Annotated in this window: 194 protein-coding genes, 3 tRNA genes and 8 pseudogenes (2 of these 205 running past the window's edge); 128 read left to right on the forward strand and 77 right to left on the reverse strand. The window is 71.5% G+C overall.

Translation table 11 applies throughout. From position 1 onward, the window contains the following. From ACZ7LU_RS05065 to ACZ7LU_RS05080, 4 genes are all read left to right on the forward strand, one after another. Positions 1-256, forward strand: the 3' portion of a protein-coding gene (locus ACZ7LU_RS05065; protein WP_471150678.1) for a (2Fe-2S) ferredoxin domain-containing protein. It extends 134 nt beyond the left edge of the window; only the last 256 of its 390 coding nucleotides appear in the window; its start codon lies off the left edge, out of view; the stop codon is at positions 254-256. A gap of 243 nt (positions 257-499) precedes the next feature. Next, entirely contained in the window at positions 500-1429 is a 930-nt protein-coding gene (locus tag ACZ7LU_RS05070; protein ID WP_471111351.1) for a 3-hydroxyacyl-CoA dehydrogenase family protein, read from the forward strand. Next, complete coding sequence (locus ACZ7LU_RS05075) at positions 1395-1901, forward strand: PaaI family thioesterase (protein ID WP_468557748.1); 507 nt, start codon at positions 1395-1397, stop codon at positions 1899-1901. Before ACZ7LU_RS05070 ends, ACZ7LU_RS05075 begins: the two co-directional genes overlap by 35 nt. A 27-nt stretch (positions 1902-1928) precedes the next feature. After that, positions 1929-3029 carry a 3-oxoacyl-[acyl-carrier-protein] synthase III C-terminal domain-containing protein gene (locus tag ACZ7LU_RS05080; RefSeq protein WP_471915733.1) on the forward strand — a complete coding sequence of 367 codons (1101 nt, stop codon included), beginning with the start codon at positions 1929-1931 and terminating at the stop codon, positions 3027-3029. 5 nt (positions 3030-3034) lie between these two features. Here the strand turns inward: ACZ7LU_RS05080 and ACZ7LU_RS05085 are convergent, their stop codons facing one another. After that, positions 3035-4045 (reverse strand): hydroxyacid dehydrogenase, encoded by a 1011-nt coding sequence (locus ACZ7LU_RS05085; protein ID WP_471915734.1) that lies wholly within the window; start codon positions 4043-4045, stop codon positions 3035-3037. A gap of 374 nt (positions 4046-4419) precedes the next feature. On the opposite strand from ACZ7LU_RS05085, the gene ACZ7LU_RS05090 reads away from it, so the two are divergent. Genes ACZ7LU_RS05090 through ACZ7LU_RS05110 form a run of 5 tightly spaced genes read left to right on the forward strand, consistent with a single transcriptional unit; the run spans position 4420 to position 10392 of the window. After that, positions 4420-5748, forward strand: coding sequence for a sugar ABC transporter substrate-binding protein (locus tag ACZ7LU_RS05090; RefSeq protein ID WP_471915735.1), 1329 nt, complete (start codon positions 4420-4422; stop codon positions 5746-5748). Next, the gene (locus ACZ7LU_RS05095) at positions 5745-6716 is read left to right on the forward strand and encodes a carbohydrate ABC transporter permease (RefSeq protein ID WP_471915736.1); all 972 of its coding nucleotides are present in this window, start codon (positions 5745-5747) and stop codon (positions 6714-6716) included. The genes ACZ7LU_RS05090 and ACZ7LU_RS05095 overlap by 4 nt, the downstream gene beginning before the upstream one ends. After that, positions 6713-7579 (forward strand): carbohydrate ABC transporter permease, encoded by an 867-nt coding sequence (locus ACZ7LU_RS05100; RefSeq protein WP_468086097.1) that lies wholly within the window; start codon positions 6713-6715, stop codon positions 7577-7579. Before ACZ7LU_RS05095 ends, ACZ7LU_RS05100 begins: the two co-directional genes overlap by 4 nt. Before the next feature lie 45 nt (positions 7580-7624). Next, on the forward strand, positions 7625-8917 hold the full coding sequence (locus ACZ7LU_RS05105; RefSeq protein WP_468086096.1) for an alpha-L-fucosidase: 1293 nt from the start codon (positions 7625-7627) through the stop codon (positions 8915-8917). Between the two features lie 38 nt (positions 8918-8955). Next, complete coding sequence (locus tag ACZ7LU_RS05110; RefSeq protein ID WP_471111340.1) at positions 8956-10392, forward strand: polysaccharide lyase 6 family protein; 1437 nt, start codon at positions 8956-8958, stop codon at positions 10390-10392. A 24-nt stretch (positions 10393-10416) separates the two neighbouring features. Here ACZ7LU_RS05110 and ACZ7LU_RS05115 read toward each other — a convergent pair whose 3' ends face one another. Next, positions 10417-10920, reverse strand: coding sequence for an FBP domain-containing protein (locus ACZ7LU_RS05115; RefSeq protein WP_398299408.1), 504 nt, complete (start codon positions 10918-10920; stop codon positions 10417-10419). A gap of 137 nt (positions 10921-11057) precedes the next feature. Between ACZ7LU_RS05115 and ppk2 the strand changes: the two genes are divergently transcribed. Further along, a complete protein-coding gene (gene ppk2 / locus ACZ7LU_RS05120) occupies positions 11058-12017 on the forward strand; it encodes a polyphosphate kinase 2 (RefSeq protein ID WP_398299406.1) in 960 nt (319 codons plus the stop codon). Between the two features lie 66 nt (positions 12018-12083). Here ppk2 and ACZ7LU_RS05125 read toward each other — a convergent pair whose 3' ends face one another. Continuing rightward, positions 12084-13331: a serine hydrolase domain-containing protein gene (locus ACZ7LU_RS05125; protein ID WP_471915737.1), complete on the reverse strand. Its 1248-nt coding sequence runs from the start codon at positions 13329-13331 to the stop codon at positions 12084-12086. A 239-nt stretch (positions 13332-13570) separates the two neighbouring features. Between ACZ7LU_RS05125 and ACZ7LU_RS05130 the strand changes: the two genes are divergently transcribed. From ACZ7LU_RS05130 to ACZ7LU_RS05140, 3 genes are all read left to right on the forward strand, one after another. Further along, on the forward strand, positions 13571-15628 hold the full coding sequence (locus ACZ7LU_RS05130; protein WP_471915738.1) for a phosphocholine-specific phospholipase C: 2058 nt from the start codon (positions 13571-13573) through the stop codon (positions 15626-15628). A gap of 63 nt (positions 15629-15691) precedes the next feature. Next, positions 15692-18271: a valine--tRNA ligase gene (valS, locus tag ACZ7LU_RS05135; protein ID WP_471915739.1), complete on the forward strand. Its 2580-nt coding sequence runs from the start codon at positions 15692-15694 to the stop codon at positions 18269-18271. Positions 18272-18356: 85 nt separating this feature from the next. Further along, on the forward strand, positions 18357-19280 hold the full coding sequence (locus ACZ7LU_RS05140) for an LURP-one-related family protein (protein ID WP_471915740.1): 924 nt from the start codon (positions 18357-18359) through the stop codon (positions 19278-19280). Positions 19281-19447: 167 nt separating this feature from the next. Here ACZ7LU_RS05140 and ACZ7LU_RS05145 read toward each other — a convergent pair whose 3' ends face one another. After that, positions 19448-20359: a DMT family transporter gene (locus ACZ7LU_RS05145; protein ID WP_398299396.1), complete on the reverse strand. Its 912-nt coding sequence runs from the start codon at positions 20357-20359 to the stop codon at positions 19448-19450. Further along, positions 20356-21192: a phosphatase PAP2 family protein gene (locus ACZ7LU_RS05150; RefSeq protein ID WP_471915741.1), complete on the reverse strand. Its 837-nt coding sequence runs from the start codon at positions 21190-21192 to the stop codon at positions 20356-20358. Before ACZ7LU_RS05150 ends, ACZ7LU_RS05145 begins: the two co-directional genes overlap by 4 nt. Before the next feature lie 159 nt (positions 21193-21351). On the opposite strand from ACZ7LU_RS05150, the gene ACZ7LU_RS05155 reads away from it, so the two are divergent. Continuing rightward, complete coding sequence (locus tag ACZ7LU_RS05155; RefSeq protein WP_362994993.1) at positions 21352-21936, forward strand: TetR/AcrR family transcriptional regulator; 585 nt, start codon at positions 21352-21354, stop codon at positions 21934-21936. 153 nt (positions 21937-22089) lie between these two features. Here the strand turns inward: ACZ7LU_RS05155 and ACZ7LU_RS05160 are convergent, their stop codons facing one another. The 4 genes from ACZ7LU_RS05160 to ACZ7LU_RS05175 form a co-directional block, all read right to left on the reverse strand. Then, the gene (locus ACZ7LU_RS05160) at positions 22090-23043 is read right to left on the reverse strand and encodes a DUF2510 domain-containing protein (protein WP_468712423.1); all 954 of its coding nucleotides are present in this window, start codon (positions 23041-23043) and stop codon (positions 22090-22092) included. Positions 23044-23128: 85 nt separating this feature from the next. After that, positions 23129-24313, reverse strand: coding sequence for an anhydro-N-acetylmuramic acid kinase (locus ACZ7LU_RS05165; protein ID WP_471915742.1), 1185 nt, complete (start codon positions 24311-24313; stop codon positions 23129-23131). A gap of 121 nt (positions 24314-24434) precedes the next feature. Beyond that, complete coding sequence (locus ACZ7LU_RS05170; RefSeq protein WP_471915743.1) at positions 24435-25421, reverse strand: acyl-CoA dehydrogenase family protein; 987 nt, start codon at positions 25419-25421, stop codon at positions 24435-24437. After that, positions 25421-26620: an acyl-CoA dehydrogenase family protein gene (locus ACZ7LU_RS05175; RefSeq protein WP_471915744.1), complete on the reverse strand. Its 1200-nt coding sequence runs from the start codon at positions 26618-26620 to the stop codon at positions 25421-25423. The genes ACZ7LU_RS05170 and ACZ7LU_RS05175 overlap by 1 nt, the downstream gene beginning before the upstream one ends. A gap of 109 nt (positions 26621-26729) precedes the next feature. Between ACZ7LU_RS05175 and ACZ7LU_RS05180 the strand changes: the two genes are divergently transcribed. The 4 genes from ACZ7LU_RS05180 to ACZ7LU_RS05195 all read left to right on the forward strand — a co-directional run bounded on the left by ACZ7LU_RS05180 (position 26730) and on the right by ACZ7LU_RS05195 (position 32191). Further along, on the forward strand, positions 26730-27512 hold the full coding sequence (locus ACZ7LU_RS05180; protein ID WP_471150703.1) for an SDR family oxidoreductase: 783 nt from the start codon (positions 26730-26732) through the stop codon (positions 27510-27512). Positions 27513-27527: 15 nt separating this feature from the next. Beyond that, positions 27528-28175: a TetR/AcrR family transcriptional regulator gene (locus ACZ7LU_RS05185; RefSeq protein WP_398299382.1), complete on the forward strand. Its 648-nt coding sequence runs from the start codon at positions 27528-27530 to the stop codon at positions 28173-28175. 46 nt (positions 28176-28221) lie between these two features. Next, positions 28222-29379 carry an acetyl-CoA C-acetyltransferase gene (locus ACZ7LU_RS05190; protein ID WP_398299380.1) on the forward strand — a complete coding sequence of 386 codons (1158 nt, stop codon included), beginning with the start codon at positions 28222-28224 and terminating at the stop codon, positions 29377-29379. Positions 29380-29527: 148 nt separating this feature from the next. Then, the gene (locus ACZ7LU_RS05195) at positions 29528-32191 is read left to right on the forward strand and encodes an ATP-binding protein (RefSeq protein ID WP_468086074.1); all 2664 of its coding nucleotides are present in this window, start codon (positions 29528-29530) and stop codon (positions 32189-32191) included. Here the strand turns inward: ACZ7LU_RS05195 and ACZ7LU_RS05200 are convergent. From ACZ7LU_RS05200 to ACZ7LU_RS05215, 4 genes are read right to left on the reverse strand one after another with little or no spacing between them, the layout of a single operon-like run. Then, entirely contained in the window at positions 32171-33247 is a 1077-nt protein-coding gene (locus ACZ7LU_RS05200) for an NAD(P)H-dependent flavin oxidoreductase (RefSeq protein WP_471916481.1), read from the reverse strand. The two genes, ACZ7LU_RS05195 and ACZ7LU_RS05200, sit on opposite strands and share 21 nt — an antisense overlap. 29 nt (positions 33248-33276) lie before the next feature. Beyond that, positions 33277-34071, reverse strand: a complete 795-nt coding sequence (locus tag ACZ7LU_RS05205; protein ID WP_471915745.1) for a CoA-transferase subunit beta — start codon at positions 34069-34071, stop codon at positions 33277-33279. Then, a complete protein-coding gene (locus ACZ7LU_RS05210) occupies positions 34068-34976 on the reverse strand; it encodes a CoA transferase subunit A (RefSeq protein WP_468712407.1) in 909 nt (302 codons plus the stop codon). Before ACZ7LU_RS05210 ends, ACZ7LU_RS05205 begins: the two co-directional genes overlap by 4 nt. Continuing rightward, the gene (locus ACZ7LU_RS05215; protein WP_471915746.1) at positions 34973-35728 is read right to left on the reverse strand and encodes an enoyl-CoA hydratase family protein; all 756 of its coding nucleotides are present in this window, start codon (positions 35726-35728) and stop codon (positions 34973-34975) included. Before ACZ7LU_RS05215 ends, ACZ7LU_RS05210 begins: the two co-directional genes overlap by 4 nt. Before the next feature lie 69 nt (positions 35729-35797). Here ACZ7LU_RS05215 and ACZ7LU_RS05220 point away from each other — a divergent pair, with 69 nt between their 5' ends. Both ACZ7LU_RS05220 and ACZ7LU_RS05225 read left to right on the forward strand, forming a co-directional pair. Next, positions 35798-36562 carry an SDR family oxidoreductase gene (locus ACZ7LU_RS05220; RefSeq protein ID WP_471915747.1) on the forward strand — a complete coding sequence of 255 codons (765 nt, stop codon included), beginning with the start codon at positions 35798-35800 and terminating at the stop codon, positions 36560-36562. Between the two features lie 45 nt (positions 36563-36607). Next, positions 36608-37537, forward strand: coding sequence for an SDR family oxidoreductase (locus ACZ7LU_RS05225; RefSeq protein ID WP_471915748.1), 930 nt, complete (start codon positions 36608-36610; stop codon positions 37535-37537). A gap of 140 nt (positions 37538-37677) precedes the next feature. Here the strand turns inward: ACZ7LU_RS05225 and pcaDC are convergent, their stop codons facing one another. The 6 genes and pseudogenes from pcaDC to ACZ7LU_RS05255 form a co-directional block, all read right to left on the reverse strand. Continuing rightward, entirely contained in the window at positions 37678-38823 is a 1146-nt protein-coding gene (pcaDC, locus tag ACZ7LU_RS05230; protein WP_471915749.1) for a bifunctional 3-oxoadipate enol-lactonase/4-carboxymuconolactone decarboxylase PcaDC, read from the reverse strand. Positions 38824-39019: 196 nt separating this feature from the next. Next, positions 39020-40399 carry a 3-carboxy-cis,cis-muconate cycloisomerase gene (pcaB, locus tag ACZ7LU_RS05235; protein ID WP_471915750.1) on the reverse strand — a complete coding sequence of 460 codons (1380 nt, stop codon included), beginning with the start codon at positions 40397-40399 and terminating at the stop codon, positions 39020-39022. A gap of 95 nt (positions 40400-40494) precedes the next feature. Then, positions 40495-41040: pseudogene (gene pcaG, locus ACZ7LU_RS05240) on the reverse strand (protocatechuate 3,4-dioxygenase subunit alpha); the annotation flags it as partial. Beyond that, positions 41040-41768: a protocatechuate 3,4-dioxygenase subunit beta gene (gene pcaH, locus ACZ7LU_RS05245; protein WP_471916482.1), complete on the reverse strand. Its 729-nt coding sequence runs from the start codon at positions 41766-41768 to the stop codon at positions 41040-41042. The gene pcaH and the pseudogene pcaG, both read right to left, overlap by 1 nt. Before the next feature lie 44 nt (positions 41769-41812). Continuing rightward, entirely contained in the window at positions 41813-42475 is a 663-nt protein-coding gene (locus ACZ7LU_RS05250; protein WP_471915751.1) for a CoA transferase subunit B, read from the reverse strand. Further along, on the reverse strand, positions 42475-43230 hold the full coding sequence (locus tag ACZ7LU_RS05255; protein WP_398299362.1) for a CoA transferase subunit A: 756 nt from the start codon (positions 43228-43230) through the stop codon (positions 42475-42477). Before ACZ7LU_RS05255 ends, ACZ7LU_RS05250 begins: the two co-directional genes overlap by 1 nt. 170 nt (positions 43231-43400) lie before the next feature. Here ACZ7LU_RS05255 and ACZ7LU_RS05260 point away from each other — a divergent pair, with 170 nt between their 5' ends. Further along, on the forward strand, positions 43401-43916 hold the full coding sequence (locus ACZ7LU_RS05260) for a MarR family winged helix-turn-helix transcriptional regulator (protein WP_398299360.1): 516 nt from the start codon (positions 43401-43403) through the stop codon (positions 43914-43916). On the opposite strand, the gene ACZ7LU_RS05265 is transcribed toward ACZ7LU_RS05260, so the two are convergent. From ACZ7LU_RS05265 to ACZ7LU_RS05275, 3 genes are all read right to left on the reverse strand, one after another. Beyond that, the gene (locus tag ACZ7LU_RS05265) at positions 43846-44802 is read right to left on the reverse strand and encodes a DUF3048 domain-containing protein (RefSeq protein WP_471915752.1); all 957 of its coding nucleotides are present in this window, start codon (positions 44800-44802) and stop codon (positions 43846-43848) included. The genes ACZ7LU_RS05260 and ACZ7LU_RS05265 overlap by 71 nt on opposite strands. Positions 44803-44840: 38 nt before the next feature. After that, positions 44841-46658: a hydroxysqualene dehydroxylase gene (locus ACZ7LU_RS05270; RefSeq protein ID WP_471915753.1), complete on the reverse strand. Its 1818-nt coding sequence runs from the start codon at positions 46656-46658 to the stop codon at positions 44841-44843. A gap of 162 nt (positions 46659-46820) precedes the next feature. Next, on the reverse strand, positions 46821-47894 hold the full coding sequence (locus tag ACZ7LU_RS05275) for an ATP-dependent DNA ligase (protein ID WP_471915754.1): 1074 nt from the start codon (positions 47892-47894) through the stop codon (positions 46821-46823). Between the two features lie 74 nt (positions 47895-47968). On the opposite strand from ACZ7LU_RS05275, the gene ligD reads away from it, so the two are divergent. Together ligD and ACZ7LU_RS05285 are read left to right on the forward strand one after the other, a co-directional pair. After that, positions 47969-49000, forward strand: coding sequence for a non-homologous end-joining DNA ligase (gene ligD, locus ACZ7LU_RS05280; RefSeq protein WP_471915755.1), 1032 nt, complete (start codon positions 47969-47971; stop codon positions 48998-49000). Positions 49001-49032: 32 nt separating this feature from the next. Then, positions 49033-50019, forward strand: a complete 987-nt coding sequence (locus ACZ7LU_RS05285; protein WP_471915756.1) for a DUF6183 family protein — start codon at positions 49033-49035, stop codon at positions 50017-50019. On the opposite strand, the gene ACZ7LU_RS05290 is transcribed toward ACZ7LU_RS05285, so the two are convergent. Further along, positions 50006-52237, reverse strand: coding sequence for an OmpL47-type beta-barrel domain-containing protein (locus ACZ7LU_RS05290; protein WP_471916483.1), 2232 nt, complete (start codon positions 52235-52237; stop codon positions 50006-50008). The two genes, ACZ7LU_RS05285 and ACZ7LU_RS05290, sit on opposite strands and share 14 nt — an antisense overlap. Further along, positions 52237-54762 carry a ThuA domain-containing protein gene (locus ACZ7LU_RS05295; RefSeq protein WP_471915757.1) on the reverse strand — a complete coding sequence of 842 codons (2526 nt, stop codon included), beginning with the start codon at positions 54760-54762 and terminating at the stop codon, positions 52237-52239. Before ACZ7LU_RS05295 ends, ACZ7LU_RS05290 begins: the two co-directional genes overlap by 1 nt. A gap of 250 nt (positions 54763-55012) precedes the next feature. Between ACZ7LU_RS05295 and ACZ7LU_RS05300 the strand changes: the two genes are divergently transcribed. Next, a complete protein-coding gene (locus tag ACZ7LU_RS05300; RefSeq protein ID WP_471916484.1) occupies positions 55013-56095 on the forward strand; it encodes a multicopper oxidase domain-containing protein in 1083 nt (360 codons plus the stop codon). Between the two features lie 52 nt (positions 56096-56147). Here ACZ7LU_RS05300 and ACZ7LU_RS05305 read toward each other — a convergent pair whose 3' ends face one another. After that, positions 56148-57626 carry a hypothetical protein gene (locus ACZ7LU_RS05305; RefSeq protein WP_471915758.1) on the reverse strand — a complete coding sequence of 493 codons (1479 nt, stop codon included), beginning with the start codon at positions 57624-57626 and terminating at the stop codon, positions 56148-56150. Between the two features lie 19 nt (positions 57627-57645). Continuing rightward, entirely contained in the window at positions 57646-58368 is a 723-nt protein-coding gene (locus ACZ7LU_RS05310; RefSeq protein WP_471915759.1) for a TetR/AcrR family transcriptional regulator, read from the reverse strand. Positions 58369-58505: 137 nt separating this feature from the next. Here ACZ7LU_RS05310 and ACZ7LU_RS05315 point away from each other — a divergent pair, with 137 nt between their 5' ends. Further along, positions 58506-59963: a serine hydrolase domain-containing protein gene (locus ACZ7LU_RS05315; RefSeq protein WP_471915760.1), complete on the forward strand. Its 1458-nt coding sequence runs from the start codon at positions 58506-58508 to the stop codon at positions 59961-59963. 118 nt (positions 59964-60081) lie between these two features. After that, positions 60082-61116, forward strand: coding sequence for a LacI family DNA-binding transcriptional regulator (locus ACZ7LU_RS05320; RefSeq protein WP_398299338.1), 1035 nt, complete (start codon positions 60082-60084; stop codon positions 61114-61116). A gap of 81 nt (positions 61117-61197) precedes the next feature. Here the strand turns inward: ACZ7LU_RS05320 and ACZ7LU_RS05325 are convergent, their stop codons facing one another. Further along, positions 61198-62439 (reverse strand): glycoside hydrolase family 64 protein, encoded by a 1242-nt coding sequence (locus ACZ7LU_RS05325; RefSeq protein ID WP_471915761.1) that lies wholly within the window; start codon positions 62437-62439, stop codon positions 61198-61200. 256 nt (positions 62440-62695) lie between these two features. On the opposite strand from ACZ7LU_RS05325, the gene ACZ7LU_RS05330 reads away from it, so the two are divergent. Together ACZ7LU_RS05330 and ACZ7LU_RS05335 are read left to right on the forward strand one after the other, a co-directional pair. Next, on the forward strand, positions 62696-63493 hold the full coding sequence (locus ACZ7LU_RS05330) for a VOC family protein (protein WP_471915762.1): 798 nt from the start codon (positions 62696-62698) through the stop codon (positions 63491-63493). Positions 63494-63782: 289 nt separating this feature from the next. Continuing rightward, complete coding sequence (locus ACZ7LU_RS05335) at positions 63783-64031, forward strand: WhiB family transcriptional regulator (protein WP_398299332.1); 249 nt, start codon at positions 63783-63785, stop codon at positions 64029-64031. Positions 64032-64048: 17 nt separating this feature from the next. Here ACZ7LU_RS05335 and ACZ7LU_RS05340 read toward each other — a convergent pair whose 3' ends face one another. Both ACZ7LU_RS05340 and ACZ7LU_RS05345 read right to left on the reverse strand, forming a co-directional pair. Next, positions 64049-66520 carry a hypothetical protein gene (locus ACZ7LU_RS05340; protein ID WP_471915763.1) on the reverse strand — a complete coding sequence of 824 codons (2472 nt, stop codon included), beginning with the start codon at positions 66518-66520 and terminating at the stop codon, positions 64049-64051. 125 nt (positions 66521-66645) lie between these two features. Then, positions 66646-67104 carry an Lrp/AsnC family transcriptional regulator gene (locus ACZ7LU_RS05345; protein ID WP_398299328.1) on the reverse strand — a complete coding sequence of 153 codons (459 nt, stop codon included), beginning with the start codon at positions 67102-67104 and terminating at the stop codon, positions 66646-66648. Between the two features lie 62 nt (positions 67105-67166). Here ACZ7LU_RS05345 and ACZ7LU_RS05350 point away from each other — a divergent pair, with 62 nt between their 5' ends. The 6 genes from ACZ7LU_RS05350 to ACZ7LU_RS05375 all read left to right on the forward strand — a co-directional run bounded on the left by ACZ7LU_RS05350 (position 67167) and on the right by ACZ7LU_RS05375 (position 71115). Further along, complete coding sequence (locus tag ACZ7LU_RS05350) at positions 67167-67916, forward strand: AzlC family ABC transporter permease (RefSeq protein ID WP_471915764.1); 750 nt, start codon at positions 67167-67169, stop codon at positions 67914-67916. Beyond that, the gene (locus tag ACZ7LU_RS05355; protein WP_468712369.1) at positions 67909-68238 is read left to right on the forward strand and encodes a branched-chain amino acid transporter permease; all 330 of its coding nucleotides are present in this window, start codon (positions 67909-67911) and stop codon (positions 68236-68238) included. The genes ACZ7LU_RS05350 and ACZ7LU_RS05355 overlap by 8 nt, the downstream gene beginning before the upstream one ends. A 101-nt stretch (positions 68239-68339) precedes the next feature. Then, a tRNA-Ala gene (locus ACZ7LU_RS05360) sits at positions 68340-68411 on the forward strand. A gap of 29 nt (positions 68412-68440) precedes the next feature. Next, positions 68441-69781 carry an SDR family oxidoreductase gene (locus tag ACZ7LU_RS05365; RefSeq protein ID WP_471915765.1) on the forward strand — a complete coding sequence of 447 codons (1341 nt, stop codon included), beginning with the start codon at positions 68441-68443 and terminating at the stop codon, positions 69779-69781. 16 nt (positions 69782-69797) lie between these two features. Then, positions 69798-70964, forward strand: a complete 1167-nt coding sequence (locus tag ACZ7LU_RS05370) for a leucine-rich repeat domain-containing protein (RefSeq protein ID WP_471915766.1) — start codon at positions 69798-69800, stop codon at positions 70962-70964. Between the two features lie 75 nt (positions 70965-71039). Further along, positions 71040-71115: transfer RNA gene (locus tag ACZ7LU_RS05375), tRNA-Trp, on the forward strand. 21 nt (positions 71116-71136) lie between these two features. On the opposite strand, the gene ACZ7LU_RS05380 is transcribed toward ACZ7LU_RS05375, so the two are convergent. From ACZ7LU_RS05380 to ssgD, 5 genes are all read right to left on the reverse strand, one after another. After that, positions 71137-72108, reverse strand: coding sequence for an acyl-ACP desaturase (locus tag ACZ7LU_RS05380; RefSeq protein ID WP_468557823.1), 972 nt, complete (start codon positions 72106-72108; stop codon positions 71137-71139). 170 nt (positions 72109-72278) lie between these two features. Further along, positions 72279-73055, reverse strand: coding sequence for a dimethylargininase (gene ddaH, locus ACZ7LU_RS05385; RefSeq protein ID WP_471915767.1), 777 nt, complete (start codon positions 73053-73055; stop codon positions 72279-72281). Between the two features lie 38 nt (positions 73056-73093). Then, a complete protein-coding gene (locus ACZ7LU_RS05390; protein ID WP_471915768.1) occupies positions 73094-75391 on the reverse strand; it encodes an ATP-binding cassette domain-containing protein in 2298 nt (765 codons plus the stop codon). A gap of 10 nt (positions 75392-75401) precedes the next feature. Beyond that, complete coding sequence (locus tag ACZ7LU_RS05395) at positions 75402-77045, reverse strand: ABC-F family ATP-binding cassette domain-containing protein (protein WP_471915769.1); 1644 nt, start codon at positions 77043-77045, stop codon at positions 75402-75404. Between the two features lie 296 nt (positions 77046-77341). Next, complete coding sequence (ssgD, locus tag ACZ7LU_RS05400; RefSeq protein ID WP_398299307.1) at positions 77342-77758, reverse strand: spore wall synthesis regulator SsgD; 417 nt, start codon at positions 77756-77758, stop codon at positions 77342-77344. Positions 77759-77998: 240 nt separating this feature from the next. Here ssgD and ACZ7LU_RS05405 point away from each other — a divergent pair, with 240 nt between their 5' ends. Continuing rightward, the gene (locus ACZ7LU_RS05405) at positions 77999-79081 is read left to right on the forward strand and encodes a WD40/YVTN/BNR-like repeat-containing protein (protein WP_471915770.1); all 1083 of its coding nucleotides are present in this window, start codon (positions 77999-78001) and stop codon (positions 79079-79081) included. 12 nt (positions 79082-79093) lie between these two features. On the opposite strand, the gene ACZ7LU_RS05410 is transcribed toward ACZ7LU_RS05405, so the two are convergent. The 4 genes from ACZ7LU_RS05410 to ACZ7LU_RS05425 all read right to left on the reverse strand — a co-directional run bounded on the left by ACZ7LU_RS05410 (position 79094) and on the right by ACZ7LU_RS05425 (position 81611). Further along, positions 79094-79393, reverse strand: coding sequence for a YciI family protein (locus ACZ7LU_RS05410; RefSeq protein ID WP_471915771.1), 300 nt, complete (start codon positions 79391-79393; stop codon positions 79094-79096). Between the two features lie 10 nt (positions 79394-79403). Beyond that, positions 79404-79877 carry a GNAT family N-acetyltransferase gene (locus tag ACZ7LU_RS05415; RefSeq protein ID WP_471915772.1) on the reverse strand — a complete coding sequence of 158 codons (474 nt, stop codon included), beginning with the start codon at positions 79875-79877 and terminating at the stop codon, positions 79404-79406. A 46-nt stretch (positions 79878-79923) separates the two neighbouring features. Then, positions 79924-80337 (reverse strand): ATP-binding protein, encoded by a 414-nt coding sequence (locus ACZ7LU_RS05420; RefSeq protein ID WP_398299299.1) that lies wholly within the window; start codon positions 80335-80337, stop codon positions 79924-79926. 107 nt (positions 80338-80444) lie between these two features. Next, positions 80445-81611: a PP2C family protein-serine/threonine phosphatase gene (locus tag ACZ7LU_RS05425; RefSeq protein WP_471915773.1), complete on the reverse strand. Its 1167-nt coding sequence runs from the start codon at positions 81609-81611 to the stop codon at positions 80445-80447. A gap of 122 nt (positions 81612-81733) precedes the next feature. Here ACZ7LU_RS05425 and ACZ7LU_RS05430 point away from each other — a divergent pair, with 122 nt between their 5' ends. The 6 genes from ACZ7LU_RS05430 to ACZ7LU_RS05455 all read left to right on the forward strand — a co-directional run bounded on the left by ACZ7LU_RS05430 (position 81734) and on the right by ACZ7LU_RS05455 (position 86503). Next, the gene (locus ACZ7LU_RS05430) at positions 81734-82234 is read left to right on the forward strand and encodes a MarR family winged helix-turn-helix transcriptional regulator (protein WP_468086009.1); all 501 of its coding nucleotides are present in this window, start codon (positions 81734-81736) and stop codon (positions 82232-82234) included. 239 nt (positions 82235-82473) lie between these two features. Then, positions 82474-83355, forward strand: coding sequence for an STAS domain-containing protein (locus tag ACZ7LU_RS05435; protein ID WP_398299294.1), 882 nt, complete (start codon positions 82474-82476; stop codon positions 83353-83355). Beyond that, entirely contained in the window at positions 83352-83756 is a 405-nt protein-coding gene (locus ACZ7LU_RS05440; protein ID WP_398299292.1) for an STAS domain-containing protein, read from the forward strand. Before ACZ7LU_RS05435 ends, ACZ7LU_RS05440 begins: the two co-directional genes overlap by 4 nt. A gap of 70 nt (positions 83757-83826) precedes the next feature. After that, on the forward strand, positions 83827-84210 hold the full coding sequence (locus ACZ7LU_RS05445; RefSeq protein WP_362995182.1) for an anti-sigma regulatory factor: 384 nt from the start codon (positions 83827-83829) through the stop codon (positions 84208-84210). Continuing rightward, positions 84192-85211, forward strand: a complete 1020-nt coding sequence (locus tag ACZ7LU_RS05450) for an ATP-binding protein (protein WP_468712352.1) — start codon at positions 84192-84194, stop codon at positions 85209-85211. Before ACZ7LU_RS05445 ends, ACZ7LU_RS05450 begins: the two co-directional genes overlap by 19 nt. Next, on the forward strand, positions 85208-86503 hold the full coding sequence (locus tag ACZ7LU_RS05455; protein ID WP_471915774.1) for a PP2C family protein-serine/threonine phosphatase: 1296 nt from the start codon (positions 85208-85210) through the stop codon (positions 86501-86503). The genes ACZ7LU_RS05450 and ACZ7LU_RS05455 overlap by 4 nt, the downstream gene beginning before the upstream one ends. Here ACZ7LU_RS05455 and ACZ7LU_RS05460 read toward each other — a convergent pair. Together ACZ7LU_RS05460 and ACZ7LU_RS05465 are read right to left on the reverse strand one after the other, a co-directional pair. After that, a complete protein-coding gene (locus ACZ7LU_RS05460) occupies positions 86500-87927 on the reverse strand; it encodes a flotillin family protein (RefSeq protein ID WP_471915775.1) in 1428 nt (475 codons plus the stop codon). The two genes, ACZ7LU_RS05455 and ACZ7LU_RS05460, sit on opposite strands and share 4 nt — an antisense overlap. Positions 87928-88019: 92 nt before the next feature. Then, on the reverse strand, positions 88020-88535 hold the full coding sequence (locus ACZ7LU_RS05465; protein ID WP_398299284.1) for a hypothetical protein: 516 nt from the start codon (positions 88533-88535) through the stop codon (positions 88020-88022). Between the two features lie 197 nt (positions 88536-88732). Between ACZ7LU_RS05465 and nfi the strand changes: the two genes are divergently transcribed. Continuing rightward, positions 88733-89425 carry a deoxyribonuclease V gene (nfi, locus tag ACZ7LU_RS05470; RefSeq protein WP_471915776.1) on the forward strand — a complete coding sequence of 231 codons (693 nt, stop codon included), beginning with the start codon at positions 88733-88735 and terminating at the stop codon, positions 89423-89425. Between the two features lie 71 nt (positions 89426-89496). After that, complete coding sequence (locus ACZ7LU_RS05475) at positions 89497-90942, forward strand: glyceraldehyde-3-phosphate dehydrogenase (protein WP_468557846.1); 1446 nt, start codon at positions 89497-89499, stop codon at positions 90940-90942. 53 nt (positions 90943-90995) lie between these two features. Here the strand turns inward: ACZ7LU_RS05475 and ACZ7LU_RS05480 are convergent, their stop codons facing one another. Together ACZ7LU_RS05480 and ACZ7LU_RS05485 are read right to left on the reverse strand one after the other, a co-directional pair. After that, a complete protein-coding gene (locus ACZ7LU_RS05480; RefSeq protein ID WP_471915777.1) occupies positions 90996-92219 on the reverse strand; it encodes a saccharopine dehydrogenase family protein in 1224 nt (407 codons plus the stop codon). Between the two features lie 72 nt (positions 92220-92291). Then, positions 92292-92741, reverse strand: coding sequence for a 2-thiouracil desulfurase family protein (locus ACZ7LU_RS05485; protein WP_468712342.1), 450 nt, complete (start codon positions 92739-92741; stop codon positions 92292-92294). Positions 92742-92897: 156 nt separating this feature from the next. On the opposite strand from ACZ7LU_RS05485, the gene ACZ7LU_RS05490 reads away from it, so the two are divergent. The 5 genes from ACZ7LU_RS05490 to ACZ7LU_RS05510 all read left to right on the forward strand — a co-directional run bounded on the left by ACZ7LU_RS05490 (position 92898) and on the right by ACZ7LU_RS05510 (position 99988). Beyond that, positions 92898-94049: a CaiB/BaiF CoA transferase family protein gene (locus ACZ7LU_RS05490; RefSeq protein WP_471915778.1), complete on the forward strand. Its 1152-nt coding sequence runs from the start codon at positions 92898-92900 to the stop codon at positions 94047-94049. Next, entirely contained in the window at positions 94049-95074 is a 1026-nt protein-coding gene (locus ACZ7LU_RS05495) for an LLM class F420-dependent oxidoreductase (RefSeq protein ID WP_471915779.1), read from the forward strand. Before ACZ7LU_RS05490 ends, ACZ7LU_RS05495 begins: the two co-directional genes overlap by 1 nt. Before the next feature lie 10 nt (positions 95075-95084). Then, positions 95085-96227 (forward strand): acyl-CoA dehydrogenase family protein, encoded by a 1143-nt coding sequence (locus ACZ7LU_RS05500; RefSeq protein ID WP_468085985.1) that lies wholly within the window; start codon positions 95085-95087, stop codon positions 96225-96227. Positions 96228-96293: 66 nt separating this feature from the next. Further along, positions 96294-97508: an acetyl-CoA C-acetyltransferase gene (locus tag ACZ7LU_RS05505; RefSeq protein WP_468085983.1), complete on the forward strand. Its 1215-nt coding sequence runs from the start codon at positions 96294-96296 to the stop codon at positions 97506-97508. 296 nt (positions 97509-97804) lie between these two features. Continuing rightward, positions 97805-99988, forward strand: a complete 2184-nt coding sequence (locus tag ACZ7LU_RS05510; protein ID WP_471915780.1) for a 3-hydroxyacyl-CoA dehydrogenase NAD-binding domain-containing protein — start codon at positions 97805-97807, stop codon at positions 99986-99988. 61 nt (positions 99989-100049) lie between these two features. Here the strand turns inward: ACZ7LU_RS05510 and ACZ7LU_RS05515 are convergent, their stop codons facing one another. Continuing rightward, the gene (locus ACZ7LU_RS05515) at positions 100050-100799 is read right to left on the reverse strand and encodes a MerR family transcriptional regulator (RefSeq protein ID WP_471150762.1); all 750 of its coding nucleotides are present in this window, start codon (positions 100797-100799) and stop codon (positions 100050-100052) included. Between the two features lie 132 nt (positions 100800-100931). On the opposite strand from ACZ7LU_RS05515, the gene ACZ7LU_RS05520 reads away from it, so the two are divergent. The 5 genes from ACZ7LU_RS05520 to ACZ7LU_RS05540 all read left to right on the forward strand — a co-directional run bounded on the left by ACZ7LU_RS05520 (position 100932) and on the right by ACZ7LU_RS05540 (position 106706). Then, positions 100932-102746 (forward strand): AMP-dependent synthetase/ligase, encoded by a 1815-nt coding sequence (locus ACZ7LU_RS05520; protein ID WP_471915781.1) that lies wholly within the window; start codon positions 100932-100934, stop codon positions 102744-102746. Between the two features lie 159 nt (positions 102747-102905). After that, entirely contained in the window at positions 102906-104375 is a 1470-nt protein-coding gene (locus ACZ7LU_RS05525) for an amino acid permease (RefSeq protein WP_398299261.1), read from the forward strand. Between the two features lie 111 nt (positions 104376-104486). Then, entirely contained in the window at positions 104487-104903 is a 417-nt protein-coding gene (locus ACZ7LU_RS05530) for a hypothetical protein (protein WP_471915782.1), read from the forward strand. A 71-nt stretch (positions 104904-104974) separates the two neighbouring features. After that, the gene (locus tag ACZ7LU_RS05535; protein WP_468557860.1) at positions 104975-105772 is read left to right on the forward strand and encodes an alpha/beta fold hydrolase; all 798 of its coding nucleotides are present in this window, start codon (positions 104975-104977) and stop codon (positions 105770-105772) included. Positions 105773-105839: 67 nt separating this feature from the next. Next, complete coding sequence (locus ACZ7LU_RS05540) at positions 105840-106706, forward strand: oxygenase MpaB family protein (RefSeq protein WP_471915783.1); 867 nt, start codon at positions 105840-105842, stop codon at positions 106704-106706. A gap of 27 nt (positions 106707-106733) precedes the next feature. Here the strand turns inward: ACZ7LU_RS05540 and ACZ7LU_RS05545 are convergent, their stop codons facing one another. Beyond that, positions 106734-108254: a M1 family metallopeptidase gene (locus ACZ7LU_RS05545; RefSeq protein WP_468302976.1), complete on the reverse strand. Its 1521-nt coding sequence runs from the start codon at positions 108252-108254 to the stop codon at positions 106734-106736. 202 nt (positions 108255-108456) lie between these two features. Between ACZ7LU_RS05545 and ACZ7LU_RS05550 the strand changes: the two genes are divergently transcribed. The 5 genes from ACZ7LU_RS05550 to ACZ7LU_RS05570 all read left to right on the forward strand — a co-directional run bounded on the left by ACZ7LU_RS05550 (position 108457) and on the right by ACZ7LU_RS05570 (position 116971). Continuing rightward, positions 108457-110427 (forward strand): Xaa-Pro dipeptidyl-peptidase, encoded by a 1971-nt coding sequence (locus ACZ7LU_RS05550; RefSeq protein ID WP_471915784.1) that lies wholly within the window; start codon positions 108457-108459, stop codon positions 110425-110427. Further along, entirely contained in the window at positions 110424-111704 is a 1281-nt protein-coding gene (locus ACZ7LU_RS05555) for a M14 family metallopeptidase (protein ID WP_471915785.1), read from the forward strand. Before ACZ7LU_RS05550 ends, ACZ7LU_RS05555 begins: the two co-directional genes overlap by 4 nt. Before the next feature lie 134 nt (positions 111705-111838). Continuing rightward, entirely contained in the window at positions 111839-113524 is a 1686-nt protein-coding gene (locus tag ACZ7LU_RS05560) for a BCCT family transporter (protein ID WP_471916485.1), read from the forward strand. Between the two features lie 133 nt (positions 113525-113657). Beyond that, positions 113658-114701, forward strand: a complete 1044-nt coding sequence (locus tag ACZ7LU_RS05565) for an oxidoreductase (RefSeq protein ID WP_471915786.1) — start codon at positions 113658-113660, stop codon at positions 114699-114701. Positions 114702-115318: 617 nt separating this feature from the next. Next, the gene (locus ACZ7LU_RS05570; protein ID WP_471915787.1) at positions 115319-116971 is read left to right on the forward strand and encodes an ABC-F family ATP-binding cassette domain-containing protein; all 1653 of its coding nucleotides are present in this window, start codon (positions 115319-115321) and stop codon (positions 116969-116971) included. Between the two features lie 50 nt (positions 116972-117021). On the opposite strand, the gene ACZ7LU_RS05575 is transcribed toward ACZ7LU_RS05570, so the two are convergent. From ACZ7LU_RS05575 to ACZ7LU_RS05585, 3 genes and pseudogenes are all read right to left on the reverse strand, one after another. Continuing rightward, the gene (locus tag ACZ7LU_RS05575) at positions 117022-119442 is read right to left on the reverse strand and encodes a Tex family protein (protein ID WP_471915788.1); all 2421 of its coding nucleotides are present in this window, start codon (positions 119440-119442) and stop codon (positions 117022-117024) included. A 129-nt stretch (positions 119443-119571) separates the two neighbouring features. After that, positions 119572-119685, reverse strand: a pseudogene (locus tag ACZ7LU_RS05580) (LPFR motif small protein); the annotation flags it as partial. A gap of 92 nt (positions 119686-119777) precedes the next feature. Continuing rightward, a complete protein-coding gene (locus tag ACZ7LU_RS05585) occupies positions 119778-120668 on the reverse strand; it encodes an SCO6745 family protein (protein ID WP_471915789.1) in 891 nt (296 codons plus the stop codon). 191 nt (positions 120669-120859) lie between these two features. Between ACZ7LU_RS05585 and ACZ7LU_RS05590 the strand changes: the two genes are divergently transcribed. After that, entirely contained in the window at positions 120860-121873 is a 1014-nt protein-coding gene (locus ACZ7LU_RS05590; RefSeq protein ID WP_471915790.1) for a GlxA family transcriptional regulator, read from the forward strand. Next, the gene (locus ACZ7LU_RS05595; protein ID WP_471915791.1) at positions 121864-122496 is read left to right on the forward strand and encodes a DJ-1/PfpI family protein; all 633 of its coding nucleotides are present in this window, start codon (positions 121864-121866) and stop codon (positions 122494-122496) included. The genes ACZ7LU_RS05590 and ACZ7LU_RS05595 overlap by 10 nt, the downstream gene beginning before the upstream one ends. 48 nt (positions 122497-122544) lie before the next feature. Here ACZ7LU_RS05595 and ACZ7LU_RS05600 read toward each other — a convergent pair whose 3' ends face one another. Continuing rightward, the gene (locus ACZ7LU_RS05600) at positions 122545-123297 is read right to left on the reverse strand and encodes an enoyl-CoA hydratase/isomerase family protein (protein ID WP_471915792.1); all 753 of its coding nucleotides are present in this window, start codon (positions 123295-123297) and stop codon (positions 122545-122547) included. Between the two features lie 68 nt (positions 123298-123365). On the opposite strand from ACZ7LU_RS05600, the gene ACZ7LU_RS05605 reads away from it, so the two are divergent. Further along, positions 123366-123998 (forward strand): HdeD family acid-resistance protein, encoded by a 633-nt coding sequence (locus ACZ7LU_RS05605; RefSeq protein ID WP_398299233.1) that lies wholly within the window; start codon positions 123366-123368, stop codon positions 123996-123998. Between the two features lie 93 nt (positions 123999-124091). Continuing rightward, on the forward strand, positions 124092-124604 hold the full coding sequence (locus ACZ7LU_RS05610) for an ATP-binding protein (RefSeq protein WP_398299231.1): 513 nt from the start codon (positions 124092-124094) through the stop codon (positions 124602-124604). A gap of 7 nt (positions 124605-124611) precedes the next feature. Here the strand turns inward: ACZ7LU_RS05610 and idi are convergent, their stop codons facing one another. The 4 genes from idi to galE all read right to left on the reverse strand — a co-directional run bounded on the left by idi (position 124612) and on the right by galE (position 128899). Beyond that, a complete protein-coding gene (gene idi / locus ACZ7LU_RS05615; RefSeq protein WP_398299229.1) occupies positions 124612-125205 on the reverse strand; it encodes an isopentenyl-diphosphate Delta-isomerase in 594 nt (197 codons plus the stop codon). A gap of 144 nt (positions 125206-125349) precedes the next feature. After that, positions 125350-126606: a bifunctional class I SAM-dependent methyltransferase/N-acetyltransferase gene (locus ACZ7LU_RS05620; RefSeq protein ID WP_471915793.1), complete on the reverse strand. Its 1257-nt coding sequence runs from the start codon at positions 126604-126606 to the stop codon at positions 125350-125352. Positions 126607-126799: 193 nt separating this feature from the next. Continuing rightward, positions 126800-127738 carry a cation diffusion facilitator family transporter gene (locus ACZ7LU_RS05625; protein WP_471915794.1) on the reverse strand — a complete coding sequence of 313 codons (939 nt, stop codon included), beginning with the start codon at positions 127736-127738 and terminating at the stop codon, positions 126800-126802. A 177-nt stretch (positions 127739-127915) separates the two neighbouring features. After that, a complete protein-coding gene (galE, locus tag ACZ7LU_RS05630) occupies positions 127916-128899 on the reverse strand; it encodes a UDP-glucose 4-epimerase GalE (protein ID WP_471915795.1) in 984 nt (327 codons plus the stop codon). Positions 128900-129220: 321 nt separating this feature from the next. Here galE and ACZ7LU_RS05635 point away from each other — a divergent pair, with 321 nt between their 5' ends. From ACZ7LU_RS05635 to ACZ7LU_RS05720, 18 genes are all read left to right on the forward strand, one after another. Continuing rightward, positions 129221-131026, forward strand: a complete 1806-nt coding sequence (locus tag ACZ7LU_RS05635; protein ID WP_398299977.1) for a DUF5941 domain-containing protein — start codon at positions 129221-129223, stop codon at positions 131024-131026. After that, positions 131023-131760, forward strand: a complete 738-nt coding sequence (locus ACZ7LU_RS05640) for a phosphocholine cytidylyltransferase family protein (RefSeq protein ID WP_362995153.1) — start codon at positions 131023-131025, stop codon at positions 131758-131760. Before ACZ7LU_RS05635 ends, ACZ7LU_RS05640 begins: the two co-directional genes overlap by 4 nt. Next, positions 131748-132815 (forward strand): iron-containing alcohol dehydrogenase family protein, encoded by a 1068-nt coding sequence (locus tag ACZ7LU_RS05645; RefSeq protein ID WP_468085945.1) that lies wholly within the window; start codon positions 131748-131750, stop codon positions 132813-132815. Before ACZ7LU_RS05640 ends, ACZ7LU_RS05645 begins: the two co-directional genes overlap by 13 nt. Continuing rightward, positions 132793-133572 carry a CDP-alcohol phosphatidyltransferase family protein gene (locus ACZ7LU_RS05650; protein WP_223778111.1) on the forward strand — a complete coding sequence of 260 codons (780 nt, stop codon included), beginning with the start codon at positions 132793-132795 and terminating at the stop codon, positions 133570-133572. The genes ACZ7LU_RS05645 and ACZ7LU_RS05650 overlap by 23 nt, the downstream gene beginning before the upstream one ends. Before the next feature lie 26 nt (positions 133573-133598). Then, entirely contained in the window at positions 133599-134471 is an 873-nt protein-coding gene (locus ACZ7LU_RS05655; RefSeq protein WP_468086622.1) for a glycosyltransferase family 2 protein, read from the forward strand. Positions 134472-134566: 95 nt separating this feature from the next. After that, positions 134567-135505 (forward strand): ABC transporter permease, encoded by a 939-nt coding sequence (locus tag ACZ7LU_RS05660; RefSeq protein WP_398299218.1) that lies wholly within the window; start codon positions 134567-134569, stop codon positions 135503-135505. Further along, complete coding sequence (locus ACZ7LU_RS05665) at positions 135498-136283, forward strand: ABC transporter ATP-binding protein (RefSeq protein WP_398299216.1); 786 nt, start codon at positions 135498-135500, stop codon at positions 136281-136283. Before ACZ7LU_RS05660 ends, ACZ7LU_RS05665 begins: the two co-directional genes overlap by 8 nt. 347 nt (positions 136284-136630) lie before the next feature. After that, positions 136631-137530: a squalene synthase HpnC gene (hpnC, locus tag ACZ7LU_RS05670; protein ID WP_471915796.1), complete on the forward strand. Its 900-nt coding sequence runs from the start codon at positions 136631-136633 to the stop codon at positions 137528-137530. Beyond that, entirely contained in the window at positions 137527-138477 is a 951-nt protein-coding gene (gene hpnD, locus ACZ7LU_RS05675; protein ID WP_468303015.1) for a presqualene diphosphate synthase HpnD, read from the forward strand. The genes hpnC and hpnD overlap by 4 nt, the downstream gene beginning before the upstream one ends. A 124-nt stretch (positions 138478-138601) precedes the next feature. Beyond that, on the forward strand, positions 138602-140011 hold the full coding sequence (gene hpnE / locus ACZ7LU_RS05680) for a hydroxysqualene dehydroxylase HpnE (RefSeq protein WP_471916486.1): 1410 nt from the start codon (positions 138602-138604) through the stop codon (positions 140009-140011). Continuing rightward, a complete protein-coding gene (locus ACZ7LU_RS05685; protein WP_398299211.1) occupies positions 140008-141141 on the forward strand; it encodes a polyprenyl synthetase family protein in 1134 nt (377 codons plus the stop codon). Before hpnE ends, ACZ7LU_RS05685 begins: the two co-directional genes overlap by 4 nt. Before the next feature lie 134 nt (positions 141142-141275). Beyond that, positions 141276-143345, forward strand: a complete 2070-nt coding sequence (shc, locus tag ACZ7LU_RS05690) for a squalene--hopene cyclase (protein ID WP_471915797.1) — start codon at positions 141276-141278, stop codon at positions 143343-143345. Further along, positions 143345-143998: a phosphorylase family protein gene (locus tag ACZ7LU_RS05695; protein WP_398299207.1), complete on the forward strand. Its 654-nt coding sequence runs from the start codon at positions 143345-143347 to the stop codon at positions 143996-143998. The genes shc and ACZ7LU_RS05695 overlap by 1 nt, the downstream gene beginning before the upstream one ends. 5 nt (positions 143999-144003) lie before the next feature. After that, on the forward strand, positions 144004-145026 hold the full coding sequence (gene hpnH, locus ACZ7LU_RS05700; RefSeq protein ID WP_398299205.1) for an adenosyl-hopene transferase HpnH: 1023 nt from the start codon (positions 144004-144006) through the stop codon (positions 145024-145026). A gap of 87 nt (positions 145027-145113) precedes the next feature. After that, positions 145114-147024, forward strand: a complete 1911-nt coding sequence (gene dxs, locus ACZ7LU_RS05705; protein WP_471915798.1) for a 1-deoxy-D-xylulose-5-phosphate synthase — start codon at positions 145114-145116, stop codon at positions 147022-147024. Continuing rightward, the gene (locus ACZ7LU_RS05710; RefSeq protein WP_471915799.1) at positions 147021-148406 is read left to right on the forward strand and encodes an aspartate aminotransferase family protein; all 1386 of its coding nucleotides are present in this window, start codon (positions 147021-147023) and stop codon (positions 148404-148406) included. The genes dxs and ACZ7LU_RS05710 overlap by 4 nt, the downstream gene beginning before the upstream one ends. An 88-nt stretch (positions 148407-148494) precedes the next feature. Beyond that, positions 148495-149130 (forward strand): helix-turn-helix domain-containing protein, encoded by a 636-nt coding sequence (locus ACZ7LU_RS05715; protein ID WP_398299199.1) that lies wholly within the window; start codon positions 148495-148497, stop codon positions 149128-149130. 53 nt (positions 149131-149183) lie between these two features. Next, positions 149184-149300, forward strand: a complete 117-nt coding sequence (locus ACZ7LU_RS05720) for a DUF6126 family protein (protein ID WP_361169991.1) — start codon at positions 149184-149186, stop codon at positions 149298-149300. Between the two features lie 30 nt (positions 149301-149330). Here ACZ7LU_RS05720 and ACZ7LU_RS05725 read toward each other — a convergent pair whose 3' ends face one another. Further along, the gene (locus ACZ7LU_RS05725) at positions 149331-150155 is read right to left on the reverse strand and encodes a tyrosine-protein phosphatase (protein ID WP_471915800.1); all 825 of its coding nucleotides are present in this window, start codon (positions 150153-150155) and stop codon (positions 149331-149333) included. An 88-nt stretch (positions 150156-150243) separates the two neighbouring features. Then, positions 150244-151023: an ArsR/SmtB family transcription factor gene (locus ACZ7LU_RS05730; RefSeq protein ID WP_471915801.1), complete on the reverse strand. Its 780-nt coding sequence runs from the start codon at positions 151021-151023 to the stop codon at positions 150244-150246. 155 nt (positions 151024-151178) lie between these two features. On the opposite strand from ACZ7LU_RS05730, the pseudogene ACZ7LU_RS05735 reads away from it, so the two are divergent. From ACZ7LU_RS05735 to ACZ7LU_RS05745, 3 genes and pseudogenes are all read left to right on the forward strand, one after another. Further along, positions 151179-153268 (forward strand): annotated as a pseudogene (locus ACZ7LU_RS05735) (alpha-galactosidase). Between the two features lie 195 nt (positions 153269-153463). Beyond that, complete coding sequence (locus ACZ7LU_RS05740; protein ID WP_471915802.1) at positions 153464-154297, forward strand: SGNH/GDSL hydrolase family protein; 834 nt, start codon at positions 153464-153466, stop codon at positions 154295-154297. Positions 154298-154382: 85 nt separating this feature from the next. Then, positions 154383-155279, forward strand: coding sequence for a LysR family transcriptional regulator (locus ACZ7LU_RS05745; RefSeq protein WP_471915803.1), 897 nt, complete (start codon positions 154383-154385; stop codon positions 155277-155279). A 53-nt stretch (positions 155280-155332) separates the two neighbouring features. Here the strand turns inward: ACZ7LU_RS05745 and ACZ7LU_RS05750 are convergent, their stop codons facing one another. Further along, a complete protein-coding gene (locus ACZ7LU_RS05750) occupies positions 155333-156133 on the reverse strand; it encodes an SDR family oxidoreductase (protein WP_471915804.1) in 801 nt (266 codons plus the stop codon). 308 nt (positions 156134-156441) lie between these two features. Between ACZ7LU_RS05750 and ACZ7LU_RS05755 the strand changes: the two genes are divergently transcribed. Together ACZ7LU_RS05755 and ACZ7LU_RS05760 are read left to right on the forward strand one after the other, a co-directional pair. After that, entirely contained in the window at positions 156442-157161 is a 720-nt protein-coding gene (locus ACZ7LU_RS05755; RefSeq protein ID WP_471111163.1) for a GAF and ANTAR domain-containing protein, read from the forward strand. Positions 157162-157310: 149 nt separating this feature from the next. Further along, the gene (locus ACZ7LU_RS05760) at positions 157311-158516 is read left to right on the forward strand and encodes an MBL fold metallo-hydrolase (protein ID WP_471111160.1); all 1206 of its coding nucleotides are present in this window, start codon (positions 157311-157313) and stop codon (positions 158514-158516) included. Between the two features lie 57 nt (positions 158517-158573). On the opposite strand, the gene ACZ7LU_RS05765 is transcribed toward ACZ7LU_RS05760, so the two are convergent. Further along, positions 158574-159092, reverse strand: a complete 519-nt coding sequence (locus ACZ7LU_RS05765; protein WP_471915805.1) for a CGNR zinc finger domain-containing protein — start codon at positions 159090-159092, stop codon at positions 158574-158576. A 289-nt stretch (positions 159093-159381) separates the two neighbouring features. On the opposite strand from ACZ7LU_RS05765, the gene ACZ7LU_RS05770 reads away from it, so the two are divergent. From ACZ7LU_RS05770 to ACZ7LU_RS05790, 5 genes are all read left to right on the forward strand, one after another. Then, positions 159382-161394, forward strand: a complete 2013-nt coding sequence (locus ACZ7LU_RS05770; protein WP_471915806.1) for a sensor histidine kinase — start codon at positions 159382-159384, stop codon at positions 161392-161394. 89 nt (positions 161395-161483) lie between these two features. Next, a complete protein-coding gene (locus ACZ7LU_RS05775) occupies positions 161484-161918 on the forward strand; it encodes a roadblock/LC7 domain-containing protein (protein ID WP_398299178.1) in 435 nt (144 codons plus the stop codon). A gap of 2 nt (positions 161919-161920) precedes the next feature. Further along, the gene (locus ACZ7LU_RS05780) at positions 161921-162292 is read left to right on the forward strand and encodes a DUF742 domain-containing protein (protein ID WP_398299176.1); all 372 of its coding nucleotides are present in this window, start codon (positions 161921-161923) and stop codon (positions 162290-162292) included. Then, positions 162270-162863, forward strand: coding sequence for a GTP-binding protein (locus ACZ7LU_RS05785; protein ID WP_362998458.1), 594 nt, complete (start codon positions 162270-162272; stop codon positions 162861-162863). The genes ACZ7LU_RS05780 and ACZ7LU_RS05785 overlap by 23 nt, the downstream gene beginning before the upstream one ends. Continuing rightward, positions 162860-163396, forward strand: coding sequence for a GAF domain-containing protein (locus ACZ7LU_RS05790; RefSeq protein WP_468085913.1), 537 nt, complete (start codon positions 162860-162862; stop codon positions 163394-163396). Before ACZ7LU_RS05785 ends, ACZ7LU_RS05790 begins: the two co-directional genes overlap by 4 nt. A gap of 66 nt (positions 163397-163462) precedes the next feature. On the opposite strand, the gene ACZ7LU_RS05795 is transcribed toward ACZ7LU_RS05790, so the two are convergent. Together ACZ7LU_RS05795 and ACZ7LU_RS05800 are read right to left on the reverse strand one after the other, a co-directional pair. Then, on the reverse strand, positions 163463-164122 hold the full coding sequence (locus ACZ7LU_RS05795; RefSeq protein ID WP_471915807.1) for a CoA transferase subunit B: 660 nt from the start codon (positions 164120-164122) through the stop codon (positions 163463-163465). 1 nt (position 164123) lies between these two features. After that, positions 164124-164906, reverse strand: a complete 783-nt coding sequence (locus ACZ7LU_RS05800) for a CoA transferase subunit A (protein ID WP_471915808.1) — start codon at positions 164904-164906, stop codon at positions 164124-164126. Between the two features lie 318 nt (positions 164907-165224). Here ACZ7LU_RS05800 and ACZ7LU_RS05805 point away from each other — a divergent pair, with 318 nt between their 5' ends. From ACZ7LU_RS05805 to ACZ7LU_RS05820, 4 genes are all read left to right on the forward strand, one after another. Beyond that, positions 165225-166037: a 3-hydroxybutyrate dehydrogenase gene (locus ACZ7LU_RS05805; RefSeq protein ID WP_468085909.1), complete on the forward strand. Its 813-nt coding sequence runs from the start codon at positions 165225-165227 to the stop codon at positions 166035-166037. A 71-nt stretch (positions 166038-166108) separates the two neighbouring features. After that, positions 166109-167509 carry an MFS transporter gene (locus tag ACZ7LU_RS05810; RefSeq protein ID WP_471915809.1) on the forward strand — a complete coding sequence of 467 codons (1401 nt, stop codon included), beginning with the start codon at positions 166109-166111 and terminating at the stop codon, positions 167507-167509. 135 nt (positions 167510-167644) lie between these two features. Then, complete coding sequence (locus ACZ7LU_RS05815) at positions 167645-169591, forward strand: helix-turn-helix domain-containing protein (protein WP_471916487.1); 1947 nt, start codon at positions 167645-167647, stop codon at positions 169589-169591. Positions 169592-169844: 253 nt separating this feature from the next. After that, positions 169845-171059 carry an extracellular catalytic domain type 1 short-chain-length polyhydroxyalkanoate depolymerase gene (locus ACZ7LU_RS05820; protein WP_471915810.1) on the forward strand — a complete coding sequence of 405 codons (1215 nt, stop codon included), beginning with the start codon at positions 169845-169847 and terminating at the stop codon, positions 171057-171059. A 53-nt stretch (positions 171060-171112) separates the two neighbouring features. Here the strand turns inward: ACZ7LU_RS05820 and ACZ7LU_RS05825 are convergent, their stop codons facing one another. Then, positions 171113-173554 (reverse strand): polysaccharide lyase 8 family protein, encoded by a 2442-nt coding sequence (locus ACZ7LU_RS05825; RefSeq protein ID WP_471915811.1) that lies wholly within the window; start codon positions 173552-173554, stop codon positions 171113-171115. A gap of 444 nt (positions 173555-173998) precedes the next feature. Here ACZ7LU_RS05825 and tdh point away from each other — a divergent pair, with 444 nt between their 5' ends. The 3 genes from tdh (at position 173999) to ACZ7LU_RS05840 (ending at position 177874) form a co-directional block, all read left to right on the forward strand. Next, positions 173999-175027, forward strand: a complete 1029-nt coding sequence (gene tdh, locus ACZ7LU_RS05830; RefSeq protein ID WP_468086616.1) for an L-threonine 3-dehydrogenase — start codon at positions 173999-174001, stop codon at positions 175025-175027. Positions 175028-175143: 116 nt separating this feature from the next. Further along, positions 175144-176343, forward strand: a complete 1200-nt coding sequence (locus ACZ7LU_RS05835; RefSeq protein ID WP_471915812.1) for a glycine C-acetyltransferase — start codon at positions 175144-175146, stop codon at positions 176341-176343. Between the two features lie 631 nt (positions 176344-176974). Next, a complete protein-coding gene (locus ACZ7LU_RS05840; RefSeq protein WP_471915813.1) occupies positions 176975-177874 on the forward strand; it encodes a LysR family transcriptional regulator in 900 nt (299 codons plus the stop codon). A gap of 154 nt (positions 177875-178028) precedes the next feature. On the opposite strand, the gene ACZ7LU_RS05845 is transcribed toward ACZ7LU_RS05840, so the two are convergent. Continuing rightward, complete coding sequence (locus ACZ7LU_RS05845; RefSeq protein WP_471915814.1) at positions 178029-178931, reverse strand: LysR family transcriptional regulator; 903 nt, start codon at positions 178929-178931, stop codon at positions 178029-178031. Positions 178932-179126: 195 nt separating this feature from the next. Between ACZ7LU_RS05845 and ACZ7LU_RS05850 the strand changes: the two genes are divergently transcribed. Further along, complete coding sequence (locus tag ACZ7LU_RS05850) at positions 179127-180050, forward strand: PhzF family phenazine biosynthesis protein (protein WP_471915815.1); 924 nt, start codon at positions 179127-179129, stop codon at positions 180048-180050. A 303-nt stretch (positions 180051-180353) separates the two neighbouring features. Here the strand turns inward: ACZ7LU_RS05850 and ACZ7LU_RS05855 are convergent, their stop codons facing one another. After that, on the reverse strand, positions 180354-181145 hold the full coding sequence (locus ACZ7LU_RS05855) for an oxidoreductase (RefSeq protein ID WP_471915816.1): 792 nt from the start codon (positions 181143-181145) through the stop codon (positions 180354-180356). Positions 181146-181483: 338 nt separating this feature from the next. On the opposite strand from ACZ7LU_RS05855, the gene ACZ7LU_RS05860 reads away from it, so the two are divergent. The 6 genes and pseudogenes from ACZ7LU_RS05860 (at position 181484) to ACZ7LU_RS05885 (ending at position 185746) form a co-directional block, all read left to right on the forward strand. Further along, positions 181484-182047 carry a helix-turn-helix domain-containing protein gene (locus ACZ7LU_RS05860; RefSeq protein ID WP_398299155.1) on the forward strand — a complete coding sequence of 188 codons (564 nt, stop codon included), beginning with the start codon at positions 181484-181486 and terminating at the stop codon, positions 182045-182047. Next, complete coding sequence (locus ACZ7LU_RS05865) at positions 182044-182658, forward strand: GNAT family N-acetyltransferase (RefSeq protein WP_471915817.1); 615 nt, start codon at positions 182044-182046, stop codon at positions 182656-182658. Before ACZ7LU_RS05860 ends, ACZ7LU_RS05865 begins: the two co-directional genes overlap by 4 nt. Positions 182659-182799: 141 nt before the next feature. Then, entirely contained in the window at positions 182800-183774 is a 975-nt protein-coding gene (locus ACZ7LU_RS05870; protein WP_471915818.1) for an alpha/beta fold hydrolase, read from the forward strand. 48 nt (positions 183775-183822) lie between these two features. Next, positions 183823-184203, forward strand: coding sequence for an MmcQ/YjbR family DNA-binding protein (locus ACZ7LU_RS05875; protein WP_398299149.1), 381 nt, complete (start codon positions 183823-183825; stop codon positions 184201-184203). A gap of 296 nt (positions 184204-184499) precedes the next feature. Beyond that, positions 184500-185436 (forward strand): annotated as a pseudogene (locus ACZ7LU_RS05880) (MFS transporter); the annotation flags it as partial. A gap of 236 nt (positions 185437-185672) precedes the next feature. Continuing rightward, positions 185673-185746: transfer RNA gene (locus tag ACZ7LU_RS05885), tRNA-Pro, on the forward strand. Between the two features lie 170 nt (positions 185747-185916). On the opposite strand, the pseudogene ACZ7LU_RS05890 reads toward ACZ7LU_RS05885, so the two are convergent. The 5 genes and pseudogenes from ACZ7LU_RS05890 to ACZ7LU_RS05910 form a co-directional block, all read right to left on the reverse strand. Next, positions 185917-186039 (reverse strand): annotated as a pseudogene (locus ACZ7LU_RS05890) (integrase); the annotation flags it as partial. A gap of 177 nt (positions 186040-186216) precedes the next feature. Continuing rightward, positions 186217-187196 (reverse strand): annotated as a pseudogene (locus ACZ7LU_RS05895) (transposase); the annotation flags it as partial. Between the two features lie 272 nt (positions 187197-187468). Beyond that, positions 187469-187858 (reverse strand): hypothetical protein, encoded by a 390-nt coding sequence (locus ACZ7LU_RS05900; protein ID WP_471915819.1) that lies wholly within the window; start codon positions 187856-187858, stop codon positions 187469-187471. 172 nt (positions 187859-188030) lie between these two features. After that, a complete protein-coding gene (locus ACZ7LU_RS05905) occupies positions 188031-188348 on the reverse strand; it encodes a hypothetical protein (protein ID WP_471915820.1) in 318 nt (105 codons plus the stop codon). A gap of 187 nt (positions 188349-188535) precedes the next feature. Then, a complete protein-coding gene (locus ACZ7LU_RS05910; RefSeq protein ID WP_471915821.1) occupies positions 188536-189996 on the reverse strand; it encodes a wax ester/triacylglycerol synthase domain-containing protein in 1461 nt (486 codons plus the stop codon). Positions 189997-190588: 592 nt separating this feature from the next. Between ACZ7LU_RS05910 and ACZ7LU_RS05915 the strand changes: the two genes are divergently transcribed. From ACZ7LU_RS05915 to ACZ7LU_RS05940, 6 genes and pseudogenes are all read left to right on the forward strand, one after another. Continuing rightward, on the forward strand, positions 190589-191824 hold the full coding sequence (locus ACZ7LU_RS05915; RefSeq protein WP_471915822.1) for an MBL fold metallo-hydrolase: 1236 nt from the start codon (positions 190589-190591) through the stop codon (positions 191822-191824). Between the two features lie 669 nt (positions 191825-192493). Continuing rightward, positions 192494-193777 (forward strand): wax ester/triacylglycerol synthase domain-containing protein, encoded by a 1284-nt coding sequence (locus ACZ7LU_RS05920; protein WP_471915823.1) that lies wholly within the window; start codon positions 192494-192496, stop codon positions 193775-193777. A gap of 28 nt (positions 193778-193805) precedes the next feature. Continuing rightward, on the forward strand, positions 193806-194081 hold the full coding sequence (locus tag ACZ7LU_RS05925) for an acyl carrier protein (RefSeq protein WP_468712251.1): 276 nt from the start codon (positions 193806-193808) through the stop codon (positions 194079-194081). Further along, positions 194078-195286: a beta-ketoacyl-[acyl-carrier-protein] synthase family protein gene (locus ACZ7LU_RS05930; protein WP_471915824.1), complete on the forward strand. Its 1209-nt coding sequence runs from the start codon at positions 194078-194080 to the stop codon at positions 195284-195286. The genes ACZ7LU_RS05925 and ACZ7LU_RS05930 overlap by 4 nt, the downstream gene beginning before the upstream one ends. A gap of 111 nt (positions 195287-195397) precedes the next feature. Next, the gene (locus ACZ7LU_RS05935; RefSeq protein ID WP_471915825.1) at positions 195398-196609 is read left to right on the forward strand and encodes a wax ester/triacylglycerol synthase domain-containing protein; all 1212 of its coding nucleotides are present in this window, start codon (positions 195398-195400) and stop codon (positions 196607-196609) included. A 184-nt stretch (positions 196610-196793) separates the two neighbouring features. Then, a pseudogene (locus ACZ7LU_RS05940) lies at positions 196794-196868 on the forward strand (DUF6233 domain-containing protein); the annotation flags it as partial. Positions 196869-196897: 29 nt separating this feature from the next. Here ACZ7LU_RS05940 and ACZ7LU_RS05945 read toward each other — a convergent pair. Further along, positions 196898-197782 carry an ArsR/SmtB family transcription factor gene (locus ACZ7LU_RS05945; RefSeq protein WP_471915826.1) on the reverse strand — a complete coding sequence of 295 codons (885 nt, stop codon included), beginning with the start codon at positions 197780-197782 and terminating at the stop codon, positions 196898-196900. 610 nt (positions 197783-198392) lie between these two features. Then, positions 198393-198554, reverse strand: a pseudogene (locus tag ACZ7LU_RS05950) (IS5/IS1182 family transposase); the annotation flags it as partial. A gap of 191 nt (positions 198555-198745) precedes the next feature. Between ACZ7LU_RS05950 and ACZ7LU_RS05955 the strand changes: the two are divergent. The 11 genes from ACZ7LU_RS05955 (at position 198746) to ACZ7LU_RS06005 (ending at position 207050) form a co-directional block, all read left to right on the forward strand. Beyond that, positions 198746-199153, forward strand: coding sequence for a hypothetical protein (locus ACZ7LU_RS05955; RefSeq protein ID WP_468303093.1), 408 nt, complete (start codon positions 198746-198748; stop codon positions 199151-199153). A gap of 55 nt (positions 199154-199208) precedes the next feature. Continuing rightward, on the forward strand, positions 199209-199781 hold the full coding sequence (locus ACZ7LU_RS05960) for a phage tail tube protein (RefSeq protein WP_398299141.1): 573 nt from the start codon (positions 199209-199211) through the stop codon (positions 199779-199781). Between the two features lie 48 nt (positions 199782-199829). Continuing rightward, complete coding sequence (locus ACZ7LU_RS05965) at positions 199830-200123, forward strand: hypothetical protein (RefSeq protein WP_398299139.1); 294 nt, start codon at positions 199830-199832, stop codon at positions 200121-200123. A gap of 14 nt (positions 200124-200137) precedes the next feature. Then, entirely contained in the window at positions 200138-200515 is a 378-nt protein-coding gene (locus tag ACZ7LU_RS05970; RefSeq protein WP_470982131.1) for a hypothetical protein, read from the forward strand. Positions 200516-200543: 28 nt separating this feature from the next. Then, positions 200544-201164, forward strand: coding sequence for a hypothetical protein (locus ACZ7LU_RS05975; protein ID WP_471915827.1), 621 nt, complete (start codon positions 200544-200546; stop codon positions 201162-201164). Positions 201165-201179: 15 nt separating this feature from the next. Beyond that, positions 201180-202346 carry a phage tail family protein gene (locus ACZ7LU_RS05980; protein WP_470982129.1) on the forward strand — a complete coding sequence of 389 codons (1167 nt, stop codon included), beginning with the start codon at positions 201180-201182 and terminating at the stop codon, positions 202344-202346. Between the two features lie 39 nt (positions 202347-202385). Further along, positions 202386-203366, forward strand: a complete 981-nt coding sequence (locus ACZ7LU_RS05985) for a phage distal tail protein (RefSeq protein WP_471915828.1) — start codon at positions 202386-202388, stop codon at positions 203364-203366. Positions 203367-203403: 37 nt separating this feature from the next. After that, complete coding sequence (locus ACZ7LU_RS05990) at positions 203404-204450, forward strand: hypothetical protein (RefSeq protein ID WP_398299130.1); 1047 nt, start codon at positions 203404-203406, stop codon at positions 204448-204450. A gap of 5 nt (positions 204451-204455) precedes the next feature. After that, positions 204456-205547 (forward strand): hypothetical protein, encoded by a 1092-nt coding sequence (locus ACZ7LU_RS05995; protein ID WP_471915829.1) that lies wholly within the window; start codon positions 204456-204458, stop codon positions 205545-205547. Further along, positions 205547-205723 (forward strand): hypothetical protein, encoded by a 177-nt coding sequence (locus ACZ7LU_RS06000; RefSeq protein WP_471915830.1) that lies wholly within the window; start codon positions 205547-205549, stop codon positions 205721-205723. The genes ACZ7LU_RS05995 and ACZ7LU_RS06000 overlap by 1 nt, the downstream gene beginning before the upstream one ends. A 160-nt stretch (positions 205724-205883) precedes the next feature. Then, positions 205884-207050: an alkaline phosphatase PhoX gene (locus tag ACZ7LU_RS06005; protein ID WP_468085863.1), complete on the forward strand. Its 1167-nt coding sequence runs from the start codon at positions 205884-205886 to the stop codon at positions 207048-207050. A gap of 27 nt (positions 207051-207077) precedes the next feature. On the opposite strand, the gene ACZ7LU_RS06010 is transcribed toward ACZ7LU_RS06005, so the two are convergent. The 3 genes from ACZ7LU_RS06010 to ACZ7LU_RS06020 form a co-directional block, all read right to left on the reverse strand. Further along, complete coding sequence (locus ACZ7LU_RS06010) at positions 207078-207350, reverse strand: DUF3253 domain-containing protein (protein ID WP_398299122.1); 273 nt, start codon at positions 207348-207350, stop codon at positions 207078-207080. Between the two features lie 23 nt (positions 207351-207373). After that, entirely contained in the window at positions 207374-208750 is a 1377-nt protein-coding gene (gene gdhA, locus ACZ7LU_RS06015) for an NADP-specific glutamate dehydrogenase (protein WP_398299120.1), read from the reverse strand. 169 nt (positions 208751-208919) lie between these two features. After that, positions 208920-209840 (reverse strand): 4-hydroxy-tetrahydrodipicolinate synthase family protein, encoded by a 921-nt coding sequence (locus ACZ7LU_RS06020; protein WP_471915831.1) that lies wholly within the window; start codon positions 209838-209840, stop codon positions 208920-208922. A 70-nt stretch (positions 209841-209910) separates the two neighbouring features. On the opposite strand from ACZ7LU_RS06020, the gene ACZ7LU_RS06025 reads away from it, so the two are divergent. Then, complete coding sequence (locus tag ACZ7LU_RS06025; protein ID WP_471915832.1) at positions 209911-210852, forward strand: LysR family transcriptional regulator; 942 nt, start codon at positions 209911-209913, stop codon at positions 210850-210852. 110 nt (positions 210853-210962) lie between these two features. Then, on the forward strand, positions 210963-211379 hold the full coding sequence (locus ACZ7LU_RS06030) for a DUF6003 family protein (protein ID WP_398299114.1): 417 nt from the start codon (positions 210963-210965) through the stop codon (positions 211377-211379). Between the two features lie 3 nt (positions 211380-211382). Here the strand turns inward: ACZ7LU_RS06030 and ACZ7LU_RS06035 are convergent, their stop codons facing one another. Next, positions 211383-212048 carry a DUF1345 domain-containing protein gene (locus tag ACZ7LU_RS06035; protein WP_471915833.1) on the reverse strand — a complete coding sequence of 222 codons (666 nt, stop codon included), beginning with the start codon at positions 212046-212048 and terminating at the stop codon, positions 211383-211385. Between the two features lie 209 nt (positions 212049-212257). Here ACZ7LU_RS06035 and ACZ7LU_RS06040 point away from each other — a divergent pair, with 209 nt between their 5' ends. Then, a complete protein-coding gene (locus tag ACZ7LU_RS06040; RefSeq protein ID WP_398299110.1) occupies positions 212258-212446 on the forward strand; it encodes an antitoxin in 189 nt (62 codons plus the stop codon). Between the two features lie 299 nt (positions 212447-212745). Then, the gene (locus ACZ7LU_RS06045) at positions 212746-213279 is read left to right on the forward strand and encodes a GtrA family protein (RefSeq protein ID WP_471915834.1); all 534 of its coding nucleotides are present in this window, start codon (positions 212746-212748) and stop codon (positions 213277-213279) included. Between the two features lie 80 nt (positions 213280-213359). On the opposite strand, the gene ACZ7LU_RS06050 is transcribed toward ACZ7LU_RS06045, so the two are convergent. The 4 genes from ACZ7LU_RS06050 to ACZ7LU_RS06065 all read right to left on the reverse strand — a co-directional run bounded on the left by ACZ7LU_RS06050 (position 213360) and on the right by ACZ7LU_RS06065 (position 218117). Next, complete coding sequence (locus ACZ7LU_RS06050) at positions 213360-213677, reverse strand: acyl carrier protein (RefSeq protein ID WP_468557959.1); 318 nt, start codon at positions 213675-213677, stop codon at positions 213360-213362. Positions 213678-213711: 34 nt separating this feature from the next. Continuing rightward, positions 213712-216186 (reverse strand): type I polyketide synthase, encoded by a 2475-nt coding sequence (locus tag ACZ7LU_RS06055; protein WP_471915835.1) that lies wholly within the window; start codon positions 216184-216186, stop codon positions 213712-213714. A gap of 111 nt (positions 216187-216297) precedes the next feature. Further along, positions 216298-217197: an alpha/beta fold hydrolase gene (locus ACZ7LU_RS06060; protein WP_468557963.1), complete on the reverse strand. Its 900-nt coding sequence runs from the start codon at positions 217195-217197 to the stop codon at positions 216298-216300. Positions 217198-217250: 53 nt separating this feature from the next. Continuing rightward, positions 217251-218117 (reverse strand): SAM-dependent methyltransferase, encoded by an 867-nt coding sequence (locus tag ACZ7LU_RS06065; protein ID WP_471915836.1) that lies wholly within the window; start codon positions 218115-218117, stop codon positions 217251-217253. 193 nt (positions 218118-218310) lie between these two features. Between ACZ7LU_RS06065 and ACZ7LU_RS06070 the strand changes: the two genes are divergently transcribed. Continuing rightward, entirely contained in the window at positions 218311-219846 is a 1536-nt protein-coding gene (locus ACZ7LU_RS06070; RefSeq protein WP_398299098.1) for a DHA2 family efflux MFS transporter permease subunit, read from the forward strand. 73 nt (positions 219847-219919) lie between these two features. Beyond that, complete coding sequence (locus tag ACZ7LU_RS06075; RefSeq protein WP_398299967.1) at positions 219920-220435, forward strand: acyl-CoA-like ligand-binding transcription factor; 516 nt, start codon at positions 219920-219922, stop codon at positions 220433-220435. Between the two features lie 243 nt (positions 220436-220678). Here the strand turns inward: ACZ7LU_RS06075 and ACZ7LU_RS06080 are convergent, their stop codons facing one another. Continuing rightward, positions 220679-221485 (reverse strand): thioesterase II family protein, encoded by an 807-nt coding sequence (locus tag ACZ7LU_RS06080; RefSeq protein ID WP_468085843.1) that lies wholly within the window; start codon positions 221483-221485, stop codon positions 220679-220681. 276 nt (positions 221486-221761) lie between these two features. Here ACZ7LU_RS06080 and ACZ7LU_RS06085 point away from each other — a divergent pair, with 276 nt between their 5' ends. Further along, positions 221762-230163 carry the 5' portion of a type I polyketide synthase gene (locus ACZ7LU_RS06085; RefSeq protein ID WP_471916488.1) on the forward strand. Its footprint extends 670 nt past the window's final position, so the window shows 8402 of its 9072 coding nt (coding positions 1-8402); its start codon is at positions 221762-221764; its stop codon lies off the right edge, out of view.

Below are 230163 nucleotides of genomic sequence, written 5' to 3' on the forward strand. Positions count from 1 at the left end.
CGCGGCGGCGGCCTCACGCGGCCGGTTCGCGGTGCGCACGAGCGACTGCCTCGGCCCGTGCGGCCAGGCCAACATCGTCGTGGTCCAGCCCTCGTCCGAGGGGCGCAGACGGGGCGGCCGGGCCGCCTGGGTCGGCTTCGTCACGGACGACGAGTCGCTCGACGGGATACTCACCTGGGCCGCGGCGGGCGGCCCCGGCCTCGCCGAGCCCTCGGACACGCTCACCCTCCAGATGGTCGACCCCCGCGCGAGCTAGGGCCTGTCCGGCGGGTCAGGACGAGGACGGTCGCCGACCGAGGAGCAGGCCCACCAGGCGGCCGAGTCGGGGCGTACCGGAGACCCAGGCGGGCACGGCGACCTCTTCTCCATTCGCTCCGCCTATGACCTGCACTCGGCCCCTGCCCCCTGCCCCGGGCCCGGGTCGCCCGGTACTGCGCCGTTCGGGCCATTCCGGCCCGTCCGAGGCGCGGCCCGGGAAAAGCCGGGGAGGCATGACGGCATGGGCAATGTGACTGGAGTCGCGGGCGCCGGGGTGATGGGCGGGGGGATCGCTCTGACGGCCGCGCTCGCCGGGTCCCCCGTTCTCGTCTGGAGTCGGAGGGAGACGACACTTCGATCCTGCGTCGACAAGTGCGGAAGGGATCTGGGCCGAGCCGTCGAGAAGGGCTGGATCGACGAGGCTTCCGCACACGACGCGGTCTCGCGGATCCAGCCGGTCACCGATGTGCGTGAGCTGGCTGCGGCCGACCTGGTCATCGAGAGCGTGGCCGAAGACCTCTCCGTGAAGAAGGAGGTCCTCGCGCAGCTCGACCGCGTCTGCGACGAGAACACGATCCTGTCCACCAATACGTCGTCCATCCCGATCGACGCGCTCGCGGAGGCGACCCGAAGGCCGCAGGACTTCCTTGGTACGCACTTCATCTACCCGGCTCCGATCCGCCCGTTGGTCGAAGTCCTCACCGGAACCGCGACCAGCGAGGAAACGGTGTCCCGCGTCCGTGTGCGTTTCGAGGAGTGGGGGAAGCGCTGCCTGATCGTCAAGGACGACGTATCCGGCCCCGTCGTGAACCGCCTGTTCGGTGTTCTCGCGGCCGAGGCGATTCGCCTCCACGAATCCGGAGCCGTGAGCGCGGCCGATATCGACGCGATCTGTGAGCTGGGGTTCGGGCATGCGACAGGGCCGCTCAAATCGCTCGACGCCGTGGGGCTGGATGTGGCGCTCGCGAGCTTCGAATACGCGTACGGGAGAACAGGGGAGGCTGTCTTCGAGCCGCCGGTGACCCTCTCTCGCATGGTTTCCCAAGGTCTTCTGGGGCGAAAGTCCCGCAAGGGCTTCTACGAATACCCGAGCAAGCAGGCAAGCCGGACGCCGGGCCGAGGGGAGAGAAAGACTCATGAGCACGCGCGACGAGACGGCGCCGAGCCGTAGGACGTACTTCTTCCACGACCCGTCCACTCAGATTCCGACCCTCCTGGCCCTGGACGGGCTCCAGTTGATGCGTCGGCTGAAGGAGGGTTCACTCACGGCGGCCCCGCTGGAGTCCACCCTGGACTACCGGGTCGTCGAGGTCGACCGGGGGTCGGTGACCGTCGGTGTGCGGCCCAGGGAGTGGCACGGGACCCACAGCGGGAACGTGCACGGTGGACTGATCGCGTCCGTGGCGGACGCCGTGTGCGGGTACGCCGTCCAGACCCATCTGCCGGCCGGTTCGTACGCCGTCACCGCGGAACTGTGCGTCAGTTTCCTGCACCCGGTGAGCCCCGGGCAGCAGGAGCTGCGCTGTGTGGGGTCGGCCCCCGCGCCCGAGCAGGGGCGCTCCCGGGCGGCCGCCGAACTCGTCGACCCGGACGGGAAAGTACTGGCCACGGCGACCGCCGACGTGCGTGTCCTGTCCGTGTAACCGCTAGGAGGGTCTTCTGTGTGCGCGGTGAACGGTTTCCCGTACACGATCACCGGATTGGCCGTGGAACTGGGGGATCAGGTCGACATCGGGACCTGGGCGGAGCGGGCCCGGGTTCCGGACCAGAAGCATCCCGGCTCGACCATGTCCGGGGAGGTCCTGCAGAAGATCCTGGGGGTGACGGGCAAAGCCTGGGCCCGCGACCGCTTCTCCGACGCGCGTGTCCTCACGGACGTGGCCCGGACGGCTCTCGACTCGGCGGCGATGACGGCGCGGGACGTGGACACGCTGATCCTCGTGTCCTGCACGCCGTTCCAGGTGATGCTCGACCAGGACGCGCTCAGCCTGGCGCGCGACCTCGGAGTGCCGGACACGGTCTCTCCGCTCCAGCTCGGAGCCGGCTGCGCGGGGCTGGCCCGCGCGGCGGAACTCGTCCGCAGGATGAACAGTGAGCGGGCCCTGATCGTCGCCTACAACGTGGCGAGCCGCCATTCCGTCGACTCCCGGGGAGCCCTGTACTCCCATGGGGAGGGCAATGAGGCACACCCTTTCGGGGCGTTGTTGTGGGCTTCCGCCGTACTGTTCTCCGATGCCCTGGCCGCCATGGTGCTGACCCGGACTCCGGACAGCGACGGAATTTCTTTCTACAGCCGGGACGCGCTCTCCTTCGCGGACGGCCCGGGACTCACGGATCCGCTCATCCACTACCCGGGCGGAGGCGCCCAGAATCCGCCGGGGGAGCCGAACTCCACACTCCTCATGTCGTACGGGATGAACAGCGAGGAGATCATCAACTACTACATGCAGGGCATGACGGAGAACCACAAGACTCTGGAGAAACACAGGCCCGGGTATCTCGACCAGGTCTCCCGCGTCTACACGCACCAGGCGAGCCCGCGCCTCGTGGAGGCGTTCGCCGAATCGGTGAGCATGCGAAAGGAAATGGCCCCTTCGAACGCGGCACGGTTCGGAAACATGGTCTCGCCTTCCACGCTGGCGCTGCTCCAGGAAGACCTCGCGGAAGGATTCCTCTCCGCGGGAGACCCGGTGTGCTTCAGCGTGGTCGGTTCGGGCCCGGAACGCGGCGCGTTCATCACCTCGGTCGATATCGGATCCGGGGTTCTGTAGAACCTTCACGCCAGGGTCGCGGCCCGTTCGGGGGCGATGGCGTGCTGAAGGGGCTCGTCCCGCAGGAGGCGGTCGAGTTCGTCGAGCACGAGGTGTCCGAGCCGGTGGCGTTCAGCGCCGAGTGCGCCGGCCAGGTGGGGGGTCAGGACGGTGTTGGGGAGGTCGTAGAGGGGCGAGTCGGGGGCCGGGGGCTCCGGGTGGGTGACGTCGAGCACGGCCGTGACGTCGGGCCTCGCGCGCAGGACGTCCGCCAGCGCCGCCTCGTCGACGAGCGCGCCCCTGGCCGTGTTGACCAGCGTCGCGCCCGGCAGCAGGGAGGCCAGCAGGCGCGCTCCGACGACGCCGCGGGTCTCGGGCAGGAGGGGCGCGTGGAGACTCACGACGTGGCAGGTGGCGAAGAGCTCCTCGACGCCGACGAGCCGTACTCCCGCCTCCCGCGCGGTGTCGGCGGAGGCGAGGGGGTCCGTCGCGAGGACCTCGACGTCGAAGCGGCCGAGGTGCGCCGCGACGAGCCGGCCGATGTGGCCGAGCCCCAGCAGACCCACGCGTGACCGGTAGGCGCCGGGGACTTCAGGGTGATGGGGGAAGCCGCGGTTCCGGGCCACCTCGCGGCTGATGCGATGGGTCTGTTTGAGGCCGAGGAGGACCTGGGCGAGGGTGAACTCCGCCACCGGCACGGCGTTGGCCGCGGCCGCCGAGACGATCGGTATGCCGCGGGCCCAGAAGGCGGGCGTGGTCAGATGCCGTACGGAGCCCGCGGCGACGAGGACGGCCCGCAGCGCGGGCGCGCGCGCCAGGAAGGCCGCGTCGAGGACGGGGGCGCCCCAGCCGGTGAGGAGGATCTCGGCGCGGCGCAGGGCGTCGGGGTGCTCGTCGAGCTGATGGCGGGTGAGGGAGAGGCTTCCGCGGTCCACGAGCCGGTCGATGCCGGCAAGCACCTCGGGCGGATAGACGTCAGCTCTCCGCTCCTCCTCCATGACCAGCAGGGCCGTCGGTCGGTGTGCCGCCTCGTCCATGTCGATGACGCTCCTCGTCGAAGACGCTCCTGGCCCGGTCGGGTCTGTGCGCAAAAGTTCGGCCGCGTGTCGCAGCGTGGAGCAGCGTGTTCGAAATATCGACCGAACCGCCTGGAAGGAGACGATACATCGGATGACTCAAGTGTCCACCCGTAGAGGGCAATTGTTCGGCGTACGGTGTCCCGGTGCGGCTTATCCCGTGCCGAGGTGCGGGTCCGGGCGAGGGCAACTCGGTCGGCGTCGGCCGGGCTGCCGTGACGCTGCCGAAGAAATCTCGTATTCATCGGAGTATTGACCCAGGATTTGACGCCCGTTAGCGTCCCCCGGCAAGCGCTTGCTACAGGCGGTTGTGACGCGGTGGAACGGGAGTTGCGATGCAGAGATCGCGGTGGATCGGCGCGGGTTTCCTCGCGTCGGCACTGATCCTCACCAGCTGTACATCAGGACCCGCGGGAGCGGACGTCGAGCAGGACACCAAGGCGCCCCTCGAACTGTGGACCAGGACGACACCCGGCGGGCCGGGCGAGAAGGGCACACTCGCACTCGCCGCCGCCTTCGAGAAGGCCACCGGACACCAGGTCGAAGTCACCGCCATCTTCGACGACTTCGAGACCAAACTGCAGCAGCGGGCCGCGCAGCGGGACCTCCCCGACATCGTCATGAACGACGTGACGCAGCTCGGCGCCATGCACAGCCAGGGGCTGCTGCGCGAGATCGACCTGGACAAGATCGAGCACAGCCGGCAGGTCGTCGCCCAGGGGCTCGACTCCGGCAAGGGCGTCGACGGAAAGCAGTACGGCCTGCCGTACTCCGCACAGGCCACCGGGCTGCTCATCCGCAAGGACTGGCGCGAGAAGCTGAAGCTCGGCGTCCCCCAGAACTGGGACGACTTCGCCGCCATGGCCGAGGCCTTCACCACGAAGGACCCGGACGGCGACGGCAAGAAGAACACCTTCGGCCTCGCCGCCCCCCTCTCCACCAAGCGCGGCTACGCCTCCTGGTACTTCTCCAACTTCCTCTGGGCCGCGGGCGGCGACTTCATCACCGAAACCGGGGACGGCAAGTACGAACCCGCGATGAGCACGAAGGAGTCGGTCGGGGCCGTCCAGTGGTTCCGCGACCTCGGCTGCGCGGCCAAGGCCGTCCAGCCCGGCGCGGTCACCATGGACACCCCGCCCACGAACGAGACGTTCGAGGCGGGCAGGACCGGCATGTTCGCCGTCGGCCCCTACCTGCTGCCCCGCTTCGACGAGGTCCTCGGCAAGGACAAGTACGAGGTCGTGCCGATGCCGAAGGGCCCGAAGGACGCGACCGTCCTCGCCGAGGGCGGCACCGTCTACCTGATGGCGGGCTCCGAGAACCGGGCGGGCCAGGACGCCTTCGCCGACTTCGCGATATCCCCCGAGGGGCAGCGCACCGGGATGCGCGGCGAGACCGGCTTCACCGTCCAACTGCCCGTCAACAAAACGGTGGACGTCGCCAAGGTCCGCCCCGACCCGCGCTGGAAGACGTACGACGAGATCTACCGCTCCTCCGGCCGGTACGCCCCCTCCGTCCCGAACTGGACCGCGGTGCGACAGACCACCGCGGAGACCGTCAACGCGCTGATGGCCGACTGCGACCTGGACACCCGCGGCGAGCTCCGCGACCTCGACAAGAAGCTCGCCGGCATCCTCGAGGAACAGGGAATCGCCGCGTCATGAGCCTCGACCAGGTCGAACACGCCCCGCACCCCGGGCGTGGGCCCGCCGGTCCGAAGGGGCGGACGGGCGGCGGCGCCGCGGCCGCCCGCCGAAGACGCAGCCGCCGCACGGGCCGGTGGTGGACGCCCTGGCTCTTCCTGGCCCCGGCGCTGCTCCTCTTCCTGTACTTCAAGTTCATCCCCATGGCCAACGCGCTGACCATGTCCTTCCAGGAGGTCCAGCCCTACCTCGGCAACAAGTGGGTCGGCACGGAGAACTACGCGACCGTGCTCGGGTCCGCGGGTTTCCGCGAGGCCGCCTGGCACACCGTCGTCCTGGCCGCCGGGCAGACGGCGGGCTCGATGCTCCTCGGTCTGGTGCTCGCGCTGCTGATGGAGGGGCAGGGCCGCCGCCTGGGATTCGTGCGCTCCGCGGCGTTCCTGCCGGTCGTGGTGCCGATCGCCGTCGTCGCCGAACTGTGGCGGATCATGTACCACCCGACCGGGGACGGCATGGTCAACTCCCTGCTCGGCCTCGTGGGGTTCGGCCCGTCGGGATTCATCAACGACCCCGACGCCTCGCTCGCGTCCATCATGGTCACCGGCATCTGGCGGGGCGCCCCCTACGACATGATGATCTTCCTCGCCGGACTCGCGAGCGTCGACCGCGGCCTGTACGAGGCCGCGAAGGTCGACGGCGCCTCCCGGTTCCAGCGGGTGTGGCACGTGACGGTGCCCGGGCTGCGGTCGGTGTTCTCGATCCTGTTCATCCTCGCCGCGATCCGCGGCCTGCGGGTGTTCACCGAGGTCTTCTTGCTCACCAACGGCGGCCCCGACGGCTCCACCGAGGTCGTGATGACCCTCATCTACAAGCTCGGCCTCGAACAGAACCGGCTCGGCGTCGGAGCGGCGGGAGCCGTCCTGTTGTTCCTCACGACGCTGGTCCTCACGATCGTCGTCCACCTCGTGCGCCGCAGGGAGAGCAGATGAACGCGCCGACCGAGACCGCGCTCGGCCTCACCGAGAGCAGGAGCCCGGGCGGCCGCCTCCTGAAGGCGGTCACCTACCTCCTGGTACTGATCCTCTTCGCGGGGCCGCTCCTCGCCCTGCTGGTCAGCGCCTTCAGCAAGGTCAAGGACCCGACCCAGCTGAGCGTCGTCCCCTCCGGCGCCACCCTGGACAACTTCAGGATCGCCTTCGACCAGGGCGTGCTGACGTATCTCCTGAACTCGTTCTTCGTTGTCGGCTTCGGCCTGCTGCTCCAGGTGGCCGTCTCCGTCCTGGCCGGTTACGCGCTGGCCCGCAAGGTCTTCCCCGGTATGACCATCGCCCTCGTGGCGATCCTGGCCACGCTCATGCTGCCCGAGGAGATCCTCGCCCTCCCGCTCTCCCTGATCCTCGCCGATCTCCCGGTCGTCCACTTCAACCTCATCGGCACCCTCGCCGGCATGATCGTCCCGCTGGGCGCCTGGGGCTTCTCCATCCTCGTCATGACCGAGTTCATGAAGGACGTACCCAAGGAACTCGAAGAGGCCGCCCGCATCGACGGCGCCGGTGACCTGCGGATCTTCGCCCAGATCATCCTGCCGATGTGCAAGCCGGCGCTGGGGGTCATCGGGGTCTTCGGCTTCACGATGATCTGGGACCAGTACCTGCTGCCCCTGCTCGTCGCCACCGACTCCTCCTCCTACACGCTCCCGCTCGCGCTGCGCACCCTGCGCATCGACCCCGACGTCACCCCGGGAGTGGTCCTCGCGGCCTCGCTGCTCGCGCTGCTCCCCTCCGTGATCGTCTTCCTCTTCTTCCAGCGTTCCTTCGTGTCGGGGCTGTCCTCCGGCGCCCTGAAGGGCTGACGCGCCCACCCGCCCCCATCCGCCGACCTCAAGGAGCGCCACCCCGTGACCCCGACCGCCGCCCCGGACACGACCTGGTTCACCACCGACCGGTTCGGGATGTTCGTCCACTGGGGCCTGTACTCCCTCGCCGCCCGCCACGAGTGGGTCAAGAGCAGGGAGAAGCTGTCCGACGAGCAGTACCAGGTGTACTTCGACCACTTCGACCCCGACCGCTACGACCCGGTGCGGTGGGCGAGGACCGCGAAGGCCGCCGGCATGCGCTACGTCGTGCTGACCACCAAGCACCACGACGGCTTCTGCCTGTGGGACAGCGCCCTCACCGACTACAAGGTCACCAAGACTCCGTACGGCCGCGACCTCCTCACCCCGTTCGTCGAGGCGTGCCGTGCCGAAGGGCTCAAGGTCGGCTTCTACTACTCGCTGATCGACTGGCACCACCCGTCGTTCCCCGTCGACGGCACCCACCCCCAGCGCGACGACGAGGAGTTCAAGGCCGCCCACGCCGACCGCGACATCGCCGACTACCGGCGCTATCTGCACGGCCAGGTCCGCGAGCTGCTGACCGGCTTCGGCCGCGTCGACCACCTCTTCTTCGACTTCTCCTACGCGGGCCGCCACTGGTGGGGCGGCAAGGGCCCCGACGACTGGGACTCGCCCGGGCTGATGCAGCTGATCCGCGAGCTCCAGCCGCACGTCCTCGTCAACGACAGGACCGGCCTGCCCGGCGACTTCGTCACCCCCGAGCAGTACCAGCCCGCGGGGCCCATGACGAAGGACGGGAAACCCGTGGTCTGGGAGGCCTGCCAGACCCTCAACGGCAGCTGGGGCTACGACCGTGACAACCACGACCACAAGAGCGCCGACCTGGTGATCCGCATGCTCGTCGACGGCGTCTCCAAGGGCGGCAACCTGCTGCTCAACGTCGGCCCCACCGGCCGCGGCGACCTCGACCCGCACACCGTCGCCGTCCTCGGCGAGCTGGGCCGCTGGATGGACCTGCACGAGAGGTCGGTCCGCGGCTGCGGCCCCGCCCCGTACACCGCCCCCGCCGACTGCCGCTACACCCGGCGCGGCGACCGGCTCTACCTCCACCTCTTCGCCTGGCCGCTGCGCCACCTGCACCTGCCCGGACTCGCGGGCCGGGTCCGCTACGCCCAGCTCCTCAACGACGCGTCCGAGATCCCCCGCGTCGAGATCGCTCCCGGGCAGCCCGCGCTCAACACCGAGATGGGCGGGCAGCCCGCAGGCACCCTCACCCTCCAGCTCCCCGTGCAGCGCCCGGACACGCCCGTCCCCGTCATCGAGCTGTACCTGGACACATCCACCGGCAGCTGACGCACCGCCCACCCCCCGAAACCCCCCATGGAGGCACCATGCAACGCCGCACGTTCCTCACCGGCACCGCCGTCGGAGCGGCACTCGCCGCCGCACCGCTCGCCACCCTGCGCACGGCGGGCGCGGCCGAGCCCACGGCGTCCGCCACCGTCAGCTCCCTGACCGACCTGCAGAGAGCCATCGACGGCGCGGCGCCCGGCGACCGGATCGTCCTTGCGGACGGCACCTACACCGTTCCGCCGGGCGACTCCATCGACGTGACGGGCAAGCACGGCACCCAGGACGCGCCCATCACCATCACCGCGGCCTCCCGCGGCGGCGCGGTCCTGCGCGGCGAGCGCGGCTTCGTCTTCAGCGGGTCGAGCAACATCACCGTCAGCGGCTTCGCGTTCCGCCAGAGCACCACCCTGGAGATACCGGCGAACTGCTCGCGCATCCGGCTGACCCGCAACGACTTCCGGCTCGCCGACATCGAGGGCCTCCACTGGGTGATGGTGCGCGCCGACGACACGAAGATCGACCGCAACCACTTCCACGGCAAGACCACCCTCGGCGTCTTCCTCGGCGTCGAGGGAGCGGGCGGCACCGCCATGGCCCAGCGCGTGCACATCCTCCGCAACCATTTCTCCGACCACACCTTCGCCGGTGCCAACGGAGGGGAGCCGATCCGCCTCGGCGTCAGCCCCCGCGCCCTGTCCGGCGCCCGCGCCGTCGTCGAATACAACCTGTTCGAGCGGTGCGACGGAGACCCCGAGGCCATCTCGGTGAAGTCGTCCGACAACACCGTCCGGTACAACACGATCCGCGACAGCGCCGGCGGCATCGTCCTGCGCCACGGCAACCGCACCCGGGTGGAGAGCAACTACCTGCTCGACGGCAAGGAAGGCCTGCGCCTCTACGGCAACGACCATCTGATCGTCAACAACTACGTGGCCGGTCTGTCCGGCCGGGCGCTGGTCATCGGCAGCGGCAGCACCCGCGACCACCACTCCGGAGAGACGGCCGACGAGCGGCGCGGCAACGACGCCTGCGACCGCGCGGTGATCGTGCACAACACCCTGTACGGCAACGCCGAGACGCTCTCCGGAGAGGACCGCCCCTACGAACCCCAGAAGGTGGTCGTCGCCGACAACCTCCTGGTGGGCGACTCCGGAGACCTCGTCGCGATGGAGAAGACCACCGGCTTCACCTGGCGGAGCAACCTCCTGTGGGGCGCCGCGGCGAACGGCAACATCCCCTCCGGCGGCTTCACCCGGGCCGACCCGAAGCTCCGGCGCGGGCCCGACGGCGTGTTCCGGCTCTCGGCGGGCAGCCCGGCGATCGGCAGGGCCACGCTGGGCAGCCCGGCCGTGACCGACGACATCGACGGCGACCCGCGCGGCGCCACACGGGACATCGGCGCCGACGAGTACGCGACGGCGGCACCATTGCGCCGCCCCCTCACGGCGGCGGACGTCGGCCCGCACGCGCCCTGACCTGCGGCTCCTGACGGGCTCCGGTCAGCCGTCGAGGACCTGGTCCAGGAAACCGTTCAGGTTCTGCATGGTCCGCGCGTTCTGCTCCTCCGGCGTGAGGCTCTCCTCCAGGCGGCGGCGGGCCTGCGCCGTGGTCTTCTTCCCCCGTACGTAGAGGGAGCAGGCCAGGTCCGCGCAGATGTACAGCCCGACCGAGTTGCCCTGGCGGCCCGCCGCGCCCGCCTTCGGGGCCACGAGCAGCGTGATGCCGGAGCCGGACTGCGGCGTCACGCAGACCGAGCAGATGCTGGACTTGAGCATGCTCCTGCGGGCCCCGGTGGAGGCCCGCAGGGCGATGCCCACGGGCCGGTCGTCCCGCCACGTCACGACATAGCCGCGCTCGGGCGCCTTGGGGTCCCGCCAGCCGAGAAAGTCCAGGTCGGACCAGGGGGTGTCGGCGAAGTCCGCAGGGAGGGTGAGTCTGCGGGCCTCGCCCTTCGAACAGTTCACAAAGGACGCACGGATCTCGTTCTCACTGACGGACTTCATGATCCGCAAGGTACCAACGGGCCTCGGGTACCGTCCTGCCATTTTCTGCCGGCCACCGGGCGCGGGTGCTGAGTCGCGGTCCTCGGGGCAGGCTGTCGACTGAGGCGTCGAGGGAGTTTCGAGGGAAAGGTGGCCGCGTGGTGCCGACCGGTGAGAACGGCGAGGATCTGCTCAAGGGCCTTTCGGTGGACGAGGCCCGCCCGGAGCGCCCGGTGCTCCTCGACGAGGAGGGGCAGCCCCTTCAGACGTGGCGGGAGAACTACCCGTACGCGGAGAAGCTGGGCCGCCGGGAGTACGAGCGGCGCAAGCGGATCCTCCAGATCGAGCTGCTCAAACTGCAGAAGTCGGTGCGTGACCGGGGCCTGCGCATCGTGGTGCTGTGCGAGGGGCGTGACGCGGCGGGCAAGGGCGGCACGATCAAGCGGTTCACCGAGCGCCTGAACCCGCGCGGCGCGAGGACCGTGGCCCTCGACAAGCCGAACGAGCACGAGGCGGGCCAGTGGTACTTCCAGCGGTACGTCGCCCAGCTGCCGACGGCCGGCGAGATCGTCTTCTTCGACCGGTCCTGGTACAACCGCGCCGGCGTCGAGCCGGTGATGGGGTTCTGCACGCCCGCCCAGCACCGGCACTTCCTCGAACAGGCTCCGCTGTTCGAAAAGATGATCACCGATGACGGCATCATCCTCGTCAAGTTCTGGTTCTCCGTCTCACGGGCCGAGCAGCGGACCCGTTTCGCGATCCGGCAGGTCGACCCGGTGCGCCAGTGGAAGCTGTCCTCCACCGACGTCGCCTCACTGGACCTGTGGGACGCCTACACGTACGCGAAGGTCGAGATGTTCCGGGCCACGGACACGGCGCACGCCCCCTGGACCGTCGTGAAGACCAACGACAAGCGGCGCGGCCGCCTCGAAGCCATGCGCCATCTGCTGCTGCGGGTCGACTACGAGGCCAAGGACACGGAGGCCGTGGGGAAGGCCGACCCGCTGATCATCGGCCCGGCCAACACCCTGCTGGAGCCCGGGGAGGACGCCACGGACCTGTCACCCAGCAAGCTCGCCCCCAACGACAAGGGTCCCGGCCGGCACCCCGACACCTGAGTCCCCGGCCGCACCCCGGCCCCTCCGGCCCGCGGATCCCCGGCGTCTCGCGCCGGGCCCGTGGCGTCATGCCCCCGCTGTCGGTCCCCGTTCGGCCAGCCCCTCGTACAGCGCCCCGACCAGGTGGATGCTGCGCAGGTCCTCGCCGGAGGTCCCGGCACCCATGCGGTTCATGGTGTACGCGTACGAGACGCCGTTCTCCGGATCGGCGAAGGCGTACGACCCGCCCGCGCCGCCGTGCCCGAACGCCCGCGGGTTGGGTCCTGCCTGCCCGAACTGGTTGAGCATGTAGCCGACGCCCCACGGCCAGTTCTCGGCGAGCGGGGTGCCCGCCCGCAGCACCAGGTCGGGCTCGTCGCCCTTGCCCTGCCGGGTGCGCAGCCGCTCCACGGCGCCGGGGGAGAGGAGTCTGCCGTTCGCCAACTCCGCGTACACGGCGGCGAGTCCCCGTGCGGTGGCGTGGCCGTTGACCGCGGGGATCTCCGCACCGCGGTAGGCGGCGGCATTCACGTCGCCGAGCGGCAGGTACTGCAGGGCGAGCGTGACCGGCGCCATCGGATGGTCCGTCAGACCGCTCACCGGGGGCTTCGGCGCCTCGCCGAACACGGTGCGGGCCGACTTCGGTGCCTCGCCGGACTCCTCGGGAGCCGACGAAGGCTTCTCGGGGGCGCGGAGCGCCGGCGCCATGTCCGCGCACCGCCCGTGCTCGCTCTCCGGCGTGCCCACGTGGACGTCGGCGCCGAGCGGCCCGGTCACCTCCGTGCGCAGGAACGTCCCGAGCGAGACACCCGTGACGCGCCGCACCACCTCGCCGACGAGGAAACCGAACGTCACCGCGTGATAGCCCTGGGCGGTGCCGGGCCGCCACCACGGCCGCGTCGCCGCCAGCGCGTCCGTCACCTTCTCCCAGTCGTACACCGCGCCAGGCGCCAGCGGCTCGCTCGGCGCGATGAGACCGGCGCGGTGACTCAGCAGCCAGCGCACCGGGATGTCGGCCTTGCCCTCCCGTGCGAACTCCGGCCAGTACCGCGCGACCGGCGCGTCCAGGTCCAACTCGCCGCGGCCGACGAGCAGATGGGCGCAGAGTGCCGTCATCCCCTTGGTCGTGGAGTAGACGTTGACCAGCGTGTCCCGCTCCCAGGGGCGGGTGCCGGTGCGGTCCGCGTCGCCGCCCCACAGGTCGACGACGAGCTCGCCGCCGACCGTGGCCGCGACGGACGCGCCGAGATCGTCGCGCTCGGTGAAGTTCCGCTCGAATTCCGCGCGTACGCGCTCGAATCCGGGGGCGCAGGTGCCGTGCACGCGCAGAGCCATGGCCTCATGGTTGCCTATGGCACCTATCGCCGCAAGAGGGCCGGAGGTGTGTACGACGAGTGAAGAAATGTCTGCGCCGAATGTACGGGTTTCCGCCTTGATGACCGGCGCTTGTGTCCTGCCCGCCAGAGGTTGGACTTCTCTTCACACAGCTGTCACAGGCTCTTCCGTATCGCTTGCTCCCCTTGGCACACTTCACCCCGCTCACGTCCCCCACAAAACACGAGGTCGGAACATTCATGCCTGAACTCAATCGGCGCCGCTTCATGCAGCTGGCCGGCGGCACCGCGACGTTCGCCATGCTCAACCAGAGCATCGCCCGCGCCGCGTCCCTGCCGGCCGCCCGCGCCACCGGCACCATCAAGGACGTCGAGCACGTCGTCGTACTGATGCAGGAGAACCGGTCCTTCGACCACTACTTCGGGACGATGAAGGGCGTACGCGGCTTCGGCGACCCGCGCCCGGTGACCCTGCCCAGCGGCAAGCCGGTCTGGCACCAGCGGGGCGGCGGCAAGGAGGTGCTGCCCTTCCACCCGGACGCCGAGAACCTCGGCATGCAGTTCATCGCGGGCCTCGACCACGACTGGGCGGGCGGCCACAAGGCGTTCAACAACGGCGCGTACGACCAGTGGATCCCCGCGAAGTCCGAGCGGACGATGGCCTATCTGGAGCGGAACGACATCCCGTTCCACTACGCGCTGGCCGACGCGTTCACCGTCTGCGACGACTACCACTGCTCGTTCATCGGGGCCACCGACCCCAACCGCTACTACATGCTCACGGGCCACGTCGGCAACGACGGCAAGGGCGGCGGCCCGGTCCTCGGCAACCAGGAGCTCGGCTACGACTGGACGACGTACGCGGAGCGCCTGGAGCAGGCGGGCGTGAGCTGGAAGGTCTACCAGGACATCGGTGACGGCCTGGACGCGGCGGGCCACTGGGGCTGGATCGACGACGCCTACCGCGGCAACTACGGCGACAACTCGCTCCTCTACTTCAACAAGTACCGCAACGCGAAGCCCGGCGACCCGCTGTACGACAAGGCCCGCACCGGCACCAACGCCAAGGCGGGCGACGGCTACTTCGACATCCTCACGGCCGACGTGAAGGCGGACAGGCTCCCGCAGGTCTCCTACATCGCCTGCCCGGAGGCCTTCACCGAGCACCCCAACTGGCCCGTGAACTACGGCGCCTGGTACATCGCCCAGGTCCTGGACGCGCTGACCTCCAACCCCGAGGTATGGGCGAAGACGGCCCTGTTCATCACCTACGACGAGAACGACGGCTACTTCGACCACATCGTCCCGCCGTACGTGCCGAAGGACGCCAACCAGGGCAAGTCCACCGTCGACACCACCCTCGACTACTTCCCGGGCAACGCCTCCTACGCGGCCGGGCACTACGGCCTCGGGCAGCGCGTCCCGATGATCGTCGTCTCGCCGTGGAGCACCGGCGGCTTCGTGAACTCCGAGGTCTTCGACCACACGTCGATCATCCGGTTCATGGAGAAGCGCTTCGGCGTCAGGGAGCCCAACATCTCGCCGTGGCGCCGCGCGATCTGCGGCGACCTGACGTCCGCGTTCGACTTCAGCGGCAAGGACACCGACCCGGCGAAGCTCCCCGACACCGCCGCCTACGAGCCGCCGGACAAGCAGCGCCACCCCGACTACGTGCCCAAGGCGCCCGCCAACCCGGCGCTGCCCAAGCAGGAGCCCGGCTCCCGGCCCGCCCGCGCGCTGCCGTACGCCCCGCTGGTCGACGGCGCGGCGGACCCGGTGGCCGGGAAGTTCACGCTCACGTTCAGCGGTGGCGCCAAGGCCGGCGTCTGCTTCCACGTCCGGTCCGCGAACCGCACCGACGGCCCGTGGACCTACACCACCGAGGCGGGCAAGACCCTCTCGGACACCTGGAACTCGAAGTACTCCAAGGACGCCTACGACCTCTCCGTCTACGGCCCCAACGGCTTCCTGCGCACCTTCAAGGGCCCCGGCAAGAAGGCGGGCCCCGAGGTCGTCGCCCGCCACGACGGCACGACGGGCAACATCAAGCTGACCCTGAAGAACGCGGGCAGCGCCGATGTGAACCTCACGGTGACCAACGCCTATGGAGGCGCGGGCCAGACCTTCAAGGTCAGGGCGGGCGCCTCCGTGGAGCACACCGTCGACCTGCGGGCGAGCAAGCGCTGGTACGACCTGACGGTGAAGTCCGACACCGACGCCGGATTCCTGCGGCGCCTCGCGGGCCATGTGGAGACCGGCGCGGCGGGCGTCAGCGACCCGGCGATCAGCACCGGCTGACGCCGGGAGAGCGCCGAAAAAAGGGACGCCTGCGGGCGGCGGGCCTGGATAGCATCCAGAGGCATGGCATCCACCCATCGCCGTGCAGGCGTCCCCGAGAAGCCCGTCCTCGACGGGCTCGAAGAGAAGTGGTCTCGGCGATGGGACGAGTCGGGCGTATTCGCCTTCGACCGTTCGAAGACGCGGGATGAGATCTTCTCCATCGACACCCCGCCGCCCACGGTCAGCGGCTCGCTGCACGTCGGCCACGTCTTCTCGTACACCCACACCGACGCCGTCGCCCGCTACCAGCGCATGCGCGGCAAGGAAGTCTTCTACCCCATGGGGTGGGACGACAACGGCCTGCCGACCGAGCGGCGCGTCCAGAACCACTTCGGTGTCCGCTGCGATCCCGCCCTGCCGTACGACCCGGACTTCGCCCCGCCGGAGAAGCCCGGCAAGCACCAACTCTCCATCTCCCGGCGGAACTTCATCGAGCTCTGCGAGCTGCTCACCGCCGAGGACGAGCAGGCCTTCGAGAAGCTGTGGCGCAGGCTCGGGCTCTCCGTCGACTGGTCCCGCACCTACCGGACCATCGGCGCCGACGCCCGCGCCGCCTCGCAGCTCGCGTTCCTTAACAACCTCGCGCGCGGCGAAGCGTACGTCGCCGAGGCGCCCACGCTCTGGGACGTCACGTTCCGTACGGCGGTCGCCCAGGCGGAGCTGGAGGACCGTGAGCGGCCCGCCGCCTACCACCGGATCGCCTTCCACGGCACCGACGGCAGTGTTGACGACGGCCGCCCCGTCGACGGCAGCCTCGTCGAGATCGAGACGACCCGCCCCGAACTGCTCCCCGCCTGCGTCGCCCTCGTCGCACACCCCGACGACGACCGCTACCGCCACCTGTTCGGCACGACCGTCCGCACGCCGCTCTTCGACGTCGAGGTCCCCGTCGTCGCGCACCGCCTCGCCACCCCCGAGAAGGGCACGGGCATCGCGATGGTCTGCACGTTCGGGGACACCACCGACGTCACGTGGTGGCGCGAACTGCGGCTCGCCACCCGGCCGGTGATCGGCTGGGACGGCCGCTTCCGCGCCGAGCCGCCGAGCGGCGTCGAGACACCGGCCGCCGTCGCCGCGTACGCGAAGCTGGCCGGCGCCACCGCGCACACGGCGCGCGAACGCGTCGTCGGGATGCTGCGCGACAGCGGCGACCTCCGGGGCGAACCACGCCACGTCACGCACGCGGTGAAGTTCTTCGAGAAGGGCGACAAGCCCCTGGAGATCGTCACGACCCGCCAGTGGTACGTCCGCAACGGCGGCCGCGACACCGCCCTGCGCGACCGGCTGCTGGCCCGCGGCACCGAACTGGCCTGGCACCCGCCGCACATGCGCGTCCGCTACGAGAACTGGGTCGGCGGCCTCAACGGCGACTGGCTCATCAGCCGCCAGCGGTTCTTCGGTGTCCCGATCCCCGTCTGGTACCCGCTGGACGGCTCGGGCCGGCCCGACCACGACCATCCGATCGTCCCCGACCGCGCCGCCCTGCCCGTCGACCCGAGCGCGGAGACCCCGCCCGGCTACGAGCCGGCACAGCGCGGCGCGCCGCACGGCTTCGTCGGCGACCCGGACGTCATGGACACCTGGGCGACGTCCTCCCTCACCCCGCAGATCGCGGGCAAGTGGCGGACGGACCCGGACCTGTTCGCGCGGGTCTTCCCGATGGACCTGCGCCCGCAGGCCCACGAGATCATCCGCACCTGGCTGTTCGCCACGGTCGTGCGCTCCCACACCGAGCACGACGCGCTGCCCTGGCGGCACGCGGCGATCTCCGGCTGGATCCTCGACCCCGACCGCAAGAAGATGGCGAAGTCCAAGGGCAACGCGGTCACCCCGGACGACCTCCTCGTCCGGCACGGCGCGGACGCGGTCCGCTACTGGGCGGCGAGCGGACGCCCCGGCACGGACACGGCGTTCGACGTCGGCCAGATGAAGATCGGCCGCCGCCTCGCCACGAAGCTGCTGAACGTCGGCAGGTTCGTCCTGAGCCTCGGCGACGTCGATGCGGAGGCCGCCGTCATTGAGCCGCTCGACCGGGCGCTGCTCGCCGGACTGGCGGCGACCGCCGACGAGGCCACCGCGGCCTTCGACGCCTTCGACTACGCCCGCGCCCTGGAGCGCACGGAACAGTTCTTCTGGCGCTTCTGCGACGACTACGTCGAGCTCGTCAAGGCCCGCGCGTACGGCGACCACGGCGACGCGGCCGCGACCGCGTCGGCCCGGGCGGCGCTGCGCACGGCGCTCGACGTCCTGCTGCGGCTCTTCGCACCGGTCCTCCCCTTCGTCACGGAGGAGATCTGGTCGTGGTGGCGCGAGGGCTCGGTCCACCGTGCGGAGTGGCCGAGCGGGTCGGAGCTGCGCGAGCACGCGGGCGACGCGGCGGTCCTCGGCACGGCGTCGGAGGCCATCGCGGCGATCCGCGGGGCCAAGTCGCGGGCGAAGCTGTCGATGCGGGCGGAGGTCGTGACGGCGACGGTCACGGCGGACCGTGCCGCACTCGACCGTTTCGCGGCGGCGCAGGGCGATCTGCGGGCGGCGGGCCGGGTCGGGACGTTCGAACTGCGGGAGGGCGAGGGCGAGCTGCGGGTCGAGGCCGCGTTCTGAAGGGCGCGCCGCCCTCCGTAACGGACGTCACACCCCCGTTGAGGGACTGGCGAACGCCCCGTACACGGAGGGTAGGGTCTGCCGGGTGACAACGCATTCGAACACTCCTGCAGGCTGGTACCCGGACCCTCACGGCGCGCCCCAGCTGCTCCGCTGGTGGGACGGCTCCCAGTGGACGGACCACACCAACCCGGCCCCGCAGGGCCAGGCCCAGCAGGTCCCGCAGCAGGCGCAGCCCGCCGCACAGGCCCAGCAGCCCGCGCAGGGTCAGTTCGGTCAGCCCCAGATGCAGGCGCCGCAGGGCCAGTTCGGCCAGCCGCAGCCGCAGGCTCCGCAGGCGGCCGACCCGGCCAAGGTGCAGCGCCAGGTGCAGAAGCAGGCCGGTGTCGCGCCGTCCGCGCAGGGCGGCGGCACGCTGTTCACGGAGCCGGTCCTGGTCGTGAACCAGAAGGCCAAGCTCATCGAGCTGACGAACGAGTACAGCGTCATGGACCAGGCGGGCAACACGCTCGGCTCGGTCGTCCAGGTCGGCCAGAGCACGCTGAAGAAGGTCGCCCGTTTCGTCGCCAGCGTCGACCAGTTCATGACGCACAAGCTGGAGATCCGCGACGCGTACGGCCAGCCGCAGATGATGCTGACCCGCCCCCGCAAGTTCATGAAGTCGCGGGTGATCGTCGAGCGCCCGGACGGCCAGCAGGTCGGCGAGATCGTCCAGCAGAACATGATCGGCAAGATCAACTTCGCGATGATGGTGAACGGCCAGCAGGTCGGCGCGATCAAGGCGGAGAACTGGCGCGCCTGGAACTTCTCGATCGTCGACCACGCCGACAACGAGGTGGCCCGGATCACGAAGACGTGGGAGGGCCTCGCCAAGACGATGTTCACCACGGCGGACAACTACGTCCTCCAGATCCACTACCAGCTCCCGGAGCCCCTCCTGAGCTTGGTCGTGGCAACGGCCCTGACGGTCGACACAGCCCTCAAGCAGGACGCCCGAGGCTTCGGCTGACCGAGCCCCGCGGGCGCATGGCGGCTGACCGCGCCCCGTCGTCCCCAGGGGCGCGGGGAACTGCGCGCCCAGCCACATCCCACCCGCAGTCCCCGGACGGCGTCGGCGGCACCCCCCGGAGGGGCAGCGTGCCGCCGACGCCGCTGTCGTATGCGGACCGAGCGGGCTCAGGACCGGGAGAGGCGAAGCCCCGCGGTCTCCACCGGCTGAGCCGGGATCGACGGCAGAGGCTCCGGCACGGGGCCATCCACCGCCCCACGGGGCGACCGCGTGAGCACCACGACCCCGTACGCAGCCACCCCCGCCCCCGCCACGGCGAGGAGAATCCCGCCGGCCCCGCCCTGGAGGCGCTCGCCGAGCAGCGCGACGCCGATGACCGAGGCCGCCACGGGATTGGCGAGGGTCACCACGGCGAGCGGCGCGCCGAGACCGCCGCGGTAGGCGGTCTGCGAGAGCAGCAGCCCGCCCGCGGCGAACGCCGCGACCAGCAGCGCCACGACGATCACCTGCGGGCTGAGCAGCGGGCCCGACCGGTCCGTGACGGCGACCGTCACGGTCTGCGTGAGCGCCGACGCGACCCCGGACGCGAAGCCGGACGCGGTCGCGTGCCGCAGTCCGGGCCGGGTGCCGGGCCGGGAGAGGACCCCGATGACCGCCATGGTCGCGGCGGCCACGACCAGCGCCTCCGGCACGGTCAGCGTGTCGTCCGGCGCCGGCCCCGAGGCGGTCAAAAGCAGCGTGCCGAGGCCGATGAGCGTGAGCCCCGTGCCGCGCCACTCCAGGCGCGTGACCCGGCGTCCCGCGAGCCGCGCGCCCAGCGGCACGGCGGCGACCAGGGTGAGCGCGCCGAGCGGCTGGACCAGGGTGAGCGGGCCGTACTTCAGGGCCGCCACGTGCAGCAGCGCGGCGGACGCGTTGAGCCCGACGGACGACCACCAGGTGGCGTTGGCGAGCATGCCCATGACCCCGCTCTCGCCCTCGCGGACCCGCGAGGCGAGCCGCTCCTGGGCGACCGCCGCGGCGGCGTACGCGGCCGCCGAGACGAGGGAGAGCGCGACGGCGAGAAGCGTGGCGTTCATCGGCCGGCCCCCGAGGTGATCAGTTCCCGTGCGGGCACCGAGCGGCGCACGACGCGCGAGCGCCCCGGGCGCGGCAGCCGGATCACCGCGAGGGCGATGCCGAGCAGCGCGGTCGCCGCGAGCGCGTCGAGCCAGTAGTGGTTGGCGGTGCCGACCACCACGAGCAGGGTCAGCAGCGGGTGAAGCAGCCACAGCCAGCGCCACCGCGACGACGTGGCGACGATCAGCCCGACGGCGAGCATCAGCGCCCAGCCGAAGTGCAGCGAGGGCATGGCGGCGAACTGGTTCGCCATGGTGTCGGTCGCGGGCTTGGCCGCGTAAACCGAAGGCCCGTACACCTGTGCCGTGTCGACGAGGTGCGCGACGTCCAGCATCCGCGGCGGCGCGAGCGGGAAGCCGAGGTGCAGCACGAGCGCGGCCGCGGTCAGCGCGGCGAGCACCCGCCGTGTCCATACGTAGTGCCGGGGGCGGCGCCAGTACAGCCAGACCAGGAACAGCAGCGTCGCCGGGAAGTGCACGGTCGCGTAGTACGTGTTCGCGACGTGGATCAGCGAGTCGCTGCTGAGGAGGGCGTCCTGCACGGCGCCCTCGCCGGGCAGGTGCAGCGAGCGCTCGGCGTCCCACACGCGGTGCGCGTTCTGGAAGGCCTCGCCGGTGTGACCGTTGGCGAGCTGCCTGCCGAATTTGTAGACGAGGAAAAGTCCTACGACGAGGAGGAGCTCGCGGACGAGGGGCGGTCGGGCAGATGTGTCCGGCTTCCGGACGGCGGTGGCGCCCGGCTCCCGGACGGATATGTCCGGCTCCCGTTCGACAGGCTCGGTTCGGGATTCCATCCCCCGGCCCCTTTACGTGATGACTGGGTAGTGCGGTCTGAGCGGAGGATCGCCCCACTCATCGATACGCCAGTGTACCGATACGGAGGCGTACCGGTACACTGGCGTATCGAAAGGTGCCGATCGAGCAGGTCGGCCGCCGTACCGAGGAGAAGAGCCATGACGTCGACGTCGAGCCGCTCGAAGATCACGCCGGAGCGTGAGCAGGAGTTCTACGACGCCGTCCTCGACCAGCTCCGCGAGTGCGGCTACGAGGCGCTGACCATGGAAGGCGTGGCCGCCCGCACCCGGTGCAGCAAGTCCACGCTCTACCGCCAGTGGAAGACCAAGCCCCAGTTCGTGGCCGCCGCGCTGCGCGCCAACCGCTGTGTGCGGTTCGCCGGCATCGACACCGGCAGCCTCGCCGGGGACCTGCGGGAGGCGGCCCGCGCCGCCGGCGAGCAGTCGGGGCGCGACACGATGCTGGTCCAGGCGCTCAGCCACGCGGTCCTGCAGGACGAGGACCTCCAGCGGGTGCTGCGCGAGACGCTGGTCGAGCCGGAGCTCAGGGCCATGGCGGCGATCATCGAGCGCGGTGTCGAGCGCGGCGAGATCGCCGCGGGGCATCCGGCGGTGGAGTTCCTCTCCGTGCAGCTGTTCGGCGTGCTGCGGGCCAGGCCGATCCTGGAGGGCGCGTACGCCGACGAGGAGTACGTGACCCGCTTCGTGGAGGCCTGTGTGCTCCCCGCACTGGGCCTCACCTGATCGTGGGCCCGGGTCTGTCGGATGACGGGACCCGGGCCTGCCCGCGCCGCACCGTGGGGACGGGGGCGGCGCGCATCCCCGGACCGGACGGGGTTCCTCGTGAGCGGCGAGGAACCCCGTCCGGTCCTGTTGTCCGGGCTGTTCCCCGGTCCGTCACACGTCCTGGCCGGCCCCGCCGCCGCCCTCGACGACCGGACCCGCCTTGATCCCCTTCGCGATCTCGTCCATGGCGGACGGCGAGGGGGCCTTGTCGTTGACGTCGATGCCCATGCGGACGACGACGAGCTTCGACTTGTCGGTGGGGGAGGGGAAGGCGAGCGACTCGACGTAGCCGTCGTCGCTCTTCTGCGTGACGGCCTTCCAGCGGACGTGGTAGCCCTTCTGGCCCGCCACGGTGATCGGCTCGGAGGCCAGCACCTTGTGCGAGGTGATCTTGCCGTAGGTCTTGCCGCCGTACCCTTCCTTCGCGTTCTTCTTTATGTCCTCCTTGGCGGCCGCCTCGGGCGTCTTGGCGTCGAGTTTCAGCTGCTCGGCCGATTGCGAGTAGGCACTGCCGCGGGTGCACTGCTCGTCCGGGTTGCCCGGGCAGGGAATCGGGTCGGTCTGCACCCCGGCGCCGAACCGCGTGGTGCCGCCCTTCCAGCCGTCCGGCACGGGGATCTTGATGCCGTTCAGCACGTCGCTCGCGAAGCCCGGGTCCTGCCCCGGGAGCCGGTCCTCGGGTCCGCCCGGCGACCGCGGTGCCCGGGGCGACTCCGTCGACTCCGGCGCTCCCGGCTCCCGCGGGGCGTCGGCCGACGGCTCCTTGCCCACGGTGTCGGCGCCGTCCCCGTCGTCGTCCGAGGTCAGGGCGTACACGCCGCCGCCTATCCCGGCGAGCACAGCGAGCACCACGCCGGCGGCTATCGCCACGCGCAGTCTGCGGCGCGGGGCGGGGGCCTCTCCGGGGTGCGCCGGAAAGGCCGATTGAGTCGGGTACGCCGCGGTACCGGCGGCGGCGCGCACCTGGTCCGTCCACACGTTCCCGTCCCACCAGCGCTCGGTGGGAGGACCGCCGGCGGTCTGGCCGGGATCGGGGTACCAGCCTGGGGGAGTCATCTGGGTCATGGCCGCCAGCGTATGAGCACCGCGTGAAAGGCGGATGAGAGGGGCCGCCCTTGTCCCGGCCTTTTTCCGCCGATCGCCGCTCCTGCTACCGGCCCGCGCTCCCATGGCCGTTGACCAGGAGCCTCTCGGGCCCCGTCGCCCCCTCCACCGTCCGGGGCCACGGCATTCCCCGGCGTCCCGGTGTGATCGAGCCCAGCACGCTCGGGTGCCGCGCCCCCGTGCTCGTGGGCACGGTGCCGGGCAGGCCGTGCAGGGTGAGGAAGCCGAGGACGGCGAAGGCGTACGCCTCCTTCGCCGCGGCGGGCAGGCCCAGCTCGTCGGAGGTGCGCACCGGGATCCCGGCGCCCAACTCCGCCCGCAGCGCGGCCATCAGCGCCGGATTGCGCGTCCCGCCGCCGGAGACGACGACCTCGGAGGCGCGCACGGAACGCACGGCGTCGGCGACCGTCCGGGCGGTGAGCCGGGTGAGCGTGGCGACGACGCCCTCGGCGGACAGCTTCTCGTACCCCTCCAACGCCGTACGCAGATACGGCAGATGGAAGAGCTCCTTGCCCGTCGTCTTCGGCGCCGGGAGGGCGTAGTAGGGCTCGGCCAGGAGCCGCGCGAGGAGTCCGTCGTCGACCGTGCCGCGGGCGGCCAGCTCGCCGTCCAGGTCGTAGGCGAGACGGCCGCCCGTCGCCTCGCGCACCGCGGCGTCGATCAGGGCGTTGGCGGGGCCGGTGTCGAAGGCGGTGCCGTCGGCCGCGGTGATGTTGGCGATGCCGCCGAGGTTCACCGCGGCCGGACTGCCCGGCCTGCCGCGCAGCCACATCCGGTCCACCAGGCTGACCAGGGGCGCCCCTTGGCCGCCGGCGGCGATGTCCCGGGGGCGGAAGTCGGCGACCACCGGCAGGCCCGTCGCCTCGGCGATCCACGCGGGCTGCCCGAGCTGCAGCGTGCCGTGCACCTGCCCGTCCGCCACCCAGTGGTAGACGGTCTGCCCGTGCGAGGCGACCAACTCGGCCCGCCCGTCGCACAGCTCACGGTCCGCCTCGACCGCGGCCGCCGCGAAGGCCCGCCCGATGCCGGTGTCCAGGCGGCAGACCTCGGCGAGCGTGGTGGCGGCGGGCGGCAGCGCGGCCGCGAGCCGGGCGCGCAGTCCTGCGTCGTAGCCGCGGCTGATCAGCCCGAGGGGGGTGAGCGTCAGACGGTCGCCGTCGAGGGCCAGATCGGCGGCTGCCGCGTCGATCGCGTCGTACGAGGTCCCTGACATCAGCCCGATCACGCGCACGTGGGGCCTCCTTCTCGGTCGGCTCACCAATGTGCTTGATCATCGCATCCCGGGGGCCGCGGACGGCTCGTCTTCCCGGAAAGCGGCACGCGGTGCAGCCGCGGGCTCCCCCTCTTCCGGGTCACTCCCGGGCGTCGAGAACCCGTCCTCGCCACACCCCCGGATCCCCCCAGGCGCTCCGCAGCGCCCGCGCCTTCGTGAGCCACAGGGACAAGTCGAACTCCGCCGTGTACCCGATCGCCCCGTGCAGCTGGAGCGCGGCACGGGCCGCGCCGTACGCGGCCTCGCCCGCCGTCACCTTGGCGGCGGCGACATCGGCCCGCGCCATGGTCGTCGCCGCGCCGAACACCAGCGGCCGCGCGAACTCCAGCCGCACCAGCACGTCCGCGAGCCGGTGCTTGACGGCCTGGAACGTCCCGATCGGCGCCCCGAACTGGGTGCGCTGCTTCACGTACGCGACGGTCCTGGCGAGCAGTGCGAGGCCGACGCCGAGGGACTGCGCCGCCGTGGCGAGCGCCGCCCAGTCGCCCGCTCGTCGCGCCGCCGCGGCCACGGCGGGCCCCGAGGCGAGCAGCTCCCCGCCGGGCAGCGGCGCGGCGAGGCGCCGGGCGGGGTCCAGGGAGCGGCGCACGCGCGCGTGCCCGGGCGCCAGCCGCAGGTCGCCGTCCGTCACGGCGAAAATCAGGTCCGCCGCGTCGGCGTCCAGGGCGAGCGGGCCGCCGTCCGGCAGCGTCAGCGTCGCGCTCGCCGCCCCCGAGGCCAGGGAGGGCAGGAATCGTTTGGCCGGTTCCCGCTCACCCTCCTCGGCGAGCTGCGCCAGAAGCACGGCCGCCGCCACCGTCTCGACGGCCGGCCCCGGCACGGCGTGCCGCCCCAGCTCCACGAACGCGACGGCCGTCTCGACGGACAGCGGCCCCACACCCTCGTACTCCACGGGCACCGGCAGCGCGAAGACCCCCGCATCCGCGAGCCGCGCCCACACCGCCCGCCCTCGCGCGGGGTCGCCGAGCCCCCACGCGCGCGTGGCCGCCACTGTGTCGGCCGCCGTGAGCATCGCGTCCAGGGAGCGGCCGAACTCCCGCTGCGCGTCGTCGAGGAGGAACCTCATCAGCGGCGTCCCTTCGGCAGACCGAGCAGGCGCTCGGCGATGATGTCGCGCTGGATCTCGTTCGTCCCGGCGTAGATGGGTCCCGCGAGGGCGAAGACATACCCCTCGGCCCAGGCGGAACCGTCCGGTGGGACGCCGTCGGTCAGTTCCCCGTCCGGGCCGAGCAGGTCGAGCGCCGTCTCGTGCAGCGCGATGTCGTACTCCGACCAGAAGACCTTGTTGAGACTGGACTCGGCGCCGATCGTCTCCCCGGCCGCGCACCGGGAGGCGTTGGCCCAGGTGAACAACGCGTAGGCGCGCGCCCCGATGACGGCGTCGGCGACCCGGTCGCGCAGCGCCGTGTCGGCCGGGTCCGCGCGCTCCCGCCACTGCCGCACCAGCCGGTCCGCGGCGGCGAGGAAGCGGCCGGGGGAGCGCAGCGTCAGGCCGCGCTCGTCGCCCGTGGCGGACATGGCGATCCGCCAGCCCTGGCCCGGCTCGCCGATCACGTCCTCGTCCGGCACGAAGACGTCGTCCAGGAAGAGCTCGGCGAAGGCGGGCTTGCCGTCCAGGCGCCCGACGGGACGGACCGTCACCCCGTCCGCGTCGAGCGGGAACATCAGATACGTCAGGCCCCGGTGCGGCTTGTCCGCGCGCCCTTCGCGCTCCCGTCCCCCTTCGCGGCCCTCGGACGGCCCGCTGCGGAACAGGCCGAACGCCCGGTCGGCGAACGCGGCCCGCGACGACCACGTCTTCTGCCCGCTGATCAGCCAACCACCCTCCGTGCGGCGGGCGGTGGAGCGCAGCGACGCAAGGTCGGAGCCCGCCTCCGGCTCCGACCAGGCCTGCGCCCAGATCACCTCGCCGGCCGCCATGGGAGGCAGCACCCGCGCGCGCTGCTCCTCGGTGCCGAAGTCGAAGAGGGTGGGGGCGAGGAGACTGATGCCGTTCTGCGAGACGCGGCCGGGCGCGCCCGCCGCGTAGTACTCCTCCTCGAACACCAGCCACTTGACGATGTCGACGCCCTGTCCGCCGTACTCCTCGGGCCAGGACACCACCGACCAGCGGTCGGCGGCGAGCGTGCGCTCCCACTCCCGGTGGGCCGCGAAACCCTCCTCGGTCTCCAGTGAGGGCAGGGGTGCGGCCGGCACGTGCGCGGCGAGCCAGTCACGGGCCCGCTGCCTGAACTCCTCTTCCGCGGCGGTGAAGTCGAGGTCCATCAGTGGCCCACCTCTTCGATTCACTCTTCCCTAACAAGTGTTTGGTAGATTAGCCTAGGAGCAGTCCGACCGTCGAGAGCCTGAATCCGGAATCGGGGGGCCGCCGCCCATGGACGCACCCGCTTATGTGCCCGCCCACGACCTGCTCGCGGGCCGCACCGCCGTGATCACGGCAGCCGCCGGAGCCGGCATCGGCGGAGCCACCGCACGCCGCTTCCTGGAGGAGGGCGCGCGCATCGTCATAGGAGACGCCCACCCGCGCCGCACCAAGGAGACGGTCACCTCGCTCGCCGCAGAGTTCGGCGCCGACCGGGTCGACGGCATCCCGTGCGACGTCACCGACGAAGGGCACATCCAGGCGCTGTTCGACCTGGCCGAGCGGCGCCACGACCACCTCGACATCGTCGTGAACAACGCCGGACTCGGTGGCACCGCGGAGCTCACGGAGATGACCGACGAGCAGTGGGACAAAGTCATCGACGTCACGCTGACCGGCACCTTCCGCTCCACCCGGGCCGCCCTGCGCCGCCTGCGGGCCGCCGGCCGGGGCGGCGTGCTCGTGAACAACGCCTCCGTGCTCGGCTGGCGCGCCCAGGCAGGACAGGCGCACTACGCCGCGGCGAAGGCGGGCGTCATGGCCCTCACCCGGTGCGCCGCCCTCGAAGCCGCCCCCCACGGCATCCGGGTCAACGCGGTCGCGCCGAGCCTCGCCCTGCACCCCCACCTCGCGAAGGTCACCTCGCCCGGCCTCCTCGAAGAGCTCACCGCACGCGAGGCGTTCGGACGGCACGCGGAGCCCTGGGAGATAGCCAACGTCATCGTCTTCCTGGCCGGCGGCTACTCCTCGTACATGACGGGGGAGACGGTCTCGGTCAGCAGCCAGCACGCCTAGGCGGAGAATGAGCGTGTGTCGAAACAGAAGCAGAGCACCAGTGACCAGCCGGCCACCGGCAAGAAGAAGCCCCAGGTGAGCCCCTCGCCCGAGCGCCGCCGCGAACTCCTCGGCATCGCCGCCGACGTCTTCGCCGAGCAGGGGTACAACGCGACCACGGTCCGCAAGATCGCCGACTCCGCGGGCATGCTCGCCGGCAGCCTCTACTACCACTTCGACTCCAAGGAGTCGATGCTCGAAGAGATCCTCCGCACCTTCCTCACCGAGCTGTGGGACGGGTACGACACCGTCCTCCAGGCCCAGCTCGACCCCCGAGCGACGCTCGAAGCCCTCGTCACCGAGTCCTTCCGGGAGATCGACCGGCACCGCGCCGCCGTCGCCATCTACCAGAAGGAGGCCAGGCACCTGGTCGCCCAGGAGCGCTTCCAGTACCTGTCGGACTCGCAGCAGCGCTTCGAGAAGGCCTGGCTGACGACACTGGAGCGAGGCGTCGCGGAAGGCGTCTTCCGCGCCGACCTGGACGTCCGGCTCGCCTACCGCTTCGTGCGCGACACCGTCTGGGTCGCCGCGTCCTGGTACCGCCCCGGCGGCGGCCACAGCCCCGAGGAGATCGCCCGCCAGTACCTGTCGATGGTCCTGGACGGCATCTCCGTACGTACGTAAGCGGAGCGTCGACGCACGGCGCCCCCCGACCGAGGAGTACGCAGTCATGGCCGAGGCCTACATCGTCGAAGCGGTCCGCACCCCCGTCGGCAGGCGCAAGGGAGGACTCTCCCGGGTCCACCCCGCCGACCTGGGCGCCCACGTCCTCAAGGCGCTCGTCGAGCGCACCGGCATCGACCCCGCCGCCGTCGAGGACGTCGTCTTCGGCTGCCTGGACACGGTCGGGCCGCAGGCCGGCGACATCGCCCGCACCAGCTGGCTGGCGGCCGGACTCCCCGAAGAGGTGCCCGGCGTGACGATCGACCGGCAGTGCGGATCGTCCCAGCAGGCCGTGCACTTCGCGGCCCAGGGCGTCCTGTCCGGCACCCAGGACCTCGTCGTCGCCGGCGGCACACAGAACATGTCGATGATCCCCATCGCCTTCGCCTCCCGGCAGGCCGCAGAACCCCTCGGCCTCACCGAAGGCCCGTACGCGGGCAGCGAAGGCTGGCGCGCCCGCTACGGGAACCGGCCGGTGAACCAGTTCCACGGCGCCCAGCTGATCGCCGAGAAGTGGGGCATATCCCGCCGCGACATGGAGGAGTTCGCGCTCCGCTCGCACCGGCGGGCGGTCCGCGCCATCGACGAGGGCCGCTTCGACCGCGAACTCGTCGCCCACGGAGAAGTCACCACCGACGAGGGCCCGCGCCGCGACACGACCCTGGAGAAGATGGCCGCCCTCAAGCCCGTCCTCGACGGCGGCACGATCACCGCCGCCTGCTCCTCACAGGTGTCCGACGGCGCCGCCGCCCTGCTCATCGCGAGCGAACGCGCCGTAAGGGAACACGGTTTGACGCCCCGCGCCCGCGTCCACCACCTCTCCGTGCGCGGCGAGGACCCCATCCGGATGCTCTCCGCACCCATCCCCGCCACCGCGCACGCCCTCAAGAAGACCGGCATGGGCATCGACGACATCGACCTCGTCGAGATCAACGAAGCGTTCGCGCCCGTCGTCCTCGCCTGGCTGAAGGAGACCGGCGCCGACCCCGAGAAGGTCAACGTGAACGGCGGCGCGATCGCACTCGGCCACCCCCTCGGCGCGACCGGCGCCAAGCTCATGACGACCCTCCTGCACGAACTGGAGCGCACCGGCGGCCGATTCGGCCTCCAGACGATGTGCGAGGGCGGCGGCCAGGCCAACGTGACCATCATCGAACGCCTCTGACGGCCCGCCGGTGTACACCGGCCGTCCCCGAGACGCCCTCTTCCTCACCCCTTGCGGGAGTACCTGCCCCGACCGCGCTCCACAGCGGCCCCGACCCGGCTAGTCTCGACTTCTGTACGTCGATTGAGCGACCCCGGGAGGTAGCGCGATGACGCAGGCACGGCCCGGAGGAGCCGCCTGGGCCCCGCTGTGGGAGCGCGACGCCGAACTCGCCGCGGTGGCCCGGGCCGTCGAGGAGCTCTGCGCCGACGCGACGACCACGGGCACCCTGCTCGCCTTCTGCGGAGAGGCCGGCATCGGCAAGACCGCGCTCCTCGCCGAAGTGCGCCGCATGGCCGAGGGCCGCGCCACGGTCTGGTCCGCCCGCGGCGGCGAGACGGTCACCTCCGTCCCCTTCAACGTCGTACGGCAACTGCTGCAGCCCGCGCTCGTCCAGCTCACCCCCGACGAGGCCCGCGAGTACTTCGGCGACTGCTACGACATCGCGGGACCCGCCCTCGGCATAACCGAGCCCGGCGGACCCCAGGCCGACCCGCAGGGCGTCTGCGACGGCCTCGTGGAAGCGGTCTCCCGGCTCTCCCGACTGCACTGGCCACTCGTCCTCCTCATCGACGACGCGCACTGGGCCGACCAGGAAACCCTGCACTGGCTGGCCACGTTCGCCCAACGCCTGGACGAACTGCCCGTACTCGTCGTGGTCGCCCGCAGGCCCGGCGAGGCCACCGGCGACAGCGCCCGCCACCTGGCGACGGTCGCCGCCGAGGCCCGCTCCTTCAGCACACTGCGCGCCCTCACGCCGGACGCCGCGGCCGGCCTGACCCGCGCGACGCTCGGCGAGCACGCCGACGCCCCGTTCTGCCGCGAGGTCTGGGCGGTCACCGGCGGCAACCCGTACGAATCCGTCGAACTCCTCGCCAAGGTGCAGGACAGCGAACTGGAACCGGTGGAAAGCTCCGCCGACGAACTGCGCGCCCTCAACCGCAGCGCCCGCGGCCGCGGTCTCGTCGCCCGCCTCGAAGGACTCGGCACCGACGCCACCCGCTTCGCCTGGGCCGCCGCCATCCTCGGCAGCGCCATCTCCCTCGACCTGGCCGCCCAGCTCGCCGGAATGCTGCCCGACAACGCCGAACGCTGCGCGGAGCGGCTGTGCGCCGCGCGCATCCTCACCGAGGGCGACGACGGCCTGGAGTTCGTCCACCCCCTGATCGCCAGCACGGTCTACCGCTCGATCCCGGCGGCCACCCGCACCGCGATGCACGGCCAGGCCGCCTCCATCGTCACCCTCTCCGGCCGCGGCGCGGCGGCCGCCTCCCGGCACCTCCTGGAAGTGCACCCGGACGACGACCCCGAGCTCGTCGAGCAGCTGCGCGAGGCCGCCGCGGAACACCTCGCCGTCGGCGCGCCCGACGCGGCCCGCCGCTGTCTGGAGCGGGCCCTGCGCGAGCCGCCCCTGCCCGAGATCCACGCGCGCGTGCTCTACGAACTCGGCTGCGCCACCATGCTCACCTCGCCCGCCACCACCGTCCGCCATCTGCGCGAAGCCCTCTCGATGCGTGGCCTCGACAGGGAGCTGCGCGTCGACGCGGTCTGTCGTCTCTCCCAGGCCTTCGTCCACAACGACCAGCTTGAGGAAGGCCTGCGGGCCATCGCCGAGGAGGCGGCCAGGCTCGAACAGGGGCCCGCGAGGCTGCGCCTGCAAGCCGTGCAGTACATGTGGGAGGGCATCCACGCGGGCGAGCAGGACTCGCCGGGACGCTCGCGACGGCTCGCCGCTCTCGCCGGACCCCTCACCGGCCGCGACAACTCCGAGCGCGCCCTGCTGATCCTGCGCGCCTTCGACGCCATGACCCGCGGCGAGAGCGCGGATCTGGTCGTCGAGCTCTGCGACCGCGCCCTCGTCAACGGCCGCCTTGCGCCCGGACTCGGCTGGACCGACACGGAGTGGAGCTTCGAGCTCCGCCTGATGCTCGGCGGGTCGTACGCCTTCTCGGACCGCCTCGACCGCGCGGAGAGCCTGTTCACCGAGGCCGTGCGCGCCTACGAGACCGCGGGCTGGAGCGGCGGACACCTCGCGCTCGCCCACGCCTTCCTCGGGTACGTGTACCGCAGGCGCGGACGGCTGACGGACGCCGAGCGCTCCCTGCGCGAGAGCCTGCGCCTTGCCGACCGCGTCGGCCAGGGCCTGCCCATGCACTGGGAGGCGGCCAGCATGCTCATCGACACGCTCCTGGCGCGCGGACACATCGACGAGGCCGGTGAGGTCGCCGACCGGTACGGCTTCGCACCGCCCTCCGCCTCCACGATCTACGTCCCCGACGCGCCGTCCGTGCGCGGACGGCTGCTGCTCGCCCTCGGGCGCACGGAGGAGGGGCTCAACGAACTGGAGGCCACGGCGAAGGCGCTGACGGCGCGCGGCCAGTACAACACCGTCCTCGCCCCTTGGGCGTACGACCTCGCTCGCGCCCTGGTCGACGAGGACCCCAAGCGGGCGGCGCACCTCGTCTCGGACGCCCGGATGCAGGCCGAGCGGTTCGGCACGGACACCGCGATCGGGGAGGCGCTGCGGTGTGCGGCGGCCCTGGAGAGCGGCCCGCGCTCGGTGGCGCTGTACCGCCAGGCCGTCACCTATCTGGAGGCTTCGCCCTGCGCGTACGAACACGCGGTCGCCCGCGTCGAGTACGGGATCGCGGCGGGGTCCGCGGTGGAGCTGGAGCACGGACTGACCCTGGCGCGGACCTGCGGGGCGGACGGTCTCGCCGACCGCGCCCTGGATCACCTGGGTCCTAGGTCCTCAGTCGCCGGGCGGGCCTGATCCCGGTCCGCACCGACCGGGCAACGCGTCCATGGCCTCGTAAGCCTCCCGCATCAGCCGTGCCACCAGCTCCGCGCACGAGGGCAGGTCGTCTATCAGCCCCGCCACCTGGCCCGAAGCCATCACGCCCAGCTCCGGACGGCCGTCCACCATCGCCGATCTGAGCATCATGGGCGTGTTCGCGGCGAGGAGGACCTGGCTCCAGGTGAGGTCCTTGCCGCGCTTCATCGCGAGGCCGTCGCGGGCCAGCCGGGTCCAGCCGAGGCCGGACACCTTCCGGAACGCCGCCGCGTGCCGCACCGCGCGGGCGAGCGAGGCGAGGCGCCCGGACCGCTCGAGGGCCGCCACAAGCTCCGTGCGCAGCATGCGGTGGGGGAGGCCGTCCACGCGCGTGGTGACCGTGACGTCCTTGACGGAGGCGGCCAGATAGCGGGCCTTGACCGCGTCCGGCACCGTCGAGTCCGAGGTGAGCAGGAAGCGGGTGCCCATGGCGACGCCCGCGGCTCCGTAGGCGAGGGCGGCGACCAGGCCGCGGCCGTCGTAGAAGCCGCCGGCCGCGACCACGGGAAGGTCCACCGCGTCGACGACCTGCGGGAGCAGCACGGTGGTGGCGACCTCGCCGGTGTGCCCGCCGCCCTCGCCGCCCTGCACGAGCACCGCGTCCGCGCCCCAGGCGGCGACCTTCTCGGCGTGCCGTCGCGCGCCGATCGAGGGGATCACCACCACGCCGGCGTCCTTCAGCTCGGCGATCAGCTCCTTGGACGGCGCCAGCGCGAAGGACGCGACCCGCACCCCTTCGTCGATGATGATGCGGACCCGGTCCCGCGCGTCGCCCGCGTCCGCCCGCAGGTTCACCCCGAAGGGCGCGGGCGTACGGGACTTGACCTCGCGGACGGCCGCCCGGAGCTGTTCGACCGTCATGGTCGCGGAGGCCAGGATGCCGAGCGCCCCGGCGTTCGCGGTCGCGGAGACCAGGCGGGGGCCCGCCACCCACCCCATACCGGTCTGGACGATCGGATGCCGGACGCCGACCAGTTCGGTGAGGGGCGTCCTCAGCGTGGGTGTCACGAGCGGCGGCTCCGGTGTCACGGGCGCACCTCGCGGTCGCGCAGGCCGCCCGGGTCGACCACGTCACGGATCAGCCGCAGCTCCTCGGCGGTCGGCCCGCGGGTGTACGGGACGTCGTCGTCCGGCACGGCCAGGGTGAACCCGGTGGCTTCGCGCACCTCCTCCAGCGTCACGCCCGGATGCAGGGACACCAGGCGCATCCTGTGATCCGGGGTGTCGAAGTCGAAGACGCCGAGGTCGGAGACGACCCGGCGCAGCTCGTGGAAGCGGGTCGCGGAGGGCCCGGCGGCGGCCGCGCTGTCATACCCCACCCCGCTGATCATGTCGACCTTCTCGACGAACACCCGGGACGAGTGCCGCGGGATCCAGTAACTCACCGGGTTGTTGAGCGTGTTGACCGGCGCGCCGCGCACGCCCAGGAGCTGCCGCTTCGGGCGCTCCCAGGCGCCGATGCACGAGATGTTCTGGTTGCCGAAGCGGTCGAGCTGGCTCGCGCCCATCATCACGTGCCGCCGGCCGCCCATCACCATGGTCAGATGCCTGCGGTACGGCAGCCAGCCCTCGGCCACCGCCGACGCGGAGCCGACGGCCGGGACGTCGCCGATGAGCAGGGCCTCGCCGTCCGTGAGCAGCAGGTCGGGGGAGAAGGTCAGCTTGGCGAGGCGGGCCGCGACCGAAGGGACCGTGCCCATGGGGGAGGCGAGGATCTCGCCGTCGTCCCGCCAGGCCTCGGCGCAGGCGATCACGCAGTACTCGGCGCGGGTGGCGGTGTGTCCGGGCGCCTCCGGCGTGCTCGGTCGGGGCCGTGTCATCGCTGCTCCTTGTGCCAGGTCTGGACGGCCAGTTGGTAGTCCCGCTCGGTACCGGTGAGGAAGCGGCCGCGGAAGGCCTGCCAGGCCTCGGGGTCGGCCGCCGCGGTGGCGTACGCCTTCTGGAAGGGCTCGTCGCGGCCGTAGTCGGGGACGCAGGACGTGAAGTGCGCGCCCTTGGGCGTCTCGGTGACGCCCGTCACCGAGTGGCGGGAGACCAGCATCGTCTGGGGCGCGGCGTGCGCGGTGAGCTCGGCGGAGTCGACGATCCGCTCGCACGAGACGTACGCGGTGTCGGAGGCCTCGCAGAACAGGTCGTCGAAGTAGGGGTCGGGGCCGAGGTACTGGCCGTTGCCGAAGCGGTCGGCGCGGTTCATGTGGACCAGGGCCGCGTCCATCCGCAGGGCGGGCACGGCGACGAGTTCCTCCCCGTCCTCGTACGGCGAAGTGACGGTCCGCAGGTGGGGGTTGACCCGCAGGACGTCCGAGCCGAGCCCGGCGCGGATCGGCAGGAACGGCAGCCGCTGGGCGCCCGCGGTGAGGCCCTGCATGAACATCGCCTCGTCCAGCTCGGAGAGTTCGAAGGCGGCACGCTCGCGTGCCGCGCGGAAGTGCGGCTCCAGGGGGATCGAGTCGAGTGTCGTGAAGGCCGTGACGAGCTTGCGGATGCGGCCGGCCGCGGCGAGCAGGCCGATGTCCGGGCCGCCGTACGACACGACGGTCAGGTCCGTGACGTCGGACCGCAGCAGTGCGCGGACCAGCGCCATCGGCTTGCGGCGCGAGCCCCAGCCGCCGATGCCGAGCGTCATGCCGCTGGCCAGCCGCCCCACGATCTCCTCAGGCGTCATCCTCTTGTCGGTCCTGCTGTCGGCCCTTTTGTCGGTCCTGCTGTCGGTCTCGTCGCTCATGACTCGCCCTCTTCTCGCGTCCCGAACTCCTCACGGATGCGGTCGGCCAGGCCGCTGAGGTTCGCCTCGAAGGTGAAGCCCTGCTCGAAGCGGTAGCTGCGGTGCACGTCCACGGGGTCGATTCCGTTGATCGCGGCCTTGGCGAAGCGCAGCAGCGTGCCGTCCTTGCGGGCGATCTCCCGCGCCAACTCCAGGGCGGCGTCGCGCAGTTCCGCGCGGGGCACGACCTGCCACACGGATCCGTGTGCGTGCAGCTCGGCGGCCGTCGCGGTCCGTGAGGTGTAGTACAGGGCGCGCATCAGGTGCTGCGGGACGAGGCGGGCCAGATGGGTGGCCGCGCCGAGCGCGCCCCGGTCCAGCTCGGGCAGGCCGAAGGTGGCGTCCTCGCTCGCCACGATCGCGTCCGCGTTCCCCACGAGGCCTATGCCGCCGCCCAGGCAGAAGCCGTGCACGGCCGCGACGACGGGCACCTCGCACTCGTACACCGCGGAGAACGCCTCATAGCAGCCGCGGTTGGCGCCGATCAGCGCGGTGTGGCCGGGGTCGCGCTGCATCTCCTTGATGTCCACGCCCGCGTTGAACCCCCGGCCTTCGGCGGTCAGGACGACGCAGCGGGTCTCGGGGTCGCGGCCGGCGGCGCGCACGGCGCCCGCCAGGTCGTACCAACCGCGCACCGGCAAGGCGTTGACGGGTGGGTGGTCGACGGTGACGACGGTGACGCCCTTGTCCGGGGCGGAGGTGGAGACAGACATCAGACGATCCGCTACCTTTCAACCCACACGCCTTCAACCAAACATTTGTTAGTTCGAAAGGTAGCAGCGATGACTGACACCCGACAGGTGGTCGTCGTGACCGGCGGCACCCGCGGCGTCGGTGCCGGAATCGCCCGCAGCTTCCTCGCCGCCGGCGCCCGGGTCGTCATCTGTGCCCGCAGGCCGCCGGACGAGCCCGTCGAAGCGGCGGGCGCCGCCGCCGAGTTCAGGCCGCTCGACCTGCGCGACGCGGCGGCGGCCACCGCCTTCTTCGCGGAGGTCGCCGCGGCCCACGGGGCGGTGGACGCCCTGGTGAACAACGCGGGCGGCACACCGTTCGGACTGCTCTCCGAGACCGCACCGGCCCGCCAGGCCAAGATCGTCGAGCTGAATCTCCTCGCTCCCTTGTACGCCTCGCTCGCCGCGTACGAAGTGATGCGCGGTCAGGAGACCGGCGGCAGCATCACGATGATCGGCAGCGTCAGCGGGACCCGGCCCTCGCCCGGCAGCGGCGCGTACGGCGCCGCGAAGGCGGGCCTGGAGAACCTCGCGGGGACCATGGCCGTCGAGTGGGCCCCGGCCGTCCGCGTCAACACGGTCGTCCTCGGCCTCGCCCGCACGGAGAGCGCCGCCCTGCACTACGGAGACGACGAGGGCGTCGCCCGGGTGGCCCGCACCGTCCCGCTGGGCCGCCTCGCCGACCCCTCCGACGTCGGCGACGCCTGCGTCTTCCTGGCCTCCGACCGCGCCAGGTACATCAGCGGAGCCGCGCTCCGGCTGCACGGCGGAGGCGAACGCCCCGCGTTCCTGGACGCGGCGTCCGTCAACCACTGAACGCGCGCGTCCGTCAACCGACCGCACAAAGCGAGGAGTTCCGCCATGACGTCAACTGCCAAGCCTGACGGGATCTGCGAAGGCCGCGTCGTGGTCGTCACGGGTGCGGGCCGCGGCCTCGGCAGGGCGCACGCGCGCGCGTACGCGGCCGAGGGCGCCCGGGTCGTCGTCAACGACCTCGGCGTGGGGCCCGACGGCTCCGGGGCTTCCGGCGGGCCCGCCCACGACGTCGTCGAGGAGATCCGCGCGGCGGGCGGCGAGGCCGTCGCGCACGGCGGCGACATCGCCACGCCCGAGGGCGCCGCCTCGCTGGTGCGGACCGCCCTCGACACGTACGGGCGCCTCGACACCCTCGTCAACAACGCGGGCTTCCTACGGGACCGGATGCTGGTCAACCTCGAGGAGGACGACTGGGACGCCGTAATGCGCGTACACCTCAAGGGGCACTTCCTCCCGCTGAAGCACGCGGGCGCCCACTGGCGCGCCGAGGCGAAAGCCGGCCGGACGCCGCACGCGTGCGTGGTCAACACCAGCTCCGGAGCAGGCCTTTCGGGCAGCGTCGGACAGGGCAACTACAGCGCCGCGAAGGCGGGCATCCTCGGCCTCACCCTGGTCGCCGCCGCCGAACTGGCCTCCTACGGAGTGCGCGTGAACGCCATCGCACCTGCCGCCCGGACCCGCATGACCGAGCAGACCTTCGCCGAGACGATGGCCGCCCCCGAGGACGGCGGCTTCGACACGATGGCCCCGGAGAACGTGTCCCCTCTCGTCGTCTGGCTCGGCTCACCCGCCTCCGCCGGGGTCACGGGCCGCGTCTTCGAGACCGAGGCGGGCCGCATCACCGTCATGGAGGGCTGGCACCCCGGCCCCACCGCCGACAAGGGCGCCCGCTGGACCCCGACGGAGGCGGGCGAGACGGCATTGAAGCTGCTCGCGGCCGCGAGGCCACCCCGCCCGGTGTACGGGTCCCGCTGATCCCACACCCCCCGACCCCACGGAGTCACCCTCCGTCGGACTTTGCGTTGGCGCTTCGCAGGGGGGCGAAGGGGGATCCGGTGCAGTCGTGGTGCGGGGCCCAGGGGCGTCGGTCGGCGCGCGTCACCCTTCGTCGCGTCCTAGGCCCCGGCTTCCTCGGCGAGTACCCGTTCGGCGACTGCGAACGCCGCGTTGGCTGCGGGAACTCCGCAGTACACCGCCGTCTGCAGCAGGACCGCGCCGATCTCCTCGGGCGTCAGGCCGATTCCGCGGGCGGCGCGTACGTGCATCGCGAGTTCGTCGAGGTGGCCGTGGGCGACCAGCGCGGTCATGGTGATCATGCTGCGCTCGCGGCGTGCGAGCGTGGGATCGGTCCAGATCTCGCCCCACGCGTAGCGGGAGATGAAGTCCTGGAAGCGTGCCGTGAAGGGTGTCGTGCGCGCCTGCGCGCGGTCCACGTGCGCGTCGCCGAGCACGGCGCGCCGCACCGCCGTGCCGTTCGCCGGCGGGCCCGTGAAGTGGGTGCGCAGGGCCGCCGCCACGGCGTCGGGGCGCTCCGCCGGGGCCAGGTGGGAGGCGTTCGCGAGCTCCGTCAGGGACGCGCCGGGGACGGCGTCGGCGATCTCTCGCGCGTGGGCGGGCGGAGTCGCCGGGTCCGCGCGCCCGGCGACGACCAGCGTCGGCGCGACGATCGACGCCAGCGCGTCCCGCACGTCGTACGCGGCCAAGGCGTCGCAGCACGCCGCGTACGCACCCGGATCGGCGGCCCTGAGGTCCGCCACGAGGGCGGGCACCGTGAACCCCGGCGTGAACCAACGCTCAGGCGCCGACTCCGCGATCCCGGCAAGCCCCTCGCGGCGCGCCAGCGCGGCCCGCTCCCGCCACGGTGCGGCGCCGCCGAAGTGCGCCGATGAGCAGATCACGGCGAGGCCGGTCACCCGGTCGGGGTGCCGGGCCGCGAGCTGGAGCCCCACGGCGCCGCCGAGCGAGACCCCGGCGTACGCGAAGCGGTCGATGCCGAGCGAGTCGGCGAGCGCGAGGACGAGCCCGGCGAGGTCGGCGACCGTCGCGCCGGGGCCGATCAGGTTCGCGGGCGACCTGCCGTGGCCCGGCAGGTCCCAGCGCACGACCCGGTGGGTGGTGGAGAGTTCGGGTGCGACGGCGTCCCACAGGGCGGTGGAGGTGCCGAGGGACGGGCCGAGGAGGAGCGGCGGCGCGGTCGCCGCCCCTTCGACGGTGTGGTGCGGCAGCGGCAGCTTGCTCCTGCCGCGCGGTTCGTCGGTCAACGTCGCTCCAAGTCACGGTCGGTGAGGTCGCCGGGTGGTTTGTCGGTCAACGTCGCTCCTGGGAGCGGTCGGTGCGGATACCGGGTGGTGCGTCGGTCGACGTCGCTCCAAGGCGCGGGCGGTGAGGTCACCGCGCAGTTCATCGGTCAACGTCGCTCCTGGGAGCGGTCGGTGCGATTACCGCGCGGTTTGCCGGTCAACGTCGTCCCAGGGCGCGGTCCGTGAGGTCACCGGCGAAACCGGTGTAGCGGGTGGGGTCGGTGAGCTCGGCGAGCTCGGTGAGGTCGATGTCATCGAGGGCGGGGTCGTCGGCGAGGGCCTCCGCGAGCGTCCGGCCCTCGGTGCGGGCGCGCCGGGCCGCTCCGGCCAGCAGCTCCTTCGCGCGGGCCGCGCCGAGCGACGGCGTGAGCTCGATCGCCAGCCGCTCGGAGACGATCAGCCCGCCGGTGAGGCCGAGATGTGCACGCATCGCCTCCGGGTGCACCCGCAGCCCCTCGGCGAGCTCAGCCGCGTCCCGTGCCGCACCCCCGGCCAGCCGCAACAGGTCGCGCAGAGTCTCCCACTCGGCGTGCCAGGCCCCCGCGGGCCGCTCGTCCTCGGCCGCAAGCGAGCCGTACAGGGTCGCGACGAGACCGGGCGCGCGCCGCGCGGCGGCGGCGATCAGCGTGGCACGTACGGGATTGCTCTTGTGCGGCATGGCGGACGAGCCGCCGCCCGCGCCCTCGGAAACCTCCGCGATCTCGGTACGGGAGAGGGTGAGGACGTCGGCCGCCACCTTGCCGAGGGCACCCGCGGTGAAGGCGAGGGCGGAGGCGAGATCGACGACGGGCGTGCGAAGACTGTGCCAGGGCAACAGCGGCGCCGACAGCGCCAGTTCGTCGGCGAACGCCGCCACGACAGTCTCCGGGGCCGGGACCGGAGTCTCCGGGACCGGAACCGGCGACGCCCCCGAGGCCCTCCCCGCCCGAGCCATGTACGCCCGGAACGACGCCAGCGTGCCCGCCGCACCGCCCAGCTGGGCCGGCAGGCTCCCGCGCACGGCCTCGGCCCGGTCCCGGGCATCGAGGGTGAGGGAGCGCCAACCCGCCGCCTTCAGGCCGAAGGTCGTCGGCACCGCGTGCTGGGTGAGGGTGCGGGCCGGCATCACCGTGTCGCGATGTTCGGCGGCGAGGCGGGCCAGTGCCTGTTCCGCGCGGGACAGGTCCGCGAGGATCAGGTCCAGCGTTCGCGCGGAGAGCAGCATCAGGGCCGTGTCCAGGATGTCCTGGCTCGTCGCGCCCCGGTGGACATAGGGCGCCGCGTCCGCGGGCACCGCCGCCGTCAGGGCCGCCACCAGCGGGATCACCGGGTTTCCGCCGTCCCGCGCACGCAGACCGAGGTCCCGCACGTCGAATCGGCCGACGTCCGCGGCCGCCTCCATGACCGCTGTCGCAGCCTCCGGGGGCGCCAGGCCCACAGCCGCCTGCGCGCGGGTCAGGGCCGCCTCGGCGGCCAGCAGCGCTTCCAGGAAGGAGAGGTCGGAGGTCGCGTCGGCGGCGGGGGAGCCCGCCCACCCCGGGGAGAACAGGCCGGTCACGGGGACACCTCCGGTGCTGCCGGGACGTCCGGGACTTCCGCTGCTTCCAGGACTTCCGAGGCTTCCGGGGCTTCCGACGCCTCGGGGCACGCCGGGAACTCCAGGAAAACCGTTTCACCGGGCCCCTGGAGGCGGATGTCGAACCGGTACGTGCGCGGGGCCTCGCCCCGGGCGACCAGCGTGGCCCGGCGCTCGGCCGCGAGGGAGCCGAGCAGCGCGTCACCGGGCTCGTCCACCAGGTACGCGCGCGTGTACAGGTGGTGCAGCAGACCGCGCGCGAAGACGGCGAGCGAGATGTACGAGACGCCCCCCGGCGGCAGCGTCCGCACGGCCCAGTGGCCGTCGGCGTCGGTCGGCACCCGGCCGAACCCGGTGAACGCGACACCGTCACGCCCGACGACCCGCCCCGTCACGGGGTCGTGCCGCAGCGATCCCGGCACGCCCGCGCGCGAGCCGTCCGGCCCGGGCTGCCAGGTCTCTATCAGGGCGTCGGGCACGGGCTGCCCCGCGCCGTCGAGCACGTACCCGTGCAGGATGATCGTCTCCGCGTCGCCGGAGGGCGCCACGTCGCCGCCACCGGGGAACGGCAGCGCGTATCCGTAGAAGGGACCCACGGTCTGGGAGGGGGTGGGTGCGTGCATCAGTGGTCGTCCTCCTCCTCGAAGAGCGTCGCGGACGGGCCGTCCAGGACGATGTCCCAGCGGTGGCCCAGGGACCACTCGGGGACGGAAAGGCCGTGGTCGTACGCGCAGACGAGGCGCTGCCGCGCCGACTCGTCGGTCACCGAGCTCAGCACCGGGTCGTACGGCAGGAGCGGGTCGCCGGGGAAGTACATCTGCGTCACCAGGCGCTGGGTGAACGCCGTGCCGAAGAGCGAGAAGTGGAGGTGCGCAGGACGCCAGGCGTTGGTGTGGTTGCGCCACGGATAGGCGCCAGGCTTGACGGTCGTGAAGGAGTACCTGCCGTCGTCATCGGTCAGACAGCGGCCGAAACCCGTGAAGTTCGGGTCGAGGGGCGCGGGGTGCCGGTCCAGTTGGTGGGCGTACCGGCCCGACGCGTTGGCCTGCCACAGCTCGACCAGCTGGCCGCGCACGGGCCGCCCCCGGCGGTCGAGGACCCGGCCGCTCACGGTGATGCGCTCGCCCAGCGGCTCGCCCGCGTGCTGCCGCGTCAGATCGCTGTCCAGCGCGGAGACGTCGGTGACGCCGAACGCGGGGCCGCTCAGCTCCACGGCCTCCGGGTCGCGCAGCGGGATCAACGGCTGTTTCGGGTGCCGCAGATGGGTGCTGCGGTACGGCGGGTAGTCGCGGGGCGGATGGTGCGCGCCGGGCGGTGCGGACAGCTGTGCTTTCGCGACCTCGGCGTCCATCGCGTCCTGGCTGAGCCCGTCCGGCAGAGGTTCCGTGGTGAGGGTCATGTGGTGTGGCTCCCTGCGCGAAGGCCGTCCGGGACATGGATCTTCGCCGCGGTCTTCGAGGCGATCTCGTCGGCGGTGACGCCGGGTGCCGTCTCGACCAGTTCGAGACCGTGTGCGGTCACTTCCAGTACGCCGAGGTCGGTGATGATCCGGTCGACGCAGCGCTTGCCGGTGAGCGGCAGCGCGCACTCGTCGAGGATCTTCGGTGACCCGTCCTTGGCGGTGTGCGTCATGACGACGACGACCGTCCGGGCGCCGTGTACGAGGTCCATCGCCCCGCCGATGCCCGTGATCAGCTTTCCGGGGATCGCCCAGTTGGCGAGGTCCCCGCGCGCGGAGACCTGCATCGCGCCCAGCACGGCCACGTCGATGTGACCGCCCCGGATCATCCCGAAGGAGAGCGCCGAGTCGAAGAAGGAGGCGCCGGGCAGCACGGTGACGGTCTCCTTGCCCGCGTTGATCAGATCGGGGTCGACCTCCGCCTCGGTGGGATAGGGGCCCACTCCGAGGATGCCGTTCTCCGACTCCAGGACGACTTCGACGCCGGGCGGGAGATGGTTGGGGATCAGCGTGGGCAGTCCGATGCCGAGGTTCACGTACTGGCCGTCCCGGAGTTCGCGCGCGGCGCGGGCGGCCATCTCCTCACGGGTCCATGCCATCAGCCGGCCACCGTCCGCTTCTCGATCCGCTTGTCCGCCGCCTGCTCCGGGGTGAGCGCCACCACCCGCTGCACGAAGATCCCCGGCAGATGCACCGCGTCCGGTTCGATCCCGCCCGGCTCCACCAGCTCCTCGACCTCCGCGACGGTCACGCGTCCGGCCATCGCAGCGAGCGGGTTGAAGTTGCGGGCCGACCTGCTGAAGACGAGGTTGCCGTGCCGGTCGCCCTTCGCCGCGCGGACCAGCGCGAAGTCGGTGCGGATGCCGTGTTCGAGGACATGGGCGGTGCCGTCGAACTCCCGTACCTCCTTGGCCGGGGACGCGAGCGCGACCCCGCCCTCGCCGTCGTAGCGCCAGGGGAGCCCGCCCTCGGCGACCTGCGTGCCCACTCCGGCCGGGGTGTAGAACGCGGGGATGCCCGCGCCGCCCGCCCGCAGCCGCTCGGCGAGCGTGCCCTGCGGGATCATCTCGACCTCCAGTTCGCCGCCCAGGTACTGCCGGGCGAACTCCTTGTTGGCGCCTATGTAGGACCCGGTCACCCGGGCGATGCGGCCCGCCGCCAGGAGCACCGCGAGGCCCGAGTCCATGGCGCCACAGTTGTTGGACACGACCCGCAGGCCGGAGACCCCGGACGCGTGCAGCGCGCGTATCAGCTCGGCGGGCACGCCGCTCAGCCCGAAGCCGCCGACCGCGAGCGACGCCCCGTCCGGGACGTCCGCCACGGCGTCGGCAGCCGTGGCCACCACCTTGTCCATCCGCGCGGCCCCTCTCTTCCATCCGAATTAATCAGGGCACTGACTATTTCGGCGAGGATAGGGGGACTCGAACTGCCGCACAAGAGCTGAACTGTCCGGAGCGCAAGGCGAGTATTGTTCAGTGCACCGACGAAATACGCCGGGAGAGTCGAAGCGACACGGAGGACCCCATGGCCGCGGTGGACCTTGCCACCCACCCCGGGCACCTGGCCCGGCGGCTGCAGCAGGCGCACCACCTGCTGTGGAACACGATGGTGTCCGAGGAGATCACCTCACCGCAGTTCGCCGTGCTCAACGCACTCGTCGCCGAACCAGGCCTCGACCAGCGCACCGTGGGGGAGCGGGTGGGCCTCGACCGGTCCACGATCGCCGAGGTCGTCGCCCGGCTGATCCGCCGCGAGCTGCTCGACAAGGTGCGCGACCCGCAGGACGCCCGCCGCTACCTGCTGCGCCTCACCGACGAGGGCCTGCGCACGCACAGTGCACTGACCGTGCGGACGGCCCGGATGAACCAGGTCCTGCTCGCCCCGCTCTCCGCCGACGAGCGGTCCGTCTTCCTGGACCTGATCCAGCGCGTCGCGGACGCGGCGGAGGACCTGCGCGCCCCGGCCCCGCTCACGCCTTCGCGTACACCACCCACACCTGCCCCTTCGCGAACGGCAGCCGCTCGCCCTCGGCCGTCGTGAACTCCGTGCCGGCCCCGGCCGTCGGACGCTTCCACCGCGCCTCGTAGGCGCGCCCGTCCCGCAGCACGCTCGCGGAGCCCTCACCGACCGTCTCGGTGAACGGCGAGACGCTGCCCGAGCGGTCGTGGAAGCGGGACGGCCGTACCTTCACGTACTGCACGACGACCGTCGAGGGGCTCAGCTCCTTGCCGTCGGACGTCCGCGCCCGCTCCCCGTCCATCGCGACGCGCCAGCGCCCCTCGTACTCCACCCAGTCGAAGGTGAAGCGCGCCGCAGGGAAGGCGACCGTCCGCCGCGTCTGCGGAGTGCCGCCCCGCGGGCGCGGCCCGAACCGGAACCCCGCGTCGGCCAGGGCGTCCGCGCGCGGGTCGGCCTTGAGGGCCTCCGGGCGTACGAAGAGGTTGTGTGGCGCGGGCTTCGCGCCGCCCCGGTAGTACGCGCCGTCGGGCGCCTTGCCCGGCGACAGTGCCCGCACGGGCGCGCCGGCGATCAGCGGCCGGAGCTTGGACTGCGCTCCGGAGTACGCGAGCACGGGCCGGTCGAACTGCCGCAGGAGTTCGAGATCCGTCTCGCGAGCGCTGCGCACGGGACCGACGGCGGGTGGCAGCCGCGACGCGTACACCGCCATCAGCCGGGTGAGTCCCGCCTCCACCTGCTCGACGTACACGACGTCCGCGGCGTCGAGACCGGTCTGCGGACGCGCAGGCCGTACGTTGTCGACCTTCACGGCGAGCACGCTGCCGCCGCCACCGCCCGCCCCGGGGGCCTTCCCGTCCGCCCCCTCGATCGTGCAACCGGACACCAGGGCGGCGAGTGTGATCGCCACCGCCGCCCCGGCCCTGCTCCGTGTCCGTCCCCGCGTCCCTGCCCGCGTCCGCCGTGTCATGCGGGTGTCCTACCCCGAACGAGCCCGGTCGCAGCGCGTCAGCCGAGATCGAGGGCGTTCGGCAGGCCGAGCCGGTAGCGGGTGCGGTCGTGGCGCTTGAGGGCCTCGATCGCGGGGACGCGGTGCAGCGGCCGCACCGTGCACGGCTTCTGGTCCGACCCCACCTGCTTCAGAAGGGCGTTGACCGCCTGGCGGGCCGAGGCGTTGGCGCCCTCCATGGTCGCCAGGTCGATGTCCACGGAGACGTAGTCGCCGGAGAGGAAGAGGTTCGGGATCTTCGTGGCGGCCGACGGGCGGTTGTGGAACGTGCCCACCGGGTGGATGAGGAGCTGGTCCTCGTTGGTGGGGTTCGGCGTGCCGAGGCCGTCGACGCCCGGGTCGAGGAACCACGAGTGGAGCTTGCTGTCGCTGAGGACCGTCTTGCCGGTGTCGTTGAGGGCGGCCTTGAGCTGCGCCCACACCTCCTTGGCGACCTCGTCGCGGGTGCACTGCTTGGCCGTCTTGCCGTACAGGATTCCGGGCTTGTCCCACTCGGAGATGTCCACCGACAGACAGTCGACCGCGACGCCGTCTCCGTAGTCGGCGGGGAAGTCGCGCTCGGGCCAGTGGCCCGCCTGGGCGATGCCGGTCAGCGACCAGGGCGAGTCAATGAGGTTGAAGTGGCCCTTCACGACGGGCGGGCGCTCGGTGAGATAGAACTGGATGCCCGTCATCCAGTCCGTCTCCAGCTTGTCGCAGCGCGCCAACTGCGGGTCGGCCGCCTTCAGTTCCCTGCTCCACGTCCGGCGGGCGTGCTCCACCGGCATGGCCTGGACGTAGTGGTCGGCGGTGATGTCACGCCGTACGCCGTCGGGGTCCTCGATGACCGTCTTCGTGATGCGGCCGCCGCCGAACGCCAGCTCGCGGACGGTCCAGCCGATGCGGAACTCCACGCCCAGCGACTTGAGATGGGTGACCCAGGGGTCGATCCACGCCTCGTTCGTCGGCGCGTTCAGGATGCGGTCGGGCGGGCCGTCGGCGCCCTGGCCGAGCGCGTTGAGGACGAACGCCTCGCCGAGCGTGCCGACGGTGCGCGTGCTCGCCTCCTCGGCTTTCGTCGCCACGATGTTGCGGGTCACGCCGATCACGAGGATGCGCTGGTAGTCCTTGGACATGCGCTCGGCGCGGGTGAAGTCCCACCAGGGCGTCGACTCCCAGTCGTCGTCACGGCGTTCGTCGCAGCTCGTGAAGAAGACCAGGGCGCGGTTCACGAAGTACGCGGCCTCATGGGCCGGCAAATTGAACGCGGTGTCGAGCAGCGCGGTGAGCGCCCGCCGGATGTCGTCCAGGGTGAGCTTCTCCGGCTCGCTGCCCGGCCACGGGATCGGCATCCTGATGTCCTCGCGGCCGGTGCGGGCGAACGACATCTCGCGGGGCGCGATCAGGTTGTCCCACACGCCGTTCGCGTTCCCGGGGAACGGGATGCGGCGCATCGTGTCCGGCAGGTTGTGGTAGATGCCCGGGATGAACCGGAAGCCGTGCTCACCGGGCAGCGGCTTGCGGTTGCCCTTCGCGCTGCCCGGCACGTCCATGCTGCGGGCCTTGCCGCCCAGCTCCCTGCGCTCGTAGACCGTGACGGCGAAGCCGCGCTCGGCCAGCTCGTGCGCGGCCGTGAGTCCGGCGACGCCACCGCCGAGCACGGCCACCGACTGCCCTGCCCGCGAGGCGTCCCGCGCGGCCCGCGCCGGCGTCGCACCGGGCGCGGCCGCCGCCGCGGGCGACGCTCCCGCCACTCCCAGCGCGGCCGCCCCGCCCACCGCCGCGGCTCCCGCGACGAACCCTCGCCGCGTGCTTCCCTCGGCACCGCTGTGCCCCATGCCCCGCCCCCCTTACCGTCGGTAACTGACGTGTCAGGCGCAGGAGCATACGGTCACGGCCCAGGGGGCGGAAGCTACCTGGGTGCTGAATCGAACAATGGCGTGATTGCGGTGGTCCGTGAGGCGCTCGGCAACGGGTGCGGTGAACGGGGGGGTGCGCGGTCAGCCGGTGGTGGTCCCCAGCGCGTGCGCGAGGTCGTACCGCACCGGCTCCTCCAGTTGCGCGTACGTACAGCTCTGCGGGGTCCGGTCCGTGCGCCACCTGCGGAACGCGGCCGTGTGGCGGAAGCGCCGCCCGCCCTCCATGTGGTCGTACGCCACCTCGCAGACGAGCTCTGGGCGCAGCGGCACCCAGGAGAGGTCCTTCTTGCCCGACCAGCGGCTCGGGGCGCCGGGCATGCGGGCCGTCTCGTGCGCGGCCTCGTCCGTCCAGGAGGCCCACGGATGCCCGGCGGCGGACTCCATCCGCAGCGGCTCCAGTTCCTCGACGAGTTCGGCCCTGCGCTTCATGGAGAAGGCCGCGCACACGCCCACGTGCTGCAGGGCGCCCCCGTCGTCGTACAGCCCGAGGAGCAGCGAGCCGACGACGGGCCCGCTCTTGTGGAAGCGGTAGCCCGCGACCACGCAGTCCGCCGTGCGCTCGTGCTTGACCTTGAACATGAGGCGTTCGTTCTGGCGGTAGCGCAGGTCGAGCGGCTTGGCGATCACGCCGTCGAGACCCGCGCCCTCGAACTGCTCGAACCACACCTGCGCCACCTCGGGGTCCGTGGTCGCGGGCGCCAGATGGACGGGCGCCGAGACACCGGCCAGCGCCTCCACCAGCAGGGCGCGCCGGTCGGTCAGGGGCGCGTCGAGCAGCGCCTCGTCCCCCAAGGCGAGGAGGTCGAACGCCACGAACGAGGCGGGCGTGCGCTCGGCCAGCGTCGCCACGCGCGAGGCGGCCGGGTGGATACGCTCCGTGAGCGCGTCGAAGTCGAGATGGCCGTCCCGGGCGATCACGATCTCGCCGTCCACCACGCACCGCTCGGGCAGCCGCTCCCGCAGGGCCGTCACCAGCTCGGGAAAGTAGCGGGTCAGGGACTTGCCGGTGCGGCTGCCGAGCTCGATCCCGGCGCCGTCGCGGAACACTATGGAGCGGAACCCGTCCCACTTGGCCTCGTACTGCATGCCCGGCGGAATCTTCTTCACGGGTTTGGCGAGCATGGGCTTCACGGGCGGCATCACCGGCAGATCCATGGTCCGATTCTGCTCCGGAATGTCACTTGTCGCCCGGTGTGCGTGGAATGTCGTGGACGCTTAGCGTGGCTCGCATGGGTGCAGCCAAGGGCAAGAGCGCGGCCGTGGAGATCGACACGGGGGAGCGGACGGTGCGTCTGTCCAGCCCGGACCGGGTGGTCTTCCCCGAGCGTGGGTTCACCAAGCTGGACGTCGCCGAGTACTTCGTGGCCGTGGGCCCCGGCATCCTCCGCGCGCTCCGGAACCGCCCCACGACCCTCCAGCGCTACCCGGAAGGGGCGGCCGGCGAGTTCTTCTACCAGAAGCGCGTCCCGAAGAACCACCCCGACTGGATCCCCACCGCCACCATCGCCTTCCCCAGCGGCCGCACCGCCGACGAGATGTGCCCGACCGAGGTGGCCGCCGTCATTTGGGCCGCCCAGTACAACGCCCTCACCTTCCACCCCTGGCCGGTGCGCGGCGACAACCTCGACCACCCCGACGAGCTCCGCATCGACCTCGACCCGCAGCCCGGCACCGACTACACGGACGCGGTACGGGCCGCCCACGAACTGCGGGCGGTCCTCGACGAGTTCGGCGGCCTGGTCGGCTGGCCCAAGACGTCGGGCGGGCGCGGCCTGCACGTCTTCGTGCCCATCGAGCCGCGCTGGACCTTCACCCAGGTGCGCAGGGCCGCGATCGCCTGCGGACGGGAACTGGAACGGCGGATGCCGGACGCGGTCACGACGGCCTGGTGGAAGGAGGAGCGGGGGCAGCGGATCTTCGTGGACTACAACCAGACGGCGCGGGACCGCACGATCGCCTCCGCCTACTCCCTGCGCGCCCGCCCGCACGCCCCCGTGTCGGCGCCCCTGCGGTGGGACGAGGTCGAGGACGCCCGCCCCGAGGACTTCGACCTCGCCACCATGCCGGGCCGCTTCGCCGAGGTCGGAGACCTCCACGCGGACATGGACGACCGGTCCCACTCGCTCGAGGCGCTCCTGGAACTGGCCACCAAGGACGAGCACGATCACGGCCTCGGCGACCTGCCCTACCCGCCGGAGTACCCGAAGATGCCGGGCGAGCCGAAACGCGTCCAGCCGAGCCGCGCGAAGCACGAGGAGTGAGGAGCCCGGTACTCGGCTCGTAGTCTCCCGGTGTGAGCGATGACCACACGATCCTGGCACGCGCCGCCGAACTGGCGAGAAGCCGGTCGCCGGCGCAACTCGAACCGCTCTTCGCCGAGGCCCCGCGCAGCGCCACCGACCCGGAGGCCGAGCTGCGGGCCTGCCTCCTCGGCGAACTGTCGCTGCGGGGAGTGCCGTGGCGGCAGCGGCCCGCGCTCGACGCGTACGCCGAGCGGCTGCGGGAGGCGGGTCACCCGCTGGCCCGGCTCCCGGAGACGCGGCTCGACATCGAGCACCGCTTGGGGTCGCGGACGCGTGGCGTCGGGCCCGTGCGGTCGGCAGGTCAGCTGCGGGCGCGCTTTCCGGAGGTCCCGGCCTCCGGGCGCGGGACGGCCGCCGGGCGCACCGCGCGGGAGGCGCCGGACGCGGCACGCTCACGGACGGCCGCCGGAGCGTTCACCGCCGGAGGATGGGCGTGCGAACCGGAGGTCCGGTTCTTCACGCTGCCGCGGCCGCTGGCCGGGGACGACTTCGGGATGTCGTTCCTCCAGGAGCTGCCGCTCGACTGTCTCGCGGGGGAGGTGGGACCGGGCGGACTGACGGCCTGTGTCACGGCGGCGGACGACGCGCTCGACGCGCTGTACTCGGCGGCGGCCGCCGGCGGCGTCAACGGCCGCCCCCTGTACGGCGCCTATGCCCGGCTCCACGCCTGGCAGGGGCTGTACGCCCTCCTCGACCTGCCGTCGGACACACCGTTCCTGGACGCCGTGCGGTCCGCGGCCGGGTGCCGGTGGCTGCGCTTCATGGCGTTCACGCGCTGGTTCCGGCACGACACGGCCGACGTGGGCCTCGCGGTGCTCGACCCGTCCGGCACCCGGGTGTCGGTCCTTGCGGCCACGGACACCGACGACCAGGCCCCCGCACCAGGCATCGGCACCCCACCGCGACGGCGCCCCCGCCCCGTGCCGGGGCGAGGGCGCCGAAGCGGAACGGCAGGAGGCTCGGCTACAGCTCCTTGATCCGGATGTCCCGGTACGACACCACGTCCGTCACGCCGTGGACCTGGAGCCCGACGTAGCCGGAGGCGTACCTGCGGCCGTCCGTGCCCGGGTCGTCGGCGCGCGGCGGCGTGAACTCCTGGCCGCCGGTGTTGTCGAACTCGTTGATCAGGACGCCGTTGCGGTAGACCGAGTAGTGCTGCTCCACCACGCGGATCTCGTAGTCGTTCCACGTGCCCTTCGGAGTCACCCCGGCACCGGCCAGACCCACCCGGTCGAAGCCGTAGATCGACCCCGTCTTGTACATGTCGCCGTCGGGCCGGTCGTGGACCTGCACCTCGTGCCCGTACTTGATTGCGACCCACTCGGGGCGCGGCTCCTCCGGGTGGTCGTGGACCTGCGGGAAGCGCACGAAGACACCGGAGTTGGTGTTGCCGTTGCCCGGCGCGTCGTCCCGCCACTGGAGCTTCAGCGAGAAGTCGCCGTACTTCCGCTCGGGGAACCAGAGCATGCCCATGCCCGGGACCGTGGTCGAGCTGGTGACGGTGCCGTCGGCGTTGAGACCGAACTTGCCGCCGCCCACCTGCTCCCACTTGGCGAGGGACGCCGCGGTGCCGTCGAAGAGCTTGCGGTAGCCCTCCGTCTGACCGGGCTTGCCGATGCCGGACTGCTTGGCGGCGCGGTTGATCTTGTTGTACTCACGCTGGTCGATCTCGCCCGCCCTCAGGAGCTTGTCCGTCACGCTCTTGACGTGCTTCAGGAAGAGCGCGTGCGACGTCCACTCCTTCTCGTCCTCGATCAGCTCGCCGATGCGGCAGCGGTTGTTCGTGACGCGGTTGGGGATGCCCGTGTCGACCGTGCCCACGAACACCGTCAACCGCTCGTCGTACTCGGGGCAGTTGGGAGCCGGCACGCCGCCGCCCTCGGCCACGGTGAAGGCCACGGTCTTCGCCGCGGCGGCGTTGCCCGCCTTGTCGCTCGCCCGGTACGCCACCGTGTGGCGGCCCGCGCGGTCGACGACGACCGGCGCCTCGTACGCGAGGTAGGGGCCGCCGTCCAGGGAGTACTCGACCTTGTCGACGCCCGAACCGGCGTCCGTGGCGGTGACCGTCACCTTCGCCTTCCCGAGGTAGGCCCCGTCCGAGTCCTTGTCGCCCTCGACCTTCGCCGACGTCTCCGGAGGCGTCCTGTCCTCCACGGGCGGCGCGACGACCGTGAAGTCGACGGCCTTCTCGGCCGCCTGGTTGCCCGCCTTGTCGGACGCGCGGTAGCGGACCTTGTGGGCGCCCGCCTCGTGGACCATGACCGGTGCGGTGTACGCGGTCCAGGCGCCGTCACCGATTGCGTACTCGATCTTGTTGACGCCGGAACCGGTGTCGGACGCCGTCACCGTGACCGTCGCCATCCCGACGTACTGCCCCTGGTCGTTCTTCTCGCCGGTCACCGTGGCCGACGTCTCCGGAGGCGTCCTGTCGTCCGTCGGCGGCGCGACGACCTTGAAGTCGACGGCCTTCTCCGCCGACGTGTTGCCCGCCTTGTCGGTGGCCCGGTAGCGGATCTTGTGGGTGCCGACCTGGTCGACAACCACCGGCGCGGTGTACGGCTGCCACGCGCCGTCCGCCCCGACCGCGTACTCGATCCTGTCGACGCCGGAACCCTCGTCCGTCGCCGTCACGGCCACGGAGGCCGAACCGACGTACGCCCCGTCGGCGTTGGTCTGACCCTCCACCTTCGCCGAGGCCTCCGGCGCCGTGGTGTCCTCGCCGCCGCCCTCGGTCACGACCAGGATGCCCTGCATCGCACCGTGGCCGGGGATGGTGCAGTGGTAGCGGTAGCGGCCCGGGGTGAGCGTCACCTCGGCGGTGTGCCTGCCGCCCTGGTCGTCGTTGGGGTTGGCCAGGATGTTCAGCGGGACGTCGTTGTTGTACTCCGGGTCGGAGACGTCGAAGGTCAGCGTGTGCGGCATGCCCGTGGTGTTGCCGGTCGCCTCGCTGTTCTCGAAGACGATCGTCGTCGGCCCCGCCACCGCCGTCGTGGGCGCCGACTTGTACTTGGCGATGTCGTTGTCGGCGGTCCAGGTCAGGGTCTGCGCGGCGGCGAGCCCGGTGTTGTCGGGCCGCGCCGTCGCCGCGGTCGCCGTCAGCCCGAGCACCATGAGGAGCGCGGCGAACAGCGCTGTGAACAGTCTTCGTTTCCGAACGGCCCGCCTCCGTGCGGCCCGCTGCGTCGGAGATCGCATCATCCCGCCTTCCTTGCCAGGTCGTCGGCGGCCGGCGTCGCAGCCCCGCCCTTGTACGTCACGCGCCACAGCGCCGACTTGGCGTCCGAGGTGAAGAAGCCGCGGCCGTAGTCGAGGACGTACAGCGAGCCGTCCGGCGCGAACTTCCAGTCCATGAGGTTCTTGATGCCGTCGTTGCCGGTCGGAATGATCTTCTTCAGGGATTCGGCGTGGACCGGGAGGCCGCCGCTGCCGACCGTCTTCGGATCGGTCACGACCGCGTGCCGCGGCTGGTCGCCGTCGTAGAAGTCGCCGACGAACCACTTCCCGTCCCAGTACGAGGGCCACTTGTCGGCGCTCGTGCTCGCCGCGTCGTAGCGGTAGACCGGGCCGTTCATGGTGGCCTGGCCGCCGCCCTTGAGCCACGGCAGGAGCAGCTTCTGCTCCTCGGTCTTGTAGCTCGGCACGCCGTTCGCGTCGCGCGGGTAGTCGACGCCGCCGCCCTGCGGCGAGTACCAGATGTTGTTCGGCTCGGCCGGCGGGATGTTCACCAGGCCGTCGTTGTTGGGCGACTCGTTCTTGAGGTTCTTGCAGTCGTACCAGCCCAGCGGCTTCGTCGGGTCCGGCAGATTCCGGTCGCGGTAGGGCTGGTTGTTGCCCATGCAGTACGGCCAGCCGCGGTTGGAGGCGTGGGTGATCGCGGCGAACGTGTCGTACTTCGCCGGGCCCCACGTCGTCGACGGCGCGCCGGCGTCCGGGCCGACCCAGCCCGCGTACAGCGTGTCGGTCTTCTTGTCGATGGAGATGCGGGCCGGGTTCCTGACACCCATCACATAGATCTCGCCGCGCGTCTTGCCGCCGCCCTCGGCCTGCTCCTTGCCGGTGAAGAGGTTGCCCTCGGGAAGGGTGTAAGTCCCGTCGGCCTCCGGGTGGATGCGCAGGATCTTGCCGTTGAGGTTGTTGGTGTTGCCCGCGGTGCGGCGTGCGTCGGCGAAGGAGACGCCCTTGAAGTTGGGCTGCGGGTTGTTGCCCGAGTAACCGCCGGTGAATCCCGAGGAGTTGTTGTCACCGGTCGCGATGTAGAGGTTGCCCTTGGAGTCCCAGGCCATCCCGCCGCCCGCGTGACAGCAGCTGTGGATCTGCACCGGCCACTTCAGGAGCACCTTCTCGCTGCCCATGTCCAGCTTGTTCGTGGCCCGGTCGAGCGTGAAGCGGGAGACGTACCGCTCGGCCATGTGCGTCTCGCGGTTGATCTTCGAGTGGGGTGTGTAGTGCAGGTACACCCACCCGTTCTCCTCGAACTTCGGGTCGAGCTCGATGCCGAGCAGGCCTTCTTCGACCTTGATGAGCTCGTCGCCGCCGCCCTTGTTGCCGAAGACCGTCAAGGCGCCCGCGAGGGTCACTTTCTTGGTCTTCGGGTCATAGACGTGGATCTCGCCCGTGCCCTTGCCGATGTCCGGGTTGTTCCAGTCGGTGACGACCGGCTGGGAGGAGTCGGCGCCGCCACGCCCGATGTAGAAGACCTTTCCGTCGGGCGCGGTGACCAGGCCGTGCGGCTCGCCGATCTGGTCGTTCTTGCCCGGCTGGTTGGCCTGCGTGAGGCGCTCCGCCTTGTAGTTGGCGTTGATCGTGCCCTTGCAGTCGGCGCGCGCGATGCGGGTCGTCCACAGCAGGGCGCCCCGCAGATGGCCGCGGAAGTCCGCTTCGTCGTACGACGCCGCGGTGCCGCCCATGCCGGTGTAGAAGGAGCGTCCGCCGTCGTAGTCGCGACACCAGGACACCGGGTGGTCCCAGCCGTTCGCCCCGGAGCCCGGCTTGTATGTCGTCTCTCGTACCCGGGCGACCGTATGCACTTCGCCGGAGGGGTTCTTCGTCCAATTCAGCCACCGGTCGGGGCGCTTCCACTGGAGGGGCAGCTCCTTGGTCGCCGGGTGCTCGCGGTCGCCGACCTCGACGGTCGCGCGCTGGACGTCCGTCGGGCTCGCGTCGGCGGGCCTGGCGCCGATCAGGCCGGTGAACCAGTTCGAGTACGGCTCGGCGCGGGCCGCGTCGTGGATGCCGAGGAAGCCACCACCGGCCTCCATGTAGGCCTCCAGGCCCGCCTCCTGCTCGGGGTCGAGGACGTCACCGCCGCCGGTCAGGAAGGCCACGGCGTTGAACTTGCCGAGTTTGGCCTCGTTCGTGAAGACGGCCGGGTCGTCCGTCGCCTCGATCCTGAACCGCTGGGCGGCCGGGCCCGACCGGCCGATCCTCTCGATCGCCTCGATGCCGGCGTTGACCACGGGGGACTCGTCGCCGCCCGCCGCCGAACCGTGGAAGACCAGGACCTTGACGTTGGCCCCGCCGGGCGGCGAGGGGAGGGACATCGTTGTCAACGGCGGTTCCGGGTACGGCCGCGCGGCAGCGGCCTGCGCCGAGAGCGCCCCGGTGACCATGGCTCCGGACAGCAGCGCGGCCGTCCAGGCCCGGCGCGAGCGGTTCGGTCTGTGTCGTGCTCGGATCGACCCTCGTACGGTCAAGGGCTCTTGATGCGGTGTGCGCCGCATGAGTACACCCACCCCTCGTCGGTCACAGCAACAGCGCCGACGAAGCTAGACCTCTTTTCGCAACTCGCCAATAGGTATCACCGCGATAGCACGAACTTTGTCCTGCCTGTGGATAAACGAAGGTCCGGCCGATACCGTGTGGCCGTCCCCGGGGCCTCCTGCGCCCCGTCAGTTGCCGTACCGCAGTGGGGAGTTCGTCATGGGCCGGCGGAACCGACAGGATCTCGACAGGCGGAGCTTCAACCGGCGGATGCTGGTGGGCGGCGCGGCAGCGGCGGCCGGTGTGACATCGTTGTCGATCGCGGGCGCGCCCGACGCGAGCACGGCGGACGCGCCGCGGACCGCCCCCGCGGGCGGCGAGGTCAAGCGCATCAAGATGTACGCGGAGAAGCTCCCGGACGGGCAGATGGGGTATGGCCTGGAGAAGGGCAAGGCCTCCATTCCGGGGCCGCTCATCGAGCTGAACGAGGGCGACACCCTGCACATCGAGTTCGAGAACACGATGGACGTGGCCGCCAGTCTGCATGTCCACGGCATGGACTATGAGATCTCCAGCGACGGCACCAAGCACACCAGGAGCCACGTCGAGCCGGGCGGAAAGCGCACCTACACGTGGCGCACGCATGCCCCGGGCCGCCGCAAGGACGGCACTTGGCGCCCCGGCACCGCGGGCTACTGGCACTACCACGACCACGTGGTCGGCACGGATCACGGCACCGGCGGCGTGCGCAAGGGGCTCTACGGCCCGTTGATCGTGCGGCGCAAGGGCGACCTGCTGCCGGACAAGACCTTCACGATCGTCTTCAACGACATGACGATCAACAACAAGTCCGGCCACGACAGCCCCACCTTCGAGGCCACGGTGGGCGACCGGGTCGAGTTCGTCTCGATCACCCACGGCGAGTACTACCACACGTTCCACGTGCACGGTCACCGCTGGGCGGACAACCGCACGGGCCTGCTGACCGGCCCCGACGACCCGAGCCAGATCCTCGACGACAAGATCACGGGCCCGGGCGACTCCTTCGGCTTCCAGGTCATCGCCGGGGAGGGTGTGGGAGCCGGGGCCTGGATGTACCACTGCCACGTGCAGAGCCACTCGGACATGGGAATGGCGGGCCTTTTCCTGGTGAAGAAGCCGGACGGAACGATCCCGGACTATGAGCCGCACCATGGAGCGCGGTCCGGGAAGTCGTCGAAGGAGCCGTCCGGGTCGTCCTCCGGGAAGTCGTCGAAGGAGCCGTCCGGGTCGTCCTCCGGGAAGTCGTCATCCGGCAAGTCTTCCTCCGGGAAGTCGTCGGAAGGCGCCGCCGAGGAGCACGCGCACCACTAGCGACCGCGCCCGCGAATAGCGACCGCCCCGCGAACCGGCGACGCCCCCTCCTTCAGCTACGGTCGCGTACCCGCTCCAACAGCTCCTCCAGCGCCTCGTCGAGATCGTCCAGGTCGGGGTGGCCCTCCGGGTTCTCCCAGCGGTCGACCCAGCCGGTCGCCGCCAAGCGCTCCAGCCGCTCGGCGAGGCGGGGCCGGACGTCCTCGGGGAGGCTGAACCGCACGTCCATGGCCGCCAGTTGCAACGCCTTCAGGAACTCCCAGTGCACGTCGGGTGCGTCGAACTCGGTGAGCAGCCGGTCGTACGCGTCCGGGGCGCCGTGTTCCAGGGCGTACTGGAGGGTGGCGGCCCTGATCCCCGGCTCGGGCGAGCCGGCGTGGCGTGCCATGGCGTCCGCCACGGTCCGGGCGGCGGGCAGTTCGGGACGGGCCAGGCCGGCCAGGCTCCCGGCGGCGGCACCGCGCACCCCGACGTCGGAGTCGTGGTCCAGCCGCTCCACGAGGGCGGCCACGATCCGGGTCTCCGCGGGGGTGTGGGTGGCCAGCAGCCCCAGGCCCGACGCGGCGCAGGAGCGCACGTCGGCGTCGGCGTCGCGCAACCTGGCGAGGAACAGGTCCACCGGCGGGTCCGGCAGCCGCGCGACCAGGTGCAGCTGGATGTAACAACCGAGGAGCTGGAAGAGGACGAACGGCGGCTGCTCGCGCGCCAGCAGGTGGTCCAGGGCCTCGCGGGTCCGCCCGCGCCTGAGCACGTCGTCCCGCATGATCTGGTGGTGCAGGGTCTCGACGCCGAGGACCACCCGGTCGTCGTCCGCGCTCATGCAGAGCGCCAGCGTCTCGTCGACCTGTACGCCGTGCCGTGCGCGGTCCGTCCACGACTCGGTGTCGGGCTCGTCGACCAACGGGGCGATGCGGACGAGGCGTTCCTCGCTGTCGGGGGGCCAGGCCAGGGCACTGTCCAGAACCGCGCGCGCCTCGCCCCGCACCCGCTCCGCCTCCTCGGCTGACAGCGGTTCGTTCCTGCGCACCACGAGCGACGCCAGGAGGACGGCGATGTCGAACGCCAGATCGCGGATGAAGGTGCCGGGCCGGCCGAGACGGTCGAGCCCCTCGGCGGTCCAGCCCTCGCCGCGCAGATACCTGAGACGCTCCCGCATGTCGTCGCAGAGGTCCGCGCCGATCTCGCGCGGCGCCGGGGGCCCGCCGAGCTCCGCCACGAGACCGGTCCACGCCCGCACGAAGCCCTCCGGGTCGTCCAGATGCTCCGCGACGATGCGCTCCGTGCGCTCCCGTATCGCCGTGTCGCGGCGCAGCGCGACCGCGAAGCCGTCCACCACGGTCTCGTGGAAGTCGTCCGCCCACGGCTCGCGCGCCACGGCCGCCGCCAGCTCCCGGAGCGCCCACTTCAGGTCGGCTCTCTCCGCCGCGTCGACGGCCGCCTTGGCCCGCACCGCCACGTCCGGATCCCGCAACGCGCCGGCCAGCTCCTCGTGCAGCTCGGCCTGCCTGCGCTCTCTCCGCTTCTTGAACATGGGGGCAGGGTATGCGTGTTCAGGCGGTGAGCCGGGCCGTCAGGCCGTCGAGGACCCGGTCGAGCCCGTACGCGAAGTCGTCGTCGCGGATCCGCTGCGGGTCCACGTCCTGCCGGGCGGAGCTTCCCTCCCGCAGCCGCGGGTGCCCCTGCGACGCCGCGTCGAGGGCCGGGCGCAGGTCCGCCACCCACTCCCGCTCGCTCCTGCCGCTGCGCGCGATCAGGGAGAGGTACGCCGCCTCGGAGGCCGCGATCCCGACGACGTACGCCGTGAGGGTCCCCACGGCCCGGTCCTGCTCCTGTGCGGGGAAGCCCGCGGCCTCGAACTGCGCGAGCAGCCCCGAGGACATCCGCAGGGCGTTCGGACCGATGTGGACGAGGCCGACCTGGCCCAGCTCGGGGGCGATCCAGGGGTGGCGCAACGCCATCGCCCTCAGGTCGCCCGCGGTGCGGGTGACTGCCGCGCGCCAGTCGGCGGGGTCGGCGGCGGGGACCCGCAGCTCTCCGAAGACGTCGTCCACGACCAGCTGGATCAGCTCGTCCTTGTTGGCCACGTGCCGGTAGAGGGAGGTGGCCGCGGCGTTCAGGCGGGTGCCGAGCTTGCGCATGCTGAGCGCCTCGATGCCCTCCGCGTCGAGCAGTTCGATCGCCGTGGCCACGATGTGCTCGCGGGTCAGCTGCTCCCGCTGCCGGGGCCGCGGACGGGTCCACACCGATGCGGTCGGCTTCCTGTCGGTCGGCATGCGCCCCTCGTCTCTCGGTTCTCCTCGCGGTCTGCCTCCCCGACTCTAGTGCACATCGTACGCGGTTGCGTACAGCGTTTCGTTGTGCGTACAGTGTTCGCAACGGAGGACACCGTACGCATCGAGTGGGGGACACCATGTCGAAGACCGCCGTGAACTGGGACGAGCGGGGCAGCTGGGGCGCCGACGGCGCGTGGGGGAGCCGGAGTTCGGGCGGCCGGAAGCTGGACCTCGCCCACTGGCAGGCCCGCCTCGACACCTTGCGCGCCGAGCACCACGTCCCGGCCGCTTCGCTGGCGATCCTCGTCGACGGGACCGTCCACGAGCTGGCCGGTGGAGTGCTGCACCGCGGCACGGGGGTCGAGGCGACGACCGACTCCGTCTTCCAGGTGGGATCGATCGCCAAGATGTACACGGCCACCCTGATCATGCGGCTCGCCGAAGCGGGCGAGCTCGATCTGGACGCACCGGTCGTCGACGTGCTCCCGGAGTTCTCGGTCGCCGACCCCGAAGCGACCAGGGCGATCACCACGCGCCGGCTGCTCAGCCACACCAGTGGCCTCACCTGCGACTTCACCTATGACAGCGGCCGGGGCGACGACTGCCTCGCCCGGTACGTCGAGGCCGCGAAGGACGTGGCACTCGACTGCCCGCCCGGCACCGCGCTCTCCTACAGCAGCGTGGGGTACAACGTGCTCGGCCGGATCATCGAGGTGGTGACCGGCAAGGTCTGGGACGAGGCGCTGAGGGAACTGCTCCTCACCCCGCTCGGCGTCACGCACACGATGACGCTGCCCGAGGAGGCGCTGCGGTTCCGCGCGGCGATGGGGCACCTGGGCGAGGCGGGCCAGGATCCGGACCCGGCGCCCTCCTGGGACCTGATGCCGCGCTCCGCGGGCCCGTACGGCAGGGTCATCGCCACGGCCGGGGACGTCGCCCGGCTCGCGAAGCTGCACCTCGACGGCGGCGTGGCGCAGGACGGCACGCGCGTGCTCGCCGAGGAGACCGTCGCGCTGATGCGGCGGCGCGTGGTCGACTCCCCGGACAAGTGGACCGTCAGCGCGGACGGCTGGGGACTGGGCTGGACCCTCTACGACTGGGACGGCGTCCGGGGCTACGGCCACGACGGCGCTTCCATCGGGCAGTACGGCTATCTGCGCGTGGTGCCGTCGGCGGGCGTCGCGGTCGTGCTGCTCACCAACGGCGGCGGCGCGCGCGAGCTGTACGCCGCGCTGTTCCGCGAACTCCTCGCCGAGCTGGCCGGAGTGACGATGCCGGAGCCCTTCGCCCCGCCGGCCGAGCCGCCCGCGGTCGACCTCGCGCCGCTCGTCGGCACGTACCGGCGCGAGGGTGTGGTCATCACCGTGACCGAGCGGGACGGCGCGGGACACGCGGTGTACGAGTTCGTCGACGGCATGAAGGACTTCTCCGAGCCCCTGGAGATCGAACTGGTGCCGGTGACGGACACGGTCTTCGCGGGCACGGGGGTGGGCGCGGCGTTCAGCGAGGACTACATGCCTGTCGTCTTCTCCACGCTGCCGGACGGCACGGGCTGCGTCTACATCGGGATGCGCTGCGGCCCCAAGGTCGCGTAGTGCTGCCGGGGAGGCCGCGAACCGCCCGTCCCCGGCGACGACTTCGCCCTCGCCGGGCGGTCCCGGGAGCCGATACGGGAAGATGCCTCCTGAACATCGTCAGGGAGGAGTGACCGAGGTGACCGAGGAACCGCGCCCGACCCTGGAGGCCGTGGCAGCCCGTGCCGGGGTGTCCAGGGCCACCGTCTCGCGAGTCGTCAACGGCGACCCAGGGGTGCGGGAGGTACTTGCCGAGAAGGTGCGGCACGCGGTCGACGAGCTCGGCTACGTCCCCAACCGCGCCGCCCGCAGCCTGGTCACCCGGCGCCACGACGCGGTTGCCGTGGTGATCGCCGAACCGGAGACACGGGTCTTCGCCGACCCGTTCTTCGCGCTGCAACTGCGGGGCATCAGCAAGGAGTTGACGGCGAACGACATCCAGCTCGTGCTGCTGCTCACCGAGGGGCGGGACGACCACGAGCGGGTCGGCCGCTATCTCGCGGGCGGCCATGTCGACGGCGCCCTCGTCTTCTCGCTGCATCTCGACGACCCGTTGCCGGGCATCATCCGGCGTGCCGGGGTGCCCACCGTGTTCGGCGGCCGGCCCGGGTGGCCGCAGGCGGGGCCGGGGGAGCCGGGCGTGGCGTACGTCGACTGCGACAACCGCGGCGGCGCGCGCGAGGCCGTGCGCCACCTGGCGGGCCTCGGCCGCGGCCGTATCGCGCACATCACCGGGGCACTCGACCAGACGTCCGCGGTCGACCGGCTCGACGGCTACCGCGACGTGCTGGGCGATGTCGATCCGCGGCTGATCGCCGAGGGGGACTTCACCCCGGCGGGCGGGGAGCGCGCGATGCGTGAACTCCTCGACCGCGTACCGGAACTGGACGCCGTCTTCGCCGCCAGCGACCTGACCGCGTCCGGCGCCCTCCGCGTGCTGCGCGAGCGGGGCAGGAGGGTGCCGGACGACGTGGCGGTGGTCGGGTTCGACGACATGCTTCCGGTGGCCGAGCAGACCGATCCACCGCTGACGACGGTCCGTCAGGAGATCGAGGAAATGGGCCGGTTGATGGCCGGGATGCTGCTGCGCGGCAGGGGAGGGGCGGAACCCGTCCCCGTCGAGCCGGCCGGTGTGGTCCTGCCGACGTCCCTGGTGTGCAGGGCCTCGGCGTGACCGGTCCGCCGGAGCCGGCCCGTCCGGCGGGGTGGGTGGCGCGTGATGGGACGGGTGGCGCGTGACGGGGCGGGTGGCGCTTCAGGACCCCACGCTCACCGTGAACCGCCGCGGGTTCCCGTCGTGCGCCGCCCCGGACACGTCCGGCTGCCCGTCGGGCCGCACGTCGTCGTACGGAAACGCGTACCCGATGGGGGAGTTGGCGTGCACCACGCGTGACCAGTGGTTGGTCACCGCGTCCCGGTAGTAGTCGGCCGTGCTCGTCCCGTTCGGCTGCTGGGGGTGGGTGAGCATGATGCTGCGGTTGAAGCCGGCCGCGAGTCGGGCGAGCAGGCCCTTCTTGTCGTCGGGGTCGTTCGGGTTGTTGGCGAACGGACCGTGGTTGCAGGTGAAGATGTCCTTCGAGGTGGGCTTGGCGAAGGAGTGACCGCCGTTGAACGTCAGTACGTCGCCGCTGACGCGCCCGGTGAACACGCCGCGGCCGCCCTGGAGGTCGATCTTGAGGTCGGTGCCGCGGTACTTGTCCCACACCTTGTCGATGTAGCCGTTCCACACGTCGCGGAACGGCATCTGGTCCGGCCTGTCGAAGTACGGCGCCATGAGGTTCTGCGGCGAGATCACCCGCAGCACGCCGCCGTCGTCACCGCGGATGACCAGCTTGTCCCACGGCTGCCCGTCCTTCGCCGCCTGCGCCGCGAGGTCCGCCGCGATCCTGCCCACGGCTCCGTCCGGCAGCGGGGCGACGGTGTGCCTGGCGTCGCCCTCCAGGGTCAGGCCGATGGGCAGCGCGGTGACGAGGTCGACGTAGCTGATGTTGGCGTAGAGCTGCTGGGGGTTGAAGGTGAACTCGCAGAACGACCAGGTGCGGCCGTAGTTGGGGTCCGCGCGGGTGGCGAAGGCCGGTTCGACCAGCGCGGGGCCCGGGTTGAGGAAGAAGTCCAGCCTGTCGTCGCGTACGAAGTACACGCGCGCGCCGAACATCTGAGGCAACGTCAGCATCTTGGGCGCCGATCCCGCGGCGCCGAGCGGGATGGCGCAGTCGACGGGCAGCGGGGTCTGCGGGGCCGAGGGCGACTCGGGGCGGTAGACGCCGCCGTCCGGCTTGAGCAGCAGCCAGCGGCCGGTGCCCTGCTCGTGTCCGGTGACGTAGGCGCGGACCTGGCCGGGGAGTGACTTGTTCACCAGGGCGAGTTCGCAGGTGGTGGGGGCGGCGGTCGTGTCGCTCGCCCGGGCGCCGGGGCTGAGGGCGCTGCCCCAGGCGGGGTAGGTGAGGGCGCTCGCGGCGCCGGCTGCGGAGGTCAGGAACGTTCGACGCGATATCACGGAAGGTCTCCTGCGCGGTTGCGTGGGGGGAGGGGGTGGGGGAGGGAGAGGGGGGTCCGGGGGTGGTGCACCACTGTCCCGACGCGGGAATGCGGCGTCAAGAGTTGTGACTGAGAGCGCTCTCAAAAATGTTGTTCCTTCACGTAATGGCGACGTCAGGGCTCCCGATGGCAGCCGTGTCCGAGAGGAGGCGGATTGTCAGTGGCGGGTGCCAGACTCAGAAGTGCGGAAGAGAGATGCGACAAAGGAGTCGATCATGCTCAATGGCCGTTTTCTCACGGGAGCCCCCGTCTGGGTGGACTCGTGTGCGCCTGACCTCGACGGCGTCAGCGCCTTCTATCGGGAGCTGTTCGGCTGGGAGCTCCAGCGGGGCCCGGCGGAAGTGGGCGGCTACAGTCAGTATCAGCTCGGTGGCCGCACCGCCGCGGGCGCGATGGCCATGCCGGCGGACGAAGCGCCGCCGTCCTGGACGCTGTATTTCAGGACGCCTGACGTGGACGCCACGGTGAAGTCGGCGGAGCAGGCCGGCGGCGGCACGCTGTTCGAGGCCGCGGACATCCTCGACCTCGGCCGCATGGCGGGCCTCTCCGACTCCGCGGGCGTGCCGTTCTCCTTGTGGCAGCAGGGAGAGCTGAAGGGCCTTGATGTCCTGAACGAACCGGGCGGGCTGGTCTGGACCGAGCTCTACACCCCGGACGTCCCCGCCGCCCTCCGGTTCTACGGCTCAGTGTTCGGCTGGCAGACCACCGAGGCCACTTTCCCCGGCGGGACGTACACGATGGTGCACCCCGCGGACGGCACGGCGGACGACATGTTCGGCGGCGTGGTCCCGCTGGCCAGTGACCCCTCCGAAGGCGACGGGGCGTATTGGCTGCCGTACTTCCAGGTGGACGACTGCGACGGCGCGGTCGCCAAGGCCCGGCAGGGCGGCGGCGAGGTGCGGATGGAGCCCGTTTCGATGGAGGGCGTCGGCCGCTTCGCAAAGCTGACGGACCCGGCGGGCGCACGGTTCGCTGTACTTCAGCCGTCGCCTGCTGGCGAGCAGGGCGCATAGCGCGAGCAGGCCGTACCAACACATGGGGCAGGGACCCTGCCCGACCGGCAGGGCCCCTGTCTGCTGCGGCCGTCCGCCGTCCGTCTCCCGCCGCGCACACCTCCCCCCTTCCCCCCCCGTGACAGACTCCCTCCCCCCGAACCCCACACACAGTTTCGCCCCGCCCCTCCACGGGCAGTCCTCAGCGGGGCACCGGCCCCGGCCCCGGCACCGGCGCCGGGGCGCAGGGCAGTCGGGCGTTGATCGTTCGTTGATTGCTTGTTTCGCGTGGTGGGACAGCATCGGTGGCATGCAGATCGAGATGACAGCCGAGCCGGAACTCGCCTGGCAGGAGCAGGCCCTGTGCGCCCAGACCGGCGCCGACTTCTTCTTCCCCGAGCCCGGGAGCTCGGTGCGCGAGGCGAAGGACATCTGCCAGATGTGCGAGATGCGCACGGCTTGCCTGGAGTACGCACTGGCCAACGACGAGCGGTTCGGCGTCTGGGGCGGCCTCTCCGAGAAGGAGCGGTACGCCCTCAGACGCGAATCCCGCGCCTGACCCGGGCCCACGGGCCATCAGGCGTACGCGACGACGAAGCGCCGGGTCCCCGCGGGGACCCGGACGTCGTCGCCGGAGACGGGCAGCTCCCGGCCGTCCGCCGACACCGACCGCACCTGTCCGAAACGGCACGGATAGACGTAGCGCACGCTGTCCGGGGCCTCCGTGACCTCCACCGTCACCGTCCTCCTGCCCGCGTCGTGCGTGAGCCGGTACCCGAAGGGTTCGCCGAACAGCGTCGGAGCGGACTCGACGGCCACCGTGTCGCCGTCCGGCACCCAGTGGGGCCGTACGCCCGGCGCGATGTACACATGCGGATCGTGGTCCTCGTCCGCCTCGAAGAGCAGGATGTCGCGGATCAGGAGCAGATACTCGGCGGCGGCCCAGCCGTGCGGGATGTCGCCCATGTACCAGGGGCGGGACGGCACCTCCCGGAAGTCCGACGCGACGGTGAAGGCGTGCTGCTCGTTCCACGCGCCGAGCGCCACCGCCCGCTCCTCCGTCCGCGGGAACGCCGCCCCGACGACCCAGCCGAGCAGCTCGTCCATCCGCCCGGGGTCGCCCGCCAGCAGGTACGCGTGTGCCAACTGTGTCGTGAGATAGGGCCCGTAGGCGTTCCACGCGGCCTCGTGCCGGTAGCCGCCCGAAACGAAGTGGGCGTACATCGTGTCGAGGGTGAAGCGCGCCGCCGCGTCGATGTCCGTGCCCAGCTTGCTGCCCATGTGCAGCCGCAGCGGGTGGAAGAACGCCGCGGTGCCGATCATCGTCGAGTCGAGCCGCCCGACGTCGCCGGGACCGGTCGGGATGTACGTCTCCCACGCCCCGCGCCCGCGCTGCTCCGCGAGGACCCACCGCACCGAGGCCGCCGTCGCGCGCTTCACGTCGTCGAAGGCGGCCCAGAGTTCGGGCACGTCGGGCGAGCCGATGCGCTCCGCGAGCCGCGCCGCCTCGTACAGACCGGCCAGCGCCCACAGGTCGTCCCAGTAGTGCGGCTTGTCGCGCTCGCCCAGGTGCTCGGCGCTCCAGCCGCTGTGCAGCAGCCCGTACTGGTCGCGGTTGTCGCGCAGCCAGCGGGCGCCGTCGATGACGTACGGCGTGTAGAGCTTCGCGCCGAACGCGGCGGCGCGGCCCTTCGTGCGGTCGAAGCGGCCGATCGCCCAGAGCGCCTGGCCGTTGCTGTCCCACTCGCGGTCGTCCCGCTCGTGCGGCCCGCCGTAGAAGCCGTACTCCGCGCACGGCCCGATGCGGCCCGTGCCGCGGTTGAACTTCAGCGGGTAGTGCGTGCCCAGCTGGTGTTCGGCGAGCGCGCCGTCACCCACCAGCGAGCAGGCGGTGGCCTCGACGGACGAGTCGCGGATCCAGAACGAGTCGTAGACCGTCGGGCCCGGGTGGATCTCCCCGTGATCGGAGAGGATGAGCAGCTGCGAGCGCGACTCGCGGAAGAGGTCCGTCAAGTGCGCCACAGGGCGCGGCAGTTCCGGCTGCAGGCCCTGGTCGATCAGCTTCGACGTCCAGAAGGCCCGGTTGGCCTCCTCCAGTTCGGCGGCCGGCGTGGCCCTGATCTCGGCCAGGTCGTCGGCCCCGCTGTACAGGTCGACGGGCAGCCGCACATCCAGCTCGAACATCTCGTCGTCGATGACCCGGAACGGCCAGGCGAACGCCGCGCTGCACAACCCCGCGACCTGGTCCTGCGCCTGCCCAGCGCCGTTCAGCTTGCCGCCCGTGACCAGGTCGTGGAACGGGTTGCGCGCCAGATACGAGTCCGGGTCGTGGCTGAAGTCGGGGTTGCCGTACACGCCGTACTGCTCGGGCGCGGTGTCGAACACCGGACCCCAGCCGCTGTTCGTCTCCACCCGGTTCTCCAACGGCAGATGCCGCAGGAACGTCAGCCTCCGGTCGGTGATCTGCCGGCCGTTGCGGTCGTGCCGCTGGAAGCCGCTCGGGCCCGCGGGCATGACCGCCGCGCACAGCCAGCCCTCGCGCGGCTGTCCGGTCGCGGAGCCCACCGTCACCCGCGTGACGACGAGGTCGCGCTGCCGCGCGCCCACGGCCGTCGCGAAGGTGCGCTGCACGAACGCGACACCGTCCGGCGTGCGGAAGTCCGTGAGGACCACCGGCAGGTGCGGGGCCTCCATGCGCTGCGACACCGTGCCGCCGTCGGGCAGCTGCGGCAGATGCAGGGCGCCCGTCGCCGGGTCGTACAGGAAGAAGGACAGGCAGTACTTGTCGTAGACCGGCTCGATCTCGCCGGCCTGCCCGATCAGGGACTCCTGACGGTGGTCCTTCACGCCCACCATGTGCCAGTAGCGGTACAGGGCGTTGGAGGCCAGGGCGGCCTCCTTCGATTCGTACGTCCCGGAGTCGAAGTCGTCGCTCCAGCGCCGGAAGGCCTGCTGCGCCCACCACGGCACGGGACAGGGCACCCGCCCCCTGGCCGCCCAGCTGCGCCACATGACCTCGTAGAACATCCACTCATGGGTCTGCGCCATGGGTTCCACCCCCGGTGCCCACCGTTGCACCGCGAGAGGCGTTCGTAAATCGTGTGCCCCCGGTTCTCGGGTTCTCGGGTTCTCGGGTTCTCGGGTTCTCGGGCCAAGGCCCCCGGGGCCCCGGGTCAGGGTCCCGGCTTGACCGTCTTCATCGTCAGATGCGAGTCGACACGCAGGACGCAGGGGAGGCCGGTGAGCTTGCCGGTGAGGAAGGCCTCGTAGGCGGCATGGTCGGCGACCGCGACGCGGATGAAGTAGTCGGGGCGGCCGAACATGCGCCGCACCTCTATGACCTCCTCGTAGGAGGCCACGACCTCTTCGAACTCCAGGTACGTGTCGCGGTCGTTGGCGCTGACCTCCACGTCGATGAGGACTTCGAGGCCGCGCCCGAGCGCCGCGGTGTCGATGACGGCGTGGTAGCCGGCGATGACGCCCGCCTCCTCCAGGCGTTTGACCCGGCGCAGACAGGGGGGCGCGGTCAGGCCCACGCGTTTGGCCAGCTCGACGTTGGTGAGACGGCCGTCCTGGCGCAGGTGAAACAAAATTTCGTGGTCCAGGGCATCAAGGCGGATTTCATTGCTCACGGGCTCATCATAGGGCCACTATCCGCAACCAAATTAGGTGTGGATCTTCATAAAATGTCGGCATGCGAATAGCACCACCCATCGCCGGTGACACTTCTGTGTCCACTTCCGTCCCCCCTCCGCGTCCCCTCTCGGGGCTGCGGACCGCGCTCGGGGACACCGCCTCCGTAGGACTCGCGTTCCTGCCGCTCGGTCTCGCCTTCGGGGCTCTCGTCACCCATTCCGGGCTCGACTGGTGGTGGGCGGGCCTGTCCGCCGCGCTCGTCTACGCGGGCTCGTTCGAGTTCCTGCTCATCGGCATGGTCGCCGCCGTCGCCCCGCTGGCCTCGATCGCCGGGGCCGCCTTCATGGTGAACGTCCGGCACGTGTTCTACGCCCTGTCCTACCCGCTGCACCGTGTCCAGGGGCGGGTCGGCAAGGCGTACGGCACCTTCGCGCTCAGCGACGAGGCGTTCGCCCTGACCTCGGCGGAACAGGCCCGCTCCTGGCCGGGCCGGCGCATCCTCGGGCTGCAGCTCCTCCTGCATCTGTACTGGGTGGCCGGCTCGATCGCCGGTGCGCTGCTCGGCTCGCTCATCCCCGACAGCGTCCGGGGCCTGGACTTCGCGCTGACCGCCCTGTTCACCGTGCTCGCCGTCGACGCCGTACGGGACCTGCGCGGCGATCTGCCCACGCCCGTACTCGCCCTGTTCAGCGCCCTGTTCGCCCGCCTCGTCTTCCCCGGCGAGCTGCTCCTGGCTGCCTTCGTCCTGTTCACCGTGGGGCTCCTGGCCCGTCACCTGGCCACCCGGAGGATGCCGCGCCATGCCTGACGCCAGGTACGCCATCGCCGCGGTCCTCGTCACCGCCGCCGTCACCTGGGCCCTGCGCGCCCTGCCCTTCGCCGCCCTCGTCCCGCTGCGCGAGAGCGGCACCGTCCAGTACCTCGCCGCCCGCATGCCCGCGGGCGTCATGGTGATCCTCGTCCTCTACTGCCTGCGCGACCTCCCCCTCGAGGGCAGGTCCGCCCTGGCCCCGGTCGCGGCCGTCGCCGTCACCGTGGGCCTCCATCTCTGGCGCCGCAACGCGCTGTTGAGCATCCTCGGCGGCACCGCAGTCCACGTGGTCCTGGCCAGTACCGTCTTCGCCCCCTGAGGGCCCGTGCCGGTGAGCGCCGCCGCCCGCGAAAACCCATGCGACACAGGCGCGCGCCCCTGGTTAAGATCCGGGGGCCGCACGCCGGGCGTGCGGCGGGAGGTCCTGTAGAGCAGAGGCAGACTCACCGCCATGGCATGGCGGGTACGCCGGTTCGAATCCGGCCGGGACCACGAGCACGGAACACACGGGGCGGGAACACATGGGTGAGAGCGGCGGGGTCGGCGAGGCGGACCTCGCGGCCTTCCACGACCTGGTCGGCAGACTCCGGGAACTGCCCGTCGACGACCCGGCGCGGTTGCGCGCCGAGCAGGTCGCCGCCTCGTTCGCCCGCGACGGACGGCTGCGCAGACGCAAGGCGCGCGGCGCCGAGCTGTCCGCCGCCGACGCGGCCGCCATGGCCGCCACCGCGACCGGCGCGGACGACCGCCGCGAGGACGCGCCGCTGTCCGCCCCCGGCACGGGCGGCGTCTTCCGGCGCCCGCGCCCCTGCTACGTCTGCAAGACGTCATATCGACAGGTCGACTCCTTCTACCACCGGCTCTGTCCGGACTGCGCGGCCGACAACCGCGCCCGGCGCCGGCTCACCACGGACCTTCGCGGGCGGCGCGTCCTGCTCACGGGCGGCCGGGTGAAGATCGGCTTCCAGCTGGCCCTGATGATGCTGAGGGACGGCGCCGAACTCCTCGTCACCAGCCGCTTCCCGCACGACACCGTGCGGCGCTTCCGTGCGGCACCGGGCAGCGCGGCCTGGCTCGACCGCCTCACCGTGCTCGCTGTCGACCTGCGCGACCCACGCCAAGTGCTGGCCCTGTGCGAGGAGTTGCGGCAGACGGGCGATCCCCTCGACATCCTCGTCAACAACGCGGCGCAGACGGTCCGGCGGCCCCCCGAGTCCTACGCGGCTCTCGCGGCGGGGGAGAGGGCCGAACTGCCCGCGCGCGTCCGGAGCGCGCCGGGATTCCGGCCGGCGCAGGCGGTGGCGGGCGCCGCAGGACAGGGCGCCCTCGCGCTCGTCCTGCGCGACGCCGACGAGGCCGGGCTGCTCCCCGACCCCGCACCGGAGAACTCCTGGTCCGCCCGGCTCGGCGGCCTCGACCCCGCCGAGGTCCTGGAGACCCAGCTGGTCAACGCGCTCGCCCCGGCCCTGCTCTGCGACCGGCTGCTGCCCCTGCTGCTCGCGTCGCCGCACCCCCGCACGTACATCGTGAACGTGACGGCGGTCGAGGGCCGCTTCGCCGTGCGCAACAAGACGGCCGGGCACCCCCACACGAACATGGCGAAGGCCGCCCTGAACATGCTCACCCGCACCAGCGCCGCCGAACTCGCCGAGCAGGGCGTGCACATGTGTGCCGTCGACACCGGCTGGATCACCGACGAGAACCCCGCGCCGAAGAAGGACCGCATCGCGGGCGCGGGCTTTCGCACGCCGCTCGACGTCGTGGACGGCGCCGCCCGGATCTACGACCCGATCGTGCGCGGGGAGGCGGGCGCGCCCGTCTCGGGCGTGTTCCTCAAGGACTACCGCGAGGCGCAGTGGTGACCGAGGCAGTACAGCCATGAGCGAGGGCGGCCTGTCCGTCGGAGTGCCGCACGTCGTGCCCCGGCCGGTGGCCGAACTGGCGCCCTTGCTTGACTGGTTGAGGTCAGGGCGCCCGGCGGCCGAACGCCTCGACTTCACGGCGGGTGCGGCGCTGCCCGACGGGCGGCTCGACCTGTGCAAGCAGGCGATCGGCGCACGGGGCGCGGCCCTCGTCGCCGAGGCGCTGCGCGACACCGGGGGCGCCTCGCCCGTACGCCACCTGCTGCTCGGCACGGACGGCCTCGGCGACACGGGAGCCTCGGAGGTGACGGGTGGCGTCGGCGAGAGCGGCATCGAGACCCTCTACCTCGGCTGCAACGGCATCACGGCGGGCGGCGCCTGCCGTATCGCGGACCAGCTGCGCGCCTCGCCGCAGGTCGTGACCGGCGTCTGGCTCAAGCGCAACCCGCTGGGTCCGCAGGGTGGCCGTGCGGCGGCCGAACTGCTCGCGTCCGTACGGTCGTTGCGCACCCTCGATCTCGTCCAGACTGGCCTCGACGCGGCCGGACTCGCCGTCCTCGCCGATGCGCTCCTCGCGGCCGCCGGCACCGGGCGGCACGTCGAGCGGCTCTTCCTGGGCGGAAATCCGCTGGGGCGGGACGGCGCGGCACCGCTTGCGGAGCTGATCGCCCACGGCGCGGTACGTGAGCTGTACGTGTCGGCGGCGAGGTTGGGCGACGAGGGCGCACTGCTGCTTGCCGCCGCGCTGGAGCGCGCCCCGCACGGCGGGCTCGACCGGCTGTCTGTCGCCAGCAACGGCATCGGACCGCGTGCGGCGGCCCGGCTGGTCGCCGCGTCGGTGTCCGCGGGGGTGGAGCTGCTCGACCTGGGCCGGGTGCGGGCCGCCGGGGTGCTCGGCGCGGCTGACAACCACTTGGACGACGAGGCGTCCGAAGCCGTCGCGGCCTCGCTCGCGGCGGGCAAGCACCGCTTGGCCCACCTCGTGCTCACCCACACCGGTATGCGCAGCCGAGAGGCCCACCGGCTCCTCGACACCGCCGAAGTGGCGCGCACCCCCACGCGGTTCGTGCTCGGCCGGGGCATCGCGGCGAGCGTCAAGCGCCGTCTCGCGGTGTTGAGCGCGGACATCCCGGCGCCCCGGGTCGCGCCGGACGTCGCGGCGGTCCGCAGCGTCCACCGCTGACCCGGGGCGGGACCGGCGGCGGCCCGGGCGGGAGCGGTGACCCCAGGCGGGCGAGGCGTACGATCTTCCGCAAGGGCGGGGTCGTAGCGCAGAGGCAGTCGCGCCGGTCTCCAAAACCGGAACACGCTGGTTCGAATCCAGCCGCCCCGCCCCCTCGGGCCTTCGGCCGGGGTCAGGCCCCCCGCGCCGCCATCCGCGCCTTGCGCGCGGCCAGCTTCTCGTCGAACTTCGACGCCTCGGCGTCGAGGCCGTTCATGTAGAGGCCGAGCTCCTCCTGCGCCTGCAGCCCCTCGGGGCCGAGGCCGTCGATCTCCAGGACCTTCAGGAAGCGCAGCACGGGCTGGATCACGTCGTCGTGGTGGATGCGCAGGTTGTAGACCTCGCCGATGGCCATCTGCGCGGCGGCCCGCTCGAAGCCGGGCATGCCGTGACCGGGCATCCGGAAGTTGACCACCACATCACGGACGGCCTGCATGGTGAGGTCGGGGGCGAGCTCGAAGGCGGCCTTCAGGAGGTTCCGGTAGAAGACCATGTGGAGGTTCTCGTCGGTGGCGATGCGCGCCAGCATGCGGTCACAGACCGGGTCGCCCGACTGGTGGCCGGTGTTCCGGTGCGAGATGCGGGTGGCCAGCTCCTGGAAGGCGACGTACGCGACGGAGTGCAGCATCGAGTGGCGGTTGTCCGACTCGAAGCCCTCGCTCATGTGCACCATCCGGAACTGCTCGAGCTGGTCCGGGTCGACGGCGCGCGAGGCGAGGAGGTAGTCACGCATCACGATGCCGTGCCGGCCCTCCTCCGCCGTCCAGCGGTGCACCCAGGTGCCCCAGGCGCCGTCGCGGCCGAAGAGGGAGGCGATCTCGTGGTGGTAGCTGGGGAGGTTGTCCTCGGTGAGCAGGTTGACCACCAGGGCGATGCGCCCGATGTCGGTGACCGGGGACTGGCCCTTCTCCCACGCCTCGCCGTCCTCGAAGAAGCCGGGGAAGTTGCGGGCGTCGGAGAACGGGACGTACTCGTGGGGCATCCAGTCCTTGGCCACCTTGAGGTGGCGGTTGAGTTCCTGCTCGACCACTTCCTCCAGCGCGTAGAGCAGACGGGCATCGGTCCAGCTGTCCGTGCTGCCGAGGTGGGGAGAGGTGATCGTCACGGGGGCTCCAGAGGGGGGACGGGGCTACTTACAGGCGGTGCGGGCAGGCAGCGCGAGCGGTGCGCTACCTACGGTCTCGTAGGTTACGTTGCCGTAGGTTAAACCCGCCGTAAAGAGGCTGTGAGCCCGGACCGCACCCGCCCCTGCCGCAACAAAGGCCCCAGCACTGGTCAGGCGTACAGATCGCGCAGGCGAACTGAGAGGCACGTCACACAGCCTTCGAGCTTCTCGAACTCCCGGATATCCACGAGAACCGGATCAAATCCGAGATCGGCGAAGAGCTCCGCGCTCCTCGGCGCGCTCGCCGACATGAGCAGCTTCGCGCCACCGAGGAGCACCACGTGCGCGCCCGCCTCCTCCGGTACGGGCAGGAAGCGCGGGAAGAGCGCGGCGGCGTCGACCAGCGGCTCGTACCCGATGACCGTGCCGTCGGGCAGCGCCGTCACCGCGGACTTCAGATGCAGGACCTTGGTCACGGGGACGGCGACGACCCGCGCCCCGAGCGGTTCGAAGACTTCCCGCAGCTGCCGCACCCCGTGCGCGTTCGTCCGCCCGCCCCTGCCCACGTAGATCGTGTCGTCGATCTTGAGGACGTCGCCGCCGTCGAGCGTGCCCGGCTCCCGCACCCGGTTCACCGAGCAGCCGAGCCCGCCCACCGCCTCCTCGACGCCGGGCGTCTCGCCTCGCCGGGACGCGGCACCCGACCGCGCGATGAGGGCCACGTTCCGGAAGATCACCACCGCGTCCTCCACGAACACCGCGTCCGGGCAGGCGTCGGCCGGCTCCACCTCGAAGGTCTCCCAGCCGTGTCCGGCCAGCGCCGCCGCGTACGCCTCCCACTGCCGCGCCGCGAGCCGCGTGTCGACCGGTGTGCGCCGCAGGTGGGTGACCAGGCCGTCGGCGAGGAGGGGTCCCGGGCGGCGGATCAGGGCCTTCTTGCTGGACACGGCTTGCTCTCCTCACGCCGGCGGCACGGTGCCGCACATCATGCAGCGCGGGCCCCGCCCTCGCCCAGAGCGCGTCGCAGATGCTCCGCCGTGTGCGAACCCTCGGCCCGCAGCAGCTGCCCGGGCGTCCCCTCGAAGACGATCCGTCCGCCGTGCTTGCCGCCGTCGGGGCCCAGGTCGATCACCCAGTCCGCGTGCTTGACGACGTCGAGGTTGTGCTCGACGACGAGGACGGTGTTCCCCGCGTCGACCAGCCGGTCGAGCAGCGCGAGCAGCCCGTCGACGTCCGCCATGTGCAGGCCGGTGGTCGGCTCGTCCAGGACGTAGGTGGTGCCCGTGCGGTGCAACTGCGTCGCCAGCTTGATGCGTTGGCGCTCGCCGCCGGAGAGCGTGCTCAGCGGCTGGCCGAGCGTGAGGTAGGTGAGGCCCACGTCCCGCAGCGCCCGCAGGCGGCGGCGTACCGACGTGTCGTCGAAGCGCTCGAAGAACTCCAGAGCCTGACCGGCCGTCATGTCCAGTACGTCCACGACGGAACGCCCGCCCACGGTCAGCCGCAGCACCTCGTCCTTGAAGCGCCGTCCCTCGCACGCCTCGCACGTCGTGGTCACCGGGTCCATGAACGCCAGATCGCTGTAGATGATCCCGCGCCCCTGGCAACGCTCGCACGCCCCATGGGAGTTGAAGCTGAACAGACTCGCCTTCGCGCCCGTCTCGCGCGCGAACAGCTTGCGCACCGTGTCCATGATCCCGAGATACGTCGCCGGGGTCGAGCGGCCGGAGATGCCGATGGACGACTGGTCCACGACGACCGCGTCCGGATGCGCCTCGACGAACGCCTTCGACACCAGCGTGCTCTTGCCGGACCCGGCGACACCGGTGACCACCGTGAGCACCCCGGTCGGCACCCGCACGCTCACGTCCTTGAGGTTGTGCAGATCCGCGCCCTTGATCCAGCGGCCGCCGACGGCCTCGCGCGGGTGCTCCTTGATGCCGGTGGCGCGCCGCAGATGGCGGCCGGTGAGGGTGTCGGCCCGGCGCAGCTCGTCCGGCGTGCCCTCGAAGACGACCAGGCCACCGCCGGTGCCGGCCGCCGGGCCCATGTCGACGACGTGGTCGGCGACCGCGATCACGTCCGGGTCGTGCTCGACGACCAGGACGGTGTTGCCCTTGTCGCGCAGCCGGCGGAGGAGATCGTTGAGGCGTCCCACGTCGCGCGGGTGCAGCCCGACGCTCGGCTCGTCGAAGATGTACGTCATGCCGGTGAGGCTGGAGCCGAGGTGGCGCACCATCTTCAGGCGCTGCCCCTCGCCGCCGGAGAGCGTGGACGTCTCCCGGTCCAGGCTGAGGTAGCCGAGGCCGATCGCCTCGATGCGCTCCAGGGCCGCCACGGCGGCGCGGGCGATCGGTCCCGCCACCGCATCGTCGATCCCGGCCAACTCCCCGATCAGATCGGTGACTTCCATGCGGGTGCAGTCGGCGATGCCCAGGCCGTTGACGCGGGTGGCGAGCGCCGCCGGGTTGAGCCGGGCCCCGCGGCAGGCCGGGCAGGCGCCTTCGATCAGGAAGCCCTGCACCATGTCGCGGGTCTTCTGGGCGAGCGCGGACAGGTCGCGGTTGAGGTACAGCCGCTCGAAGCGGTCGGCGAGCCCTTCGTAGTCGATGTCCCGCGCGCCGCCCGTGTTGTCGACGCTGACCTTCTTCTTTCCCCCGCCGCCGCGCAGCAGGAACTGCCGCTCGGCGGCGGTGAACTCGCCGACCGGCTTGTGCGTGTCCAGGTCGGTGGTGTTGGTGTACGTCTGGCCCTGCCAGGTCCCCGCGGCGAACGGCGGGAAGAGGATCGCGCCGTCCGCCAGGGACCTGGCCGGGTCCAGGATGCGGTCGTAGTCGGGCCGCACGGTGCGGCCGAGCCCGTCGCACGCGGGGCACATGCCCGCCGGGTCGTTGAACGAGTACGCCGTGGCCGGGCCCGCGCTCGGTGTGCCGTGCCGGGAGAACAGCACCCGGATCACGGAGTAGATGTCCGTCATCGTGCCCACGGTGGAGCGGGAGTGGCCGCCGATCGGCTTCTGGTCGACGACGATCGCGGGGGAGAGCTCCTCGATGGCGTCCGCGTGCGGCCGCTCGTACTTCGGCAGCCGGTTGCGGACGAACCAGGTGAAGGTCTCGTTCAGCTGACGCTGGGACTCCACCGCGATCGTGTCGAAGACGACCGACGACTTCCCGGACCCGGACACCCCGGTGAAGACCGTGAGCCGGCCCTTCGGGATGCGCAGGTTCACTTCCTTGAGGTTGTTCTCACGGGCTCCGTCGATGACGATGTGCGTTTCCTGGTGCATGCGACCGAAGCTACGAGTAATACCCGACAGCTTCTGTCTTCTTTTCCTGGGTGATCTCCTTGAGTTCTCCGTCCAGGAGCAGCCACCGCGTGATGCCGATGGACTCCAGGAACGGCAGGTCGTGACTGGCGACGATCAGCGCGCCCTCGTACGACTCCAAGGCCGTCGAGAGCTGCTTCACGCTCGCCATGTCGAGGTTGTTCGTCGGCTCGTCGAGCATGAGCAGCTGCGGCGCGGGCTCCGCGAGCAGCAGCGCCGCGAGCGCCGCACGGAACCGCTCGCCGCCCGACAGGGTGGCCGCCTGCTGGTCGGCCTTGGCACCCTTGAACAGGAACCGGGCCAGCCGCGCCCTGACGCGGTTCTTGGTCGCGTCGGGAGCGTACGCCGCCACGTTCTCGGCGACGGTCAGGTCGCCGTCGAGCACGTCGAGGCGCTGCGGCAGGAACCGTGTCGGGACGTGCGTCCGCGCCTCGCCGGAGACCGCCTCCAGCTCTCCGGCGATGGTGCGCAGGAGCGTGGTCTTGCCGGCGCCGTTCCGGCCGATCAGCGCGATCCGCTCGGGCCCGCGCAGCTCGAACTCGCCCTTCACCCGCGCTCCGTAGCGCAGTTCGAGACCGCTGAGGGTGAGCACGGTGCGCCCGGGGTGCACCAGGGTGTGCGGCAGGTCGACGCGGATCTCGTCGTCCTCGCGCACCGCCTCGACGGCGTCGTCCAGGCGCTCCTTCGCCTCGGCGAGCTTCTCCTGGTGCATGATGCGGTGCTTGCCCGCCGACTCCTGTGCGGCCCGCTTGCGCGCGCCCATCAGGATCTTCGGCTGGCTCCTGCTGTCCTGGATCTTCTGGCCGTACCGCTTGCGGCGGGCCAACTTGACCTGGGCGTCGGCCAGATCGCGCTTCTGCTTGCGCAGATCGGTCTCGGCGACGCGCACCATGCGCTCCGCCGCCTCCTGCTCCACGGCGAGGGCCTCCTCGTACGCGGTGAAGTTGCCCCCGTACCAACTGACCTCCCCGTCCCGCAGATCGGCGATCTGGTCGACGAGGTCGAGGAGTTCACGGTCGTGGCTGACCACGACCAGGACACCGGACCACGCCTCGACCGCCGCGTACAGGCGCCGACGGGCGTACAGGTCCAGGTTGTTGGTCGGTTCGTCGAGGAGCAGCACGTCGGGGCGGCGCAGGAGCAGCGCCGCCAGGCGCAGCAGCACCGACTCGCCGCCGGACACCTCGCCCGTGGTGCGGTCAAGACCGATGTGGCCGAGTCCGAGCTCGGCGAGGGTGGCGACGGCGCGCTCCTCGACGTCCCAGTCGTCGCCGACCGTGGTGAAGTGCTCCTCGCGCACGTCACCGGCCTCGATGGCGTGCAGCGCGGCGCGGGTCGCGGCGATGCCGAGCACCTCGTCGACGCGCAGGCCGGTGTCGAGGGTGACGTTCTGCGGCAGATAGCCGACCTCGCCCGCGACGCGCACGGCGCCGTCGGTGGGCGTCAGTTCACCGGCGATCAGCTTCAACAGGGTTGATTTCCCCGAGCCGTTGACGCCGATGAGTCCGGTTCTGCCGGGACCGAAGGTCACCTGGAGGTCGTCGAAGACGTCGGTTCCGTCGGCCCAGGCGAAGGAGAGCGACGTACAGGTGATGGAGGTGGGGGAAGAAGACATACGGGCCTCGCGGTTGCGTGGTGTGAAGCGCGGTCAGGGGCAACGCGTTCGAGACACCGCGGCGAGGACGAGGCCGGGAAAGAGAAAAGGCCTGTGCCGGGGGGACGGGACGGCTCGTGATGCCGAGGTCGCACACGGCGTGCACGGCAGCGAAGGCTGCGTGACGCGGTGTCTCATGACCTCAGACGAGCAACGTCCTACTCCTATCGACGGCAACAGAACCGCTGTACACCGTAGGGGGCTCCGTTGAGCCTGTCAATGCTTTATCGGCTGTACCGGGACCCCGGCGGGCCGCCTCAGAGGGCGTCCCGCATCAGCTCGGCCAGGTCCTGGTCCAGGTCGACGTGGCGGTGCTCCTGGCCGACCGGCACCAGCGCCGTCGTGCGGCGCAGGAAGCCGCGGAGCTCCCCGGTGCGGATGTGGACGATCGCGGTGCCCTCGGGGGCGTGGAACTCCACGACGGTGCGGTCGAAGCCGTACGGCCGCACGCGCACGTCGCCGTCGCCGACCGCGCGCTCGACGCCCTGGACGAGCAGCTCGCGGGCGAACGTCCAGTACACCTCGACGCCCTCGAGGGTCGCGGGGGCGGGGAAGCTCATCCGTACGGCGAAGGGATCCCGCCGGTCGTAGTGGAGCGTTGCGGGAATGCTCGGCATCCGCGGCGCGGCGGCGACGAGGCGGGCCTCTACGGCTTGCTCGATGACGGTGGACAACGCCTGCTCCCTCACTGACTGCTGGACGACTGGGGTCGGCACTTGACTAGACGACGGAATGACGAGATCCGTGCACACGAAGAGTGCGCGAGACCGAGTGACCTCTGTCACCGCGACACCGTGGCGGCGCCCGCGGTTCCCGGCGATCACCTCATGGGGCAGGCCTTCCGGCCATCTGGACGAGCCCCGGCGCGTCGGCTAGCTTCGCCCGCCATGAGGGGCATGGGGAAGTCGAAGGCGATGAGGCGGACGGTACTCGCGGGACTGTGCGGGGCGGCACTCGCCGGAAGCGTCCTCGCGGCGCCGGGCGCCGCCGGGGCGGACACGCGGACGCACCGCCCGGACCGGGATCCGCGCTGGCAGCTCACCGACAGCGGCACCGACGCCCGCTTCCGCGGCCTGGCCGCCGTCAGCCGTGACACGGCCTGGGCGGCCGGCACCGGGGGAACCGTGCTGCGTACATCCGACGGCGGCGAGAGCTGGCGTGAAGTCTCCCCGCCCGGCGCCGCCGATCTGGAGTTCCGGGACATCGAGGCCTTCGACGGCCGCCGCGCGGTGGTGCTCGCCATCGGCGAGGGCGAGGCGTCCCGGGTGCTGCGCACCGAGGACGGCGGTGCCACCTGGACGGAGTCCTTCCGCAACACCGACGCCAAGGCCTTCTACGACTGCATGACCTTCTTCGACCGCCGCCACGGACTGGCGATGAGCGACCCGGTCGACGGCAGGTTCCGCATCCTGTCCACCGCCGACGGCGGCCGCTCCTGGCGGGTCCTGCCGACCGCGGGCATGCCCGCCGCCCAGGAGGGCGAGGCAGGATTCGCCGCAAGCGGCCAGTGCCTGGTGAGCTCCGGGCCGCGAGACGTGTGGCTGGCCACCGGGGGAGCGGCACGCGCGCGTGTCCTGCACTCCGCCGACCGCGGGCTGACCTGGACGGCCACCGACGCGCCGGTCCCCGCGGGCGACCCGGCCCGCGGTGTCTTCGGCCTCGCCTTCCGCGACCGTACGCACGGCATCGCGGTCGGCGGCGACTACCGCGCCGGCCAGGCCTCGCCGAAGGCGGCCGCGGTCACCCGGGACGGCGGCCGCCACTGGGACCCGGCGGACCGCCCGCCGCCCGCCTACCGCTCGGGCGTCACCTGGTTCCCGCACAGCCGCTCCACGGCCCTCGCCGTCGGCCCGACGGGCACCGACGTCACGACGGACGGCGGCCGGAGCTGGCGGACGGTCGACATGGGGTCGTACGACACCGTCGACTGCGCCCGGGACCGGGGCTGCTGGGCCGCGGGGGAGAAGGGCCGCATCGCCCGGCTGCGGGGGCATTAGCGAGAGCGGCGCCTAGGCGGGCAGCTGCTCGCGGTACGGGGCGAGTGCCGGGGCCGTCTTCGTCGCGAAGAACTCGGTGATCCGGTACTCGCACACCCCGGCCGTCGTGAACGGGTCCTCGGCGACGAGCTCCTCGATCCGCGCGCGGTCGTCGGCGACGGCGATGATCACGCCGCCGTCGCGCGGGTTCTTGCGGCCGGAGGCGATGAAGAACCCGGCCTCGTACTGCCGGTCGAGCCACTCGACATGGGCGGCAAGCTGCTCGTCGACGGCGGAGACCGGCGCGGTGTAGGTCAATTCGAGAATGAACATGATCGCGAGGCTACCGGGCGCCACAGGTGTCGGCCGAGGCCCGCCGCCCCCCTGGATGCCGCACCATGAACACGTCAATTGGATCCTCGTCCTCGACGGTGAACCCGTGCCGCTCGTACAGCCGCCGCGCGGGGCTGCCCCGCAGCACGTCGAGGCGGACCGTCGTGTCCTCGGCGTCGGTCAGTTCCAGGAGGTGGCCGAGGACGGCCGAGCCGATGCCTCTGCCCTGGCACCGCGGCGCCAGGTAGAAGTGCTCGAGCCATCGCCCGTCCGCGGCGGGCCTCAGCGTCACGCAGCCCGCGAAGGCGCCCGCCGTCTCGATCACCGACGTGTGCGCGGCGGAGAACGAGTCCCGCAGCCGCTGCCGCGCCCGGTGCGGATCGAAGCGTCCGAGCCGCTCCAGGTCCGGTCGCAGCACCGTGGCCCGCAGCTCGGCGATGGTCTCGATGTCCGCCGTCCGTGCGGAGCGCAGTGCCCAGTCCATGATCGAAGTATCACCGCGCGGGGTGCGCGGCCGGACGCCGGGGGTGCTAGCGCGCCAGCTCCGCCCGGACCGTCTTGCCGTGCCGGTCGCGCGTGACGCCGACGGCTCTGGCCAGCTGCTGGACCATGGGCCAGCCGAAGCCGCCGGTCCCGCCGTCGAAGTCGGGGGCCCGCTCCCGCGGCGGCCGCGGGTCGGCGTCGGAGACGGCGACCGTGATGACACCGGGCCGCGCGTGCAGCCGCAGGGAGCACAGCGTGCCGCGGGCGTGGCGCACCACATTGGTGATGAGCTCGGAGACGACGAGTTCGATGCTCGCGGCGTTCTCGCCGTCCACGGCAGGGGTGAGCCCCGCGAGGTAGCCGCGGGTCAGGTCCCTCGCGTCCGAGACCGCGGCGGGCCTCTTGTCGAAGGTGGCGGTTGCCGGCGGTCCGGTGTCGAGCGGTATGTGCTGTGTCCGCATGAGCCTCCTCCTCGATCGGGTCGGCCATCCCGATTCATGGCCGTACGAAAGGAACTCTTGCCCGAAAAGTGGCGGGTTCAACGCCCTTGTTCTGCGGCGCGACGCGCTCAGTCGCGGCCCCGCCAGTCGAGGCACACGATCATCGCGTCGTCGTCGGTGTCGATCGGCCCGCGGTACCCCGAGAGCTCCTTGAGCACCGCGCGCGGGACCTGGGAGGGCGGCAGGAGGCGGGTGCTGGTCATCGCCCGGGTGAGCGCGCGCTCGCTGTACCGCTCGCCCGTCGGCGACGCCGTGTTGTAGACGCCGTCACTGACGAACAGGAGCCGGTCGCCCGGCCGGACCCGGAAGTGCTCCGTGACGTAAGGGGTGTCCTCGGACATGCCGAGCGGCAGCTGTGCGTCCAGTTCGATGGGCTCGGGCCTGCCGTCCCGCATCCGCCACATCTTCGGCGAGCCCGCGTCGATGATCTCCACGTCCCCCGTAGTGAGATCGAAGCGCAGGAGCAGCACGGAGAGGTGAACCGCGCCCTGGAAGTGGCCGTAGACGGCCTGGTCGGCCAGGCAGGCCTGGTCGACGAGGGACAGCCCGGCGCGCCGGGCGTTGCGCAGCGCGTTGACCGCGAGGTTGGTGAGCAGGGCGGCCTGGATGCCCTCGCCCATTCCGTTGGTGACGGTGAGGGTGAGCTGGTCGGCCGAGGACGACCAGTCGAAGTTGTCGCCGTGGATGGCGTACGCCGGTTCGAGCTGGGCCCCGAGGTCGTACTCGGGACGGGAGCTGGAGCAGCCGGGCAGCAACTGCCACTGCATCTCGGCGGCGAGCGTGAGCCGGTCGGCCCGGCGGGCCCGCAGGTAGAAGTCGGTGTCGCGGTCCGCCACGACGATCGCGTGGGCCAGCGCCTCGGCGGCCTCGGCGAGTTCGCGGACGGTGGTGGGATCGCAGGTCTCGGCGGGCAGCCGCACGCTGAGGACACCGATGCGGTCGCCGCGTACGGTCACGGGGAGGTGGGCGGTGGCCAGGCCGTCGTGGGTGTCCGTCTCGACACGGGGTTCCTGCGAGCCGAACGCGCGGCCGGGCGCACCGGTGTGGACCGGCACGGGTGTCGCGGTCTCCGGAGGGGCGTTGACCGGTTGGAGTATGGTCATCGCGTAGTCGGCCATGAGCAGTTCCACGGAGTCGGCTGCGTAGTGAACGGCGAGCGCGTCCCGCACTGCTTCGATGAGAGCGTGCGGTGCGGATCTGCGCAGCGCACGTTCCACGGCCGTGTGTCTGTCCACTTGTCGGGTACCACCTGTTCCTGTTCGGTCATTCCTGATACGGGAAGAGCTTGTGAAGGAGCTGTAGGCCTGCCATGTCCCAGCGACTGACAGGATCATTGCGAAGTGTCACAGTTGAGGGCATGGATTCCGAAACTTCCGCCGGAGGCAGCCGGCATGCGGCCGCGCATGCTGCTCGGGAAGTCATCGAACTGCTCGAGGTGCTGTGGAGCAGGGGCAGGGACATCACCACGACGGCACCGGTGTCGTCGTCGCAATTGCGAGTGCTCTACGCCCTGGACGGTGCGCAGGGGATCAACCTCCGCACCCTCGGTGAGTACCTGGGGTCGGCGCCGTCTTCGGTGAGTCGTATGTGTGACCGCCTCCATGCCCTGGGTTTCATCGAGCGGTCCCTCAGTTCAGCCAGTCGCCGAGAGCTCGAACTCCGCTTGTCGAGCCGGGGAGAAAATTACCTCAACGAACTGCGGGCCCGCCGGGAGAGTGCGCTGCTCGAAGCCATCTCGGAGATGCGGCCCGCGGAACGCTCCGCCCTGGTCGAGGGATTGAGCGGGTTCAACAGGTCGGTGGAGTACACGGCGCCGAGGCCCGGCACGACGGGTGACCGCGCGGCGGAGTCCGCCTGACCGCGGCAGAGGCCGACTGACCGCGGCAGAGGCCGAAGCGCCGGCCGGCCGGTGGATGTTCGCCTGATCGCGTGGGTTTACTTCCGGCGTATCCAGGTACTCGCAGACGGTCGTGGACCGATCACGGTGACAACGGTGCTGCTGGTGCGCGCAGTTGACGCGTCGTAGCCTCTGCCTGCGGAAGATCGTCGACCTCGGTTAACATTTGCCGTGCGACAACAATTGCTAAGGTGGATGGAATGAACACCAGTGAGCCCGAGGCCCGGTCGCGCGTCATCGCCGCCCTGCGTGAGCAGGGGGAGAAAGTCGCCGATCGCTGGGTGCAGCTTCAGTCGGAACAGGCGGTCCTGGAGACAGGCATCACCGAGGACGAGCTGAACGAGGAAGCCGACTCCTTGGTCGAGACGCTGCTCGCCGGCCTGGAGACGGACTGTCCCGTGCAGGAAGTCGTGGTCTCGCACCGCAGTCTGCGGCAGGCCATCATGGACCTCTCGCTGCGCCGCGCCAGAGGAGGCGCGAACCCCACGTCCATCTACATGGCCGTGCTGGCGCTGAAGGAAGCGCTGCTGGAAGCGGTGCAGCAGGACACGCGGGACGTCACCGCCCTCTACCAGGCCGCCCTGTTCATCAACCGCCTGCTCGACAACGCCGGCGCCATCTCCTTCGAGACCTTCGTCGAGGGCCGAGAGGAGATCATCCGGCGACAGAGCCGCCAGCTCCTGGAAGTGTCCACGCCCGTGGTGCGCATCTGGGACCGGGTCCTCGCCGTCCCGCTGATCGGGACGCTCGACACGACCCGCACCCAGGTCGTGATGGAGAACCTCCTGGAGGCCATCGAGCGGGACGAGGCGCAGGTCGCCATCATCGACATCACCGGTGTTCCCACGGTGGACACCGCGGTCGCGCACCACCTCATGCAGACCGTCAACGCGGTGCGGCTGATGGGCGCCGACTGTGTGATCAGCGGCATCCGCCCGCCGATCGCCCAGATCATCGCGCAGCTCGGCATCGACCTGTCCGCCATCCTGACCCGTGCGACGCTGGCCGACGCCCTCGCCGCCGCCATCCCGCTGCTCACCGACCAGCCGGAGCAGCGGGCCTCGTTCGCGGACGCGCGGTGAGCGGCGACTTGAGCGGCGTACCGATCCTGCGGCTCGGTGACGTGCTCGTCACCGGTCTGCTGAACGAACTCGACGACAGGGCGGCGATCGCCTTCACCGAGGAGCTGACGCAGCGCATCGTCGCCGACCGTGCGCGCGCGATCCTCATCGACATCTCCCGGCTGGAGATCATCGACTCGTTCGTGGCTCGTACGCTGATGGAGCTGACGACCACGGCGCGGCTGCTGGGCGCCCGGGTGATAGTGGCCGGCATGCGGCCCGCGGTCGCGATCACCCTGGTGGAACTGGGGCTGGAGCTGTCCGGTGTGGAGACCACCCTCAACGCGGAGCAGGGGATGATCGCACTCGGCTGGCAGCCTGCCCGATCATCCAAGGGGAGCCGTGGTGTCCCTCTACGGTGACCTCGAAGAAAAGCGCACCGTCCCCGCCCAGACCCGTGCCGAGGGCGAGCCCCTCCGCAGCGAGCACGCCATCCGGGCCGAGGAGGACCTGCTCGCGGTGCGGCACGCGGTGCGCGAAGCGACCCTGCGGGCCGGCTTCGGGCTCGTGGACCAGACGCGCATCGTCACGGCCGCCAGCGAACTGGCCCGTAACGCCTACGTCCACGGCGGCGGAGGCTCCGTCACCCTGGAGATCATCGGGCAGGGCGGCCGACGCGGGCTGCGCCTCTCGGTGACCGACCAGGGGCCGGGCATCGCCGACCTCGACCAGGCGTTCGTCGACGGGTACACGACCGGTGCAGGGCTCGGCCACGGGCTCGGCGGCGCACGCCGCCTCATGGACGAGTTCAAGGTGCAGACCGCGCCGGGCCAGGGCACGACCATCACCGCCGTGCGGTGGAACGGACGACGGTGAACACCGACGCGGCGGCACGCACCCTGCACATCGCCATAGACCACCCCAGCGCGGTGCAGAGCGCGGCCGATCAGGCCCGGTCGGCGGCGCGCGGCATGCCAGGAGCGCTGCCCGACCAGGCGGCCGTGCTCGCGAGCGAGCTGGCCAGCAACATCGTCAAGCACGCCAGGAACGGCGCCCTGTTCGTCCAGCGCTCACCGCTCCGCGGCGGCATGGACATCGTCGCCGTCGACAGCGGCCCCGGCATGCCCGACGTCGCCCTGAGCCTCAGGGACGGCTACAGCACCACCAAGACGATCGGGGCGGGGCTCGGCGCCGCGCGCCGCATCGCCACCGACTTCGCCATCCGCTCGGACGGCGGACTCGGCACGCTCGCCCACGCCCGCCTCGCCGAGCCGGACGAGCCCCGCGCCCCGGCCGCCCTGGGAAGCCTGTGCCTGCCGGCCGACGGGGAGCACGAGAGCGGCGACGGATACGCCGTCGCCGAACACGACGGCACCCGGACCGTGCTGATGATCGACGGGCTCGGTCACGGCTCCGAGGCCGCCACGGCCGCCCAGCGCGCCGAACGCACCTTCCTGGCGAACCCCACCGCCCCCCTGGTGGACATCATCGCCGCACTGCACAAGGCGCTGCGGCACACCCGCGGCGCCGCCGCCGCCGTGCTGCGCACCACCGGCGACCGGATCGAGTTCTGCGGCATCGGCAACGTCCGTGCCACGACCCTGTCCCCCCGAGGCATCCACCACCAGCTCACCGGGCACGCCGGCATCGTCGGCTACAACCTCCCCAAACCCAGGAGCCGGTTCGTGGACCTCTCCGAGCACACCACCGTGGTCCTGTACACCGACGGCATCGACCACCGGTGGACCCACGCCCCCACCGACGCGCGCCTCACACTGCCCCCGGTGCTGCTTGCGGCCTCGCTGGCCCACACCCACCGCCGCCGTCGTGACGACGCCACCATCCTGGCCCTCGGCCCGCACCTGGGAATGAGATGACCCGCGAAACCGTCCGTACGCTCAAGGCCCTCCGGCACACCGTACGAAGCATCGCCCTGGGACACCGGCTGCCCGCCGACGACCGGGCGCGCCTCGTCCTGTCACTGAGCGAGGTGGCCGCCTCGGCCCTCGGCCACGGCCGTCCGGTCACCCTGCTGAGCGGACGCGAGACGGGCGAGGACGGCGCCCACCGGCTGACCCTCGCCCTGCGCCTGCCGCACCAGAGCACCGGCGCGCAGGTGACGCCGGACCGCCTGCCGCTGCGCGCGATGACCGAGCCGGACGGCACGTTCGTATGGAACCTGCCCCTGCCGCCCGCCGGCTCGCACGGCCCCGGCACGCCCTACGTCGGCGGGTGGCAGCCGAGCCGCCCCCCGGCCGCCCCCGCCGCGGCCGCGCAGCACGGCGAGACCGACGTCGCCCTGCTGGAGGAGGAGCTCCGGGCGGCGCTGGCCCGCGCGGACGCCCTGGCCGACGAACACCAGCGGCTCAAGCACGAGCTGGCCGAGACCAACAGCGGGGTCCTCGCCCTCTACGTACAGCTCGAAGAACGCGACGAGCAGCTGCGCACGGCGCACGGCCGCACCCTGCGCGCCCTGGAGGACGCGCTGCGCCCCAGACCGCTGCACGTCGACGGCCTGGAACTGGCCGTGCACTACGCCCCGGCCAGCGACGACGCCCCCACCGGCGGTGACCTGTACGACTGGTTCACCCTCCCGGACGGCACCGTCCACATCACCGTCGTCGACGCGATCGGGCACGGCATCACCAGCACCCGCACCGCGCTGACCGTCACCCACGCGGTGCGCACCCTCGCTCTCGAAGGCCACCCGCTGGAGAGCATCGTGGCGCGGACCGACACCATCCTGGCGCCCTTCGACCAGAACGTCATGGCGACCCTGCTCCTCGCCCGCCTCGACCCGGTCGACGGAAGCCTCTCCCTGGCCAACGGCAGCCACCCCCCGGCCCTGCTCGCCCACGGGGACGGCAGCGCGACCTATCTCGAGGTGCGCGGGCGCGGAATCGGTTTTCCTCTGCCCGGCAGCGACCGCGTCCTGACCACCACCATGGCCCACGACGACGTGCTGCTCCTCTACACGGACGGCCTCACCGAGAGCCGCAGGGACCCCATCGCGGGCGAGGCCCGGCTCAAGGAGGCCCTGTGCCGGCACCGCGCACGACCGACCGAGCAGATCCCCGGCCTGCTCGCCGGGGACCTGCTCGGTGACGTGCTCCACCAGGACGACACGCTGGCGCTCGTGATGCGGCGTACGGGAGTGAGCGGCGGCTAGTCGGTCACTTCGATCCGGCCGTTGACGGGCGCGGGTGCGGGCACCGGTGCCGGCGACTTGCCTCCGGTGAGGTTCTTCAGGAGCTCCGCGAGGTCGACGCCCGTGGTGGAGTTGAGCAGCTCGACGCCCTGGGCGACGTTGTCGGCGACCGTGCGCGAGAGTTGGCTCGCTCCGTCCGTGGAGATCACCGTCATCTTGTCCACCGCGCTGAGCGGCTCGGACGCCTTGGCGACCACGCTCGGCAGGACCTCGACGAGCATCTGCAGGACGGCGGCGTCGCCGTACCGCGTGAACGCGTCGGCCTTCTTGTGCATCGCCTCCGCCTCGGCGGACCCCTTCGCGCCGATGGCGGCGGCCTCCGCCTCGCCCTCCAGGCGCACGGCGTCGGCGAGCGCGGCGCGGTGCGCCTTCTCGCCCTCACCGGTGAGACGGGCCCGCTCCGCGTCGGCCTCGGCCTGCTTGACCAGGCCGATCCTGCGGGCCTCCGCCTCCTGCTCGGCCTGGTAGCGCGCGGCGTCGGCGGGCTTGCGGACCTTGGTGTCCAGCTCGCGGTCGGTCAGGGCGGCCTGGCGCTGGGCCACCTTCTCCTGCTCGGACAGGACGTCCTGCTGCCGGGCCGCCTCGGCGAGCGGTCCCGCGGCGGCGGCGCGGGCCGCGGCCTCGTCCGTCTCCGCCTTGATCTCGGCCTGCTTGAGCGCGAACGTCCGCTGGGCGATCGCGATCTCCTCCTCGGCCTTCAGCCGCGCCTGCTCGGCGGCGCGGCGCGCCACCGCCTCGGCGATGTCCGCCTCCTGCTTGGCGCGGGCGGCCTCGGGCCGTCCGAGGTCCTCCAGGTAGGAGCCCTCGGTGGTGATGTCCTGGATCTGGAAGGCGTCCAGGACCAGGCCCTGCCCGGACAGGCTGGCCTCGGCCTCCTCGGCGACCTGCCCGGCGAACGCGGCGCGGTCCCGGATGATGTCCTCGACTGACATCCGCCCCACGATGGAGCGCAGCGCGCCGGACAGCACCTCCTGGGTGAAGCCGACGATGCCGTCCTGCTGCACCAGGAACCGCTGGGCCGCGGCCCGTATCGAGTCCTCGGTGCCGCCGACCTTCACGATGGCGACGCCTTCGAGGTTCGCCTTCACGCCGCGCAGCGTGACCGCGCCGCGCACGGCGATCGGAATGTGCCGCGAGGACAGGTCGAGGGTGAATTTCTGCTGCACGAACGGCACGACGAAGACGCCGCCGCCGACCACGACCTTCTGGCCGCTGTTGTCGGTCATGACCCGGCCGGTGTCCGGGTCGGTGGACTTCTTGCCGCGCCGGCCGGTCACGATGAAGGCCTCGCTCGGCCCGGCGACCTTGTAGCGCGTGATGACGACGAGCGCCGACAGGACGAGGAGTACGACGACTCCGACGACGGAGATCAGGACTGGGCTCATGGTGCGTTCCCCTCTGCCGCCCGGGGACGGCAGATCGGTTTCGTGATGGGTCGGGTGTGCGGCCGGCGGGTGACCGGTCGGTGTGCGCCGGGTCAGCGCTCCACGGGCCGCACGGTCACCGAGGTCGGCGAGAGCGTCGCGTCGACCCAGATCTCGGTGCCCCGCGCCACGGCGGCGGAGCTGCGGGCCGCGAACTTCACGCGCTGGCCCGCGAGGTGCAGCAGCACTTCGCCGTAGCCGTCGGCCGGGATCGCGGTGACCACGGACCCCGGGGTGCCCACGAGGTCGTCGCCGCGCGGGGTGCGGGCGGTCTGGTCACGCATCAGGGCGCGGGTGAACTTCCACGTCACCCAGCCCGCGCCGGTCCCGGCGCAGGCTCCCGCGACGGTGGCGGGGCCCGCGCCGAGGCCGGTGGTGCCGAGCACGAGCGCCCCGCCGAAGCCGAGCATGGACACGAACCCGGCGACGACCGGCAGTGAGAGGAGCCCGTCGAAGAGCCCGTCCAGCGCGCCCGCCCCGCCGAAGAGGCTGTCGAGCACCCCGTCGAGGACGAGCGAGAGCGCCAGTAGCACGATCCCCGTGATGCCGAGAACCAGAAACACCGTCATCGGATCACTTCCCCCGTCAAGCCGTTCACCTCGGTACGGGGCGATCCTGGCACGGCGGCGAAAGGTTTGACATTGCCTGCTTCCGGCAATCTTTACGCTTCTTTAATGCCGGGCATCCAGGTCTGTGATGCCGGACATCCGGGCCGCCTCTGGCGGTCGTCGTCCCTCGTCGGCGCCCAACTAGGCTGGCCCGCACCATGATCAGCCACACACTGCCCCCTGACTGGCCCACCGACGAACGGACGGCCCGCGCCGTCCAGGACGAACTGCGCGCCCGCGTCGTCCTCGACGAGGAGGGTCCGCCGCCCGGCACGGGACACGTGACCGGGGTGGACGTCGCCTACGACGACGAGCGGGACGTCGTCGCCGCGGCCGTCGTCGTCCTGGACGCCGCGACGCTCGACGTGGTCGAGGAGTCGACGGCGGTCGGCACGGTGGCGTTCCCCTATGTGCCGGGCCTGCTGGCGTTCCGCGAGATCCCGGCGGTCCGCGCCGCGCTCGACGGGCTGCGGGCCGACCCCGGGCTCGTGGTCTGCGACGGCTACGGCATCGCCCACCCGCGCCGCTTCGGCCTCGCGAGCCACCTCGGCGTCCTGACCGGGCTGCCCACGCTGGGCGTAGCCAAGAACCCCTTCACCTTCTCGTACGAGGCCCCGGCCGCCGCGCGGGGGAGCGGGGCGCCGCTGCTGGACGGCGCCGAGGAGGTGGGCCGCGCGCTGCGTACCAGGGAGGGCGTGAAGCCGGTCTTCGTCTCGGTCGGCCACCGCGTGAGCCTGGCCAACGCCTGCGAGCACGTGCTGCGGCTGACGCCCCGCTACCGCCTCCCAGAGTCCACGCGGCGCGCAGACGCCCTGTGCCGCAAGGCCCTGCGGGAGGCGACCGGGACGTGAGCGACCGGGTTGAACGATCAAATGAGGGGCGGGTTAGCATATGAGCGCCGCCTAGCTCGAAAGATACTTCTGTGACTGTCAATGACGACTCGTTCACCAATTGGAAGCACCGCGAGGAGATCGCGGAGTCGATGATCCCGATCATCGGGAAGCTGCACCGCGAGCGGGACGTGACGGTCCTGCTGCACAGCCGCTCCTTGGTGAACAAGTCGGTGGTCAGCATCCTGAAGACCCACCGATTCGCCCGGCAGATCGCCGGCGCGGAGCTCTCGGTCACCGAGACGCTGCCGTTCCTGCGGGCGCTCACCACCCTCGACCTCGGCCCCTCGCAGATCGACATCGGCATGCTCGCCGCGACGTACCGGACCGACGACCGCGGTCTGAGCGTCGAGGAGTTCACCGCCGAGGCCGTCGCCGGCGCCACGGGCGAGAACAAGATCGAGTGCCGCGAGGGCCGCGACGTCGTCCTCTACGGCTTCGGCCGCATCGGCCGCCTCGTCGCACGCCTGCTCATCGAGAAGGCGGGCTCCGGCAACGGCCTGCGACTGCGTGCCGTCGTCGTCCGCCGAGGTGGAGAGCAGGACATCGTCAAGCGCGCCTCGCTGCTGCGCCGCGACTCCATCCACGGCCAGTTCCAGGGCACGATCACCGTCGACGAGGCGAACAGCACGATCGTCGCCAACGGCAACGAGATCAAGGTGATCTACGCCAACGACCCCTCCGAGGTCGACTACACGGCGTACGGCATCAAGGACGCCATCCTCATCGACAACACCGGCAAGTGGCGGGACCGCGAGGGCCTCTCGCAGCACCTGCGCCCCGGCATCGACAAGGTCGTCCTGACCGCCCCGGGCAAGGGCGACGTCCCGAACATCGTGCACGGCGTCAACCACGACACGATCAAGCCGGACGAGCAGATCCTGTCCTGCGCCTCCTGCACCACCAACGCGATCGTGCCGCCGCTCAAGGCAATGGCGGACGAGTACGGCGTGGTGCGCGGCCATGTGGAGACCGTCCACTCGTTCACCAACGACCAGAACCTGCTGGACAATTACCACAAGGCGGACCGCCGAGGCCGCTCCGCGCCGCTCAACATGGTCATCACGGAGACCGGGGCCGCCTCCGCCGTCGCCAAGGCGCTGCCGGACCTCAAGGCGCCGATCACGGGCAGCTCGATCCGCGTGCCGGTGCCGGACGTCTCGATCGCCATCCTCAGCCTGCGTCTCGGCCGCGAGGCGACCCGCGACGAGGTCCTCGACTACCTCCGCAACGTGTCGCTGACCTCGCCGCTCAAGCGTCAGATCGACTTCACCAGCGCCCCCGACGCGGTCTCCAACGACTTCATCGGCTCGCGCCACGCCTCGATCGTCGACGCCGGCGCCACCAAGGTCGACGGCGACAACGCGATCCTCTACCTGTGGTACGACAACGAGTTCGGCTACTCGTGCCAGGTCATCCGGGTCGTCCAGCACGTCTCCGGAGTGGAGTACCCGACCTACCCGGTGCCGGTGGCCTGACCTGCCGATGGATGCCCCGCACGGGAACGTGCGGGGCATCTGCGCGCGCCGTGCTACCGCACCGAGGCGACCCGGAACGACATCCCCGCCGCCCGCAGCCGCGCGAGCAGCGCGTCGCCCATCGCCACGGCGGTGGTCACCTGCCCCGCCGACGGCGGCAGGGTGTCGAGGGCGAGGCACAGCGCCGACTCGGCGAGGATCTTCGCCGTCTCGTCGTAGCCGGGGTCGCCGCCCGAGACCTCGGTGAAGACCCGCTTGCCGCCGCCCTCGCCGACGAACCGCACCGAGAACCACGTCTTGGCCCGCCGCTCCTGGCTCGGCCCGTCGCCGGGCTTCAGCCGGCCCGACAACCACCGTCGCGCGGGCGGCAGTTGTGCGGCCGCCAGCAGACCGCCGAGGGCCACCGGTGCGCCCAGCGCGACCGGCAGCGTCTTCACGGCCGCGTAGTGCCGGTAGCGGAAGTCGGGCCCGTACCGCTCCAGGGCGCGCGCCGAGCGCTGCACCACCTGCGGGTCGATCGTCGGCAACGGCAGTGCCCACGCGCCCACTTCAGCCGCGTACCGGGGCGCGCTCGGCGGGGCATACGCCTTGCGGTCCGTCGGGCGGGGCTCGTGGCGCCGTCGCTCCTTCGCGGCGGCCAGCATCTGCGGGGCCCGCGCGAACTGGTTGAGCGCGGAGGCGAACGTGCCGCCCGAGAACTGGCCGTTGGTCCGCACGAAACCGTCGACGCGCAGCGGCACCCCCTCGGGCAGCTGCTGCACGGTGAAGTACGCCCCCAGGTCGTGCGGGACCGAGTCGAAGCCGCAGGCGTGCACCAGGCGCGCGCCGGTCTCCCGCGCGCGGGAGTCGTGCTTCACGTACATCAGGTCGACGAACTCCGGCTCGCCCGTCAGGTCCACGTAGTCCGTGCCTGCCTCCGCGCACGCGGCGACCAGTTCCTGCCCGTACGTCAGATAGGGGCCGACGGTCGTGGCGACCACGCGCGCGTGGGCAGCCATTTCCCGCAGGGATTCCGGGTCCGCCACATCGGCGCGCACCAGGGGGAGTTCGGCGCACGCTGGGTCGAGTGCGGCCAGGCGCTCGCGCAGCCGCTCCAACTTCCCCGTGTCGCGCCCCGCGATGGCCCACCGCAACCCCTCAGGTGCGTGCGAGGCGAGGTACTCGGCGGTGAGCACCCCCACGAAGCCGGTCGCTCCGAAGAGCACGATGTCGTAGGCGCGTTCCGTCTTCGCGCCGGTCTCGTCGTTCCCGTCGCTCTCGCCGTGCTGACTGGTCATGACACCTCTCCGCTGTACGCCCCCGTGCGGTCGTGAGTGGCCGAAACTAGCGTGCGCGCGCCGGAGCCCGGTCTACACCCCCGGCGCCGGCCGCACCTTGACGCCGTTCCGCTCGAACAGGGCCGCGGTGACCCCGTCGCCCGCCACCAGCTCCCCGCCGAACGACCCGTCGTACACCGTCCCGCGGCCGCACGACGGGCTGCGCGGCATCAGCAGCGCCTCCGTGCACCCGCCGTGCCGCGCGGCGGCCAGCGCGCGCCGCGCGCCGTCCACGAACTCGGCCGTCACGTCGCGTCCGGTGTCCTCGACCACCCGCGCGGTGCCGTCAAGGACGTCGTGCCCGTCGCCCCCGACGAGCTCGGCGGGGCGGCGCGGCGTCGGCAGACCCCCGGCGGCCTCGGGGCAGAACGACACGACCGTGCGGCCCGCCACCGCCTCGTCGAGCTCCGGCGAGGCCTTGTCCCGGCCGTCGTAGCGGCAGGGCACTCCCCGCAGACATGCGCTGACCAGTACGGAATCCATGCCTCCAGGCTAGGCGCCGCACGGCCGGGAGTGGGCGGCGCCCCGGAATTGGCTAAGCGCTTGCTCGCCAGGGGCTTGTGCACGGTGGAACACGTTCTTAGCATCACTGGTGTTACATCAGTTGTGTCATAGCTGTGTCATAGCGCTGGGGGCTCAATGGCAGTGCCGGGCAAGAGCGTTCACGGACCGCTCGCCGGAGTGCGCGTGGTGGAGCTGGCGGGCATCGGGCCCGGCCCGTTCGCGGCCATGCTGCTGGCCGATCTCGGCGCGGACGTCGTGCGCGTCGACCGCCCCCGCGGCGGCGGTCTCGCGATCGATCCCGATTACGACGTGACCAACCGCAACAAACGCTCCGTCGTCGTCGACCTGAAGGCCGATGACGGCGCGGCCCGCGTCCTCGACCTGGCCGAGCGCGCCGACGTCCTCATCGAGGGCTACCGGCCGGGCGTGGCCGAGCGCCTCGGCGTCGGCCCAGAGGCCTGTCACGCCCGCAACCCCGCGCTCGTCTACGGCCGGATGACCGGCTGGGGCCAGGAGGGGCCGCTCGCGCAGCGCGCCGGGCACGACATCGCGTACATCGCCATCACCGGCACCCTCGGCATGATCGGCAAGGCCGACGAGCCGCCCGCGATCCCCGCGAACCTCGTCGGCGACTACGCGGGCGGCTCGCTCTACCTGGTCGTCGGCGTCCTCGCGGCGCTCAACCACGCGCGCGTGCACGGCACCGGGCAGGTCGTGGACGCCGCGATCGTCGACGGCGCGGCCCACCTCTCCGCGATGATCCACGGGATGCTCGCGGCCGGCGGCTGGCAGGACCGCCGCGGCGCCAACCTCCTCGACGGCGGCTGCCCGTTCTACGGCACCTACGAGACCGCGGACGGCGGCTACATGGCGGTCGGCTCCCTGGAGCAGCAGTTCTACGACGAGTTCATCGCCCTGCTCGGCCTCGCCGACGTGGCACCCGCCCGCAAGGACCTGGCCCGCTGGGGCGAGCTGCGCGAGGCGGTCGCCACCCGCTTCAGGGAACGTACGCGCGACGAGTGGACGGCCGTCTTCGAGGACTCCGACGCGTGCGTGGCGCCCGTGCTGTCCCTGCGCGAGGCGCCCGCCCACCCGCACCTCGCCGCGCGCGGCACCTTCGTCGACCACGGCGGCATCACCCAGCCCGCCCCCGCGCCCCGCTTCTCCGCGACCCCGTCGCGGGTCCGCACGGGTCCCGCGCAGCCCGGCGCCGACACCGCCGAGGTGGCCCGCGACTGGGACGTACCGGCGCTCGCGACAGAGCAGCCAGAGAAGGAAGACGACTGATGGAGCTGTCCTCACCCCTCGCCTACGCCGGCGACCCCCGCGAGGCGGCCGACAACGTCGCCGCACTGGAGTCCGCGGGCCTGGACGCCGTGTGGGTCGCGGAGGCGTACGGCTTCGACTCGCCCACGATCATGGGCTACCTCGCGGCGCGTACGGAGCGCATGAAGATCGGCGCCGCCATCCTCAACGTCTACTCCCGCACCCCCGCCCTCATCGCCCAGACCGCCGCCGGACTCGACGCGGTCTCCGGCGGGCGCGCCATCATCGGCCTCGGCGCCTCCGGCCCCCAGGTCGTCGAGGGCTGGCACGGCAAGGCGTACGACAAGCCGCTCGGCCGCACCCGCGAGACCATCGAGCTGACCCGCCGCATCCTGCGCCGCGAGGTCATCGACCACCACGGCATCACGGACATGCCGCTGCCTCCGGAGAAGGGCGGCAGGCTCGGCAAGCCCCTGAAGATCCTCACGAAACCGGTACGCCCCGAAGTGCCGCTGTACGTCGCCTCCCTGGGCCCCGCCAACGTCCGCATGACCGCCGAGGTCGCCGACGGCTGGCTGCCCACCCTCTTCATCCCGGAGAAGGCGCACAAGGTGTGGGGCGCCGCGCTCGCCGCGGGCAAGGAGAAGCGCGATCCGGCCCTCGGCCCGCTCCGGACCGTCGCCGGGGGACTGCTCGCCATCGGCGACGACGCGGCGGCCGCACGGGACCTCGCGCGACCCCAGATCGCCCTCTACGTAGGCGGCATGGGCGCGAAGGGGAAGAACTTCTACAACGACCTCGCGGTCGCGTACGGCTACGGAAAAGAGGCCGCGCGCATCCAGGAGCTCTACCTGGCAGGGAAGAAGAAGGAGGCCGAGGCCGCGGTCCCGGACGAGTTCTGCGAGCTCATGTCGCTCTGCGGCCCCGAAGGCTATGTCCGCGAACGCGTCGAGGCGTTCCGCGCCGCGGGCGTCACCATGCTCAACGTCATACCCGTCGGCCCCGAGCCGGCCGCACTGATCGAAACCGTCAAGGGCTGGCTCTAGGAGGCCGTACGTGAAGCGACAGATCTTCTCCGCGGAACACGAGGCGTTCCGCGAGACCGTCCGCACCTTCCTCGCCAAGGAGGTGCTGCCGCACTACGAGCAGTGGGAGAAGGACGGGATCGTCAGCCGTGACGCCTGGCTCGCCGCCGGCAAGCAGGGCCTGCTCGGCCTCGCCGTCCCCGAGGAGTACGGAGGCGGCGGGAACGACGACTTCCGCTACTCCGCGGTCCTCGCCGAGGAGTTCACGCGCGCGGGCGCCGCCGGGCTCGCGATCGGCCTGCACAACGACATCATCGGCCCCTATCTGACCTCGCTCGCCACCGAGGAGCAGAAGCGGCGCTGGCTGCCCGGCTTCTGCACCGGCGAGACCATCACGGCCATCGCGATGACCGAGCCCGGCGCCGGCTCCGACCTCCAGGGCATCCGCACCAGTGCCGAGGACCACGGCGACCACTGGGTGCTCAACGGCTCCAAGACGTTCATCTCGAACGGCATCCTCGCCGACCTCGTCATCGTCGTCGCCAAGACGTCCCCGGAAGGCGGCGCCCACGGCCTGTCGCTCCTCGTCGTCGAGCGCGGCACGGAGGGCTTCGAGCGGGGCCGCAACCTCGACAAGATCGGCCAGAAGGCCCAGGACACGGCGGAGCTCTTCTTCAACGACGTGCGCGTCCCCAAGGAGAACCTGCTCGGCGAGCTCAACGGCGCCTTCATCCACCTGATGACGAACCTCGCGCAGGAGCGCATGGGCATCGCCGTCGCCGGGATCGCCGCCGCCGAGCACCTCCTGGACATCACCACGACCTATGTGAAGGAGCGGGAGGCCTTCGGGCGCCCGCTGTCCAAGCTCCAGCACATCCGCTTCGAGATCGCGGAGATGGCCACCGAGTGCGCCGTCACCCGCACGTTCCTCGACCGGTGCATCGTCGACCACTCGAACGGCGAACTCGACGCCGTGCACGCGTCGATGGCGAAGTGGTGGGCCACCGAGCTGCAGAAGCGGGTCGCCGACCGCTGCCTGCAACTGCACGGCGGGTACGGCTACATGGCGGAGTACCGCGTCGCCAAGGCCTTCACCGACGGCCGCATCCAGACCATCTACGGCGGCACGACCGAGATCATGAAGGAGATCATCGGCCGCTCGCTCCTCGGCTGACCTCTCAGGCCCCTCGACCCTCCCGGACACCCCGGACCCTCCCGGACACCCCCGAAAGGCTCACGCGTGACCACCGAAGCGTACGTATACGACGCGATCCGCACCCCGCGCGGACGCGGCAAGGCCAACGGTGCCCTGCACGGCACCAAGCCGATCGACCTCGTCGTCGGCCTGATCCACGAGATCCAGGCACGGTTCCCGGAGCTGGACCCGGCCGCCATCGACGACATCGTCCTCGGCGTGGTCGGCCCGGTCGGCGACCAGGGCTCCGACATCGCGCGGATCGCCGCCATCGCCGCCGGCCTGCCCGACACGGTCGCCGGCGTCCAGGAGAACCGCTTCTGCGCCTCCGGCCTCGAAGCGGTCAACCTCGCCGCGATGAAGGTCCGCTCGGGCTGGGAGGACCTGGTGCTCGCGGGCGGCGTGGAGTCGATGTCGCGGGTGCCGATGGCCTCCGACGGCGGCGCCTGGTTCAACGACCCGATGACCAACTTCGAGACCGGCTTCGCGCCGCAGGGCATCGGCGCCGACCTCATCGCCACCATCGAGGGCTTCTCGCGGCGCGACGTCGACGAGTACGCGGCCCTCTCGCAGGAGCGCGCCGCCGCGGCCTGGAAGGACGGCCGCTTCGACAGGTCCGTCGTACCGGTCAAGGACCGCAACGGCCTCGTCGTCCTCGACCACGACGAGCACATGCGGCCCGGCACCACCGCCGACTCCCTGGCCAAGCTGAAGCCGTCCTTCAAGGACATCGGCGACATGGGGGGCTTCGACGCGGTCGCGCTGCAGAAGTACCACTGGGTCGAGGAGATCGACCACGTCCACCACGCGGGCAACTCCTCCGGCATCGTCGACGGCGCCTCACTGGTCGCCATCGGCACGAAGGAGGTCGGCGAGCGGTACGGCCTCGCGCCGCGTGCGCGGATCGTCTCCGCGGCGGTCTCCGGCTCCGAGCCGCTGATCATGCTGACCGGGCCCGCGCCCGCGACCCGCAAGGCGCTCGCGAAGGCCGGGCTCACCATCGACGACATCGACCTCGTCGAGATCAACGAGGCGTTCGCGGCGGTCGTGCTGCGCTTCGTGAAGGACATGGGGCTGTCCCTGGACAAGGTGAACGTCAACGGGGGTGCGATCGCGCTCGGTCACCCGCTGGGGGCGACCGGGGCGATGATCCTCGGGACGCTGGTGGACGAGCTGGAGCGCAGGGATCTCCGGTACGGGTTGGCCACGTTGTGCGTGGGCGGGGGGATGGGCATCGCCACGATCGTCGAGCGGCTGTAGGGGTCGCGCCGTAGGGGCCGGGGTGCGTCGCCGACCGCGGGTGCGTCGTGGTCGCTCGCGCAGTTCCCCGCGCCCCTGAAGACATGCGGCTTCGCCGCAGTCTTCCCCGGACGCGCCCCTGAAGGCCTGCGGCTTCGCCGCGCCTTTCCCGGACGCGTCCCTGAGACGGCGCACGAAGTGCGCCTTTCAGGGGCGCGGGGAACTGCGCGACCAGCCCCCACCGGCGGCCGGTCGGCCACCATCCCCCGCTGCCCGCCCCAGATTCCGCCTGCCACAGACTTCACGGAGAAACAGACATGACCGCAAGCACAACGATCCGCTGGGAACAGGACGACACCGGTGTCGTCACCCTCGTCCTCGACGACCCCAACCAGTCCGCCAACACCATGAACCAGGCGTTCAAGGACTCCATCGCGGCGATCGCCGACCGCGCGGAGGCCGCCGTCGCGGCCGACAAGGACGCCATCCGCGGGTTCATCTACACCTCCGCGAAGAAGACCTTCTTCGCGGGCGGCGACCTCAAGGACATGATCAAGGTCGGCCCGGAGAACGCCCAGCAGGCGTTCGACACGGGCAACGCGATCAAGAACTCGCTGCGCCGCATCGAGACCCTGGGCAAGCCCGTCGTCGCCGCCATCAACGGCGCGGCCCTCGGCGGCGGTTACGAGATCGCCCTCGCCTCCCACCACCGCATCGCCCTCGACGCCCCCGGCTCCAAGATCGGCCTGCCCGAGGTCACCCTCGGCCTGCTCCCGGCCGGCGGCGGCGTCACCCGCACCGTGCGCCTCATGGGCATCACGGACGCACTCCTCAAGGTGCTCCTCCAGGGCACCCAGTACAACCCGAAGCGCGCCCTGGAGAACGGTCTCGTCCACGAAGTGGCCGCCACTCCGGAGGAGATGATCGAGAAGGCCCGCGCCTTCATCGACGCCAACCCCGAGTCGCAGCAGCCCTGGGACAAGCCCGGCTACCGCATCCCGGGCGGCACCCCGGCGAACCCCAAGTTCGCGGCGAACCTCCCTGCCTTCCCCGCCAACCTCAAGAAGCAGACCGCGGGTGCCAATTACCCGGCCCCGCGGAACATCCTCGCGGCGGCCGTCGAGGGCTCCCAGGTCGACTTCGAGACCGCGCTGACCATCGAGGCCCGGTACTTCACCGAGCTGGTCACGGGCCAGGTCGCGAAGAACATGATCCAGGCGTTCTTCTTCGACCTCCAGGCCGTCAACTCCGGCGCCAACCGGCCCAAGGACATCGAGCCGCGCCAGGTCCGCAAGGTCGCCGTGCTCGGCGCGGGCATGATGGGCGCCGGCATCGCGTACTCCTGCGCCCGCGCGGGCATCGAGGTCGTCCTCAAGGACGTCTCCGCCGAAGCCGCAGCCAAGGGCAAGGGATACTCCGAGAAGCTCTGCGCCAAGGCCGTCCAGCGGGGCCGTACGACCCAGGAGAAGGCGGACGCGCTGCTCGCCCGCATCACGCCGACCGCGGACCCGCAGGCCCTCGCGGGCTGTGACGCCGTGATCGAGGCGGTCTTCGAGGACACCTCGCTCAAGCACAAGGTGTTCCAGGAGATCCAGGACATCGTCGAACCGGACGCGCTGCTCTGCTCCAACACCTCCACGCTGCCCATCACCACGCTCGCGGAGGGCGTCTCGCGGCCCGTCGACTTCATCGGGCTCCACTTCTTCTCGCCCGTCGACAAGATGCCGCTCGTCGAGATCATCAAGGGCGAGCGGACCGGCGACGAGGCGCTCGCCCGCGCCTTCGACCTGGTGCGCCAGATCAACAAGACGCCGATCGTCGTCAACGACTCGCGCGGCTTCTTCACCTCGCGCGTCATCGGGCACTTCATCAACGAAGGCGTCGCGATGGTCGGCGAGGGCATCGAGCCCGCGTCCGTCGAGCAGGCGGCGGCCCAGGCGGGCTACCCGGCGAAGGTCCTGTCCCTGATGGACGAGCTGACCCTCACCCTGCCCCGCAAGATCCGCAACGAGACGAAGAAGGCCGTCGAGGAGGCGGGCGGCACCTGGGCGGGCCACCCCTCGGACACCGTGATCGACCGCATGGTCGACGAGTTCGAGCGCCCCGGCAGGAGCGGGGGAGCGGGCTTCTACGACTACGTGGACGGCAAGCGCGCCAAGCTCTGGCCGGGCCTGCGCGAGCACTTCACCAAGCCGGGGCACGAGATCCCGTTCAAGGACATGCAGGAGCGCATGCTCTTCTCCGAAGCGCTCGACACCGTACGCCTCCTGGAGGAGGGCGTCCTGACGTCGGTCGCCGATGCCAACATCGGCTCCATCCTCGGCATCGGCTTCCCGGGCTGGACGGGCGGCGTCCTGCAATACATCAACGGCTACGAAGGCGGTCTGCCCGGATTCGTGGCACGCGCGCGTGAGCTCACCGAGCGCTACGGAGAGCGGTTCACGCCGCCCGCGCTGCTCATCGAGAAGGCGGAGAACGGCGAGAAGTTCAGCGACGACTGACACCGCACCACAGAGGGTGACGACTGACACCGCTCCACAGAGGGTTCCGTGCGGGAGTGGCTCAGCTCTCCTTGAGCCACTCCCGCAGCTCCTCCTTGAGGGACCGCTGGAACGCGGTCACCAGCGCCTGCACCACCATCGGCTGCATATGGGCCGAGAGCGACCGCATCGCCGCCACGTGTTCGGGGTCCGACTCACGCTCGCGGTAGGGCCCCCAGACCTCGTCACGGAAGAGCCGGGACAGCTCGTGCGCGGCCTCACGGGTGTGCTCCATCAGGACCGTGCGCGCCGCCAGGATCGTCTCGTGCGCGATGGGCACGTCCAGGAGCTGCACCCCGAGGCGCAGCAGGCCGAGGTCCACGCGGTACGTGCCCGGCACCGGGGTGCGGGCGATCACGCCCATCGCCGCGAGCCGGTCCAGGTCCTCGTCGTCGAGGGCGCGGCCCGCCCTGCGCTCCAGCTCGGCGTGCGGGGTGTCCTCCGCCGAGTCGGGCGCCCACGAGGCCACCACGGCGCGGTGGATGGCCAGGTCGTGCGCGCTCAGGTCCGCGGGCAGCTGCTCCAGATACCGCTCGATCGCGGCGAGCGTCATGCCCTGGTGCTGGAGCTCCTCGATGAGCGCGAGCCGGGACAGGTGCTCCTGGCCGTAGTGGCCGACGCGGCGCGGCCCGATGACCGGCGGCGGGAGCAGCCCCTTGGTGCTGTAGAAGCGGATCGTGCGGACCGTGACGCCCGCGCGCGCGGCGAGTTCGTCGACCGTGAGCGTCGGCTCCTCGGCCCCGGTCGCGACACCCTCGGTGTCGGTCGTCATGGCGGCGCCATCCCTCCCCGGTCGGCTCGGGGGACGTCTCCCCGCTTCATGCGTCAATCCGGTGCAACAGTATTGCTGGCACACCAGTGTTGTGAAACCCTCCGGCCCAATCGATGGCACCAGGAGGCGGTCATGACCACGATCCTGCGACTCCCCGGAGACCCTGCCGACATCACGCTCCCCGCCCTGCTGCTCCGCAACGCCGAGGACCACGGCGACCTGCCCGCGCTCTCGTGGCGCGTGGGGGAGGAGTGGTCGACGCTCACCTGGCGCGAGGCGCGGCGCAAGGTGGCCGTCCTCGCCGCCGGTTACGCCGCGCTCGGCGTCGAGCGCGGCGAGCACGTCCTGATGATGATGGGCAACCGCCCCGAGCACTGGCTGAGCGACCTCGCCCTGGTGCACCTCGGTGCCGTGCCCGTCACCGTGTACGGCACGTCGGCCCCCGAGCAGGTCGCGCACATCGTGCGGCACAGCCGGGCCCGCTTCGCGATCGTCGAGGGCGCCCGCGAACTGCCGCGCTGGGAACCCCTCCTGTCGGACGACACGGCTCCGCTGGAGCGCCTCGTCGTCGTGGAGGCGGCCGAGGCGGGCGAACACCGCACGTACGGCTCCCTGCACGCCACCGGAAGCCGCCTCTTCAACCCCGACGCCTTCGAGAAGGCCTGGCGTGAGAACCGCCCGACCGACCCGCTCACCGTCGTCTACACCTCGGGCACCACGGGCGACCCCAAGGGCGTCCGCCTCACCCACCGCAACGTGATCCTCAACGGCATCGCCCTGGACGGCGTCGTCGAGCTCCCCGCACACGTCGGGCACATCTGCTACCTGCCCTTCGCGCACATCGCGGAGCGTCTGCTCGGCATCTACCTGCCGGTGCTCCGCGCCGCCCACGTCTATCTGTGCGCCGACCCCGCGCACGTGGCCGCCACCGCGCGCGAGCTGCGTCCCTCCCAGTTCTTCGGCGTCCCGCGCGTGTGGGAGAAGCTCGCCGCCTCCGTGCGGGCCGCGCTCGCCGGGCTGCCGGAGGAGCGGCGCCGCGCCATTGAGGCGGCGAACGAGACGGCACGCGCGCACGTCGCCTGCCGGGAGCGCGGGGAGGAGCCGCCCGCCGAGCTGGCGGCGGCGTATGCGGAGGCCAAGGAGAAGGTGCTCGACCCGCTGCTCGCCCTGGCCGGCTTCGACCGCCTCGTGTGGACCGCGAGCGCGTCGGCGCCGATGCCGGTGGACGTGGCCAGGTTCTGGGCCGGCTTCGGCCTCGTGATCATGGACGCGTGGGGGCTCACCGAGACCTCCGGCGTCGTCACGACGAACGGCCCTGACGGGTTCAGGATCGGCTCGGTGGGCCGCCCCCTCGAAGGCCTGGAGGTACGCGTCGCCGACGACGGCGAGATCCTGGTGCGCGGCGCGACGGTCTTCGACGGGTACCTGCGGCCGGACGGCGGCGTCGACGACGCGCGGGACGCGGACGGCTGGTTCGCCACCGGCGACATCGGGCGGCTGGATGCGGACGGCTACCTCTGGCTCACCGACCGCAAGAAGGAAATGATCGTGACCTCGACGGGCAAGAACGTCGCGCCCGCCCTCGTCGAGAGCGCGCTCAAGGAGCACCCGCTGATCGGGCAGGCCCTCGTCCACGGGGACGGCCGCTCGTATTTGGTGGCGCTGCTCGTGCTCGACCCGGAGATGGCGCCCGCCTGGGCCGCCGCGCACGGCATCGAGGGGGAGCCGGCCACGCTGGTCACCCATGAGGCGGTCCTCGCGGAAGTGGCCCGCGCGGTGGAGGCCGCCAACGCGCGCCTGAACCGCACCGAGCAGATCAAGCGCTACCGGCTGCTCGCCGAGGAGTGGGGCCCGGAGACCGGCGAGCTGACGCCGTCCCTGAAGCTGCGCCGCCGGGTCATCCGTGACAAGTACATGCAGGTCATCGATGCTCTGTACACCCCCTGACCAGCATGTGAGAAGTCCCGCTATGTGACGTGTGCCACCGCGTGCGGGGCGATGTGTGGGGGAAGGTGTCCCGTCGGTCCGCGCGCGTCAGGGGTGTCGCGGGCCGGAGCACATCCGGACCCCGGAGCTCTTCCGGGCACCAGAGAGTAGATCCCCCACGTGAGCAAGGAAGCCGTAGATTCGGCCGTCCTGGACGCATCCCGCACCGATGCGCGCCAGGCCCCCGCGGACGCGGGCGACGCCGGTTACAGCAAGGACCTCAAGGCCCGTCACGTCAACATGATCGCGATCGGTGGCGCGATCGGCACCGGCCTCTTCCTGGGGGCGGGCGGCCGCCTCCACTCGGCGGGCCCCGCGCTCGCCCTCGCGTACCTCGTGTGCGGCATTTTCGCGTTCTTCGTCGTCAGGGCGCTCGGCGAGATGGTCCTGTACCGGCCCTCGTCCGGTTCGTTCGTCTCGTACGCGCGTGAGTTCCTGGGCGAGAAGGGCGCGTTCTTCGCCGGTTGGATGTACTTCCTCAACTGGTCGACCACCTGCATCGCCGACATCACGGCGATCGCGCTGTACACGCACTACTGGAGCTTCTTCACCGACATACCCCAGTGGGTGCTCGCGCTGATCGCCCTCGCGGTCGTGCTGTCGGTGAACCTCGTCTCGGTGAAGTACTTCGGCGAGATGGAGTTCTGGTTCTCGATCATCAAGGTGGCCGCACTGAGCGCCTTCATGATCATCGGTATCTTCCTGCTGGCCAGCCAGCACAAGGTGGGCGGCGAGACGCCCGGCCTCAACATGATCACCGACCACGGCGGCCTCATGCCGAACGGTCTGATGCCGGTCGTGATCGTGATGCAGGGCGTCGTCTTCGCGTACGCCTCGCTTGAGCTGGTCGGCGTCGCGGCGGGCGAGACCGCCGAGCCGCAGAAGATCGTCCCGCGCGCGGTGAACTCGATCATGTGGCGCGTCGGCCTCTTCTACGTCGGCTCCGTCGTCCTGCTCGCGCTGCTCCTGCCGGGCACGGTGTACTCGGCCGACCAGAGCCCGTTCGTGACGGTCCTCTCCAAGATCGGCGTACCGGCCGCCGGCGACGTGATGAACTTCGTGGTCCTCACCGCCGCCATGTCCTCGCTGAACTCCGGCCTCTACTCCACGGGCCGCATCCTGCGCTCGATGGCGATGGCGGGCTCCGCCCCGAGGTTCACGGCCAAGATGAACCGGAACCAGGTCCCCTACGGCGGCATCCTGCTCACCGCCTCCCTCGGCGTTGTCGGCGTCGGCCTCAACAAGGTGGTTCCGGGCAAGGCCTTCGAGATCGTCCTGAACGTGGCCTCGCTCGGCATCATCGGCACCTGGATCACGATCATGGTCTGCCACCTCGCCTTCGTGCGCAGCGCGAAGCGCGGCGAGATCACCCGGCCGAAGTTCCAGCTCCCCTTCAGCGGCATCACCGAGTACGTGACGATCGCGTTCCTGCTCGCCGTCCTCTGCCTGATGTGGAAGGACGCCGAGGTCGGCCGCAAGACGCTGTTCCTCATCCCGGTCGTGGGCGCGGCCCTGGTCGTGGGCTGGTTCGGCGTCCGGCGCCGGGTGGAGCGCGAGGCGCAGAGCCTCACGGTGCCGAAGGACAGCTGACAGCGCGCCGCTGCGCGGAGGACGGCTCGGCCCGGTGCGGCATCGGTCGCACCGGGCAACTGGCCCGCATGTGTGCGTTGTTGCGCACGGATGAGCGGGTAGAGCCCCGACATGCAGTTCATCCCCGCGCAGCTCATCCCCATGTGGCTCGGCCCCACACAGCTCGGCCCCATCGCCCTGCTCTGTGCCCTCTGCCTCCTCGCCGTACGCCTCCTGTCCGGCGCCGGCCGGGTCCCCGTACTCGCAGCGCCGCCGGTGGACGGCAGCCGGCGGGAGCCGCGCGGAATGCTGCTCTCCGAGGCGCGCGCGGGCGGCCCGTGGGAGGACGCCGGGCCCCTCGCCACCGGCCAGGCCCGCGAGGAGGCGGAGCGTGCCGAGGCGGAGGCGGAGCTGCGCCGCCAGATCTCCGAGTGGGCGTCCGAGGTGGCGGGCCGCATCGCGGAGGCCCCGCGCACGGCCCCACGCCCCGCCCCGCGCGCCGACGCGTGGACCGAGCCGGGGCCCGATCCGACGGGTTCCGGTCGCTAGGCGTACGCATTCACGCCCTCGTCCGCCGCCCCCACTGGTGGCCCGGCCCCCGCGGTCGGAGACTCGGGGACATGGACGTCATGGTCTCGGTCAAGGACGGCGAACTGTGGTCGCACGACTCGGGTGAACCGAGCGGCACGGAAGGCGGCAGTCTTCCCCTGGTCCTGTTGCACCCCGGAGTCGGCGACTCCCGCATCTGGGACGGCATCCTGCCGAGCCTCACGGAGCGGCACCGGGTGATCCGTTACGACGCGCGGGGGTACGGCAGGTCGCCGGCCCCGACCTCCTCGTACTCCCTGGTGGAGGACCTGATCGCCGTCCTCGACCACTACGGCGTGGCCCGCGCGGTCCTGGCCGCCTCCAGCATGGGCGGCGCGACGGCCCTCAGCCTCGCGCTCCGCGACCCGGGCCGGGTGGCGAGCCTCGCCCTGGTCGTCCCGGGCGTCACCGGTGCCGCCGACCTGGTCCCGGCGGAGTTCATGGCCGAGATGGGCCGGCTCGCCGAGGCGCGCGACATCGACGGCATCGTGGCCCTGCTCAGGCGCACGTCGGGCGCCGCGGGCGCCGGGGGAGAGGACCCGGAGGTGGAGGCCCACATCAGGGCGGTGATCCCGGCCTGGTTCGCCAACCACCCCCACAACGTCCCCGACCCGCCCGTCTACGACCGGCTCGGCGAGCTCGACGTTCCGTGCGTCCTGGCCCTCGGGGAACTCGACCAGCCCGAGGTGGTCCGCGTGAACGAGACGATGGCGCAGCGCATCCCCGGCTGCCGCCTGGTCCGCCTCGAACACAGCGACCACTTCCCGACGGTCCGCGAACCCGACGCCGTCCTGGACGTCATCCTGGACGCGTACGCCCTGGCGCGCTGACGGCCCGTCCGCCCCCGGTCGCATACTGGAACACGCACGCACCGGGCACGGCCGAGGAGCACGTCACATGAACCACCACGCCGACGACCGCGACCCGGAACCGCCCCCGCCCGGTGGCATCCTCTGGAGCATCGCGGGCGACATCCGCATGTTCCTGATGCTGCCGCCCGCGCTCACCATGCAGGTCGCGCACCCGGCGGTCGGCGCGGGCGTCGACGAGCACTCCGTGTTCCGGACCGACCCGTGGGGGAGGGGCGAGCGCTCGGTGCGCTCGGTCCTGCTGTGGGTGTACGGCGGGGAAGACGCCGCCGCGGAGGGCCGCAGGCTGCGCGCACTGCACCGCACCATCCAGGGCACGGACACGCGCGGCCGCCGCTACCACGCACTGACCCCCGCGAACTACGCGTGGGTCCACGCCACCGGCTTCCCCGTCTACCAGCACGCGCAGAGGTACCTCGGCCGCCCCTTCACCGAGGCACAGGAACGGCAGCTGTACGCGGAGTGGCTCAGGGTCGGGCGCGTCCTCGGCCTCCACGACCGGGACATGCCGCAGACGCTGGAGGAGTTCTGGCCGTACTACCGCAAGGTCCTCGCCGACGAGCTCGAACTCACGCGGGTGGCCGCCGAACTGACCGCCACCGACCAGCCCGTCCCGCCCCCGGACCGCGGCCCGCTCCCCGTACGCCTGCTGCTGCGCGCCCTGTGGCCCGTACTGCTGCCCCCGCTGGCCCGCTTCCGCCGCTTCGTCACGATCGGCCTGATGCCGCCGGACGCCCGAGAGGCGATAGGCCTGCCCTGGACCGCCGCGCAGGAGCGCAGGCTGCGCCGCTTCGGCCGGGTGGTCCGCACCGTGGTGCCCCTCCTGCCGGAGCGCCTGCGCTATCTGCCCGCGGCCCGCAAGGCGAGGGCACGGCACCGCGCCGCCGGGCGGTAGACCCTGACGGCGCGGCGCACCCGGTTTTCAGTGCTTGTGACCGTGCTGCTTCGCGTGCCCGTGGTCGTGCACCCCGTTCGTCGCGGCGATCTGCTTCCACGACTTCGGCTTCGCCGGGGCGGCCGACGACCGGGCGATCCCGGCGTCCCGCGCGGCGGGAGCCGCCGGGCGCGACGGCTGGTAGAGCCACGTGTCGAACAGCTCCGCGAGCGGCTTGCCCGAGATCTTCTCGGCGTACTTCACGAAGTCGCCGACCTTGGCGTTGCCGTACGCGTGCTTCTTCGGCCACCCCTTCAGGATCTTGAAGAACGCCTCGTCGCCGACCTCGTTGCGCAGCGCCTGCAGCGCGAGCGCGCCCCGGTCGTAGACCGCGCCGTGGAACTGGTTGTCGGGGCCGGGGTCACCCGGCTTGACCTTCCAGAACGGGTCGTCCGCGGGGCGCAGGGAGTACACGTAGTCCGCCAGCTCCTGCGCGGTGCCCTCGCCCTCCTTCTCCGACCACAGCCACTGGCTGTAGCGGGCGAAGCCCTCGTTGACCCAGATGTCCTTCCAGTGGTGCACGGAGACGCTGTCGCCGTACCACTGGTGGGCGATCTCGTGGACGACGATCGACGCGTTGGAGCCGTTCGCGAACGCGGCGGGGCTGTAGAAGGGCCTGGTCTGCGTCTCCAGGGCGTAGCTGCTCTTCACGTTCGGCACGTACCCGCCGAGCGCGTTGAAGGGGTACTTCCCGAAGACCGTCTCCAGCCACTCGGTGATCTCGGTGGTCCGCTCGATGCTGGCCCGTGCCGCACCGGCGTTGTCACCCAGATCCTTGCTGTACGCGTTCAGGACGGGCAGGCCGCTCTCCGTCTTGTCGGTCGTGATGTCGAACTTGCCGACCGCGAGCGTCGCGAGGTAACTGGCCTGCGGCTTGTTCGACCGCCAGCTGTAGCGGGTCCAGCCGAGACGCGAACTCTGCGCTTGGAGCACGCCGTTGGAGATCGCCTGGGTGCCGTCGGGCACGGAGACGGAGACGTCGTAGGTGGCCTTGTCCAGCGGGTGGTCGTTGGAGGGGAACCACCACACGGCGGCCTCCGGCTCCTGCGCCGCGACGCCGCCGTCCGGCGTCCGGTGCCAGGCCGTGTAACCGTTGATCTTCAGCTCGGACGGCTTGCCCGCGTACCGCACGACGACCGTGATGGCCGTGTCCTTCGGCAGCCCGGCCTGCGGGGTGATCTCCAGCTCCTGGTCGCCGGTCTTCTTGAACTTCGCCTTCTTGCCGTTGACCCGCACCTCGGAGACCTTGAGGCCGAAGTCGAGGTTGAAGCGCGAGAGGTCCTGCGTGGTGCGGGCGTTGAGCGTCGCCGTGCCTTCGAGAAGGTCCGTCCTGGGCTGGTACTTCAGCCGCAGGTCGTAGTGCGAGACGTCGTATCCGCCGTTGCCGCTCGCCGGGTAGTAGGGGTCGCCGATGCCCGGCGCCCCGGGGGAGAAGTCCGCCGCCGATGCCGGGATCGCCAGCAGGAGAGAGGCCGCGAGCGCGCCCGGGGCGATGAGTCTGCGGTGCACAAGAGCTCCAAGTCGTAGGGGCACAACATCTGTTCGTCTTGGTCCTGGAGCCTATTCAGCCCCGCCCGCACACGTCATGTCCATGGCCTCGGACGTCACACGATCGCCATTCGGCCGACATGTGCCTGGTTGTCCCATGCACCTGTCGCGACCATGTGCGGCCCTCTGTCGCACGGGGGTTCACCGGTGTACCTTCCGCGCCATGCCGATACGTGCGCGACGCACCCGACTCCTGTGGAGAACGCTGCTTACGGCGGCCCTGGCCGCCCTGATGGCCACCCTCATGTCCCCGGGCGCGGCGCAGGGGGCCGCCCCGGCCCCGCGCAAGCCGGGCGAGAGCAGACCCGTGTACTCGTACGAGGACGCGATACGCGAATCCGTATGGGTCGACACCAGGATCGACGGCGACGCGGACGGCAGGACCGACCGCGTCGCCGTCGACATAGTCAGACCCCGTGAACTCGACCGCACGGGCCGCCGGATCCCCGTGATCATGGACGCGAGCCCGTACTACGCCTGCTGCGGACGTGGCAACGAGAGCCAGAAGAAGACGTACGACGAGAACGGCGACCCCGTCCGCTTCCCGCTCTACTACGACAACTACTTCGTGCCCCGCGGCTACGGCTACGTCGCCGTCGACCTCGCGGGCACGAACCGCTCCGACGGCTGCGTCGACGTCGGCGGACGCTCCGACGTCCAGTCCGCCAAGGCCGTCGTCGACTGGCTGAACGGCCGCGCCCGCGGCTACACCAGCCGCACCGGCGGGGAACGCGCGACGGCGTCGTGGAGCAACGGCGCCACCGGCATGGTCGGCAAGAGCTACGACGGAACCGTCGCGCAGGGCGTCGCCGCCACGGGAGTGCCGGGGCTCAAGACCATCGTGCCCATCGGCGCCATCTCCTCCTGGTACGACTACTACTTCGCCAAGGGCGCCCCGCTCTACGACAGCGGCCCCGAGTGGCTGTCGAACTACGTGGAGAGCCCCGAGGCCCGCGCCCGCTGCGGCGCCGTGCAGCAGCGGCTGATCGACGGGGCGCCCCGCACCGGCGACTGGACCCGTCTGTGGAGCGAGCGCAACCACGTACCGGACGCCGACAAGGTGCGCGCCAGCGTCTTCGTCGTCCACGGCATGCAGGACCTCAACGTCCGCACCAAGCACTTCGGCCAGTGGTGGGACGCGCTCGCCGAGCACGGCGTCGACCGCAAGATCTGGCTCAGCCAGGCCGGCCACGTCGACCCCTTCGACTTCCGCCGCGCCGAGTGGGTGCGCACGCTGCACCGCTGGTTCGACCACGAACTCCTCGGATACGACAACGGCATCGACCGCGAACCGATGGCCGACATCGAGCGCGCCCCGGACCGCTGGAGCACCGACCGCGTCTGGCCCCCGCGCGGCACGCACGCCGTCAAGCTGCGCCCCGCCAAGGGCGCCGCATCCGGCGTGGGCACCCTCGGCACCCGCCCGGGCAAGGGCACCGAGACCTTCACCGACGACCCGGGTCTTGACGAGACCGACTGGGCCGAGCGAATCGACACATCGACTCCGAGCAAGGCGGGCTTCGTCAGCAAGCCGCTCGCCCGCGACCTGCGCCTGTCCGGCTCATCGAAGGTGACCGTCACCGCGACCCCGACGACCCGCACCGCCCACCTCTCCGCGGTCCTCGTCGACCTCGGACCCGACACCATCCGCGACTACGCCGCCGCGGGCGAGGGCATCACCACCCTCCCCGAACGCACCTGCTGGGGCGCGAGCACCACGGGTGACAGCTCCTGCTTCAAGGAGACGCGCGCCAAGACCGCCGCCGTCGACTACACCATCTTCAGCCGCGGCTGGGCCGACCTCGGCAACTGGGCCGACGCCCGGCACGGCCGCCCGCTCACCCCGGGCAAACCGCACACCATCACCCTCGACCTCGCCGCGACCGACCACGTCGTACCGAAGGGCCACCGGCTCGCACTGATCGTCGCGGGCACCGACAGGAACCTGATCGAGCCGCCCGCGGACACACCGACACTCACCCTCGACCTGGCCCGCACCTACGCGAAGGTGCCGCTGGCCGGCGGCGCGAAGGCGTTCACCACCACCGAGTCCGTCGCTCCCCGCGAGTCCCGCCTCGACGGCGTGGCCCCGCCGCGTCCGCTCAACCCCATCCCCGGAGGCACCACTTCATGACACCCCGCATCCGCACCCTGGCGCTCGCCTGCGCCGCCGCCGCGCTCGCCGCACCGCTCCTGACGGCGCCCGCACAGGCGACGCCGACCCCGCCCCGTACCGGATTCGAGGAGACGAACGGCGCGCGCTGGACCAGTCAGCCCGAGGAACAGGACCTCCTCGCCACCGTGGACAGGGCCGCGAAGAGAGTCTCGGTAGCCCGCATAGGCACCACCAAGCAGGACCGGCCCGTCCAGCTCGTCCGCATCGGCGAACGGCCGACGAAGAACACCGTGTTGCTGATCTGCAGCCAGCACGGCGACGAGCCCTCGGGCCGCGAGGCCTGCCTGTCCACGATCCGCGACCTCGCCTACGCGAAGGACAAGAAGACCAAGCGCTTCCTCTCCCGCACCACGCTCCTCGTCGTGCCCACCGCCAACCCGGACGGCCGCGCCGCCGACACCCGCGGCAACTCCGACGGCGTCGACATCAACCGCGACCACCTCTCCCTGAAGACCGCGGAGGCCCGCGCCCTGGCCGCCGTGATCCGCGACCACAAGCCGGACGTCATCTACGACCTGCACGAGTACGGCGCCACCCCCAAGTTCTACGACAAGGACCTGTTCGACCTCTGGCCGCGCAACCTCAACACCGACGAGGCCGTGCACGGCGAGGCACAGACCCTGTCCAAGGCGTACGTGCGACCGGCCGCCGAGCGCGACGGCCACACCACCGGCACGTACGGAATCTGGACCGACCCCGTCACCGGCGAGCCCATCAAGCAGGTCGCGGGCGACGGCCAGGAGCGCATCCTGCGCAACATGTCCGGCATCAAGCACGCCGCGGGCCTCCTGATCGAGAGCCGCGTCGACCCCCTGACGGACGCCGAGAAGAAGGACGAGGCGCTGAACAACCGGCGCCGCGTGACGTCCCAGCTGTCGGCGCTCGGCGGGCTGTTCGACTACACGGACGAACGCCGCCGACAGCTGGAGGCGGCCACCGGCGCGGCCCGCGCCGAGGGCTACCGCGACCGCGGCCCTGTCTACGTCGGCGGCGCCGACAACGACCCCGCCGAGCCGGCAGAGACCATCCAGAACCCGCCCTGCGGCTACCGCCTGACCGCCGCCCAGTACGGCGACATCAAGGACGAACTGGCCCTGCACGGCGTCACCGTGAAGCGCCTCAAGTCCGGTGCGTACGTCCCGCTGCGGCAGTCGGCACGGGCTCTCGTGCCGCTGCTGCTCGACGAGCGTGCGCCGTATCACATGGTCACAGGTCGGCCCGACATGGTCTGTTGAGCAGGTGAGAGGTGCGTCACATGTGGTAGGGGGTAGCGGAGAACAAAGTCTCGACCCAATCGACCCCTTGAAAGGTGTCACTTGTGACGCAGGATCAACATAAAGCGGACGACGGGGGAGGGTCGCCGGACATCATGGCGCCCGCCCCCGGCGGTCGGTCCCCACAGACGGACCGGGTGGTCTTCGGCGTGACCGCCGTGCTCACCCTCGCGTTCGTGATCTGGGGCGCGGTGTCGACGGACTCGCTCGAGAATGTCTCCACGGACATGCTCAACGGGCTGATGCACAACGGCGGTTGGTTCTTCATGCTGACCGCCACCGGGTTCGTCGTCTTCGCGCTCTGGCTGGCGGTCAGCCGGTACGGGAAGATCACGCTCGGCCGGGAGGGCGAGGACCCGGAGTTCCGCACCGTCTCCTGGGTCGCCATGATGTTCAGTGCCGGCATGGGCATCGGCCTGATGTTCTACGGGGTGAGCGAACCCCTGGCCCACTTCACCACGCCACCGCCGGGCACCGACCCGGCGGACGCGCCCGCGGCCATGGAGACCGCGATGGCCACCACCCTCTTCCACTGGACGCTCCACCCGTGGGCGATCTACGCGGTCGTGGGCCTCGCCATCGCGTACAGCACCTTCCGCCGCAACCGCCGGCAGACCATCAGCGCCGTCTTCGAGCCGCTCATCGGCAAGAAGCACGCACGCGGCGCCTGGGGACGGGTCATCGACATCCTCGCCATCTTCGCCACGCTCTTCGGCTCGGCCGCCTCGCTGGGCCTCGGCGCCCTGCAGATCGGCAGCGGCATCGAGGAGCTCGACTGGATGAAGACCGCGGGCACCGGCCTGCTCGTCGTGATCATCGCCGTGCTGTCCGTGGCGTTCGTGGCGTCCGCCGTCTCCGGTGTGGAGAAGGGCGTGCAGTGGCTCTCCAACATCAACATGGTGCTCGCCGGGCTGCTCGTCGTCTTCGTCTTCATCGCGGGCCCGACGGTCATCATCCTCGACATGGTGCCGACGTCGATCGGCGCCTACCTCAACGACCTGCCGCAGCTGATCGGCCGCACCGAGGCGTCCAGCGGCAAGGGCGTCGCGGACTGGCTGAGCAGCTGGACGGTCTTCTACTGGGCCTGGTGGATCTCCTGGACGCCCTTCGTCGGCATGTTCATCGCCCGCATCAGCCGCGGCCGTACGGTCCGTCAGTTCGTCGGCGGCGTCATCCTGGTGCCCAGCACCGTCAGCCTCATCTGGTTCGCGGTGTTCGGCGGCAGCGCCATGACCGTCTCCGACCGCGGCGGGCTCAAGGGCGACATGTCCCAGGAGGCCCAGCTCTTCGGCCTCCTCCACGAGTACCCGATCGCCACCGTGACCAGCCTCCTCGTGATGATCCTCGTCGGCATCTTCTTCGTCTCCGGTGCCGACGCCGCGTCCATCGTGATGGGCACGCTCTCCCAGAAGGGTGCCCTCGAACCCGGCCGGTTCGTCGTGGTCTTCTGGGGTCTCGTGACCGGCGCCGTCGCGGCGATCATGCTGCTGATCGGCGACGGCTCGGACGACGCGCTCACGGGCCTGCGGAACCTCACGATCCTGGTCGCCGCGCCGTTCACCCTCGTCATGATCGGCATGTGCGTGTCCCTCATGCGGGACCTGCGCCACGACCCGCTGATCGTTCGCGGCGAGCACGGCACCGAGGTCCTCGAAAAGGCCGTCATCGCAGGCCACGAGCACCACGACGGTGACTTCGAGCTCCGGATCGGCCCCGCCCGCGACGACACCGGCGACGGTGACGGACCGGAACAGGACAACGACCCGGCCGGCCCCCGCTGACCGGGCGCCCCAGGAGGCGGCGCCCCAGCCGCGCCGCCTCCTGGGCCCACTCGTCGCGCTCCGCCGGGCACGCCCCGCGGCGGAATCCGTGATGCCGTGCTCACATCGCACGTCAGGTGGGGATACTCACAGCATGTCTGCCGAGTACGCGACCTTCGGTCTGGCACCGGCCATGCGCGCCGGTGGAGTTCTCGCCAACGGTGACTACCAAGTGCACCGCGACTTCGTCGACTTCATCGTGAACGGGCGCCCGCTCCTCTTCCAGCTCTCCGACCTCGACGCGGTGTCGCCGCTGGCCGCCGACATCCCCCCGGCGATCTTCACCGCGCACGTCCGCAGGCTGCTCCTGGAGGCCGAGGCGCCGCTGGGTGACGGGCGGTACGTCATATACGGCTGCCCCGAGTGCGAGGGTCTCGAGTGCGGCGCCGTCACGGCGGTGATCGAGCGGAGCGACGACGGCAGTGACGACTTCGTCTGGCGCGACTTCGCCTGGCAGACGGCCGAACCCGCCGACCTGGAGCTCAACGGCTACCACGGCATAGGGCCCTTCCGCTTCCGGGGCGCCGAATACCGTGCCGCGCTGCATCAGTTGCTCTCCGAGAGCGAGCGGCAGGCCCGCCGCCGCGTCCTGCTGATCGGCGCCCGCGTGGCGGTGCTCGCCAAGCTGGCGGCGGCGCTCCGCACGATCGGCATCGGCGCGGAGATCGCGGCGGACGCGGAGGGAGTCCCGGAGGACGAGCTCCGCACGTACGGAGCGGTCGCCTTCGGACCTACGATCCCCGACGCCACGCGCCGGGCCGTACGGTCGGCCTTCGACGCGGCCGGCGTCGACGTCGCCTACGTCGACGGCCTCGCGCCCATCATCCCGCTCCTCGTCGCCCAGATCGAGTACGCGCTGGACCGCAGCCCGCGGGAACAGCGCCGCCTCACCCGTCTCGCGGCGGATCCGGCCTCGGCGCAGCTGGACGTCACCTCCACGTGCCGGGTCCGACTCACGACGTACCGCGTGGACCGGCTCTCCCGCACGCACGTCCACGAAGTCTTCGACGAGGTCCTGGAGCCGGGCCACCACGAGGTTCCCCTCGCCCCCAAGTCCACAAAGGGCAACGCCTACGTAGTAGCCCGAACCTCCACCAGCGTCCTGGTGACCCCGGCCTGCCCCGCCCCGCCGGGGTAGGGCCCCAAGCCCGCCGCTCCGCGGCGGATGCTCCCCACCCACCCACCCGTTTGCCCCGCGCCGTCCCGCGGGGGTAGGGGCGGGTGGGCGGGGGTCGCCCCGCGACGCAGCTGCCGTGCAGGGGATCGAAGGCGAGGTGCGCCCGAGGAACCCCCGCCGGGCCGCAGGCGCAAACGTGCCCGAGGGGGGTGGTGAACCCCAACCGGGCCACAGGCGCAAACGCGCCCGAGGGGGTGGTGAACCCCCACCGGCCGTCCGCCGCAATGGAGACGGGAGGGGACGTGGGGGTATGTGCGCACGGAGCACTGAGCGCACTGTGGCGTCTTTGTTCTTGAGGCGTGGCGCGTAGTGATGGCGAGTACGTACATACCCCCGCGGCCCCGCACCCACAGACGAAGCAAAGGCGACCCCGCCCAAGGCGCCCCCGCCAGAACCCGCCCGGCTCACAGACGAAGCAAAGGCGCCCCCGCCCACCCAAGGCGAGCCCGCCCCCGAGCCCCCGCCCCACAGGCGAAGCAAAGGCGACCCCCGCCCAAGGCGCCCCCGCCAGAACCCGCCCCGCCCCGCCCAAAAGCCGGTGCACCCCCCACCCACCCCTCACCTACAATCACCCCCTGATGACCGCAACCCTCGTCGCCAAAGATCTCGCCGCCGGCCACGGCGACCGCACCCTGTTCTCCGGACTGGATCTCGTCGTCGCCCCCGGCGACGTCATCGGTCTCGTCGGGGCCAACGGAGCGGGGAAGTCCACCCTGCTGCGGCTGCTCGCGGGGGTGGATGCCCCCGAAGGGGGTGAGCTGAGGCTTTCGCCGCCCACCGCCTCCGTAGGACACCTCCCCCAGGAGCCCGACCGCCGCCCCGGCGAGAGCATCCGCGCCTTCCTGGCCCGCCGCACCGGCGTGGCGGAGGCCCAGCGCGTCATGGACGACGCCACCCAGGCCCTCGTCGACGGCGCCCCCGGCGCGGACGACGCGTACGCCACCAGCCTGGAGCGCTGGCTGGCGCTCGGCGGCGCGGACCTCGACGAGCGCGCCGAGGAAGTCGCCGACTCGCTCGGCCTCACCGTGGGCCTGGACCAGCCGATGACGTCGCTCTCGGGAGGCCAGGCGGCCCGCGCGGGCCTCGCCTCGCTCCTCCTCTCCCGCTACGACGTGTTCCTCCTGGACGAGCCGACCAACGACCTCGACCTGGCCGGCCTGGAGCGCCTGGAAAGCTTCGTACGAGGGCTGCGCGCCGGCACCGTCGTGGTCTCGCACGACCGCGAGTTCCTCACCCGCACCGTCACCAAGGTCCTCGAACTCGACCTGGCCCAGCAGCAGATCAACCTCTACGGCGGCGGCTACGACGCGTATCTGGAGGAGCGGGAGACGGCCCGCCGGCACGCCCGCGGCGACTACGAGGAGTACGCCGACAAGAAGGCCGCGCTCCAGAGCCGCGCCCAGATGCAGCGCTCCTGGGCCGACAAGGGCGTCAAGAACGCCCGCCGCAAGGCCGCCAAGGGCGGCGACAACGACAAGATCGGCCGGAACTTCCGCAGCGACACCAGCGAGAAGCAGGCGGCGAAGGCCCGCCAGACGCAGCGCATGATCGAGCGCCTCGACGTCGTCGAGGAACCCCGCAAGGAGTGGGAGCTCCACATGGAGATCGCGGCGGCACCCCGCTCCGGCGCGGTCGTCGCGAGCCTGCGCGACGCGGAGGTGCACCGGGGCGCGTTCACGCTCGGCCCGGTCACGCTGCAGATCGACTGGGCGGACCGCGTGGCCATCACCGGCGCCAACGGCTCGGGCAAGTCGACGCTGCTCGCCGCCCTCCTGGGACGCGTCCCGCTGGACGCGGGCCACGCGGCCCTCGGCTCGGGCGTCCTCGTCGGCGAGGTGGACCAGGCGCGCGCGCTGTTCCACGGCAAGGAGTCCCTGCTGGACGCGTTCTGCGCGGCCGTGCCGGACACCGAGCCGGCCGAAGTGCGCACGCTGCTCGCCAAGTTCGGCCTGAAGGCGGACCACGTGCTGCGTTCGGCGGCCACGCTCTCTCCCGGCGAGCGGACCCGCGCGGCCCTCGCCCTGCTCCAGGGCCGGGGCGTCAACCTCCTCGTCCTGGACGAGCCGACGAACCACCTGGATCTGCCGGCGATCGAGCAGCTGGAGTCGGCCCTGGAGGCGTACGAGGGAACGCTGCTTCTGGTCACGCACGACCGCAAGATGCTGGACGCGGTCCGGGTGACGCGCCGCCTGGCGGTGGCGGAGGGCAAAGTGACGGAACCGCCACTCTGACCTCCGCGCACCTCACGCCCGGCGCCGCACGTCAGCCCCGCTGCTGAGCGTCAGCCCCGCTTGGGATCCACGAGCCCGGCCCGCCGCAACGCCTCGGCCATCGCGTCGTTGGCGGGCGGCGGCCCCTGCCGCTGCTGCTGCCGCTGACCGCGCTGCCCCTGACCGGAACGCTGTCCCTGACCGGAGCGCTGCCCCTGGCCGCCCTGCTGCCGCTGCCTGGGCGGCCGCCCGCCCCGCTTGGGCTGCGTCTCGTCCGAGGCACCGGAAGCAGCCGCCTCGTCGTCGAGACGCAGCGTCAACGAGACCCGCTTACGAGCGACGTCGACGTCCATGACCTTCACCTTGACGATGTCGCCGGGTTTCACGACGTCCCGCGGGTCCTTGACGAACGTCTTCGACATGGCGGAGACGTGCACCAGGCCGTCCTGATGGACGCCCACGTCCACGAAGGCACCGAACGCAGCGACGTTCGTCACGACGCCTTCGAGGATCATCCCGGCGGTCAGGTCGGAGATCTTCTCCACGCCGTCCTTGAAGGTCGCCGTCTTGAAGGCGGGACGCGGGTCGCGCCCGGGCTTCTCCAGCTCCTTCAGGATGTCCGTGACGGTGGGCAGACCGAAGACGTCGTCCACGAACTGCTCCGGCTTCAGCGAGCGCAGCGCAGCCGTGTTGCCGATCAGTGAAGCGACCTCACCTCCCGCCGACTTCACCATCTTGCGCACCACGGGGTACGCCTCGGGGTGCACGCTGGAGGCGTCCAGAGGGTCGTCGCCGCCGCGGATGCGGAGGAAGCCCGCGCACTGCTCGTACGCCTTCGGGCCGAGCCTGGGCACGTCCTTGAGGCTCTTGCGGCTCTTGAACGGGCCGTTCGCGTCGCGGTGCGCCACGATGTTCTCCGCGAGGCCCGAGCCGATGCCCGAGACGCGCGCGAGGAGCGGGGCGGACGCCGTGTTCACGTCCACGCCGACGCCGTTCACACAGTCCTCGACGACCGCGTCCAGCGAGCGGGAGAGCTTCACTTCCGACAGGTCGTGCTGGTACTGGCCGACGCCGATCGACTTGGGGTCGATCTTCACGAGCTCGGCGAGCGGGTCCTGGAGGCGCCGCGCGATGGAGACCGCGCCGCGGATCGAGACGTCGAGGTCCGGCAGCTCCTGCGAGGCGAAGGCCGAAGCCGAGTACACGGAGGCGCCCGCCTCGGAGACCATCACCTTCGTGAGGTTCAACTCGGGGTGCTTGGCGATGAGTTCACCGGCGAGCTTGTCGGTCTCGCGGGACGCCGTGCCGTTCCCGATGGCGATCAGGTCGACGTCGTGCTCCTTGGCGAGCCGCGCGAGCGTCGCCAGGGACTGGTCCCACTTGTTCGCCGGGACGTGCGGGTGGATCGTGTCGGTCGCGACGACCTTGCCGGTGGCGTCGACGACGGCCACCTTCACACCCGTACGGAAACCGGGGTCGAGGCCCAGCGTCGCGCGTGTGCCCGCGGGTGCCGCGAGCAGAAGATCGCGCAGGTTCGACGCGAAGACCCGGACGGCCTCGTCCTCGGCGGCCGTCCGCAGGCGCAGCCGCAGGTCGATGCCGAGGTGCACGAGGATCCGGGTCCGCCAGGACCAGCGCACGGTGTCCTGGAGCCACTTGTCGGCCGGGCGCCCCCGGTCGGCGATGCCGAAGCGGTGGGCGACGATCCCCTCGTACGAAGAAGGGGTTCCCGGCGTGGCGTCGGCCTCCTCCGGCTCCAGGACGAGATCGAGGACGTCCTCCTTCTCGCCGCGCAGCATGGCGAGGATGCGGTGCGAGGGCAGCTCGGTGAAGGGCTCGGCGAAGTCGAAGTAGTCGGCGAACTTGGCGCCCGCCTCCTCCTTGCCCTCCCGCACCTTCGCCACGAGGCGGCCGCGCACCCACATGCGCTCGCGCAGCTCACCGATCAGGTCGGCGTCCTCCGAGAACCGCTCGGCGAGGATCGCCCGGGCCCCGTCCAGCGCGGCCTGCGAGTCCGCGACGCCCTTGTCGGCGGCGACGAACGCGGCCGCGGCGGCGTGCGGTTCCACGGTCGGGTCGGCGAGCAGCCCGTCGGCCAGCGGCTCGAGCCCCGCCTCGCGGGCGATCTGCGCCTTCGTGCGCCGCTTCGGCTTGAAGGGCAGATAGATGTCCTCGAGCCGCGCCTTGGTGTCCGCCTCGCGGATCCGCGCCTCGAGCTCGTCCGTGAGCTTGCCCTGCTCGCGGACGGATTCGAGGATGGCGGCGCGCCGGTCCTCCAGCTCGCGCAGGTAGCGCAGGCGCTCCTCGAGCGTGCGCAGCTGCGCGTCGTCGAGCATCTCGGTCGCTTCCTTGCGGTAGCGCGCGATGAAGGGCACCGTCGAGCCGCCGTCGAGCAGGTCGACGGCGGCCTTCACCTGCCGCTCCCGTACGCCGAGCTCCTCGGCGATCCTGCTCTCGATGGACGCTGGGGTGGACGTCTTCAAAGCTGCCACGTTCCGGTACCGCCTTCTCGCTCAGGTTGCCGGGCAATTGTGGCAGGTGGCGCCGACAGAGAGGGATCAGACCCGGCGGGCCCGGCCCATGCGCCCGGATCGGCGGCCGCCGCCGCGCCCGGCCCGCCCCGCGGTGCTGGAAGCTCCGCCGAACAGCCGGGCGACGGCCCGGAACGGCAGGGTGACGACGGTGGCGATGGCGCCGGCTATCTGGCGCAGGACGTCCGCGATGGCACGGAACATGAGGTTTCCCCTTTCGTCTCCCGACACGGCCGGGGTGGCGGCCAGGAGACGACCGGGTACCTCAGCTCGGCCGAGCCATGCCTGAACGGCGCTCAGCGCTTGCCGAGCAGATCCGCGGGGAACGCGCCGGCCTGCAGCGCCGTGCCGGTGATCAGGGTGCCGAGTTCGGTGAGACGCTCGACGCCGGCCGCGCCCAAGTGCTCGTACGGGGCCCGGTCCAGGTGGTCCGTCCGCGCCTCGATGTCCCTGCGCAGCGCCACGCCGTCCTCCGTCAACTCGCCCTCGCCGTCGAGCACTCCGCGTGCCCGCAGCCGCTCGGTGGCGGCCTCCCACTCCTCCTGGTTCCAGCCGCGGGTGGAGAAGACCCACTTGGGGCTGGTGCCCTTGCCGGTCGCGGTGTGGCTCACCAGGGCTTCGAGACCGTCGAGTCCGGCGTCGAGCAGCACGGTCAGGTGCCCGTCGCCGCGGTGCTCGCGCAGCAGCGTCGCCGCGTGCCAGTAGGCGAGGTGCGGCTCCTCGGGGACGGGCAGGTCGGCGTGGGCGGCATACAGCGGGCGGGCGCCGCGGGTGCAGGCCTCGGCGGCGCGCAGCGCGAGGCCCGCGGCCTCCGCCATCTCCGGCGAGGCGACGAGCTCGTCGCCGAGGAGGCGCCGCAGCGTCGTGTCGACGGCCCGCAGCCGCGCCGCGAGGACGTCTTCGGGGGAGGCCGTCCGCCAGATCCCTGGGACGTGCGCGGCGACGAGCTCGTACTTGTAGTTGTAGAAGGTGGCGGCCACGGTCCCGGGGCCGACGGCGCCCAGGGCCGCCGCGCGCACGGCGAAGTTGACGGCGTGCCGGTGGGTTATCCCGAGGGCGCCCAGCTCCCGCCCGACGTCGGGCGAGAAGTAGTGCGTCGAGTGGAGCGCGTTGAGCACGTTGTGGCAGCGGCGGCCGGCGCGCGGCTCCAGGGCGGCGGGCGCGGACGAGGTCGTCGAAGAGGTCATGCCCGCACGATACCTACTGGTTGGTATGGCGTCCCCAGGCCGGCTCACAGGCCGTCTCCCGGACCCGCTCCCCGGACCCGCTCCCCGGCCCCGCTCCCCGGACCGGCTCCCCGGACCGGCTCCCCGGTATGGCAGGAAAGGTGGGTTCTTCGTCATTGCGGACATCGGGCGGCGGGTCAAGACTCGGAGACATGGCCCAGCGAACCGTCCTGGTCGTCCTCTTCGACGGCGTCCAGAGCCTCGATGTCACCGGGCCCGTGGAGGTCTTCACGGGCGCGGACCTCTGCCGCGTCGACCCCAAGGGCGGCTATCTCGTCCGCACCGCCTCCCTCGACGGCGGCCCCGTCCGCACGTCCAGCGGCCTCACCCTGACCCCTGATTCCACCCTGGCGGACGCCCCGGCGCCGCACACCCTGGTGGTCCCGGGCGGTCTCGGCACATGCTCGGCTGACCCGGGGCTGACCGGCTGGCTGCGCGAGAACGGCCCGCGCGCGGAGCGCCTGGTGTCGGTCTGCACCGGAGCGACTCGGCTCGCCGAGGCCGGCCTGCTGGAGGGGCGCAGGGCGACGACGCACTGGGCGTACTGTGACCGCCTCGCCGAACAGCACCCGGGCGTCGAGGTCGACCCGGACCCCATCTACGTACGCGACGGTCATGTCGCGACGTCGGCCGGGGTCACCGCCGGCATCGATCTCGCCCTGGCGCTCGTCGAGGAGGACCTCGGCCGCGAGGTGGCGCTCACGGTCGCCCGCCATCTCGTGGTCTTCCTGCGGCGCCCGGGAAACCAGGCGCAGTTCAGCGCGCAGCTCGCCGCGCAGACCGCACGGCGTGAACCGCTGCGCGAGGTCCAGCAGTGGATCACCGAGCACCCGGCCGACGACCTCTCGGTCGACGCGCTGGCCGCGCGCGCCCGGCTCTCGCCCCGCCACTTCGCCCGCGCCTTCCTGGCGGAGACCGGGCTGACGCCGGGCAAGTACGTCGAGCGCGTCCGCGTCGAACACGCCCGCCGGCTCCTGGAGGACACCTCCGACGGGATCGAGGAGGTCTCACGCGCCTGCGGTTACGGCACCCCAGAGGCCATGCGCCGCGCCTTCGTCAAGGTCCTCGGCGCCGCACCCGCCGAGTACCGCCGCCGCTTCCACCCCGTTTCGACCGTTCCTTCCGCCGTTCCACACCGACAGGAGTCAGAGACCCCATGCAGATAGCCATCGCCCTGTACGAGCGCTTCACCGTCCTGGACGCCATCGGCCCCTACCAGACCCTGAGCGGCCTGCCCGGCGCCGAGACCGTCTTCGTGGCCGAGCAGGCGGGCCCGGTGCGCGACGACACCGGCAGCCTCGCCCTCGTCGCCGACAAGTCCTTCGCCGAGGTGCGGCGCCCCGACATCGTCGTCGTCCCCGGCGGCCCCGGACGGAGCGACCAGCTGGAGAACGAGCCGCTCCTCGGCTGGCTCCGCGCGGTCGACGCCACGACCACCTGGACGACCTCGGTGTGCACGGGCTCCCTCGCCCTGGCCGCCGCGGGCCTCCTCAAGGGCCGCCGCGCCACGTCCCACTGGCTCGCCCTCGCCGAACTGGACCGGCTCGGCGTCGAGTCGACGGGGGAGCGGGTGGTCTTCGACGGCAAGTACGTCACGGGGGCCGGCGTCTCCGCGGGCATCGACATGGGCCTCACCCTGGCCGGCCGGATCGCGGGCGACGAGCACGCGCAGACCGTACAACTGCTGACCGAGTACGACCCGCAGCCGCCCTACGACGCGGGGTCCCCGGAGAAGGCGCCCGCGCACCTCGTCGCGAAGTTCCGCGAGGAAAGCCCCTTCCTCCGGTAGGCGCCCGGCCCCGCCGGGCTCACCAGTGGGCGCCCGGCCCCGCCTGGCTCACTCGCCCCGCGCGGTCCAGGTGAAGTGCGGCTTTCTCCGCTCCAGGAACGCGGCGACACCTTCGGCGGTGTCGCCGCTCCCGCGTGCCTGCTCCGTCCAGTACGCGTCCCGGTCCGTGCGCCCCGCCGCGAACTCCTTGGCCGCCGCCTGCGTCAGCTGCGAGCGCGACGCGAGGACACGGGTGAACTCCGCGACGCGCTTGGCCAGTTCGCCGGAGGGCAGGACCTCGTCCACCAGACCGGTCCGCAGCGCCCGCTCCGCGTCGATCAACTCCCCGGAGAAGAGCAGGTACTTGGCGGTCGCGGGCCCCACCAGGGACACCAGGCGCCGGGTGGACGACGCCGGATAGACGATGCCCAACTTGGCGGGTGTGACACCGAACGAGGCGCCCTCGTCCGCGAACCTCAGGTCGCACGCCCCGGCCAGCTGCGCACCGCCGCCCACGCAGTAGCCCCGCACCGCCGCGAGCGTCGGCTTCGGGAAGGCGGCCAGGGCCTCCTCGGCCCGCACCGCGAGCTCCTGCGCGGCGCCCGGGGACTCACGCAGCGTGGAGATGTCGGCGCCCGCGCAGAAGGTGTCGCCCGCGCCGGTGAGCACGACGGCGCGCACGGCCGGGTCGGCGGCGAGCGCGGCGCAGAGCGGCGGCACCTGGCGCCACATGTCCGCGGTCATGGCGTTGCGCTTGGCCGGATGGTCGATGAGGACGGTGGCGACGCCGTCGGTGACGGTCTGCCTCAGCTGCGGCTCCATGCGCCGGATGCTATCCGCACCCCTCGAACGTACGATCAAGAAGGGGGCCGAGCGAGAGGGAGACGCCGATGGCCGGACCCAGGGACGACAGAGCCACCACGGAGGCCAGGACGGTCAGCCGCAGCTTCGGCTGGCTCGCCCTGCTCGGCGTGATCCTCGCGGTGGCCGGCGTCGTCGGCCTCGTCTACACCGGCTTCGCCACGCTGACCTCGATGCTCCTGTTCGGCTGGCTCCTGCTCGTCGGTGGCGTCGTCGGCCTGCTGCACGCCGTCCAGTCGCGGGGCAGCAGCTTCTTCTGGCTGGGCGTCGTGGTCGCCGCGCTGAACCTCGCGGCGGGCGTCGTGATCATCCGCAGACCCGAGGTGGCGGCGGAGGCGCTGACCATGTTCGCGGCCCTGCTCTTCCTCACCGGCGGGGTGTTCCGGCTGGTCGGCAGCCTGGTGGTGCGCGGCCCGCAGTTCGCCCTGACGCTCCTGCAGGGCGCCTTCGGCCTGCTGATCGGCATCCTGGTGCTCGCCGAGTGGCCCAGCAGCAGCCAGTACGTCATCGGGTGCTTCTTCTCCCTGACGCTGCTCTTCGACGGCCTCGGCCTGCTCGCCACGGGCATCGGCGGGCGCCGCATCGTCAGCCTCGTACAACCTGAAGAACACGCGAAGGCGAACCATGCACGGCAGGGCGAGCAGGACCAGTCGCACAGCTGACGGCGTCATGCGCCGTCGGTCAAAATCCGTCGATAGTCGCTGACTTCTGGTCAGTGGCGCGGTCCGGACCAGAGCTTTCCCAACACTCGATGTGTGGCGACAATCGAGCGCGAGGACGGCGACCGGACGATGCAGAGCGACGGGAGCGGGCCCGATCCACTCCCCAGAGGCGGCGGACCGGCGCCGTACGAGGGCGTGTGGCGCTTCACCGCCCCCGCCGTCGACGCCTCCGTCCCCCAGGCGCGGCACGCGGTGCGCGACCTGCTGGCCCGGCAGGGCGTACCGGCTCCGGACGACCTCTTGCAGGGCCTGCTGCTCATCGTCTCCGAGCTGGTCACCAACGCGGTGCGCCATGCGGCGCTGCTCTCGCCGATGCTCGCGGTGGAGGTCGCGGTCGGCGCCGAGTGGGTGCGGGTGTCCGTCGAGGACAACCACCCCTACCGTCCGACGGCCCTGGTGGCGGACCACGGCCAGACGGGCGGGCGGGGGCTGCTCCTCGTCCGTGAGATCACGGCGGAGGCGGGGGGCGCCTGCGACGTCGAGCACACCGCGAGCGGGGGCAAGGTCATCTGGGCGGCCCTGCCCCTCAAGCCCGGCCTCGGCTGACGACCGGCTACCAGCCCGCGGCGGGGCCGGTCAGCTCCTTGATCGCGGGCCGTGCCGCGTCGAGCACGGTCATGAACCATGCGGAGAACGGCTCCCGCTCGTGCCGCTCGGCCAGCTCCGCGGCCGTCACGAACGCGGTCCCGCCGATCTCGGCGGGGTCGGGGCGCAGCGGCGACTGCACCATGCCCACGAACAGGTGGTTGAACTCCTGCTCGACGAGCCCCGAGGCCGGGTCCGGGTGGTTGTAGCGCACCGTGCCCGCCTCGGCGAGCAGCGACGGCGACACACCCAGCTCCTCGTACGTACGCCTGGCCGCCGCGGCGAACGGCGCCTCGCCCGGGTAGGGATGGCCGCAACAGGTGTTCGACCAGACGCCGGGGGAGTGGTACTTGCCGAGGGCGCGCTGCTGCAGCAGCAGGCGCCCCTGCTCGTCGAAGAGGAAGACGGAGAACGCCCGGTGCAGCTGCCCGGGCGCCTGATGCGCGGAGAGTTTCTCCGCTGTGCCGATGGTCCTGCCGTCCTCGTCGACGAGTTCGAGCAAGATGGCTTCTCCGGTGCCGCTCGACGAGGTGTTCGCCGCGGTGGCAGGTGTGATCGGCATACGCATCCTTCGCTTCGGTCTTCGAGTCCCAAGTCTGCCGTACGTTCCGGACACCCCGGGCACTCATGGGACCCGCATGTCCCGCCGAACCGGAGCACGGCGGGACACACGCAGGGCGCTGTCAGACGTGCGCCCGCCGGAGCGTCAGACCCCGAAAGCGGCCGGGTACTGGATCATGCCCCGCGGCAGCCGCGCGGAATCGTCGGCTCCGTCCAGGACGAGCGCCATCATCGCCTCGTCGGGCACCTCGAAACCTGGCCGGATCCCGTACCCCGAAGCGGGCCTGAAACCGAACCGCGGATAGTACGAGGGATGCCCGAGCACGAGGACGAGCCGCTCTCCACGCGCGCGTGCCGCGTCGAGCACGGCCCGTACGACCGCCGAACCGGCCCCCGTCCGCTGGTACTCGGGCAGCGTGGCGACGGGCGCGAGCGCCAGCGCGGGCGCGCCGTCCACCCGGCAGCGGGTGATCAGCGCGTACGCGGCCACTGAACCGTCGGGCGCCTCCGCGACGTACGACAGGCCGGGAAGCCACGCCTCGGGGTCCGTGCGCAGGGCGTCGACCAGGTCGGCCTCCGCCTCCGTCTCGAAGGCGGCGGCGTTCACGGCGTGCACGGCGGCGACGTCGGCCGCGGTCTCCGGGCGGGTCGGCCAGGAGTCCGTCGGCCGCAGGACGTAGCCCGTGTAGCCGTACTCGCTCCCGTGTTCGCGCCGCATCGCGATCTCCTCGAGGGTGGCGGCGAGCGCCTCGGCCATGCCGGGAGCGCTCGGGTCCGCCGCGTCGGCCCGCGCGCCGAGCGGACCGTAGTACTCGTCCCAGTCGGACTCCGGCTGCGGGTGCACGCCGAGCACGGAGTACCCGGCGCCGGTCGCGGCCCGGATGTTCGCCTCGCCCGTGCGGAGCGCGTAGTGCCGCTCCCAGAAGGCGCGGGCCGCCGCGGACGGCTCGGCGGCCGTCCACTCGCACTCGGTGAGGACGAGCGCCCCGCCGGGCGCGAGCAGCCGCCGCCAGGCGCGCAGCGCGGTGTCGAAGCCGATGCCGTAGACCGAGCTCTCGGCCCAGACGAGGTCGAACGACCCGTCGGGGTAGGGGAGTTCGGCCATGTCGGCCTTGACGGTGGTGATCGATCCGCTGAGCCCGCGCGCCTCGGCGGACGCGTGGAGCTCGTCGAGGAACGGCTCGTGGAGATCGACGGCGGTCACCTCGGCGCCGGCCTCGGCGGCGAGCAGGAGCGCGGCCCGGCCGGGCCCGCAGCCCAGGTCGAGCACGCGCGGCCGCTCGGGCAGCGCCCCCGCGAGGGAGAGCAGCCGCCGGGTGGTGGCGTCGGAGCCGGGGCCCTGCCGCGGCAGACCGTGGTGCAGGGCGAAGAAGGCATGGTTGAAGGAAGCGTTGTCAGTCAACGTGGAAATCCTTGAGTGGAGGACCCGCGGACCTGACGTACGAACTGAGGGGTACGTGAGGTCAGACGCGCGCCCGGGAAGTGGGGATGCACGTGTCGCCGCGCAGAGCGGCGTCAGCCGTGACAGTCATCGACCCACCTCCGGGAACCCAAGAACTCCACCGACTCTAGCACCGGGGCCGGGGGAGGCGCCGTCAGTGGCAGAGCTTCGCCTCGTGCTCCGCGTGCCCGCTCGGCTCCAGCTGGAAGGTGCAGTGCTCGACGTCGAAGTGGTCTCCCAGGCAGCCCTGCAGCTCGTGCAGCATCTTCTCGTGCCCGATCGAGTCGAGGGTGTCGGAGCTCACCACGATGTGGGCGGAGAGGACGGGCATGCCCGAGGTGATCGTCCAGGCGTGCAGGTCGTGGACCTCCTCGACGCCCGGCAGGTCGAGTATGTGGGCCCGCACCTCCGCCATGTCGACGTCCTTGGGCGCCGACTCCAGGAGCACGTTCAGGGTCTCCTTGAGGAGCTTCACCGTCCGCGGGACGATCATGAAGCCGATGACGAGCGAGGCGATCGGGTCGGCGGCCTGCCAGCCGGTGAGCATGATCACGACCGCCGCGACGATGACCGTGACCGAGCCGAGGGTGTCCGCGACGACCTCCAGGAAGGCGCCCCGCACATTGAGGCTGTCCTTCTGGCCGCGCATGAGCAGCGAGAGCGAGACCACGTTCGCGACGAGGCCGAACACGCCGAAGTAGAGGGCGAGGCCGCCCTCGGTCTCCGCGGGCGTGACGAACCGCTCGACCGCCTCGAAGAGCACGTAGCCGCCCACGCCGAGCAGCAGCAGACAGTTCGCGAGCGCGGCGAGTATCTCGGCGCGGGCGTAGCCGAAGGTGCGGTTCTCGGTGGGCGGTCTGTTCGCGAAGTGGATCGCGAGCAGGGCCATGCCGAGGCCGACGGCGTCCGTGGCCATGTGCGTCGCGTCCGCGACGAGCGCGAGCGAGTCGGCGACGATGCCGCCCACGATCTGGGCCAGCATGACGGTGAGCGTGATGCAGAGCGCTGTCCGGAGCCGCCCCTTGTAGGCGTTGGCCGCGGTGCCCGTGGTGGGCGCCCCGTGCGTGTGTCCGTGATCGTGCCCAGCCCCCATGGAGCGGCCCTCCCGCGTCGGTCATCGGTCTGCTGTTCGCTGGTCGCGAGCCACAGTGAACTACGGGTGGGGGGTATCTGGCAACGCGGCACTGAACACCGTTATCACTCCACTGACCTGCGAAAATGGCAACGATTGCCGTCAAGCCGAGGGGTGCAGGTCAGGGGCCCGCGACGATCAGTCGCGGCGCGCCTCGGGGTGGTGAAGACACCATCCCGCCCAGGCCGACTCGACCATCTCGCGCACCCCGCGCCGGGCCGTCCAGCCGAGCTCCTCGGCCGCCAGGCTCGCGTCGGCCACCGCGCGCGGCGAGTCGCCGGCCCGGGCCGGCTCGACGAGCGCGGGCCGGGCGTCGCCGCTCACCTCGCCGATCAGCGTGACCAGTTCGCGTACGGAAACACCGCGGCCCCGGCCGATGTTCACGGTCAGATCGCCCTCGGCACCCGCCGCGAGCCGGCGGGCCGCCGCGAGGTGGGCCTCGGCGAGGTCCGAGACGTGCACATAGTCACGCACGCAGGTGCCGTCCGGCGTCGGGTGCGTGTCGCCGAAGATCCGCGGCGCCTCGTCGCGCCGCAGCCGGTCGAAGACCATCGGGATCACGTTGTAGACGCCGGTGTCCGCGAGCTCGGGCGCCGCGGCGCCCGCCACGTTGAAGTAGCGCAGACAGACGGTCGCGATGCCGTGCGCCCGCCCGGCCGCCCGCACCAGCCACTCACCGGCGAGCTTGGTCTCGCCGTAAGGGCTGACCGGGAGGCAGGGCGCGTCCTCACGGACGAGCTCGACGTCCGGCGGATTGCCGTACACCGCGGCCGACGAGGAGAACACGAACCGCTTGATGCCGGCCTCGGCGACCGCTTCGAGCAGCGTCGTCAGACCGCCCACGTTCTCCCGGTAGTAGCGCAACGGCTGCTCCACCGACTCCCCGACCTGCTTGCGGGCCGCGAGATGCACCACACCGGTGACGCCGTGCTCGGCGAAGACCCGGCGCAGCAGCTCCCCGTCCAGCGAGGAGCCCTTGACGAGGGGCATGTCCGCGGGCAGCCGCTGCGGCACCCCCGACGAGATGTCGTCGAGCACGACGACGTCCTCCCCGGCACCGGCCATGACCCGCGCCACATGTGCCCCGATGTATCCAGCCCCGCCTGTGATCAGCCATGTCATGGGCGCCCACCCTAAGCGAACTCGCTGTGCGGGCCCGGGGCGCCGGGCATGTGGCCCCTATCCGGGCAAGCCGGGCACGGGACGGGCGCGGTTTGTGGGCGCGGCCCCCCATCCACCATGATGATCGTGAAGGCCGAGGCCCTCGCAGGCCGCCCCAGGAGCCTGACACAGGCTCTATCAGGGCGTGAACGGGTGATGAACGCCCGCTTCCCATCATCCGATAGCCTCTGCCGACGTGCCGCCCGGCCGCCATGGCCAGGGGCGCTCCCCTTACGCATGTGCCCGGCGCGAGCCGCGCCGGTACTCAAGGAGTGAGTTCGTCTGTCGACCGCCATCCTCACCGGTCAGCCGGTCCCCGGGTCGCCGCTCGAAGGCGATCTGCGGTCCCTCGGCTTCGACGTGCGGGTCGCCTCCGACGCGGCGGACGCCGAGGCGCTGCTCGCCGCCGTCCCCGCCGACCAGCGGGTCGCGGTCGTCGACGCGCGCTTCGTCGGACACGTCCACGCGCTGCGCCTCGCCCTCACCGACCCCCGCTTCGCCGCCGCCGCGCTGCCCGGCGCCGTCACGGCCAAGCCGGCGGCCCGCGCCGCACTGACGCGCGCGCTGCGGGCCACCGTCGGCACGGCGAACGGCGTCGTGACGCTCGACGCGCTCCCGGACTCCGTCGCCGCGGCCATGGAGTCCGGCGCCACGGACGTGCACCGCCCCGAGCTCGGCACCCTCGTCGCCACCGTGCCCGGCGACCCCCAGACGCGGAACGAGGCACGTCAGGCCGTGGCGGCCGTGGACGACGAGGCGGTACGCCTGCGCACCGCGGTCAAGTCGCGGGACGGCTTCTTCACGACGTACTGCATCTCCCCGTACTCGCGCTACATCGCCCGCTGGTGCGCCCGCCGCGGCCTCACCCCGAACCAGGTCACCACCGCCTCGCTGCTCACCGCCCTGATCGCGGCGGGCTGCGCGGCGACCGGGACGCGCGGCGGCTTCGTCGCGGCCGGCCTGCTGCTGCTCTTCTCCTTCGTCCTGGACTGCACCGACGGGCAGCTCGCCCGCTACTCCCTGCAGTACTCGACGCTCGGCGCCTGGCTGGACGCGACGTTCGACCGCGCCAAGGAGTACGCCTACTACGCGGGCCTCGCGCTCGGCGCCGCACGCGGCGGCGACGACGTGTGGGCGCTGGCGCTCGGCGCGATGGTCCTGCAGACCTGCCGGCACGTCGTCGACTTCTCCTTCAACGAGGCGAACCACGACGCGACCGCCAACACCAGCCCCACCGCGGCCCTCTCGGACAAGCTCGACAGCGTCGGCTGGACGGTCTGGGTGCGCCGGATGATAGTCCTGCCCATCGGCGAACGCTGGGCGATGATCGCGGTGCTCACCGCGCTCACCACCCCGCGCATCACCCTTGTCGTCCTGCTCATCGGCTGCGCCCTCGCCGCCTGCTACACCACCGCCGGACGCGTCCTGCGGTCGCTGACCCGCAAGGCCACCCGCACCGACCGCGCCGCGACGGCGCTGTCCGACCTCGCCGACAACGGCCCCCTCGCCTCGGCCTTCTCCGCCCTCCGGCCACGGGTGACCTGGCTGCGTCCCGCCCCGGTGCTCGCCTTCGTCGGTGGTGCCGGGCTCGTCGGCACGGCGCTGGCCAACCCCTACGGCAGCCCCGTGGTCGTGGCCGCCGCGGCGCTGTACATCGCCCTGTCGGGCCTCGCCCTGATCCTGCCCCTCAAGGCCCCCCTCGACTGGCTGGTCCCGCCGTTCTTCCGCGCCGCCGAGTACGGCACGATCCTGGTCCTCGCGGCCAAGGCCGAGGTGAACGGAGCCCTTCCGGCGGCTTTCGGGCTGGTGGCCGCGGTCGCCTACCATCACTACGACACGGTGTACCGCATCAAGGGCGGCGCCGGCGCGCCTCCGCGCTGGCTGGTGCGGGCGATCGGCGGCCAGGAAGGCCGGATCCTCGTGGTCGCGCTGGCCGCAGCCCTGCTGCCCGCCACAGATTTTCCCGTCGCGCTCACGGCACTCGCCGTGGCCGTGGCACTCGTGGTGCTCGTCGAGAGCATCCGCTTCTGGGTCGCCGCCGAGAAACAGGGCGCACCCGCCGTACACGATGAAGGAGAACCCGCATGATCGGCCTCGTGCTGGCGGCCGGCGCCGGACGGCGTCTTCGCCCCTACACGGACACCCTGCCCAAGGCTCTGGTGCCCGTCGACGGTGAGACCACCATCCTCGACCTGACGCTCGGCAACTTCGCCGAGATCGGTCTGACCGAGGTCGCGATCATCGTCGGCTACAAGAAGGAGGCCGTCTACGAGCGCAAGGCGGCTCTGGAGGCGAAGTACGGCCTCAAGCTGACCCTGATCGACAACGACAAGGCCGAGGAGTGGAACAACGCCTACTCCCTGTGGTGCGGTCGTGACGCCATCAAGCACGACGTGATCCTCGCCAACGGCGACACCGTGCACCCGGTCTCCGTCGAGAAGACGCTGCTCGCCGCCCGCGGCAACGGCCAGAAGATCATCCTCGCCCTCGACACGGTGAAGCAGCTCGCCGACGAGGAGATGAAGGTCATCGTCGACGACGCCAAGGGCGTGCAGCGCATCACCAAGCTGATGGACCCCTCCGAGGCCACCGGCGAGTACATCGGCGTCACCCTCATCGAGGGCTCCGCCGCCGAGGAGCTCGCCGACGCGCTGAAGACCACCTTCGAGCGCGACCCCGACCTCTACTACGAGGACGGCTACCAGGAGCTCGTCAACCGCGGCTTCAAGGTCGACGTGGCCCCGATCGGCGACGTCAAGTGGGTCGAGATCGACAACCACGACGACCTCGCCAAGGGCCGGGAGATCGCGTGCCAGTACTGACGAGGCTCATCCCCTCGCCGGTCGTCGTCGACATCCGGCCGGGGGCGATCGACGACCTGGCCGGTGTCCTCGCCGACCAGCGGATCTGCTCGTCGACCGGCAAACTCGCCATCGCCATCAGCGGTGGCTCGGGCGCGGTGCTCCGCGAGCGGCTGATGCCCTCGCTGAGCGGCGCGGAGTGGTTCGAGGTCGGTGGCGGCACGCTCGACGACGCCATCAAGCTCGCCGATGCCATCAAGAAGTCCGGCCGCTACGACGCGATCGTCGGCCTCGGCGGCGGAAAGATCATCGACTGCGCCAAGTACGCCGCGGCGCGCGTCGGTCTGCCGCTGGTCGCCGTCGCGACGAACCTGTCGCACGACGGCCTCTGCTCGCCGGTCGCGACCCTCGACAACGACGCGGGCCGCGGCTCGTACGGCGTGCCGAACCCCATCGCGGTCGTCATCGACCTCGACATCATCCGCGAGGCCCCGGTCCGCTTCGTCCGCTCCGGCATCGGCGACGCGCTGTCCAACATCTCCGCGATCCGCGACTGGGAGCTCGCCGCCCGTGAGCGCGGCGAGGACATCGACGGCCTCGCGGCCGCGATGGCCCGGCAGGCCGGTGAGGCGGTCCTGCGCCACCCCGGCGGCGTCGGCGACGACGGTTTCCTCCAGGTGCTCGCCGAGGGCCTGGTGCTCACCGGCATCGCGATGTCGATCTCGGGCGACTCCCGCCCCGCGTCGGGCGCCTGCCACGAGATCAACCACGCCTTCGACCTCCTCTTCCCCAAGCGCGCCGCCAGCCACGGCGAGCAGTGCGGCCTCGGCGCGGCCTTCGCGATGCACCTGCGCGGTGCCCGCGAGGAGTCCGCGTACATGGCCCAGGTGCTGCGCCGCCACGGCCTGCCCGTGCTGCCGGAGGAGATCGGGTTCACCGTGGACGAGTTCGTGAAGGTCGTGGAGTTCGCTCCGCAGACCCGGCCGGGCCGCTACACGATCCTGGAACACCTCGACCTGTCCACCGACCAGATCAGGGACGCATACGCCGACTATGCAAAAGCCATCGGTAGCTGAGCTCCGCCCGGTTGTTCACCCCCCGGGGGTGAAGGACCGGCGCAGCGGCGAACACTGGGCCGGCCGGCTCTACATGCGCGAGGTCTCCCTGCGCATCGACCGGCACCTGGTGAACACGCGGGTCACGCCCAACCAGCTGACCTACGTGATGACCGTCGCCGGCGCCCTCGCCGCCCCGGCCCTGCTGGTGCCGGGGATCACGGGCGCCGTGCTCGGCGTGCTCGCGGTCCAGCTGTACCTGCTGCTCGACTGCGTCGACGGCGAGATCGCCCGCTGGAAGAAGCAGTACTCGATGGCCGGCGTCTACCTGGACCGGGTCGCCGCCTACCTGTGCGACGCCGCGGTCCTGGTCGGCTTCGGCCTGCGCGCCGCCGACCTGTGGGGCTCCGGGCGCATCGACTGGCTGTGGGCCTTCCTCGGCACCCTGGCCGCCCTCGGCGCGATCCTGATCAAGGCCGAGACCGACCTCGTCGGTGTCGCCCGGCACCAGACGGGCAAGGAGCCGGTCAAGGAGTCGGCGTCCGAGCCGCGCTCCTCCGGCATGGCGCTGGCCCGCAAGGCCGCCGCCGCGCTGAAGTTCCACCGGCTGATCCTCGGCGTCGAGGCGTCCCTGCTGATCCTGGTCCTCGCGATCGTGGACCAGGCCCGGGGCGACCTGTTCTTCTCGCGCGTCGGCGTCGCGGTCCTCGCGGGCATCGCGATGCTCCAGACCCTGCTCCACCTCGTGTCCATCCTCGTATCGAGCAGGTTGAAGTGAACACCCCGAGCACTCCGGCAGAGAAGCTGAAGGTCGGCGCCGTCATCATCACGATGGGCAACCGGCCGCAGGAGCTGCGCGCCCTCCTCGACTCGGTCGCCAAGCAGGACGGCGACCCGGTCGAGGTGGTCGTGGTCGGCAACGGCGCCCCGGTGCCGGACGTCCCCGACGGCGTGCGCACCGTCGAGCTGCCCGAGAACCTCGGCATCCCGGGCGGCCGCAACGTCGGCATCGAGGCCTTCGGGCCCGGCGGCACCGACGTCGACATCCTGCTCTTCCTGGACGACGACGGCCTCCTCGCGAACATGGACACGGCACAGCTGTGCCGCCAGGCCTTCGCCGCCGATCCGGAGCTCGGCATCATCAGCTTCCGCATCGCGGACCCGGACACGGGGGAGACCCAGCGCCGCCACGTGCCGCGGCTGCGGGCCTCCGACCCGATGCGCTCCTCGCGCGTGACGACCTTCCTCGGCGGCGCCAACGCCGTCCGTACGAAGGTCATCGCCGAGGTCGGCGGGCTGCCCGGCGAGTTCTTCTACGCGCACGAGGAGACCGACCTCGCCTGGCGCGCGCTGAACGCCGGCTGGATGATCGACTACCGCTCCGACATGGTGCTTCTCCACCCGACGACGGCCCCCTCCCGGCACGCGGTCTACCACCGGATGGTGGCCCGCAACCGCGTCTGGCTGGCCCGTCGCAACCTTCCCGCGCTCCTGGTCCCGGTCTACCTCGGCGTCTGGATGCTCCTCACCCTCGCCCGGCGCCCCTCGGGCCCCGCCCTGAAGGCCTGGTTCGGCGGGTTCAAGGAAGGCTGGACGACGCCCTGCGGACCGCGCAGGCCGATGAAGTGGCGTACGGTATGGCGGCTGACGCGACTGGGCCGACCTCCTGTCATCTGACAAGCTCGGGTCTGAGAGCATTCGGGCCATACCCCGGTCCCTGGCCCACGCCTATGCCCGACCGGCTGCGCATCTGAAGACGAAAGTTTCCACTCGTGAGTGAGACAACGCATGACGGCGGAGTCACGGTGACAGCATCCCCGTCGACACCGCCGCCCGATGACGGGCTCTCCCGCGCCGAACTCGCCGCCAAGTACGGTCTGACCGTCAGCGGCGCCCGGCCCGGACTTTTCGAGTACGTCCGCCAGCTCTGGGGACGGCGCCACTTCATCCTCGCCTTCTCCCAGGCGAAGCTCACCGCCCAGTACAGCCAGGCCAAGCTCGGCCAGCTGTGGCAGGTGGCGACGCCGCTCCTGAACGCGCTCGTCTACTTCCTGATCTTCGGTCTGATCCTGAAGGCGGACCGCGGCTTCGAGCGTGAGGTCTACATCCCGTTCCTGGTCACCGGCGTCTTCGTCTTCACCTTCACGCAGAGCTCGGTGATGGCGGGCGTCAGGGCGATCGCGGGCAACCTCGGCCTCGTCCGCGCGCTGCACTTCCCACGGGCCTCGCTGCCGATCTCGTTCTCGCTGCAGCAGCTCCAGCAGCTGCTGTTCTCGATGATCGTGCTGTTCCTCATCACGATCGGCTTCGGCAGCTACCCCAAGCTGTCGTGGCTGCTGATCCTCCCGGTCCTGATCCTGCAGTTCATGTTCAACACGGGCCTCGCGATGATCATGGCCCGGCTGGGCAGCAAGACCCCCGACCTCGCGCAGCTGATGCCGTTCGTGATGCGTACATGGATGTACGCGTCCGGCGTGATGTTCTCCATCCCGGTCATGCTGGAGGACCATCCCGCCTGGATCGCGGACATCCTGCAGTGGAACCCCGCGGCCATCTACATGGACCTGATGCGCTTCGCACTCATCGACGGCTACGGCAGCGAGTACCTGCCGACGCACGTCTGGGCGGTCGCGGCGGGCTGGGCCGTGCTGGTCGCCGCCGGCGGCTTCGTGTACTTCTGGAAGGCTGAGGAGCGCTACGGCCGTGGCTGACGACAAGAATGCCGACAAGGGGCACATCCCCACCGTCATCGCTGACGAGCTGCACATCGTCTACCGCGTCAACGGCGCGAAGACCGGCAAGGGCAGCGCCACCTCCGCCCTGAGCCGCATCCTCCGGCGCGGCGAGGAACGCGGTGTGCGCAAGGTGCACGCCGTCCGCGGCGTCAGCTTCACCGCCTACCGCGGCGAGGCCATCGGCCTCATCGGCTCGAACGGCTCCGGCAAGTCCACCCTGCTCCGTGCCATCGCGGGGCTGCTCCCCGCCGAGCAGGGCAAGGTCTACACCGACGGCCAGCCCTCGCTGCTCGGCGTCAACGCGGCCCTGATGAACGATCTGACCGGTGAGCGCAACGTCATCCTCGGCGGTCTCGCGATGGGCATGACCCGCGAGCAGATCAAGGAGCGCTACCAGGAGATCGTCGACTTCTCCGGCATCAACGAAAAGGGCGACTTCATCACCCTGCCGATGCGCACCTACTCCTCGGGCATGGCGGCCCGCCTGCGGTTCTCCATCGCGGCCGCCAAGGACCACGACGTCCTCATGATCGACGAGGCCCTGGCCACCGGCGACCGCAAGTTCCAGAAGCGCTCCGAGGCCCGCATCCGCGAGCTCCGCAAGGAGGCCGGCACGGTCTTCCTGGTCAGCCACAACAACAAGTCGATCCGCGACACCTGCGACCGCGTGCTGTGGCTGGAGCGCGGCGAGCTGCGCATGGACGGGCCGACCGACGAGGTCATCAAGGAGTACGAGAAGTTCACGGGCAAGTAGCCCGATCGAGCCACCGGGCGTGCACCCGTTCGGCAGCAGTGCCCCGCCGGGAGGAATCCGGCGGGGCACTGTCGTGACATGGTGTCCCCGAGGTCCCTCGCGCCCCTCAACTCACCGCTGGAAAAGGTAGTTTGACGCCAATCGGTGTGTTGTTGTGATGCGCCGAACACCCCGACGATGCGGGAGGGGTTGTACAACGTAAGCTGTACCGGTGCTGATTCGCGGCAAGTGGGGCGATATCGCGCAGCGCCCCGGCTCGGAGCACGGTCCACCTCGGAGAGTGCTGGGCGGCGTGTCCGAAATAGGATGTATTGGGTCGGCAGTGTAGAACGGGAGATGTGACGGCAATGGCTACGGATGATCTCCGGCTCCGCGATGCATCCGCCGTCCTCGACAAGGCCGCGGACGAGAACTTCCCGGTGGCGCCGTTCTTCCTGCCCCGGGCCTGGCGCGACGACCTCATGGCCGTCTACGGCGTCGTGCGCCTCATCGACGACATCGGCGACGGCGACCTGGTGCCCGAGGCCGCCCACGCCCGCCATCTGGGCCTCGGCGGCGGCGACGCCGATGACCCGGCGCGGCTCCTGGACGCCGTCGAGGCGGACCTGGACAAGGTCTTCGGCGGCGGCGAGCCCGGCCACCCGCTGGTGCGCGCGCTGCGGCCGGCCGCCGAGCGCGGCACCCTGACGGCCGCCCCCTTTCTCGCCCTGATCGCGGCCAACCGCCAGGACCAGTCCGTCACGCGCTACGAGACGTACGACGACCTCGTGGCGTACTGCGCGCTCTCCGCGAACCCGATCGGCCGACTCGTCCTGGCCATCACCGGCACGGAGACCCCCGAGCGAATCCGGCACTCGGACGCCGTCTGCACCGGGCTGCAGATCGTCGAGCACATCCAGGACGTCGCCGAAGACCTGCGGCGCGGCCGCATCTACCTGCCCGTCGAGGACATGAAGCGGTTCCACGTGAGCGAGTCAGACCTGGCCCGGCCGACAGCGGGCGCGTCGGTGCGCGCGCTGGTCGCGTTCGAAGCGGAACGCGCCCGCGGCCTGCTGAATGAAGGCACCCCCCTGGTGGGTAGCGTCCACGGCAGGCTGAAGCTGCTGCTGGCCGGATTCGTGGGAGGGGGCAGGGCGGCGGTCCGGGCGATCGTGGCCGCCGGGTACGACGTCCTTCCCGGACCGCCCAGACCCACCAAGCCCCGCATGTTCCGCGAGGCGGGCGCCGTGCTGCGAGGAGAGGGGTGAGCCGGGCCGTGGAGTCGGATCCGCGCGTGTCCGCGCCGGTGCTCGCCGCCTACAGCTACTGCGAGACGGTGACAGGCCAGCAGGCGCGCAACTTCGCGTACGGCATCCGGCTGCTGCCGGCGCCCAAGCGCCGGGCCATGTCGGCGCTGTACGCGCTGTCGCGGCGGGTCGACGACATCGGGGACGGCGCGCTCGCCCCGGACGTCAAGGCGGACCGTCTCGAGGACACCAGGGCGCTGGTCGCCCGGATCCGCGCGGGAGGGGTGCAGGAGGACGACACCGACCCCGTCGCGGTCGCCCTCGCGCACGCCGCCGAGCACTTCCCCATCCCGATGGACGGCCTCGACGAGCTGATCGACGGCGTCCTCATGGACGTACGCGGCGCGACGTACGAGACGTGGGAGGACCTGAAGGTCTACTGCCGCTGTGTGGCCGGGGCGATCGGGCGGCTCTCGCTCGGCGTGTTCGGCACCGAGCGGGGGGCGCTCCATGCCGAGCGCGCGCCGGAGTATGCCGACACGCTCGGCCTCGCGCTCCAACTGACCAACATTCTCCGCGACGTTCGCGAGGACGCGCAGGACGGCCGGACGTACCTGCCCGCCGACGACCTCGCCAAGTTCGGCTGCTCCGCCGGGTTCTCCGGCGCCGAGCCGCCCGCGGGATCCGACTTCGCGGGCCTCGTCCACTTCGAAGTCCGCCGCGCGCGTGCCCTGTTCGCCGAGGGCTACCGCCTGCTGCCGATGCTGGACCGGCGCAGCGGTGCCTGTGTGGCGGCGATGGCCGGCATCTACCGCCGGCTCCTCGACCGCATAGAGCGGGAGCCCGAAGCGGTCCTGCGCGGCCGCGTCTCGCTGCCGGGCCGCGAGAAGGCGTACGTCGCCGTGCGCGGACTGTCCGGCCTCGACGCGCGGAACGTGTCACGACAGACCGTCCGGAGGCGTGTGTGATGAGCGTCCGGAGTGATCGTGGGACAGCTGGGACAACGTTCGCAAAGCGGCGGGCAACCCTCCGCTCCGTGGTCGCGTCCCAGACTGCAACGGCCGAAGGGGTGGGTGCATGAAGAGGGAAGACATGCAGCCCGAGGGGCTGATCGAGAACGCCGGAGGCCGTCCCGCAGGGGCGGCCGCAGTGGTGGTCGGCGGCGGCCTCGCCGGCATCACCGCCGCGCTCGCGCTCGCCGACGCGGGACTGCGCGTGACGCTGCTCGAAGGGCGGCCGCGGCTCGGCGGGCTCGCGTTCTCCTTCCGCCGCGGCGCGCTGACCGTCGACAACGGCCAGCACGTCTACCTGCGCTGCTGCACCGCCTACCGATGGTTCCTCGACCGCGTCGACGGCGCGCACCTCGCGCCCCTGCAGGAACGTCTCGACGTGCCCGTCCTCGACGCCGACCGCAACCGGCTCGGCCGGCTGCGGCGCACCGCGCTGCCCGTGCCCCTGCACCTGGCGGCGAGCCTCGCGACGTATCCCCACCTGTCGGTCGCCGAGCGTGCCAAGGTGGGGCGTGCGGCGCTCGCCCTCAAGGGGCTCGACCCGGCCGATCCGGCGCTCGACGGCCAGGACTTCGGCAGCTGGCTGGCCAGGCACGGCCAGTCGCCGCGCGCCGTCGAGGCGCTCTGGGACCTGGTGGGCGTCGCGACGCTCAACGCCGTCGCGGGCGACGCCTCCCTCGGGCTCGCCGCGATGGTCTTCAAGACCGGGCTGCTCTCGGAACCGGGCGCCGCCGACATCGGCTGGGCCCGGGCACCCCTCGGTGACCTGCACGACACACTGGCCCGCAAGGCGCTCGACGCCGCGGGCGTCCGTACGGAACTGAAAGCCCGCGTCACCTCCATCTCCCGTACGGAGAACGGCGGTTGGCGCGTGGAGGTGCCCGGCGAGACCCTGGAGGCCGACTCCGTCGTGCTCGCCGTGCCGCAGCACGAGACGCACGACCTCCTCCCGGACGGCGCGCTCGACCAGTCCGACCGGCTGCTCGACATCGACACCGCGCCGATCCTCAACCTCCATGTCGTCTACGACCGGAAGGTGCTGAAGCGGCCGTTCTTCGCCGCCATCGGCTCGCCCGTCCAGTGGGTCTTCGACCGGACCGAGGCCTCCGGGCTCACCGAGGGGCAGTACCTGGCGGTCTCTCAGTCGGCCGCCCAGGACGAGATCGACGCGCCCGTCGCCGCACTGCGCGAGCGCTATCTCCCCGAGCTGGAGCGGCTGCTGCCCGCGGCACACGGCGCCGAGGTGCGGGACTTCTTCGTCACCCGGGAGCGGACGGCGACGTTCGCCCCCACCCCCGGCGTCGGCAGGCTCCGCCCCGGTGCCCGCACCAAGGCCCGCGGCCTGTACCTCGCGGGCGCGTGGACCGCGACCGGCTGGCCCGCGACCATGGAGGGCGCCGTCCGCAGCGGCCTCAGCGCGGCCGAAGCGGCCCTCTCCACCCTCGACCGCCCCCGTGATCACCTCTTCGCGTTCGAGGAGGCGGTGGCGTGAAGCTCGACCTGCTGGGGTCAGGTCCCCAGAGAAACAGCACCGGAACAAGAGGAGAAACTGTGCCGACTGTGCCCTCGGCCGAGAAAACGGCTGCCGACACGGTGGACGTGACCTCACTGCTCGAACAGGGAAGGACGCTGGCCACCCCGGTGCTGCGGGCCGCGGTGGACCGCCTCGCGCCGCCCATGGACACCGTCGCCGCCTACCACTTCGGCTGGATCGACGCCGAGGGCAACCCGTCCGACGGCGACGGCGGCAAGGCCGTGCGTCCCGCGCTCGCCCTGCTCTCCGCCGAGGCCGCGGGCGCGGCCCCCGAGATCGGCGTCCCCGGCGCGGTCGCCGTCGAGCTCGTGCACAACTTCTCGCTGCTGCACGACGACCTGATGGACGGCGACGAGCAGCGCAGGCACCGCGACACGGTGTGGAAGGTGCACGGTCCCGCACAGGCCATCCTCGTCGGCGACGCCCTCTTCGCGCTCGGCAACGAAATCCTCCTGGAGCTCGGCACCGTCGAGGCGGGCCGCGCCACCCGCCGCCTCATCACCGCCACGCGTGCGCTGATCGACGGCCAGGCGCAGGACATCAGCTACGAGCACCGCGACCGGGTCACGGTCGAGGAGTGCCTGGAGATGGAGGGCAAGAAGACCGGCGCCCTGCTCGCCTGCGCGGTCTCCATCGGCGCCGTCCTCGGCGGTGCCGACGACCACACCGCCGACACGCTGGAGAAGTACGGCTACCACCTCGGCCTCGCCTTCCAGGCCGTGGACGACCTGCTCGGCATCTGGGGCGACCCGGAGGCCACCGGCAAGCAGACGTGGAGCGATCTGCGGCAGCGCAAGAAGTCGCTGCCCGTGGTCGCCGCGCTCGCCGCGGGCGGCCCCGCCTCCGAGCGGCTCGGCGAGCTGCTCACCGCCGACTCCAAGAGCAGCGACTTCGAGAACTTCTCCGAGGACGAGTTCGCCGCGCGCGCCGCCCTGATCGAAGAGGCGGGCGGCCGCGAGTGGACCGCCAAGGAGGCCCGGCGCCAGCACGCCATCGCCATCGAGGCGCTGGACCACGTCCAGATGCCGGACCGGGTGCGGGCGCAGCTCGTCGCGCTCGCCGACTTCGTCGTCGTACGAGAGAAGTGATCACTATCGCGCGGATATCCGAGTTGCCCGGGGGGTGACCCCCGGGCTCCCAGGCAGTCGCCGGCCGGCGCCCCGCGCCGGCCGACGGCGGACCCACAGCAGACGTAGCCACCGCACTGCACGAAGGGGAAGCCATGACAGCGACGACCGACGGAAGCACCGGAGCGGCCACGCCCCGCGCAGCCTCGGCCAGCCAGCCCACCGAACCCATCGAAGCCCTTGAGCAGGTCGACGGCATCGACCGCGTCGACACAGCCGGCCCCATCGAGACGATCGCCGCGCCGGCGAGTACCCGCGAGGCCGCCGAGCGCGCCATGCGGCGCTCCACAGACTTCCTGCTCTCCCGCCAGGACGCCGAAGGCTGGTGGAAGGGCGACCTCGAGACCAATGTGACCATGGACGCCGAGGACCTCCTCCTGCGGCAGTTCCTCGGCATCCGGGACGAGCACACCACGCACGCCGCCGCGCTCTTCATCCGCGGCGAGCAGCGCGACGACGGCACCTGGGCCACCTTCTTCGGCGGGCCCGGCGAACTCTCCACCACCATCGAGGCGTACGTCGCGCTGCGCCTGGCCGGCGACCGGCCCGACGACCCGCACATGGCGAAGGCCGCCGCGTGGATCCGCGAGCAGGGCGGCATCGCCCGGGCCCGGGTCTTCACCCGGATCTGGCTCGCCCTGTTCGGCTGGTGGAAGTGGGACGACCTGCCCGAACTCCCGCCGGAGCTCATCTACTTCCCCAAGTGGGTCCCGCTCAACATCTACGACTTCGGCTGCTGGGCGCGGCAGACCATAGTGCCGCTCACCATCGTGTCCGCCAAGCGGCCCGTGCGGCCCGCGCCCTTCGCCCTGGACGAGCTGCACGCCGACCCGCGCGATCCGAGCCCCGCCAAACCCCTCGCGCCCGTGGCGAGTTGGGACGGCGTCTTCCAGCGGCTCGACAAGGCGCTGCACGTCTACCACAAGGTCGCGCCGCGCCGGCTGCGCAAGGCCGCGATGAACAGCGCCGCCCGCTGGATCATCGAACGCCAGGAGAACGACGGCTGCTGGGGCGGGATCCAGCCGCCCGCCGTCTACTCCGTCATCGCGCTGCACCTGCTCGGCTACGACCTGGAGCACCCCGTCCTGAAGGCCGGGCTCGCCTCGCTCGACCGGTTCGCCGTGTGGCGTAAGGACGGCGCGCGCATGATCGAGGCCTGCCAGTCGCCCGTGTGGGACACCTGCCTGGCGACCATCGCGCTCGCCGACGCCGGACTGCCCGCGGACCACCCGCAGTTGGTCAAGGCCGCCGACTGGATGCTCAGCGAGCAGATCGTACGGCCGGGGGACTGGTCGGTGCGCAGGCCCGAACTGGCCCCCGGCGGCTGGGCGTTCGAGTTCCACAACGACAACTACCCCGACATCGACGACACCGCCGAGGTCGCCCTCGCGCTGCGCCGGGTCGCACACCCGGACCGGGCGCGCGTGGAGAACGCCATCGAGCGCGGAGTGCGCTGGAACCTCGGCATGCAGTCGAAGAACGGCGCCTGGGGCGCCTTCGACGTCGACAACACCAGCCCCTTCCCCAACCGCCTGCCGTTCTGCGACTTCGGCGAGGTCATCGACCCGCCGTCCGCCGACGTCACAGGACACGTCGTGGAGATGCTCGCCGTCGAGGGCAGGACCCACGACCCGCGCACCCGGCGCGGCATCGAGTGGCTCCTCGCCGAACAGGAGCCCGACGGCGGATGGTTCGGCCGCTGGGGCGTCAACTACCTCTACGGCACGGGGTCGGTGGTGCCCGCGCTGATCACGGCGGGCCTGCCCGCCTCGCATCCCGCGATCCGCCGGGCCGTGCGGTGGCTGGAGTCCGTGCAGAACGACGACGGCGGCTGGGGCGAGGACCTGCGCTCCTACCGCGACCGCGGCTGGGTCGGGCGCGGCACGTCGACCGCGTCGCAGACCGCCTGGGCGCTGCTCGCGCTGCTCTCGGCCGGTGAGCGCGAGGCCAAGTCCGTGGAGCGGGGCGTCGCCTGGCTCGCCGCGACGCAGCGCGAGGACGGCTCCTGGGACGAGCCGTACTTCACCGGCACCGGCTTCCCCTGGGACTTCTCCATCAACTACCACCTGTACCGGCAGGTGTTCCCGCTCACCGCCCTCGGCAGGTACGTCCACGGAGAGCCCTTCGCCGGCGGCTCCGGCGCCCACGTCGGCAAGGGCAGCTGATGGACGGGACCCCGGCTCCGCGGCCGGGCCCCGCGCCGCTGCTGATCGCCTGTGCGCTCGGCATCGAACGCCTCGCCCTGCGCACCGGCGACCGCAGCGGCGCGCCGGACACCATGACCGTGCTGCGCACCGGCATGGGCCCCAAGAACGCCGAGCGCGCCGTCAGCGGTGCGCTCGGAGAGGAAACCCTGCGCGACGCGGCCGTTCTGGCCACCGGCTTCTGTGCCGGACTCGCCCCCGGCATGCACCCCGGCGACCTCGTCGTCGCCGCGGAGACCAGGGACACGCGCGGCAGCACGCCTTGTACGGGAACCGGTCTGCTGGTCGAGGAGCTGGCGCGGGCCATGCCCGGCCGCGCCGTGCACACCGGACCGCTCACCGGTTCCGACCACGTCGTCCGCGGACCCGAGCGCGGCGCCCTCCTGGCCACCGGCGCGATCGCCGTGGACATGGAGTCCGCCGCCACGCTGCACAGTGCCGTACGCGCCGGACAGCGGCCCGTTGCCGCCGTCCGGGTGGTCGTGGATGCCCCACAGCACGAACTCGTCCGCATCGGCACGGTACGCGGTGGAATATCGGCTTTCCGCGTTCTTCGTGCCGTGCTCCCCGCTTTCTTTGAATGGCACCGTTCTTCGCTGCTCCCCCGGAGGTGAGCCAGATGGCCATGCCGCTTCGTCAGTCCATCAAGGTAGCTACGTATCTCTTTGAACAGAAGCTGCGCAAGCGCGACAAGTTTCCGCTGATCGTCGAATTGGAACCGCTCTTCGCCTGCAACCTGAAGTGCGAGGGGTGCGGAAAGATCCAGCACCCGGCCGGGGTCCTGAAGCAGCGCATGCCGGTGGCCCAGGCCGTGGGCGCCGTTCTCGAATCGGGTGCGCCGATGGTCTCCATCGCCGGCGGCGAGCCCTTGATGCACCCTCAGATCGACGAGATCGTACGTCAGTTGGTCGCGAGGAAGAAGTACGTATTCCTCTGCACCAACGCCATGCTGTTGCGCAAGAAGATCGAGAAGTTCACGCCGTCGCCGTACTTCGCGTTCGCCGTGCACATCGACGGCATGCGGGAGCGGCACGACGAGTCCGTTGCGAAGGAAGGCGTGTTCGACGAGGCGGTGGCGGCCATCAAGGAGGCCAAGAAGCGCGGTTTCCGCGTCACCACCAATTCCACCTTCTTCAACACGGACACCCCGCAGACCATCATCGAGGTCCTGAACTTCCTCAACGACGACCTGAAGGTCGACGAGATGATGCTGTCGCCCGCCTACGCCTACGAGAAGGCGCCCGACCAGGAGCACTTCCTCGGTGTCGAGCAGACCCGCGAACTCTTCAAGAAGGCCTTCGCGGGCGGCAACCGGCTGCGCTGGCGGCTGAACCACTCGCCGCTCTTCCTGGACTTCCTGGAGGGCAAGGCGGACTTCCCGTGCACCGCGTGGGCGATCCCGAACTACTCGCTCTTCGGCTGGCAGCGCCCCTGCTACCTGATGAGCGACGGTTACGTCCCCACGTACCGGCAGCTCATCGAGGAGACCGACTGGGACAAGTACGGCCGCGGCAAGGACCCGCGCTGCGCCAACTGCATGGCGCACTGCGGCTACGAACCGACCGCCGTCCTCGCCACCATGGGCTCCCTCAAGGAATCCATCCGTGCCGCCCGCGAGACGGTGTCGGGGAACCGCGGGTGACGTCATGAACGGGCCGGCAGGGGGCGCTCCGACAGGGGTGCCCCCTGCCACCGTGAGCTGAGAACAATTCGGAGAGGGGGCTCGAGCATGACCATTCTCGACACCATTCGGGGGCCACGGGATCTGAAGAAGCTCTCCGGGGCCGAGCTCGACGAACTGGCGGGGGAGATCAGGGAGTTCCTGGTGCACGCGGTCGCCAGGACAGGGGGTCATCTCGGGCCCAATCTCGGGGTGGTGGAACTCTCCATCGCCCTCCACCGGGTCTTCGAGTCGCCGGTCGACCGGCTCGTGTGGGACACCGGCCACCAGAGCTATGTGCACAAGCTGCTCACCGGGCGGCAGGACTTCTCCAAGCTGCGCGGCAAGGGCGGCCTCTCCGGCTACCCCTCGCGCGAGGAGTCCGAGCACGACATCGTCGAGAACAGCCACGCCTCGACCGCGCTCGGCTGGGCCGACGGCCTCGCCAAGGCGCGCCAGGTCCTCGGCGAGCGGGGGCACGTCGTCGCCGTCATCGGGGACGGGGCGCTCACCGGGGGCATGGCCTGGGAAGCGCTGAACAACATCGCGGCCGCGAAGAACCGCCCGCTGATCATCGTCGTCAACGACAACGAACGTTCGTACGCCCCGACCATCGGCGGCCTCGCCGACCACCTCGCCACCCTCCGTACGACGGACGGCTACGAGCGGGTCCTCGCCTGGGGGAAGGACATGCTCCAGCGCACCCCCGTCGTCGGCCGGCCACTGTACGAGTCGCTGCACGGCGCGAAGAAGGGCTTCAAGGACGCCTTCGCGCCGCAGGGGATGTTCGAGGATCTGGGACTCAAGTACGTCGGGCCGATCGACGGGCACGACATCGGTGCCGTCGAGTCGGCGCTGCGCCGCGCGAAGCGCTTCCACGGCCCCGTGCTCATCCACTGTCTGACCGAGAAGGGCCGCGGTTTCGAACCCGCGCTCGCCGACGAGGCGGACCGCTTCCACACCGTGGGCGTCATGGACCCGCTCACCTGCGAGCCGCTCGCCCCCTCCAACGGCCCCTCCTGGACCTCGGTGTTCGGGGACGAGATCGTCCGCATCGGCGCCGAGCGCGACGACGTCGTCGCCATCACCGCGGCGATGCTCGGCCCGGTCGGCCTGACGAAGTTCGCGGCGGCCTACCCCGACCGGGTGTGGGACGTCGGCATCGCCGAGCAGCACGCCGCGGTGTCGGCCGCGGGACTCGCCACGGGTGGCCTGCATCCGGTCGTCGCGGTGTACGCCACCTTCCTCAACCGCGCCTTCGACCAACTCCTGATGGACGTGGCGCTGCACCGGTGCGGCGTCACCTTCGTGCTCGACCGCGCGGGCGTCACGGGTGTCGACGGCGCCTCGCACAACGGCATGTGGGACATGTCCGTCCTTCAGGTCGTGCCGGGGCTGCGGATCGCCGCGCCGCGCGACGCCGAGCAACTGCGGGCGCAGCTGCGGGAGGCGGTCGCCGTGGACGACGCGCCGACCCTCGTCCGGTTCCCCAAGGAGTCGGTGGGGCCCGAGATCCCCGCCGTGGACCGCATCGGCGGCATGGACGTGCTGTCCCGGGAACCGGACCCGGACGTGCTGCTCGTCGCGGTCGGGGTGATGGCGCCGGTCTGCCTGCAGGCCGCCGAACTGCTCAGGGCGCGCGGGCTGCGCTGCACCGTCGTCGACCCGCGCTGGGTCAAGCCGGTCGACCCCGAGCTGCCCGGGCTCGCGGCGGGGCACCGCGTCGTCGCCGTCGTCGAGGACAACAGCCGAGCCGCCGGGGTCGGCGCGGCGGTCGCGCTGGCGCTCGGCGACGCCGAAGTGGACGTCCCCGTCCGGCGGTTCGGCATTCCCGAGCAGTTCCTCGCGCACGCCAAGCGGGGCGAGGTCCTCGCCGACCTCGGCCTCACCCCGGTCGAGATCGCGGGCCGGATCAGCGCCACGCTGGCGGCCAAGGAGGACGCGCACACGTACGGTTCTGGCAAGGAGCACAGCGTATGACCAAGGAGTTCGACCTCGGCAGGCTCCTCGCCGAGCGGGGCGCCGAGCGGTACGACCTGCACGCCCGGCACCTCAACCACCAACTGCCGCGCATGCTGCACACCATCGGCTTCGACAAGGTCTACGAGCGGGCCGAGGGCGCGTACTTCTGGGACGCGGAGGGCGACGACTACCTCGACATGCTCGCGGGCTTCGGCGTGATGGGCCTCGGCCGGCACCACCCCGTCGTACGCAAGGCGCTGCACGACGTCCTCGACGCCTCCCTCGCCGACCTCACCCGGTTCGACTGCCAGCCGCTGCCCGGCCTGCTCGCCGAGCGGCTGCTCACGCACAGCCCGCACCTGGACCGGGTGTTCTTCGGCAACAGCGGCACGGAGGCCGTCGAGACGGCGCTGAAGTTCGCCCGTTACGCGACCGGGAAACCGCGGGTGCTCTACTGCACGCACGCCTTCCACGGGCTGACCACCGGCTCCCTCTCCGTCAACGGCGAGGACGGGTTCCGGGACGGCTTCGCGCCGCTGCTGCCGGACACCGCGGTGCCGCTCGGAGATCTGGACGCGCTGCGCCGGGAGTTGCGGAAGGGCGATGTCGCCGGGCTGATCGTCGAGCCCATCCAGGGCAAGGGCGTGCACGAGAGCCCGCCCGGATATCTGCGCGCCGCCCAGGAGTTGCTGCACCGCCACAAAGCGCTGCTGATCGCCGACGAGGTGCAGACGGGCCTCGGCAGGACCGGTGAGTTCTACGCCTACCAGCACGAGGAGGGCGTCGAGCCCGACCTGGTCTGCGTGGCCAAGGCGCTGTCGGGCGGCTATGTGCCGGTCGGCGCGACACTCGGCAAGGACTGGATCTTCAAGAAGGTCTACTCGTCGATGGACCGGGTGCTCGTGCACTCGGCGAGCTTTGGCTCGAACGCGCAGGCCATGGCGGCGGGCCTCGCCGTCCTGTCGGTGATGGAGGACGAGAAGGTCGTCGAGAACGCCCGGGTCACGGGGGAGCTGCTCAGGTCCCGGCTGGCCGCCCTCGTCGACCGCTATGAGCTGCTGAGCGAGGTGCGCGGCCGCGGACTGATGATCGGCATCGAGTTCGGGCGGCCCAAGTCGCTGAAGCTGCGCGGGCGTTGGAAGATGCTGCAGGCGGCCCGCAAGGGGCTCTTCGCGCAGATGGTCGTCGTACCGCTGCTGAAGAAACACCGCATCCTCACCCAGGTGTCCGGGGACCACCTGGAGGTCATCAAGCTGATTCCGCCGCTGATCGTGGGGGAGCGGGAGGTCGACCGGTTCGTGACGGCCTTCACCGCCGTGATGGACGAGGCGCACAGCGGCGGCGGACTGATGTGGGACTTCGGCAGGACACTGGTGAAGCAGGCGGTCGCGAACCGCTGAGCGGCCGGCCGAACGGCCGCGGGACGAGCGTTTTTGCCTCTCGGGCAAGAAAGTTGCCCGAGAGGCAAGGCTCTGGCTCAATCGGAACATGAGCCCTGCCGAGCCCGCCGGGGCGGCGGATCCGCCCGAGACGGCCGAATCGCTGCCCGCCGTCGCGCCCCAGCTGCGCGAACTGCGCCGCCGCGCGTCCCTCACCCTGGAGGCCGCCGCCCGCACTGCCGGGCTCTCGCCCGCCCATCTGTCCCGCCTGGAGACCGGGCAGCGCCAGCCGTCGCTGCCGATGCTGCTCGCGCTCGCACGTGTCTACGGTACGACGGTCTCCGAACTGCTCGGCGAGACGGTCGCCGACCGGGACGCGGTCGTCCGCGCGGCGGACATGGAACCGACCGCCGCCGGCGGCTGGACCTACTGGCAGGCGGGCGCCTCGGGCCGGGGCATGCAGGCACTGCGCGTCCACGTGCCGCACGGCGCGCAGGGGGACATCGTGCGCGTGCACCCCGGCGAGGAGTGGTTGTACGTCCTGAAGGGACGGCTGCGGCTGCGCCTCGGCGACACCGCGCACACCCTCGCCCCGGGGGACAGCGCGCACTTCGACTCGCTGACCCCGCACCGGATCGCCGCCGCCGACCGGGGCGGCGTCGATCTCCTCTTCGTCCACACGCTGCTGCAGAGCCCCGCCACCGCGCTGTGCCTCGGTGGCCCCACTCAGGGAGACCCGACATGACGGAACCGGAACAGCAGGGACCGGCCCAGCCGAAGCGGCCCTCACCCAGCACCATGGAGGAGAAGTTCCCCCGGGCGCTCTGGGTCCGCCTGATCATCTATGTGGCAGTGGGCCACATCTTCGCGGCCTTCATCTACCTGCTGTTCGAGCTGGGCGCGAAGAACCAGTAGGGGAAGGAACAGCCGATGGCGGGCGTCCGCTCAGTCGAGCAGGCGCTCGCGGAGACGCTCACGGGTCTCGGCGCTCACCTTGAGACCGTCCGAGAGATAGGTGTCGACGTCGCCCCAGGTCTGCTCGATCGTCTCGTAGGCCGCCGCCAGGTACTCGGCGCGGGCGTCGAAGAGCGGGTCGAGGAGCTCCATGACCTCGGGCGACATCGCGTTCGCGGAGCTGTCCGAGCGGTGCACCTTGTAGCGGCGGTGCTTCACGTTCGACTCGAGGTAGTCCGCCTCGATCGCGTCGCGCTCCACGCCGACGGCGAGGAGCGTGACGGCTATGGACAGGCCCGCGCGGTCCTTGCCCGCCGCGCAGTGCATGAGCGCCGGGACGCTGTCCTCGGCGAGCGCGTGCAGCACCTTGCTGTGCTCGGCGGTGCGCTCCTTGATGATCGTGCGGTACGCCGTCTCCATCCGGGCCGCACCCCGGCCGTCCGAGAGGATCGAGCGCAGCTGGTCGAGGTCGCCGTCGCGCACCATCTTCCAGAACTCGGCGCCGTCGGCCGGGTCGGTCAGCGGCAGGTTCACGTTGCGCACGCCCGGCAGCGCGATGTCCGGGCCTTCGAGGCGCTGGTCGGCGGCGTTGCGGAAGTCGAAGATCGTGTGCAGGCCCAGCGAGGAGAGGAACTCGGCGTCGGCCGCGGTGGCGTGCGCGAGGTGACCGCTGCGGAAGAGGCGGCCCTGGCGGACGCGGCGACCGTCCACCGTCGGGAGCCCGCCCACGTCACGGAAGTTGCGCACTCCGGAGAGCTCGGGCTCTGACAGCGCTGACACCTCTGACAGATCTGTCGGCGGGACCTGCTGCGTCACGGGCTCTCCTCAGGCTCTTCGGCCGGCGCGGCTCGCCGGTGGGTGCGCCTTTGACGATACGACATGCGTTCTTGGGACGATCACCCCTTCAGGCGAGGGGTTCGCCGGTCTCCAGGAGCGTCTTGAGGCTGGAGAGAATCGCCGGCCAGCCCTGGCTGCACATGGAGTGCAGGGTGCCGGACGGGTCGAACTCGTGCGTGACGGTGAGCTTGACCTGGTCGCCGTGGGGCTCCAGGTCGAAGGTGACCCGCGAGCGGCGCTCGCTCGCGAGGCGTGCGCGCAGCTCCTCGTCGATGCCGTTCGCCTCGGCCCACTGCGGGCTGAAGGTGTGCCAGGTGTAAGCGAGGCGGCGATGCGGTTCGTGGACCAGGACGATCTGCTCGGGGTCCTCGGTCGTGGCCCCCGTCTCGGTCCAGGTCATCGGGGAGCCCTGCGCCCAGTCCGTGCCGAAGCTGACACCCCAGTAACGGTGCGTGAAGGCCGGGTCGGTGAGCGCCTGCCAGAGCCGTTCCGGGGTGGTGCGGATGTACGTCGTATACACGAACGTCTTACTGTCCATGGGTGTCTGCTCCAATGCTCTCTTCAGGTCCGCGAGGGCGTTGACCCGGTCGCGGTCGAACTGGCTGATCCACCGCCCGGCGATGGCGTTGATCGGTGCGGCATTGAGGTAGTGCAGCTTTTCCCGCCCCTGCCGCACCGTGGTCACCAGCTGGGCGTCCTCCAGCACGGCCAGGTGCTTGCTGACCGACTGGCGGGCCATGTCCAGACCCGCGCACAGCTCCCGCAAGGTCTGGCCGTTCCGGTCCCGCAGCCGGTCCAGCAGCTCCCGCCGCACCGGATCCCCCAGCGCCTTGAACGCCGCGTCCACCTTCCGTCACCCCCAGTCAGGCAGCCAGGCGGCTGCATCTCAATGTTTGGCAGCCCGACGGCTGCATGTCAACCAGAGAGCTGACACGAGCAGAGATGGCACGATGGCGGACGAGCGCGTGCCCAGTGGAACTCCATGGATCGGGCGGGGGCCTGATGATCGAGACCGGTGCCGATGGCCGTACGTGGCTGCTCTCCGGACCCAGGAGCAGCTACGCCCTGCGGCTGACGGAACACGATGAACTCCTGCACCTCCACTGGGGGCCGCGGATCGCCCTCGCCGACGCGGAGGCGCTGGCCGCCGAGCCGCTGCCGCCCGAGCGGCCCTTCGAGTCGTGGCTCGACGGGCGTGAGGAGTATCCGGTGGAGGGCGGGCCGCGCTTCGTGCCGCCTGCCCTCTCGGTGCGTGGCGGCGGCGTGCGAGGCACCGAGTGGCGGTACGAGAACTCCGTGGCCGACGAGGACGAGCTCCAGCTCCACTTCCTCGACTCCGTGCACCAGCTGCAGATCACGCTCATCTACCGGCTGCGCGGGGACGTCGTCGAGCGACAGGTCGCCCTCACGCACCGGGGACGGTTCGGCACGCCGGACCTTGAGCTGCTGCGGGAGGACCCGGCGACCTGGACGCTGCCCCGGCGGGACCGCTGGCGCCTGTCGCAGCTGCACGGCCGCTGGGCGGCCGAGTCACGGCTGACGCGCGCCGACCTCACGTACGGCGAAAAGGTCATCGGCAGCCGGCGCGGCCACACCGGCCACCACCACCTGCCCTGGGTCGCACTCGACGAGGGTGACGCCACCGAGGAGAGCGGCGAGGTCTACAGCTGCGCGCTCGCCTGGTCCGGTTCGTGGCGCATCTCCGTGCACCAACTGCCGGACGGCGCCGTGCAGATCACCGGCGGCAGTGGGCACGACGACTCCGGCCAGCAGCTCCTCGCACCGGGCACGGCCGTCGCCACCCCCGTCTTCGCGGGCCTGTGGACCGACCGCGGCTTCGGCGGCGCCAGCCGTGCCTGGCACGCCTACCAGCGCGCGCACGTGATCCCGGACGCCGACACGCCCCGCCCCGTCCTCTACAACTCCTGGGAAGCCACCGGCTTCGACATCTCCGAGGGGCAGCAGCGCAGGCTCGCCCGACGGGCCGCGGCGCTCGGCGTGGAACTCTTCGTCGTCGACGACGCGTGGTTCGGCGAGCGGGTCAGCGACCGGGCGGGCCTCGGCGACTGGTTCCCCAACCCCGACCGCTTCCCCGGCGGCCTCGGCCCGCTCGCCCACGAGGTGCACGAACTCGGGATGCGGTTCGGCATCTGGGTGGAACCGGAGATGGTCAACCCCGACAGCGACCTCTACCGCGCCCACCCCGACTGGGTGCAGCACCAACCCGGCCGTACGCGCACGGAGTACCGCAACCAGCTCGTCCTCGACCTCACGCGGGAGGACGTCCGCGCGCACCTGTGGCGGCGGCTCGACGAACTCCTCTCCAGCGCGCCCATCGACTACGTGAAGTGGGACTTCAACCGCTCCTTCACCGACGTCGGCCGACCCGGCGCGCCCTACCCGCAACGGCTCTGGTCAGGTCATACGCACGCCCTGTACGACCTGCTCGACCGGCTCCGCGCGGCGCATCCCACCGTGGCCTTCGAGTCCTGCTCGGGCGGCGGCGGACGGATCGACCTCGGCATCCTCTCCCGCACCGACCAGGTGTGGACCTCCGACAACACGACCCGCTGGACCGGCTGGCCATCCAGCACGGCTTCAGCCAGCTGCATCCCGCCCGCGTGATGGCCGCCTGGGTCACCGACAGCCCCAACACCCAGCTGAACGGCCGGACCAGCTCGCTGTGCTTCCGGTTCGTGAGCGCCATGGCGGGTGTGCTCGGCATCGGCGGCGATCTCACGCGATGGACCGAGGGCGAGCTCGCCGAGGCGCGCGACTGGGTGGATCTCTACAAGGAGATCAGGCCCGTGGTGCAGCTCGGCGACCTCTACCGGCTGCGTCCGCCGGGGGAGGGGCTGAGTGCCGTGCAGTACGTGCGGGGCGACGAGTCCGTCGTCCTGGCCTGGCTGCGGGCGCAGGCGTACGGGGAGGAGCCGGCACCGGTGCGGCTGCGCGGGCTCGACCCGGCGGCGGCCTACTTCTGCCCGGACACGGGGGAGACCCACCGGGGTGCGGTGCTGCTCCACCATGGGCTGCGGACCGGGCTCAAGGGAGACCTGGACGCGGCGGTGTTCCGGCTGCGACGGGCGTGACGTGCGGCGAAAACAGGGGTGACGGGCGGCGCCTGCGGGCGTGACGTGCCGCGAAAACGGGCGTGACGTGCGGCAAAAGGTGGATCGTGCACTTATTCCGAGTTGGGTGAATCTTGACCGGTGGCTTATCTCACCCACCGTCAACCCCTCCCTACGGTGGCGTAGGTCACTTAGGGAGGTGAAGGATGTGACGTCGTGAGCGCAGAGTCGACAACCTTCATCCACCACCCCAACAACAACCGCGTATTCAACTCCTACGCAGCGGTCGGCGACAGCTTCACCGAAGGCGTGGGCGACCCGGGCCCCGACGGCACCTTCGTCGGCTGGGCCGACCGCCTCGCGGTCCTGCTGGACGACCGGGTACCCGAGCACACCTTCCGGTATGCCAACCTCGCCGTCCGCGGGAAGCTCCTCGACCAGATCGTGGAGGACCAGCTGCCGCGGGCCAAGGAGCTCGCCCCCGACCTGGCGACGTTCTGCGCCGGGGGCAACGACATCATCCGGCCCGGCACCGATCCCGACGAGGTCGCCGAGCGGTTCGAGCGGGCCGTCGCCGACCTCACGTCGGCGGTCGGCACGGTCATGGTCACCACCGGCTTCGACACCCGTGGCGTCGCGGTGCTCAAGCATCTGCGCGGCAAGATCGCCACGTACAACATGCACGTCCGTGCCATCGCCGACCGGTACGGGTGCCCCGTGCTCGACCTGTGGTCCCTCAAGACCGTCCAGGACCGCCGGGCCTGGGACGGCGACCGGCTGCACCTCTCCGCCGAGGGCCACACGCGCGTGGCGCTGCGCGCCGGTCAGGTCCTGGGCCTCGACGTGCCCGCGGACCCCGACCAGGCGTGGCCTCCGATGCCGCCGCGCGGCACGCTGGAGGTGCGGCGCGACGACATCCACTGGGCGCGCGAGTACCTGGTGCCGTGGATCGGGCGGCGCCTGCGGGGCGAGAGCTCCGGGGACCACGTGGAGGCGAAGGGCTTCCGCAACCTCGACACCCTCAAGCTGCAGATCGGGGCCGCTTCCTGAGCGGACGAGCCCGTACGACTGTGGAATGACAAACGGGGGCGGACCGCGGTCGCGGTCCGCCGCAGGGAGGGGGGACGGCGGCCGAATGAGCCTTCGTCAGTACGAGTACGCCCTGGCCGTCGCCGAGCAGGGGTCGGTGACGGCGGCGGCGGAACTGCTGCGCGTCGCACAGCCCTCGGTGTCCCAGCAGATCCGCGGCCTGGAGCGGGAACTCGGCGTGCAGCTCTTCGCCCGCACACCGACCGGACTGGTGCCCACCGTGGTCGGCCGCGCCTTCCTGCGGGAGGCGGAGGTCGCGGTGAGCGCGTCGCGGCGGGCGCGGGCGACGGCGCGGGCCGGTGCCGACGAGCTGGTGGGCGAGTTGGTGGTCGCGGTGCAGATGGGCTTCGGCACGCGGCAGTTGCCGGGCGCGTTGGGCGCGCTGCGCCGCCGCTTCCCCCGGCTGGAGGTCACCGTCTTCGAGGAGCCGAGCTCCGCCGAGCTGGAACGGCTGTGCCGCCGGGGCGTGGTGGACCTCGCCCTGATGGCGGCGTGCGAGCGAAGCCCCGCCGACGCCCACCATCTCGGCGACGAGGAGTTCGTCGTGGTCCTCGCCGACGGGCACCGCCAACTCGCCGCGGACCGGGTCGAGCTGCGCGCTCTGGCCGGCGAGCCGTGGGTGAGGTTCGACCGCGACAGCGCGCTCGACGGCGTGCTGCTGAGCGTGCTGCGGGACAACGACCTGGCCCCGGCCACGGCCGCCCGCGTGTCCCAGACGGCGACGGCCGTGCGGTGGGCCGCCCACGGGCTGGGCGTCACGCTCGTGCCGGCCTCCGCGGTGCCCCACGGTCACGAGCCCCTCGTCCGCCCGGTGTCGCCGGGCGTCTCCCAGCCCGTCATCGCCGTGCTCAGGCAGGGCGCGGGCCCGGCGGAAAAGGTCCTGCTCGAACTCCTGAGCCAGGAAACCTGGACGAATTCCGCTGCCTTTTCACCGGTGCCCTGACGGCCGGGAATCACCTCGGCGTGGAATCACCGCGGCGTGGAATCGCCTCGGCGTCACCCTCTGGGGAATTCACCTCCGTCCACGAAGAGATTGCTTCCGGTGAGCCAGCTCGCCCGGTCGGACATGAGGAACAGCAGGGCGTGGGCGATGTCGGCGGGCTGACCGTCGCGCCCCAGCGGCACGGGGCTGTCGCCCTGCCCCTTCTCCTGCGCCTGCCCCTGCCCCTGTTCCTGAGACGGGTCGAGGCGCGCCCACTCCGCGCGGGTCGCTTCGCCGCCCGGTGTGGCGACCCTGCCGGGAGACACCGTGTTGACCCTGATGCCGAACGGCGCCAGCTCCGAGGCCAGCCCCCGGCTGTAGTTCTCCAGCGCCGCCTTCGCCGCCGTGTAGGGCAGGAACGGCGGTGGCGTGGCGGGGACCGCGGCCGAGGAGACGTGCACGATCACCCCCGAGCGCCGGTCCCGCATCCCCGGTACCAGCAGCGAGTCCAGCCGCACCGCCGCCAGGTAGTTCAACTCCAACGCGTCCTGCCACTCCTCGTCGGGGATGGCGGAGGTGCTTTCGTACGGTCGCCCACCGCCCGCGTTGTGGACCATGACGTCCACCCCGCCGAGCTCCTTCTCCACGGACGCGGCGACTGCCTCCGCTCCGGCCCGCGTCCGCACATCGGCCGCCACGAAGGTGGCGCCCTCCGGCACGGTGCTCGCCGCCGACCTGGCGGTCGTGAGCACTTGGGCGCCCGCGTCCAGGAGCTGGCGTACGACGGCCGCTCCGATTCCGCGGGAACCGCCTGTGACCAGAGCCCGCTTTCCAGCGAATTCCCGCGTTTCTGTTCCGCTCTCGATCGTGGTCATTCCATCGGTCCTCTCAGTACGTGATTTTCCGCCCGACGGAATAGGGAAAGGCGTACGCAGCGTACGCAGTAAGCGAGTTCGGGGAATTCACTGCGGCGCGCCTCGTCGAGCTGTTTCACCGTACGGCCGCAGTGGAACGGGCGACAAAGACCAAATATCAGCAGGGCCCATAGGAGATCCCTATGGCAAAGTGGCCGGTTGCCGTCCGCGTCCGTGCGATGGTGAGGGGTGCAGCCGTTCTGCTGGCTCGGTGGAGCGCCGAGACGACCGCTGACGCAGGCTCGGCGCCTGCCCGAGGGGGCTCCCCGATGACGTACGACGACGACCTGCTCGTGACCGACCTCCTGCTGGAGACGGACTCCCTGGAAGAGTTCCTGGAGACGCTGGCCGCCCACGCGCTGAGTCTCACGGTCGCGGCGGACAGCTGCGGCATCACCATCAGCCGTGCGGGCAGGCACCTGACGGTGGCCAGCGCTGGCCGTGCGGCCAGTGAGCTGGACGAGAAGCAGTACGGCCTGGACGACGGGCCGTGCCTGCAGGCCCTGCGCAGCGGTGACGAGGTCGTCGTGGCGGACATGCTGGGCGAGCGGCGGTGGGGCGCCTATCCGGCCCACGCGGTGGCGTGCGGCACCCGTTCCTCGCTCTCGCTGCCCATCGCCGCCCACACCCACACCACGGGGGCCCTCAACCTCTACGCTCCCAAACCGGACGGCTTCACCGACGAGGACCTGACGGGGCTGCGTGTGGTGGCGGCCCAGGCCACCGGGGCGATCGCGCTGGCGCAGCGCATCGCGGACGCGCAGCAGTTCGCGAGCGAACTGGAGACGGCGATGCGCTCGCGCAGCGTCATCGACCAGGCCATCGGCGTCATCATGGGCCAGCAGCGCTGTGACGCCGAACGGGCGTTCGGCATCCTGCGCAGTGCCTCGCAGAACCGCAACGTCAAGCTCCGCGACCTGTGCCGCGAACTCATCACCAGCCTCGGCGGCCGACCCCCCGAGGACGACCGCCTGCGCCCCCGCCCCTGACGGGCGGTTCCCCCTGACGGGCGGTTCAAGGCAACACCCGCCCCCGCCCTCCTCCCGCCGGGCGGCCGCCCCTCAATCTGCCCGCGCAGCACTCTCCCGGAGGCGGTGGACATAATGGGGAGGCCTATCCACCCCCTTCAGGAGGTCCCGTGTCCCGGTCCCTGATTCCCGGGCTGCGCTCGCTGCGGTCCGCTGCCTTCGGAGCGGATCCCGCGGGTGCCCGGCTGGCCCGGATCCGCAGATCGCCGAACTTCTCCGTGGCCGAGGGTTCCTTCCAGAACCCCGTGGGGGCGCGGACCCGGCCGACCGGCTCGACCATGGAGTTCGCCAAGGTCTACTTCCGCAAGGAGGAGCGCGTACGCCGCGGGCCTGCCGGCACCGTCCCTGTGCACGCCACCACCCTCGCCGACCTCGCCAAGCCGCCGGTCAGCGGTCTGCGGGTCACCTGGATGGGCCACTCCAGCGTTCTGGTCGAGATCGACGGGCGGCGGGTGCTCTTCGACCCGGTGTGGGGCGAGCGGTGTTCGCCGTTCTCCTTCGCCGGGCCCAAGCGGCTGCACCCTGTCCCGGTGCCGCTGGAGGCGCTCGGTCCGGTCGACGTCGTCGTGATCTCTCACGACCACTACGACCACCTGGACATGCCCACGATCAAGGCGCTGGCCGGTACGGACACGGTCTTCGCGGTGCCGCTCGGCGTCGGCGCCCACCTGGAGCGGTGGGGCGTGCCGGCGGACCGCCTCCGCGAGCTGGACTGGCACGAGACGGCGAAGGTGGCCGGGCTGACCCTCACGGCCACCCCCGCACGGCACTTCTGCGGCCGGGGCCTGCGCAACCAGCAGCACACCCTGTGGGCGTCCTGGGTGGTGGCGGGGCCGGACCACCGCGTCTACCACAGCGGCGACACCGGCTACTTCCAGGGTTTCCAGGACATCGGCGCCGCGCACGGCCCGTTCGACCTCACGATGATCCAGATCGGTGCCTACAGCGAGTTCTGGCCGGACATCCACATGACGCCCGAAGAAGGCGTGCGGGCGCACCTGGACCTCCAGGGCGGCGAGCCGCGCGGGGTGCTCCTGCCGATCCACTGGGGGACGTTCAACCTCGCCCCGCACGCCTGGTCGGAGCCGGGGGAGGGCACGGTCGCCGCGGCGCGCCGCGCGGACGCCACCATCGCGCTGCCCTGCCCCGGCGAGCCCTTCGAGCCCGGGGCGGGGCCCCTGCCCGGCACGCTGTGGTGGCGCGGCGTCGCCGTCGAGCCGGACGGTGGCTGGCCGGGAGCGTCGACCATGGTCGTCCGCGCGATCGCAGGCCCCAAGGCGGACAACGGGGAGCACGAGACGACGTCCGTCGGATAGGCGGATAGGCGGATAGGCGGGCAGGTGGATAGGCGGGCAGACGGGTAGCGGGGCGGCTCAGGCCGTCCGGGCGCGGTGTCTGCGGACCGCGTCACGGTTCCCGCACCGCTGGGAGCAGTAGCGCTGCCGTCCGGTGCGTGAGGTGTCGGCGAAGATCGTGGTGCACTCGGCCACGGCGCACCGCCGCAGCCGGTGCATGCCCCGCCCCGCCAGGTGCAGCGCGGTGCCGACGGAGATCAGCGAGAACAGCAGGGCGCCGAGCGGCTGCCGGTCCTCCCGGTAGTGCAGGTGCCAGCCGCTGCCCGCGTGGTCGGTCAGCCGCGGGTGGGCGGTGGCCGCCGCCAGCATGGCGTTGACCAGTTCGGCGCGTTCGCTCTCGGCGGTGGCGTCGACGACCTTCTCCCAGGCGTCCAGGGCTTCCTGGGCGCGCGCCAAGTCGTCCGCGTCGACCGGGCGTTCGAGTGTGAGACCGGCGGCACGGCAGCGGTCCGCGAGCTCCTCCGCGCTGGCCGGGCGGGAGTTGGCGAGGTCGGCGGCCAGGTTCACGGCGTCCGCGCCGTAAGGGTTGAGGTGCATTCGGTCATTACAGCAGGGGAGCCATCCGCACATCGGTCCCGTGTTCGACGGTAATCGGACCCCCGTACGAGGCGTCATACCAGAGCGGGACGCTGCCCCGCTGACTTTGTCAACTGCCCACCGCACGTGATGCGTTGCCGACTACCGTGAGTGGCCGTCGGGCGACGCAGGGATGACGACACAGTGCTGACGTCGCGACCTGCCGGCCGGCACGGCGATGCCGCAACCACGCCGCAAAGAGGAGTCGGGCCGACCGCCGGACCCTCGTCGCAACGTACCGAGGACGAAGATGTCTCACCTACGCGCACCGGCCGCCCGCGCAGACCGCCGTGAGGGCGGCCGGCACGGCAGGCCCGGCAGCCGGACCGCCGCCGCACTGCCCGAGACGCACATACGCCCGCAGCTCCTGCGGATCGCTGTGCTGCCGGCCGTCGCCGTGGGCCTGAGCGCCTGCGCGGCCGTGCTGTTCACCCTCCGCTCGACCGGCTCCCGGCCGAGTCCCGCCCTGCTCGCCGTCCTCACCGCCGCCGCGCTGGTCGGCCTCGTGGGCATCGTGCTCGCCGCTGTCGCCGCCGAGCGCGCCGCCAGGTCCGTGCGCGACCGCGTCGGCGCGCTGCGTCGCGCCACCGCGCGCAGCCAGACCGAACTGCGCGGCGTCGTCGAACAGTTGCGCCGCGGCGACCAGCCGCCGACCCCCGGCACCCCGGCCCCTGGCACCCCTGCCCCCGGCACACCGGCTCCCCGCGCACCGGGCCGGGCGCGGCCCGGCGGCGACGAGTTCGACCTGCTCGCCGACGAGCTGAACCGCGCCCACGAGGTGGCCGTCGGCGCCGTCGTACAGGCCTCCCAGCTCTCCAGCCACGCGGGCAGCGAACAGAAGGTCGAGGTCTTCGTCAACCTCGCCCGGCGCCTGCAGTCCCTCGTGCACCGCGAGATCGCGCTGCTCGACGAGCTGGAGAACGAGGTGGAGGACCCCGAACTGCTCAAGGGCCTCTTCCACGTCGACCACCTCGCGACCCGCATCCGCCGGCACGCCGAGAACCTCGCCGTGCTCGGCGGCGCCGTCTCGCGCCGCCAGTGGAGCAACCCGGTCTCCATGACCGAGGTGATGCGCTCGGCCATCGCGGAGGTCGAGCAGTACTCGCGCGTCAAGCTGGTGCCGCCGATCGACGGCACCTTGCGCGGGCACGCCGTCGCCGACGTCATCCACCTGCTCGCCGAACTCGTCGAGAACGCCACGTTGTTCTCCGCGCCGCACACCCAGGTTCTGCTCCGCGCCAACCTCGTGACCGCCGGGCTCGCCGTGGAGGTCGAGGACCGGGGCCTCGGCATGCCCCTCGCCGAGCAGACGAAGATGAACCGGCTGCTCACCGACCCCGACCAGGTCAACGTCGCGAGCCTGCTGCAGGACGGCCGCATCGGGCTCTACGTGGTCTCCGCGCTCGCCCGCAGGCACGGTGTCGCGGTGCGGCTGCAGACCAACATCTACGGCGGTGTCCAGGCCGTACTGATCCTGCCGCAGGAGCTGTTGGGCGCCGAGCAGCAGGCGGTGCAGGTCACCCGGCGCCGACCGGCCGCCGAAGCGGCGTCGCTGGGCGCCGCCGGGCACGTACGAGAAGTCGTACAGGGCGGCGCACAAGGTGAAGCGCCGGGTGCAGCACTGCCCGAGCCCCGAACCGAGCCCCACCTCGCCCCGCGAACCCAGCCCGACCCCGCGCCGCGCACGGATCCTCACCCCGCCCCGCGAACTCAGCCCGACCCTGCGCCGCGAACCGATCCTGATTCTGCGCCGCGCACCGATCCTCACCCCGCGCCGCGCACCGATCCTCACCCCGCCTCCCGAACCGATCCCCACCCCGCGCCCGCCCCCGAACCCGTCCCCGTGCCGCCCCGCCCCCGCCCCGCGAACGGCACCCGGCCCGCCCCCCTCCCCGTGCGCGGCGCGCGCGAGGACCGGCCGACGCCCGCCGACGCGACGCCCGGCATCCGGCCCGAGGACCGGCAGGCCGCCGCCGAGCACGCGGCGGCACCGCCGACCCCGCGCAACGGCGCCGTGCGCGGCCGCGTCGAAAGGCCCCGGCTCCCCAAACGGCGCGCCCAGGAACACATCGCACCCCAGCTGCGGGACTCACCGGCGCCGCGGCCGGCCCCCGATCCCGACCAGGTCGTCGGCCACGACCCGGGCCTGATGGCCGCGTTCCAGCGCGGCATCGGCCTCGCCCAGGCGCAGGACGCGCGTGATCCCACCTCGCGGGAGCGCCCGGCCGACGCCCCGCACGACGGGCCGGGACCCGGCGCCTGACCAGCACCCCGGGCCGGGCCCCGGCCGACCACCCCCGCCCCTGCCCCCGCAGACCTACGTACGTCCGTACCTCAAGGAGTCGATCCACCATGGCGAGCGATGCGCCGACCGGCCATGTATCCGATCTCGACTGGCTGATGAGCGGCCTCGTGCAGCGTGTGCCGCACACCCACAGCGCTGTCCTGCTCTCCTCCGACGGACTCGTGAAGTCGGTGCACGGCCTCGACCCGGACAGCGCCGACCACATGGCGGCCCTCGCCTCGGGGCTCTACTCGCTCGGGCGCAGCGCGGGCATCCGCTTCGGCGACGGCGGTGACGTCCGCCAGGTCGTCGTGGAACTGGACTCCACGCTCCTGTTCGTCTCCACCGCGGGGTCGGGCACCTGTCTGGCCGTGCTCGCCGGCCGTGAGGCCGACGCGGCCGTCCTCGGCTACGAGATGGCGATGCTGGTCAAGAGCGTACGGCCGTATCTGATCACCGCCCCCCGGCAGCCGGCCGGCGAACCCGCGCCGATGAGGCGTTGAGGGTGGCGGCCCCGCACGACGGGCCCTGGCTCGACGACGCAGCGGGACGGCTCGTCCGTCCCTACACCGTCAGCAACGGACGGACCAGACCGACCAGCCAACTCGACCTGCTCTCCCTGGTGATGGCGACCGGCGCCCTTCCGCTCGGCTACCTCGGGCCCGAGCACGCCACGGCCCTCGGCCTGTGCGACGCGCCCACCTCCGTCGCCGAGATCGCGGCGCAGCTGAGGCTGCCCGCGGTCGTGGCCAAAGTGATCCTCTCGGATCTCCTCGACTGCGGGGCCCTCACCCAGAAGGCCCCGGACTTGTACCACAACCCGACTGACCGGTCCCTGTTGGAGGCAGTGCTCGATGGATTACGACGACAGCTCTGACCCCTTCCCCACCGCGCTGAAAATCCTGGTCGCGGGTGGTTTCGGGGTCGGGAAGACGACCTTCGTGGGCGCGGTCAGCGAGATCGCTCCGCTGAGCACCGAGGAGCTGCTCACCACGGTCAGCGAGGCCACCGACGACCTGTCCGGCGTGGAGAACAAGACCACGACGACCGTCGCCATGGACTTCGGGCGGATCACCCTCGATCCGCAGCACGTGCTGTACCTCTTCGGCACGCCCGGCCAGGAGCGGTTCTGGTTCATGTGGGACGAACTCTCCGAAGGAGCCCTCGGCGCGGTGGTCCTCGCCGACACCCGGCGCCTTGAGGACTGCTTCGCCGCCGTGGACTTCTTCGAGCAGCGCGGCATGGGGTTCATCGTGGCGATCAACGAGTTCGACGGCGCCCACCGCTACGAACCCGAGGAGGTGCGGTCCGCCATCGACCTCGACCCCCAAGTGCCGGTCGTGCGCTGTGACGCGCGGATCTCCAGCTCCGGCATCCAGACCCTCCTCATCCTTGTCAAGCACCTCCTCAACCACGCCCCGGCGGCCAGCCACGGAGCACACACGTGACACACGACCCGACGGGGCGGCTGCTGCTCACCCCGGTGGACACGGAGGCTCCGGCGCGGGTGCGGCGGCTGCGCGGGCTCGGCATCGGACAGCGCCCCGAACCGGCCTTCGACGTCTTCGCGGACCGGCTCGCCGAGCTGACCGCGGCGCCCTACTCGATGGTCAACTTCATCGACGAGAACGGACAGTTCTTCGCGGGCCTGCACACTCCGGAGCGCCCGGCCGGAGTCACGGGCCGCTACATGGCCCGCGATCACGGGTACTGCCCGCACGTCGTGGTGCGCCGCAAGGCCCTCGTCTTGGAGGACGTCCGCGACTATCCGCGGTTCGCGGGCAATCCCGTGGTGGAGGAGATCGGCATCCGCTCCTATCTGGGCGCGCCGCTGATCGACCGTACGGGGATGGCGCTCGGCACGGTTTGCGTCGTCGATGTCGAGCCGCGCCCCTGGGGCAGGGCGGGGCTCGACACGATCAAGCGCATGGCCGCGGAGCTGGTCGAGCAGATCCACCGGCGTGAGGAGGGCGGGATCTGACGGCGGCCGGTCCCGGGCTCAGAGGCCGCGTCCGGTCCGGTGGGCAGAGCACTTCACTCTGTCCGGTCAGGCGCCGGTGGGCGCCATGAGCCGAGCGGGCACGGTCAGCTTGGCGGCCGTCGCCGCTTCGATGTCCTGGACCGTCACGTCGGGCGCGAGTTCCACCAGCTCGAAGCCGTCGGACGTGACGTCGAGGACGGCGAGGTCGGTGATGACGCGCTGGACCACGCCACGGCCGGTGAGCGGCAGCGTGCACCTCTCGACGAGCTTGGGGCTGCCGTCCTTGGCCGTGTGCTCCATGAGGACGATGACCCGGCGGGCTCCGTGCACCAGGTCCATCGCGCCGCCCATGCCCTTGACCACCTTGCCGGGGATCATCCAGTTGGCGAGGTCGCCCGTGGCGGAGACCTGCATGGCGCCGAGGACGGCGGTGTCGATGTGGCCGCCGCGGATCATGCCGAAGGAGAGCGCGGAGTCGAAGAACGAGGCGCCCGGCAGCGTGGTCACTGTTTCCTTGCCCGCGTTGATGAGGTCGCTGTCGAGTTCGTCCTCGGTCGGGTAGGGGCCGACGCCGAGGATGCCGTTCTCCGACTGGAGGACCACTTCGACCCCGGGCGGCAGATAGTTGGGGATGAGGGTGGGCAGGCCGATGCCGAGGTTGACGTACGTGCCGTCGATCAGTTCCCGGGCGGCCCGGGCGGCCAGCTGCTCACGGGTGAGCGCCATGTCAGGCACCGACTTCCTGCTGGGTACGGACGGTGCGGCGTTCGATGCGCCGCTGGGCTGCGGGGTCGCCGGGGTGGACGCGGACCACGCTCTGGACGAACACACCGGGCAGGTGGACCTCGTCCGGGTCCAGCTCGCCGGGTTCGACCAGGTGCTCGACCTCGGCGACGGTGACCTTGCCGGCCATCGCCGCGAGGGGGTTGAAGTTGCGGGCGGAGGAGTGGAAGACCAGGTTGCCGTGGCGGTCGCCGAGGGTGGCTCGCACCAGTGCGTAGTCGGTGGTGATGCTCTCTTCCAGGAGGTACTCGGTGCCGTCGAAGACGCGGCTCTCCTTGGGCGGTGAGGCGACCACGACGGTGCCGTCCGGACCGTAGCGCCAGGGCAGTCCGCCCTCGGCGATCTGGGTTCCGGCGCCGGCCGGGGTGTAGAAGGCGGGGATGCCCGCGCCCCCGGCGCGCAGCCGCTCGGCGAGGGTGCCCTGGGGCACCAGCTCCACCTCCAGCTCCCCGCTGAGGTACTGCCGGGCGAATTCCTTGTTCTCTCCCACGTACGAGCTGGTCATCCGGGCGATCCGGCCCGCCCGCAGGAGCAGGCCGAGCCCCCAGTCGTCCACACCGCAGTTGTTGGAGACGATCCGCAGCCCGGAAGCGCCCTCGTGCAGCAGCGCGTCGATCAACGCGCTCGGTATGCCGCACAGACCGAATCCACCGACGGCGAGGGACGCCCCGTCAGGGATGCCTCTCACCGCCTCGGCGACGCTCGCAACTGTTTTGTCCAGACCCATTCGACTTCTCCCAGCGCTCCACTGCAGGCGGTCAGTCCGGCTCGTCGGGAACCCGACGTGTGGACGACCGTTGCTGCCTGCTCGGCCAACTCGGCGCTGAGCCTAAGAACCTCGGAGCATCCCTCACCATGGTTCTCACTCACATACCGAGCGCCTCCCCAGTGGGGGAGCGCACCGCGCGTACCGGACGTCCGCGGAGCGCCGGGGGCCGAGTTCCACTTCAGGCGTGGACATGGGAGAGTCCGCCACTCTTGGGCGAGGCATTGTGGTGTTCGCTGCCATAGGAGAGCCGGTCAGGTTTCTTTACTGTTTCCGGCCATGACCAGCGAATTCGCATCCTCACACCCCTCGGCGCTGGTAGCTTCGCTCTCTTCGACGGCCCGCGGCGTGGACTTGTCCGGGCGCGTGGCACTGGTGACCGGCGGTGGCAGCGGCATCGGCCTGGCATGCGCCGCCGCGCTCGCCGTCGCCGGCGCGGAAGTCCACGTGGTCGACCTGGACGCCGAGAAGGCCAAGACAGTCGCCGAGGCCATCGGGGGGCAGGCACACGCCGCCGACCTGGCCGACCCGGACGTCATCGACATGTTGCCCTCCGGCATCGACGTCCTGGTCAACAACGCCGGGCTGCAGCACGTCGCCCCGCTCCACGAGTTCCCGCCGGAGCGCTTCGCGCTCATGCAGCAGGTGATGGTCACCGCCCCGTTCCTGCTGATCCGCCGCGTGCTGCCGCACATGTACGCCAACGGATGGGGCCGGGTGATCAACATCTCCAGCGTCCACGGGCTGCGTGCCAGCGCCTACAAATCCGCCTACGTCGCCGCCAAGCACGCCTTGGAGGGACTGAGCAAGGTCACCGCTGTCGAGGGCGCCCCGCACGGGGTGACGAGCAACTGTGTGAACCCCGGCTATGTCCGCACCCCGCTGGTGGAAGCCCAGATCCAGGACCAGGCCGAGGCCCACGGCATCAGCCCCGACGACGTCGTCTCCGACGTCCTGCTCTCCCGCACTCCGCTGAAACGGCTCCTGGAGGCCGAAGAGGTCGCCGGCGCCGTCCTGTGGCTGTGCGGGCCGCACACCGGCTACATCACCGGAGCCTCGCTGCCCCTCGACGGCGGCTGGGGAGCGAGCTGACCCCCGGCCGCGCTCCGGCGCCCCGCGCACCCCTGTCCCCGCACCCACCCCGCTCCCGAAACTGGTGACACATGTCCGACGCCCCGGCCACCGGCCCCACCGTGCCAGGCAGCTCTCCCGGCATCGCCCGGATCGTCAGCGCGAGCCTGATCGGCACCACCATCGAGTGGTACGACTTCTTCCTCTACGGTTCCGCCGCCGCGCTGGTGTTCAACACCCTCTTCTTCCCCACCGCCGACCCGCTCGTCGGCACCATGATCGCCTTCATCACCTACGCGATCGGGTTCGCCGCCAGGCCGCTCGGCGGCGTGGTCTTCGGGCACTTCGGCGACAAGATCGGGCGCAAGAAGCTGCTCGTCATCAGCCTGCTCATGATGGGCGGGGCCACCTTCGCCATGGGCCTGCTCCCCACCTACGACACCATCGGCGTCGGCGCGCCGATCCTGCTCACCGTGCTGCGCCTCATCCAGGGTTTCGCGCTGGGCGGCGAGTGGGGCGGCGCGGTCCTCCTCGTCTCCGAGCACGGCGGCGACAAGAGCCGCGGTTTCTGGGCCTCCTGGCCGCAGGCGGGAGCGCCGGGCGGCAACCTCCTGGCCACCGGCGTCCTCGCCCTGCTCGCCGCCGTCCAGTCCGAGGAGGCCTTCGAGGCCTGGGGCTGGCGCATCCCGTTCCTGCTCTCCGGCGTCCTGGTCCTGATCGGCCTGTGGATCCGCATCTCCGTCTCAGAATCGCCCGTCTTCCTCGCTGCCCAGGCCAAGGCCCAGGCCGACGCCGCCCGCGGCGTCAAGGAGAAGCCGCCGGTGGTGGAGGTGTTCCGCCGCAGCTGGCGCGAGGTGCTGACCGCGATCGGCACCCGGTTCGGCGAGAACATCTCCTACTACGTCCTCACCGCCTTCCTCCTCGTCTACGTCACCAACCACCTGGACCTGCCCAAGAGCACCGCGCTGAACGCCGTCCTGATCGCCTCGGCCGTCCACTTCGTCACCATCCCCCTGTGGGGCGCGCTCTCCGACCGCATCGGCCGCAGGCCGGTCACCCTCATCGGCTCGGCGGGCATGGCCTTGTGGGCCTTCGCCTTCTTCACCCTGCTCGACTCCAAGTCCTTCGCCGTGATCACTTTCGCGGTGACCATCGGCCTGCTGCTGCACGGCGCCATGTACGGCCCCCAGGCCGCCTTCATCTCCGAGATGTTCGACACCAAGGTCCGCTACTCCGGTGCCTCCATGGGCTCACAGCTCGCCTCCATCGTGGCCGGCGCACTGGCACCGATCATCGCGGTCGAGCTGCTCAAGGAGTACGACTCCGCCACCCCCGTCGCCTGGTACCTCTGCCTGGCCGCGGTCGTCACCACCATCACCGTCGCCCTCGCCAGGGAAACACGCGGCCGGGACCTCACCGTCGCCATGACCCCCGACGGCACGGAGCAGGCCCGCCATGAGGTGTCCCCACCCGTCGGCGCCGACAGGGTCTGATCCGACGAGCCTCGCCCGCCCGACCGGGCAGCGAACGTACGGGCAATGGCCGGGCGCCCTCTCCCGTCCGGCCGGGCCCGGCCCGCACGTGTCCGGAGCCCCCGCCCGGAGGGAAGGAATGCCATCATGACCACCATGAGCGACCGCACGTACCGCGCAGCGGCTCACAGCGCGATGGCGGCCCTCAGACGACTGCTCACCCTGCTGGCCTCCGGAGCACCCGCCGACCAGTTCACCCGTCCCTCGGGCGACGCCTCCACCGCACAGCTCCCGCCCGAGGAGCGGTCCCTCCTGGACGACGCCACCCGGATCGCGCTGGAGATCCGCCGCACCCTCGACCAGCACCGCAGGCGCGAGGCCGAGCTGGCCGCACTCTTCGACACCGCCAGCGACCTCGCGGCCCTGCGCGACCTGGACGCCGTCCTGCGCGCCATCGTCCACCGGGCCAGAACCCTCCTCGGCACCGACGCCGCCTACCTCACCCTCAACGACCCTGTCGCCAAAGACACGTACATGCGTGTCACCGACGGCTCGGTATCGGCCCGCTTCCAGCAACTGCGCCTGGGCATGGGCGAGGGTCTCGGCGGCCTGGTCGCCCAGACCGCGCGCCCCTACACCAGCGCCGACTACCAGACCGACCCCCGCTTCAAGCACACCCGCCCCATCGATGAAGCGGTGCTGGAAGAAGGGCTCGGCGGCATCCTCGGCGTGCCCTTGCGCGTCGGCAAACGCGTCATCGGCGTGCTCTTCGCCGCGGACCGCAGCCCACGTGACTTCCCGCCGGAAGCCATCGCGCTCCTCACGTCGCTCGCCGACCACGCCGCGGTCGCCATCGACAGCGCACGCATGCTGGAGGAGACCCGCTCCGCCCTGGTCGACCTGAACACGGCCAACGAAACAGCCCGGGCCCACAGCATCGCCCTGCGCCGTGCCGCCGACGCCCACGACCGGCTCACCGACCTGGTCCTGCGCGGCGCGACCGTCGACGATCTGGTCCGGGAGATCGCCGCGCTGCTCGGCGGCGGCCTCGCCCTCCACGACACCGACGGCACCGAAATGGCCCGCGCCGGCACCGACCCCCTCACCCCCTCGTCCCACGGCGTCACGGCCTCCCGCACCGGCGGCCGCGCCGTCCCGGTGGACGGCACCTGGGTCTGCGCCGTGCTGGCCGGCTCCGAGCTCCTCGGCAGCATCGTCCTCACCGGCCGCGCGGACCTGACCGACGCCGACCGGCGCCTGTTCGAACGCGCCGCCCTGGTCGCCGCCCTCCTCCTGCTCCTGCGCCGCACCATGGCCGACGCGGAGCACCGCGTGCGCGGCGAACTCCTCGACGACCTGCTCACCTGCCACCGCCCCGGCGACCGCCACGACAGCGGAAGCCTGACCCTGCGCGCCCGCAAGCTCGGCATCAACCTCTCCCGGCCCCATGCCGTCCTGGCCCTGGACACGGACAGCGAACCGCGCTCCCACCTGTTCGCGGAAACCGTCCGCCGCGCCCGGTCGCTGGACGGGCTCGCGGGAATCCACGACGGCCACATCGTCCTGCTCGTACCGTCATCCGACCCCGGGACACTCGCCGCCGAACTGGCCGCTGAACTCGGCAAGGCCGCCGGTACGCCGGTGACCGTGGGATCCGCGGGACCGGTCACCGGCCCCGAACGCCTCCCGGACACCTACACGGAAGCCGGCCGCTGCCTGACCGCCCTGCACGCCCTGGGCCGCACCGGAGACGGCAGCGACATCGCCGGACTGGGTTTCCTGGGCGTCCTGCTCGGCGACCGGTCCGACATCAACGGCTTCGTCCAGCGCTACCTCGGCCCCGTCCTCGCGTACGACCAGCAGCGTGGCACCGAGCTGACCCAGACGCTCGACGCCTACTACACCCATGGCGCGAGCCTGTCCAAGGCCAAGGACGCCCTGCACGTGCACGTCAACACCGTGGTCCAGCGCCTGGACCGCGTCGCCCAACTCCTCGGCCCCGACTGGAACGCCCCCACCAGAGCCCTCGAACTACAGCTGGCCCTGCGCCTGCACCGCCTGAGCGACCACAAGCTCCGTACCACCGACGGCACTTGCTCCTGATCGCTGATCCGCACTCTGCGTATCACTGGGAGGGCCGGCGCCGAGCCGCGCCTCATGACCGTCGCTGAGACGTCTTTGCGCAGCCGGGGCGGTGCGTGTGGCTCGACACCACTCGGGCGATCGGCATTGTGGCGGCCCCACCCGGGGCGCAGCCGTCACGTGCGCCCCTAACCTCCACACCACCTCGTGAAGGCCGCAGCGGGATCGGTCAGCGCACGCGGTCATCGCAGAACTCGAACACGGAGGTCCCCCCATGTCCCATGCCCCAGCCACCGTCCGCCGCCGACCGGTCGCGGCACGCGCCGCCGGACCGGCCGCGGGACTGGCCATCCTGCTGCTGGCCGCGCTGTCCATCGTGGCCACATCAGGCCCGGCCCGCGCGGCGGGCACACCCCAGGAAGTGGCGGGCTTCGGTTCCAACCCGGGCAACCTGCGCATGTTCCGTTACGTGCCCGTGGGACTGCCCAGCGGGCGCCCTGTCGTGGTGGCCATGCACGGCTGCACCCAGAACGCCTCCGGCTACGCGGCAGGCACCGGCTGGACCGAGCTGGCCGACCAGTACAAGTTCTCCGTCGTCTTCCCGCAGCAGCAGAGCGCCAACAACGCGAACTCGTGCTTCAACTGGTTCGAGTCCGGCGACACACGGCGAGGTTCGGGAGAAGCACTGTCGATCAAGCAGATGGTCGACCGCACGAAGCAGGACGAGGGTTCGACGAAGGCGTACGTGAGCGGTCTCTCCGCGGGAGGCGGGATGACCTCCGCCATGCTGGCGGCCTACCCCGACGTCTTCTCCGGCGGGGGAGTGATCGCCGGTCTGCCCTACGGCTGCGCCAACTCCGTTGTCTCCGCCTACAGTTGCATGAGCCCTGGCGTCGGCAAGTCCCCCAAGGAGTGGGGGGACAAGGTCAGGGCCGCCTTCCCGTCGTACTCCGGGCCGCGCCCGAAAGTCTCGATCTGGCACGGCACTTCGGACGCGACCGTGAAACCGATGAACGCCACCGAGATCATGGAGCAGTTCACCGACGCCAACGGCACCGACCAGGCACCGGACACCACCGACAAGGTCGCGGGGTATCCCCACCGGGTCTACGGCGGCACGGTGGAGACCTACGACATCACCGGCATGGGACACGGCCACCCCATCGACCCCGGGACGGGCCCGGCCCAGTGCGGTTCGGCGGCCTCCTACATCCTGGACGTGAACATCTGCTCCGCGTACCACCTCGTCCGCTTCTGGGACATCGACGACAGCAACCCGCCGACGCCGACGCCCACGCCGACATCCACAAGCACGACTCCGCCGTACTCCGACAGCGTCATGGGCACAGCGACCGACCACTACGTGGCCCAGCGCGTCACCGTGACCGAGTACAACCAACTGGGTGCCGCCCACGGCTACAACACCCCCTTCACCCTCTACCGGTGCGCGGCGGGATGGACGGACAAGGCCGACTGCTCACCGATCTGAGCCGGGAGGACGACGCTCCCGCACACGCCGGGCGGGCGGGAGCCGCCCGGGGGTCAGGCGAGTTCCGCCGCGTGTGTACGGCCCCGGGAACCGCCCACCCGCACGGTGACGACGGGCCGGGACCCCGGCACGACCGTCACCGTGTCATCGGCACGGACCACCTCCCGCACGCCGAAGGGAAGTTCGACGCTCACTGTCGTCCCCGTGCGGCCGGGATCGGCGACGGCCACGGACACGCCTCCGCGCCCGCGGCGCACGAGCACCGTGCAAGGCCCGGACGACGTGAGGCCCCCGGCCCGGCCGGGGCCCCAGAAGTGCGCCGCGAGCACCCCGTCCCGCCGGGCCTCGACGGCCTGCACGGTCGCGTCGTTGGCAACGACCCGCACGGGCCGGCCCTGCGCCCAGGCCGCCGTCGCCGCCGCACTCGCGCCGGGCAGCAGGACGTAGGCGTACGAGGCGGAGGCGGGGGACACCCCGTGGTCGAGCCAGAGAGTGAGATAGCGGCGCCGCACCGGTGAGGCGCTCCCCCCTGTGTCGGCGCCGGTGTTGATGTCCCGCCACGCGCCGACGCGCTCCTCGCGCAGCGCGCGCAGGCCCGGGTCACCGGCGCGGCCGGAGAAGTCGGGAAAGACGTAGCCGCCCGTGCCGTCCAGGTGCGCCCACCGGGCAGCGCCGAGCCGGGCGGACCAGCCGTCGTGGTCCGGCTGCCGGCGGCCGTCGACGGTCAGCCGCCGCACCGGCCCGTCGGCGTGCAGATTGCGGTTCTCGACGACCGTCTCGATCGTGCGCCCGTCGCTCGCGCCGATGCCCGCGCCGAGCGCGACGACGGCGTTGTCGAGGAAGAACCACGCCTTGCGGGCCCGCAAGGTGCTGCCGTCGGCGATCAGCTCCATGGCCGCGGCGCCGTGCCGGGCGTCCAGGGCCGCGCCGCCCGCGACGGCGTTCTTCGGACGGTACGTGCTCGTGCCGCTGCCCGTGCCGATGTCGGCGCGGGCCCGGGTGTCCACGGTCGTGCCCGGCAGGCGGTACGGATCGACGGTCGCCCAGAAGGCGTCGCCGAACTGCCCGAGGTCGTCGCCGTCGTACAGGTAGGTCATGCCGTCACCGGTGTACCAGCCGTGCAGGTTCTCGCCGTTGCCCGCCTCGTACGCGGCGACGCGCTTCGACGAGAGCGACAGGGTGAGCGCCCAGCCGGGCCGCCGGTGCACCACCCGGTCCATGCCGGCGAAGACGAAGTGCCCCGTGAGCCGGTCCGCGGCCGGCACCGACCCGTCGTCGAGGACGGCCTTGGCGCGGACCAGAGCGGGAATGCCCACGAGACCCAGATACGGAGTGGTTCTGTTGCGGTGGATCCAGCCCTTGGCAAGGGCCCGCCACCGCCGCGCGTACGCGGCCGGCGCGCCCGAAGCCAGCTGCAGGATGTGCGAGAGCGCCGCCGCCCCGTCGTTGTGGTCCCGCGCCTTCTCCCTGGATATCGCCCGGCCGCGCACCGCGTCCATCATCAGCCCGTCGAAGACCACCGGCGCGAACGTCCGGTCCACCGCCTCGTACAGCACGGACGTCTTCGGATCGGTGACCGCCCACGGGGAGTCCGCGAGGAGCGCGATCAGCTGGCCCGCCGCGCCGAGCAGGACACTGCCGTACGTTCCCGTGTACGCGACGGAGCCGTGCTGCACGAACGACCCGTCCTCGTAGAAGCCGTCCCCCGAAGTGACGTACTGGAAAAGGCTGTTCCTGCCGCCGTCCCGGCGGTCGGAGAGCCCGTCGCGGGCCAGCGCCACCGTGGCGGTGTCCCGGGTGAGCAGGCCGCGCAGGGCCACGATCACGGCCTTGTCGGCGCGGTTGGCGCCGGTCTCGGCGAGCGAGGGGGAGGTGGTGCGGCGGTCCGGGTCCGGGCAGAACTTCGCGACCGTCGCCGTGTACGCGGCCAGGTCGTCGGCGGGCATGCGGGCCCGCAGCAGCACGCACGTGTCCATGAGCGCTCGGGGTGCGCCGATCTCCCAGAACCACCAGTTGCCGGACTCCGGGCGGTCGGGGCGGTAGCCGGTGGAGCGCAGGAAGCGGAGCGCGTCGAGCAGGGTGTCGACGGTCTCCGCGCTGCCGCTGAGCGAGGTGCCGGGGGTGGCCCAGGCCGTCGCGAGGGTACGCAGACGGGTGTAGCTCTGGCCGAAGTTGCCGGGGTCCGAGGCGGGGGAGAGGTCGGGCCACAGCGCGGTCCGGCCCGCCGACCGGTCCAACTGCCGCCACCAGCCCGACGCCTGGGCGTCCAGGGCTTTCAGGGCCGCGGCGAAGTCCGGGTCCGAGGCGTCGAAGTCGCCGCCGGTGAGCTGCGTGGCGGCGCGGGCGAGCAGCGTGTCGTACGCCTCTTCGGGCGCGCTCCCGGCCGTCGCGGCCCATGCGGTGCCGCCCGCGACCGGCGGTACGAGGGCGGACGCGGCGCCCGCGATGAGGAGTGTGCGACGGCGGGGCGCGGAGGAGGAGTCGGGCGTGGGCATGCGAACTCCCAGAGGTGTCGGGGCGTTCCGGGTGAGCCGATTCCGCGACAGCATGTAAGCGGTTGCTATGACACGCAAGGGTTCGGGACGGTTTTCTATGAGCTTTCTCCCCTGTGACGTCGGGAGGTGGGAGGAAAGCCCAGGAGCGCGACGCTCCGGGTCATGGTCAGAAGAAGTAACCGATTACTACGCTGAGGCGCCCCTCGCCCCTCGCCCCTCGCCCCTCGCCCCCCGTCCTCGACGTCGAGGATGTCCAGGACGGGTCGAGGACGTTCAGCAGCTGATCCCCTGCTTCTACTTCGAGCGCGGTCGGACCCGCCGACCCACAGGTTTGAAGGAAAGCTGCGGCGGCGCTTAAGAAATCCTCGATGGACCGGGGCGCCGCCGTAGGGAAGATTCCTGTGTCGTCGGGGGAAGAAGCGACGTACGACGGGAGCCGTGGCCGTGAAGGCGCTGGTCAAGGAGAAGGCAGAGCCGGGTCTCAGCCTGAAGGACGTGCCGGAGCCGGTCATCGGCCACGGAGACGTCCTCATCAAGGTGCTCCGCACCGGGATCTGCGGTACCGACCTGCACATCCGGTCCTGGGACGGCTGGGCGCAGCAGACGATCACCGCGCCGCTCGTGGTCGGGCACGAGTTCGTCGGCGAGGTCGTGGAGACCGGCCGTGATGTCGCCGACATCAAGGCCGGCGACCTGGTCAGCGGCGAGGGCCACCTGGTGTGCGGCAAGTGCCGCAACTGCCTGGCCGGGCGGCGACACCTGTGCCGCGCCACGGTCGGCCTCGGGGTCGGGCGGGACGGCGCCTTCGCGGAGTACGTCGCGCTCCCCGCGTCGAACGTGTGGGTGCACCGCGTCCCCGTCGACCTGGACGTGGCCGCGATCTTCGACCCGTTCGGCAACGCCGTGCACACGGCCCTGTCGTTCCCGCTGGTCGGCGAGGACGTACTGATCACCGGGGCGGGCCCGATCGGCCTGATGGCCGCCGCCGTCGCGCGCCACGCGGGCGCCCGCAACGTCGTGATCACCGATGTCAGCGAGGAGCGCCTGGAGCTGGCCCGCAAGATCGGCGCGAGCCTCGCGCTGAACGTGGCGAAGTCGACGATCGCCGACGGCCAGCGCGAGCTCGGCCTCCGCGAGGGCTTCGACGTCGGCCTGGAGATGTCAGGCAACCCGCGCGCGATGCGCGACATGGTCGCCAACATGACCCACGGCGGCAAGATCGCCATGCTCGGCCTGCCCGCCGAGGAGTTCGCCGTCGACTGGTCGCGGATCGTCACCTCGATGATCACCATCAAGGGCATCTACGGCCGCGAGATGTACGAGACCTGGTACGCGATGTCGGTGCTGCTCGAAGGCGGCCTCGACCTGGCCCCCGTCATCACCGGCCGGTACGGCCACCGCGACTTCGAGGCGGCATTCGACGACGCGGCGAGCGGCCGCGGCGGCAAGGTCATCCTCGACTGGACCGCCTGACGGCCGCCTTGCGCACTGCCCTTCGCGCCGCCTTTCGCACCGTCCTTTGCACTGCCTTTCGCACCGTCCTTCGCACCGGTCCAGCCCCTGAACTCCCCATCTCCTAAGGAACACGCATGTTCGACTCCGTACGCGAAGACCTCCAGGCCACCCTCGACGAGATCGTCGCCGCGGGGCTGCACAAGCCCGAGCGCGTCATCGGCACCCCGCAGTCCGCGACGGTGGCGGTCACCGCGGGGGGCCGCCCCGGCGAGGTCCTCAACTTCTGCGCGAACAACTACCTCGGCCTCGCCGACCACTCCGAGGTCGTCGCCGCCGCGCACGAGGCGCTCGACCGCTGGGGCTACGGCATGGCCTCCGTCCGCTTCATCTGCGGCACGCAGGAGGTCCACAAGGAGCTGGAAGCGCGCCTCTCCGCCTTCCTCGGCCAGGAGGACACGATCCTCTACTCCTCCTGTTTCGACGCCAACGGAGGCGTCTTCGAGACGCTGCTCGGCGCGGAGGACGCGGTCATCTCCGACGCCCTGAACCATGCGTCGATCATCGACGGCATCCGCCTCTCCAAGGCGCGCCGCTTCCGCTACGCCAACCGCGACATGGCGGACCTGGAGCAGCAGCTGAAGGAGGCTTCCGAGGGCGGTGCGCGCCGGAAGCTGATCGTCACCGACGGCGTCTTCTCCATGGACGGCTACGTCGCCCCGCTCCAGGAGATCTGCGACCTCGCCGACCGGTACGGCGCCATGGTCATGGTCGACGACTCGCACGCCGTCGGCTTCGTGGGCCCCGGCGGCCGTGGCACCCCCGAGCTGCACGGCGTCATGGACCGCGTCGACATCATCACGGGCACGCTGGGCAAGGCGCTCGGCGGTGCTTCGGGGGGCTACGTCGCGGCCCGTGCCGAGATCGTCGCCCTGCTGCGCCAGCGCTCGCGCCCGTACCTCTTCTCGAACACCCTCGCGCCGGTGATCGCCGCGGCCTCCCTCAAGGTCCTCGACCTCCTGGAGTCGGCGGACGACCTGCGCGAGCGCCTCGCCGCGAACACGGCGCTCTTCCGCTCCCGCATGACGGAGGAGGGCTTCGACGTCCTGCCCGGCGACCATGCGATCGCCCCGGTCATGATCGGCGACGCGGCCGTGGCAGCCCGCATGGCCGAACTCCTCCTGGACCGAGGCGTCTACGTGATCGGCTTCTCCTACCCGGTGGTCCCCCAGGGCGCGGCCCGCATCCGAGTCCAACTGTCCGCGGCGCACTCCACGGAGGACGTCAACCGCGCGGTAGACGCGTTTGTCGCTGCGCGGGCTGAGCTGGAGGGGTAGGGGGCTCGGGTCTCGGGGGGCCCTGGATGGCGCTTGCCTCTCTGGGCGGTCGGCCCGCGACGGGGGCCGGGGGGTGGGGCGCAGCCCCCGCCCCAGGGGCGCGGGGAACTGCGCGCTCAGCTATCCACCGGCCGGTGGACGCCCCTACGCCTCCGCCCCGGCGGCGAATGGGACGTCCCTCCTCGCTGGCCCCGCCGGGGGCGCGGGGAACGGCGTGCTGGACCCCCACCGGCCGGTGGACGCCCGTATGCCTCCACTGCGACCGAGACTCCAACAGGGCGCAACGCCTCAGGGGACGAAGGTGCGGCCTCTATGGGGGCGCAGCCCCCGCTATAGGGGCGCGGGGAACTGCGCGCTCAGCCCCCACCGGCCCGTGGGATGCCCCTAAGCCTCCGCTTCAGCGGCGAGGGGAACACCCCCCGGGGACGGGGGAGACTCCCGGCGGGGACGAAGCCCTGCCAGGGGGCGCGGGGAACGGCGCGCCAAGCCCCCACCGGCCGGTGGACGCCCCCTTCCTGTGCCCCAGCGGCGAGGGGGGAGCCCACCGCCCCCTGCGCAAGGGCGAGCCCCCGACCGGCGAGGGGCCGCCCCCCCAAGAACGGATGAGCCCCCCGTAGGGGAGAATCAGTGCATGATCGAAGCCCGGCGCCTGCACATCCTCCGTGCCGTGGCCGACCACCGCACGGTCACGGCCGCCGCCGCCGCGCTCTACCTCACCCCCTCCGCCGTCTCCCAGCAGCTCACCGCCCTGGAGCAGGAGACGGGCCACCGCCTGGTCGAGCGTTCCGCGCGCGGCGTACGGCTGACGGCGGCGGGCGAGATCCTGCTCACGCACACCAACGCGGTCCTGGCCCAGCTGGAGCGCGCCGAGGCGGAGCTCGCCGCGTACAGCTCCGGCGAGGCCGGCACCGTGACCGTCGCGGCCTTCGCCACCGGCATCGGCCTGGTCGTCGCCCCCGCCCTGGCCCGCCTCGCAGACTCCGCGCCCGGTATCCGGGTCCGCGTCCAGGACGCGGAGGGCGACGCGAGCCTGCCGATGGTCCTCGACCGGCAGGTGGACGTGGCCGTCGCCGTCGAGTACCGGGGCGCGCCGGGCGCGGACGACCCGCGGCTCACCCGCGTACCGCTCTACGCCGAACCCTTCGACGCGGTGCTCCCGCTCGGCCACCGCCTCGCGGACGCGGAACGGGTGGCCCTCGCCGAGCTCGCGAAGGACGCCTGGATCGGCCCCTTCGTGGGCAACCCCTGCCACGACGTGGTCGTCCTCGCCTGCGAACAGGCCGGCTTCCAGCCCATGCTGGAGCACTGGTCGGACGACTTCAGGGCGGTGGTGGCCCTCGCGTCGGCGGGTGCGGGAGTCGCCCTCGTACCCCGCTCGGCCCTGCGCGGCATGGACGTGTCGGGGGCGGTGGTACGCCCGGTGGAGGGCGTGGCCCCCACGCGCCGCGTCTTCGCGGCGGTCCGGTGCGGCGCGGAGGACCACCCGCTGATCCGTCCGGTACTGGACGCCCTGGGTGACGCGGCGACCTGAGACCCAGTCTCTGATCCCCGCCGGTGCCCCACGACGCCGGGTACGTGCTGCCCCGCTGAAGCCCAGAAACCTCAACGCCCTGGGCCGCTACAGCTCCGTCAGCCCGTCAGCCCGTCAGCCCGTCAGCCCGTCAGCCCGTCAGCCCGTCAGTCCGTCAGTCCGTCAGCCAGTGCAGCTCGTGCGCCACGGTTTTGGCGACGGCACGGACGCGGCGGTGCAGTGGCGACTGTTCGCGTGGGAGGACCAGGTGGATGGTCAGGCTGGGCGCGCCGTGCAGCGGGCGCCAGGTGATGCCGGGCGGTGGTGCCGTGGCGGCGGCCTCGCCGGCCGGGGCGAGGGTGCGCCCGTCGCGCAGGTCACGCTGTGACATGTCGAAAGAGACTGTGGGCGTGAGGAATTGGGGTTGTGGCCGGATGTCGCGGAACACCGCGGACAGCTGGTCGTGGATGACGGGGTTGGCCGCACGGTGGGGGAGGCGCAACGGATACGCGGCTGCGTCGGCGATCTCGATCTCCGGGTGTTCGGCCAGCGGATGGTGCTGCGCCAGCTGGACGCCGATCCGCGCCCGGCGCAGCAGGTAGCGGCGTACGCCGCGGCCCGGTTGTTCGCCGCGGGTGATCCCGGCATCGATGCGGCCCTCGGCAACGGCGGCGGTGATCTCGGGCGTCGCCATCGGGACCGCGTCGACCTCGAGTCCGGGACTGCTGTGCATCAGCTTGTCCACCAGGGCCGGTGTGGTCTCGGCGCCGGTGCTGAGGCTGTATCCGATGCGCAGCGTGCCCAGTTCACCGGCCGCCGCGCTCCGGGCGGTGTCCCATGCCCGGTCCAGCGCCGCCAGCGCGGGCGGCGCGGACTCCGCCAAAGCCGCACCGGCCGTGGTCAATACGACGCTCCGCGTGGTGCGGACCAGCAGCGGGGTACCGAGTTCCGTTTCCAGTCGGCGTATCCGGGCGCTGAGTGCGGGCTGTGCGATACCGATCCGGGCGGCCGCGCGGGTGAAGTTCAACTCCTGCGCCAGCACCAGGAAGTACCGCAGGCTGACCGTATCCGGCGCCATGCGCCCTCCCCGCCGATTGATAACGATCCGTTCTGAGCCTATCCCGTACCGATCTTTCCCCCGACCCCACATCAACTCATAACCTGCGCATACGACGATTCAACAGACCGCGGCCCTGGACATCGCACGCATACAGATCGCCACCGGCGGTTTGGTCGTCATCCTCTATCCGTTCGTTGTGCGAAAGGTGGGCCGATGTCCTGGCCGGATGTCACGGTGGTCGACGCGTGCGTGCGGCGCGACGGCCGGGGCGGCAGCCCCACGGCCGTCACCGACGACGACCCGGCGGCGACGGACGCGGACCGGCGTGCGGTCGCTGCCGCGGCCGGCACCTCACACGCGGCCTTCCTCGGACCGGGGCGGACGCCGGACGGTGGCCGGCCGGTCCGGTTCTTCACCGCCACCGCCGAACTGTCCGGCTGCGGCCACGGCACCGTCGCCGCGCAGGCCGTCCGGTTGACCCGCACCGCGCTGGGCGAGCTGCACGACCGCCAACACACCGGCGGGCGCACGTTCGACACCGTCGCGATCCGCCGCCCCGCCGCCATCGAGGTCTGGTTCGACCAGGGCCTCGTCGCACTGCGTCACCCGGCACCGGACGAGCGCGCCGCGATCGTCGCCGCGCTCGGGCTCACCGCGGACGACCCGCATCCGACGGACGCGCCACGGATCGCCGCGCCCGGCGCACCACGCGCGCCCGGCGCACCACGCATGCTGATGCCCGTCCGCGACCGGTCGGCGCTGCTCCGAGTCCACCCACACCTCGGCAGGCTGACAGCGGCGTGCCGCCGATACGGGCTCCTCGGCTGTTTCGTATACGTACCTCCGGTGGGCGACCGACCGGGTGCGGCGCGGATGTTCGCGCCGGCGATCGGTGTCGACGAGGACGTCGCCAACGCCAACAGCACCGGCTGCCTGGCCGCCCACCTGCTCGACACGACAGGGGCACAGACGGTCGCGATCGAGGTGGAACAGGGGGACAGCCTCGGTCGACCGGCCAGCGTGCTCGCTTCGGCCCGACGCGGGCCGGCGGGCATCACGACCCGGGTCGGCGGGTTGGCGGTGGTCCGCGACGGACACCGAGGCGACGACGAGACCGTCCTGTTCCGCGATCCGTGATCCACGATCCGCGCATGGAGATGGGGCTGCCCGCTGCGGGCAAGCGTTGGCATCCGGCAGCGGCCGCCACCGATACGCGGTGTCGAGGGCGCGGCTGAGTATTCACCGGGAGACGCGCAGCTTGGCGGCGACGACGGTTCGGGCTTGCACGAGGGCGACCGCCGACGCGCCGCACGGCGCCAATCCCACGCTGCCCCAAGCTCTAGGCTCCGCCCGAGCAGGGCAATCCAGGAGAGCCAAGGGAGGCCAAGGGAAGCCAAGGGAGGCCCCCACAGACAGGCTTGAGCATCGCCACACGTCCCGTCACACCGTCTTCACGGAGTTCCCGTCGATGACGTAGTCCGCCCCGGTGACACCGGCGGCGACCGGCGACCCCAAGTAGGCGACGAGCGCGGCGACTTCGTGCGCCTCCGCGAGCCTGCCGGTGACCATTCCCGCGGTGCCCGGGAGGCCGTCGAGCAACCGCTCGTGGGGCACACCCATGGACGCGGCGAGCTGGGCGCCGTAGCCGTCGGAACTCTCCCACATGTCCGTGCGCACGGGGCCGGGCGAGACGGTGTTGACCCGTACGCCTCGCGGCCCGAACTCCTCGGCCAGCGCCTTGCCGAACGCGGTCAGCGCGGCCTTGGCGGTGCTGTACGCGATCGGGCCGGCGTGTGGCGTCCGGGCGCTGGTGGAGGAGACGTTGACGATGGCACCGCCGCCGTCGGCGACGAGGTGGGGCAGCGCGGCCCGGGTGGTGCGCACCGAGGCGAAGAAGTTCAGGTCGAACGCGTCGCGCCACTGCTGCTCGGTGCAGGCGAGAAAGCCACCCGTCCAGCCCGCGTCCGCGTCACCGCCGCCGACGTTGTTGACGAGGAGGTCGAGCCCGCCGAGTTCTGCCTCGGCGCGGGCCACGAGGCGGGCGGGGCCGTCCACTGTGGACAGGTCCACGGCGACGCCCACGGCGCCGGTGGCCTTGAGCTCCGGTGTGAGCGTGCGGGCCGCCGCCACGACGCGCATGCCCTCGTCGATCAGCGCGGACACCGTGGCCAGCCCGATGCCCCGGCTCGCCCCGGTCACGAGTGCGGACTTGCCGGTCAGCCGCAGATCCATGAGTTCCCCTTTTTCATCTGTTCCGTGAGCCGGCGATACCCAGGTGCCCGCAGGCGGCCCATGGTGTGCCGGGACGTTCAGGCTCCCCCTCTGAGTCTCGGCGCAACATGACCCGCAGCTGGCGCGAGACCGGCACCCGCGAGGCGACGGGAGGGATCAGGGAGTTTCCCGGGACCGTCCCGACTTCCTCAACTTCTCGGCTGTCGCGGCTGTCGCGGCTGTTTCCACGCACGACCAGGGACGCCCGGCACAGGACCTGCTGCGTGCGAGGCGCGGCACGTATCCGAGATGTGGACCACAGTTGTCCGTCATCCCAGATGCGGGATAGCGTGCCAGATATGGAACACGATGGAGTCGACGCGCGCCTCGCCGCCCGACTGGCCGAGCTGCGTGCGGAACGCGGCTGGTCCCTGGGCGAGTTGGCCGAGCTGAGCGGGATCAGCCGCTCCACCCTGTCCCGTGCCGAGCGCGCGGAGATCAGCCCCACGGCGGCCCTCCTGAACCGCCTTTGTGCCGTCTATGAACGGACCATGTCGCAGCTCCTCAGCGAGGTCGAGGCGGAGCCCGCCCAGCTGGTCCGGGCTGTCGACCAAGCGGTCTGGGCCGACGACGAGGCGGGCTTCATGCGCTGGTCCGTCTCGCCCCCCAGCACCGGAATGCGCGCCGAACTGGTCGAGGGCCGACTGCAGCCGGGCGCCGACATCGCCTACGACCGGCCGCCGGTGCCCGGCCTCGAGCAGCACATCTGGGTGCTCGAAGGCTCCCTGGAGGTGACCTTGCAAGGCGAGGTGCACACCCTGCGCACAGGCGACTGTCTGCGCTTCCGGCTCTGGGGCGCGTCGCGGTTCCGCTGCCGGGGCGAGGAGGCCGTGCGGTACGCACTCGTGGTGGTGAAGCCATGACTGGAGCTCCCGCGACGACGACCGCAGTAGTCGAAACGCATCCTGTACGCCTCGACGCCGCCGCGCTTCTCGACGCCTCCGACGATCTGGCGGAGCTGCTGGTCGAGACGGTACGGGGCGGTTCCTCGCTCGGCTTCCTCGCAGGCCTGGACCGGACCACCGCGGCCGCCTGGTGGCGCGGCCTCGCCCCGTCGGTCGCGGACGGGTCCCTCGCCGTCTGGGTGGTCCGCGGCGAGGGGCCCGGCGCCCGGCGCGTCGCGGGCACGGTCGGCGTCGCCTTCACCGACAAGCCCAACGGCCGCCACCGCGCCGAGATCATCAAACTGATGGTGCACCCCTCCGCGCGCGGCCGGGGCCTCGCCCGCGCCCTCCTGGACGCCGCGGAGAGGGCGGCGGCGGAGGCGGGTGTGACCCTTCTCGTCCTGGACACCGAGACCGGCAGCCCCGCCGAGACCGTCTACAGGAAGGCCGGCTGGACCGTGGCCGGAACCATCCCCGACTACGCGGCGGACCCGACAGGAACCCTCCACCCGACGACCCTCTTCTACAAGCGGCTCGGCACCGATCGCGACTGCGTCGACGCCGAGCCGACCCGCGCGGCGCGTCAGTAGCGCAGCGCCGCCAGATCTGTACGGGGCATGGAGGCACATCGGCCCGCATGACGTCCCGCGCGCGGGGGAGGCTGCTCCGAAGAGATCCAGCGAAGAGCACCAGCGAAGAGAATCAGCCGCACCCCCAGGGAGCCCGCCGCGATGCCCGACCGAGCCGAAGAAGCCACCGCCCCCGCCGCGTACACCGCGGGACTGCTGAACGCGGAGGACGGCGTGCCCGTCGCCACGTACACCTGGCTGCCCGCCGACGGCAGGCCGCGCGCGTACGTGCAGATCGCGCACGGCGCCGCCGAGCACGCCCTGCGCTACGACCGCTTCGCCCGCCACCTGACCGCGCACGGCTACGGCGTGGTCGCCTCCGACCACCGGGGTCACGGCGCCACCGCGCAGGCCACGGGCGGCTACGGAGTGACCTCCGGGGCGGGCCCGGAGGGCGCCGACAGCTGGCGCGCGATCGTCGACGACCTCAAGGCCATCGGCGACCAGGTGCGCACGCTGCACCCCGGCACGCCGTTCTTCCTCCTGGGGCACAGCCTCGGCTCGCTCCTCGCGCGGGACTACGCCCAGGAGTACGCCGACGGGCTCGCCGGTGTGATCCTCTCGGGTACGTTCCGCTCGCTGCCCGGCGCCGAGATCGAGGGCTCGATCGCCCGCCTGGAACGAGAGATCGCCGAACGCGGCCGCGCGGCCCTCTCGTCGTACGTCCCCGACCTCTTCGCCTCGTTCAACGATCCGTACACCCACCGCACCGGCTTCGAGTGGCTCTCGCGGGACGAGACCGAGGTCGACGCCTACGTGGCCGACGAACGCTGCGGCTTCGCCTTCTCGGCCGGGCTCTCACTGGACTGGGTGCGCGCCGTACGGAAGATCAACGACCCGCGCAACATCGCGCGCGTGCCCACCGATCTGCCGATCCACATCGCGGTCGGCGAGGAGGACCCCTGCAACCAGCGGATGACGCTGGTCCACGAACTCCTGGAGGACTACCGGTACGCGGGTATCGAGGACCTGACATGGAAGGGCTACCCCGACGCACGCCACGAGATCCTCAACGAGACCAACCGCGACGAGGTCCAGGAGGACCTGACGGCCTGGCTGGACAAGCGAGTCCTCTGAGGTGACGGCCGAGGGGTGACTGTCAGTGGTGTTGGCTACGGTTCTGGCATGTCGAAGTCCAGATCCCGTGCCCGCGTCACCTCCGAGGACGTGCGCCGCATCGCCCTCGCCCTGCCGGAGACGGTGGAGAAGGTCGCGTGGAGCATGCCGACGTTCCGCGTGGCCGGAAAGATGTTCGTGACGGTCCCCGACGACGAGACGTCCTTCGCCGTGCGCTGCCCGAAGGTCGAACGCGACGAGCTGGTCCTCGCCGAGCCGGACAAGTTCTGGGTCGCGGCCCACGAGGCGGGTTCGGCCTGGGTCCGAGTGCGCCTCGCGGCCCTGGACGCCGACGAGCTCAAAGACATCCTGTCCGACTCCTGGCGCCAGGCCGCACCACCCCGACTGCTGGAGGAGCACCCGGAGTTGGGAGTGGTCTCCACGGGATGAGCGCGTAGAGAGCGCTGTCTGCACGCCGTGACATGATCCCCCCGTTACGCCGGTAGGTAGGGGGGACGGCGGCTGGGGCCCGCCGTTCCGGCCGGGGCTAGGGGAGCCGGGGTCGCGACAATCGGGCCCAGGGCCGCCGAGGTCGGGACCGGTGAGGGCAGGACCAGCCGGAGTCGCGACAGTGGGGGCCGCGACAGTCGAGGGATGGCCGACCGGCGCCCGGCCGACCGGCATCCGGCAGGTCGACACCCAGCGGGTGGGGGCAAGCCAGCAGCTATGCCGAGGTCGACCGGAGCATCTGGTCGCGGGACTTCGGGCTGTTCTTCGCGGCCCGTGTCGTGGCGAAGTTCGGGGACACCATGTTGCCGGCCGCTTTCGCCGCCGGGCTGCTGCGGCACGGGCACGGCGGAGGGCCGGTCGGGTGCTCGCGATGGCCGCGACGACCGTCTGCTTCGCGGCTCTGCTGCTCTTCGGCGGAGTCTTCACCGACCGATTCAGCCCCCGCCTGCTGATGACCGCCGCCGACCTCGTCCGGCTCGGCCCCAGGCGCTCGCGGCGGCCCTCTTCTTCACGGGCACGTCGTCCTCTGGCAGACCTGCGCGCTCGGCGCGGTAAACGGTGCGGCCGTCGCCCTCTTCCAGCCCGGTGCGGCCAGCACGGCACCGCGTCCCTCGCGGGCCAGGCCGCCGCCGGTGACCTGGTCGGCCTCGCCCCCCGGAGCGGTCTTCGCCGCACACGCGGGAACGTAGGGGCTGAGCGCCCTGTGCCTTCTCCCGCTCCGCCTGCCGCCCGCGCGCCCAGGATCGCAGCCGCCGCGCAAGGGCTTCCGCGCCGACCTGGTCCAGGGCTGGCGCGAATTCAGGTCCCGCACTTGGCTGTGGGGCGTCATAGCCGTCTTCGGCGTGCTGATGATCACGACTACGGGCCCGACTGTGCCGCTGATGGCCACACTCGTCGTCCAGGAGCAGGGCTCCGGCTCCTACGTACGGCCTGGTGAACTCCGTCCTCGGCGCGGGCACCGTCCTCGGCGGCCTCCTCGCCCTGCTCCTGCGCCCCCGCCGCATGCTCCGCGCCGGGGCCGTCGCCCTGGTCGCCTACAGCGCCTCCCCGGCGGCGGTCGGCGTCCAGCTGGGCGTTCCCCTGGTGGCGGCGGGCGCGGCCGTCACGGGCGTGCTACCGGTCGGCCAGGCCCTTGCTGGCCCGGCGGCAACCGCCTTCGGCGCGGATACGGTCCCGCCCTGCTGGGACCGCGCCCACCCAACCGAACAGGCGAACGAATGCCCGCCGAGCCCTCGAAGCGCCTGTGAGCGTGATACAGGTCGCGTCACAGCCGCTCCAGCAGCGGCTTAGAGCGTCACTCGCCGTGCGAGGCGGCCCGCACCCCGGAAAGGGGTGAGCGATCACCGGTCGGAGTGCGGTATTGTTTCGGTGCGCGTTCGGCCAGGGGAAACCCCAGGTCACACGGGCAACGGGACGTGGCGCAGCTTGGTAGCGCACTTGACTGGGGGTCAAGGGGTCGCAGGTTCAAATCCTGTCGTCCCGACTCGTAAGAGTCGCAGGTCAGGGCCGGTTTTGGAGGAATCCGAAACCGGCCCTTGATCATTTTTGGGGACCAGATGGGGACCGGCGTGCTTGACCGGGTTCAGCGGGCCATGACAATCGGGTTTGGCGGCGAGCGCGCAGCGCGCTGAGGTGAGCGCCGCCCCGCGGCCGTGTGTGCCGAAGGTCGTGGTAGCACAGGTGCTCGCAGCCGATCTTGGTGACCACCTCGTCCCAGTGTGTGGCGTCGCGCAAGACGGCGGTGGAGATACGTCCGCCGTGCGGGCCGGTGTGAAGGGGCGTGCCCCGGATGCGCCAGAAGCCCGCCACGGGATGATCTTGCTGGCTACTGTGCGACATCCCGCGAGTTCCCCCAGGTCGATGGACGCCGGTGGCCGGCCGGGTGTCGGGGCGCCACGGACGGCCCGGGTTGCGGCCGGCGGGGGTGGGGCGCCTGCGGTGCCTTCTTCAGCCGGGGCACCCGGGTGAAGTGGCGGGTGTGGTAGGCGGAGGCGACCGCGCCGCCTGAACCCTCGGCGGACGCGTGCGTGCCGGGGGGAGGAGGAGAGAGAGCCGGCCGGGCTCTGCGGGCCGTTCCCATGGGCGGCGGACGTCCTCGATGAGTGGGCGCCGAGTCGCAGTTGGGTATGGGCGGTGATGATCGGTCACGTCCAGCGGTCTGCGGCGTCGGGGGTGCGGGCCTCGGGCGGGTCCAGTCGAGCGTCTGCTTGGCCGCGGAGATCGAGTCCTCGTCGGTCATGCCCGTCCGGGAGGACCACAGCAGCACAGGCAGCGGGTCTCCGCCGCCGGGCAGGTGGTCGAGCTCCAGTCCGGATCAACGTGCCCTCGATGATGAGGAGTTCGCCGTCGGGGTCGACCCAGGCCGAGCGAGTGGTGAGCCGGAGGTGGATACGGTCCGAGGCCATTGTCCGCGCGGTGCCGTAGCGGTCGGTGACCTGCACGGTCGCCCGGTCCGGCTCGCCCCAGGTGTCCGGTTTGGCGAAGCGGAACTCCTTGCTTGTTTCGGGGGCCGGCCACCCTGCGGCGGACAGATCCAGGGGCGGGGCACGGGCCTGCGTATCGCCCGGTCTGAGCGCAGTCGGCCCAGTACCTCCACCGGCAGGCCGTCCAGGAGGTGAGTCATGCGCGGTGCGTCGTATCCGGCGTCGAAGACGGCCAGGATGCCCGCGTCGCCTTCGCGCCGCTGCCCACCGACGATCAGGTCCTCGGCGCGGCGGACCTGGACGGCAGTGACCTCGGCGACGTCGTCCTCGGGTCCGAGACGGGCCGCGTCCAGCAACTGGCACCAGGACGTGCGACCGGTCTCCAGTGCTGCGACGAGTGGGTATGGCCAGCCGGGATCATCAGGTGCTGGTCCCGTCCGCGGCCGTAGGTGTGGCAGAACAGCCGCTCCGTCTGCACGGCCCGTCCGGCCGCAGTCGGTTGCTGACGTCCCCACCCTCGTCGCTGCACCGACTCGCGCAGTCCCACTCGGTGCGGCCATCCTGGAAGACCTCGAGGAATACGGGCCCGCCAGCATCGTGTGGGTGCCGTTGAACGGGGCGGCCCCCGCTCCAGGGCCACCCTGTGAAGTGCCCCCGAGACTCGCTCTCGACGACTGTTCAGGTCAACCATGCGTGCGGCGACGCGGCGGGGGTGGGGGCGTCTCGGTCTCGGTCGCACCGCCCCCGGCCCGTGAAGGCACCAGGGGCGCGCATTCGAAGACTCAGGCCTTGTCGTAGTACCAGCCGCTGCAGTCGTACGGGCCGCTGGAATTGTGCTGACACGCCTTGTACCGCACCGGCGTACCCTCGGCGATCTCGTAGTTGACGACCACAGGAGGCGCGTTGTAACCCTTCGCATTGATGACGTCGTCGTATGCATACCAGACGCCGTTGACCTTGATGTCGATCAGGCCGATGGTGCCGACCCCGTTGGAGGCGTAGTCGTGGATGGTGAAGATCTCGCCGTGAGACTGGAACTCGACGTTGGCCTCGCAGCCCGGATTACACACCCCGCCGTCGGCCATCGCGGACGGCGCGCCGACCAACAGGCCCGCGCCGAGCGCCCCGGCCATACCGAGAGTGGCGAGGATTCCCTTTACGCGTGCATGCATGAATGTTCCCCTTTCCCGCTGTGTGACGTGAACGGCGTAGAACTGCATTGCGCGAGAACGACTCTTGCCGTGATCCTGTGAGGGGCCAACCCATTCGATCTGCTTCGAATAGCTGGACATTCGATAGAATCGGGGAACTGGGGGTGTACGAATCCACTTCAGTGGCGTCGATTTACGAAAAGTAACGATCGCTCGGCAATCCCCGCTGATGTGGGAGATCGAACGCAGCCTGCCCGAGGTTGCATGGTGAAGCCGCCGGTGCCGGGGGCGTGGCGGACGATTCCGAGGTCGATGCCGAGGCGGGCGGCGTGATCGACGAGGTATTCGCGATAGCCGCGGTCCGCCCAGCCCTTGCGGATGGCGGGGTGGGCGGAGGGATCCGTTCAAGGAGGGCCTGGCCGGCGGTGGAGTCCTGGGTGCTCGCGGCGCTGACCAGGACGGTCAACAGCCGGCCGGTCGCGTCGATCACGACGGACCGCTTGCGGCCCACGATCTTCTTGTTGGCTTCGGCGCCCTGTCCGTGCGACAGGGCGAAACCCTCAGCCAGAAGGTGCTTGGCTCATATGTGTCACGTCCTCAACCGCTTCGTGACGAGTTACTAGTGACGAGAGAGGGGCGTGGCGCCCAGGTGTGGGAAGGGGCCGCGTAGTCGTTGTTGCACCCCATCTGCTCCCGCTTCACCTCAAGGGGCGCCGGTTCGCGCCGGATGTCTCAGCTTCGTTCTCGTGTGCCCCGCCGGGCTGCCTGGGGCTGAGGAGCCCTGCGGGCGGCTCTGTCTCGCATGACCGCTGTGCGGCAGGTCCGGCCGAGCGCTGTGAGCCAGTCACTGCCAATGCGCGCATCTCAGCCACGAAAGCGTCAGCAAGTGGGCGGGCATAGGCGCGGTGCGAGTCATCCACGGCGATGCACAGGGAAAACTGCCCCCCGTATTGCACAAGCACCACACTGATACTCATGCCCGCAGAGAGGTTAGGGACGCCAAGGAGGGACGCGGCGCTGTGGCCATTGACTACCAAATCCTCGGTGCCGTCGCCGTATCGGGGAAAACTGCAGGAGAAGGTAGCCAGCGAGCCGATGTCCATCTGGCGAGCAATAAATCGCACCCCGACCCCGCCGAGACCGGCTAGGTAATCCCCGATCCGTGCCAGACCATGCGCTCTGCGCAGCCGCTTGTTGTCCTCCATCTGGCGCCCCACCTCGCGCAGCCGCATCACCGGATCAGCCATCTGCAGCGGCAACCGCACCCGCACACCCGACAAGAAATTGCCCAGCGCATGACGAAACTCCGGACCGCGCAGATCCACCGGTACCGCCGTATATACGCGGTCCAACCGCGGTGTCCTTCCCAGGAGGCCCGGGCAGGCGTGCACCGCCGAGGCAAAGGCGGCAAGGAAGACGTTGTTGGGCGAAGTGCGCCCTTCGGGGAGCGCCTTCCTGGCTGCGTCCATGACGTCAGCAGGAAAGCTGCTCCACGCCACCGTGCGGTCTGAGGCCGCCACCGACTCGCTGCACTCGTAACGTCCCGGGCGACGTCCCAAACCTCGCAGTGCCTGTGTCATCTCCCGAACGCCGCCTGTGGCTGCCGGTACAGCTTCAAGCTCCTGTGGCGCGGGTGGCACAGATCCCGCTGTGTCGTCGCCCAGCAGACGCATAACGGTGAACATCGAGGCGCCGTCCAACAGGGCGTGATGTGCGCGGAGCACCAACGCGAAGTGCCCTGGAGTGGCGTCATGCACGACACGAAGATCCCACAAAGGGCCCCCAGCCACGCGCGGCATGCTGCGGCCGACCAAATCGGCCGCCAAGTCCTCTAGGCACTGGCCACTTCGCAGGCGTTCGTGCGTCACATGGCAGGCAACGTCCAACTCCTCCGCAAGACGCCATACGTACGGTCGCCGCAGCATGCCCCTGGTATCGGTCTCCAGCCGCAGGCGCAGCCGCGTGACTGGCCCGAGGCGCTGCCGCACTCGATCATTCAACTGCTCAGGTGTCGGCGCAGGGCCTGGAAAGACAGCCACCAACGCGATGGTGGCCGGAAAGCCTGAGTTCTCCTGCTGCAACGCCAAAACCGCGTCCGCCATATGCATCCTCATGACCTGCATCCTTGGGATAAAGACCACCCGGGTCGGATCGGGCACGAACAGGATCGATCGAGGACGACCCCGGAGCGCGAGATTCGTAACTCAGTGTATCCTCTCCTGTTCGCAGGGTAGTGGGTGTGAACCTATGCGCAGGTGTGAATTGACGTCGCCGCACCTATCGCCGCGTCCCTCTTCCTAGGGGGATTTGGCATGGCCGCCTTGACCCGATGCCTGCGTGGGAAGGCAAGAGAACGCGTGGCGCGTGCGCCCCGCCCCGCCTTTTCCCGACTGCACGGTCACCGCCGTCCGCGTCGCGCGCCGGATGCAGGTCGCCAACCACCCGGCCCGCGGTCTGCTGCTGGCGGCCCCCGTCGAGAGCCTGGCCGATCATCATCGCTCCGGCAACAACCCTGCGCCCTCTCACCCACACCGCCGCACGCCGGCTGGAGGACCCGGCGTACGGCTGAGGTGTCTGGCAGGGCGCCCCCATCACACCGTCGCGCCCGCGGGCACGACGGCCCGCGAGGGCTCGTCGTTCAAGTCCCCGCCGATCGCCCCGTCGAGGAGGTCGCGGGCAGCCGTCCGGTCATCCCGGCCGGGCCGGCGGGGCGCACCATAATGGAACGCCCCGACTTCCCCTGGAGGTGCCGTGAGCGGCTCCCGTCCCACGAGCAACGGGCTGCGTGCGCTGCGGCCGGCGGCCCTCGGCGCCGACCCGGCCGGGGCGCGACTTGCGCGCATCCGCCGCTCACCCCACTTCAAGGACGGCGTGTTCGTGAACCCCGGCGGCGCCGCCGGCATCCGCCCGTCCGGCTTCGCGCTGGACTTCGCGAAGGTGTACCTCGACAAGGAGGCCCGCTCCCGGCGCTCCCCGACCGGCGCGGTTCCGGTGCACGCCACCACGCTCGCCGACCTCGCCCGGCCGTCGACCACCGGGCTGCGGTTGACCTGGATGGGACACTCCAGCGTGCTCGCTGAGATCGACGGGCGGCGGGTGCTCTTCGACCCTGTGTGGGGTGAGCGCTGCTCGCCGTTCCCCTTCGTCGGCCCCAAGCGGCTGCAGCCGGTTCCCCTGCCGCTGGCCGCGCTCGGCCCGGTCGACGTCGTCGTCATCTCGCACGACCATTACGACCACCTCGACATGCCCACGATCAGGGCACTGGCCGGCACGGATACGCTGTTCGCCGTGCCGCTCGGCGTCGGAGCGCATCTGGAGCACTGGGGCGTCGCGGAGAGCCGGCTGCGCGAGCTGGACTGGCACGAGGAGGCGAAGGTCGGCCCCCTCACCCTGACCGCGACCCCGGCCCGCCACTTCTGCGGGCGCGGCCTGCGCAACACTCAGCACGCGCTGTGGGCGTCCTGGGTCGTCGCTGGGGAGCGGCACCGGATCTATCACAGCGGCGATACCGGCTACTTCGACGGCTTCAAGGACATCGGTGCCGCGCACGGGCCGTTCGACGCGACGATGATCCAGATCGGCTCGTACAGCGAGTTCTGGCCCAAGAACCACACCGGCTATATGCCGCTGCCGGGTGCGTGGCCAGACAATCACATGTCGCCCGCGAAGGGGGTGCAGGCGCACCTTGACCTGCAGGGAGGTGGTCCGGGTGGGGTGATGCTGCCGATCCACTGGGCGACCTTCAACCTGGCCCCGCATGCGTGGGCGGAGCCGGGGGAGTGGACGAAGGACGCGGCGGAGGAAGCGGGGCAGGCGGTGGCGTTCCCGCGTCCTGGCGAGCCGTTCGAGCCGGCGGGGAAGCTGCCCGCGGATGCTTGGTGGCGTGGTGTGTCTCAGCCGATCGCTCATCCGTGGCGCCGGCCGAAGCCGGCGCAGACTCCTGCCGAGGCACCCGAGCATGATCTCGACCTGGCGGGTGATCGGTGACGTCGGGTGAGGAAGGGCTGGGCAGGGCCGTGGTTCTGCTGGCCCACCTTTCGGCCGAGGAGCGTGATCGCGCTGTGCGTTGACTGTTCGACACGACGAACGGCATGACCGAGGTCGCGCTGTGGCCGGCTGAGGCCGATGTGCAGGCGCTCGTCGAGAGCGCGATCGAGTCCGTGCTCGGGGTCCGCTTCCGGGCCACCGAGTACGGTCACCCCAGACCTCATCCGCACGCTTGTCAACAGCGGTGGGTGGCCTCGGCGAAGTGGGTGTCACCGCAGGCGGCAGAGGCCGCCAGGCGGATCTGCACCAGGGGAGGGTCGATCGCTGGTTCTTGGTGGACTCCCGCGTGGCCCGGGCCTACAAGTGCCTCGGACAGGCCCCTTGCGCTGAGCCGTGACGGGGCCCCGTATGGGTGAATGGCCTCTTTTATTCAGGTGTGCGGATGTTTCCCCTGACAGAATCGGCGGGTGCTCACCGATGGCAGCAGCCGACTCGAGCGACGCCACGAGGAGTTTGTAGTAGCCAACCGGCCCGTCACCAGTCTCGGACACCGGGCCGGTCGCTGTGCCGTGGACGTGCCTGATCGACGTGGAAGGCCATGAGTTCGGCCACTGCAGTGCCCGGCACCGGGGTTGTGTACCGACGGAAGACAGACAGGCGGTGTAACTCATGAGACTGTCCCTCGCCGACGAGATGCTCCTGCGCAACGGATGCTCCGGTGTCACGGGGCTGGCGGCGGTCTTCTCCGGGGAACCGCCTACATTGAAGGAAGTTCGGCGGCGGGTCGCGGAACGCTGGACGGGCCTGTCCCGGTTGAACCAGGTGCTTCGCTTCACACCTGGCGCCGACGAGGACGGGCGGCGCGCGCACTGGGCCGTCCCTGGACCGTTCCACCCCGATGAGCACGTTCTTGACGCGGACTGTGAGTTGCACGAGCTGTGGGCCCACCTCGTCAACCGGCCGCCGCCCGGCGGGGTGCCGCTCTGGCGGCTGTTCCTCGTTCCAGGGGGATCGGAAGGCGGCTTCGCGCTGGCGCTGGTGGCCCAGCATGTGCTGCTGGACGGGCGTTCCGTCACCGTTGCGCTGCGCGTGCTGATGGACGGCGCCGCCCCTGTACGGACCACCAGCCGGGCGCCCCGGCCCCCTCGCGTCCCGCTGGCCACGGTGGCTCGGGAGCTCAAGGCACTGACCTCACAAGGGCAGATCCTCCCCCTGCCCTCGCCGGACCAGGCGGAGCCCTCGGTCGCCGTGCGCCTGCTGCCTGTTCCCATGCTGCGTGCCGCGGGCCGGCACCCTCAGGGCACTCGCGGCGCCACCCCGAACGAGTTGCTGACCAGTGCGGTGGCCGGAGCGCTGCGCACCCAATTCGGTCCTTTGAAGGACTGGCCGTCCGCGCGGCCGGTGTACGCGTGTGTGCCGTGCGATCTGCGAACACGGGAGAACCAGGACGAGTTGGGCAACGTCGTCACCGCTATTCGGGTCGCGCTGCCCCTCGGCGTCACCGACCCGGTGGCCCGCCTGCGGGTCTGCCAGGGGGCGCTCCAAGCGGTGCCCGAACGAGCCGGCGTTCACGCCGCCGTGCTGCTCCCCCTTGCGGAGAGCCTTCGGCGGATGGCGCCGTGGGCAGGTGCGCGGCTGACCGGCAGAGGTGGCCGGCCGTCCTACATGGCGACGGTGACGACCACCGCGAAGTGGCGGGCCCGCTCGACGACCTTTCAAGGCCGGGAGCTGCAGCACATGGTGGGCCTGCCCCCGTTGTCCCGGCCGGGCGGTGCCAGCTTTCTGCTGATGCAGACTCCGGGCGCGTGCGCGCTGACCGCCGTGTGTCACCTGCTTCCCGGCAGCGCCGACCGGCTCGCCGACGCCGTCGCCCAAGAGATCGACACCTTGGCGCGGATGGCAGAGCCGGGCCACCACGCCGACCACGCCGTCGCGCATCGACCAGGCCCCTGATGACAGCACCAGAGCGAAGGAAGACGCCGTGAAGACAGCACACCTGGACCACTGGGATGAGCTGCGCGCACTGTGCGCGAGCTGCCTGTCCGTGCCGGTGCAGGACGTCGTGCCGCAAGCCCGGCTCGTGGCCGACCTCGGGGCCGACAGTTTGGACATCACCGAACTCCAGGCTGCCGTGGAGGACCACTTCAACGTGTCGTTCAGAGGCGTCGATCCCGCCTCGGTACGCACGGTCGACGACTTGGCCGGGCTCATCGAGCAGCTGCGCACCACCCGTGCCTCGGGAGTGGTCACCGGATGACTCACCCGAGCGCCGTCGCGGTCACGGGCCTGGGTGTCCGCTGCGGGGCAGGGACGAGTGCCGACGCGCTGTGGAAGAACCTGCTCACCTCCCGCTGCCCGGCCCAGATGCACGCCTTCGATGCCGAAGGCACAGTCGTACGCCCCGCATGCCCCATGCCCGATTTCACTCCGGAGGGCTACCTCACCTTCAAAGAAGCGCGGCGAACGGACCGTTCCGTGCAGCTGGCGGTGTGCGCCGGCATGGACGCGGTCGCCGATGCCGGGGGCCTCCGTGCCCCCGCGGACCGCAGGGCGGTCGTCACCGGCACCGGCTACGGCGGGGTGATCGCCCAGGAGGCCGGGATCGGAGGGCCCGACGTGCTGTACGTATCCCGGATCATGCCCAACGCCGGCGCACACTGGCTCAGTACCAAGCTCGGTGCCACCGGCCCCACGCTGACTCTCTCCACGGCCTGCGCCTCCGGCAGCCACGCGGTGGGCGAGGCGATGCAGATGATCCGGGCCGGGCGCGCCGATGTAGTCGTGGCAGGCGGCCACGAAAGCCCCATGACCGCGACGACCGCGCTCGCCTTCGGCCGATCCGGTGTCATGATCACCGAATGCGACGAACCTGCCCGTGCCTTGAGGCCCTTCGACACGGACCGGCAGGGCTTCCTGCTCGCCGAAGCCGCAGCCTTCCTGGTGCTCGAACCACTGGATGACGCCCGCCGCCGCGGCGCCCGGATCTACGCCACCCTCACCGGGTACGGGTGCGCCTCCGACGCCCATCACCTCACGGCGCCCCACCCCGAAGGCACCGGCGCGCGAGCGTGCATGGAACAGGCGCTCGCCGACGCCGGCACCCCTGCCGACGCCGTCACGCACATCAACGCGCACGGCACCGGCACCGCTTTGAACGACGTGGTCGAAGCACGCGCTCTCACCGCCTTGTTCGGCCCCGCTGCCGTCCCGGTGACCGCCAGCAAGGCGGTCACCGGGCACTCCCTCGGCGCGGCGGGAGCCCTGGAAGCCGTGATCACCTGCCTGTCACTGCACGAGGAGACCGTGCCGCCGACCGCGAACACCGTGCGCCTCGATCCGCAGTGCGACGTCGACCTCGTGACCGCCCGGCCCCGCAAACTGCCCGCCGGACCGGCCCTCAGCACCAGCTTCGCCTTCGGTGGCCACAACGCCTGCCTCGTCTTCGACACCCCCGAGATCTGACCCGCCGACCGCACCGAAACCAACGACCGTACCCATCGCGAGCCCAGGGAGATCCGCATGCGGCTGTCAGGGAAAGACGCAAGCTTCCTGCGCCCGGGGCTGCCCGGAACAATGGGCTCTGCCACGCTGTACACAGGCGAGCCGTTCGACCTGACCGAACTTCGCTCCCGTGTCGGTGAGCGGTGGGGTGCGCTGGAGCGGATGCACCACATCCTGCGGCCCCCTTCCCGGCTGGCGGCGCTGTCCGGCCACCGCTGGGCGTTCGCGGGGCCGTTCGACCCGGCCGCACATGTCACCGCCTGCGCACAGGAACTGCCCTCGCTCCTGGCCGCGGCGGCAGTCCGGCGGCTGCCTGCCGACCGGCCCCCGTGGCAGCTGCTGGTGCCCGAACCCGCACCGACCGGCGAACAGTCCCTGGTGTTGCTGGCCCACCACGCGCTTCTCGACGGCGGCTCCCTCGCCATCCTCCTTCGCCTCCTCATGGACGAGGCCGACATCCGCGTCCGCGCACCAAAACCCGCCTCGATGCTGCCGCGGCCCCGCGTCCCGATCACCGATCTGCTCAGGGAGTGGCATGCCAGCAGCGGCCAGGGACAACCCCTGCCACCGGCACCCGGCGAATGCCGCCCCTCCACCACCGTCGCCCGGCTCGACCCCGCCGTGATGCGCTCGGCACGGTGCCAGCCCACAACCGGACGGGGCGCGACGTTGAACGAACTCCTCCTCAGCGCCCTGGCCGGTGCCCTCCCCGCCTGCTACGACGCCCTCTCAACCCGGCCCTGCGGCGCCGCGCCCGTGTACGCGAGAGTGCCCGTGGATCTGCGCAGCCCGTCCGAGGCGCAGACGCTCGGCAACCTCAGCACTGCCATCCGCGTTCCGCTGCCCGTCGACATCGATTCCCCGGCCGATCGCCTGCGGACCTGCCAGCACCTGCTGTCGACGGCGAACCGGCGATGCCAAGCTCACCGAGTGGCCCTGCCCGTCCTGGAAGGCATCTCCCGCGCGGCACCCTGGCTGACTACTGCGCTGACCTCAGCGCTGACCAGGCGCATGATCCAGCCCGATGTGAGCACAGCGGTATGCACGGCGTTCAAGTGGCGAGGCGGTCCGAGCCGCCTGCACGGCCGCCGCCTGACCGGCATCACAGCCCTGCCTCCCCTCCCTCCACCCGGCACCGTCAACCTTGATCTCGTCCAGAAGGCGGAGACCTACACGCTCACCGTCGTCAGCCACCTCCGCCCCGGTGACTCCCAACTGATCGCCGACACCGTGACAGGCGAACTGACAACGCTGGCTCAGCTGAGCACTTCTAACGCCGCATGAACAGCCGGGGCAGCGGAGCGAATCGGCCGGCATAGGGATGGGCGGCACACGGCTGCTGCTCGTGTAACAAGCCGGTGCTACCGGTGTGCTGCTCCGTCCCGGCCGGGGACGACGACGGCGCCCTCCCGATCGGGGGGGGGCACCGTGATGCCCCTTTTGGCAGTTACCGGCGCCGGGCCCCGTAGCCCTCCATACCGGTGACTGCCACATGGTTACCTCACGGGTCCGTCCGCTCAGCAGGGAGCAGGCCGTGCGTGCCATCGACGGCGGTACCAGCGCTCGTCGGATTCACCACCTGCCGCGGGTAGTCCGGGCCGTGCATCGGTGGTCCGGTTCCGGTCCTTTGGGCTGGGCGTGGAGCAGGTTGAGGCCCAGAGGCGTGACGCAGTGGCGGACGCTGATTCCGGTGCGGTGGGTGGTGATGAGCCCCGCGTCGCGCAGTGCAGCGGTGTGGTGGCTGACGGTGGAGGGTGCGAGCGCGGCGATGTCGGCGAGTGCGGTGGTGGTGCTGCCGTCGGCGGCGGCGGCGATGGCGCGCAAGAGTGCGGCGCGTGCGCCGCCCAGCAGGGCGGCGAGTGTGTCGCGCGCGCCTGGGCGGCTGGGCCCTGGGTCCGGGTGCCAGGGCCGGCGGGGGACGATGGGGAAGACCACTGTCTTGGGCGGGGTGGAGTTGACGTAGAAGGCGTTGGCCGGGGCGAAGAACGAAGGCACCAGGTGCAGTCCCCATCCGTTGAGGTGCACGTCCTCGTCGTACAGGGCGTGGCCGACGCGCAGGACGGGCGGGTCCCAGCGGATCGAGGGATGCAGACTCGACAGGAGCGCGTCCAGACCACAGCGGGACAGAATCTGCGACAGACCGCCTGTGAAGGTCTCGAACTCGGTGGCCAGGTCTCGTTGCACGGGCTGGAGCACTGTTTGGTGGTAGTCGCGCATCGCGCGCTCCAGTGACCGCAGCGCCGGGAGGGCTCCGCGGCCCACATGGTGAGCCCAGGACGGGAGCCGACGGCGCTCGGCGAGCTGTCCCATGTCACGGTTCAGCAGGGCCCGCGGCGTGCTCAGCACCTGATCCAGACCGCTCTCCAGGTCGGCGGAGGTTTGGGCCGGAGACAGGAAGTCGGGGCAGGGGCCGCTGGGCGGCACCAGGGTCAGCAGGAGCTGCGCGGTCCGGGGCAAGCGCGTTTGCGCCCACGATCTCCAGGGTGCGGTTGCCGCACTGCTGTCCGTCAACTGCAGTGCGCGCAGGCTGCGTTCGATCTCCCACAACAGCGCCGGTTGCTGAGCGATGGTCACCTTGCGAACATCGTCGCCGCTGAAGTGGATCCGTACCCCCATGAGGCCCCCGTGCTGCCGGTCCCTGTCCAGCCTTTCCAGACCGATCGAAAACGTTGCTCGATCGGAGCTTCGCGGCAAAAGTTGGTCCCGCACAACGCACTTCCGAGCCGATGACGTCACGCAAGGCAACGGGCAGACGGACGTATGACTGGGTCCGCCGGATCTTGCATCTCAGCTCTGTTCATCCACCTGTCGAAAGGATGGGCTTCTCCTGAAGAAACTTGACCGTCTGGCCTTTCGCCTGGCGATGATGCCCCTCGCCTCAGCCGACGCATTGGCCAGCGCCACGGGAATATGCACGGGCGCGATGGCCGGATGTGCAGCGGTGGGGTGGGTCATGCGGCCTTTCCGAGCGAGGCGATCAGGGCGTGAGTCTGCAGCCGGTGGGGGGCCGTCCGACGTGGTGCTCTCGTCGTCCTTCGGGTGCTCGCCGCCGGCGTCGTCCGCCTCGTCGAGGGTTCACCGAGTCGATCGCGCACCGCGACCAGTCCAGCTCGGCCATGGCACCGAGCTCGTCCAAGACGAGGCGGTGGAGTTTGCCCCACACACGGGCCCGGATCCGCCCGGTGAAGCGGCGGTGCACGGTCGGCCCGGTCGGGCCAAAGCCCGGCGGCCTCACCGGAGCGGCTGGCTGCCGTGGGGGCCAGTTGGGGACCACGTCAGTTCCCCCCAACTGCCGCGCATAACGCCCCAGTTGACGGAGCATCACATTCACCTACACAGTCCCCGCATTGTCTTGCAGGCGCATTGCACCCACCCCGCGCCCGGGTCACACTGAAGGCCGGACCACGCAAGGAGTTGCGCGTGAGTGATCCGCCCATCGTGTTCCCGGATGTGGAACGCCTCGTCGTCGACCATCTCAAGAGCCGCCCCGAGCTGGCCGGAGTCGTGATCGACAATCGCACGCCGCCGGGATTCGACGGCACGCAGAAGGCCGTCCTGGTGTCCCGGGCGGGCGGGGCGTGGGTCGATGACCAGCGTCTCGACCAGCCCCTGATCGACCTGGAGGTCTACGGCCCCGACAAGCCGACCGCGCACACGGTCGCCACCGCGGCCCGTACGGCACTGCTGACCGTGCGCGGCACCACGTACGGCGGTGCGCACGTCACCGATGTCGTCGAGGCGGACGGGCCGCGCTGGCTGCCCGACTACAACCGGCAGGCGGCCAGCCGCTATCTGTCCACCACCCGGCTCTCGATCCGCCCGGCCTGACGGCGCCCGTACGCGTGCGAGGTCGGCGCGCCCTGAGCAGTTCGAAGGAGTCCGCATGCCCGGAATGAACCCGAACGAGATCCGCGTCGCCGGCACGGGGCGCATCCTTACCGCCCCGCTCGGTACGCCGGTACCCGCCGATGTGACCGGAAACTGGGCCGCTGCCTGGCGCGACCTCGGCTACACCAGCACCGACGGCATCCGCTTCAACAAGAAGGACAAGATCGACGCGGTGGACACCTGGCAGTCGGTCAGCCCCGCCCGGTTCGTGTACTCGGACCGGGACCTGACCGTGAAGTTCGCCCTCCTCCAGCTCAACGAGGACACCCTGCCGTTCTTCTTCGGGGGTGATGTGGTCAAGGAGACCGCGGAGGGTTCGAAGCTCTACTCGTATCAGGTGGCGTCCGAGCCCAAGAAGGACGAGCGGATGCTCGGCGTGGAGTTCGCCGACGGCGATGTCATCAAGTACCGCTTCACCATCGCCCGCGGCCAGGTCACCGAGACCGAAGAGCTCCAGCTCACCCGCACCGCGTCGGTCAAGCTCGGCATCACCTTCACCGCGCTCGCGGTCGACAACACCACGCCGCTCGCGACCTGGCTGATGAACGACCCGGCGTTCGCGAAGTAGCGGCGCCGGTCACCTGGCCGACCCGTCACCCATCGACCCAGGAGTCCCATGTCCGCGCCATTCAATGTCAATGCCGCCCGCGCCCAGCGGCTCGAATCGCTGGGCCTGAGCTGGGAGTTCGAGGTGGACGGCGAGACGTTCTCGCTCCCCACCGAGATCCCGCGTCGCTCCGCCCAGACCCTCTCCTCCCTGGAGGACAACGACCTGGACGGGCTGCTCGCCCTGCTGCTCGGCGACGAGCAGTACAAGCGGTTCGCCGAGCACGACGTCAGCGTTCAGGATGTGGCCGCCGTCCTGAACGCCTACGGCGAGGCGACAGGGCTGAGCGTGGGGGAAGGCTGAGCCTCGGCGCGCTCGTGGAGGAGCACGCCGAGGCGCTGGAGGCGGATCTGCTGCGGCACTACGGCGTCGACCTGCTCGGCTGGTACCGCGGCGAACTGTCGTCGCGGCGGCTCGCCGTGCTCGTCCGGCACCTGCCGCGGGACAGCGCGTTCCGGCTCGCGCACGAGGGCGAGGGGGCGCAGTGGTCACTGACCGACCATCTGCTCGCCGCCGTGGTCGATCACCTGGCCATCGCCAACTGGATGTTCGCCTCCGTCAACCGGGACGAGGACGAGCCGGCACCGGAGGCGCCGCAGCCGGTGCCCCGGCCGGGCGCGGACGACGCCGCGCCCGACGGGACGCCCGCGTCCGACGCTCCCGGGCCCGCCGAACTGGCCCGTTTCTTCGGTTGAGCTCGCGGACGCTGTCGAAGGAGGGCTCATGTCCGCAACACCCGGCCCGATGGGGCCCCTCGGCAGGGAGTACGCCGAGGCCCAGCGCGCCGTCTCCGCGTGGGTGGACAAGCAGGCCACGCGTCTGGTCACCGACATCGTGAAGGGTCTGCTCCAGCCGGCGGGTGCCAAAGGGGAAACCACCGGGGTCAAGGTGGAGGGGGTCGGCGTCGCAGCGGGTGTCAAAGTGGTCGGCGCCGAGAAGACGCTCATCGACCTGACGAAGCTGGCCGAGGAGGCCCGGCTTCGCGGCAAAGGCCAGATGCCTGACCAACTGCAGCTCTCCATCAAGGAATTGAAGAACACGCTCGACAGGACCCGGGCCACGGTCGGGCGCAACCTCAGGACCGTCGGCGGGCTCTCCAGAGAGGTCGGCCGAGTAGCCATGGCGGCCCGGAACGCGGGGACGGACGCATTCAAGGCCCGGGACATCGCCCTGCGCGCCCAAGCCCTGGCCCGCACGGCACTCGACCGCCGGCGTGCCGCCGCCGCGCGGCCCCAGGGCCGCGGAGCACAGCAACAGCAGGTCGACAGCGACAACATACGTGCGGCGGCGGACGCGATCAGACGCCTCGAAGAACGGGTCGACCAGCTCGTACGAGCCCTGTAGCCAGGAAGGCAACCCATGTCACTCGTACAAGCCCTCAACCGCTCCGCCTCCGGGTTCCGTGGTCTGCGGACGAGCGCGGGGCAGGCCGATTCCGGGGTCGGCAAGCTGCGGGCGACCGTGCAGCAGGCGGACCGGGCCGTCGGCCGGATCAAGAGCGGGCTCGACCGCACGGCGAGTTCCTTCCGCGGGGTCAAGACGCAGGCGGACGCCACCGCCCGCAGCGTCCGGCAGGCCGACCGGGCCATGGACGGAGCCGGGAAGTCGGCCACGCGCGGCGGCGGGCTCATGGGGCGGATGAAGTCGGGCCTCCAGGGCGTCACCACCGCGCAGCGCGGCCTGAACACCGCCATGAAGGCGAACGTCTTCGGCGCGATCATGGCGCTGCTGCTCCCGCTGATCACCAAGCTCATCGACATGGCGATGCAGTCCAAGACCGTGCAGCGCATCGTGCGGACGGCGTTCCGGATCATCGGGCAGGTGATCGGCACGACGATGCGGGCGGCACAGCGGGTCGTGCAGGCCACCTGGAACGCCATCAAGGTCGCCTTCCAGGTCGTCCTGCGAGTGATCTGGACCGTCGTGAAGACGTACTTCACGATCTACAAGACCATCATCACGACCGTGATCCGCGCGGTTCTCGCGGTGATCAGACCGGCGCTGAACTTCCTCCGCGAACGCGTCCCGGCCGCGTTCCGTGCCGTACGCGACGGCCTGCACCGGGCCTGGAACGGCCTGGCGAACTTCACCAAAGGCGTCTTCAACAGCGTCCTCGGTGCCGTGAAGGGGCCCATCAACGCGGTGATCGGCCTGGTCAACTCGGCCATCCGGGCGCTCAACAAGGTCAAGGTGTCCATCCCGGGCTGGGTGCCGGGCGTCGGTGGCAAGACCTTCGGCGTCAGCCTTCCGACGATCCCGACCCTCGCCCAGGGCGGCATCGTGCTGCCCCGCGCCGGCGGCACCCTCGCCCTGCTCGGCGAGGCGGGGCAGGCCGAGGCCGTGCTGCCGCTGAACAGGCTGGAGGCGCTGCTCGCGCGGGGCCCGCGGCCGGGTGCGGGGCCGGTCCGTGCGCTGGGGCCGCAGCAACGCGGCGGTGTGGTGATCGAGAACTACTACGAGGCGCGCGGCGGCAGCGCCCGGCAGACCGCCGAGGACCTGATGTTCCTGATGAAGGCCAGGGGCTGAGGGCCCGATGAGAACCGGGGGTGGCGCGGTGGTGAGCGGATGAACGCGAGGACGGCGGGGACGGTGAGGACAGCGGGGGCAGCGAGAACGCGGTACGCATCCGGCGCGTCCGGCGCGGCTGAGGGCGCCGCCGGACCCGGTGGGCTGATCGACACGGACGGGCAGGTGCAGTGGGCTGATCTCCTGATCGGGCCCGGCACCGCCTACTGGGTGGCGGCCGAGGGCCTCACCGGGTGGGAGGAACTGCCCGGCCTGGAGTCGTCCGACGCGAACCGTCCGGCCGGGCACGGCGGCTGGCCGGGCACCCAGTGGGCCCAGCCCCGCACCATCACCGCTCAGCTGTGGCTCGCCCCGGACCCGGACGGCGGCCCCGAAGCGGCCCTGGCCGCCCTGCGCGCGCTGCGCTCCGCCACCGGGATACGGGACGAGGAGGAGTGGCTCGCGGTGCGGCTGTACGGCGAGACGCTGGCCGTGAAGGCGCGTGTCACCCAGCGCGTCGTACCCACGGACCGGCAGTTCCTCGCCGGCCGCCTGGCCAAGGTGACGCTCCAGTGGAAGGCCATGGACCCACGGCGGTACGAGAGCGTCGTGCGACGGGTCGAGATCGGCCTTCCGCGCCGGGAGCCGGGTCTGACCTGGCCGTTGACCTGGCCCTTGAACTGGGGCACCCCGGGGTCCGTCGGCGAGGCGACGGTGGAGAACACGGGAAGCGCCCCGACCCACCCCCTGATCACCTTCACCGGGCCGTGTGTCCGCCCGCGCCTGGCCAACCACGACGACGGCACCTGGCTGGAGTACCGCCTGTCCCTGTCGTCCGGGGACGTGCTGGAGGTCGACACGGCCGAAGGCTCCGTGGTGCTGAACGGGACCGCGTCGCGCCGCCACACCGCGGTCGTCGGCAGTGTCCCCGAGGAACTGTTCACCCTGGCACCCGGTGCCTCCCGGCTGTCCTTCCGGGCCGAGTCCGGTGACGTGGCGCTGGCGTCGGCCACCGTCGCCTGGCGCTCGGCCGAGTGGTGAGCGACCGACCCATCGACCGGCGATCTTGGAGAGTTCCATGACGACACGTTCCGCATGGCATCTGCCCACCGGACAGACCCGGGAGGACACCCGGCTCGCCATGAGCCTCGGGATGGCGTCCTCCGGCCCGCTGACCGCCCGCGGCGGCTGTGCCGTGGGCGGTCTCCAGCTGACCGGCACCGCGGCAAGCAGCATGCAGGCCCGGCTCTCCCCGGGCCGCCTGTGGGTGCCCGGCGGCTCCGCGGCGGCCCAGGGCGGCTATCCGGTCACCGTGGACGCCGACGCCCAGCTCACCTTCGCCGACGGCCATGCCACGCTGCCGCGCATCGACGCGCTCGTGGTGCGGGTGTACGACGCGGACTACGACGCCTCGGGGCGCTACGAGGCCGTTCTGGAGATCGTCCAGGGCACCCCGGCGAGCGCGCCGGTGCCGCCCGCGCTGCCGAAGACCGCCGAGCTGCTGTACGAGGTGTCGGTCGGCGCGGGCGCCTCGGCCACGCGGGGCATCACCTGGGCGACGGCGGTCGCCGACCGGCGCCGCTACACCGCGGCGCTCGGCGGCATCCTGCCCGCCGGGGGCGGCCACGGCGCGCGCGGCAACTACGTCGGCGAGTACCGGGACGTCAACGGACGCCTCGAGCGCTGGGACGGCAGCCGGTGGCTGCTGTACACACCGAACGCCATGCTCAAGCACACCCCTGACCGCGGCTTCACCACCTCGGCGACCTACACCGAGACCCTCGTCGACGTCGTCTCGAACCCCTTCGGCCTCACCTTCGTCGCACCGGCGTCGGGCTGGGTGCACATCGCCATCGGCGCCCACATGTGGGGCGCGGGCGGGAAAGAGGCGTTCATGTCGGTGAATGTGCGTCCCGCGGCGGGCGGCACCCCGCTGCTCGGCGCCAGCGACGACCGGGCGGCCTCCCACAACGGGGCCGGCTCGGCCTCCACGTACAGCAACTTCCCGCTCGGCCAGCTCACCCCGGGCAGCCAGTACACCGCCATCGCCGCCTTCAGGTCGGGCACCGCAGGCAACGAGGCCGCCTTCGACAACCTCTTCGTCCGCGTCGACCCGGTGGTCTGACCCCGATGGACAGCCCCTACCTCGCCGTCTTCGCCGACCTGCGCACCAACGACCCCATCGACGCCCTTCCGCTGCAGGGCCTGGAGTTCGACGACTACATCGGCAAGCCGGGATCGCTCAGCGCCACCCTGCCGGTGCCCAACCGGCGGATGGCGCGGCGGGTCGGGGAGCTCCTGGAGGGCCGTACCGCCGTCTACCTCGAACGCGGTGACCAGGTGTGCTGGGGCGGCATCGTCTGGACGCTCACCCCGGCCATGGACGAGCAGGGCATGGTCACCGTCGCGCTCCAGGCCGCCACCTTCGACTCGTACGCGAGTCACCGCCGCATCCGGCAGAACCTCACGTACACCGCCACCGACGACCTCACCATCGTGCGCAGCCTGTGGGAGCACATCCAGAAGATGCCCGGCGGCGACATCGGCGTCGGCTTCGCGCCCGCGCCGGCGGGCACACCGCGCACGGTGACGTACCTCGACGGCGACGAGACGCTGGTGGAGGAGGCCATCGCGCAACTGGCGACGATGGAACCGGGGTTCGAGTACCTGGTGAGCGTGTACCGCGACCCGGCGACCGGCGAGCGCGCCAAGCGGTTGCTGTTCGGCGTCCCCCGCATCCACGTCGGCGAGGGCACCACGGTCCTGGACCTGCCGGGCGACATCCTCACGTACTCCTTCCCCCGCGACGCCACCCGCGGCGGCACCACCGCGCGCGCCCGCGGCGGCACCCCCGAAGGCGCGGACCGCCCCGTCGTCTCGGACGAACATGTGGCGCACGCGCTGATCGGCGCCGGCTTCCCGCGCCTGGACACCACGTCCGACCACAGCAACGTCACCGCCAAGGCCACACTCGACGCCCTGGCCCGCACCGAACTCGCCGCGCTCCGCGGCCCGGTCGTGATCCCGGCCGTCCGCATCCGCCTCGACGCGGACACCACGCCCTCGCTCCTCGGGACGACCGTGCGGCTGCGCATTCACGACGTGTGGTTCAGCGAGGGCCTCGACGCGACGTACCGCGTCATCGGAGTCAAGGTCACCGCCCCCGAGCGGGGCCGCGCCGAAACGGCGGAACTCTACCTCGAAGGCATGGAGGGCCCGTGATGCCGAATCTCCCCGAGGACATCCTGGACCGCATCAAGAACCTGGAACGGCAGGTGCGGCAGCTGACCACGTACGTCAACACGCGTGCGGCGGCGGCTCCCGCGAGGTCGGCGGAGGAAACCGACGACGAAGGTGTGGGCGGAGGCGAAGGCGGGGGAGCCGGAGGGGAGCGGTAGCAGCTCGACCCGTGAACACCGCGCTTCACCATGGTCACAAAGGTTCCCGAGGAGTTGGCCGACTCGTCCCTGACCCTGCCCGTTCAGGGCCTCTACGGTCCCCTGTGACCAGTCGGCGACGTGCGCCAACTCATCGTTCGCTTCTCGGGTAGGAGTATCCATGGACCGTCGCAACTTCTTGCGTGGTGCGGTGTTCGGCACCTCCGCCGCCGTCTTCGGCGGCACCCTCATGCACGGCGCCGCCTACGCGGCCCCGGCCCAGAACGGCACCAGCCCCTACGGCGGTCTGCTGGCCGCCGACGCCAACGGCATCATGCTGCCGGCCGGCTTCACCAGCCGCGTCATAGCCCGCTCGGGCCGCACGGTCTCCGGCACCTCGTACACCTGGCACGGCGCCCCCGACGGCGGCGCCTGTTTCGCCGACGGCACGGGCTGGATATACGTCTCCAACTCCGAGCTCTCCACCGGGGGCGGGGCGAGCGCCGTCAAGTTCAACTCCTCCGGTTCCGTTACGGGCGCCTACCGGGTCCTCTCCAACACCCGTAACAACTGCGCCGGCGGGGCCACTCCGTGGAACACCTGGCTGTCGTGCGAGGAAGTCAGCCGCGGCTACGTCTACGAGACCGACCCGTGGGGCACGAAGGCCGCCGTCCGCCGGGGCGCGATGGGCCAGTTCAAGCACGAGGCCGCCGCGGCCGACCCGGTCCGCAAGGTGATCTACATGACCGAGGACGAGTCGGACGGCTGCTTCTACCGGTTCGTCCCGACCACCTGGGGCGACCTCTCCTCCGGGACCCTCCAGGTACTCGTCGCGGGCAGCGGCACGTCCGGCTCCTTCACCTGGACGAACGTGCCCGACCCGGACGGCTCGCCCACCTACACCCGCGACCAGGTCTCCGGCGCCAAGATCTTCAACGGCGGCGAGGGCTGCCACTACGCCTCCGACACCGTCTGGTTCACCACCAAGGGCGACAACCGCGTCTGGCGCCTCAACCTGCGCGACAGCACCTACGAACTCGCCTACGACGACAGCCTCGTCACCAACGGCACCCCGCCCCTGACCGGTGTCGACAACGTCACCGGCAGCTCCTCGGGTGACCTGTTCGTCGCCGAGGACGGCGGCAACATGGAGATCTGCGTCATCACCCCCGCCGAGATCGTGGCGCCCTTCCTGCGCGTCAACGGCCAGTCGGGCTCCGAGATCACCGGCCCGGCCTTCTCGCCCGACGGCAAGCGGCTGTACTTCTCCAGCCAGCGCGGTACGTCGGGCAGCTCGTCCGGCGGCATCACCTACGAGGTCACAGGACCCTTCCGCACCACCGTCTGAGCACGCTCCGCGGGATCCGGGCGCGGGTCAGCGGACGCGGCGGATCCGGATGGGGCCGCGCGCGTCCGCCGGGTCTACGGGGCGGCCCCCCTGGGTGATCTCGACCTCGCCGGCCGTGACCAGTCGGCGGGCGGCTCGGCGCGCCGGTTCCATCAGGGCGCGCCAGCCGTCGTCGTCCCCTCCGTACACCGCACGTGCGGCGTCGGAGGGGCAGATCGTCGCGGACGGGCTGCGGCGCTCGAGCAGTTCCAGGATGGCCTGTTCCAGGCGCCGGTCCGTCCGCCGTTCGTCGTCCGTCACATCCGTCAGTGTCGCACCGCGGGTCAGATGACGCCCTGGGCGGACATCGCGTCCGCCACCCGCTCGAAGCCGGCGATGTTCGCGCCCGTCACGTAGTCCCCGGGGGCGCCATAGCGTTCGGCGGTCTCGTGGCACGTGCTGTGGATGTCGTTCATGATGCGCGTCAGCTCCTCCTCGACGCGCTCCGCCGACCACGACGTACGGGCGTGGTTCTGGGCCATCTCCAGCGCGCTGACGGCGACGCCGCCCGCGTTGGCCGCCTTGCCGGGCCCGAAGGAGACGCCCGCCTGCCGGAACAGGCGCACGGCCTCGGGGGTCGTCGGCATGTTGGCGCCCTCCGAGACCGCCTTCACACCGCCCCGGATCAGCGCGGCGGCGTCGTCGGCGTCCAGCTCGTTCTGCGTGGCGGACGGCAGCGCGATGTCGGCAGGCACCTCCCAGACCCGGCGGCCCGGCACGAAGCGGGCCGAGGCGCCGCGGCGCTGGGCGTAGGTGTCCACGCGGGCGCGTTCGACCTCCTTGACCTGCTTGAGGAGGTCCAGGTCGATGCCCTTCTCGTCGACCACATAGCCGGAGGAGTCCGAACACGTCACGGCGTTGGCGCCCAGGGCGGCGAGCTTCTGGATGGTATAGATGGCGACGTTCCCGGAGCCGGACACGACCGCCGTCCGGCCTTCGAGGGTCTCGCCGCGCTCACGCAGCATCGCCGCCGCGAAGAGGACGTTGCCGTAGCCGGTCGCCTCCGGACGGATCAGGGAGCCGCCCCAGTTGCGGCCCTTGCCGGTGAGGACGCCCGCCTCCCAGCGGTTGGTGATGCGCCGGTACTGACCGAACAGATAGCCGATCTCCCGGCCGCCGACGCCGATGTCGCCCGCGGGCACGTCCGTGTGCTCGCCGATGTGCCGGTACAGCTCCGTCATGAACGACTGGCAGAAACGCATGACTTCCGCGTCGCTGCGGCCGCGCGGGTCGAAGTCGCTGCCGCCCTTGCCGCCGCCGATGCCGAGGCCCGTCAGCGCGTTCTTGAAGATCTGCTCGAAGCCCAGGAACTTGATGACGCCGAGGTTCACCGACGGGTGGAAGCGCAGGCCGCCCTTGTACGGGCCGAGGGCGCTGTTGAACTCCACCCGGAAGCCGCGGTTGACCCGCACGCGACCGTGGTCGTCCTGCCACGGCACCCGGAAGACGATCTGGCGCTCCGGTTCGCACAGGCGCTCGATCAGGCCGGCTTCGGCGTACTCGGGGCGAGCCGCGATGACCGGCGCCAGTGTCTCGAGGACCTCGCGGGCGGCCTGGTGGAACTCCGGCTGGGCCGGGTTGCGGTGTTCGATCTCGGTGAGCAGCTGGGAGAGTGCTGTCTTCTGCGAGAGAGCTGTCTTCGTGTCGGGTCGCGTGGTCAAAGGAGCCCTTTCTGGCACGGCCGGCGTAGGCGCTCGGCGCCGTTGCCGTGCGCAGGGAGACGCTCGAGCCGCAAGTATGACGCGCATGTAAACACAGCGACCAGCCCCCCGGTCCAGGCGGTGACCACCATGCGAGACCGGGCCACCGGTCCGGCCTGCGGACCCCGTGTCACTTCTGGCTCGCGGCCAGGGGTGCCGCCCGGCGGACCGCATCGGCGGAGGCGGCCAGCAGCGGCATGCGGACGGCCGGGCTGGGAATGCGGTTCTGGGCGTGCAATACGCCCTTGATCACCGTCGGGTTCGGTTCGGTGAAGAGGGCGGCGGAAAGGCGGGCGAGGTCGGCTCCGAGAGCGCGGGCGGGTGCGGCGGAGCCGCGTCGCCACAGCGCGATCATCTCGGCGTAGTCGGCGGTACGCAGATTGGCCGACGCCACGATTCCGCCGTGGGCGCCCGCAGCGACCAGCGGCGAGAGGACGATGTCGTCACCGCCGAGCACGGCGAAGCCGGGCAGGGGCGAGTCGAGCAACTCCATGGTGGTCGGGTCGATCGAGCCGGTCGCGTGCTTGATGCCGACCACCTCCGGCAGGCGGCCGAGTGCGGTGATCGTGCCCGCGCCGAGCGTCTGCCCGGTGCGGTAAGGGATGTCGTACACGACCAAGGGGAGGCCGCCGTGCTCGGCCAGCGCGGCGAAATGCGCCAGGGTCCCCGCTTCCCCGGGGCGGATGTAGGGCGGCGCGGGGACCAGCGCGGCGGCGACGTCACCCCGGGCCGCCAGCTCTCGCAGTGCCGTGATGGCGGTGGCGGTGTCGTTGGTGCCCACCCCGACGATGAGCGGTGCCCCGTGTGCCCGGCACGCGGCCGAGCAGACGCGGATCACCGTCTCTCTCTCGTCGGCGGTCAGCGTGGCGGCCTCGGCGGTCGTACCGAGGGCGACGAGCCCGGAGGCGCCGGCCGACAGCGCCTCGTCGGCGAGTCGGGCCAGCGCCTCGGGGGCCAGGCGCAGATCGTCGGTGAACGGGGTCACCAGGGGGACGTACAGGCCGTTGAAGAGCGGTTCGGTGGTCGGTTCGAGGCTCGATGCGAGGGTCATGCTCTTACCCTGGCCCACACCACTCGGTAGATCCATTTCAGATTCCTGCCGTCACACCTAAGCTGAACTTATGCTCGATGTCCGTCGCCTCCATCTGCTCCGCGAACTCGACCGGCGGGGCACCATCGCCGCCGTGGCCGAAGCGCTGACCTTCACCGCGTCCGCCGTCTCCCAGCAGCTCGGCGTGCTGGAGAGGGAGGCGGGCGTGCCGCTGTTGGAACGCAGCGGCAGGCGCGTGGTCCTCACGCCCGCAGGACGCTCCCTCGTCGCACACGCCGACGCGGTGCTGAACCGTCTCGAACAGGCGGTCGCCGAGCTGGCGGGCGCACGGGACGGCATCGGCGGGCCGCTGCGCATCGGGACGTTCCCTTCTGGCGGCCACACCATCGTTCCCGGCGCGCTGGCCGAACTGGCCTCTCGCCACCCCGCGTTGGAGCCGATGGTGCGGGAGATCGACTCCGCGCGCGTCTCCGACGGTCTCCGCGCCGGTGAGCTGGACGTGGCCCTCGTACACGACTACGACTTCGTACCCGCGACGCCGGACACGACCGTGGACGAGGTGCCTCTGCTCGAAGAGCCGATGTACCTCGTCACCCATACCGCGGACACTGCTAAGGAATCCGGATCCGGGAGCACACTGGCAGCGCTGCTCGGGCCCTGTGCCGAGGTTCCGTGGATCACGGCGCGGGACGGCACGACCGGTCACGCGATGGCTGTACGCGCCTGTCAGGCCGCCGGGTTCCAGCCCAGGATCCGCCACCAGGTCAACGACTTCCGCACGGTGCTGGCTCTGGTCGCCGCCGGGCAGGGGGCCGGGTTCGTGCCGCGGATGGCCGCCGAGCCGAGCCCCGCAGGTGTGGTGCTCACGAAGCTGCCGCTGTTCCGTCGCTCGAAGGTCGCGTTCCGTGCGGGCGGTGGCGCCCATCCGGCGATCGCCGCTTTCGTGGCCGCGGCGACGACGGCGGTCGAACGCATGGCGGGTTCACGAGGCCCGGCCGGCGGCTCTGAGTGAACCGGCCGACCGTGGGAATGTGTGTGCCCTGGGCCCACCATTCGTGGCCTGGTGACGTCCTGACGACGTCCTGACGTCCTGATGTCCGAACGAGAAGGCGATTTTCCGCGATGGCCGATGACGCGTACCTGTTCCTCCTCCCCGACCGGCACCCCCGACTGGGAGCGGCCCTCGCCGCCGTCGGTGCCTTGGAATGCACGGAAACCCCTGCGGTGCACGCCTGGTTGCAGGCTCATGAGGCCTCTGTGTCCTCGGAACAGGTCAGGATTCTGCCCGCCGATGCCGAGACACTCATCCCGAAGGACGCCGAGCGGCTGCCGGTGCCGTTGAGCGAGGAGGAGGCGCTCAAGGTCGAGCAGGAGTGCGCGCCCCAGACCGTCACGGACATGGAGAGTGAACTGCTCGCGTTCCGGGAGACGACCCAGGACTGGCAGGCCCTCGTGCACCGGGCCCTGACCGCGGGCATCCCCGCGCAGCGCATCGCCCGGCTGACCGGACTCGACCCGGAGGAGATCGGCCGCCTGTAGGCGCTAGCGGCCGCCCAGTGCGGACACCAGGATGGCGACCGTGACGGTGTTGAAGACGAAGGCGATGACCGTGTTCGCCGCCACGGTTCGTCGCATGTCGCGTGAGGTCACGTCGACATCGGTGGTGCCGAACGTCGTCATCGCGGCCAGGGCGAAATAGACGTAGTCGGCCCAGGCTGGACTCCGCTCCCCGGGGAATTCCAGTGCCCGCTCGTTCTCCACGAGGTTGTCGGCCTGGAAGGTGACGGCGAAGGCCACGACCACGCAGATCCAGGCGGCGACGACCAGGGCGAGCGCCACCAGGGTGCGGGGGAGCGCGGAGAAGGTGGTGCTGAGGTGGCCGGGAAGCCACAGCACCGCCACCACCAGCGCGGCAGCCGCGATGAAGAGCGACCCCCCGGGGCCGGGCGCGGTTCCGAGGACGTAACGCTGCAGGAACGTGCCGCGGGCTTCGCGCCGCGCCCAGGAGCGGACCTGCTCCGGAGCGACGCTCACGAAGACGGTCAAGGTGATGGCGAGGTAGGGCAGCAGGTAGGCGAAGAAGACGAGCACGCCGACATCCGCTGCCGAAATCCGCACCACGGCGTCGAGGGGAAGGACCACTGTCGCGCACGCCGCGATGGCCAGGCTCACCGCCGACCGGCGCCGTTCGGAAAGCCAGCGATGCACGGACGAGCCTCTCTGGTCGGGCGTCGGGCCTTGTGTGATCGTGACCGGCTCCGCGCCCGCCGAAAGCGCGGTGCGATCACCTGCCCTCGAACGAGCGAAACGCTTGCGCCGGAAAGCCTCCCGGCCTGGCCGTGGTGGCTGCGGATGCGGATCGTGCGCTGTGCCCTGACCCTGGATGGGGGGAGGAACGCAGAGAGGCAGGTGCGCCCATGACGGTCATGGACAAGCTCAAGCAGATGCTCAAGGGGCACGAGGACAAGGCCGGCCAGGGAATCGACAAGGCGGGCGACTTCGTCGACGGGAAGACGCAGGGCAAGTACAGCGGTCAAGTCGACACGGCCCAGGACAAGCTCCGGGACCAGTTCGGCTCGGATCAGCAGGAGCCTCCGCAGAGGTAGGCAGCGTCAGGGCGGAAGCGGTCCGGGTGACCGCTGACCGCTGATGCAGATGCCGCAGACGTCGGCCCCGCACTCCTCCGGGTAAATCGGAGCGTAGGCGGGGCCGACGTGTGCGCGTGCGGCCTCGTCTCTGCCGCCCCTCTCCGCCCCGTCTCTGGCCCCTTGGTGCCAGCCTGACGGGAAAATGGCACCACGTGGTGCCACGCATGTGCCATGATGGCGTCATCGAGAGCGCGCTGCCCCGACTCGCGGGCAGGAAGGACGCGTTCCGCAGAGCCGGCCGTCGGAGGGGTTGCATCATGGGGACAGCACAGAGCCAGGAGCAGGCCGCCGCGCCCGGTGCCTGCGCCGCCTTCGTCCGCTTCGTGCTCTGCGGTGGCGGAGTGGGCCTCGCCTCCAGCTTCGCCGTCGTCGCCCTCGCCTCCTGGGTTCCCTGGGCGCTGGCCAACGCCCTGGTCACCGTGGTCTCCACCGTCGTCGCCACCGAGCTCCACGCCCGCTTCACCTTCGGTGCGGGTGGGCGCGCGACCGGGCGGCAGCACGCGCAGTCGGCCGGTTCGGCGGCGGCCGCGTACGCGGTAACTTGCGCGGCCATGGTCGTCCTGCAGCAGTTGGTGGCGGCGCCCGGCGCGATGCTTGAACAGGTCGTGTATCTGTCGGCCTCCGCGCTCGCCGGTGTCGCACGGTTCGTGGTGCTGCGCCTCGTCGTCTTCGCCCGGAACCGCTCGCTGCCCGCCGCGGCCGCCGTGCGCACCGCCCGTCCCGTGCCCGCGATCGTGGCCCGCGCTGCCTCGAAGTCGGCCGATCCCGCGGCGCTCTGCCCCGCCGCCTGACTCCGTGCCCGCATGTTTGTGCCCCCGGTGCTCCGTGCGTCCGGGGGCGGGGTGGGCGTCGTGCCCGGGTGGTCCAGGGGTCACGCGGTGGTGTGTGCCAGCTCCTGGCCGAGGTGGTGGGCGAGCTGTGCGGGCGTGGGGTTCTCGACGATGGCGACCATCGCGATCTCCATCCCGGTCAGCGTCATCAGCGTCTTGGTGAGTTCAAGGGCGGTAAGGGAGTTGAGACCGTTCTCGAGGAAGTTGCTGTCGTCGCTGAGGGTGGTGTTCAGAAGGGTGCCGGCCTGGGTGCGGATGGTGTCGGTGAGGAGCTTCTCGCGTTCCTCGGGGGTGGCCGCGGCGAGCTGCTTCTCCAGCTCGGTGGCGTCCTGGCCGGAGGTGTGGTCGGTGCTGGTCATGACTGCTCCTGTGTGAGTGAGGTGTTGGCGGGGGTCACACCGCGGCGTGCGCGGTGTGGTCGTGCAGCCAGTAACGCGTGGCCTGGAAGGAGTACGTCGGGAGGTCGATGGTCCGGGGGTGGGGCGTGCGCTGGACGAGAGGGGTCCAGTCGACGGTGCCGCCCGTGGTGTGAAGCCGCGCGAGGGCGGTCAACAGGGCGCGTACGGCGGAGGTTTGTGTGCCTTCCAGTGAGAGCGCGCCCAGGTGGAGAAGTGTGTGGGTCTCGGGGGTGGGGGGCGTGGTGGGGGCCTGCGAGGTGAGGTGGTGGTGCCAGTAGTCGGCGGAGGCGATGGGGGTGTCGGCCGGGGCGGTGCTGGTGAGCGTGAGCGTGGCGCGTTGGAACGTCAGCTGCTTCAGCACGGGCTCATAGGCGTCGGGCGGGGCCGGTTGTCCAGCCTCGGTGGCCTGGGCGGCAGCGGCGTGGGCGGCGGCCAGGCGGCACGCGTCGTCGAGGGTGAGGATTCCCGCGGCGTACGCGGCGGCGATGTGGCCGACACCGTCGCCGGTGAGGGTGTGGGGGCGTACCCCCGTTTCGAGGAGCAGCCGCGCGAGCGCGGTGTGGACCGCGAAGCGCGCCAGTTCGGGGTGGGGAGTGGGGAGGGGAGCCGGCAGATGGGTGTCGAGGAGAGCGCGCGCTTCGTCGAAGGCGGACGCGAAGAGCGGGAACGCCGAGTGGAACTCGGCACCTCCGAAAGCCGCGCCGAATGTCGCGCCAGGTTCGGCTCCGGGCGCCGTCTCCGGCGTCACCCCGTCGGCCGGGCGGCCGTCGAAGTGCCAGGCGATCTTCTTCGGGCCGGCCTCGGGCGTGGACCGGACCAGGTCCGGGTGGTCCTCTCCGGCAGCCAAGGCGCGGGCGGCGGCGAGGAGTTCGGCGTGGTCGGTGCCGGTGAGGATGGCGCGGTGTTCCAGGGGGCTGCGGGTGGCGGCGAGCGAGTAGGCGACCTCGGCCGGGGAGGGCGCGGGGTCGGTGGCCGCCAGGTGGGTGACGAGGGCCTTCGCCTGTGCCCGTAGGGCCTCGGGCGTACGAGCGGACAGGCTCCAGGCCACCGGGAGTTCCGGGGCAACGGTCGACGTCTGGGCGCGGGCGGCAGCCGGCACCGGAGCCTCGTCCACCGGAGGCTCTTCGAGGATGAGGTGCGCGTTCGTGCCGGACGTGGCGAAGGCGGAGATGCCGACCCGGCGGGGCTCCTCGCGGCGGGGCCAGTCGACCGCCTCGGTGAGCAGCCGTACCGCGCCCTTCTTCCAGGCGGCGAGGGGCGTCGGGCGGTCGACGTGGAGGGTCGGCGGCAGAGTGCCGTGCCGGAACGCCTGCACCATCTTGATGAGCGCGGCCGCACCCGCCGCCCCCTGCGTGTGCCCCGTGTTGGACTTGACGGAGCCGAGCCACAGGGGCCGGTCGGGGGAGCGGTCGGCGCCGTAGGTGGCGAGGAGGGCCTGGACCTCGATGGCGTCGCCGATGGGGGTGCCCGTCCCGTGCGCCTCGACGGCGTCGATCTGGTCCGGGGAGAGCCGTGCGTCGGCGAGCGCGGCGCGGATCACGTGCTGCTGGGAGGGGCCGTTGGGGGCGGCGAGGCCGTAGCCGGCGCCGTCCTGGTTGACCGCGGAGCCGCGGATGACGGCGAGCACCGGGTGGCCGTTCTTCCTGGCGTCGCCGAGCCGCTCAAGGAGGACGAGGCCGACGCCTTCGCCCAGGCCCATGCCGTCGGCCGCGGCGGCGAACGGTTTGCAACGGCCGTCCTGCGCGAGCGACTTCTGGTGGGCGAAGGCGTGGAAGGTGTGCGGCGTCGACATGACGGTGCCGCCGCCGGCGAGGGCGAGCCGGCACTCCCCGCGGCGCAGCGCCTGGCAGGCCAGGTGGAGGGCGACCAGGGAGGACGAGCAGGCCGTGTCCACACTGATGGCGGGGCCTTCGAGGCCGAGGGCGTAGGCGATGCGGCCGGAGACGAGGCTGCCGGACGTGCCGCCGCCCAGATAGGGCAGCAGCTCGTCGGGCGCGGTCTCGAGCCGTGTCGCGTAGTCGTGCCCGGTGGCGCCGACGTAGACGCCGGTGAGGGTGGAGCGCAGGGTGTGCGGGGCGATGTGGCCGCGTTCGACGGTCTCCCACGCGAGGTGGAGCATGAGGCGCTGGAGGGGTTCGGTGGCCACGGCCTCGGTGTCGCTGATGTCGAAGAAGCCCGCGTCGAAGCCGGCCGCGTCGTCCAGGAACCCGCCGAGCTCCGCGTACGGGCGTTCCTCGGGGAGTTCCCAGGCGCGGTCGTCGGGGAAGCCGGTGACGGCGTCGCGGCCCTCGGACACCAGATCCCACAGGTCGTCCGGGGTGCGGGTCTTGCCGGGCAGCCGGCAGGCCATGGAGACGACGGCGATCGGCTCGTGCTGTGCGGCCTTCATTTCGCGCAGCTGCTGCTGGGCCTGGTGGAGCTCGGCCGTCGTCCACTTGAGGTATTCGACGAGCTTCTCTTCGTTCGCCACGGGAATGGTCAGCCTTCCTGTTCTCGCGCGTGAAGCCTCAGGTGGGACGAGGTCGGGCAAGGTGGGCAGGCAGGAGCCGCGCGCTGTGGGTGCCAGGGTCGCCGCGGCTGCTTAAGCGGGTCTAACTCCCGCCTTGCCGCCGGGCATCGCCTCGCACGAGCGGGCCAGCAGCAGGAGGTCGGCGGCGATCTCGTCGGGTGCGCCGGCGTGCAGATCGTGGTCGGAGCCCGGGTACCAGCGCACGCTCACCTGCTCCAGGGCCGCCTCGGCGGCGGCCACCCAGGCCCGTACCTGGTCGGACAGTTGGGGGATGGCGGGGATGAGGGGCAGCAGCCGCACCGGCACGGTGATCTTGGGGTACCAGTCGGCCGGTGCCTCCCGTTGCAGGCCGGCGACGATCGACATGACCTGTGTCGAGGTCAGGCGGGGGATGAGCAGGCCGTCCGGCCCGACGCGGTAGTCCGCCAGGCGTGCCTCGATGGAGGTGGGCGACCAGTCGGGATGGGTGGCCCGCAGGTAGGCGCGCATGTCGGCGGCGCTGGTGGTGCCCTGCTGGGCGCGCCGGACCACGTCGGCGGTGCGCTCCCAGAAGGCACGCATCACCGGTCCGTCGAACTCGTACCAGCCGCCGTCGATCAGGGCGAGACCGGCCACCAGGTCCGGGTGCTCGGCCGCCAGGCGCAGCGCGAGGTGCGCGCCCCAGGAGTGCCCGGCCACCAGTGCGCCGGACAGGTCGAGGGCGGTGACGGCCGCCACCAGGTCGGTGACGACCGTCGCATTGTCGTACCCGTCGGGCGGGGTGTCCGACTCGCCGTGGCCGCGGTGGTCGACGGCGTAGGCCGGGTGTCCTGCGGCGGCGAGACGGGCGGCGACCTCGTCCCACATCCGGGCGTTCGACAGCATGCCGTGCAGCAGCAGGAACGGACGGCCCGGGGCTCCCGGCCCGTCCGCGGGCCGGTACCTGACATTGAGGGAGACGGTCTGCGACACGGGGATGCGGAGGTTCTTCACAGGCGGGCCCTTGTGATCCCTTGTGCTGGGGGAGGAAAGCGGAGGCGGCACGCTCAGGGGCGCTGCGCGGTCGCGAAGATGTATCCGAGCTCGGGCATCTTGCCGAGGGCCGCCTGGTTGTGCAGGAACAGCTCGTATCCCTCTACGCCGATGATGTCGACGTACTCGTCCCGGTGGGCGCGGATCCACTCGACGTAACCGTCGTAGGTCTTGGCGGTCTCGCGGGTGATGTCGGTCAGTTCGAGGACGGTCCAGCCGGCGGCGCGGAAGATGTCGGGGTAGTCCCCGATGTCGGTGAGCGCGGCGTAGATCGTGGTGTCGCTGACGGTGGCGGTCCGGGGCCGGCTGGGGTCGGGGTTGAGGTAGACCATGTCGGCGATCGGCATCCGCGCGCCGGGCTTCACGACGCGGTGGGCCTCGGTGAGCACCTGCTGCTTGTCCGGCATGTGCAGCATGGACTCCAGGGCCCAGCAGTGGTCGAAGGAGCCGTCGTCGAACGGCAGGTTCATGGCGTCGACCTGCTCGAAGCGGACCCGGTCGGCGAGGCCGGCCTCGCGCGCCCGGCGGTTGCCGCGCTCCACCTGGCGGGCGCTGACGGAGATGCCGACCACCTCGACGTCGCGGGCGCGGGCCAGCTGCATGGCCGGGGTGCCGTTGCCGCAGCCGATGTCGAGGACGCGGTCGCCGGGGGCCGGGTCGAGGCGGCGGATCATCTCTTCGGTCATCTGGACCATGGCCTCGTCGAACGTGGCCTGCTGCTCGCCGCCGTCGAACCAGTAGCCGTAGTGCAGATTGCCGTCTCCGAGCTGAGTCATCAGGTCGAAGACCTTGTGGTCGTAGTAGTGGCCGATGTCGCTGGGCTCGGGGGCGACGGTCTTGTTCACCGTCGGGGGCTTCTTGGTCGTCGCGTTCTTCGTCACGGCTTCAGCGTCACTGTGCGGCGGCGGGCGCCACAACCCCACCCCCGCCCCTCAAAAGCCCCTATGGGCCCGCCTCGACCGCCCCTAGAGAGCTGCTCTTGACGCGTTCCATACGGAACGGGTGGTACCCCTCCGAAAAAAATGAGAGTACGCTCCCACTAGATATTGAGCTCTCTTTAGGAGGTCGACTCCCATGTCTGCTGATCTGGGTGCGCGGCGGTGGTGGGCCGTCGGTGCTCTCGTGCTCGCCTCGATGGTCGTGGGCTTCGATGTGACGATCCTGAGCCTGGCGTTGCCTGCCATGGCCGACGATCTCGGCGCGAACAACGTCGAGCTGCAGTGGTTCGTGACGTCGTACACGCTGGTGTTCGCGGCCGGCATGATCCCGGCCGGCATGCTCGGTGACCGGTTCGGACGCAAGAAGGTCCTGCTCACCGCCCTGGTGATCTTCGGCATCGCCTCGCTGGCCTGTGCCTACGCGACGTCCTCCGGCACCTTCATCGGCGCGCGTGCGGTGCTCGGTCTGGGCGCCGCTCTGATCATGCCGACGACGCTGTCGCTGCTGCCGGTCATGTTCTCCGACGAGGAGCGGCCGAAGGCCATCGGAGCGGTGGCCGGTGCGGCGATGCTCGCCTATCCGCTCGGCCCGATCCTCGGCGGCTACCTGCTCAACCACTTCTGGTGGGGCTCCGTCTTCCTGATCAACGTGCCGGTGGTGATCCTCGCCTTCCTCGCGGTCTCCGCCTGGCTGCCCGAGTCCAAGGCCAAGGAGGCCAAGCCGTTCGACATCGGCGGCCTGGTGTTCTCCAGCGTCGGTCTCGCCGCGCTGACCTACGGCGTGATCCAGGGCGGTGAGAAGGGCTGGACGGACGTCACCACGCTGGTGCCGTGCATCGGCGGTCTGCTCGCCCTCGTGCTGTTCGTGATGTGGGAGAAGCGGGTGGCGGACCCACTGGTCGACCTCTCGCTGTTCCGCTCGGCCCGGTTCACCTCCGGCACCATGCTCGGCACCGTCATCAACTTCACGATGTTCGGCGTGCTCTTCACGATGCCGCAGTACTACCAGGCGGTCCTCGGCACCGACGCGATGGGCAGCGGCTTCCGGCTGCTCCCGATGGTCGGCGGTCTGCTCGTGGGTGTGACGGTCGCCAACAAGGTCGCCAAGGCCCTCGGCCCGAAGACCGCGGTCGGCATCGGCTTCGCCCTCCTCGCCGCCGCCCTGTTCTACGGCGCCACCACGGACGTCAGCAGCGGCACCGGCCTGGCGGCCGCCTGGACCGCGGCCTACGGACTCGGCCTCGGCATCGCCCTGCCCACCGCCATGGACGCCGCCCTCGGCGCGCTCTCCGAGGACTCCGCCGGCGTCGGATCCGGCGTCAACCAGTCCATCCGTACCCTCGGCGGCAGCTTCGGCGCGGCCATCCTCGGCTCGATCCTCAACTCCGGCTACCGCGGCAAGCTCGACCTCGACGGCGTGCCCGAGCAGGCGCACGGCGCGGTCAAGGACTCCGTCTTCGGCGGCCTCGCGGTGGCCCGGGCGATCAAGTCCAACGGACTGGCCGACTCGGTGCGTTCCGCGTACGTCCACGCCCTGGACGTGGTGCTCGTGGTCTCCGGCGGCCTCGGACTGCTGGGTGTGGTGCTGGCGGTGGTGTGGCTGCCCCGCCATGTTGGTCAGAGCACCGCCAAGACAGCAGAATCTGAGCATGAAGCCGCAGACGCAGTCTGACCAGGGCAAAACAGTGCCTGGTCTGAGAGAACGCAAGAAGGCCCGGACGAAGGCCGCGATTCAGCGGGAGGCGGTGCGCTTGTTCAGGGAACAGGGCTACACCGCCACGACCATCGAGCAGATCGCCGAAGCCGCCGAGGTCGCTCCCAGCACCGTCTTCCGCTACTTCGCGACCAAGCAGGACCTGGTCTTCTCGCACGACTACGATCTGCCCTTCGCGATGATGGTCCAGGCCCAGTCGCCCGACCTGACGCCGATCCAGGCCGAGCGGCAGGCCATCCGCTCGATGTTGCAGGACATCAGCGAGCAGGAACTGGCCCTGCAGCGCGAGCGGTTCGTCCTGATTCTCTCCGAGCCGGAGCTCTGGGGCGCCAGCCTCGGCAACATCGGCCAGACCATGCAGATCATGAGCGAGCAGGTGGCCAAACGGGCCGGGCGCGACCCGCGGGACCCCGCGGTCCGCGCCTACACCGGAGCCGTGTTCGGAGTGATGCTCCAGGTCTCGATGGACTGGGCCAACGATCCGGACATGGACTTCGCGACCACACTGGACGAGGCACTCCACTACCTGGAAGACCTGCGGCCCTGACCGAAGGGGCGGGCGCACACCACAGAGCCCGCCCCGGCCAGACGTCGTACGAGGCGCCATCGGCCGTCGCGTACGACCCCCGCGCCCCGGATTCCCCCGCGGGGCGCGGGGTCAAGAAAAAAAGAGACGACCGCACGCGGCCACTGTTCCCCCGGCTGCCGCGTCCGGTCCAACCTGGCGTGCTCCGGCTTCCCTCGACGGAGCACGCCAGGGGTCTGTCCGGCCCCCTCCCGGCGGCTCCCGTCAGACGCCCGGCCCCGCCGCCAGCGCCTCGGTCACGACGGCCGCCACCTGTTCCTGACAGTCGTCGAGGTAGAAGTGCCCGCCGGGCAGCACCCGCAGATCGAATGCCGCGCCGGTCCGCTCCCGCCACGTTGCGGCCTGCTCCGGCGACGTCCGCTCGTCGGCGTCCCCGATCAGCGCCGTGATCGGGCAGTCGAGCCGGCCGGGTCCCGGCGCCTCGTAGGTGGCCACGGCCCGGTAGTCGGCCCGCAGCGCGGGCAGGACGAGCTCCTGCAGCTCGGGACTGCGGAAGAACCGCTCGTCGGTGCCGCCCATCGCCCGCAGATGGGCCAGGATGTCCGCGTCCCCGAACGCCCCCGAACGGCCCGCGGGACGGTAGGGCCGCGCGAGCCCCCCGGAAACGAACAGGTGCACGGGAAGGCCGGGCCCGGCCGGTCCCCGCAGCCGCCGTGCCACCTCGAACGCCACGATGGCGCCCAGGCTGTGCCCGAACAGCGCGAACGGCTTCCCGTCGCACGGCAGGTGGGGCACGACGCCGTCGGCGAGCTCGGCCACCGACGCCAGACACGGCTCCGCATGACGGTCCTGCCGCCCCGGATACTGCACGGCGAGCACCTCGACGCCGGGCGCGAGCAGCCCGGAGAGCCCGAAGTAGTAACTCGCCGAACCGCCCGCGAACGGAAAGCAGACCAGCCGCACCGGCGCCTCGGCCGCAGCGTGGTACCGCCGCAACCACACCCCGTTTCCGGTGGCTGCACCGAACTCGTCACCGATCTGTGGTGCCCGCGCCGCCGTGCCCCTGTCCATCGCTCTCCCTCTCCTCGCGTCGCTCCGCGGGCGCTGTCCTGCCCCCGCCCCGAAAGCCCCGATGCTTGCCAAGTCCCGATGCTTGCCAAGCCCCGATGCTGGCCGCGGCCCATAGCGCCCGGCTAAAGCCGCAGGCGGCTAGCCGGGGTTTGGTTCGCCTTTAGACAGCCCGCCCACGATGAGCCCGGTACTCGAAGCGATCTCCGATTTCGGACCGGGAGCGCCGTTGATGTTTTGTGGCAGCCAGTTGTTCAGCGCCCGACCGCAGCTGACGTGATGGCCGCATCCGCGTCAGCGTCCCCCTCGGGACCGAGCGCAGGACCCGACCCGATCGCCGTCGTCGGGATGGCCTGCCGCCTGCCCGGAGCACCTGACCCCGACGCGTTCTGGCGGCTGCTGAGCGAGGGGCGCAGCGCGGTGAGCACCGCACCGCCCGAGCGGCGGCGAGCCGACTCCGGCCTCCACGGGCCGGGCGGCTACCTGGACCGGATCGACGGCTTCGACGCGGACTTCTTCCACATCAGCCCGCGCGAGGCCGTGGCGATGGACCCCCAGCAGCGGCTGCTCCTCGAGCTGAGCTGGGAGGCCCTCGAAGACGCGGGCATCCGGCCGCCCACCCTGGCGCGCAGCCGCACCGGCGTCTTCGTCGGCGCGTTCTGGGACGACTACACCGACGTCCTGAACCTGCGGGCGCCGGGCGCCGTCACCCGCCACACCATGACCGGCGTGCACCGCAGCATTCTGGCCAACCGCATCTCGTACGCGTACCACCTGGCCGGTCCGAGCCTCACCGTCGACACCGCGCAGTCCTCCTCACTCGTCGCCGTCCACCTGGCCTGCGAGAGCATCCGCAGCGGCGACTCCGACATCGCCTTCGCGGGCGGCGTCAACCTCATCTGCTCGCCGCGCACCACCGAGCTGGCCGCGGCCCGCTTCGGCGGTCTCTCGGCCACGGGCCGCTGCCACACCTTCGACGCCCGCGCCGACGGTTTCGTACGCGGCGAGGGCGGCGGCCTCGTGGTGCTCAAGCCCCTCGCGGCGGCACGGCGCGACGGCGACACGGTGTACTGCGTGATCCGGGGGAGCGCCGTCAACAGCGACGGTACGACCGACGGAATCACCCTGCCCAGCGGTCAGGCGCAGCAGGACGTGGTGCGCCTCGCCTGCCGACGGGCCCGGATCACGCCGGACCAGGTGCAGTACGTCGAACTGCACGGCACCGGCACGCCCGTCGGGGACCCGATCGAGGCCGCCGCGCTCGGCGCCGTCCTCGGGCAGGACGCCGCGCGCGCCGTGCCGCTGGCCGTCGGCTCCGCCAAGACGAACGTCGGCCACCTCGAAGCCGCCGCCGGGATCGTCGGACTGCTCAAGACCGCCCTGAGCATCCACCACCGGCGGCTGGCGCCGAGCCTGAACTTCACCACCCCCAATCCGGCCATCCCGCTCGCCGACCTCGGCCTGACCGTCCAGCAGGACCTGTCCGACTGGCCGCGACCCGAACAGCCCCTGATCGCCGGGGTGTCGTCCTTCGGCATGGGCGGCACGAACGGTCACCTTGTCGTGGCGGCGGCGCCCGATTCGGTGGCGGTGCCTGAGCCGGTGGGGGTTCCTGAGCGGGTGGAGGTCCCTGAGCCGGTGGGGGTTCCTGAGCGGGTGGAGGTCCCTGAGCGGGTGGTGGTGCCGACGCCATGGCCCGTGAGCGCTCACAGCGCTTCCGCGCTGCGCGCGCAGGCCGGTCGCCTGCGGACGCACCTCGCCGCCCACCGTCCCGCTCCCGACGCGGCGCGGGTCGGCCACGCGCTGGCCACCACCCGTGCGCCCCTCGCCCACCGTGCGGTCCTGCTCGGCGGCGACACCGCCGAACTGCTGGGCTCCCTGGACGCGCTGGCCGAGGGCGCGGAGACCGCGTCCGTCGTGCGCGGCGAGGCGTACACCGAGGGCAGGACGGCCTTCCTCTTCAGTGGGCAGGGAGCGCAACGCCACGGCATGGGGCGGGAGTTGTATGCCGCGTTCCCCGTCTTCGCCGACGCTCTCGACGAGGCGTTCGCCGCCTTGGACGTGCATCTGGACCGCCCACTGCGCGAGATCGTCCTGGGCGAGACCGTCCCGGGTGAGAACGTCCTCGGTGAGGGTGCCGACCATCAGGCACTCCTCGACCAGACCGCCTACACCCAGCCAGCGCTCTTCGCGATCGAGACGAGCCTGTACCGGCTGGCGGCCTCCTTCGGACTGAAGCCGGACTACGTCCTCGGCCATTCGGTCGGCGAGATCGCCGCCGCGCACGTCGCCGGCGTCCTCTCGCTGCCGGACGCGAGCGCTCTGGTGGCCGCGCGGGGACGGCTCATGCAGGCGGTTCGGGCGCCCGGCGCGATGGCCGCGTGGCAGGCCACGGCGGACGAGGCGGCCGAACAGCTCGCCGGGCACGAGCGGCACGTCACCGTGGCCGCCGTCAACGGCCCCGACTCCGTGGTCGTCTCCGGCGACCGCGCCACCGTCGACGAACTGACCGCAGCCTGGCGGGGACGCGGCCGCAAGGCCCACCGCCTAAAGGTCAGCCACGCCTTCCACTCCCCGCACATGGACTCCATCCTCGACGAGCTGCGCGCGGTCGCCGCCGGCCTGACCTTCCACGAGCCGGCCATTCCCGTCGTCTCCAACGTCACCGGTGAACTGGTGACCGCGACCGCGACCGGGAGCGGCGCCGGGCAGGCCGATCCCGAGTACTGGGCGCGGCATGCGCGCGAGCCCGTGCGGTTCCTGTCCGGGGTGCGGGGGTTGTGCGAGCGCGGGGTGACCACGTTCGTCGAACTCGGCCCGGACGCACCGCTGTCCGCGATGGCCCGCGACTGCTTCCCCGCCCCCGCGGACCGGAGCCGTCCGCGCCCCGCCGCCATCGCCACATGCCGCCGCGGGCGCGACGAGGTGGCCACGTTCCTGACGTCGCTGGCTCAGGCGTACGTCCGTGGCGCAGACGTCGACTTCACCCCGGCTTACGGCGCTCCCACCACCACGCGCCGCCTCCCTCTCCCCACGTATCCCTTCCAGCGCGAGCGCCACTGGCCTGCCGCCGCCGGGGTGGGGCAGCAGCCGGAGACCCCGGAACTTCCGGAATCCTCGGAGCCCTCGGAGCCCTCGGAGCAGGCAGGGCATGAGCGGGAGGAGGGGGTGCGCGCGTGGGGCGGGCCCGAGGGGCGGCTTGCCGGGCTCTCCGTGAACGACCAGGAACGGGTCCTTCTCGGCTTGGTCACCAAGCACGTGGCCGTCGTGCTCGGGGACGCCTCGGGCACGGTCCAAGCAGCGCGCACCTTCAAGCAGTTGGGCTTCGACTCGATGGCCGCCGCCGAGCTGAGCGAACGGCTCGGCACGGAGACGGGCCTGCCATTGCCCGCCACCCTCACCTTCGACCACCCGACCCCTCTGGCCGTCGCCGCGCACCTGCGCGCGGAGCTCACCGGTACGCACGCCCCGGCCGGCTCCGCGCCCGCCACGGGCGCCCTCGGCGCGGGCGCCCTCGGCACGGACGAGGACCCGGTCGCCATCGTGGCCATGAGCTGCCGCTACCCCGGCGGCGCAGGCTCGCCCGAGGACCTGTGGCGGCTGGTCGCGGACGGCGCCGACGCGATCGGCGACTTCCCCACCGACCGCGGCTGGGACCTGGCGCGGCTGTTCCACCCCGACACCGACCGGTCGGGCACCAGCTGCACGCGGCAGGGCGGATTCCTCTACGACGCCGCCGACTTCGACGCCGAGTTCTTCGACATCAGCCCGCGCGAGGCCCTGGCCGTCGACCCGCAGCAGCGGCTGCTCCTCGAATGCGCCTGGGAGGCCTTCGAACGGGCGGGCCTGGACCCGCGGGCGCTCAAGGGCAGCCCCACCGGCGTGTTCGTCGGCATGACGGGGCAGGACTACGGCCCCCGCCTGCACGAGCCGTCCCAGGCCACCGACGGCTATCTGCTGACCGGCAGCACGCCGAGCGTGGCCTCGGGCCGCCTGTCGTTCAGCTTCGGCCTTGAGGGGCCCGCCCTGACGGTGGACACGGCCTGCTCGTCGTCGCTGGTCACGCTCCACCTCGCGGCGCAGGCGCTGCGGCGCGGCGAGTGCGACCTGGCCCTCGCCGGCGGCGCCACCGTCCTGGCCACACCGGGCATGTTCACCGAGTTCTCGCGGCAGCGGGGCCTCGCCCCCGACGGCCGCTGCAAGCCGTTCGCGGCGGGCGCCGACGGCACGGGCTGGGCCGAGGGCGTGGGCCTGGTCCTCCTCGAACGGCTCTCCGAGGCCCGGCGCAAGGGACACGACGTCCTCGCGGTGATCCGAGGTTCGGCGATCAACCAGGACGGCGCGAGCAACGGCCTGACCGCGCCCAACGGCCCCTCGCAGCAACGCGTCATCCGTGCCGCGCTCGCGGCCGCCCGGCTCGCCGCGGACGAGGTCGACGTGGTGGAGGCGCACGGCACCGGCACCACGCTCGGCGACCCGATCGAGGCGCAGGCCCTGCTCGCCACGTACGGCCAAGGGCGTTCGGCGGAGCGGCCGTTGTGGCTCGGGTCGGTGAAGTCGAACATCGGTCACACGCAGGCCGCCGCGGGTGTCGCGGGCGTCATCAAGATGGTGATGGCGATGCGCCACGACCTGCTCCCCGCCACCCTGCACGTCGACGAGCCGAGCGGCCACGTGGACTGGTCCACCGGCGCGGTGCGACTGCTCACCGAGCCGGTCGTCTGGCCGCGCGGCGAACGTCCGCGCCGCGCCGCGGTGTCGTCCTTCGGCATCTCCGGCACGAACGCGCACCTGGTGCTCGAAGAGGCGGGACAGGACGAGTACGTTGCGGGAGCCGACGACGCCGGGCCGGTGGACGGTGCTGTGCTGCCGTGGGTGGTCTCCGGACGGACCGCAGCGGCGCTGCGCGAACAGGCCCGCCGGTTGGGTGAGTTGGTGACCGGCGGCTCGGCCGATGTCTCTGTGTCCGGGGTGGGCCGGTCGCTGGTCACCACGCGGGCGGTGTTCGAGCACCGGGCCGTGGTCGTGGGCCGCGACCGGGACACGCTGATCGGCGGCCTCGAGGCCCTTGCGGCGGGTGAGGCGTCGCCGGACGTCGTGTGCGGGGTCGCGGGCGATGTCGGCCCCGGCCCGGTGCTGGTGTTTCCCGGGCAGGGCTCGCAGTGGGTGGGCATGGGAGCCCAACTCCTCGCCGAATCGGCTGTGTTCGCGGCGCGGATCGACGCGTGCGAGCAGGCGCTGTCCCCGTACGTCGACTGGTCACTGACAGAGGTCCTGCGCGGGGACGGGCGCGAACTGTCGCGCGTCGACGTCGTGCAGCCCGTGCTGTGGGCGGTGATGGTCTCGCTCGCCGCCGTCTGGGCGGACCACGGCGTCACCCCGGCCGCCGTCGTCGGGCACTCCCAGGGAGAGATCGCCGCGGCGGTCGTCGCCGGCGCGCTCACCCTGGAGGACGGCGCCAAGATCGTGGCCCTGCGCAGCCGGGCGCTGCGTCAGCTCTCGGGCGGAGGCGCCATGGCCTCCCTCGGGGTGGGCCAGGAACAGGCAGCCGAACTCGTCGAGGGCCACCCCGGAGTGGGCATCGCCGCCGTCAACGGCCCCTCGTCGACCGTCATTTCAGGCCCGCCCGAGCAAGTCGCCGCCGTCGTCGCCGATGCCGAGGCGCGCGAGCTGCGCGGCCGCGTCATCGACGTGGACTACGCCTCGCACAGCCCCCAGGTCGACGCCATCACCGACGAACTCACCCACACCCTGGCCGGCGTCCGCCCCACCACAGCCCCGGTGGCGTTCTACTCGGCAGTGACCGGAACCCGCATCGACACGGCGGGCCTCGACACCGACTACTGGGTCACGAACCTGCGCCGCCCGGTCCGGTTCGCCGACGCCGTCACCACGCTCCTCGCCGACGGCCACCGGGTCTTCATCGAGGCCAGCAGCCACCCCGTCCTCACCCTCGGCCTCCAGGAGACCTTCGAGGAGGCCGGGGTCGACGCCGTCACCGTCCCCACACTGCGGCGCGAGGACGGCGGCCGGGCACGCCTGGCCCGCTCGCTGGCACAGGCCTTCGGCGCCGGATGCGCGGTGAGGTGGGAGAACTGGTTCCCGGCCGCCGGTACATCCACCGTGGAGCTGCCGACGTACGCCTTCCAGCGTCGCCGCTACTGGCTGGAGGCCCCCACCGGCACCCAGGACGCGGCAGGCCTGGGCCTCGCCGCTGCGGGGCACCCGCTCCTCGGGGCGGCCACCGAGATCGCGGACGGCGACATCCGCCTGCTCACCGGCCGGATCAGCAGGCACAGCCACCCCTGGCTCGCCCAGCACACCCTCTTCGGCGCCGCGGTCGTGCCCGCCTCCGTCCTCGCGGAATGGGCGCTGCGCGCCGCCGACGAGGCCGGCTGCCCGCGTGTCGACGACCTCACGCTGCGCACCCCGCTGGTGCTGCCCGAGACCGCGGGCGTGCAGGTGCAGATCGTGGTCGGCCCGGCCGACGCGCGGGACGGGCACCGCGACTTCCACGTCTACGCCCGCCCCGACGGCAAGGACACCTCTGAGGGAGAGGGCACCGCCGAGGGCGAGGGTGCCTCTGAGGGCGAGGGCGCCCCCGACGGCACCGACGCGCCGTGGACCTGCCATGCCGACGGCCGACTGGGCGCCGAGCCCACCGGCACGGCCGCGGAGGACGCCCCGGACACGGTGTGGCCGCCGCCCGGCGCCGAACCCGTCGACCTGGGCGACTTCTACGAACGGGCCGCCGCCACCGGAGTCGGCTATGGACCGGTCTTCACGGGGCTGCGCGCCCTGTGGCGGCGGGACGGCGAGCTGTTCGCCGAGGCGGTGCTGCCGCAAGAAGCCCCGGAAACCGCCGGGTTCGGCATGCACCCGGCGCTCCTCGACGCCGCACTGCACCCCGCACTCCTCGGCGAGCGGCCGGCCGAGGAGGACAAGGTGTGGCTGCCGTTCACGCTGACCGGAGTGACCCTGTGGGCCACCGGTGCCACGTCTGTACGCGTCCGTCTCACCCCGCTGGACGACGACCCCGACGCGTCGGCGGACGGGCGGGCCTGGCGGGTCGGCGTGAGCGACCCGACCGGCGCGGAGGTGCTGACCTGCGAGGCCCTGGTCGCGGTGGCGGCGGGCCGCCGCGAGCTGTGGGCCGCGGGGGAGCGGGTGTCCGATCTGTACGCGGTGGAGTGGGTGCCGGTGCTGGGCCCGGGGTCGGTGGGTGAGGGTGCTGACTTCTCGGGCTGGGCCGGTCTGGGGGAGTGCGGGGAGCGTAGGGAGTGCGTGGGGCGCGTGGAGCGCTGGTACGAGGACCTGGATGCTCTGGGCGCGGCCGTCGAGGGTGGGGCTTCGGTGCCGTCTGTCGTTCTCGCCACCGCGGCTGCCGTCCCTGGTGGAGCGGGCGACGGAGCCGCCGATGCGCTGAGCGCGGTGCGGTGGACCGGCGCGCTCCTCGATCAGTGGCTCGCCGACGCGCGGTTCGCCGACGCCCGGCTGGTGGTGATCACGTCCGGCGCGGTCGCCACGGGTGACGGTTCCCTTCCCGCCCCGGCAGCCGCGGCAGTACGAGGACTGGTCGAGCAGGCGCAGGTCAGGCACCCCGGCCGCATGCTCCTCGTCGACACGGAGGCCGGGGCCGGGCTCGGGGTCGGTGCCGGAGTGGATGACGCGCTCTTGGAACAGGCCGTGGCCACGGCTCTCGGCGCCGATGAACCGCAACTCGCCCTGCGCGCGGGGCGCGTCCTGGCGCCCCGCCTCACCGTGCCCCGGGATGTGGCCGTCACCGACGCGGCGCGTCCGCTCGACCCGGACGGCACCGTACTCATCACGGGGTCGGCCGGTGCCCCGGTGGCCGACCTCGCCGAACACCTCGTACGCACCGGGCAGTGCAGGCATCTGCTGCTCCTGCCTGGAGACGGTGAACTGGAGGAAATTGCAGAGGGGTTGCGCAGGCTCGGCGCCACCGTGGACCTGAGTACCGCCGACCCGGCGGACCCGACCGCCCTCGCCGAAGTGGTCGCCGCCGTCGACGGGGACCATCCTCTTACGGGGGTCATCCACGCCACCGGAGTCGTGGACGCGTACGATTCCGGCGACTCGGCGGGCGACTTGATGATCGACTCGGCGAGCGATTCGTTCGCCGAGGCATGGTCGTCGAGGGCAGGCGTCACCGCCGCCCTGCACACCGCGACCGCCCACCTTCCCCTGGACCTGTTCGCCGTCCTGTCCCCGGCGGGCGCGGACCTGGGCATCGCGCGGTCGGCGGCCGCCGCGGGCGCCGACGCCTTCAGCGCGGCACTCGCCCTGCGCCGGCACACGACCGTCACGACGGACACGACAGCCCCGCCCCGCACGTCAGCCTCGCCGCGCACGACAGCCCTGTCGTCGTCGCGCACGACGGGCGTGGCCCTCGCCTACGGGCCGCCCACCGCGCCGAGGCCCGGCATCAAGGGGGCGGCGCCCGGTCGGATCCCCGCGCTGCTCGACGCCGCTCGCGCTCACGGGGGCGGTTCGCCCCTGCTCGGGGCCCGCCTGGCCGCGCGTGCCCTGGCCGCCGAGTCCGCCGCCGAGGGCGTCGCCGGCCTGCCCGCGCCGCTGCGCGCGCTGGCCGTGGCCGCAGCCGCGGCCGGAGCACCGACCCGGCGCACCGCCGCCGACCGCAAGCCCCCCACGGACTGGCC

This window comes from Streptomyces sp. NPDC039462 (assembly GCF_055639375.1).

Coding starts and splice junctions, on each gene's coding strand:
- ACZ7LU_RS05070 (WP_471111351.1), top strand. CDS start 500: ATGGGCAATGTGACTGGAGTCGCGGGCGCCGGGGTGATGGGCGGGGGG.
- ACZ7LU_RS05075 (WP_468557748.1), top strand. CDS start 1,395: ATGAGCACGCGCGACGAGACGGCGCCGAGCCGTAGGACGTACTTCTTC.
- ACZ7LU_RS05085 (WP_471915734.1), bottom strand. CDS start 4,045: ATGGACGAGGCGGCACACCGACCGACGGCCCTGCTGGTCATGGAGGAG.
- ACZ7LU_RS05090 (WP_471915735.1), top strand. CDS start 4,420: ATGCAGAGATCGCGGTGGATCGGCGCGGGTTTCCTCGCGTCGGCACTG.
- ACZ7LU_RS05095 (WP_471915736.1), top strand. CDS start 5,745: ATGAGCCTCGACCAGGTCGAACACGCCCCGCACCCCGGGCGTGGGCCC.
- ACZ7LU_RS05100 (WP_468086097.1), top strand. CDS start 6,713: ATGAACGCGCCGACCGAGACCGCGCTCGGCCTCACCGAGAGCAGGAGC.
- ACZ7LU_RS05110 (WP_471111340.1), top strand. CDS start 8,956: ATGCAACGCCGCACGTTCCTCACCGGCACCGCCGTCGGAGCGGCACTC.
- ACZ7LU_RS05115 (WP_398299408.1), bottom strand. CDS start 10,920: ATGAAGTCCGTCAGTGAGAACGAGATCCGTGCGTCCTTTGTGAACTGT.
- ACZ7LU_RS05125 (WP_471915737.1), bottom strand. CDS start 13,331: ATGGCTCTGCGCGTGCACGGCACCTGCGCCCCCGGATTCGAGCGCGTA.
- ACZ7LU_RS05130 (WP_471915738.1), top strand. CDS start 13,571: ATGCCTGAACTCAATCGGCGCCGCTTCATGCAGCTGGCCGGCGGCACC.
- valS (WP_471915739.1), top strand. CDS start 15,692: ATGGCATCCACCCATCGCCGTGCAGGCGTCCCCGAGAAGCCCGTCCTC.
- ACZ7LU_RS05145 (WP_398299396.1), bottom strand. CDS start 20,359: ATGAACGCCACGCTTCTCGCCGTCGCGCTCTCCCTCGTCTCGGCGGCC.
- ACZ7LU_RS05150 (WP_471915741.1), bottom strand. CDS start 21,192: ATGGAATCCCGAACCGAGCCTGTCGAACGGGAGCCGGACATATCCGTC.
- ACZ7LU_RS05155 (WP_362994993.1), top strand. CDS start 21,352: ATGACGTCGACGTCGAGCCGCTCGAAGATCACGCCGGAGCGTGAGCAG.
- ACZ7LU_RS05160 (WP_468712423.1), bottom strand. CDS start 23,043: ATGACCCAGATGACTCCCCCAGGCTGGTACCCCGATCCCGGCCAGACC.
- ACZ7LU_RS05170 (WP_471915743.1), bottom strand. CDS start 25,421: ATGAGGTTCCTCCTCGACGACGCGCAGCGGGAGTTCGGCCGCTCCCTG.
- ACZ7LU_RS05175 (WP_471915744.1), bottom strand. CDS start 26,620: ATGGACCTCGACTTCACCGCCGCGGAAGAGGAGTTCAGGCAGCGGGCC.
- ACZ7LU_RS05180 (WP_471150703.1), top strand. CDS start 26,730: ATGGACGCACCCGCTTATGTGCCCGCCCACGACCTGCTCGCGGGCCGC.
- ACZ7LU_RS05190 (WP_398299380.1), top strand. CDS start 28,222: ATGGCCGAGGCCTACATCGTCGAAGCGGTCCGCACCCCCGTCGGCAGG.
- ACZ7LU_RS05195 (WP_468086074.1), top strand. CDS start 29,528: ATGACGCAGGCACGGCCCGGAGGAGCCGCCTGGGCCCCGCTGTGGGAG.
- ACZ7LU_RS05205 (WP_471915745.1), bottom strand. CDS start 34,071: ATGACACGGCCCCGACCGAGCACGCCGGAGGCGCCCGGACACACCGCC.
- ACZ7LU_RS05210 (WP_468712407.1), bottom strand. CDS start 34,976: ATGAGCGACGAGACCGACAGCAGGACCGACAAAAGGGCCGACAGCAGG.
- ACZ7LU_RS05215 (WP_471915746.1), bottom strand. CDS start 35,728: ATGTCTGTCTCCACCTCCGCCCCGGACAAGGGCGTCACCGTCGTCACC.
- ACZ7LU_RS05220 (WP_471915747.1), top strand. CDS start 35,798: ATGACTGACACCCGACAGGTGGTCGTCGTGACCGGCGGCACCCGCGGC.
- ACZ7LU_RS05225 (WP_471915748.1), top strand. CDS start 36,608: ATGACGTCAACTGCCAAGCCTGACGGGATCTGCGAAGGCCGCGTCGTG.
- pcaH (WP_471916482.1), bottom strand. CDS start 41,768: ATGGACGCCGAGGTCGCGAAAGCACAGCTGTCCGCACCGCCCGGCGCG.
- ACZ7LU_RS05250 (WP_471915751.1), bottom strand. CDS start 42,475: ATGGCATGGACCCGTGAGGAGATGGCCGCCCGCGCCGCGCGCGAACTC.
- ACZ7LU_RS05255 (WP_398299362.1), bottom strand. CDS start 43,230: ATGGACAAGGTGGTGGCCACGGCTGCCGACGCCGTGGCGGACGTCCCG.
- ACZ7LU_RS05260 (WP_398299360.1), top strand. CDS start 43,401: ATGGCCGCGGTGGACCTTGCCACCCACCCCGGGCACCTGGCCCGGCGG.
- ACZ7LU_RS05265 (WP_471915752.1), bottom strand. CDS start 44,802: ATGACACGGCGGACGCGGGCAGGGACGCGGGGACGGACACGGAGCAGG.
- ACZ7LU_RS05270 (WP_471915753.1), bottom strand. CDS start 46,658: ATGGGGCACAGCGGTGCCGAGGGAAGCACGCGGCGAGGGTTCGTCGCG.
- ACZ7LU_RS05275 (WP_471915754.1), bottom strand. CDS start 47,894: ATGGATCTGCCGGTGATGCCGCCCGTGAAGCCCATGCTCGCCAAACCC.
- ligD (WP_471915755.1), top strand. CDS start 47,969: ATGGGTGCAGCCAAGGGCAAGAGCGCGGCCGTGGAGATCGACACGGGG.
- ACZ7LU_RS05290 (WP_471916483.1), bottom strand. CDS start 52,237: ATGCGATCTCCGACGCAGCGGGCCGCACGGAGGCGGGCCGTTCGGAAA.
- ACZ7LU_RS05295 (WP_471915757.1), bottom strand. CDS start 54,762: ATGCGGCGCACACCGCATCAAGAGCCCTTGACCGTACGAGGGTCGATC.
- ACZ7LU_RS05300 (WP_471916484.1), top strand. CDS start 55,013: ATGCTGGTGGGCGGCGCGGCAGCGGCGGCCGGTGTGACATCGTTGTCG.
- ACZ7LU_RS05305 (WP_471915758.1), bottom strand. CDS start 57,626: ATGTTCAAGAAGCGGAGAGAGCGCAGGCAGGCCGAGCTGCACGAGGAG.
- ACZ7LU_RS05310 (WP_471915759.1), bottom strand. CDS start 58,368: ATGCCGACCGACAGGAAGCCGACCGCATCGGTGTGGACCCGTCCGCGG.
- ACZ7LU_RS05315 (WP_471915760.1), top strand. CDS start 58,506: ATGTCGAAGACCGCCGTGAACTGGGACGAGCGGGGCAGCTGGGGCGCC.
- ACZ7LU_RS05330 (WP_471915762.1), top strand. CDS start 62,696: ATGCTCAATGGCCGTTTTCTCACGGGAGCCCCCGTCTGGGTGGACTCG.
- ACZ7LU_RS05335 (WP_398299332.1), top strand. CDS start 63,783: ATGCAGATCGAGATGACAGCCGAGCCGGAACTCGCCTGGCAGGAGCAG.
- ACZ7LU_RS05340 (WP_471915763.1), bottom strand. CDS start 66,520: ATGGCGCAGACCCATGAGTGGATGTTCTACGAGGTCATGTGGCGCAGC.
- ACZ7LU_RS05350 (WP_471915764.1), top strand. CDS start 67,167: ATGCGAATAGCACCACCCATCGCCGGTGACACTTCTGTGTCCACTTCC.
- ACZ7LU_RS05355 (WP_468712369.1), top strand. CDS start 67,909: ATGCCTGACGCCAGGTACGCCATCGCCGCGGTCCTCGTCACCGCCGCC.
- ACZ7LU_RS05365 (WP_471915765.1), top strand. CDS start 68,441: ATGGGTGAGAGCGGCGGGGTCGGCGAGGCGGACCTCGCGGCCTTCCAC.
- ACZ7LU_RS05370 (WP_471915766.1), top strand. CDS start 69,798: ATGAGCGAGGGCGGCCTGTCCGTCGGAGTGCCGCACGTCGTGCCCCGG.
- ACZ7LU_RS05390 (WP_471915768.1), bottom strand. CDS start 75,391: ATGCACCAGGAAACGCACATCGTCATCGACGGAGCCCGTGAGAACAAC.
- ACZ7LU_RS05395 (WP_471915769.1), bottom strand. CDS start 77,045: ATGTCTTCTTCCCCCACCTCCATCACCTGTACGTCGCTCTCCTTCGCC.
- ACZ7LU_RS05405 (WP_471915770.1), top strand. CDS start 77,999: ATGAGGCGGACGGTACTCGCGGGACTGTGCGGGGCGGCACTCGCCGGA.
- ACZ7LU_RS05410 (WP_471915771.1), bottom strand. CDS start 79,393: ATGTTCATTCTCGAATTGACCTACACCGCGCCGGTCTCCGCCGTCGAC.
- ACZ7LU_RS05415 (WP_471915772.1), bottom strand. CDS start 79,877: ATGGACTGGGCACTGCGCTCCGCACGGACGGCGGACATCGAGACCATC.
- ACZ7LU_RS05420 (WP_398299299.1), bottom strand. CDS start 80,337: ATGCGGACACAGCACATACCGCTCGACACCGGACCGCCGGCAACCGCC.
- ACZ7LU_RS05430 (WP_468086009.1), top strand. CDS start 81,734: ATGGATTCCGAAACTTCCGCCGGAGGCAGCCGGCATGCGGCCGCGCAT.
- ACZ7LU_RS05435 (WP_398299294.1), top strand. CDS start 82,474: ATGAACACCAGTGAGCCCGAGGCCCGGTCGCGCGTCATCGCCGCCCTG.
- ACZ7LU_RS05455 (WP_471915774.1), top strand. CDS start 85,208: ATGACCCGCGAAACCGTCCGTACGCTCAAGGCCCTCCGGCACACCGTA.
- ACZ7LU_RS05460 (WP_471915775.1), bottom strand. CDS start 87,927: ATGAGCCCAGTCCTGATCTCCGTCGTCGGAGTCGTCGTACTCCTCGTC.
- ACZ7LU_RS05465 (WP_398299284.1), bottom strand. CDS start 88,535: ATGACGGTGTTTCTGGTTCTCGGCATCACGGGGATCGTGCTACTGGCG.
- nfi (WP_471915776.1), top strand. CDS start 88,733: ATGATCAGCCACACACTGCCCCCTGACTGGCCCACCGACGAACGGACG.
- ACZ7LU_RS05480 (WP_471915777.1), bottom strand. CDS start 92,219: ATGACCAGTCAGCACGGCGAGAGCGACGGGAACGACGAGACCGGCGCG.
- ACZ7LU_RS05485 (WP_468712342.1), bottom strand. CDS start 92,741: ATGGATTCCGTACTGGTCAGCGCATGTCTGCGGGGAGTGCCCTGCCGC.
- ACZ7LU_RS05490 (WP_471915778.1), top strand. CDS start 92,898: ATGGCAGTGCCGGGCAAGAGCGTTCACGGACCGCTCGCCGGAGTGCGC.
- ACZ7LU_RS05495 (WP_471915779.1), top strand. CDS start 94,049: ATGGAGCTGTCCTCACCCCTCGCCTACGCCGGCGACCCCCGCGAGGCG.
- ACZ7LU_RS05510 (WP_471915780.1), top strand. CDS start 97,805: ATGACCGCAAGCACAACGATCCGCTGGGAACAGGACGACACCGGTGTC.
- ACZ7LU_RS05515 (WP_471150762.1), bottom strand. CDS start 100,799: ATGACGACCGACACCGAGGGTGTCGCGACCGGGGCCGAGGAGCCGACG.
- ACZ7LU_RS05520 (WP_471915781.1), top strand. CDS start 100,932: ATGACCACGATCCTGCGACTCCCCGGAGACCCTGCCGACATCACGCTC.
- ACZ7LU_RS05530 (WP_471915782.1), top strand. CDS start 104,487: ATGCAGTTCATCCCCGCGCAGCTCATCCCCATGTGGCTCGGCCCCACA.
- ACZ7LU_RS05535 (WP_468557860.1), top strand. CDS start 104,975: ATGGACGTCATGGTCTCGGTCAAGGACGGCGAACTGTGGTCGCACGAC.
- ACZ7LU_RS05540 (WP_471915783.1), top strand. CDS start 105,840: ATGAACCACCACGCCGACGACCGCGACCCGGAACCGCCCCCGCCCGGT.
- ACZ7LU_RS05550 (WP_471915784.1), top strand. CDS start 108,457: ATGCCGATACGTGCGCGACGCACCCGACTCCTGTGGAGAACGCTGCTT.
- ACZ7LU_RS05555 (WP_471915785.1), top strand. CDS start 110,424: ATGACACCCCGCATCCGCACCCTGGCGCTCGCCTGCGCCGCCGCCGCG.
- ACZ7LU_RS05560 (WP_471916485.1), top strand. CDS start 111,839: ATGGCGCCCGCCCCCGGCGGTCGGTCCCCACAGACGGACCGGGTGGTC.
- ACZ7LU_RS05565 (WP_471915786.1), top strand. CDS start 113,658: ATGTCTGCCGAGTACGCGACCTTCGGTCTGGCACCGGCCATGCGCGCC.
- ACZ7LU_RS05570 (WP_471915787.1), top strand. CDS start 115,319: ATGACCGCAACCCTCGTCGCCAAAGATCTCGCCGCCGGCCACGGCGAC.
- ACZ7LU_RS05585 (WP_471915789.1), bottom strand. CDS start 120,668: ATGACCTCTTCGACGACCTCGTCCGCGCCCGCCGCCCTGGAGCCGCGC.
- ACZ7LU_RS05590 (WP_471915790.1), top strand. CDS start 120,860: ATGGCCCAGCGAACCGTCCTGGTCGTCCTCTTCGACGGCGTCCAGAGC.
- ACZ7LU_RS05595 (WP_471915791.1), top strand. CDS start 121,864: ATGCAGATAGCCATCGCCCTGTACGAGCGCTTCACCGTCCTGGACGCC.
- ACZ7LU_RS05600 (WP_471915792.1), bottom strand. CDS start 123,297: ATGGAGCCGCAGCTGAGGCAGACCGTCACCGACGGCGTCGCCACCGTC.
- ACZ7LU_RS05605 (WP_398299233.1), top strand. CDS start 123,366: ATGGCCGGACCCAGGGACGACAGAGCCACCACGGAGGCCAGGACGGTC.
- idi (WP_398299229.1), bottom strand. CDS start 125,205: ATGCCGATCACACCTGCCACCGCGGCGAACACCTCGTCGAGCGGCACC.
- ACZ7LU_RS05625 (WP_471915794.1), bottom strand. CDS start 127,738: ATGGGGGCTGGGCACGATCACGGACACACGCACGGGGCGCCCACCACG.
- galE (WP_471915795.1), bottom strand. CDS start 128,899: ATGACATGGCTGATCACAGGCGGGGCTGGATACATCGGGGCACATGTG.
- ACZ7LU_RS05640 (WP_362995153.1), top strand. CDS start 131,023: ATGATCGGCCTCGTGCTGGCGGCCGGCGCCGGACGGCGTCTTCGCCCC.
- ACZ7LU_RS05650 (WP_223778111.1), top strand. CDS start 132,793: ATGCAAAAGCCATCGGTAGCTGAGCTCCGCCCGGTTGTTCACCCCCCG.
- hpnC (WP_471915796.1), top strand. CDS start 136,631: ATGGCTACGGATGATCTCCGGCTCCGCGATGCATCCGCCGTCCTCGAC.
- hpnE (WP_471916486.1), top strand. CDS start 138,602: ATGCAGCCCGAGGGGCTGATCGAGAACGCCGGAGGCCGTCCCGCAGGG.
- shc (WP_471915797.1), top strand. CDS start 141,276: ATGACAGCGACGACCGACGGAAGCACCGGAGCGGCCACGCCCCGCGCA.
- ACZ7LU_RS05695 (WP_398299207.1), top strand. CDS start 143,345: ATGGACGGGACCCCGGCTCCGCGGCCGGGCCCCGCGCCGCTGCTGATC.
- hpnH (WP_398299205.1), top strand. CDS start 144,004: ATGGCCATGCCGCTTCGTCAGTCCATCAAGGTAGCTACGTATCTCTTT.
- dxs (WP_471915798.1), top strand. CDS start 145,114: ATGACCATTCTCGACACCATTCGGGGGCCACGGGATCTGAAGAAGCTC.
- ACZ7LU_RS05710 (WP_471915799.1), top strand. CDS start 147,021: ATGACCAAGGAGTTCGACCTCGGCAGGCTCCTCGCCGAGCGGGGCGCC.
- ACZ7LU_RS05715 (WP_398299199.1), top strand. CDS start 148,495: ATGAGCCCTGCCGAGCCCGCCGGGGCGGCGGATCCGCCCGAGACGGCC.
- ACZ7LU_RS05720 (WP_361169991.1), top strand. CDS start 149,184: ATGGAGGAGAAGTTCCCCCGGGCGCTCTGGGTCCGCCTGATCATCTAT.
- ACZ7LU_RS05745 (WP_471915803.1), top strand. CDS start 154,383: ATGAGCCTTCGTCAGTACGAGTACGCCCTGGCCGTCGCCGAGCAGGGG.
- ACZ7LU_RS05750 (WP_471915804.1), bottom strand. CDS start 156,133: ATGACCACGATCGAGAGCGGAACAGAAACGCGGGAATTCGCTGGAAAG.
- ACZ7LU_RS05755 (WP_471111163.1), top strand. CDS start 156,442: ATGACGTACGACGACGACCTGCTCGTGACCGACCTCCTGCTGGAGACG.
- ACZ7LU_RS05765 (WP_471915805.1), bottom strand. CDS start 159,092: ATGCACCTCAACCCTTACGGCGCGGACGCCGTGAACCTGGCCGCCGAC.
- ACZ7LU_RS05770 (WP_471915806.1), top strand. CDS start 159,382: ATGTCTCACCTACGCGCACCGGCCGCCCGCGCAGACCGCCGTGAGGGC.
- ACZ7LU_RS05775 (WP_398299178.1), top strand. CDS start 161,484: ATGGCGAGCGATGCGCCGACCGGCCATGTATCCGATCTCGACTGGCTG.
- ACZ7LU_RS05785 (WP_362998458.1), top strand. CDS start 162,270: ATGGATTACGACGACAGCTCTGACCCCTTCCCCACCGCGCTGAAAATC.
- ACZ7LU_RS05795 (WP_471915807.1), bottom strand. CDS start 164,122: ATGGCGCTCACCCGTGAGCAGCTGGCCGCCCGGGCCGCCCGGGAACTG.
- ACZ7LU_RS05800 (WP_471915808.1), bottom strand. CDS start 164,906: ATGGGTCTGGACAAAACAGTTGCGAGCGTCGCCGAGGCGGTGAGAGGC.
- ACZ7LU_RS05805 (WP_468085909.1), top strand. CDS start 165,225: ATGACCAGCGAATTCGCATCCTCACACCCCTCGGCGCTGGTAGCTTCG.
- ACZ7LU_RS05810 (WP_471915809.1), top strand. CDS start 166,109: ATGTCCGACGCCCCGGCCACCGGCCCCACCGTGCCAGGCAGCTCTCCC.
- ACZ7LU_RS05815 (WP_471916487.1), top strand. CDS start 167,645: ATGAGCGACCGCACGTACCGCGCAGCGGCTCACAGCGCGATGGCGGCC.
- ACZ7LU_RS05820 (WP_471915810.1), top strand. CDS start 169,845: ATGTCCCATGCCCCAGCCACCGTCCGCCGCCGACCGGTCGCGGCACGC.
- ACZ7LU_RS05825 (WP_471915811.1), bottom strand. CDS start 173,554: ATGCCCACGCCCGACTCCTCCTCCGCGCCCCGCCGTCGCACACTCCTC.
- ACZ7LU_RS05835 (WP_471915812.1), top strand. CDS start 175,144: ATGTTCGACTCCGTACGCGAAGACCTCCAGGCCACCCTCGACGAGATC.
- ACZ7LU_RS05840 (WP_471915813.1), top strand. CDS start 176,975: ATGATCGAAGCCCGGCGCCTGCACATCCTCCGTGCCGTGGCCGACCAC.
- ACZ7LU_RS05845 (WP_471915814.1), bottom strand. CDS start 178,931: ATGGCGCCGGATACGGTCAGCCTGCGGTACTTCCTGGTGCTGGCGCAG.
- ACZ7LU_RS05850 (WP_471915815.1), top strand. CDS start 179,127: ATGTCCTGGCCGGATGTCACGGTGGTCGACGCGTGCGTGCGGCGCGAC.
- ACZ7LU_RS05855 (WP_471915816.1), bottom strand. CDS start 181,145: ATGGATCTGCGGCTGACCGGCAAGTCCGCACTCGTGACCGGGGCGAGC.
- ACZ7LU_RS05860 (WP_398299155.1), top strand. CDS start 181,484: ATGGAACACGATGGAGTCGACGCGCGCCTCGCCGCCCGACTGGCCGAG.
- ACZ7LU_RS05865 (WP_471915817.1), top strand. CDS start 182,044: ATGACTGGAGCTCCCGCGACGACGACCGCAGTAGTCGAAACGCATCCT.
- ACZ7LU_RS05870 (WP_471915818.1), top strand. CDS start 182,800: ATGCCCGACCGAGCCGAAGAAGCCACCGCCCCCGCCGCGTACACCGCG.
- ACZ7LU_RS05875 (WP_398299149.1), top strand. CDS start 183,823: ATGTCGAAGTCCAGATCCCGTGCCCGCGTCACCTCCGAGGACGTGCGC.
- ACZ7LU_RS05900 (WP_471915819.1), bottom strand. CDS start 187,858: ATGCATGCACGCGTAAAGGGAATCCTCGCCACTCTCGGTATGGCCGGG.
- ACZ7LU_RS05920 (WP_471915823.1), top strand. CDS start 192,494: ATGAGACTGTCCCTCGCCGACGAGATGCTCCTGCGCAACGGATGCTCC.
- ACZ7LU_RS05930 (WP_471915824.1), top strand. CDS start 194,078: ATGACTCACCCGAGCGCCGTCGCGGTCACGGGCCTGGGTGTCCGCTGC.
- ACZ7LU_RS05935 (WP_471915825.1), top strand. CDS start 195,398: ATGGGCTCTGCCACGCTGTACACAGGCGAGCCGTTCGACCTGACCGAA.
- ACZ7LU_RS05960 (WP_398299141.1), top strand. CDS start 199,209: ATGCCCGGAATGAACCCGAACGAGATCCGCGTCGCCGGCACGGGGCGC.
- ACZ7LU_RS05965 (WP_398299139.1), top strand. CDS start 199,830: ATGTCCGCGCCATTCAATGTCAATGCCGCCCGCGCCCAGCGGCTCGAA.
- ACZ7LU_RS05975 (WP_471915827.1), top strand. CDS start 200,544: ATGTCCGCAACACCCGGCCCGATGGGGCCCCTCGGCAGGGAGTACGCC.
- ACZ7LU_RS05980 (WP_470982129.1), top strand. CDS start 201,180: ATGTCACTCGTACAAGCCCTCAACCGCTCCGCCTCCGGGTTCCGTGGT.
- ACZ7LU_RS05985 (WP_471915828.1), top strand. CDS start 202,386: ATGAACGCGAGGACGGCGGGGACGGTGAGGACAGCGGGGGCAGCGAGA.
- ACZ7LU_RS05990 (WP_398299130.1), top strand. CDS start 203,404: ATGACGACACGTTCCGCATGGCATCTGCCCACCGGACAGACCCGGGAG.
- ACZ7LU_RS05995 (WP_471915829.1), top strand. CDS start 204,456: ATGGACAGCCCCTACCTCGCCGTCTTCGCCGACCTGCGCACCAACGAC.
- ACZ7LU_RS06000 (WP_471915830.1), top strand. CDS start 205,547: ATGCCGAATCTCCCCGAGGACATCCTGGACCGCATCAAGAACCTGGAA.
- ACZ7LU_RS06005 (WP_468085863.1), top strand. CDS start 205,884: ATGGACCGTCGCAACTTCTTGCGTGGTGCGGTGTTCGGCACCTCCGCC.
- ACZ7LU_RS06020 (WP_471915831.1), bottom strand. CDS start 209,840: ATGACCCTCGCATCGAGCCTCGAACCGACCACCGAACCGCTCTTCAAC.
- ACZ7LU_RS06025 (WP_471915832.1), top strand. CDS start 209,911: ATGCTCGATGTCCGTCGCCTCCATCTGCTCCGCGAACTCGACCGGCGG.
- ACZ7LU_RS06030 (WP_398299114.1), top strand. CDS start 210,963: ATGGCCGATGACGCGTACCTGTTCCTCCTCCCCGACCGGCACCCCCGA.
- ACZ7LU_RS06040 (WP_398299110.1), top strand. CDS start 212,258: ATGACGGTCATGGACAAGCTCAAGCAGATGCTCAAGGGGCACGAGGAC.
- ACZ7LU_RS06045 (WP_471915834.1), top strand. CDS start 212,746: ATGGGGACAGCACAGAGCCAGGAGCAGGCCGCCGCGCCCGGTGCCTGC.
- ACZ7LU_RS06050 (WP_468557959.1), bottom strand. CDS start 213,677: ATGACCAGCACCGACCACACCTCCGGCCAGGACGCCACCGAGCTGGAG.
- ACZ7LU_RS06070 (WP_398299098.1), top strand. CDS start 218,311: ATGTCTGCTGATCTGGGTGCGCGGCGGTGGTGGGCCGTCGGTGCTCTC.
- ACZ7LU_RS06080 (WP_468085843.1), bottom strand. CDS start 221,485: ATGGACAGGGGCACGGCGGCGCGGGCACCACAGATCGGTGACGAGTTC.